General features: G+C 71.1%; 185 protein-coding genes, 3 tRNA genes and 2 pseudogenes. 109 read left to right on the top strand and 81 right to left on the bottom strand.

Features of this window, described 5'->3' with window-relative positions; genetic code table 11:
- Positions 1–97: 97 nt before the first annotated feature.
- Together DWB68_RS00950 and DWB68_RS00945 are read right to left on the bottom strand one after the other, a co-directional pair.
- Positions 98–787 carry a LysE family translocator gene (locus DWB68_RS00950; RefSeq protein WP_119423252.1) on the bottom strand — a complete coding sequence of 230 codons (690 nt, stop codon included), beginning with the start codon at positions 785–787 and terminating at the stop codon, positions 98–100.
- Complete coding sequence (locus tag DWB68_RS00945) at positions 784–1,374, bottom strand: MarR family winged helix-turn-helix transcriptional regulator (RefSeq protein WP_147391540.1); 591 nt, start codon at positions 1,372–1,374, stop codon at positions 784–786. The genes DWB68_RS00950 and DWB68_RS00945 overlap by 4 nt, the downstream gene beginning before the upstream one ends.
- Before the next feature lie 123 nt (positions 1,375–1,497).
- Here DWB68_RS00945 and DWB68_RS00940 point away from each other — a divergent pair, with 123 nt between their 5' ends.
- The 6 genes from DWB68_RS00940 to DWB68_RS00915 all read left to right on the top strand — a co-directional run bounded on the left by DWB68_RS00940 (position 1,498) and on the right by DWB68_RS00915 (position 8,944).
- Positions 1,498–3,657 carry an MMPL family transporter gene (locus DWB68_RS00940; protein ID WP_233548535.1) on the top strand — a complete coding sequence of 720 codons (2,160 nt, stop codon included), beginning with the start codon at positions 1,498–1,500 and terminating at the stop codon, positions 3,655–3,657.
- A gap of 309 nt (positions 3,658–3,966) precedes the next feature.
- Positions 3,967–5,817 carry a molecular chaperone DnaK gene (gene dnaK / locus DWB68_RS00935; RefSeq protein ID WP_119423250.1) on the top strand — a complete coding sequence of 617 codons (1,851 nt, stop codon included), beginning with the start codon at positions 3,967–3,969 and terminating at the stop codon, positions 5,815–5,817.
- 8 nt (positions 5,818–5,825) lie between these two features.
- Positions 5,826–6,434, top strand: a complete 609-nt coding sequence (locus DWB68_RS00930; protein ID WP_119423249.1) for a nucleotide exchange factor GrpE — start codon at positions 5,826–5,828, stop codon at positions 6,432–6,434.
- Positions 6,435–6,616: 182 nt separating this feature from the next.
- Positions 6,617–7,579 carry a DnaJ C-terminal domain-containing protein gene (locus DWB68_RS00925; protein WP_119423248.1) on the top strand — a complete coding sequence of 321 codons (963 nt, stop codon included), beginning with the start codon at positions 6,617–6,619 and terminating at the stop codon, positions 7,577–7,579.
- A gap of 97 nt (positions 7,580–7,676) precedes the next feature.
- Complete coding sequence (locus tag DWB68_RS00920; RefSeq protein ID WP_119423247.1) at positions 7,677–8,120, top strand: heat shock protein transcriptional repressor HspR; 444 nt, start codon at positions 7,677–7,679, stop codon at positions 8,118–8,120.
- Positions 8,121–8,401: 281 nt separating this feature from the next.
- The gene (locus tag DWB68_RS00915; RefSeq protein WP_147391539.1) at positions 8,402–8,944 is read left to right on the top strand and encodes an SRPBCC family protein; all 543 of its coding nucleotides are present in this window, start codon (positions 8,402–8,404) and stop codon (positions 8,942–8,944) included.
- Between the two features lie 90 nt (positions 8,945–9,034).
- Here DWB68_RS00915 and trmB read toward each other — a convergent pair whose 3' ends face one another.
- The 3 genes from trmB to DWB68_RS00900 form a co-directional block, all read right to left on the bottom strand.
- Complete coding sequence (gene trmB, locus DWB68_RS00910; RefSeq protein WP_119423245.1) at positions 9,035–10,003, bottom strand: tRNA (guanosine(46)-N7)-methyltransferase TrmB; 969 nt, start codon at positions 10,001–10,003, stop codon at positions 9,035–9,037.
- Positions 10,004–10,034: 31 nt separating this feature from the next.
- Complete coding sequence (locus tag DWB68_RS00905) at positions 10,035–11,540, bottom strand: MFS transporter (RefSeq protein WP_119423244.1); 1,506 nt, start codon at positions 11,538–11,540, stop codon at positions 10,035–10,037.
- 183 nt (positions 11,541–11,723) lie between these two features.
- Positions 11,724–12,968, bottom strand: coding sequence for an ammonium transporter (locus tag DWB68_RS00900; RefSeq protein ID WP_119423243.1), 1,245 nt, complete (start codon positions 12,966–12,968; stop codon positions 11,724–11,726).
- A 352-nt stretch (positions 12,969–13,320) separates the two neighbouring features.
- Between DWB68_RS00900 and DWB68_RS00895 the strand changes: the two genes are divergently transcribed.
- A complete protein-coding gene (locus DWB68_RS00895; protein ID WP_119423242.1) occupies positions 13,321–14,454 on the top strand; it encodes a tyramine oxidase subunit B in 1,134 nt (377 codons plus the stop codon).
- A gap of 234 nt (positions 14,455–14,688) precedes the next feature.
- On the opposite strand, the gene DWB68_RS00890 is transcribed toward DWB68_RS00895, so the two are convergent.
- Positions 14,689–15,888, bottom strand: coding sequence for an allantoate amidohydrolase (locus DWB68_RS00890; protein WP_199700336.1), 1,200 nt, complete (start codon positions 15,886–15,888; stop codon positions 14,689–14,691).
- A 104-nt stretch (positions 15,889–15,992) separates the two neighbouring features.
- Entirely contained in the window at positions 15,993–17,138 is a 1,146-nt protein-coding gene (locus DWB68_RS00885; protein ID WP_119423241.1) for an FAD-dependent oxidoreductase, read from the bottom strand.
- Between the two features lie 112 nt (positions 17,139–17,250).
- Here DWB68_RS00885 and DWB68_RS00880 point away from each other — a divergent pair, with 112 nt between their 5' ends.
- Positions 17,251–18,117, top strand: coding sequence for a LysR family transcriptional regulator (locus DWB68_RS00880; protein WP_158588162.1), 867 nt, complete (start codon positions 17,251–17,253; stop codon positions 18,115–18,117).
- Here the strand turns inward: DWB68_RS00880 and DWB68_RS00875 are convergent.
- The 4 genes from DWB68_RS00875 to arsB form a co-directional block, all read right to left on the bottom strand.
- Positions 18,114–19,076 (bottom strand): DMT family transporter, encoded by a 963-nt coding sequence (locus tag DWB68_RS00875; RefSeq protein ID WP_119423240.1) that lies wholly within the window; start codon positions 19,074–19,076, stop codon positions 18,114–18,116. The genes DWB68_RS00880 and DWB68_RS00875 overlap by 4 nt on opposite strands.
- 184 nt (positions 19,077–19,260) lie before the next feature.
- A complete protein-coding gene (locus DWB68_RS00870) occupies positions 19,261–20,565 on the bottom strand; it encodes an FAD-dependent oxidoreductase (RefSeq protein ID WP_119423239.1) in 1,305 nt (434 codons plus the stop codon).
- A gap of 68 nt (positions 20,566–20,633) precedes the next feature.
- Positions 20,634–21,041, bottom strand: coding sequence for an arsenate reductase ArsC (locus DWB68_RS00865; protein ID WP_119423238.1), 408 nt, complete (start codon positions 21,039–21,041; stop codon positions 20,634–20,636).
- Positions 21,038–22,111, bottom strand: coding sequence for an ACR3 family arsenite efflux transporter (gene arsB / locus DWB68_RS00860; protein WP_119423237.1), 1,074 nt, complete (start codon positions 22,109–22,111; stop codon positions 21,038–21,040). The genes DWB68_RS00865 and arsB overlap by 4 nt, the downstream gene beginning before the upstream one ends.
- A 145-nt stretch (positions 22,112–22,256) precedes the next feature.
- Between arsB and DWB68_RS00855 the strand changes: the two genes are divergently transcribed.
- Together DWB68_RS00855 and DWB68_RS00850 are read left to right on the top strand one after the other, a co-directional pair.
- Entirely contained in the window at positions 22,257–22,625 is a 369-nt protein-coding gene (locus DWB68_RS00855; protein WP_119423236.1) for an ArsR/SmtB family transcription factor, read from the top strand.
- Entirely contained in the window at positions 22,622–23,032 is a 411-nt protein-coding gene (locus DWB68_RS00850; protein WP_119423235.1) for an arsenate-mycothiol transferase ArsC, read from the top strand. Before DWB68_RS00855 ends, DWB68_RS00850 begins: the two co-directional genes overlap by 4 nt.
- A 9-nt stretch (positions 23,033–23,041) precedes the next feature.
- Here the strand turns inward: DWB68_RS00850 and DWB68_RS00845 are convergent, their stop codons facing one another.
- Positions 23,042–23,431 carry a hypothetical protein gene (locus DWB68_RS00845; RefSeq protein WP_119423234.1) on the bottom strand — a complete coding sequence of 130 codons (390 nt, stop codon included), beginning with the start codon at positions 23,429–23,431 and terminating at the stop codon, positions 23,042–23,044.
- Between the two features lie 194 nt (positions 23,432–23,625).
- Here DWB68_RS00845 and clpB point away from each other — a divergent pair, with 194 nt between their 5' ends.
- The 3 genes from clpB to DWB68_RS00830 all read left to right on the top strand — a co-directional run bounded on the left by clpB (position 23,626) and on the right by DWB68_RS00830 (position 28,001).
- A complete protein-coding gene (clpB, locus tag DWB68_RS00840; RefSeq protein ID WP_119423233.1) occupies positions 23,626–26,289 on the top strand; it encodes an ATP-dependent chaperone ClpB in 2,664 nt (887 codons plus the stop codon).
- A 158-nt stretch (positions 26,290–26,447) separates the two neighbouring features.
- On the top strand, positions 26,448–26,681 hold the full coding sequence (locus DWB68_RS00835; RefSeq protein WP_119423232.1) for a DUF3073 domain-containing protein: 234 nt from the start codon (positions 26,448–26,450) through the stop codon (positions 26,679–26,681).
- 348 nt (positions 26,682–27,029) lie between these two features.
- Positions 27,030–28,001 (top strand): Sir2 family NAD-dependent protein deacetylase, encoded by a 972-nt coding sequence (locus DWB68_RS00830; RefSeq protein WP_119423231.1) that lies wholly within the window; start codon positions 27,030–27,032, stop codon positions 27,999–28,001.
- A 398-nt stretch (positions 28,002–28,399) separates the two neighbouring features.
- On the opposite strand, the gene DWB68_RS00825 is transcribed toward DWB68_RS00830, so the two are convergent.
- The 7 genes and pseudogenes from DWB68_RS00825 to DWB68_RS16365 form a co-directional block, all read right to left on the bottom strand.
- Complete coding sequence (locus tag DWB68_RS00825; protein WP_147391537.1) at positions 28,400–28,597, bottom strand: hypothetical protein; 198 nt, start codon at positions 28,595–28,597, stop codon at positions 28,400–28,402.
- A gap of 245 nt (positions 28,598–28,842) precedes the next feature.
- Complete coding sequence (gene purM, locus DWB68_RS00820) at positions 28,843–29,991, bottom strand: phosphoribosylformylglycinamidine cyclo-ligase (protein ID WP_119423229.1); 1,149 nt, start codon at positions 29,989–29,991, stop codon at positions 28,843–28,845.
- 70 nt (positions 29,992–30,061) lie between these two features.
- Entirely contained in the window at positions 30,062–31,609 is a 1,548-nt protein-coding gene (gene purF / locus DWB68_RS00815) for an amidophosphoribosyltransferase (protein WP_119423228.1), read from the bottom strand.
- A gap of 12 nt (positions 31,610–31,621) precedes the next feature.
- Positions 31,622–31,996, bottom strand: a complete 375-nt coding sequence (locus tag DWB68_RS00810) for a hypothetical protein (RefSeq protein WP_119423227.1) — start codon at positions 31,994–31,996, stop codon at positions 31,622–31,624.
- Positions 31,997–32,060: 64 nt separating this feature from the next.
- The gene (locus DWB68_RS00805; RefSeq protein WP_119423226.1) at positions 32,061–32,426 is read right to left on the bottom strand and encodes a sterol carrier family protein; all 366 of its coding nucleotides are present in this window, start codon (positions 32,424–32,426) and stop codon (positions 32,061–32,063) included.
- Positions 32,426–33,430 (bottom strand): asparaginase, encoded by a 1,005-nt coding sequence (locus DWB68_RS00800; RefSeq protein WP_119423225.1) that lies wholly within the window; start codon positions 33,428–33,430, stop codon positions 32,426–32,428. Before DWB68_RS00800 ends, DWB68_RS00805 begins: the two co-directional genes overlap by 1 nt.
- Positions 33,431–33,451: 21 nt before the next feature.
- Positions 33,452–33,556: pseudogene (locus DWB68_RS16365) on the bottom strand (IS481 family transposase); the annotation flags it as partial.
- 28 nt (positions 33,557–33,584) lie between these two features.
- On the opposite strand from DWB68_RS16365, the gene DWB68_RS00790 reads away from it, so the two are divergent.
- Both DWB68_RS00790 and purD read left to right on the top strand, forming a co-directional pair.
- Complete coding sequence (locus DWB68_RS00790; RefSeq protein WP_158588161.1) at positions 33,585–33,851, top strand: hypothetical protein; 267 nt, start codon at positions 33,585–33,587, stop codon at positions 33,849–33,851.
- 53 nt (positions 33,852–33,904) lie between these two features.
- On the top strand, positions 33,905–36,124 hold the full coding sequence (gene purD / locus DWB68_RS00785; protein WP_119423223.1) for a phosphoribosylamine--glycine ligase: 2,220 nt from the start codon (positions 33,905–33,907) through the stop codon (positions 36,122–36,124).
- 111 nt (positions 36,125–36,235) lie between these two features.
- Here the strand turns inward: purD and DWB68_RS00780 are convergent, their stop codons facing one another.
- From DWB68_RS00780 to DWB68_RS00770, 3 genes are all read right to left on the bottom strand, one after another.
- A complete protein-coding gene (locus tag DWB68_RS00780; protein ID WP_119423222.1) occupies positions 36,236–37,477 on the bottom strand; it encodes a helix-turn-helix domain-containing protein in 1,242 nt (413 codons plus the stop codon).
- Between the two features lie 412 nt (positions 37,478–37,889).
- Complete coding sequence (locus DWB68_RS00775; RefSeq protein WP_119423271.1) at positions 37,890–38,837, bottom strand: metallophosphoesterase; 948 nt, start codon at positions 38,835–38,837, stop codon at positions 37,890–37,892.
- A gap of 3 nt (positions 38,838–38,840) precedes the next feature.
- Positions 38,841–41,294 carry a transglycosylase domain-containing protein gene (locus DWB68_RS00770; protein ID WP_158588160.1) on the bottom strand — a complete coding sequence of 818 codons (2,454 nt, stop codon included), beginning with the start codon at positions 41,292–41,294 and terminating at the stop codon, positions 38,841–38,843.
- Between the two features lie 37 nt (positions 41,295–41,331).
- On the opposite strand from DWB68_RS00770, the gene DWB68_RS15900 reads away from it, so the two are divergent.
- The 3 genes from DWB68_RS15900 to DWB68_RS00760 are packed head-to-tail and all read left to right on the top strand — an operon-like array spanning position 41,332 to position 43,047.
- Complete coding sequence (locus DWB68_RS15900) at positions 41,332–41,541, top strand: hypothetical protein (RefSeq protein ID WP_199700332.1); 210 nt, start codon at positions 41,332–41,334, stop codon at positions 41,539–41,541.
- 20 nt (positions 41,542–41,561) lie between these two features.
- Positions 41,562–42,047 (top strand): RidA family protein, encoded by a 486-nt coding sequence (locus DWB68_RS00765; protein ID WP_233548534.1) that lies wholly within the window; start codon positions 41,562–41,564, stop codon positions 42,045–42,047.
- A gap of 31 nt (positions 42,048–42,078) precedes the next feature.
- Positions 42,079–43,047: an NUDIX hydrolase gene (locus tag DWB68_RS00760; RefSeq protein ID WP_325048530.1), complete on the top strand. Its 969-nt coding sequence runs from the start codon at positions 42,079–42,081 to the stop codon at positions 43,045–43,047.
- 136 nt (positions 43,048–43,183) lie between these two features.
- Here DWB68_RS00760 and DWB68_RS00755 read toward each other — a convergent pair whose 3' ends face one another.
- The gene (locus DWB68_RS00755) at positions 43,184–43,861 is read right to left on the bottom strand and encodes a Crp/Fnr family transcriptional regulator (RefSeq protein WP_119423219.1); all 678 of its coding nucleotides are present in this window, start codon (positions 43,859–43,861) and stop codon (positions 43,184–43,186) included.
- 268 nt (positions 43,862–44,129) lie between these two features.
- Between DWB68_RS00755 and DWB68_RS00750 the strand changes: the two genes are divergently transcribed.
- Entirely contained in the window at positions 44,130–45,317 is a 1,188-nt protein-coding gene (locus tag DWB68_RS00750; protein WP_119423218.1) for a MarP family serine protease, read from the top strand.
- Between the two features lie 122 nt (positions 45,318–45,439).
- Here DWB68_RS00750 and acs read toward each other — a convergent pair whose 3' ends face one another.
- Positions 45,440–47,437: an acetate--CoA ligase gene (acs, locus tag DWB68_RS00745; RefSeq protein ID WP_119423217.1), complete on the bottom strand. Its 1,998-nt coding sequence runs from the start codon at positions 47,435–47,437 to the stop codon at positions 45,440–45,442.
- A gap of 205 nt (positions 47,438–47,642) precedes the next feature.
- Here acs and DWB68_RS00740 point away from each other — a divergent pair, with 205 nt between their 5' ends.
- From DWB68_RS00740 to DWB68_RS00730, 3 genes are all read left to right on the top strand, one after another.
- A complete protein-coding gene (locus tag DWB68_RS00740) occupies positions 47,643–48,572 on the top strand; it encodes a hypothetical protein (RefSeq protein WP_119423216.1) in 930 nt (309 codons plus the stop codon).
- On the top strand, positions 48,572–49,396 hold the full coding sequence (gene nth / locus DWB68_RS00735; RefSeq protein WP_119423215.1) for an endonuclease III: 825 nt from the start codon (positions 48,572–48,574) through the stop codon (positions 49,394–49,396). Before DWB68_RS00740 ends, nth begins: the two co-directional genes overlap by 1 nt.
- A gap of 103 nt (positions 49,397–49,499) precedes the next feature.
- The gene (locus DWB68_RS00730; protein WP_119423214.1) at positions 49,500–50,222 is read left to right on the top strand and encodes an NUDIX hydrolase; all 723 of its coding nucleotides are present in this window, start codon (positions 49,500–49,502) and stop codon (positions 50,220–50,222) included.
- Between the two features lie 4 nt (positions 50,223–50,226).
- Here the strand turns inward: DWB68_RS00730 and DWB68_RS00725 are convergent, their stop codons facing one another.
- On the bottom strand, positions 50,227–52,029 hold the full coding sequence (locus DWB68_RS00725) for a bifunctional 3'-5' exonuclease/DNA polymerase (protein ID WP_119423213.1): 1,803 nt from the start codon (positions 52,027–52,029) through the stop codon (positions 50,227–50,229).
- An 824-nt stretch (positions 52,030–52,853) separates the two neighbouring features.
- On the opposite strand from DWB68_RS00725, the gene DWB68_RS00720 reads away from it, so the two are divergent.
- The 7 genes from DWB68_RS00720 to DWB68_RS16510 all read left to right on the top strand — a co-directional run bounded on the left by DWB68_RS00720 (position 52,854) and on the right by DWB68_RS16510 (position 57,862).
- Positions 52,854–53,858 carry a hypothetical protein gene (locus DWB68_RS00720; RefSeq protein WP_147391535.1) on the top strand — a complete coding sequence of 335 codons (1,005 nt, stop codon included), beginning with the start codon at positions 52,854–52,856 and terminating at the stop codon, positions 53,856–53,858.
- Positions 53,855–55,027, top strand: a complete 1,173-nt coding sequence (locus DWB68_RS00715) for a TadA family conjugal transfer-associated ATPase (RefSeq protein WP_233548533.1) — start codon at positions 53,855–53,857, stop codon at positions 55,025–55,027. The genes DWB68_RS00720 and DWB68_RS00715 overlap by 4 nt, the downstream gene beginning before the upstream one ends.
- 411 nt (positions 55,028–55,438) lie before the next feature.
- Positions 55,439–55,999 carry a hypothetical protein gene (locus DWB68_RS16100; RefSeq protein WP_158588159.1) on the top strand — a complete coding sequence of 187 codons (561 nt, stop codon included), beginning with the start codon at positions 55,439–55,441 and terminating at the stop codon, positions 55,997–55,999.
- 5 nt (positions 56,000–56,004) lie between these two features.
- The gene (locus DWB68_RS16095) at positions 56,005–56,616 is read left to right on the top strand and encodes a type II secretion system F family protein (protein WP_158588158.1); all 612 of its coding nucleotides are present in this window, start codon (positions 56,005–56,007) and stop codon (positions 56,614–56,616) included.
- 154 nt (positions 56,617–56,770) lie between these two features.
- Complete coding sequence (locus tag DWB68_RS00700) at positions 56,771–56,980, top strand: DUF4244 domain-containing protein (RefSeq protein ID WP_119423208.1); 210 nt, start codon at positions 56,771–56,773, stop codon at positions 56,978–56,980.
- Position 56,981: 1 nt separating this feature from the next.
- Entirely contained in the window at positions 56,982–57,353 is a 372-nt protein-coding gene (locus DWB68_RS00695) for a TadE family type IV pilus minor pilin (protein ID WP_119423207.1), read from the top strand.
- A gap of 326 nt (positions 57,354–57,679) precedes the next feature.
- The gene (locus DWB68_RS16510) at positions 57,680–57,862 is read left to right on the top strand and encodes a hypothetical protein (protein WP_233548532.1); all 183 of its coding nucleotides are present in this window, start codon (positions 57,680–57,682) and stop codon (positions 57,860–57,862) included.
- A gap of 101 nt (positions 57,863–57,963) precedes the next feature.
- Here the strand turns inward: DWB68_RS16510 and DWB68_RS00685 are convergent, their stop codons facing one another.
- Together DWB68_RS00685 and DWB68_RS00680 are read right to left on the bottom strand one after the other, a co-directional pair.
- Complete coding sequence (locus tag DWB68_RS00685) at positions 57,964–60,309, bottom strand: DEAD/DEAH box helicase (protein ID WP_119423206.1); 2,346 nt, start codon at positions 60,307–60,309, stop codon at positions 57,964–57,966.
- A gap of 138 nt (positions 60,310–60,447) precedes the next feature.
- Entirely contained in the window at positions 60,448–61,146 is a 699-nt protein-coding gene (locus DWB68_RS00680; RefSeq protein ID WP_119423205.1) for a GNAT family N-acetyltransferase, read from the bottom strand.
- Between the two features lie 96 nt (positions 61,147–61,242).
- On the opposite strand from DWB68_RS00680, the gene DWB68_RS00675 reads away from it, so the two are divergent.
- The 6 genes from DWB68_RS00675 to proC all read left to right on the top strand — a co-directional run bounded on the left by DWB68_RS00675 (position 61,243) and on the right by proC (position 69,526).
- Complete coding sequence (locus DWB68_RS00675; RefSeq protein WP_119423204.1) at positions 61,243–62,925, top strand: DUF7059 domain-containing protein; 1,683 nt, start codon at positions 61,243–61,245, stop codon at positions 62,923–62,925.
- Between the two features lie 11 nt (positions 62,926–62,936).
- The gene (locus DWB68_RS00670) at positions 62,937–63,614 is read left to right on the top strand and encodes a winged helix-turn-helix domain-containing protein (protein WP_119423203.1); all 678 of its coding nucleotides are present in this window, start codon (positions 62,937–62,939) and stop codon (positions 63,612–63,614) included.
- Between the two features lie 154 nt (positions 63,615–63,768).
- Complete coding sequence (topA, locus tag DWB68_RS00665; RefSeq protein WP_119423202.1) at positions 63,769–66,540, top strand: type I DNA topoisomerase; 2,772 nt, start codon at positions 63,769–63,771, stop codon at positions 66,538–66,540.
- Positions 66,541–66,585: 45 nt separating this feature from the next.
- Positions 66,586–67,605 (top strand): Ppx/GppA phosphatase family protein, encoded by a 1,020-nt coding sequence (locus tag DWB68_RS00660; protein WP_119423201.1) that lies wholly within the window; start codon positions 66,586–66,588, stop codon positions 67,603–67,605.
- Positions 67,602–68,435 (top strand): sugar phosphate isomerase/epimerase family protein, encoded by an 834-nt coding sequence (locus DWB68_RS00655; RefSeq protein ID WP_233548531.1) that lies wholly within the window; start codon positions 67,602–67,604, stop codon positions 68,433–68,435. Before DWB68_RS00660 ends, DWB68_RS00655 begins: the two co-directional genes overlap by 4 nt.
- Positions 68,436–68,695: 260 nt before the next feature.
- A complete protein-coding gene (gene proC, locus DWB68_RS00650) occupies positions 68,696–69,526 on the top strand; it encodes a pyrroline-5-carboxylate reductase (RefSeq protein ID WP_119423200.1) in 831 nt (276 codons plus the stop codon).
- A 244-nt stretch (positions 69,527–69,770) separates the two neighbouring features.
- Here proC and DWB68_RS00645 read toward each other — a convergent pair whose 3' ends face one another.
- Together DWB68_RS00645 and DWB68_RS00640 are read right to left on the bottom strand one after the other, a co-directional pair.
- Complete coding sequence (locus DWB68_RS00645) at positions 69,771–70,409, bottom strand: potassium channel family protein (protein ID WP_119423199.1); 639 nt, start codon at positions 70,407–70,409, stop codon at positions 69,771–69,773.
- A 25-nt stretch (positions 70,410–70,434) separates the two neighbouring features.
- Complete coding sequence (locus DWB68_RS00640) at positions 70,435–71,856, bottom strand: TrkH family potassium uptake protein (protein WP_119423198.1); 1,422 nt, start codon at positions 71,854–71,856, stop codon at positions 70,435–70,437.
- Positions 71,857–71,980: 124 nt separating this feature from the next.
- Between DWB68_RS00640 and DWB68_RS00635 the strand changes: the two genes are divergently transcribed.
- The 6 genes from DWB68_RS00635 to DWB68_RS00610 all read left to right on the top strand — a co-directional run bounded on the left by DWB68_RS00635 (position 71,981) and on the right by DWB68_RS00610 (position 75,344).
- Positions 71,981–73,177, top strand: a complete 1,197-nt coding sequence (locus DWB68_RS00635) for an acetoin utilization protein AcuC (protein ID WP_233548530.1) — start codon at positions 71,981–71,983, stop codon at positions 73,175–73,177.
- A 46-nt stretch (positions 73,178–73,223) separates the two neighbouring features.
- The gene (locus tag DWB68_RS00630) at positions 73,224–73,670 is read left to right on the top strand and encodes an ArsR/SmtB family transcription factor (protein WP_119423197.1); all 447 of its coding nucleotides are present in this window, start codon (positions 73,224–73,226) and stop codon (positions 73,668–73,670) included.
- Between the two features lie 170 nt (positions 73,671–73,840).
- Entirely contained in the window at positions 73,841–74,056 is a 216-nt protein-coding gene (locus DWB68_RS00625; RefSeq protein WP_119423196.1) for a helix-turn-helix domain-containing protein, read from the top strand.
- A 135-nt stretch (positions 74,057–74,191) separates the two neighbouring features.
- A complete protein-coding gene (locus DWB68_RS00620) occupies positions 74,192–74,290 on the top strand; it encodes a 30S ribosomal protein bS22 (protein WP_003792170.1) in 99 nt (32 codons plus the stop codon).
- A 140-nt stretch (positions 74,291–74,430) separates the two neighbouring features.
- Positions 74,431–74,706 (top strand): glutaredoxin family protein, encoded by a 276-nt coding sequence (locus DWB68_RS00615; RefSeq protein ID WP_119423195.1) that lies wholly within the window; start codon positions 74,431–74,433, stop codon positions 74,704–74,706.
- Complete coding sequence (locus tag DWB68_RS00610) at positions 74,703–75,344, top strand: redox-sensing transcriptional repressor Rex (RefSeq protein WP_119423194.1); 642 nt, start codon at positions 74,703–74,705, stop codon at positions 75,342–75,344. The genes DWB68_RS00615 and DWB68_RS00610 overlap by 4 nt, the downstream gene beginning before the upstream one ends.
- A 209-nt stretch (positions 75,345–75,553) precedes the next feature.
- Here the strand turns inward: DWB68_RS00610 and DWB68_RS00605 are convergent, their stop codons facing one another.
- The 3 genes from DWB68_RS00605 to DWB68_RS00595 form a co-directional block, all read right to left on the bottom strand.
- A complete protein-coding gene (locus tag DWB68_RS00605) occupies positions 75,554–76,405 on the bottom strand; it encodes a hypothetical protein (protein WP_119423193.1) in 852 nt (283 codons plus the stop codon).
- Positions 76,406–76,440: 35 nt separating this feature from the next.
- Complete coding sequence (locus DWB68_RS00600) at positions 76,441–77,001, bottom strand: hypothetical protein (protein WP_119423192.1); 561 nt, start codon at positions 76,999–77,001, stop codon at positions 76,441–76,443.
- Between the two features lie 174 nt (positions 77,002–77,175).
- Positions 77,176–77,721, bottom strand: a complete 546-nt coding sequence (locus DWB68_RS00595) for a YceI family protein (protein WP_119423191.1) — start codon at positions 77,719–77,721, stop codon at positions 77,176–77,178.
- A gap of 214 nt (positions 77,722–77,935) precedes the next feature.
- On the opposite strand from DWB68_RS00595, the gene DWB68_RS00590 reads away from it, so the two are divergent.
- From DWB68_RS00590 to DWB68_RS00565, 6 genes are read left to right on the top strand one after another with little or no spacing between them, the layout of a single operon-like run.
- On the top strand, positions 77,936–78,598 hold the full coding sequence (locus tag DWB68_RS00590) for a histidine phosphatase family protein (RefSeq protein ID WP_119423190.1): 663 nt from the start codon (positions 77,936–77,938) through the stop codon (positions 78,596–78,598).
- A complete protein-coding gene (locus DWB68_RS00585; RefSeq protein ID WP_119423189.1) occupies positions 78,595–79,221 on the top strand; it encodes a TlpA family protein disulfide reductase in 627 nt (208 codons plus the stop codon). Before DWB68_RS00590 ends, DWB68_RS00585 begins: the two co-directional genes overlap by 4 nt.
- Before the next feature lie 47 nt (positions 79,222–79,268).
- Complete coding sequence (locus tag DWB68_RS00580; protein WP_119423266.1) at positions 79,269–80,030, top strand: cytochrome c biogenesis CcdA family protein; 762 nt, start codon at positions 79,269–79,271, stop codon at positions 80,028–80,030.
- The gene (gene resB, locus DWB68_RS00575; RefSeq protein WP_233548527.1) at positions 80,030–81,826 is read left to right on the top strand and encodes a cytochrome c biogenesis protein ResB; all 1,797 of its coding nucleotides are present in this window, start codon (positions 80,030–80,032) and stop codon (positions 81,824–81,826) included. Before DWB68_RS00580 ends, resB begins: the two co-directional genes overlap by 1 nt.
- 12 nt (positions 81,827–81,838) lie before the next feature.
- Entirely contained in the window at positions 81,839–82,888 is a 1,050-nt protein-coding gene (gene ccsB / locus DWB68_RS00570; RefSeq protein WP_119423188.1) for a c-type cytochrome biogenesis protein CcsB, read from the top strand.
- Positions 82,889–82,938: 50 nt separating this feature from the next.
- Positions 82,939–83,589 (top strand): hypothetical protein, encoded by a 651-nt coding sequence (locus DWB68_RS00565; protein ID WP_147391534.1) that lies wholly within the window; start codon positions 82,939–82,941, stop codon positions 83,587–83,589.
- 84 nt (positions 83,590–83,673) lie between these two features.
- Here DWB68_RS00565 and DWB68_RS00560 read toward each other — a convergent pair whose 3' ends face one another.
- The gene (locus DWB68_RS00560; protein WP_233548526.1) at positions 83,674–84,120 is read right to left on the bottom strand and encodes a PLD nuclease N-terminal domain-containing protein; all 447 of its coding nucleotides are present in this window, start codon (positions 84,118–84,120) and stop codon (positions 83,674–83,676) included.
- An 81-nt stretch (positions 84,121–84,201) separates the two neighbouring features.
- Here DWB68_RS00560 and DWB68_RS00555 point away from each other — a divergent pair, with 81 nt between their 5' ends.
- Positions 84,202–84,555 (top strand): DUF4229 domain-containing protein, encoded by a 354-nt coding sequence (locus DWB68_RS00555; protein WP_119423185.1) that lies wholly within the window; start codon positions 84,202–84,204, stop codon positions 84,553–84,555.
- A gap of 164 nt (positions 84,556–84,719) precedes the next feature.
- On the opposite strand, the gene DWB68_RS00550 is transcribed toward DWB68_RS00555, so the two are convergent.
- From DWB68_RS00550 to DWB68_RS00510, 9 genes are all read right to left on the bottom strand, one after another.
- Complete coding sequence (locus DWB68_RS00550; RefSeq protein ID WP_119423184.1) at positions 84,720–85,604, bottom strand: 1,4-dihydroxy-2-naphthoate polyprenyltransferase; 885 nt, start codon at positions 85,602–85,604, stop codon at positions 84,720–84,722.
- Positions 85,605–85,702: 98 nt separating this feature from the next.
- Positions 85,703–86,923 carry an AMP-binding protein gene (locus tag DWB68_RS00545; RefSeq protein ID WP_119423183.1) on the bottom strand — a complete coding sequence of 407 codons (1,221 nt, stop codon included), beginning with the start codon at positions 86,921–86,923 and terminating at the stop codon, positions 85,703–85,705.
- Between the two features lie 14 nt (positions 86,924–86,937).
- On the bottom strand, positions 86,938–87,888 hold the full coding sequence (locus DWB68_RS00540; protein ID WP_119423182.1) for a 1,4-dihydroxy-2-naphthoyl-CoA synthase: 951 nt from the start codon (positions 87,886–87,888) through the stop codon (positions 86,938–86,940).
- Positions 87,889–87,998: 110 nt separating this feature from the next.
- Entirely contained in the window at positions 87,999–88,313 is a 315-nt protein-coding gene (locus DWB68_RS00535) for a hypothetical protein (RefSeq protein WP_119423181.1), read from the bottom strand.
- Positions 88,314–88,373: 60 nt separating this feature from the next.
- The gene (locus DWB68_RS00530; RefSeq protein ID WP_119423180.1) at positions 88,374–89,075 is read right to left on the bottom strand and encodes a lysoplasmalogenase family protein; all 702 of its coding nucleotides are present in this window, start codon (positions 89,073–89,075) and stop codon (positions 88,374–88,376) included.
- Positions 89,072–89,596: a PaaI family thioesterase gene (locus DWB68_RS00525; protein ID WP_119423179.1), complete on the bottom strand. Its 525-nt coding sequence runs from the start codon at positions 89,594–89,596 to the stop codon at positions 89,072–89,074. The genes DWB68_RS00530 and DWB68_RS00525 overlap by 4 nt, the downstream gene beginning before the upstream one ends.
- Positions 89,597–89,605: 9 nt before the next feature.
- Positions 89,606–91,000, bottom strand: a complete 1,395-nt coding sequence (locus DWB68_RS00520; RefSeq protein WP_119423178.1) for an acyltransferase family protein — start codon at positions 90,998–91,000, stop codon at positions 89,606–89,608.
- 127 nt (positions 91,001–91,127) lie between these two features.
- On the bottom strand, positions 91,128–91,799 hold the full coding sequence (locus tag DWB68_RS00515) for a response regulator (protein ID WP_199700331.1): 672 nt from the start codon (positions 91,797–91,799) through the stop codon (positions 91,128–91,130).
- Positions 91,796–92,866: a sensor histidine kinase gene (locus tag DWB68_RS00510; RefSeq protein WP_147391533.1), complete on the bottom strand. Its 1,071-nt coding sequence runs from the start codon at positions 92,864–92,866 to the stop codon at positions 91,796–91,798. Before DWB68_RS00510 ends, DWB68_RS00515 begins: the two co-directional genes overlap by 4 nt.
- A gap of 181 nt (positions 92,867–93,047) precedes the next feature.
- Between DWB68_RS00510 and DWB68_RS00505 the strand changes: the two genes are divergently transcribed.
- From DWB68_RS00505 to DWB68_RS00485, 5 genes are all read left to right on the top strand, one after another.
- Positions 93,048–94,274: an acetyl-CoA C-acyltransferase gene (locus tag DWB68_RS00505; RefSeq protein ID WP_119423176.1), complete on the top strand. Its 1,227-nt coding sequence runs from the start codon at positions 93,048–93,050 to the stop codon at positions 94,272–94,274.
- Between the two features lie 77 nt (positions 94,275–94,351).
- Positions 94,352–95,101 (top strand): enoyl-CoA hydratase/isomerase family protein, encoded by a 750-nt coding sequence (locus tag DWB68_RS00500; protein ID WP_233548538.1) that lies wholly within the window; start codon positions 94,352–94,354, stop codon positions 95,099–95,101.
- A complete protein-coding gene (locus DWB68_RS00495; protein WP_119423174.1) occupies positions 95,101–95,949 on the top strand; it encodes a 3-hydroxyacyl-CoA dehydrogenase family protein in 849 nt (282 codons plus the stop codon). The genes DWB68_RS00500 and DWB68_RS00495 overlap by 1 nt, the downstream gene beginning before the upstream one ends.
- Positions 95,950–96,018: 69 nt before the next feature.
- The gene (locus DWB68_RS00490; protein ID WP_119423173.1) at positions 96,019–97,266 is read left to right on the top strand and encodes a hypothetical protein; all 1,248 of its coding nucleotides are present in this window, start codon (positions 96,019–96,021) and stop codon (positions 97,264–97,266) included.
- A gap of 121 nt (positions 97,267–97,387) precedes the next feature.
- Positions 97,388–98,641 (top strand): cytochrome P450, encoded by a 1,254-nt coding sequence (locus DWB68_RS00485; protein ID WP_119423172.1) that lies wholly within the window; start codon positions 97,388–97,390, stop codon positions 98,639–98,641.
- Here DWB68_RS00485 and DWB68_RS00480 read toward each other — a convergent pair whose 3' ends face one another.
- From DWB68_RS00480 to DWB68_RS00465, 4 genes are read right to left on the bottom strand one after another with little or no spacing between them, the layout of a single operon-like run.
- A complete protein-coding gene (locus tag DWB68_RS00480) occupies positions 98,642–99,562 on the bottom strand; it encodes an NAD-dependent epimerase/dehydratase family protein (protein WP_158588157.1) in 921 nt (306 codons plus the stop codon).
- Entirely contained in the window at positions 99,559–101,247 is a 1,689-nt protein-coding gene (locus tag DWB68_RS00475) for a class I adenylate-forming enzyme family protein (RefSeq protein WP_119423171.1), read from the bottom strand. Before DWB68_RS00475 ends, DWB68_RS00480 begins: the two co-directional genes overlap by 4 nt.
- Entirely contained in the window at positions 101,240–103,225 is a 1,986-nt protein-coding gene (locus DWB68_RS00470; protein ID WP_119423170.1) for a cytochrome P450, read from the bottom strand. Before DWB68_RS00470 ends, DWB68_RS00475 begins: the two co-directional genes overlap by 8 nt.
- Entirely contained in the window at positions 103,225–104,229 is a 1,005-nt protein-coding gene (locus DWB68_RS00465; RefSeq protein WP_119423169.1) for a 3-oxoacyl-ACP synthase III family protein, read from the bottom strand. The genes DWB68_RS00470 and DWB68_RS00465 overlap by 1 nt, the downstream gene beginning before the upstream one ends.
- A gap of 366 nt (positions 104,230–104,595) precedes the next feature.
- On the opposite strand from DWB68_RS00465, the gene DWB68_RS00460 reads away from it, so the two are divergent.
- Together DWB68_RS00460 and DWB68_RS00455 are read left to right on the top strand one after the other, a co-directional pair.
- Positions 104,596–105,198 (top strand): GNAT family N-acetyltransferase, encoded by a 603-nt coding sequence (locus DWB68_RS00460; protein ID WP_119423168.1) that lies wholly within the window; start codon positions 104,596–104,598, stop codon positions 105,196–105,198.
- A 214-nt stretch (positions 105,199–105,412) separates the two neighbouring features.
- Complete coding sequence (locus DWB68_RS00455; protein ID WP_119423167.1) at positions 105,413–107,113, top strand: ABC-F family ATP-binding cassette domain-containing protein; 1,701 nt, start codon at positions 105,413–105,415, stop codon at positions 107,111–107,113.
- Between the two features lie 15 nt (positions 107,114–107,128).
- Here the strand turns inward: DWB68_RS00455 and DWB68_RS00450 are convergent, their stop codons facing one another.
- Positions 107,129–107,491 carry a hypothetical protein gene (locus tag DWB68_RS00450; RefSeq protein WP_119423166.1) on the bottom strand — a complete coding sequence of 121 codons (363 nt, stop codon included), beginning with the start codon at positions 107,489–107,491 and terminating at the stop codon, positions 107,129–107,131.
- Between the two features lie 30 nt (positions 107,492–107,521).
- Positions 107,522–108,517, bottom strand: coding sequence for an SDR family NAD(P)-dependent oxidoreductase (locus tag DWB68_RS00445; RefSeq protein ID WP_233548525.1), 996 nt, complete (start codon positions 108,515–108,517; stop codon positions 107,522–107,524).
- Positions 108,518–108,637: 120 nt separating this feature from the next.
- Here DWB68_RS00445 and paaZ point away from each other — a divergent pair, with 120 nt between their 5' ends.
- The gene (gene paaZ / locus DWB68_RS00440) at positions 108,638–110,755 is read left to right on the top strand and encodes a phenylacetic acid degradation bifunctional protein PaaZ (protein WP_233548524.1); all 2,118 of its coding nucleotides are present in this window, start codon (positions 108,638–108,640) and stop codon (positions 110,753–110,755) included.
- A 174-nt stretch (positions 110,756–110,929) separates the two neighbouring features.
- Here paaZ and DWB68_RS00435 read toward each other — a convergent pair whose 3' ends face one another.
- The 12 genes from DWB68_RS00435 to DWB68_RS00385 form a co-directional block, all read right to left on the bottom strand.
- Positions 110,930–111,628 carry a GNAT family N-acetyltransferase gene (locus tag DWB68_RS00435; RefSeq protein ID WP_119423164.1) on the bottom strand — a complete coding sequence of 233 codons (699 nt, stop codon included), beginning with the start codon at positions 111,626–111,628 and terminating at the stop codon, positions 110,930–110,932.
- 101 nt (positions 111,629–111,729) lie between these two features.
- Positions 111,730–111,855, bottom strand: coding sequence for a hypothetical protein (locus tag DWB68_RS16920; RefSeq protein ID WP_267896906.1), 126 nt, complete (start codon positions 111,853–111,855; stop codon positions 111,730–111,732).
- A 156-nt stretch (positions 111,856–112,011) separates the two neighbouring features.
- The gene (gene map, locus DWB68_RS00430) at positions 112,012–112,779 is read right to left on the bottom strand and encodes a type I methionyl aminopeptidase (RefSeq protein ID WP_119423163.1); all 768 of its coding nucleotides are present in this window, start codon (positions 112,777–112,779) and stop codon (positions 112,012–112,014) included.
- A gap of 308 nt (positions 112,780–113,087) precedes the next feature.
- Positions 113,088–114,746: a thiamine pyrophosphate-dependent enzyme gene (locus DWB68_RS00425; RefSeq protein WP_119423162.1), complete on the bottom strand. Its 1,659-nt coding sequence runs from the start codon at positions 114,744–114,746 to the stop codon at positions 113,088–113,090.
- Between the two features lie 177 nt (positions 114,747–114,923).
- Positions 114,924–115,820: a nicotinamide mononucleotide transporter gene (locus DWB68_RS00420; protein ID WP_119423161.1), complete on the bottom strand. Its 897-nt coding sequence runs from the start codon at positions 115,818–115,820 to the stop codon at positions 114,924–114,926.
- A gap of 136 nt (positions 115,821–115,956) precedes the next feature.
- Complete coding sequence (locus tag DWB68_RS00415; RefSeq protein WP_119423160.1) at positions 115,957–116,592, bottom strand: TetR/AcrR family transcriptional regulator; 636 nt, start codon at positions 116,590–116,592, stop codon at positions 115,957–115,959.
- Positions 116,593–116,681: 89 nt separating this feature from the next.
- Positions 116,682–117,998 (bottom strand): AMP-binding protein, encoded by a 1,317-nt coding sequence (locus tag DWB68_RS00410; RefSeq protein WP_119423159.1) that lies wholly within the window; start codon positions 117,996–117,998, stop codon positions 116,682–116,684.
- A gap of 108 nt (positions 117,999–118,106) precedes the next feature.
- The gene (locus DWB68_RS00405) at positions 118,107–118,571 is read right to left on the bottom strand and encodes a hotdog fold thioesterase (RefSeq protein ID WP_119423158.1); all 465 of its coding nucleotides are present in this window, start codon (positions 118,569–118,571) and stop codon (positions 118,107–118,109) included.
- A gap of 146 nt (positions 118,572–118,717) precedes the next feature.
- Positions 118,718–119,173, bottom strand: coding sequence for a DUF1275 family protein (locus DWB68_RS16915; protein WP_199700330.1), 456 nt, complete (start codon positions 119,171–119,173; stop codon positions 118,718–118,720).
- The gene (locus tag DWB68_RS16910; RefSeq protein ID WP_267896905.1) at positions 119,092–119,523 is read right to left on the bottom strand and encodes a DUF1275 family protein; all 432 of its coding nucleotides are present in this window, start codon (positions 119,521–119,523) and stop codon (positions 119,092–119,094) included. Before DWB68_RS16910 ends, DWB68_RS16915 begins: the two co-directional genes overlap by 82 nt.
- Positions 119,524–119,594: 71 nt before the next feature.
- A complete protein-coding gene (locus DWB68_RS00390) occupies positions 119,595–121,835 on the bottom strand; it encodes a S9 family peptidase (protein ID WP_119423157.1) in 2,241 nt (746 codons plus the stop codon).
- A 63-nt stretch (positions 121,836–121,898) separates the two neighbouring features.
- Positions 121,899–122,234 (bottom strand): DUF2809 domain-containing protein, encoded by a 336-nt coding sequence (locus DWB68_RS00385; protein WP_119423156.1) that lies wholly within the window; start codon positions 122,232–122,234, stop codon positions 121,899–121,901.
- 217 nt (positions 122,235–122,451) lie between these two features.
- Here DWB68_RS00385 and DWB68_RS00380 point away from each other — a divergent pair, with 217 nt between their 5' ends.
- The 5 genes from DWB68_RS00380 (at position 122,452) to DWB68_RS00360 (ending at position 128,374) form a co-directional block, all read left to right on the top strand.
- Positions 122,452–124,104, top strand: a complete 1,653-nt coding sequence (locus DWB68_RS00380) for a circularly permuted type 2 ATP-grasp protein (protein WP_119423155.1) — start codon at positions 122,452–122,454, stop codon at positions 124,102–124,104.
- A complete protein-coding gene (locus DWB68_RS00375) occupies positions 124,098–125,045 on the top strand; it encodes an alpha-E domain-containing protein (RefSeq protein ID WP_119423154.1) in 948 nt (315 codons plus the stop codon). The genes DWB68_RS00380 and DWB68_RS00375 overlap by 7 nt, the downstream gene beginning before the upstream one ends.
- Positions 125,042–125,884 (top strand): transglutaminase family protein, encoded by an 843-nt coding sequence (locus DWB68_RS00370; RefSeq protein WP_119423153.1) that lies wholly within the window; start codon positions 125,042–125,044, stop codon positions 125,882–125,884. Before DWB68_RS00375 ends, DWB68_RS00370 begins: the two co-directional genes overlap by 4 nt.
- A gap of 226 nt (positions 125,885–126,110) precedes the next feature.
- Entirely contained in the window at positions 126,111–127,622 is a 1,512-nt protein-coding gene (locus DWB68_RS00365; RefSeq protein ID WP_233548523.1) for an amino acid ABC transporter substrate-binding protein/permease, read from the top strand.
- On the top strand, positions 127,619–128,374 hold the full coding sequence (locus DWB68_RS00360) for an amino acid ABC transporter ATP-binding protein (RefSeq protein WP_119423152.1): 756 nt from the start codon (positions 127,619–127,621) through the stop codon (positions 128,372–128,374). The genes DWB68_RS00365 and DWB68_RS00360 overlap by 4 nt, the downstream gene beginning before the upstream one ends.
- Before the next feature lie 132 nt (positions 128,375–128,506).
- On the opposite strand, the gene DWB68_RS00355 is transcribed toward DWB68_RS00360, so the two are convergent.
- A complete protein-coding gene (locus DWB68_RS00355) occupies positions 128,507–129,010 on the bottom strand; it encodes a small multidrug efflux protein (RefSeq protein WP_119423151.1) in 504 nt (167 codons plus the stop codon).
- 152 nt (positions 129,011–129,162) lie between these two features.
- Between DWB68_RS00355 and DWB68_RS00350 the strand changes: the two genes are divergently transcribed.
- Complete coding sequence (locus DWB68_RS00350) at positions 129,163–130,581, top strand: sensor histidine kinase (protein ID WP_119423150.1); 1,419 nt, start codon at positions 129,163–129,165, stop codon at positions 130,579–130,581.
- Positions 130,578–131,180, top strand: coding sequence for a response regulator transcription factor (locus tag DWB68_RS00345; protein ID WP_119423149.1), 603 nt, complete (start codon positions 130,578–130,580; stop codon positions 131,178–131,180). The genes DWB68_RS00350 and DWB68_RS00345 overlap by 4 nt, the downstream gene beginning before the upstream one ends.
- A gap of 82 nt (positions 131,181–131,262) precedes the next feature.
- Here the strand turns inward: DWB68_RS00345 and DWB68_RS00340 are convergent, their stop codons facing one another.
- Entirely contained in the window at positions 131,263–132,243 is a 981-nt protein-coding gene (locus tag DWB68_RS00340; RefSeq protein WP_119423148.1) for a hypothetical protein, read from the bottom strand.
- A 336-nt stretch (positions 132,244–132,579) separates the two neighbouring features.
- Between DWB68_RS00340 and paaA the strand changes: the two genes are divergently transcribed.
- From paaA to DWB68_RS00300, 8 genes are all read left to right on the top strand, one after another.
- On the top strand, positions 132,580–133,566 hold the full coding sequence (gene paaA / locus DWB68_RS00335; protein ID WP_119423147.1) for a 1,2-phenylacetyl-CoA epoxidase subunit PaaA: 987 nt from the start codon (positions 132,580–132,582) through the stop codon (positions 133,564–133,566).
- 1 nt (position 133,567) lies between these two features.
- Positions 133,568–133,906, top strand: coding sequence for a 1,2-phenylacetyl-CoA epoxidase subunit PaaB (gene paaB / locus DWB68_RS00330; RefSeq protein ID WP_119423146.1), 339 nt, complete (start codon positions 133,568–133,570; stop codon positions 133,904–133,906).
- Positions 133,903–134,766: a 1,2-phenylacetyl-CoA epoxidase subunit PaaC gene (gene paaC / locus DWB68_RS00325; protein WP_119423145.1), complete on the top strand. Its 864-nt coding sequence runs from the start codon at positions 133,903–133,905 to the stop codon at positions 134,764–134,766. Before paaB ends, paaC begins: the two co-directional genes overlap by 4 nt.
- A gap of 223 nt (positions 134,767–134,989) precedes the next feature.
- Positions 134,990–135,451: a 1,2-phenylacetyl-CoA epoxidase subunit PaaD gene (gene paaD, locus DWB68_RS16360; RefSeq protein ID WP_233548537.1), complete on the top strand. Its 462-nt coding sequence runs from the start codon at positions 134,990–134,992 to the stop codon at positions 135,449–135,451.
- Between the two features lie 46 nt (positions 135,452–135,497).
- Positions 135,498–136,637, top strand: a complete 1,140-nt coding sequence (gene paaE / locus DWB68_RS00315; protein ID WP_119423143.1) for a 1,2-phenylacetyl-CoA epoxidase subunit PaaE — start codon at positions 135,498–135,500, stop codon at positions 136,635–136,637.
- 28 nt (positions 136,638–136,665) lie between these two features.
- Positions 136,666–137,442, top strand: a complete 777-nt coding sequence (locus tag DWB68_RS00310; RefSeq protein WP_119423258.1) for an enoyl-CoA hydratase/isomerase family protein — start codon at positions 136,666–136,668, stop codon at positions 137,440–137,442.
- A 648-nt stretch (positions 137,443–138,090) separates the two neighbouring features.
- Entirely contained in the window at positions 138,091–138,240 is a 150-nt protein-coding gene (locus tag DWB68_RS16090; protein WP_158588156.1) for a hypothetical protein, read from the top strand.
- A gap of 75 nt (positions 138,241–138,315) precedes the next feature.
- The gene (locus tag DWB68_RS00300) at positions 138,316–139,332 is read left to right on the top strand and encodes an NAD(P)/FAD-dependent oxidoreductase (RefSeq protein ID WP_119423141.1); all 1,017 of its coding nucleotides are present in this window, start codon (positions 138,316–138,318) and stop codon (positions 139,330–139,332) included.
- On the opposite strand, the gene DWB68_RS00295 is transcribed toward DWB68_RS00300, so the two are convergent.
- Positions 139,329–139,796 (bottom strand): MarR family winged helix-turn-helix transcriptional regulator, encoded by a 468-nt coding sequence (locus DWB68_RS00295; RefSeq protein ID WP_119423140.1) that lies wholly within the window; start codon positions 139,794–139,796, stop codon positions 139,329–139,331. The two genes, DWB68_RS00300 and DWB68_RS00295, sit on opposite strands and share 4 nt — an antisense overlap.
- A gap of 105 nt (positions 139,797–139,901) precedes the next feature.
- Positions 139,902–140,345 carry an Lrp/AsnC family transcriptional regulator gene (locus DWB68_RS00290; protein ID WP_119423139.1) on the bottom strand — a complete coding sequence of 148 codons (444 nt, stop codon included), beginning with the start codon at positions 140,343–140,345 and terminating at the stop codon, positions 139,902–139,904.
- Positions 140,346–140,522: 177 nt separating this feature from the next.
- On the opposite strand from DWB68_RS00290, the gene pdhA reads away from it, so the two are divergent.
- The 3 genes from pdhA to DWB68_RS00275 all read left to right on the top strand — a co-directional run bounded on the left by pdhA (position 140,523) and on the right by DWB68_RS00275 (position 144,376).
- Entirely contained in the window at positions 140,523–141,737 is a 1,215-nt protein-coding gene (gene pdhA / locus DWB68_RS00285) for a pyruvate dehydrogenase (acetyl-transferring) E1 component subunit alpha (protein WP_119423138.1), read from the top strand.
- A 185-nt stretch (positions 141,738–141,922) separates the two neighbouring features.
- Complete coding sequence (locus DWB68_RS00280) at positions 141,923–142,876, top strand: alpha-ketoacid dehydrogenase subunit beta (RefSeq protein WP_119423257.1); 954 nt, start codon at positions 141,923–141,925, stop codon at positions 142,874–142,876.
- 3 nt (positions 142,877–142,879) lie between these two features.
- The gene (locus DWB68_RS00275) at positions 142,880–144,376 is read left to right on the top strand and encodes a dihydrolipoamide acetyltransferase family protein (protein WP_119423137.1); all 1,497 of its coding nucleotides are present in this window, start codon (positions 142,880–142,882) and stop codon (positions 144,374–144,376) included.
- A gap of 82 nt (positions 144,377–144,458) precedes the next feature.
- Here the strand turns inward: DWB68_RS00275 and DWB68_RS00270 are convergent, their stop codons facing one another.
- Positions 144,459–145,379: a phosphatase PAP2 family protein gene (locus DWB68_RS00270; RefSeq protein ID WP_119423136.1), complete on the bottom strand. Its 921-nt coding sequence runs from the start codon at positions 145,377–145,379 to the stop codon at positions 144,459–144,461.
- A gap of 63 nt (positions 145,380–145,442) precedes the next feature.
- Between DWB68_RS00270 and DWB68_RS00265 the strand changes: the two genes are divergently transcribed.
- A complete protein-coding gene (locus DWB68_RS00265) occupies positions 145,443–146,444 on the top strand; it encodes an o-succinylbenzoate synthase (protein WP_119423135.1) in 1,002 nt (333 codons plus the stop codon).
- A gap of 61 nt (positions 146,445–146,505) precedes the next feature.
- Here DWB68_RS00265 and DWB68_RS16085 read toward each other — a convergent pair whose 3' ends face one another.
- Positions 146,506–147,204 carry a hypothetical protein gene (locus DWB68_RS16085; RefSeq protein ID WP_158588155.1) on the bottom strand — a complete coding sequence of 233 codons (699 nt, stop codon included), beginning with the start codon at positions 147,202–147,204 and terminating at the stop codon, positions 146,506–146,508.
- Between the two features lie 166 nt (positions 147,205–147,370).
- Here DWB68_RS16085 and menD point away from each other — a divergent pair, with 166 nt between their 5' ends.
- Positions 147,371–149,173, top strand: a complete 1,803-nt coding sequence (menD, locus tag DWB68_RS00250; protein WP_119423132.1) for a 2-succinyl-5-enolpyruvyl-6-hydroxy-3-cyclohexene-1-carboxylic-acid synthase — start codon at positions 147,371–147,373, stop codon at positions 149,171–149,173.
- Positions 149,174–149,412: 239 nt separating this feature from the next.
- On the opposite strand, the gene DWB68_RS00245 is transcribed toward menD, so the two are convergent.
- The 7 genes from DWB68_RS00245 to DWB68_RS00210 all read right to left on the bottom strand — a co-directional run bounded on the left by DWB68_RS00245 (position 149,413) and on the right by DWB68_RS00210 (position 156,284).
- Positions 149,413–150,195: an amino acid ABC transporter ATP-binding protein gene (locus DWB68_RS00245; RefSeq protein ID WP_119423131.1), complete on the bottom strand. Its 783-nt coding sequence runs from the start codon at positions 150,193–150,195 to the stop codon at positions 149,413–149,415.
- A 2-nt stretch (positions 150,196–150,197) separates the two neighbouring features.
- Positions 150,198–151,043 (bottom strand): amino acid ABC transporter permease, encoded by an 846-nt coding sequence (locus tag DWB68_RS00240; protein WP_119423130.1) that lies wholly within the window; start codon positions 151,041–151,043, stop codon positions 150,198–150,200.
- Between the two features lie 74 nt (positions 151,044–151,117).
- The gene (locus DWB68_RS00235; RefSeq protein ID WP_119423129.1) at positions 151,118–151,927 is read right to left on the bottom strand and encodes an ABC transporter substrate-binding protein; all 810 of its coding nucleotides are present in this window, start codon (positions 151,925–151,927) and stop codon (positions 151,118–151,120) included.
- Positions 151,928–152,129: 202 nt separating this feature from the next.
- The gene (locus tag DWB68_RS00225; RefSeq protein WP_119423127.1) at positions 152,130–152,915 is read right to left on the bottom strand and encodes an amino acid ABC transporter ATP-binding protein; all 786 of its coding nucleotides are present in this window, start codon (positions 152,913–152,915) and stop codon (positions 152,130–152,132) included.
- Positions 152,912–153,757, bottom strand: coding sequence for an amino acid ABC transporter permease (locus tag DWB68_RS00220; RefSeq protein WP_119423126.1), 846 nt, complete (start codon positions 153,755–153,757; stop codon positions 152,912–152,914). The genes DWB68_RS00225 and DWB68_RS00220 overlap by 4 nt, the downstream gene beginning before the upstream one ends.
- Positions 153,758–153,887: 130 nt before the next feature.
- Positions 153,888–154,682, bottom strand: a complete 795-nt coding sequence (locus tag DWB68_RS00215) for an ABC transporter substrate-binding protein (RefSeq protein WP_119423125.1) — start codon at positions 154,680–154,682, stop codon at positions 153,888–153,890.
- A 282-nt stretch (positions 154,683–154,964) separates the two neighbouring features.
- Positions 154,965–156,284 (bottom strand): isochorismate synthase, encoded by a 1,320-nt coding sequence (locus tag DWB68_RS00210; protein ID WP_119423124.1) that lies wholly within the window; start codon positions 156,282–156,284, stop codon positions 154,965–154,967.
- Positions 156,285–156,401: 117 nt separating this feature from the next.
- On the opposite strand from DWB68_RS00210, the gene DWB68_RS00205 reads away from it, so the two are divergent.
- From DWB68_RS00205 to DWB68_RS00190, 4 genes are all read left to right on the top strand, one after another.
- Positions 156,402–157,100: a demethylmenaquinone methyltransferase gene (locus DWB68_RS00205; RefSeq protein ID WP_119423123.1), complete on the top strand. Its 699-nt coding sequence runs from the start codon at positions 156,402–156,404 to the stop codon at positions 157,098–157,100.
- 76 nt (positions 157,101–157,176) lie between these two features.
- The gene (locus tag DWB68_RS00200) at positions 157,177–158,505 is read left to right on the top strand and encodes a geranylgeranyl reductase family protein (RefSeq protein WP_119423122.1); all 1,329 of its coding nucleotides are present in this window, start codon (positions 157,177–157,179) and stop codon (positions 158,503–158,505) included.
- An 11-nt stretch (positions 158,506–158,516) separates the two neighbouring features.
- Entirely contained in the window at positions 158,517–159,614 is a 1,098-nt protein-coding gene (locus DWB68_RS00195) for a polyprenyl synthetase family protein (protein WP_233548522.1), read from the top strand.
- A gap of 71 nt (positions 159,615–159,685) precedes the next feature.
- Entirely contained in the window at positions 159,686–160,348 is a 663-nt protein-coding gene (locus DWB68_RS00190) for a DUF6226 family protein (RefSeq protein ID WP_119423121.1), read from the top strand.
- Between the two features lie 62 nt (positions 160,349–160,410).
- Here the strand turns inward: DWB68_RS00190 and DWB68_RS00185 are convergent, their stop codons facing one another.
- Together DWB68_RS00185 and DWB68_RS00180 are read right to left on the bottom strand one after the other, a co-directional pair.
- A complete protein-coding gene (locus DWB68_RS00185; protein WP_119423120.1) occupies positions 160,411–160,938 on the bottom strand; it encodes an HIT family protein in 528 nt (175 codons plus the stop codon).
- Positions 160,935–161,378, bottom strand: a complete 444-nt coding sequence (locus DWB68_RS00180; RefSeq protein WP_119423119.1) for a hypothetical protein — start codon at positions 161,376–161,378, stop codon at positions 160,935–160,937. Before DWB68_RS00180 ends, DWB68_RS00185 begins: the two co-directional genes overlap by 4 nt.
- Positions 161,379–161,466: 88 nt before the next feature.
- Between DWB68_RS00180 and DWB68_RS00175 the strand changes: the two genes are divergently transcribed.
- Both DWB68_RS00175 and DWB68_RS00170 read left to right on the top strand, forming a co-directional pair.
- Positions 161,467–163,095: a sodium-dependent transporter gene (locus tag DWB68_RS00175; protein ID WP_119423118.1), complete on the top strand. Its 1,629-nt coding sequence runs from the start codon at positions 161,467–161,469 to the stop codon at positions 163,093–163,095.
- The gene (locus tag DWB68_RS00170) at positions 163,092–163,226 is read left to right on the top strand and encodes a methionine/alanine import family NSS transporter small subunit (protein ID WP_119423117.1); all 135 of its coding nucleotides are present in this window, start codon (positions 163,092–163,094) and stop codon (positions 163,224–163,226) included. The genes DWB68_RS00175 and DWB68_RS00170 overlap by 4 nt, the downstream gene beginning before the upstream one ends.
- A 73-nt stretch (positions 163,227–163,299) precedes the next feature.
- On the opposite strand, the gene DWB68_RS00165 is transcribed toward DWB68_RS00170, so the two are convergent.
- Together DWB68_RS00165 and rarD are read right to left on the bottom strand one after the other, a co-directional pair.
- A complete protein-coding gene (locus DWB68_RS00165; RefSeq protein ID WP_119423116.1) occupies positions 163,300–164,046 on the bottom strand; it encodes a Fic family protein in 747 nt (248 codons plus the stop codon).
- 32 nt (positions 164,047–164,078) lie between these two features.
- Positions 164,079–164,999 carry an EamA family transporter RarD gene (gene rarD / locus DWB68_RS00160; RefSeq protein WP_233548521.1) on the bottom strand — a complete coding sequence of 307 codons (921 nt, stop codon included), beginning with the start codon at positions 164,997–164,999 and terminating at the stop codon, positions 164,079–164,081.
- A 226-nt stretch (positions 165,000–165,225) separates the two neighbouring features.
- Between rarD and DWB68_RS00155 the strand changes: the two genes are divergently transcribed.
- The 7 genes from DWB68_RS00155 to DWB68_RS15895 all read left to right on the top strand — a co-directional run bounded on the left by DWB68_RS00155 (position 165,226) and on the right by DWB68_RS15895 (position 173,809).
- Positions 165,226–166,632, top strand: a complete 1,407-nt coding sequence (locus DWB68_RS00155; protein ID WP_199700323.1) for an FAD-dependent oxidoreductase — start codon at positions 165,226–165,228, stop codon at positions 166,630–166,632.
- Positions 166,633–166,712: 80 nt separating this feature from the next.
- Positions 166,713–168,026 carry an MFS transporter gene (locus tag DWB68_RS00150; protein WP_119423114.1) on the top strand — a complete coding sequence of 438 codons (1,314 nt, stop codon included), beginning with the start codon at positions 166,713–166,715 and terminating at the stop codon, positions 168,024–168,026.
- 197 nt (positions 168,027–168,223) lie between these two features.
- Positions 168,224–169,108, top strand: a complete 885-nt coding sequence (gene htpX / locus DWB68_RS00145) for a zinc metalloprotease HtpX (RefSeq protein ID WP_119423113.1) — start codon at positions 168,224–168,226, stop codon at positions 169,106–169,108.
- A gap of 284 nt (positions 169,109–169,392) precedes the next feature.
- Positions 169,393–170,298, top strand: a complete 906-nt coding sequence (efeU, locus tag DWB68_RS00140) for an iron uptake transporter permease EfeU (protein WP_119423112.1) — start codon at positions 169,393–169,395, stop codon at positions 170,296–170,298.
- Between the two features lie 63 nt (positions 170,299–170,361).
- Positions 170,362–171,537 carry an iron uptake system protein EfeO gene (gene efeO, locus DWB68_RS00135; protein WP_119423111.1) on the top strand — a complete coding sequence of 392 codons (1,176 nt, stop codon included), beginning with the start codon at positions 170,362–170,364 and terminating at the stop codon, positions 171,535–171,537.
- Positions 171,538–171,558: 21 nt separating this feature from the next.
- Positions 171,559–172,956: an iron uptake transporter deferrochelatase/peroxidase subunit gene (gene efeB, locus DWB68_RS00130; protein WP_407645624.1), complete on the top strand. Its 1,398-nt coding sequence runs from the start codon at positions 171,559–171,561 to the stop codon at positions 172,954–172,956.
- Between the two features lie 220 nt (positions 172,957–173,176).
- On the top strand, positions 173,177–173,809 hold the full coding sequence (locus DWB68_RS15895; RefSeq protein ID WP_147391532.1) for a hypothetical protein: 633 nt from the start codon (positions 173,177–173,179) through the stop codon (positions 173,807–173,809).
- Positions 173,810–173,900: 91 nt separating this feature from the next.
- Here DWB68_RS15895 and DWB68_RS00115 read toward each other — a convergent pair whose 3' ends face one another.
- Positions 173,901–174,389 (bottom strand): YajQ family cyclic di-GMP-binding protein, encoded by a 489-nt coding sequence (locus DWB68_RS00115; protein WP_119423108.1) that lies wholly within the window; start codon positions 174,387–174,389, stop codon positions 173,901–173,903.
- A 173-nt stretch (positions 174,390–174,562) separates the two neighbouring features.
- Between DWB68_RS00115 and DWB68_RS00110 the strand changes: the two genes are divergently transcribed.
- From DWB68_RS00110 to DWB68_RS00100, 4 genes are all read left to right on the top strand, one after another.
- A tRNA-Tyr gene (locus DWB68_RS00110) sits at positions 174,563–174,644 on the top strand.
- 179 nt (positions 174,645–174,823) lie between these two features.
- The gene (locus DWB68_RS16905) at positions 174,824–174,958 is read left to right on the top strand and encodes a hypothetical protein (protein ID WP_267896903.1); all 135 of its coding nucleotides are present in this window, start codon (positions 174,824–174,826) and stop codon (positions 174,956–174,958) included.
- 194 nt (positions 174,959–175,152) lie between these two features.
- Complete coding sequence (locus DWB68_RS00105) at positions 175,153–176,319, top strand: RtcB family protein (protein ID WP_119423107.1); 1,167 nt, start codon at positions 175,153–175,155, stop codon at positions 176,317–176,319.
- Positions 176,320–176,645: 326 nt separating this feature from the next.
- A complete protein-coding gene (locus DWB68_RS00100; RefSeq protein WP_119423106.1) occupies positions 176,646–178,016 on the top strand; it encodes an NAD(P)/FAD-dependent oxidoreductase in 1,371 nt (456 codons plus the stop codon).
- 85 nt (positions 178,017–178,101) lie between these two features.
- Here the strand turns inward: DWB68_RS00100 and DWB68_RS00095 are convergent, their stop codons facing one another.
- Positions 178,102–179,760 carry a thiamine pyrophosphate-binding protein gene (locus tag DWB68_RS00095; RefSeq protein WP_119423105.1) on the bottom strand — a complete coding sequence of 553 codons (1,659 nt, stop codon included), beginning with the start codon at positions 179,758–179,760 and terminating at the stop codon, positions 178,102–178,104.
- A gap of 245 nt (positions 179,761–180,005) precedes the next feature.
- Between DWB68_RS00095 and DWB68_RS00090 the strand changes: the two genes are divergently transcribed.
- The 3 genes and pseudogenes from DWB68_RS00090 (at position 180,006) to DWB68_RS16500 (ending at position 183,040) form a co-directional block, all read left to right on the top strand.
- Positions 180,006–180,404, top strand: coding sequence for a thioredoxin family protein (locus DWB68_RS00090; protein ID WP_119423104.1), 399 nt, complete (start codon positions 180,006–180,008; stop codon positions 180,402–180,404).
- Positions 180,405–180,441: 37 nt separating this feature from the next.
- Entirely contained in the window at positions 180,442–182,178 is a 1,737-nt protein-coding gene (locus tag DWB68_RS00085; protein WP_119423103.1) for an AMP-binding protein, read from the top strand.
- A gap of 46 nt (positions 182,179–182,224) precedes the next feature.
- A pseudogene (locus tag DWB68_RS16500) lies at positions 182,225–183,040 on the top strand (sulfite exporter TauE/SafE family protein).
- Between the two features lie 15 nt (positions 183,041–183,055).
- Here DWB68_RS16500 and DWB68_RS00070 read toward each other — a convergent pair.
- Positions 183,056–184,144, bottom strand: coding sequence for a DNA-3-methyladenine glycosylase family protein (locus tag DWB68_RS00070; RefSeq protein ID WP_233548520.1), 1,089 nt, complete (start codon positions 184,142–184,144; stop codon positions 183,056–183,058).
- Between the two features lie 125 nt (positions 184,145–184,269).
- Between DWB68_RS00070 and DWB68_RS00065 the strand changes: the two genes are divergently transcribed.
- The 3 genes from DWB68_RS00065 to DWB68_RS00055 all read left to right on the top strand — a co-directional run bounded on the left by DWB68_RS00065 (position 184,270) and on the right by DWB68_RS00055 (position 188,349).
- Positions 184,270–185,673: a pyridoxal-phosphate dependent enzyme gene (locus DWB68_RS00065; RefSeq protein WP_119423253.1), complete on the top strand. Its 1,404-nt coding sequence runs from the start codon at positions 184,270–184,272 to the stop codon at positions 185,671–185,673.
- 64 nt (positions 185,674–185,737) lie between these two features.
- Positions 185,738–186,898, top strand: coding sequence for a cystathionine gamma-synthase (locus tag DWB68_RS00060; RefSeq protein ID WP_119423099.1), 1,161 nt, complete (start codon positions 185,738–185,740; stop codon positions 186,896–186,898).
- Positions 186,899–186,963: 65 nt separating this feature from the next.
- Positions 186,964–188,349 (top strand): hypothetical protein, encoded by a 1,386-nt coding sequence (locus DWB68_RS00055; RefSeq protein WP_119423098.1) that lies wholly within the window; start codon positions 186,964–186,966, stop codon positions 188,347–188,349.
- A gap of 28 nt (positions 188,350–188,377) precedes the next feature.
- On the opposite strand, the gene DWB68_RS00050 is transcribed toward DWB68_RS00055, so the two are convergent.
- Complete coding sequence (locus DWB68_RS00050) at positions 188,378–188,803, bottom strand: hypothetical protein (RefSeq protein ID WP_119423097.1); 426 nt, start codon at positions 188,801–188,803, stop codon at positions 188,378–188,380.
- A 148-nt stretch (positions 188,804–188,951) separates the two neighbouring features.
- Here DWB68_RS00050 and DWB68_RS00045 point away from each other — a divergent pair, with 148 nt between their 5' ends.
- From DWB68_RS00045 to DWB68_RS17215, 10 genes are all read left to right on the top strand, one after another.
- A complete protein-coding gene (locus DWB68_RS00045; protein ID WP_119423096.1) occupies positions 188,952–189,782 on the top strand; it encodes a hypothetical protein in 831 nt (276 codons plus the stop codon).
- Positions 189,783–190,102: 320 nt separating this feature from the next.
- Positions 190,103–192,247 (top strand): DEAD/DEAH box helicase, encoded by a 2,145-nt coding sequence (locus tag DWB68_RS00040; RefSeq protein WP_456152209.1) that lies wholly within the window; start codon positions 190,103–190,105, stop codon positions 192,245–192,247.
- A 63-nt stretch (positions 192,248–192,310) separates the two neighbouring features.
- A tRNA-Thr gene (locus DWB68_RS00035) sits at positions 192,311–192,382 on the top strand.
- Positions 192,383–192,441: 59 nt separating this feature from the next.
- A tRNA-Met gene (locus tag DWB68_RS00030) sits at positions 192,442–192,515 on the top strand.
- 149 nt (positions 192,516–192,664) lie between these two features.
- Positions 192,665–193,933 carry a tyrosine-type recombinase/integrase gene (locus DWB68_RS00025; RefSeq protein ID WP_158588152.1) on the top strand — a complete coding sequence of 423 codons (1,269 nt, stop codon included), beginning with the start codon at positions 192,665–192,667 and terminating at the stop codon, positions 193,931–193,933.
- 50 nt (positions 193,934–193,983) lie between these two features.
- A complete protein-coding gene (locus tag DWB68_RS00020) occupies positions 193,984–194,319 on the top strand; it encodes a hypothetical protein (protein WP_119423093.1) in 336 nt (111 codons plus the stop codon).
- A 132-nt stretch (positions 194,320–194,451) separates the two neighbouring features.
- Complete coding sequence (locus DWB68_RS15890) at positions 194,452–195,099, top strand: hypothetical protein (protein ID WP_147391531.1); 648 nt, start codon at positions 194,452–194,454, stop codon at positions 195,097–195,099.
- Between the two features lie 35 nt (positions 195,100–195,134).
- Positions 195,135–195,458 carry a hypothetical protein gene (locus DWB68_RS00010; RefSeq protein WP_147391530.1) on the top strand — a complete coding sequence of 108 codons (324 nt, stop codon included), beginning with the start codon at positions 195,135–195,137 and terminating at the stop codon, positions 195,456–195,458.
- 330 nt (positions 195,459–195,788) lie between these two features.
- The gene (locus tag DWB68_RS17220; protein ID WP_407645621.1) at positions 195,789–195,992 is read left to right on the top strand and encodes a hypothetical protein; all 204 of its coding nucleotides are present in this window, start codon (positions 195,789–195,791) and stop codon (positions 195,990–195,992) included.
- Positions 195,964–196,527 (top strand): GNAT family N-acetyltransferase, encoded by a 564-nt coding sequence (locus DWB68_RS17215; RefSeq protein ID WP_407645620.1) that lies wholly within the window; start codon positions 195,964–195,966, stop codon positions 196,525–196,527. The genes DWB68_RS17220 and DWB68_RS17215 overlap by 29 nt, the downstream gene beginning before the upstream one ends.
- Positions 196,528–196,889 lie beyond the last annotated feature (362 nt).

Raw genomic sequence — 196,889 nt, 5'->3', positions numbered from 1 at the left:
CAATCACCACCGCGGCCACACATCACTCAAGGGCTCCACCCCCGCCAGCCGCGTACCCAACCTGGCGGGGCAATACACCTAGCCCGGTGGCGGGGCGTCAGTGGATCAGCAGCAACAGCGCGGCCACGAGCAGGAAGCAGCAGCCGAAGATCGTGTTGAGGATGCGCTGGCCGCGCGTGGTGTGCATGAGCCGGCCGAGCGGGCGGGCCAGCGCCGCGAAGCCGAACCACATGACGATGACGTCCACGACCACGCAGGTCACGGCGATGATCAGGTACTGCGGGAACTGCGGCAGGTCCGCGCGGATGAACGGCGGGATGAAGGCCAGGAAGAACACGATGGCCTTGGGGTTGAGCAGGTTCACGAGCGTGCCGCGGCGGATCATGGACCACGCGCTTTCGCGGGTGCCCGCGCCGGCGCGCCCGCCCGGCACGTGACCCTTGGCGCCGGAGGTCGGGGCGGCGGCGTCGAACTCCTCATGCGCCGGGGCGTCCGGGACGGTCGGCTTGGCCAGCAGCATGCGCACGCCGAGGTAGACGAGGTACGCGGCGCCGAGCCAGCGGATCACGGTGAGGACCGCCGGGGAGGCGGCCACGAGGGCGCCCACGCCGATGGCCACGATGACGACCTGGATGATGAGGGCGATCTGTTGGCCGAGGATGCCCCAGAAGGAACGCCGCCAGCCCTGGGAGATCGAGTTGGTCATGGTGTTGACCGCGCCCGCGCCGGGCGTCAGCGAGATGACGATCGTGGCGGTCAGCAGGGCGAGGAAGGTGCTCAGGCTCATGCGCTGGGAGGCTCCGGGAGGTGTCCGACGGCGGGTGGTGCGGTGGGGTGCGTGGCGCCGGCTGGTGCCGGCCGGCCCGGGGCGGCGTCCGCCGGGGGAGCGGGGGAGACGGCGCGCGGATCGCGGTGGATGGGCCCGGCCTCCGTGATGGCCTCGGCTGCTTCGTCCAGGAAGCGGGCCACGAGGGCCAGCTCCTCGTCGCTGTAGCGGGAGGTGACCGAGTCGATGGCGCGGCCGAGCGGCATGAAGAGACGGGCGCCCGTGCTGCGGGCCGAGTCGGTGGAGGCGAGGGTGACGCGGCGGCGGTCGCGCTCCGAGCGCTCACGTTCGACGTGACCGTTGCGCTCCATGCGATCCACGAGCGCCGTGGTGGCCGGGGCGGAGAGGTCGAGGCGCTGCGCGAGGGCCGAGATGGTCAGCGGCTCGTTGGCGTCTTGGTGGCGGACCACGGCGGAGAGCGCGTGCAGATCGGTGCGGTGCAGGCCCTCGGCGCGGGCGGCGGCGTCGACGTAGCGATCGGAGGCAACGGTGACGTCTTGGAGGAGGCGCACCACCTCCCACCGCACCGGGTTCATCCCGCCACTCACGCTGCTTCCCTCTCCCGCGCGGCCCGCCGGATGCGGGCACCTGTCGATTCTACCGTTCGACGCCGAAGACTTCGATGATCTATTCTTTCCATCATCGAAGCAATTCGCGGAGGAAGGGTTGACGTGAAGACCGAGGCAACGGGGCGCGCCCCCGAGCAGGGCAAGCAGACCAAGAAGGCGGTGTGGCGAGCGCTCGCCGCGGTGTTCATCGCGCTCGTGTGGCTCGGGGTGATGGGGGTCGGCGGGCCGACCTTCGGCAAGATCGGCGACGTCCAGACTACCGACCAGACGACCTTCCTTCCCTCCTCGGCCGAGGCCACCAAGGCGGTCGAGTGGCAGAGCAAGTTCAACTCCTCCGAGTCGATCCCCGCCGTGGTGATCGTCGAATCCGACGCGGAGCTCAGCCCGGCCTCCGGAGCCACCTTCGCCACGGCACTCAAGGACACCGGTGTGGTGGAGGGCGACGTCGTGGGCCCCATCCCGTCCGAGGACAAGAAGGCCTTCGAGTTCATCGTGCCGATCTCCGCCAACACCGACTCGGATGTGGCGGTGGAGGCCCTGCGCTCGGCCGGTGCCGCGGCCGCCGGCGACGGGACGTTTGCCGGGAACTCCGCCGTCCACGTGACGGGCGCGGCCGGCTTCACCGCCGACCTCAAGGAGGCCTTCGGCGGCATCGACGGCATCCTCCTGCTCGTCGCGGTCATCGCCGTCTTGGTCATCCTGCTCATCGTCTACCGCTCGCTGCTGCTGCCCTTCGCCGTGCTGCTCACGGCCATGGCGGCGCTCTGCGCCGCGATCGTCACCGTCTACTTCATGGCCAAGGCCGAGTTCATCCGCATCGACGGGCAGAGCCAGGGCATCCTCTCCATCCTCGTCATCGGCGCAGCGACCGATTACTGCCTGCTCTTCGTGGCCCGCTACCGCGAGGCGATCGCGGCCGGCGAACCCAAGGCAGCGGCCATCAAGCACGCCTGGAAGCGCTCGGTGGAGCCCATTCTGGCCTCGGCCGGCACCGTGGTGGTGGGCCTGCTCTGCCTCATGTTCTCCGACCTCAACTCCAACAAGGCCCTGGGCCCCATCACCGCGAGCGGCATCGTTTTCTCCGTGCTCGCGGCGCTCACGCTCCTGCCCGCGCTCCTCGCGCTCCTGGGCAAGGCCGCCTTCTGGCCCTTCCAGCCCAAGCCGGCCGCCGCGTCGTCGGGCACTGAGGGCCAGGACATCGGTGCGTGGGCGCGCCAGCACGGCGTGTGGGGCCGGCTGGCCCTGTGGGTGCGCAAGCACCATCGCCCCGTGTGGATCCTGACCGCGCTGGTGCTGGCGGCCGGCTGCCTCGGCGTCACCCAGCTCAAGGCCTCCGGCGTTCCGGACTCCGAGCTCGTGCTCGGCCAGACCGACTCCAAGCTCGGCAACGCGGCCATCGCCCGCCACTTCGACGCGGGCGCCGGCTCGCCGGCCCAGATCTACGCCACCGAGGCGCAGGGGACGCCGGTGCTCGACGCCGCCACGAAGGTTCCGGGGGTCGCCTCGGCTTACGTGGTGGGCGAGGACGGCGGGCCCGTGCGGCCCGGCGTGGAGCCCAAGGTGGTCGAGGGCCGCGTGCAGATCCAGGCAACCTTCTCCGACGCCGCGGACTCCGAGGAGGCGCTCTCCACCGTGGCGTCGCTGCGCGAGGCGGTGCACGCCGTGGACGGCGAGGCATTGGTCGGCGGCGCGTCCGCGACGAGCCTGGACAAGCAGGTCACGGCGCAGGAGGACGTCAAGAAGATCATCCCGATCGTGCTCGGCGCGATCCTGCTGATCCTCATGCTGCTGCTGCGCTCCGTGGTGGCACCCGTGATCCTCATGGTCACCACGGTGCTCTCCTACGGCACGGCGATGGGCGTCTCGGCGCTCGTGTTCAACGGGCTGTTCAACTTCCCGGGCGCCGATCCGGCCGTGCCGCTCTTCGGCTTCACGTTCCTCGTGGCGCTGGGCGTTGACTACAACATCTTCCTCATGACGCGCGTGCGCGAGGAGGTCAAGGCGCACGGTGCGCAGGACGGCATCACGCGCGGCCTGACCGTGACGGGCGGCGTCATCACGTCCGCCGGCGTGGTGCTCGCGGCGACGTTTGCCGCCCTCTCGGTGGTGCCGATCATGTTCATGGTGCAGTTGGGCTTCATCGTGGCCTTCGGCGTGCTGCTGGACACCCTCGTGGTGCGCTCGCTCCTGGTCCCGGCGCTGGGGCACACGCTCGGCCGGTCGATGTGGTGGCCGTCCAAGCTGGCCCGCGGCAAGGCCTGAGGCCCCGCCTGACAAGCTGGTCCGATTTTCTGTTGATCCGGGGCGAATCCGGGCGAAATCAACAGAAAATCGGACCAGTTTGCATTGAGGGGCAGAGCGTGACGAGGCTCACGTGCTTCGAGGAACCCTTCGGGAATGAAACCCCCAGGTGTCTGGTTGATGAAGGCAAGACCAAAGTTGAGTCAAGCCGACTCAGGTTTAGTTGACACGAGGAAGCGGGTCACTAAACTTGAGTGCAGCAGGCTCAAGGCCCCCGCCGGGGGCTCAAAGGTCAGATCTAGACATCGAGCAGGAAAGAAGGAACAGCACATGTCCCGTGCCGTGGGTATTGACCTCGGAACCACCAACTCCGTCGTGTCCGTCCTTGAGGGCGGCGAGCCGACGGTCATCGCGAATGCCGAGGGTTCGCGCACCACGCCGTCCGTCGTGGCCTTCGCCAAGAACGGCGAGGTCCTGGTCGGCGACATCGCCAAGCGCCAGGCCGTCAACAACGTTGACCGCACCATCTTCTCCGTGAAGCGCCACATGGGCACCGACTGGACCGTCGACATCGACGGCAAGAAGTACACCGCGCAGGAGATCTCCGCGCGCACGCTCATGAAGCTCAAGCACGACGCCGAGGACTACCTGGGCGAGAAGGTCACCGACGCGGTCATCACCGTGCCGGCCTACTTCAACGACGCCGAGCGCCAGGCCACCAAGGAGGCCGGCGAGATCGCGGGCCTGAACGTCCTGCGCATCGTCAACGAGCCCACCGCCGCGGCCCTGGCCTACGGCCTGGACAAGGGCAACGAGGACGAGCTCATCCTCGTTTACGACCTGGGTGGCGGCACGTTCGACGTCTCCCTCCTCGAGGTGGGCAAGGACGACGACGGCTTCTCCACCATTCAGGTGCGCGCCACCGCCGGTGACAACCGCCTGGGCGGCGACGACTGGGACCAGCGCATCGTCGATTGGCTGCTGAGCCAGGCCAAGGCCAAGGGAGCCGACCTGTCCAAGGACAAGATCGCCCTGCAGCGCCTGAAGGAAGCCGCCGAGCAGGCCAAGAAGGAGCTCTCCTCCGCGACGAGCACCAACATCTCGCTCCAGTACCTCTCCGTGACCCCCGAGGGCCCGGTGCACCTGGACGAGCACCTGTCCCGCGCCAAGTTCCAGGAGCTCACCTCCGATCTGCTGGAGCGCACGCGTAAGCCGTTCAACGACGTCATCGCCGAGGCCGGCGTGAAGATCTCCGAGATCGCCCACGTGGTGCTCGTCGGTGGCTCCACCCGAATGCCCGCCGTGGCCGAGCTCGTCAAGGAGCTCGCCGGCAAGGAGGCCAACAAGGGCGTCAACCCGGACGAGGTCGTCGCCGTCGGCGCCGCCCTGCAGGCCGGCGTGCTGAAGGGCGAGCGCAAGGACGTTCTGCTCATCGACGTGACCCCCCTGAGCCTCGGCATCGAGACCAAGGGCGGCGTGATGACTAAGCTCATCGAGCGCAACACGGCCATCCCGACCAAGCGTTCCGAGACCTTCACGACCGCCGAGGACAACCAGCCCTCCGTGTCGATCCAGGTCTTCCAGGGCGAGCGCGAGTTCACCCGCGACAACAAGCCGCTTGGCACCTTCGAGCTCACGGGCATCGCCCCGGCCCCCCGTGGCGTGCCGCAGGTCGAGGTCACCTTCGACATCGACGCCAACGGCATCGTGCACGTGTCCGCCAAGGACAAGGGCACCGGTGTGGAGCAGTCCATGACCATCACGGGTGGTTCGTCCCTCTCCAAGGACGACATCGACCGCATGGTCAAGGAGGCCGAGGAGCACGCTGCTGACGACAAGAAGCGTCGCGAGGCCGCCGAGACCCGCAACGCCGCCGAGTCCGCCGCGTACTCCGTGGAGAAGCTCATCAAGGACAACGAGGACAAGCTGCCCGAGGAGGTCAAGACCGAGGTGCAGGCCGACGTCGACGCTCTGAAGGCCGCCCTGGAGCAGCAGGACAACGACGCCGAGGTTAAGGCCGCGTTCGAGAAGCTGCAGGCCTCCCAGTCCAAGCTGGGCGAGGCGCTCTACTCGCAGGCCGCCCCCGCCGACGCCGCCGGTGCCGACACCTCCTCCGCCAACGCGGACGAGGACGTCGTCGACGCCGAGGTGGTCGACGAGGACGACGAGAAGAAGAACTGAGGTTAGTCATGGCGAACGAGGAGTTCACCCCCGAGGAGGAGCCCGTCAGCTTCACCGACAAGCGCAAGATCGATCCCGAGTCGGGTGAGGTGCGCGGTGAGGCCGGCGCGTCCGAGGAGGCCGCGCAGGGGAGCGAGGGCGATGCCCTGTCCCAGGCCGAGGAGATCCTCGACGCCGCCGGCGCGGCCCAGGACGCCGACACCGCGGCAGCGGACGAGTTCAAGGCCGACCTGCTTCGACTGCAGGCCGAGTTCACGAACTACCGCCGGCGCGTGGAGCGGGACAAGGAGGCGGCCCGCGAGACGGGCGTCAACGCCACCGTCGCCTCGCTGATCCCGGTGCTCGACGACGTCGACGCGGCCCGCGCGGCCGGCGACCTCGTCGACGGGCCCTTCGCCTCGATCGCGACCAAGCTGGACGCCGCGCTCGCGGCGCTCGGCGTGGAGCGCATCGATGAGGCGGGCGTCGAGTTCGACCCCACGGTGCACGAGGCGCTGCTGCGTCAGCCGTGGCCGGGCGTCGAGGCCGAGCACGTGGGCCAGGTCCTGCGCACCGGCTTCAAGCGCGGCGACCGAGTGCTGCGCGCCGCGCAGGTGCTCGTCTCCACCGGAGAGTGAGGCACGACGCCGCCCGGGAGCCTTCCCGGGCGGCGTCGCCTCCCTTTCGCCTCGCCTGAGGCGAGCGGCCCGCGGGGCCGCAACGCCCCGCCGTCGGGCATCAACGACGGCCCCTCCGCCCCTTCCGGGGGCGGGGCACACGACTTTTGACAACGACGCACCAGCGAGAAGGGGGTGCTTGGATGGCCAGCCAGGACTGGGTGGACAAAGACTTTTACGCCGTACTCGGCGTGTCCAAGGACGCGAGCGAGGCGGACATCAAGAAGGCGTACCGCAAGCTTGCGCGCCAGAATCACCCGGACACCAACGCTGGTGATGCCGACGCCGAGCGCCGTTTCAAGGACATCACCGAGGCCAACTCGGTGCTCTCCGATCCGGAGGAACGCCAGCAGTACGACGCGATCCGCGCCATGGGCTCGGGGGCCCGCTTCCAGGCCGGCGGCGCCGGCGGTGGCTACGACGACATGTTCGGCGGGATGTTCGGCGGCGGCGGGCAGCGCGTTCGCTACCAGAACGGCGACGGCCCTGACCTGAGCGATCTCTTCGGGGGCATGTTCGGCGGCGGTGGCGGCGGCTTCGGCGGCTTCCAGCAGCAGCCCCAGCGCGGCGCGGACCGCCAGGCGGAGACGACCATCTCCTTCAAGGGCTCCATCGAGGGGACCACCATTGGGCTGCGCGAGCCGAACGGCGAGACGATCGACGTGCGCATCCCGGCCGGCGTCAAGGACGGTCAGACCGTCCGTGCCCGCGGCAAGGGACGTCCCGGCGCCGCCGGGCCCGGCGACCTCTTGGTGAAGGTGCACGTCAAGGACCACCCGTTCTTCGCCCGCGAGGGCGACGACGTCCGCGTGCACATCCCGGTGAGCTTCGCCGAGGCGGCGCTGGGCGGACAGGTGTCCGTACCGACGCTCACGGGCGACGCCGTGAAGGTCAAGGTGCCGGCGGGCAGCCCGTCCGGCAAGGTGCTGCGGCTCAAGGGCCGCGGCATCAAGACCGCGAAGCGGCAGGGCGACCTGTACGTGGTGCTGGACGTGGTGGTCCCGAACCGCCTGTCCAAGGAGGCCAAGGCCGCCGTCGAGGCGTTCGCCGAGGCCACCGCCGGCGAGGATCCGCGCGCGGATCTGGCCGAGCGCGCCAAGCTGTAAACCGTTCGCCGCGGCGCCGCCCCTGCCTGGGGTGGGCGCCGCGGCGGTGCACTGATCCGAGGGGCCCGGCCCCTCAACAACGAAGGAGGCGAAGGGCATGGTGGACAAGGACACCCCGGTGTTCGTCATCTCCGTGGCTGCACAGCTGGCGCACATGCACCCGCAGACGCTGCGCCAGTACGACCGCTTGGGCCTCGTGGTGCCCCAGCGGCAGGGCGGCGAGCACCGCCGCTACAGCTCCCGCGATGTGGAACGCCTGCGCCGCGTGGCGCAGCTGTCCTCCGAGGGCCTCTCGCTCGAGGGCGTCCGCCGCATGATCGACCTTGAGCGCCAGGCCCAGCAGCTGCAGCAGCGCGTGGCCGAGCTCGAGGGGCAGCTTGACCACTGGCGGATCCGCTTCGAGTCCGTCACGGCCCCCCGCGTTTTTGCTGCAGGCTCCAGCGGTGAGGTGTCCATCAAGGCCAGCGGACGCGAGGCCCGCGCGCGGCAGGCGGTGCAGTTCGCACCGCTCTCGCTGACCACGCTGCGCCGCCCGTCCTGACTGTTCGCCTTTTGTTCATCAGGGGGACTTATGCTCAGCATTCGACCCAGTGGCGAACCTTACAAAAATACGCCTCGCAGAACTTGAATGACGTCGGCCCCATGTGGTTGACTCATCACGTGGTCGCAAGCCCCCCTCGCGGCCACCGCAGCGCCTATCGGAGCGACGTTCCCCCAAGTTGCCGCTCCGGCCCCCCCTTGGCGCACAAGGGCGGACATGTTGAGTCTTTTGATTCCGTGTCCGCCCTTGTTTTTGCCCTCAGACGTGCTGACATGGGTTCCATGAGCACGCTGATCCCCGCCTTCCTCACCCCGCTGGGCCGCGCCTGGTTGCTCGGCTTCGAGCTGCGATCCACGCTCGCGCCGGAGGCGGTCTTCGCCGCGGCTGCCACCCCGGAGGCGCTCAGCACCTGGTTTCCTTGCCACGTCTCCGGCTCCTTCACCGCGGGTGGGGAGCTGAGCTTCCGCTTCGAGGGGGCCAGCCGCGAGGAGGACCTCGTGCTCCCGGGCACGCTCGTGTCGCTCGACGCCATTGACGGCGGGGCGGTGCCGGATCGATGGGCCATTGACTGGGCCGGAGACCTTCTGACCCTGGCCGTCAGCGACGCACCCGGCGGCGGGAGCCTCGCCCGCGTCAGCGCGCGGATCGACCAGCTGGGACGCGCGGCACGCGACGCCGCGGGCTGGCACGTGTGTGTGGCCGCTCTGGCGCGGGAGCTCGGGGACCCCGCCGCGCCGGGTGACGCCGAGTGGGAGCCGCTCTTTGCCTCCTATGCGCAGGCCTTCGGGCCGGACGCGGCGACCGAGTTGCCGCCGGGTCGCTGAGCGGCCCGTCAGCCGGGCGCACCCCGAACGCGGGAAGGCCCCGCCCCGGAACGATCCAGGGCGGGGCCTTCCCGCGTTGGCGGCTGCGCGTCAGACCCGGCGCGCGGTCAGGTCGAAGATGTTGCGCCCGGCCTTGAGGGCCTTGGCCTCGAAGCTCGTCAGCGTGCGACCCGCGAAGCGCGGCGCCCAGCCGCCCTCCTCGTCCACGAAGTCCGGCTCGGCCTCGCGGTTCTCGATCTCCTGGCGGCGGATGTCGGTGAGCGGGGAATCCAGACCCGAGCGCTCGCCGTCGTGCACGTTCACGAACTCGCCGGAATCGGCGATGATCCGGCGCATCTGCTCCGCGTAGTTCGACCAGTCGGTGGCCAAGCGCCACGTGCCCCCGGGGCGGATGACCGTGGCGGCGCGCTCGGCGAAGGCGTCCGTGATGAGGCGGCGCTTGTGGTGGCGCTTCTTGTGCCACGGGTCGGAGAAGAAGATCCAGAGCTCGTCCACTTGGCCGGGCTTCAGGGCGATGTCCAAGACCTCGGGCGCGTTGGCCTGCATGACGCGGACGTTCTTGAGGCCGCGGTCGCGCACCTCCTCCATGAGCTTGGCGAGCCCGGGGGTGTAGACCTCCACCGCCAGGAAGTTGCGCTCGGGATGCTCGGTGGCGGCGTGGGCCGTGGCCTCGCCGAGGCCGGACCCGATCTCCACGGTGAGCGGGCGCTCCGGGTGCTCAAACGCGCCCGGGATGTCGATCACGGCGTCGGGCAGGATCGACGTGGAGGCATGATGACGCGGCACGTCGATGAGGAGCTCGTCCTTCATTTCCTCCCACGCACGCTCCTGGCCGGCGGTCATGCGCTCGCCGCGGCGCACAAAGCTCACCGGCTCGGCGCGGTAGAAGCTCGGGTCCTCGGCGGCCTTGCCCGGGGTGGGCTGGCGACGGGGCGTGCGGGAGGAGGGCTCGACGGCGGTCGGCTGGGCCGCGGCGTCGGCGGCACCCTGGGTGCCGGAGGCGTCCGCGACGGCGGGCGCGCCGGCCTCGGCCGAGGGATCGGCGGGGGAGGAGGTCATAACCCCCAAGGATAGTCAGCCGCGGACCCGTTCACCGGCCCGGGGTGGCGCCGGTCTCTCCCGAGGGATTCGACGAGGTCTCGGCCGAGGTGCCGCCGAGCGCGCCTGTTGCGCCTGCTACAGCGGCCGCGCCCTCCGGCGCCGCCTCGGGCTCGGCCTCGGCGTAGGCGGCGCTGAGCTGGCGGTAGGAGCGGCTCGCGAAGGCCAGGAGCACTACCACGAGCAGCACGAGCGAGGCCGCGAGGAACACGAGCGCGATGCCGCGCGCCTCCCCGCGCCCCAGGAGCCAGGCGTAGGACTCGGCGGTCCCCGGTTCACGCAGGGCGGGCAGGACCACGAACTCGGCGATGGGCCCGATGATGAACGCGGACACGGGAGCGGCGGCGGATTCGATGCTCGCGGCGAGGCCGAAGACGCGGCCCTGGGTGGACAGCGGCACGACGCGCTGGATGATGGTCTGCTCCGCCGCCTCCGCGGCCGGGATGAGCGCCATGTAGACGAAGATGCCGGCGGCGTAGAGCCACCAGAACTCGCGCAGGGTGAAGGTGGCGCCGAGCAGGGCCAGGGCGATGTTGACGAGCAGGAGCGTGCGCAGGGGTTTGGGGCCGAGGCCGAGCTTGGCCACGAGCCCGCCGCCCACGATGAAACCGATGCTCGTGACGCCGAGCACGATGCCCCACGTCTTCACGTCGAAGAGCGTGAGCCCGTAGGGGTCCATGAGGGCCATGAAGACGCCGCCCACGAGGTTGTTGAACGTCGCAAAGAGGAGCAGGGCGAGCAGCCCGGGCACGGAGCGCACGGCCGCCCACGCACCGCGGAAGTCGACACCGCGCGGAACGTCTGGCTGCGCGCCCTCGGCGTGCTGCGGCTCGGGGATGCGGACTGCCAGCAGGAGGTGGTCCGTGGCCACTGCGGTCATGATGAGCGCCACGAGCAGCGTGCCGGACATCCCGATGAAGCCGATGGAGAGGCCCGAGAGGACGCTCGTGACCATGAAGGAGATGCCCTGCACCGTGCCGACGAGGCCGTTGGCCTTATCGCGGCGCTCCACGGGGACGAGGATGGTCACGGTCGTGGAGAGCGCGATGTTGCGCAGGTTCTCCACGACACCACCCAGCAGGATGATCCCGGCGAACAGCCAGAACCACGGGCCGCGCCAGTTCAGGAGCGCGGCGGTGGGCAGGAGCAGGAACAGCACGCCGGCCACCGCGTAGGTGGCCAGGGTGATGAGCGAGGACGCGATCATCACGGGCCGCTTGCGGTAGCGGTCAACGAGGGTGCCGAACCAGGTGCCGAGCAGCGCCACGAGCAGCATGTACGCGCCGCCGATGATGGCCGTGGCCATGACGGACTTCGTCTCCAGGTACACCCAGAACGTCAGCGCAAACCACAGGTACGAGGTGGTCACGTTGGCGATGAGCGTGTTGACGAGCACGCGCAGGAAGAGGCGATCCCCGTTGGCCGGCGCGGGCGGGGCGGGCGGCGCGGCGGGCGCACCCGCGTTGGCGGGGTCGGTCGGCGGCACTGCGGCGGTCATGGCACTCCCCAGGGCATGGACCGTGCCCCTCGCGCGGCCAGGGTTCCATGATGCGCGCCGGGGCCGACACATGAAAGCACGACGGCGGGTGCCAGCCTCCCAGCCCGCGCCCTGCAGGGCGCGGGGTGGCTGGGAGGCGAGCACCCGCCGTCGGGCAGGTGGTGAGCCGTGCGGCCCGGGGACTCAGCGGTCGTAGGCGGACTCGGCGTGGAGGGACTGATCCAGCCCGCGCTCCTCCACCTGCTCCTCGACGCGCAGGCCCATGGTGCGCTTCATGAACCAGGCCAGCGCGGCGGTCACGAGGAAGGAATAGCCGCACGTCGCGACGATGGCCACGAGCTCGCGCCAGATGATGGACGGATCGCCGCCGAAGAAGATGCCGGTGACGCCGGCCGGGGCGCTCGCCGCGCCAACAAAGATGACGCAGATCGTGCCGGCGATGCCGCCCACGCCGTGCACCGCGAAGGCGTCCAGCGACTCGTCGATGCCCCACTTGCTCTTCCACGTGACGGCCCAGGAGACCAGGGCGCCGGCTACGAGGCCCACGAGCAGCGCGCCGAGCGGCGAGACGGCGTCGGCGCAGGGCGTGATGCCGACCAAGCCGCCGATGAGGCCCGTGATGAGGCCGAAGGTCGTCATGCGGCCGGTGCGCTTCTTCTCCACCAGGAGGTAGCCGAGCGTGCCCGTGCACGCGGCCAGGATGGTCGTGAGGATCGCGTACTGCGACGTGAAGGTCGCGCCGCCGCCGGAGCCGCCGTTGAAGCCGAACCAGCCGAGGAAGAGCATGGAACCGCCCAGCACCACGAGGGGGAGGTTGTGCGGGCGCTCGCTCGTGTCCTTGCGCTTGCCGAGGACCAGGGCGAGGGCCAGGGCCGCCATGCCGGCGTTCATGTGCACGGCGGTGCCGCCGGCGAAGTCGTGCAGGCCCACCACATTGCGCAACCAGCCGCCCACGGTGCCGGTCTCCTCGTCGTCGAAGGCGAAGACCCAGTGCGCCACGGGCGCGTAGACGAGCACGAGCCACAGCCCGGAGAAGACGAGCCACGCGCCGAACTTCATGCGGCCCAGGGCGCCCGAGCTCACGATCGCCACGGTGATCGCGGCGAACATGAGGTAGAAGGCGAAGGTCCAGGCGTCCTCGGGGCCGCCGGACTCCGTGTTGGTCATGGCCGATTCCATGCCGAGGAACTGCAGCGGATTGCCGATGAGCCCGAGGCCCAGGACGGAATCGCCGAGGACCAGGCCGTGGACAAAGGCCACGTAGAGGACGGCCGTCACGGCGAGCGAGCCGATGACCATCATGATCATGTTCAGGGGGTTCTTCCGGCCCGCGATGCCCGCGTAGTACAGGGCGATGCCGCAGAGCATGAAGGTGACAAAGGCGAGGGCGGTGAGCCCCCACGCAAGGTCGGCGGATGGGGTGGTCATGCTGGCCTCCTCAGGGGGGTGGGGCGCCGGGCGGTGCGGTGCCCGGCACGTTCAATGGTGCTGAGGCGGTGTTTCGTTTGCGTGTTGCCCCGGTGACAAGTGCATTCCGTTGGCGAATGGATGCGGGGGCGTGGGTGGGTGTTCACACGAGTCTGAACCCCGTGATGCGGCGGATTCCTAGCACCCGATGAGGCGATCGTTAGTCCAGGGCTATCAATCGGCGTCATACATTTCGGCGGTGTGAAACGTCGGTTACGGTCCCTTGCCCGCGGGCACTCCGGCCCGCGGCGCCGTGGAGAGTGGGGTGAACAACGGATCCGCGAGCCGGCGGGTCCGAGGCGAAAGGAACCCCATGGACACCGATCTTGACTTCCTCTTCCTCTCCGAGCCGGAGATGATCGAGGCCGGCGTGACCGACATCGTGCGGTGCATCGACGTCATGGAGGAGACGCTCGTGCTCCTGAGCCAGGGCGACTACATGATGGCCGGTGAGAACCACGACTCGCACGGCGCCATGGTCACCTTCCCGGAGATCCCCGTGCACGCCGGGATGCCCGCCGACGGCCCGGACCGCCGCTTCATGGCGATGCCCGCCTACCTCGGCGGCCGCTTCGGCACCACGGGCGTGAAGTGGTACGGCTCCAACGCCGAGAACAAGAAGAAGGGGCTGCCGCGCTCCATCCACCTCTTCACCCTCAACGACACCGACACGGGCGCCCCGCTCGCCGTCATGAGCGGCAACCTGCTCTCCGCGTACCGCACCGGCGCCGTCCCCAACGTGGGCGTCAAGCACCTGGCCCGCGAGGACGTCACGACCTTGGCGATCATCGGCCCCGGCGTCATGGCCCGCACCACGGCCGAGGGCGTGCTGGCCCTGCGTCCCGGCATCACCACGGTCAAGGTCAAGGGCCGCGGCGCCGCCTCCGCCCAGCGCTTCGCCGAGGAGCTCGCCGCCAAGCACCCGCAGCTGAGCTCCGTGGTGGTCGTGGACACCGTCGAGGACGCCGTGCGCGACGCCGGCGTGGTCATCTCCGCGCCCACCACGGCCGCCGAGGGCTCCTCCGGCTTCCCGCTCATCAAGGAGGAGTGGATCGCCCCCGGCGCGTTGCTGCTCCTGCCGGCCGCCGCCGCCTTCGAGGACGACTTCCTGGTGGGCCGGGCGCGCAAGGTCGTCGACTACCTGGGCCTCTACGACACCTGGGCCGAGGAGTACGGCACCGAGGCCTACGAGCAGATCGGCATCGTTGGCTCGCACTTCATCGACCTCGTCAACGAGGGCCGCATGGAGCGCTCGTCCATCCACCAGATCGGCGACATCGTCTCCGGCAAGGCCCCCGGCCGCACTTCCGACGACGAGATCATCCTCTACTCCGTGGGCGGCATGCCGGTCGAGGACGTCGCGTGGGGCACGGAGCTCTACGCCGCCGCCAAGGAGAAGGGCATCGGCACGAGCCTGAACATCTGGGCCGCCCCCGCCCTCGCCTGAGTTACCTCACCCCAGAGCAGGGGGTCGGAGCCGCGAGTCTCCGGCCCCCTTTGGCGTGCCCGGCGGCGCGGGGCCGGGGAGCGCCCGACGGCGGGTGGCTGGGGGAGCGCCCGGCGGCGCGGGGCGGGTGGGTGGTCAGCTCCCGCCCCGGGGTGGCCCGGCTGGGCCGGAACGCACAAGGGTGTGCCCGCAGACCAGCTCGGCGGGCACACCCGGTTCGTGGGGGAGCGGCGGTTAGGGGACCAGCAGCAGCTCCTGCAGGGCGTCGGCCAGTGCCACGGCGCCGGCCTCGGCGTCCTCGTCCGCCGCGTACTCCTCGGGGGAGTGGCTGATCCCCGTGGGGTTGCGGACGAACAGCATGGCCGTGGGGATCTCCGCGGCGAGCACGCCGGCGTCGTGCCCGGCGCCCGTCGCGAGCACCGGCACCCCGCCGAGGGCCCCGACCAGGCGCGAGGTGAGCGCGTGGCCGAAGTGCACGGTGGGGCTCACGGACTCGGTACTGAGCTCAGCCTCGCAGCTCTCGGCCTCGGCCGCCGCGCGGGCCGCGGCGTGAATCGAACCGAGCAGCTCGGCCGTGACCTCGTCGTCGGGGTGGCGCGCGTCGATCCACAGGTCCACGGCGGAGGCGATGACGTTGGTGCCGCCCGGCAGGGGCTGCAGGCGCCCCACCGTCGCGCGGGCCTCAGGGACCGCGAGCGCCGCATCGCGCACGGCAAGCACGGCGCCGGCGGCCGCGACGAGCGGATCGCGGCGGTCGGCCATGAGCGTGGTGCCCGCGTGGTTGCCCTGGCCCGTGAAGCGCAGCTTCCAGCGCCCGTGGCCCAGGATCGAGCTGCCCAGGCCCACGGCCGCGTCGCGGTCGATGAGCCCGCGCCCCTGTTCCACGTGCAGCTCCACGAAGCAGGCCACGCGATCGAGCGCGGCCTGGTCGCGGCCCAGGTGGCGCGCGTCCAGCCCGGACTCGGCCAGCGCCTCGGCCAGCGTCAAACCGGACGCATCGCGCAGCCCGGCCGCCTCGGCGGGGTCCAGCCGGCCCGTCAGGAGTCGCGAGCCCAGGCAGGCCACGCCGAAGCGCGAGCCCTCCTCCTCGGGGAACACCACGAGCGCCAAGGGCCGCGAGGGCGAGAGGCCCCGCAGCCGCAGGTGGTCCACGGCGGCCAGGGCCGAGGCCACGCCTAGCGGTCCGTCGTACTGCCCGCCGCCCGGTACGGAGTCCAGGTGCGAGCCCGTGGCTACGGCGTTCGAGCGCGAGCCGCCGGGCACGTCCCACCAGGCCCACAGCACGCCGTTGCGGTCTCGTTCAATGTCCAGCCCGCGGGCCCGCGCCTCCTGGGCGAACCACTCGTGCAGGGTGGCCTCCTCGCGGCCGAAGCCCGGGCGCGTGTAGCCCCCGCGGCGCGGATCCGCCCCGACGCCTTCGAGTGCCGCGAGCAGGCCCACGACCGACGCGGGAGCGCCAGCGCCGAACCCGGCCCCGCGGCCCGGCCCGGCCGGCCCGCCCGCTGGGCCGGCCGCCGTCGTGCCCTGGAAACCCACGCTCACTTGGCGCTCGCAGAGCCGGCGGAAACCACGCGGAAGGGTGCCGGTGCCTCGGCGGCGCCCGTCGCGACGTCCGCTCCGAACGTGCCCAGGAGCGGCGCGAACTTGGCGCCGTGCCCGGAGCAGGCGGAGAAGAGCGTGATGCGACCCTCGCGCTCCAGGAGGAAGTCCTCGGTGGGGGTCATGGTGAACAGGCACGTGGTCTCGGCGTAGGGCTCGGGGACGAGGCCCGGGTAGAGCGCGGCGACCTGCGCGACGACGCGCTCGCGCACCTCGGCGGGGATGACCCCGTCCTGGTCCTGGGCCGAGGGGAGCGCGCGGCCCGCGTGATACTCGGCGAGCTTGAGGCCGCGGAAGCCGGCGTCGCGGCCGCCGGGGAGGGCGTAGGAGTTCCAGCCCTCGATCTTGTGGATGACGGTGGGCCAGCTCCCGGCCGGGAAGTCCTCGCCGAAGGGGAAGTGGAAGGCGTTCTCCTGCGTCACCTCGAACTCCGGCAGCGCGGAGCGGAAGGCCTCGGAGAGCGGCAGGCGCGGCAGGAGCCACGGGAGGAAGCCGCCGGCGGCGACGGTCGCGTGCCCGGCCAGGAGCTCGCGGCCGTCGGTGGCGGTGATGAGCAGTCCGTCCTCCTGCTCGACGACGGAGCTCACCTCCCAGCCCGTGTAGACCCGGGCGCCGGCGGCCTGGGCGGCCGCCACCATGGTTTCGACGGTGGTCTGGGCGTCGAGGACGCCGGCCGTGGGCTGCCAGAGCACCTCGGTCTCGAAGGCGAACTGCGGGAAGCGGGCGGCGGCCTCCTCGGCGGACAGCAGCTCGTGTTCAACGCCCACCTGCGTCAGGACGTCGGCGAGCAGGGCGGGGTTGCGGTCCTCACCGTGGTCCAGGGCGCCGCAGCGCGTGATGAGCTCCACGCCGCCGAGCTGGGAGAGACGGGCCCAGTGCGGCTCGGAGTCCACCACGAGCTGCGCGTAGAGGGGGTCCGGGTAGGCGTAACGGAAGATGCGGGCCGAGCCGTGCGAGCTGCCGAACTCGGAGGCGGGGACGTCTCGTTCGAGGAGGACGACGTCGTGGCCGCGCTCGGCGAGGTGCCAGGCGGTCGAGGCGCCGATGAGGCCCGCTCCGATGACGACGTGCGAGACGGTTTCCATTGAATGCTCCTTGGGGGCTAAGCGGTGCCGATGCTTCGAGTCTGCTTTCCTCATCCATTGGTGTCCACTATCATTTTTCTTAACATTATTAATGTGTGACGAAAGGATGGCCGTGGAGCTGCGCCAGCTGAAGTACTTCCTCGCCGTGGCCGAGGAGCTGAACTTTGCCCGCGCGGCGGAGCGCCTGCACATGACGCAGCCCCCGCTCACGGTGGCTATCCGCAAACTCGAGGAGGAGTTGGGGGTCCGGCTCTTCGAACGCACCACGCGCCGCGTGCAGCTCACCGATGCGGGGGAGCGCTTCCGCGAGCGTTCGGAGGGGATCATGGCGGACGTGCAGGCGGCCAAGCAGGACGCGGCGGACGCCTCCGACGGCCGGGTGGGGCGCCTGCGCGTGGGCTTCGTGTCCTCCGCGAGCTACGCCCTGCTGCCCCACGGCATGCGCCAGTTCCGCGCTGACAACCCGCGCGTGGAGCTGGAGCTGGTCCCCGCGGCGAGCGGCGAGCAGGTCGAGGCGCTCCTCGAGGGACGGATCGACGTGGGCATCCTGCGCGATCCCGAGCGGGTCCCGGGACTGGAGCTCACGCCGCTCGTTCAGGAACGCATGGTGGCCGTGCTGCCGGCAGATCACCCCCTGGCCGGGGCCGCCGAGGTCCGCGCCGCCGAACTCGCCCTGCACCCGCTGATCCTCTTCTCTTACCCGCTCATGCCAGGCTACGTGGCGCGCGTGCTCGAGGCCTTCGAGGGTGGGCCCCGGCTCAACGTGGTGCAGCAGGCGGTGCATCAGGAGACGGTGCTGGGCCTCGTCGCCGCGGGCGTGGGGGCGTCGGTGCTGCCCGCTTCCGTCGCGGACGCGCTGCTGCCCGGCGTGGTGGCGCGCCCATTGGCGGGCTCGCCGCTCACGCGGCTCGTCGCGGCGCGGGGGAGCAAGTCCTCGGCGCTCGCCGCGCGCTTTGTCGAGGCGCTCGCGGGTTCCTAGTGCTGACGACCTCGTGCCCAACGGCGCGTGGCCGGGGGTGGGCGCGGGGCGTTGCCTGGGTGGCCGGGGCTTGCCCCGGTCCGCCGGGGGTGGGGCGTCCGCCCTTGGCTCACGAGGATGCCGGCGATGACCACGAGCGCGCCGAGCGGCTGGTGCCATCCGAGGGGCTCGCGCAGGACGAGCACCCCCAGGGCGACGCCCACCAGCGGGGCCGCATAGGTCACGGTGGACGCCGCCGTGGCGCCCCAGGAGGCCACGATGGCGGCGTTCCATGCGTACGCGAGCCCCGTGCCCAGGACGCCTAGCGCCAGGGCCGAGAGGATGACGTTCGCCGTGAGGCTCACGGGGCCCCGCGCCAGCACGGGGCTCAAGACCAGGACCAGCGTGGCAGCGAGGCTCACCTGCACGGCGGCGGTGGGCAGGGGGCGCAGGCCGAGCGGGCTCACGAAGCGCCGCAGGTACACCATCCCGATCCAGTAGCTGGCGGTCCCTGCCAGCCACGCGAGCGCGGCGCCGGGGTGCGTGCCGCCGCCGCCCTGCCACGGGGCCAGGACCAGCGCCACGCCGGCGAAGCCGATGCGCAGCCCGCCCAGCATCGCGGCGTTCGGGCGCTCGGCGCGCAGCGCCACGAGCGTGACCAGGGTGGTCATGAGCGGGGTGGTCGCGTTGAGGATGCTCGCCACGCTCGAGGGGAGCCACTGCTGGGCCCACGCGAAGAGCAGGAAGGGGAGCACGCAGAGGAAGAGGCCCACGACCAGCAGGTGGTCCCACGCCAGGAGCTGCCGCAGGAGTCGCTGCCGCGTGAGCGCGCACAGGAGCAGCAGGGCAAGGGCCCCGAGGACCAAGCGGGCCAGCACCACCTGCGCCGGGCTCAGCCCACCGAGGGAGAGGTACACCAAGAAGAAGCTCGAGCCCCACGCGAGGGCAAGCAGCAGGTACTGGGGAAGGATGCGGCGCATGCCTGAACGCTCCCTGGGAGGGCGGCCGCGCGGGCCGCGGCCGGTTCACCCTCCAGCCTGACCCCGGTAGTCGCCGGGCGCTGGCGGGAATCGGCCACAGGCTTTGCGCTCAGTCGCCCCGGTGCCCCGGTGTCCCGGTGCCCCGGAGCCGTGGCCCCGGGGCACCGCGACCGGCCGTGCCGGGTCAGGAGCAGCACCCGCCGTCGGCGTCCGTGGAGCACACGCCCGTCTCCGGCAGCACGAGCTGCACCAGGCGCGCGGCTTCGTGGTTGCCGGCCAGGTCGGCCGCGATCGAGCGGACCTGCTCGTAGCCCGTCAGGAGCAGGAACGTCGGCGCGCGTCCGTAGGACTTCATGCCGGCGATGTAGAGGTTGGCGTCGGGGTGCGCCAGCTCGGCGACGCCGTGCGGCTCCACCGAGCCGCACGAATGCAGGTTGGGGTCGATCAGCCCGGCCAGCGCGCGGGGCGCCTCCACGACGTCGTCCATCGCGAGGCGCGTCTCGCGCAGGAAACCCAGCTCGGGGCGGAAGCCCGTGGCCGCGACCGCCTGGTCAGCGGCCAGCGTGAACCCGGCCCCGCGGCGTCGTCCGGCGAGGTGAAGCTGGTCCCCGGCCACGCGCGCGTGGTCGATCTCGAAGGAATCCACGAGCTCGATCACGCCGTCGCGGACGAGCGCCTGCAGGTCGGTGCCGAGCTTGCCGCGGGCCTCGAGCTCGTCCGCGGCCGAGCCATAGACGCGCGTGGGGCGCGCCGAGCGCACCACCCACGTGACGCGCGTGCCGTCGTTCGCGCGGACCAGGTTGGCGAGTTTGAGCAGGGTGTTGGCGGCCGAGTGGCCCGCGCCGACGACCACCGTGTGGCGGCCGGCGAAGCGCTCGCGGTCCGCGCCGAGCACGTCGGGCAGCGCGCCGAGGATGCGGGCCTCGGCCGCCGCGTCGGTGATGGACAGGCCGGAGGACAGGATTGAGTTGGGCTGCTCGAAGGTGCCCGAGGCGTCGATGACGGCCCGCGCATTGAGCGTGCGCTGCCCGCAGCACTCGGAGAGCTGCAGCTGGAACGGGGCGCGCGAGCGGCCGGCGCTGCGCGTGCGGTCCATGCCTTCCTTGGACACGCCGGTGACCCTGGTGCCGTAGCGGATGACCGCCTCGAGCTCGGGGGTCTGCGCGAGCGGCAGGAGGTAGTCGCGCAGGAATTCGGCGCCGCTGGGGTTCTTGGCCGCCTCCGGCGCCTCCCAGCCGTGCTGCTCCAGGAGCCGCGTCGCGGCGTCGTTCACCACGTACTCCCACGGGGAGAAGAAGTGCGTGTGGCCCCAGCGCTCGATCGAGGCCCCGGCCCGCTGGCCGGCCTCCAGCACGACGACGCTCTGGCCGCGTTCCAGCAGCTCGGCCGCCGCGGCGAGGCCCACGGGGCCCGCCCCGATGATCGCGACGGGCAGGCCCGTGAGGCGGGGGTTGGTGGCGGCGGGCGGGACGTTGATCTGGAGGGTCATGAGCTTTCCTGTGCTGTGTTCGGGGTGGTGCGGCTGGGCGGCGCTTGAGTGGTGCCCGGCGGTGAGGCTCAGGCGGGGAGGATCTCGGCGACGAGCGCCTCGACCCGGGCCTTGATGTCGTCGCGCACGGCGCGGACGGTGTCGATGCCCTGGCCAGCCGGGTCGGTCAGCTCCCAATCCTCGTAGCGCTTGCCCGGGAAGATGGGGCACGCGTCGCCGCAGCCCATGGTGATGACCACATCGGAGGCCCGGACGTCGTCCGTGGCCAGCGCCCGCGGGGTGTTGGCGGCGATGTCGATGCCGACCTCGTGCATGGCCTCGACGGCCACGGGGTTGATGCCCTCGCCGGGGGCGGAACCGCCGGAGAGGACCTCCACGCGATCGCCGGCGAGGTGGCGCAGCCAGCCGGCGGCCATCTGCGAGCGGCCGGCGTTGTGGACGCAGACGAACAGGACGGTGGACTTGGGCGCGTTCATGCGTTCTCCTTGATGAGCGGGGCCGGGGCCGGGGCGGGTGAAGCGAAGAGCTTGGGGCGCAGCCAGAGGGCCGCGTAGACGAGGGCCACGAGGACGGGGACCTCGATGAGCGGGCCGACGACGCCGGCGAGGGCCTGGCCGCTCGTCACGCCGAAGGTGGCGATCGAGACGGCGATGGCCAGTTCGAAGTTGTTGCCTGCACCGGTGAAGGCGAGGGTCGTGGAGCGGGCGTAGCCCAGGCCAAGCGCGCGGCCGAGCAGGAGTCCGGCGAAGAACACCACGGCGAAGTACACGAGGAGCGGCAGGACGATGCGGGCCACGTCCCACGGCTTGGATAGGACCGCGTCGCCCTGGAGCGCGAACAGGATCACGATCGTGAAGAGCAACCCATAGAGCGCCCAGGGTCCGAGCTTGGGCAGGAACTTCTCTTCGTACCAGGCGCGACCCTTGGCCTTCTCGCCCAGGGTGCGGGTGAGGTAGCCGGCCAGCAAGGGGATGCCCAGGAAGACGAGCACGGAGAGCATGATCGCCCAAACCGAGAACTCGGCCGAGGTGGTCGGCAGACCCAGCCAGGCGGGGAGAATCTGCAGGTAGAACCAGCCAAGCGCGCCGAAGGCGACGACCTGGAAGACGGAGTTCACGGCGACGAGCACGGCGGCCGCCTCGCGGTCGCCGCAGGCGAGGTCGTTCCAGATCAGCACCATCGCGATACAGCGGGCCAGGCCAACGATGATCAGTCCGGTGCGGTACTCGGGCAGGTCCGGGAGGAAGGCCCAGGCGAGCGCGAACATGAACGCGGGTGCCGCGACCCAGTTGATGAGCAGAGAGGCGATCATGAGGCGCCTGTCGCCGAGGACCCCGCCGGTTTCGTTGTAGCGGACCTTCGCCAGGACCGGGTACATCATCACGAGCAGGCCGATGGCGATGGGCAGCGAGACATCGGCGACCTTGATGGAGTCCAATGCCGAGCCGATGCCGGGGACCAGCTTGCCCAGGGCGAGGCCCGCAGCCATGGCGAGCAAAATCCAGACGGGCAGGAGCCGGTCGAGGCTCGACAACCTGCCGTTCATAGCCCCGGCGGCGGGGGGAGTGGGTTGGGCGCGCTGCTGCGCCAAGCGGATCACCTCAAGGATAAATCGACGAACATCGATGTCTTGAGTATGATCCTAGATATCGACGTTCGTCAATCTCTCATCGGTGGGGTGAACTGAAGTCATGACGGCAACACTGAACGGTGCGAGCTCCGCGGTCGCGGAGGCGGCCTGCTGTGCTCCGGCTCCGGGTGCGGGTGCGCTCACACAGGACGAAGCCGTGACGCTAGCGGCCAAGTTCAAGGCCCTGGCCGACCCGAACCGGCTGAAGATTCTGTCCATCGTCTCTTCGTCCGCCGGCGACGAGGCGTGCGTGTGCGACATCCAGGAACCGCTGAATCTCGGCCAGCCTACTGTGTCCCACCACCTGAAGATCCTCGTGGACGCCGGCTTACTCTCCCGCGAGAAACGCGGGGTCTGGGCCTACTACTCCGTGGTGCCCGGCGCGCTCGAGTTCCTGTCCGCCGCCCTCATTCCGCAGGAGTCCAAGTGAGCACCGACCGCCCCTCCCTCGTGTTCGTCTGCGTCAAGAACGGCGGCCAGTCCCAGATGGCCGCGGCTCTCGCGCGGCAACTGGCCGGCGATCGCGTGCGGGTGACCTCGGCGGGAACGAAGCCCGGCGATAAGCTCAACGGCCTCTCCGTGCAGGTGCTGGAGGAATCGGGAGCATCGGTGGCCGGTGAGCACCCCAAGCAACTCACGGAAGCCATGATGCTCGGCGCTGATCGCGTCGTCGTGCTTGGCGAGGAGGCGCTGCTTCCCGAGGTGCCTGGCGTGGCGGTGGAGCGGTGGATCACCGACGAGCCGTCGCTGCGCGGGATCGAGGGGCGCGAGCGGATGGACCTGGTCTTGGCCGACATCCGCCGCCACGTCGAGGCGCTGCTCGCCGAGCTTGACTGAATGGCGTCGCTACGGCCGCTCTGGTGCCATGAACGCCAGCAGCGTGTCTGCATCGGCCTGTCCCATGAGCGCAAGCCGTAGAACTGGTGCTGCGGCGAGGGGAACCAGGTCCAGCCCCAGTCGCTGGCCGGCGGCCAGCAGCTGCGCCCACGTTCCCCCGTTCCGTGCGCCGAGCTGAGCGGCGGTGAAGAGTCGCACGCGCATTCGCCGGGTTTCGGTGGTGGTGACCTGGGAGCGCGTGAGGAGATCTCGCGCGTACCGGTTCAGGCCGACGCCTCTGGCCTCCAGTTCGCCGATAACGTCAGCGCCGCGCAAGGCGTCAAGGTCGATGTCCACCCCGCATTGCACGGGGATTGAGTCGCCCGGGTCCAGCCTGCCCGCCTCACTCTGGCCTTCCATGGCCCCAGCGTACGGTCCCTCAACGCACCGCTCAGGCGTCCCCAGAAATTCACCTCCCCGCCCGGAATATCTCCTGTCACTCCATAGTTGAGTGAAGTAGACTCAAGTTTGAATCCGGGCTCCGCAAGGGACCCGGCTGGACACGCTCCCGCGGCCACCCGCCGCCGGGCCCCAGACGAGGAGAAAGGACAAGCGTGGACGCCAAATTCACCACCAAGAGCCAGGAGGCCCTCTCGGCCGCCGGCACCAATGCCTCCACCGCGGGCAACCCGCAGGTGGAACCCGTTCACCTGCTCAAGGCGCTCATGGACCAGCGCCAGTCGGTGGCCGTTGCGCTCCTCAAGGGCGCCGGCGCCGATCCGGACGACGTCTCAGTCAAGGCCTCCGCGGCCATCAAGGCCCTGCCCTCGTCCTCTGGCTCGTCCGTGGCTCAGGCCCAGTTCTCGCGCGGCGTGCTGCAGGTCGTCACGGCTGCCCAGCAGGCCGCCGAGCGCAACGGTGACTCTTACGTCTCCACCGAGCACCTGCTCATCGGCCTCGCGTCCGATGCCGGCAAGGCCGGCGAGATCCTGCGTGGAGCCGGTGCCACCGTGGAGGCGCTCAACGCCGCCATGGCCACCGTCCGCGGCGACCGCAAGGTGGACACCGCCGACCCGGAGAGCACCTTCGAGGCGCTCGAGAAGTTCGGCACCGACCTGACCGCCGTGGCCGCCTCGGGCGACCTTGACCCGGTCATCGGCCGCGACCAGGAGATCCGCCGCGTGGTGCAGGTGCTCTCGCGCCGCACCAAGAACAACCCGGTGCTCATCGGCGAGCCCGGCGTCGGCAAGACCGCCGTCGTGGAGGGCCTGGCCCAGCGCATGGTGGCCGGGGACGTCCCCGAGTCGCTACGCGGCAAGCGCCTCATCTCGCTGGATCTCGGGGCCATGATCGCCGGCGCCAAGTACCGCGGCGAGTTCGAGGAGCGCCTGAAGGCCGTCCTCCAGGAGATCAAGGACTCCGACGGACAGGTTGTCACGTTCATCGACGAGATCCACACCGTGGTCGGTGCGGGTGCGTCCGAGGGCGCCATGGACGCCGGCAACATGCTCAAGCCCATGCTGGCCCGCGGCGAGCTGCGCCTCATCGGCGCCACCACGCTTGACGAGTACCGCGAGAACATCGAGAAGGACCCCGCCCTGGAGCGCCGCTTCCAGCAGGTCTACGTGGGCGAGCCGTCGGTCGACGACTCGATCGCGATCCTGCGCGGCCTGAAGGAGCGCTACGAGGCGCACCACAAGGTGGGCATCGCCGACTCGGCGCTCGTGGCCGCCGCCGCGCTCTCGGACCGCTACATCACGGGCCGTCAGCTCCCCGACAAGGCCATCGACCTCGTGGACGAGGCCGCCTCCCGCCTGCGCATGGAGATCGACTCCGCGCCGGAGGAGATCGACGTCCTGCGCCGCAGCGTTGACCGCCTCACCATGGAGGAGCTCGCTCTCGAGGGTGAGACCGATCCCGCCTCGGTGGAGCGCCTCGCCGCGCTGCGCGAGGAGATGGCGAACCAGAAGGAGGAGCTCGCCGGGCTCACCGCCCGCTGGGAGGCCGAGAAGGCCTCGCTCAACAGCGCCGGCGACCTGCGCGCCAAGCTCGACGAGCTGCGCAGCCAGGCCGAGGTGGCCCAGCGCTCCGGCGACCTGGGCGAGGCCAGCCGCATCCTGTACGGGGAGATCCCGCAGGTGGAGGCGCAGATCGCCGCCGCCGACCAGAACGCCGACGCCGACAAGGTGGACCGCATGGTCTCCGACGAGGTCACGGCGGACGACATCGCCGAGGTGATCTCCTCGTGGACCGGCATCCCCGCCGGCCGCATGATGGAGGGCGAGTCGCAGAAGCTGCTGCGCATGGAGGACCACCTCGGTGAGCACCTCATTGGGCAGCACGCCGCGGTCGAGGCCGTCTCCGACGCCGTCCGTCGCAGCCGCGCTGGGCTCTCGGATCCGGACCGCCCCACGGGTTCCTTCCTGTTCCTCGGCCCCACGGGCGTAGGCAAGACGGAGCTGGCGAAGTCCCTGGCCGACTTCCTCTTCGACGACCCGCGCGCCATGGTCCGCATCGACATGAGCGAGTACTCGGAGAAGCACGCCGTGTCCCGCCTGGTCGGTGCCCCTCCGGGCTACGTGGGCTACGACGAGGGCGGCCAGCTGACGGAGGCCGTGCGTCGTCGCCCGTACTCCGTGGTGCTCCTGGACGAGGTGGAGAAGGCCCATCCGGAGGTCTTCGACATCCTCCTGCAGGTGCTGGACGACGGTCGCCTGACCGACGGCCAGGGCCGCACCGTGGACTTCCGCAACGTCATCCTGGTGCTGACCTCCAACCTGGGCTCGCAGTTCCTCGTGGACCAGACCCTGGACGGGCAGGCCAAGAAGGACGCCGTCATGAACGTGGTCAACTCCGCGTTCAAGCCGGAGTTCCTGAACCGCCTGGACGACGTCATCATGTTCGACCCGCTCTCCCTCGAGGATCTGGGCCGCATCGTGGAGATCCAGGTCGCCTCGCTGGCCGACCGCCTCAAGCAGCGTCGCCTGCGCCTGACGGTCACCGACGCCGCCCGCGAGTGGCTTGCCCTGACCGGGTACGACCCGGCCTACGGCGCCCGACCGCTGCGCCGCCTAGTCCAGCGCGAGATCGGCGATCGTCTCGCCAAGGAGCTGCTGGCCGGTCACATCGTGGACGGCGACGAGGTCGTCGTCGACGTGGCCGGGGAGGACGCTCACGGCCTCAGCGTGAGCCGCGGCGCGGCCGGAGAGGCCTCCGCGCAGGCTTCCGGCGCGGCTGTTGGCGGCTCGGAGCCGGTCGACGCCGAGATCGTCGACTGAGTCCGCTTTGAGCGAAGGGCCGTCGGGGTGTGCCACACCCCGACGGCCCTTCCTCACCGTGTACGCTTAGGAGCACGGAACATTTACACATCCATTGGGGCCTCTTCCGCTAACACGGGGGACCTGCCCCGATGTCGAGCGAAAAAGGGGGTCACGCCATGGGGCGCGGCCGTCAGAAGGCAAAAGCGACGCGGCAGGCCCGGGAGATGAAGTACTACTCCCCGGGCACAGACCTGCATGCACTCGAGCGAGAGCTGGGGAGCCGCGGGGGTTATCCGCAGCCGACCGAGTGGGTGGAACCCGCCGACGAGGTCGACGAGGATGACGAGTACGCGGAGTACACGTCGAAGTACGATGTCGAGGATGACGAGGACGAACCGCGCCGCGGTTGACGCTCCTTGCTCCTAGGCAAGCGAAAGAGGGCCGCCCGATCTCGGGCGGCCCTTTCGCGTCCCCGGTCAGGCGCTGATGCACGACGGCGGGTGGCCGGGGTGGGCGCCCGGCTGACCGCCGGGCGCGGGGCCGGGGAGGCGCGGGGCCGAGGCCCGGGGGTGTAGCCGGGGCCCGGGCGCGTAGCCGAGGCCCGAGGGCGCGCCGTTCCCCGCCACGCGGCGCGCCGGGGGCAGGCCGGCCGGCTGGGGTGTGAGACTGCTCCCGACAGCGCGATCCGCGGGAATCTGGACCCCGCCGCCGGCGTTGAGATGGTCGCCCGCGTCCGAGCGGTGCAGAAGGAGCCTTTGATGCCAAGCCGTCACGATCCGCAGCCCCAGTTCGAGGACGAGCGCCTCAGCGCCGCTCACCGGGCGGCGCTGCGCAGCCTGGACCGCGTCGTGGAGCACACCGCCGAGCCCACGGAGCCGGCGGTGGCCCGAGAGGCCGTGCTTGAACAGCTCCTGGCGGGGAACGTGCTGCTGCTGACAGGTGCCGGCATTTCAACGGACTCCGGCATTCCCGACTACCGCGGCCCGCAGGGCTCCCTGCGGCGCTCGCGGCCCATGACGTTCCAGGAGTTCCAGGCGGACCCCGAGGCGCGCCAGCGCTACTGGGCCCGCGGATTCGTGGGCACCCGGCTCATGGGCCAAGCCAGGCCCAACATCTCCCACCACATCGTGGCCGATTGGCAGCGGCGCGGGCTCCTCAGCGGGATCGTGACGCAGAACGTCGACGGGCTGCACGCCGCCGCCGGCGCCACCGATGTGGTGGCGCTGCACGGCGACATGCGCTCCGTGATGTGCCTGGACTGCGGCAACGCGGAGCCGCGCGCGTCCTTCGAGCGCCGGCTCGAGGAGGTCAACCCCGGGTACCGGGAATCCGTGACGGCGAGGGTTGGAGAGCTGGACGTCAACGCCGACGGCGACGTCTCCCTCGACGCCGACACCGTGGCCCGCTTCCACACCGTCAGGTGCCTGGTCTGCGGCTCCGACCGGCTCAAGCCCTCCGTGGTCTATTTCGGGGAGAACGTCCCAGCCCCCACGCGCGAGCGTGCCGAGGAGCTCAAGGCCGCCTCGACCTCGCTCCTGGTGGTCGGTTCCTCGCTCGCCGTGATGTCCGGCTACCGTTTTGTCCTGGACGCCCAGAAGCGCGGCCAGCACGTCTCCGTGATCAACGGCGGCCCCGGGCGGGCCGATGCCCGCGTGGAGACCCTGTGGCGGACGCAGGCCGCCCCTGCGCTCGAGGAGCTGGACGCGGCGCTGCGCCGCGCGGGGCGCTGACCCGCGCTGGGAAGGCGACCCCGCGCCGTCGGGCATGGGGGGTGTTCCGGCCCGGCGAGGCCCCGGCCTCAGCCCCGACTTGGAGTGCGAAATGCGCTTAAGGGACGCCGTTTGCGCGCATTTCGCACTCCAAGTTGGCAGGTCGCCGCATTGGCGAGTGTCCTGAGTCGATTCTCAGCGCTCGCGAGTGCGGTGGGTCGCCGAAAACGCCCAGGAGAAGGCACGCGGCGCTCGCGAATCGGTTCTGCTGGCACAAGGCACTCGCTAAAGCTCGAGCTCCCCGAAGAATGCGTGCCGTGTGTCGCTAGGCCGACCGCTTCGCTGCGCATGGCGCGCTACGTCGACGAGGGACGCCACCGACGGCGGGCACTCGCGAGGGGCTCGGAGCGTGGAGCAGGCTAGGAGCGCGCTTCGGCCTGCGGCATCGCGCGGCCCCTGCGCCGCAGGGCCACGGCGGCGAGGAAGCCCGCGTACGCGAGGGCCAGCGCGGGGACGAGGAGCAGGAAGCCGTTGTCGAGCACCTGGTTGAAGGTCAGCGCGAACGCCACGACGAAGCCGATCAGCAGGGCCTTGAGCAATGTCCGGGGATTCTTCACGACTCTCCTTGGTACGGGGGTCCTCACGTTAGCGCACGGCGTGCGCCAGATCTCACGTTCCGGGCAACCGCACCGCGACCGCAGCGACTTTTGCGTGCCTTGCGTCGTGAAAGCGCGGCGCTTGACGACGCAAGTCACGCAAAGTCGCGGGGCAGGCACGGCCGCGCCCACCGCATCGTCCCCGGAAACAGCAAACGGCCCGGCCCCTTCGCGATGAAGGAACCGGGCCGCAGAGCCGAAGCGGATCAGGCCGCGTAGGAGCCCGTCAGGCGCACCGCGCCGCCGTCGACGCCCTTGGCGCCCTGGACGGTCTCGGGATCGGCCAGGATCTCGTCGGAGAGCTCGGTGACCTCACCGGCCACCCAGGCCTTGGAGCCGCGGGTCGCCAGGCGCTCGATCGCGGCGTCGGCCTTGTCGGCCTCCACGATCGCGACCATGCCCACGCCCACGTTGAGCGTGCGCTCGAGGTCGGCCTGCGGCACGTTGCCCAGCTGGGAGACGAGCGAGAAGATCGGGGGCAGTGTCCAGGTGCCGCGGTCCACCGTGGCGGCCAGGCCCGTGGGGAGCACGCGCGCCAGGTTGGCGGCGAAGCCACCGCCCGTGATGTGCGAGAAGCCGTGCAGCGGAGCGATGCCCGCGGCCGGATCCGTGTTCAGGAAGCGCATGAGGTCCAGGCAGTCGCCCGCGTAGACCTTGGTGGGCTCCAGGAGCTCCTCGCCGAGCGTGCGGCCCAGCTCGGAGACCTCGCGGTCCAGGGCCCAGCCGGCGTGGTTGATGACGCGGCGGACCAGGGAGTAGCCGTTGGAGTGAAGGCCGGAGGAGGCCATGGCGATGACGACGTCGCCGGCCTTGACGCGATCGGGGCCCAGCAGGGCGTCGGCCTCGACCACGCCGGTCGCGGCGCCCGCGACGTCGTACTCGTCGGGGCCAAGCAGGCCCGGGTGCTCGGCGGTCTCGCCGCCGACCAGCGCCGTGCCGGCCACCTGGCAGGCGGCGGCGATGCCGGAGACGATCGCGGCGACGCGCTCGGGGATGACCTTGCCCGTGGCGATGTAGTCGGTCATGACGAGCGGCTCGGCGCCGACCACCACGATGTCGTCCACGACCATGCCGACGAGGTCGAAGCCGATGGTGTCGTGCTTGTCCATAGCCTGCGCGATGGCGACCTTGGTGCCGACGCCGTCGGTGGAGGTGGCCAGCAGCGGACGCTTGTACTGCAGGAGCGCCGAGGCGTCATACAGGCCGGCAAAGCCGCCCACGCCGCCGAGCACGGCGGGGGAGTGGGTGGCCTTGATGGAGGCCTTCATGAGCTCGACGGCGCGGTCTCCCGCCTCGACGTCGACGCCGGCCTCGGCGTAGGTGATGCCCTGGGGCTGCGTGGGCTGCTGGCTCATGGGGTGTCGATCCTTTGTGTGGGCCGCGTGTGGGGCCGGTATCGGGGGTCGTGAAAAGGGGTGGGGAAGATCAGGCCGAGGCCGGACGGACGTCCGCTTCGGTCAGGTGCGCGGCGAGCTCCGCATCGGGGCCCGGCTCGCAGCCCGGGGCGGCGGGGCCGCGCTCCAGCAGGTCCTTGCCCAGGTTCTCCGAATCGGGCAGCGGGATCGGGTACACGCCCGTGAAGCAGGCGGTGCAGAGCTTCTCGCGCGGCTGCTGCGTGGCGGCGATCATGCCGTCCTCGCTGATGTAGGCCAGCGAATCGGCGCCGATGGACGTGGCGATCTCGTCCACGGCCGCGCCGTTGGCGATGAGCTCGGCGCGCGTGGCGAAGTCGATGCCGTAGAAGCAAGGCCATTTGACTGGCGGTGAGGAGATCTTGACGTGCACCTCGGCGGCGCCCGCCTCGCGCAGCATGCGCACCACGGCGCGCTGCGTGTTGCCGCGGACGATCGAGTCGTCAACGACCACCACGCGCTTGCCGCGGATGATGGGCTCCAGGGCGTTGAGCTTGAGCTTGATGCCCAGGTTGCGCAGGGTCTGCGAAGGCTGGATGAACGTGCGGCCCACGTAGGCGTTCTTGACGAAGCCGTGCGCGAACGGGATGCCGGATTCCTCGGCGTAGCCGATGGCGGCCGGGGTGCCGGACTCGGGCACCGGGATGACGATGTCGGCGTCCGCCTCGTTCTCGCGGGCCAGCTGGCGGCCCATCTCCACGCGGGACTCGTAGACCGAGCGGCCGTTGATGGAGGCGTCCGGGCGGGCCAGGTAGACGTACTCGAAGACGCAGCCGGCGGGCTTGGCCTCGGCGAAGCGCGTGGAGCGGATGCCGTTCTCGTCGATGGCGATGAACTCGCCGGGCTCGATCTCGCGGATGAAGCTCGCGCCCACGGTGGCGAGGGCGGGCTGCTCGGAGGCGACCACCCAGCCGCGCTCCAGGCGGCCGAGGACCAGCGGGCGCACGCCCTGCGGATCGCGCGCCGCGTACAGCGTGGACTCGTTCATGAAGACGAAGCAGAAGGCGCCGGAGATCTGCGGGAGCAGCTTGAGCGCGGTGTCCTCGAGGGACTCGTTCTCGGGATCGAAGAGCAAGGAGGTGACCAGGGCGGTGTCAGTGGTGTTGCCCTGAGCGATCTCGCCGGCGGGGTTCTCGCCGTGGCGGGCCGTGACCATCGCGGCGAGAGCCGCGGAGTTCGTCAGGTTGCCGTTGTGGGCCAGGGCCACGGTGCCGGAGGCGGTGGGGCCCAGGGTGGGCTGGGCGTTGGCCCACTTGTTCACGCCGGTGGTGGAGTAGCGGCAGTGGCCAACGGCCAGGTGCCCGCTCATGGCGTTGAGGGTGTTCTCGTCGAAGACCTGGGAGACGAGGCCCATGTCCTTGTAGACGTTGATGCGTTCGCCATCACTCGTGGCGATGCCGGCGGACTCCTGTCCGCGGTGCTGCAGGGCGTACAGACCGTAGTAGGTCAGCTTCGCGACGTCTTCGCCGGGTGCCCAAACTCCAAACACCCCGCATTCGTCCTGGGGACCCTTTTCATAGGGTGAGAGATCGTGGTTCAGCAATCCGTCGCCGCGCGCCATGGTTCTAGTCTCTCACGCTTCCTGAGGATCTTCGGTGTCAGTGACGGGCTCCGCCATCACCGTCACCGTGCGGGCCTGCTTGCGGCCGAGGCGATCCATCAGGAGGAAGGCCAGGGCTCCCACAGCGGCCCCCACGATCGCGAAGATCACGAAGAAGAAGCCGAGCAGTGTGCCGAAAGTGAACTCGACGGCCTCGCCGTGAGCCGCGGCGGCCGCGACATTCGATTCGTGGCTGAACCACGCGACGACGAGCGCCACGAGGGCGGCGGCCACCACGCCGGCCCCCAGGAAGGGCCACAGCTTCGGGGCGGTGCGCAGCTCGAACTGCACCTCTCGCGGTCCGGGCGCGGGCACGCCGGTGTCGGTGGGCTCTACGGGGGTGTCCATGACCCCCATCCTACCGGCGGGCACGCGCCCGAGCCGCCCCGCGCCGTCGGGCAGTGGGACAGCCTCAGCGGGTGAGGGGAAGGACCTCCGAGAGGTCTGCCCGGGTGCCGGAGGCACCCACGCGGTGATGCCCGACGGCGTCCGCCCAGCTGAGCTGGCCCGTTGCCAGTTCCAGCCAGGTCGCCGCGTCCATCTCCACCACATTGGGCGGGGTGCCTCGCGTGTGGCGGGGACCCTCGATGCACTGGGTGACGTCGAAGGGCGGGACGCGGACCTCCACCGAGTTGCCCTCGGCCACCTCGGAGAGCTCCTCGAGGAGGTAGCGGACGGCGGTCGCGAGGACGGGGCGCGGCGCAGCGGCGGGATCGGCCCGCCAGGCGCGCACGGCCTCGGCCCCGGTCGCTGCGTCGATGCGGCGGCGGACCGCCATCAGGCGCGGGCCAGGGAGGAGACGGCCTCGGTGGGGACGATGGCGCCCACGGGGTTGCCGCCGCCCAGGACCGGCTTGAGGACCTCGGCGAGGACGGCGTCGACCGCCACGGCCTCGAGCACGCCGAGCGCCTGCAGTGCGCGCAGTCCCACCACGGTGTTGGCGCGCGAGCTGCCGTCCAGCATCTTCAGGGCCAGCGAGGTGCCGTCGGGGGCGCCCAGGATGAGCACGCCCTCCGCGCCGAGCTTGGCCACCACGCCGAGGCGCTCCATGACCACGGTGTTCTCGGCGCCCTCGCCGTGCACGGCCCACGGGTGGGCCAGCATCGCCGGGGCCACGCGCGCGGCCGGATCGTCCGAGCCGTCGGCGGCCAGACGCAACATCTTGGCCGTCGCGCGGGCCAGGCCCACGAGCGGCATCTGCGGTACCGGGGCGCCGCAGCCGTCGATCGCGATGCTTCCGACGGGGGCGCCGGAGAACTCCTCCACGACGTCCATGACGGAGCGCTGCAGCGGGTGGTTCGGGTCCAGGTAGCCCTCGGTGGGCCAGCCGCTGGCCACGCAGGCGGTGAGGAAGCCGGCGTGCTTGCCGGAGCAATTGAAGGCCAGTCGGTTCTTGCCGTTGCCGTCAAGGATGGTCTGGCGGTAGGTCTCGGAGTCCTGCGGGTAGTCCGGCGGGCACCGCAGATCGGCCTCGGAGAGGCCCGTGGCCTCGAGGACCGTGGCCGCGAGCTCCTGGTGGCGGAAGGTGCCGCGGTGCGAGGCGCAGGCCAGGGCCAGGCGCTCGTCGTTGAGCTGCGCGCCGACGCGCAGCGAGGCGATCGCCTGGAAAGGCTTGAGCGAGGAGCGCGCGTAGATCTCGGCGTCGGGGTTGCCGAGGGAGGCGATGAGGGCGCCGTCGCGGTCCACCACGGCCAGCGAGCCGAGGTGGCGGGACTCGATGACGCCGTTGCGGGAGACGGTGGCCAGCTCGACGACGTCGTTCAGGGAGATGGGGTGGCTCATGGTCACCGAGTCTAGGCCGGGCTAGCTGTACTGTCCCGCCAGGTTGGGTACGCGATGGGCGGGTGTGGAGCCCTTGAGTGAGGTGTGGCCGCGGTGGTGATTGTAGTGGTGGAGAAATCCGGGGAACGGAAGCGGCGAGGCGCTGGCCTGGGTCGTGGAACCTCGGGCCCGGCACCGTTGGCCGGCCCTGCTTGGCCTCGTGATCCTGGGCGCCATCGGGGTGCTGACCCTGGCCCTCGCGGCGCTGATCGGCGTCTTCCTCCTCCATGGCGGGGACACCCACGGAAACAACGGCGCGGTGGACCCGTGGACCACGGGCAACAACCCGTACTGGCTGGTCCTCGGCGTGAACCTGCCCGGCGTCCTGGGCGGCCTGTGCGTGTGGGGCGTCGTCGCGCTGGCCCGCTCCCTCCGCCGCTGAGGCGGCTTCACACGCTCCCGTCCGGCGCGGCCGCCCCGGTAGGCTGGGGGATCGTGAAGGTCCTCGTCATCGGCCCCGGCGGCCGCGAACACGCCATCGTCCGTTCCCTCCTTGCCGATCCCTCGGTGACCGAGGTCCACGCAGCCCCCGGCAACGCCGGCATCGCCCGCGATGTCACGTGCCACGCGCTCAACACCACCGATCCCGTCGCTGCCACCGCGCTCGCCACCGAGCTTGGCGTCGACCTCGTGGTCGTGGGCCCCGAGGCCCCGCTCGCCGCTGGCGTCGCCGACGCCCTCCGCGAGGCCGGCTTCGACGTCTTCGGCCCCTCCCAGGAGGCCGCGAAGCTCGAGGCCTCCAAGGCCTTCGCCAAGGAGGTCATGGCCGAGGCCGGCGTGCCCACCGCCATGGCCCGCGTGGCCGCCACCTCCGAGGAGGCCGCCGACGCGCTTGACGCCTTCGGCGCCCCGTACGTGGTCAAGGACGACGGCCTGGCCGCCGGCAAGGGCGTCGTCGTGACGTCCGACCGCGCCGAGGCCCTCGCCCACGCCGAGGCCTGCTTTGCGGCGGGCGGCACCGTGGTCATCGAGGAGTTCCTGGACGGCCCCGAGGTCTCCGTCTTCGTGATCGCCGACGGCACCAACGCCGTGGCGCTCTCCCCGGCGCAGGACTTCAAGCGCATCTTCAACGACGACGAGGGCCCCAACACGGGCGGCATGGGCGCCTACACGCCGCTTCCGTGGCTGCCCGCCGGCTTCACCGAGGAGGTCATGGAGCGCGTGGCCCTGCCCACGCTGCGCACCATGGCCCGCCGCGGCACCCCGTTCGTGGGTGTCCTCTACTGCGGCCTGGCCGTGACGAGCCGCGGCCTGCGTGTCATCGAGTTCAACGCCCGCTTCGGCGACCCCGAGACGCAGCCCGTCCTCGCCCGCCTCAAGACCCCGCTCGGCCGCGTCCTGAAGGCCGCCGCCCGCGGCGAGCTGGACACGATCGAGGCCCTCTCCTGGGACCCGCGCACCGCCGTCGGCGTGGTCGTTGCCTCCCACGGCTACCCGGGCACCGTCCGCACGGGCGACGTCATTACGGGCGTCGAGGCCGCCGAGGCCCTCGACGCCGTGAGCGTCTTCCACGCCGGCACGGCCTCCAACGAGGCTGGCGAGCTCGTCTCCGCCGGCGGCCGCGTTTTGGCCGTCGTGGCCCTGGGCGAGGATCTCGCCGCGGCCCGCGCCGCCGCCTACGAGGGCGTGGCCGCGATCGATCTGCCCGGCTCGCAGCACCGCACCGACATCGCCCTCAAGGCCGCCAACGGCGAGATCGTGCTGGGAGGCGCCCAGGGCGCCGTCGAGCAGGAGGCCCAGGGGGCCCAGGAAGCCCAGCGCGGCTTCCAGACCGAGGTCCTTGAGCTGCCGGGCTGGCGGCACATCTACTCCGGCAAGGTCCGCGACCTCTACGAGCCCGAGGACGCGAGCATCACCGACCGCGTGCTCGTGGTCGCCTCCGATCGCATCAGCGCCTACGACTTCGTGCTCTCCACCGAGATCCCGGACAAGGGCGCCATCCTCACGCAGCTCTCGCTGTGGTGGTTCGAGCAGCTCGCGGACGTCCCCAACCACGTCATCTCCACCGACGTGCCTGAGGCCGTCAAGGGCCGCGCCATGGTCTGCAAGCGCCTGGACATGTACCCCATCGAGTGCATCGCGCGCGGCTACCTGACCGGCTCCGGCCTGGCCGAGTACAACGCCGACGGCACCGTCTCCGGCCAGGAGCTGCCCGCGGGCCTCGTTGACGGTTCGCGCCTTGACCCGGCGATCTTCACGCCGAGCGCCAAGGCCGAGGTGGGCGAGCACGACGAGAACATCACCTACGCCCAGATGGTCGAGCGCGTCGGCGAGTCCGTCTCCGCCGATCTGCGCGAGCTGACCCTCAAGGTCTACTCCGAGGCCGAGCGCATCGCCCGCGAGCGCGGGGTCATCCTCGCCGACACCAAGGTCGAGTTTGGCGCGGCCCCGGCCACGGGCACCATCACGCTGGGCGACGAGGTCCTCACGCCGGATTCCTCGCGCTTCTGGGACGCCGCCGAGTACGAGCCAGGCCACGCCCAGCCGTCCTTCGACAAGCAGTTCGTGCGCGATTGGCTCACCTCGGCCGAGTCCGGCTGGGACAAGGCCTCGGGCGAGGAACCGCCGGCGCTGCCGGCCGACGTCGTCGAGCGCACGCGCGCCCGTTACGTCGAGGCTTACGAGCGCCTGACGGGTCGCACCTTCCAGGCCTGATTCTTCGGCTCACGCGAGAGGCTCCCACCCCGGACGGGGTGGGAGCCTTCCGTGCTTTTCGGTGCCCGACGGCGTGTGGGCGGCAGGGTGCCCGACGGCGCGTGGGTGCGCCTAGCGGCGCGTGGCGCGCAGCTGCGTGGCGAGCTCCACGGCGAGCACGGCGCGCTCCGGGGCCCCGGCGCCCACGAAGTCCTCGCGGGCGGCGTTGAGGTGCTTGAGCGCGTCGTCGAGCTCGCCGAGGGCCAGCTGGCAGCGGCCCGTGAGCAGCTCGACCTCGCCCTTGACCTGTTGGGGGAGTTCTCCCAGGCGGTCTTGGACCGGCTCGAGCGCGAGCAGTGCGCCGGCCGCGTCGCCGTTGACGTGCTGCCAGCGGGCGCGGATGACCTGGAGCTCGAGGCCCTCGGTGCCGAGGTCGCCGATGACGGACAGGGCCTGCTCGGCGCGCTCGATGCACGCGAGCGTGGCGGGCTCCACGGCACCGGCGCTGATGCGCGCGCTCGCTGAGGCCTTGTTGAAGCGGGTCCACAGCTCGATGTCGGAACGGGGGTGCAGGCGCTCGGCGGCCAGGTTGTGGTGGCGCAGGCCCTCGTCGATGTCCTGCCGCAGGAAGGCCACGTTGCCGATGGCCCAGTGCGCGGCACCAGCGCTCTGGGCCGGGACGTCGCCGCTGACGACCTCGTCGAGGCGCTGGCACGCGCGCCAGGCCTCGTCCAGCTGGCCGGACTCGGCGAGGCACGCGATGAGCGCAAAGCGGGCCTCGATGGCGAAGAGGGAGGCGGCGGGCAGGGAGTCCTCGGCGAGGGCCGTGGCCTTGAGGGCGTGCTCGACGCCCAGGTAGAGCCGGCCGGCGCCCTGGTTCGCGGAGGCCACGAGGGTCTCGGCACGCACCTTGAGCGCCTCGGACTCGTCGGTGAGAGGGTGCGCGAGGACCTCGTCGGCGGCGCGGAGAAAGTCCTCCATACGGCCGAGCTCGCGCAGGCCCTCGGCCCGCAGGAAGCTCATGTTCCACCACGCCGAGGAGTTCTTCATGGACTGCGCCAGCTCGGCGGCCTCGGCCGCGGTGTCGCACGCGTCGGAGTAGTCGTGGGCCGTCATCGAGGCGCGGGCGCGGTGCTCGAGGAGGACGAACTGGGCCTCGTCGGGGGAGACGGGCGTGTTCCAGGCCTCCATGACGTCGCGCTCGATCCCGAGGCGCTTGGAGAGCTCGGTGATGATCTCCGGGGTCGGTTCGCGGCTACCGGTCTCGAGCAGAGAAATATAGCTAGTGGAGTATTTCTGCGCCCCGAGCTGCGACTGGGTCAACCCCAGATCCATCCGTGCGCGGCGCAACTTGTCGCCAAACTTCAAGCCCATGTGCTCCCCCTGAGTGTTCGTGTCAAGTCTGTGGCGATCCTGTCATACCTTTGACCCCTTGACGAACTTCGTGGATCACTGTTGACTAACACTGTCATTCGTCACAGTGTCACCTAGGAGGATCCCCCATGTTCTCAACCCCTGAGCACCACCTTGGGGCACACGCCGCGGCGTCTGCCCGTCGCCTCGGCTTTGGCGGCATCGGCGATTGGCCGCACGCCGCCTGACGCGACACACCGCGGGGGAGCAACGATCCCGATCGTTGCTCCCCCGCGGCGTGTCCGGACCCCTTCGCGCCGGGTGCCGGGCGTGCAGCTGACCGAGGCCGACCGTCGCGCGCGACCGGACCGGGACCCAGCCCCCGCCGTCGGGCGGGAACCCGACCACCCGCCGTCGGGCGAGGGAGTGGGGCTCAGGCCGCGGCGCGCGGGCGCAGCGTCAGCAGGATCGCCTCGGGGCGGCACGCCACGCGGAACGGGACCAAGCGCGAGGCGCCCAGCCCTGCAGAGACGTTGACGGGCACACGGTGACCCTTGGCGCTCCAGAACCCGAGGCCCGCCGCGAGGCCAGTGGGCAGATCGCAATTGGAGACGAGCGCGCCGTAGCGCGGCACACGCAGCTGCCCGCCGTGGGTGTGGCCGGCCAGGACCAGCTCGGCGCCCGAGGCCGTGAAGACGTCCAGGACGTCGCGGTAGGGGGCGTGCGTAAGGGCCAGTCGCAGATGCGGGGCCTCGGCCGCCGTGGCGGAGCCGACGGGCCAGGAGGCGAAGCGGTCGCGGTGCAGGTGCGGATCGTCCACGCCGCTCACGTCGAGGCGCAGCCCGCCGAGGGGCAGGGAGAAGGCGCGGTTGCTCGCGTCCTGCCAGCCGGCCAGCGCGAACTCGCGGTGCATGCGGCGCCAGTCGAGCTCGTCCTGCGCGCGGTGCCGCAGCGTGGCCGAGGTGTCCTTGTTGCGCCCGAGGTACGCCCAGGGCTTGCGCGGGCGCGGCGCGAAGTAGCAATTGGACCCGGGCACAAACACACCGGGGAAGGCCATGAGCGGCTCGAGCGCGTGCAGGAGCGGGTCGATGCCGTTCTGGTGGCTGAGGTTGTCGCCAGTGTTCACCACGAGGTCGGGGCGCAGCTGCGCGAGCTCACGGACAAAGACCGTCTTGGCCGATTGGCCGGGCACGAAGTGCAGATCCGAGAGGTGCAGAACCCGCAGCTCCGGCTGGCCGGGCGGCAGGATGTCCAGCGTCTCCTCGCGCACCGTGAAGTCGCGCGTGCCCACGTTGGCCGCGGCCGCGGCCCCGACGGCGACGGCCGCGCCGGCGCCCGCGAGAGCACCGACGCGGCCGAGGCCACGACGAACGACGTTCACCAATCAGTCCTTGGTCTTCTCGGGGGTCTTCGTCTTCTCCGGCTGCTTCGTCTTCACCGGTTCCTTGGTCTTCTCCGGTGTCTTCGTCTTCTCCGGTTCCTTGGTCTTTTCAGGAGACTTGGTGGAGTCGGTCGACTTGGTGCCGTCGGTGGACTTCGCGGAGCTCGAAGGATCGGCGGACTTGGTGCTGCCCGAACCCGAGCCGGTGCCCTTGCCGGTGCCCGTGCCGGTCGAGGCGGCCTTGCCGCCCGTGGCGGAAGGGCTGGCCAGGTCGGTGCGCTCGATCGTCTCGTGCGGGTACAGGTCGTAGACCTTGGCCATGTACTGCGTCCACAGCGGGCCGGCGAAGGTCATGGAGTCCTTGCCGTACATCTTGGCCCCGCGCAGCTCGGCGCCGTTGTTCAGGCCCTTCTTGACCGTGCCGTCCTTGTTGCCGAACCAGGACACCGTGGTCAGGCCGGAGGTGTAGCCGGCGAACCAGGTCGAGGAGGCGTTGTTGTTGGTACCGGTCTTGCCACCCACGGAGGCGCCGAAGGAGCCCTTGACGATGCGCAGCTTGGCGATCTGGGTCAGGGTGCCGTTGAGCTCGTCGATGACTTCCTTGTCGTACAGGCGCTTGCACTCGGTCTCGGGCAGGTTGATGAGCTTGCCGTTGCGCTGCTTGACCTCCAGCAGCACCGTGTTCTCGCACTGCACGCCCTCCTGGGCGAAGGTGGAGAAGGCGCGGGCCTGGGCCAGCGGCGTGACGTTCTGCGAGCCGAGCACGAAGGAGGGGCCGGGGGAGGCCAGGACCTTGGGGGTCACGGCGACCGTCTCGGTGGCGACGACCTTCTTGCCGGCCTTGTTCGTCTCGTAGACGACCTGGTTCTGCTCATCGCGCTTGGCGACCGTGACGCGCTGGCCCTCGAGGAGGCCCAGGCGCTCGGCCTGCGCGGCGATCTTGCAGGTGTCGAGCTTGTAGGCCTCGGCGACCGTGGCCGTGTTGACGGACCAGTAGAGGCCGTACTTCGCGGACATGGACTTCTTCATGCCGTTGATGGAGTTGCCGAGGTTGGCCCACTGGGCCTGCACCGTGCCGCCGTAGACGCAGGAGGCCTTCCACTGCGTGGTGGGCCCGTAGTCGTCTCGCTTGGCGTCCACGGCGTCGTTCATGGAGTGGCCGGCCTCAATCCAGGCCAGCGCCGTCCACGGCTTGGCCGTCGAGCCGCCCTGGAAGCCGCCGGAGCCGCCGTGGGCGGAGTCAGCGGTGAAGTTGTACTGCGTGTACTGGTTCTTGGTCTTGCCCTTGCCGGTGCCGAACTTGGTGTTCTGCGCCATGGCGAGGACCTCGCCCGTGGAGTTTTCGCGGGTCACGAGCGCGGCGCCCAGGCCGCCCGGATCGCCGATCGGCACCGTCTTGACGACCTGGGTCTCGGCGGCCTTCTGCAGGCGCGGATCCAGGGTGGTCTTGATGGTCAGGCCGCCGCGGAAGAGCAGCGACTGGCGCTCCTGCACGGTCTTGCCGAAGATCGGGTTGAGCTTGACCTCGTTGAAGACGTACTGGCAGAAGTACGCGGCGCCCTCGGCCGTGGCGCAGCCCGAGGTGTCCTCGGAAGGGTCGATGGCGATCTTGGACTTGACCGCCTTGTTGTACTCGTCGCGCGTGATGGCGCCCGTCTTCAGCATGGCGCCGAGCACCACGTTGCGGCGCTGGGTAGCGGCCTTGGGGTTCACCTCGGGGTTGTACAGCGTGGGGCGCTGGACCATGCCGGCCAGCAGGGCTGCCTCGGCGATGTTCAGGTCCTTGGCGGACTTGGAGAACCAGCGCTCAGAGGCGGCCTCAACGCCGTAGGTGGCGCCGGCGAACGGGACGAGGTTCAGATAGCCCTGCAGGATCTGGTCCTTGGACATCTTGGTCTCGATCTCGTTGGCCCACTTGATCTCCTTGACCTTGTCGGAGATGTCCTTGTTGCCGTTACGAGCGATCTCGTCCTCGGACCGGCCCTCGGCCTGCTGGTTGTTCACGTTGAGGTTGGCGACGTACTGCTGGGTGATGGTCGAGGCACCCTGCTTGCCAGCGCCGGAGAGATTGGAGACGAGCGCGCGGGCGATGCCGCGGGCGTCCACGCCGCCGTGCTCGTAGAAGCGTTCGTCTTCGATGGAGATGATGGCCTTCTGCATCCACGGGGAGATGTTCTTCAGCGAGACGCTCTTGCGGTTCTGCACAAAGAACTTGGCGAGGACGTTGCCTTCGCGATCCAGCAGCGTGGAGGGCTGCGCGATCGCGGCGTTCTCCGTGGGGATCTCGATGGAGTCGTACGCGCCGGCCGCCACCTCGGTGGCCTTGCTGGCTCCCACCGCCAGGGGGACCATGGTTCCCGCCACGAGGGCGCCAGCCACCGCACTACCCAGGAAGAAGGCGACGACCTTCCCGAGGGTGGTGGCGGTGTTGATGAGGGGCGATGTTCGCTCGGCCATGCCTTCCAGGATACAAGCAGGCGATACGCTGAACCTCATGACCACGTGGGAATACGCAACCGTGCCGCTCATGGTGCACGCGACCAAGCAGATCCTGGACAACTGGGGCCGCGACGGCTGGGAGCTCGTCAACGTCCTGGCCATGCCGGCCGCCGGCCCCGCCGCCACGGTCGGGAACGAGATGATCCAGGCACCGTCCGTCAACCTGGTGGCGTACTTCAAGCGCCCCCTGGGCGACTCACTCTGAGAGGTTTCTACTAGATGTCTGTGAACGCGACTTCCGACGCCGTGAACGGCCGTATCGACGCCCGTCTCGCGGAGCTGGGCATCGAGCTTCCCGCCGTGGCGGCCCCGCTGGCCGCCTACGTTCCCGCGCTGGCCCATGAGGGCCTCGTCTACACCTCGGGCCAGCTACCCACGGTGGGCGGCGAGCTCCAGGGTGTTGGCAAGGTCGGCGCCGAGGTGAGCGCCGAGGCGGCCAAGGCCCTCGCCCGCATCAGCGCCATCAACGCCCTCGCCGCCGTCAAGGCCCAGATCGGCTCCCTCGACCGCGTCACGCGCGTCGTCAAGGTCGTTGGCTTCGTGGCCTCCGATCCCTCCTTCACCGGCCAGCCCGGCGTCATCAACGGCGCCTCCGAGCTGCTCGCCGAGGTCTTCGGCGAGGCCGGCGCCCACGCCCGCTCCGCCGTGGGCGTGGCCGTGCTGCCGATCGATGCCCCCGTGGAAGTGGAAATTGTCGTCGCCTACGCCTGAGCATCACCCGCTGACGGGGACGTTCCGGGCCGTGCCCGGGGCGTCCCCGACAGCACCCGTCTGCGCCATCTCCACCGAGCCCCCGGCCACGGGCGTGCTGCGCAGGCTCTTCCCTGTGCCGGCCTCCCGCCTGGACGCCGCGCGCACGTGGCTGCAGCTGGGCGCCCGCACGCCGCGCCGTGCCCGCGAGGCGAGCTCCGTGCTCCTCGTGCGCGACGCCCCCGACGGCGTCCGCGCCTGGCTCGGCCTGCGCGGCCCTGAATCGCCGCTCGGCATGATCTCCTTCGCCGGCGGCTCCTGCTCCGTTGACGACGACGCGCAGCTTCCCTGGTTCGGCCCCACGCCGGCCAAGTGGGCCGCCGTGCTCGGCATGAACGACCACATGCTCGCCCGCCGCCACGTCCTGGCCGCGATCCGCGAGCTCTTCGAGGAGACCGGCGTGCTGCTGGCCGGCCCCGATCCGCTCTCGCTCATCGAGGACAACCAGGGCGAGGACTGGATGCGCGCCCGCCAGGCGCTGGCCTCGGCCGAGTTCACCTTCGCCGAGTTCCTGCAGCGCCGCGGCTGGGGCGTGCGGACCGATCTGCTGCGCCCCGTGGGCCACTGGATTTCGCCCGACTACGAGCTGCGCCGCTTCGACACGTACTACTTCGCCGCGGCTGCCCCGGCCGGCCAGGAGGTCTCGCCCCTGAAGGGCAAGGATCGCTGGGGCCGCTGGGTCTCCGCCAAGGAGGACGGCGCGCGCCCGGAGTCCGAGGCGCTCGGCGACGAGATCGGCCTGCCGGACACCGTGGGGCAGCCGCTCGCGGAGCTGGCGACGCCGGCCACGCAGGTCATGCTCGAGAAGCTGCGCCGCACGCGCGGCTGCGTCGCCTACCTTTCGTCCAAGCGCCACATCCAGGCCTTCCAGCCCGAGCTGGTCGAGGTCGAGGATAACCTGCTCCTGGACGTCACCACCGTGGACGCCGCCGAGGGCAGCGCCGTGGCGCGCGGCCGCTAGGCGGCCCGCCCGCGGGCCGGCCGCGAGGCACCCACGCCACCACCCGCCGTCGGGCACTGGAAACGGCACGACGGCGCACGCGAAGGAGGGCGGCACCCGGAACCCGGGTGCCGCCCTCCTTCGCGTGTGGCTGGGGTCAGCGCGAGCGCTGGCGCAGGCGCTGCAGGTCCAGAATGACCACGGCGCGGGCCTCGAGGCGCAGCCAACCGCGCTGCACGAACTCGGCCAGGGCCTTGTTCACGGTCTCGCGGGAGGCGCCAACGAGCTGGGCCAGCTCCTCCTGGGTGAGCTCGTGAGCCACCAGGATGCCGTCGGTGGTGGGGCGACCGAAGCGGTCGGCCAGGTCCAGCAAGGCCTTGGCGACGCGGCCGGGGACGTCGGAGAAGACGAGGTCCGCGAGCGAGTCGTTGGTGCGGCGCAGTCGACGGGCCAGGGCCTGCAGCAGCTGCAGGGACACGTCCGGGCTGGCCTGGATGGCCTTGCGCAGGTTCTCGTGGCGCAGTCCGGCCAGGCGCGTCTCGGAGACGGCGGTGGCGGTGGCGTTGCGCGGCGAGGGGTCGAAGAGGGCCATCTCGCCGAAGAGTTCGCCGGGGCCGAGGACGGCGAGAAGGTTCTCGCGGCCGTCGGGGGAGGTGCGGCCGAGCTTGATCTTGCCCGAGACGATCACGTAGAGCTGGTCGCCCTGATCACCCTCGTGGAAGACGGACGCACCGCGGGAGAGGTCCACCTCCGTCAGCTCATCGGTCAGCACGGCGAAGGCCTCGTCGCTCAGGTGTGCGAAGAGCGGCGCACGCCGCAGGACCTCAATATCCATGATGCTCCTGTTCGGAAAAAGTCGGTGGTTCTACCCCCATTGTGCCGCATGCTCCAACCCTGTGACGCGTCCCACACGATTTGATGCTCGTTCGGGCATGTCGCGGGGTGAACGAACTTGCCCCGCGGGTAGGACACAAGGTGATCTCTTTTGACGTGTTCGTCCCGTTGGCGTTGGCCGATTCGTTACGATGTGTGGGAGGGTGCCGCTGGCGCCCAACCCCGCCGCACACGCGGCGGTGCGGCGGGATGAGGGGTCGGAATCTCCGGTGTTTTTGGGCCTGGACGTCTTGGACTGGGTGCTGATCGTGGCGCTGTTCCTCTTCGCCGCGGCCGGATGGCGTAAGTCCTTCCTCGTGGCCCTCGGCGGCATCCTCGGCTTCCTCGCCGGTGCGGCCGCCTCCTTCTTTGCGATTCCCCTCGTCTCCGCCTGGATTCCCGATCCCACCTGGCGTGTCATTGGTCTCATCGTGGCCTTTGTGCTGTTCCTCGCGATTGGGCACGGGCTCGGCGAGGCGGCCGCCGCCAAGGTGCGCGGCTGGATGGACATGCCCCGCCCGCGCTGGTGGGGCCGCGTCGGCGGCGCCGGCGTCAACCTCATCGCTGCAGGCTTTGCGATCTCCGCCCTCGCTTTCACGTTCTCCACCCTCGGCCTGCCGCTGCTCTCCACGCAGATCGCGCAGTCAAAGGTCATCCAGGCCTCCCGCGCCCTGACGCCCGAGGCCGTGGAACGTGGGCTCGGCGAGGCCCGCACCCTCGTGGCCGGCATGCCGCTGCCCGAGATCCTGGTGCCGCTGGCCCCCAAGCACGACGTCGAGGTCCCCAGCGCCGAGCTGGACACCGACGCGCTGAAGAGCGCGCGCGCCTCCGTGGCCCGCATCACCGGCACGGCAGCGGCCTGCGGCGTCAACCAGACGGGCACGGCGTTTGTTGTCGCCAAGGACCGCGTCATGACCAACGCTCACGTCGTCGAGGGCGTGGAGCAGCCCGTCATCGAGACGGCCGATGGCCGCGCGCTGACCGGCCGCGTGGTCTCCTTCGATCCGGTGCGCGACGTCGCGATCGTGGCGGTGGACGGGCTGGAGCTCGGCCCGCTGTCGCTCGGCCGTGACCTCGAGACAGGGGCCGAGGCCGTGTTCATGGGCTTCCCGGCCGGCGGCCCGTTCTCCGCCGCCCCCGCGGCCGTGCAGTCGCTGCACACCCTGCGCGTTCCCAACATCTACGGCGCGGACGCGACCCCGCTGAGCGTCTACCAGCTCGCCGCCGACGTGCAGCAGGGCAACTCCGGCGGGCCGCTACTCACCGCCGACGGCCGCGTCTCCGGCATGGTCTTCGCCAAGGCCAAGAGCGAGGACAACGTCGGCTACGCCCTGAGCCTCGAGGAGATCGCCCCCGCCGTGGCGCAGGCGTCCTCCCTCTTCGACTCCGTCTCCACGGGGTCCTGCACCAACCGCTGAGCCGCCGGGCGCGCCCCCGCGACCGCGCGGTGTCCAGGCCGCCCCACCCGACCCCACGCAAACGGCGCCGGCCCCCGCAAGGGGACCGGCGCCGTCGTCGTGCGTTGTGCGCTTGAGGCGGATCAGCCGCGCATCGTGGCGGCGATCTGATCCATCACCGTGGTGTCGGCCAGCGTCGAGGCGTCGCCCGCAGGGCGACCCTCGGCGACGTCCTTGAGCAGGCGGCGCATGATCTTGCCCGAGCGGGTCTTGGGCAGCTCCGGCACCACAAAAACGGCCTTGGGCTTGGCGATCGGGCCGATCTCCTTGCCCACGTGCAGGCGCAGCTGCTCCGAGATGTCCTCGGGCCACTCGGCGTCCGCGCCGCGCAGGATGACGAACGCGACCACGGCCTCGCCCGTCGTCTCGTCCTTGGCACCCACCACCGCGGCCTCGGCCACGGCGTCGTGGGAGACCAGCGCGGACTCGATCTCCGTGGTGGAGAGGCGGTGTCCGGAGACGTTCATGACGTCATCGACGCGGCCCAAGAGCCAGATGTCGCCGTCCTCGTCCTTCTTGGCGCCGTCGCCGGCAAAGTACATGGTCTCGAAACGGGACCAGTACGTCTCCTTGAAGCGCTCCGGATCGCCCCAGATGCCGCGCAGCATGGACGGCCACGGGTCGCGGATGACGAGGTAGCCGCCCTCGCCGTTGCCGACCGAGACGCCGGCCTCGTCCACGACGTCCACCGTGATGCCGGGGACGGCCACCTGGGCCGAGCCGGGCTTCGTGGCGGTGACGCCCGGGAGCGGCGCGATCATGTGCGCGCCGGTCTCCGTCTGCCACCAGGTGTCGACGATGGGGGCCGGGTTCTCCTTGCGGGGGCCGGGCTGCCCGTCCGTGCCGGCGCCGGCGTTGGCGCCGATGACGTCGCGGTACCACATCCACGCCTCGGGGTTGATGGGCTCACCCACCGAACCCAGTACGCGCAGGGTCGAGAGATCGTAGGAATCCGGGACCTCGCGGCCCCACTTCATGGCCGTGCGGATGGCCGTGGGCGCCGTGTACATGATGGTGACCTTGTGCCTCTGCACGAGGTCCCACCAGCGGCCGCGATCCGGGGTGTCCATGGTGCCCTCGTAGAGCAGCACGGTGGAGCCGTTCACGAGCGGCGCGTAGGTGATGTAGGAGTGGCCGGTGATCCACCCGACGTCGGCCGTGCACCAGTAGACGTCCGTCTCCGGCTTGAGGTCGAAGGTGTCGTGGTGGGTCACGGCGGTCTGTGTGAGGTAGCCGCCGGTGGTGTGCAGGATGCCCTTGGGCTTTCCCGTGGTGCCGGAGGTGTAGAGGATGAAGAGCGGGTGCTCCGACTCGAAGGCCTCGGCCTCGTGCTCGGGGGAGGCGTTCGGGACGACCTCGTGCCACCACTGATCGCGCCCCTCGACCCAGTTGGTCGGCTCGGCGTTGCGCTTGACCACCAGGACGGTGGACACGGTGTGGCCCGGGGCCTCGAGCGCGGCGTCGACGGCCGGCTTGAGCGGGCTCGGCTTGGCCCGGCGCCACGTGCCATCGGCCGTGACGACGAGCTTGGCCTCGGCGTCGTCGATGCGGCTGCGCAGCGCGTCGGCGGAGAAGCCGCCGAAGACCACGGAGTGCACGGCGCCCAGGCGGGCGCAGGCCAGCATGGTGATGACGGCCTCGGGGACCATCGGCAGGTAGACGGCCACACGGTCGCCCGCGCCCACGCCCAGTCCGGCGAAGGCGTTGGCTGCCTGCTTCACGGCGGTGGTGAGCTCGGCGTAGGTGTACGTGGCGGTGTCGCCCGGCTCGCCCTCGAAGATGAGCGCGACGCGGTCGCCGTTCCCGGCCTCCACGTGGCGATCGAGCGCGTTGTAGGCGGCGTTGAGCTTGCCGTCGGCGAACCAGCGGTAGAACGGCGCGTTGGAGTCGTCGAGCACCTGCGTGAAATCGGTGGCCCAGGTCAGGGCGCCGCGGGAGCGCTCGGCCCAGTAGGCGAGCCGATCCTCGCTCGCCCGCTCGTAGAGCGAGGCGTCAGCCACGGCGTGGGCGGCAAACTCGGCCGAGGGCGCGAAGGTGCGGTGCTCGGTGAGCAGGTTGTCCAGGGTGGAGTTCTCTCCCATGGGGTCCTTCCTCAAACTTTCACAAAGGGGGCCGTTGTGATTCACGTTACAACGCTTTGTGGTGTGATCATCACCAGGCGTCCGCACTGTGACCATCAGGGCCTCCTAGACCCGTCATAGTCGTTAGGCTTAGGCCTTACGGTGCTACGCGCTGATCCACTGCGCGGGCCGCCGGGAGGCGGCCAGGTCTACCCCAAGGAGCGGCATGAGTGAGCAAGCGAACGCGCGGGCGGTGCTCGGACCTTTCACGGCGCGCGAGACCACCTATCTGGCCGGCGCCGTGGTGCTGGCCCTCGCCTCCCTGTTTTCCTTCGGCCGCACGCGCGGCGACTTCGCCGTGATCGTGCTCGGCTTGCTGGCGCCGCTGGCCGCCGCCGGCGGCGTGGCCTGGCGCCGGCTGCGCGGGCGCGCCCGCCTCGACCTCGGCTCCTTCTCCCTTGACCAGCTCTGCGCCGTCGTGGCGGCCGCCGCCCTGGTCGTGGCGCTCGGCGGCCTCGGCGGGGCCGGCGCCTTCGCGCAGCTCTTTGCCGTCCTCGGCGCCGCCGCGCTGTTTGTCGCCAGCTGGGGTGCCTCGTGGATCTCGGTTTTCGGCGCCGACTACGTGCCGCAGGCCGGTGTGCCGCTGCTGCGCCGCGACATCGCCCCGTCCGAGCCGGCTGGCTGGTCCACGCCTGGCGCCCGGCGCGGTGCCGCCGGTCGCGAGTCTGGGGCCCGGGGCACGACGTCGGGTGGTGGAGTGGGCGGGCCGGCGGACGCTGGCGCGTCCTCCTTTGGCGCCACGTCCGGCGCCACGTCCGGCGCGGCGTCCGGCGCTGCGTCCGACGGCGCGTTCGCCGAGGGGGAGGCACCGGCCCCGGCGCGCAGCGCCGTGCCGCGGGTGCCCCACTCCGCCGCCCCGCACACCCGCGTGATCGGTTCCTCGGCCGCCCCGGACGAGCCCGAGCCGGCCGCGTTCTGGTTCGCCGTCCCCGACGCACGACCCGCCGAGAACCGCGGCACGGGCGCCGTGGAGTTCACGGTGGAACCGGGGGAGTGGTTCCTCGCCGTGCGCACGCTGCCCGAGGGCCTCGTGGTGCGCCACGACGACGGGCGTGAGGGCCTGCTGCGCGACACGAGCGACCTGGAACTTGGCTGATGCCCCCTCGCCTCACCCCAGCGCAGCGCCGCGCCCGCGTCCTCGACAACGAGACGCACCTGGCCAAGAAGCGCCGCGCCCGCAAGATCGACAAGGTGCTCGGCGAGACGTACCCGTACGTCGTGGCCGAGCTGGACTTCGAGAACCCCTTCGAGTTGCTCGTCGCCACAGTGCTCTCCGCTCAGACCACGGATGTGAAGGTCAACGAGGTCACGCCCGTGCTGTTCGGGGCGTACCCCGACGCGTTCTCCCTGGCCGGGGCACCCGCCGCGGCGGTGCAGGAGATCGTGCGACCCACTGGCTTCTACAAGACCAAGGCCGCCAACATCCAGGAGCTCTCGCGCCGGCTCGTCACCGAGCAGGACGGCGAGGTGCCGGAGGACCTGGACTACCTCGTGACGCTGCCGGGCGTGGGGCGCAAGACCGCGTTTGTGGTGCTCGGCAACGCCTTCGACCGTCCAGGGCTCACCGTCGACACGCACTTCGGGCGGCTCGCCCGGCGCTTCGCCTGGACCGACCAGGAGGACCCGGTCAAGGTCGAGGCCGAGGTGGGGGAGCTCTTCGAGAAGCGCGACTACACGATGCTCTCGCACCACCTGATCTTCCACGGCCGGCGCATCTGCCACGCCAAGAAGCCGGCCTGCGGGGCGTGCCCCGTGGCGCAGTGGTGCCCCTCCTTCGGCGAGGGCGAGACCGACCCCGAGGCCGCCGAGGCGCTGCTCAAGTACGAGCTGGCCCCGGGCCGCGAGGACCTGCACCGGCTCATGGTCCAGGGCTACACGCGCCGCCAGCTACGGGCCATGGGCTACCCACTCGGCCCGTAGGCGTGACGATTCGCCTGGCCGCTCCCCGGCGGGCGGCCGCGCACCCGCGCCGATGCGCGGACCGGCCGTCTTCCTGCGGCCGCCTCCCATCGAAAGGTTCACCATGAGCACCCAGGCCGAGCCCGCGCCGTCGTGCAACACGGCGCGCGAGCAGCTCGCCGCGCTGGCGAGCGCCTACGAGCGCGATCCGGCGCGCGAGGCCGGCTACGCCCGCTTGCGCCGCGTGCGCCCGCCCGCGGGGGACCGGCCGGCGCGCAGCGCCTCGGTGCTGGTGCTCTTCGGTGCCCTGGACGGGCACCCGGCGGAGCACCCCTCGGCCGCCGTGCCGGCGGACCTGGACGTGTTGCTCGTGGTCCGCGCGTCCACCCTGCGCGACCACGCGGGCGAGATCGCCTTCCCGGGCGGAGGAGCCGACCCCGAGGACGCCGACGCCGTGGCCACCGCGTTGCGCGAGGCCGTCGAGGAGACGGGGCTGGACCCCGCCGGGGTGCAGGTGCTGGGGGCGCTGCCGCTCGCGCCCACGGTCTCGAACTTCACCGTGACGCCAGTGCTTGGCTGGTGGAGCGAACCCAGCGAGGTGGGCGTGGTGGACGCCGGGGAATCCGCCGCCGTCTTCCGCATGCCCGTGGCCGATCTGCTGGACCCGGCGAACCGCTGCATGACCGTGCTCGAGCGCGCGGGGCGCGAGTGGACCATGCCGGCGTTCCGGACCCAGCACGGGCTGCTGTGGGGCTTCACCGCCGCGATCCTGGACGGGCTCTTCGAGGAGCTCGGCTGGGGCGAGCCGTGGGACGAGCACGACCGCGTGCGCCCGCGCGGCTACTGAGCCGCTACTTGGCCGTGGCGTAGTCCCTGGCGATCCCCACGGAGATGGGGAAGTCCACGGGGATGTCTCCGAAGATCAGGCGCGCTGCGCCGTCCGCCGCGGCGCGCAGCGCGATCTCCACGTCCACGGCCTCGGACTCGGGGGCGTGGACCATGATCTCGTCGTGGAGGAAGAACACTTGCCGCGAGCCAGGCGCCGTGGCGCGCAACCGCGAGCGAAGGTCCGCCATCCAGCACTCGGCCCACTCGGCGGCCGTCCCCTGCACCACAAAGTTGCGGGTGAAGCGACCCCACGCCCGGGCCGCCGCTGCCGGGTCGCCTGCCGCGCGCGGGGCGCCATCCTGGCTGGGGGACAGGGAGTTGCCCTGCCCGCCGAGCGCGCCGCTTCCCCCTGCGTTCGCCTGCATGCCGGTGTCGCGCGAACCCGGCCCCACGGCGTCGGGCGCCTCGTCCCCCGGACCGGGGCCGTCCGGCCCGAAGCCTGAGCCCGTTCCCCCACCGAACGGCGCCGGACGCGGCGAGGTGCGCCCGAGCCACGTGTGGACCGTGCCGCCGCGCTCGCCCGTGCGCGCCGCCTCCTCCAGGAGGGCGGTGGCGCGCGGGTAGGCGGCGGCGAGCCGCGGGGCCATGGCTGCGGAGGGGCCCGTGGTGCCGCCGTACATGGCGCCGAGCATGGCGACTTTGGCCATCTCGCGGTCGCCCCCGAAGACCTTGTCGGCGATGGATTGGTAGAGGTCGCGCCCGCGGGCGGCCTCGGCGAGGGCGTGGTCGGCGCTCATGGCGGCGAGCACGCGGGGCTCGAGCTGGCTCGCGTCGGCGACGACCAGGACGTGGCCGGGGTCCGCGCGCACGGCGGAGCGGACATCGTGGGGGATCTGCATGGCGCCGCCGCCCTGGCTGGCCCACCGCCCCGTAACCACGCCGGCCACGACGTACTCGGGGTGGAAGCGCGTGCCGCGGACCCAGGCGTCGAGCCACGCCCAACCGTTGGCCGTCAGGAGCCGTTGGAGCTTCTTGTAGCGCAGGAGCGGCTCGATGGCCGGGTGGTGGAGTTCCTCGAGGTCCCAGCGCCGGGTGCTGCGCGCGTCGAGCCCGGCGCCGCGCAGCGCGCGCAGGAGCTCGGGCTGGGAATCGGGGTTGAGCCGGGGCGCGTCCAGGAGGTCCTGGAGCACCTCGGTGAGGTCGGCGAGCTTGGCCGGGCGCGCGCCGTGAGGAACGCGGGGGCCCAGGCGTTCGGCGAGCAGGCGCTCGTGTTCGGCGCGGTCCCACGGGACGCCGTCGCGGCGCATCTCCTCTGCGATGAGCGAACCGGCCGAGTCCAGGGAAGCCAAGAGGTGCAGCGTGCGGCCCCGGGCCCCGGCGCTTGCGAGGGCCTCGAGCTGGGCCGCGTACTCCTCGGCCAAGGCCTGCGGGGTGGGCGGGTCCGGGGTCAGCGCGGAGAAGAGCGCGTCCTGTTCCGTGGCCAAGGCCTCGGCGGGGAGCTCGGGGAGCTTGCGGGGCGGAAGCCCGGGCGTGGGGACGTAGTCGACCGCGCCGTGCAGGAGCAGAGCGGTCAGGCCGAGGTCGTGGCAGCGGCGCACCTCCACACCGGCCTCCAGGAGCTCCGGGTAGGCGAAACGCGAGTCCTCCCAGACCCACCGGGCGGCCGGGTCCGCCGCCTCGATGCCGGCCACGACGGAGGCGAGCTCGGCGCGCGGAGCCTGTGTGCCGGGGCCGGTCGGGCGCCCGGTGGCATCCAAGGGCACGACGACGCCGCGGGGCTGGGCGAGCGCCTCGCCTGCCAGCGGGGCCAAGAGATAGGCCGTCATGGGCCCATTCTTGCCGACGGGGGCGACGGGTGCTGGCGCGGGCCGCGTGCTGTGGACACAGGATGGCCACCGGAGGGCCTGTGAGGGGGCGGGACCGGGCGCCGGGGCGGGACCGGGAGCCGGGGCCGGGCCGGACGGGCGCAGCCGCCGTTGCCGCGGTGCGGCCGAGGCCGGCCCCGGTGAGGGTGGCTTCCCCTCACATCCCGAGCCCGTCCACGGACCCCGTCCCGCGGCCAGCGCGCAGCGCGGAACGCGCGCACGCTGGAGCGATGTGGACCTTGGATCAGGAAGCGCCGGCCGGGCGGAAACGCGGCGAGCGGGTACGGGGAACGCCCCGGCGGCGGTCGGAGAGCGCCGCCGAGCTCGATCGCGAGCTCGAGCGGGAGCGAGAACGCGAACGCGACTGGGTGCGTCGGCGCGCCAGGCCCCGAGGGCACCGCCCTCCCGAGCCGGACGACTGGAGCGAGGTCGAGGCGGTGATCTTCGGCCCGCCCGGCGGCGGTCGCGCGGTCGGGCTGCTCGCCCACGAGGCGTCCTCGCCTCGTGCGCACGCACGGGACACGGCGGGCGCCGCCCCGAGGCCGGGTCGGAGCGGATGGCTCGTCGCCGGGCCGGGGCGCGGCGTTGGCCGCAAGGGCAACGGTGGGGGAGATCATGCCGCGGCCCCGGCGGCCCCGGCGGTGCCTCCGGCCCCGGTGCCGTTGCGGGCCCCGGGTGCCCCGGACCTCCCCTCCCGTGTGCCCGCGGCCGGCGCGAGCGACGCGCGGGAGTCGGGGCCAAGCACCGCGCCGTGCGTCGACGTCGTGGGTGTGCGGGAACCACTCTTGGGGCACGTGCTCGCGGCGCTGCTCGCTGCTGGCCTGCGGGCGCGTTGCTTCCCCGACGGCGGCACCTTTGCGGCTCGTCCCGGCCACCCCGCCGAGCGCCCAAACGAGCGCTCCGGCCGATCTCCGGCAGACCGCCCGTCCGGGTATCTGCAGCGGCGCGAAGCGGCGTCGCCCGTGGGAGGGCTGGTGTGGGCCGCCGAGGAACCCGATCCGCCGGCGGGCGCCGTCCTCTTGGGCGCCGACGGCCCCGCCGCGTGGGCCGTGGCGGCGCGGCACCCGGATCACCCCCACGTGACCCTGCCCTCCGGCGCGGCCTGGCTGGGAGCCAGGCTGAGCGCCCGGACTCGCCGCGGCGTCGTGGTGGCGGTGGGCGGGCTCGGCGGTGCCGGAGGGAGCCAACGCGCCGCGCTTGCGCTCGCCTACGCCGCCGAGGCGGAGGGGCTCCCCGTGGTGCTCGTGGACGCGGACCCGGGGTCCGTTCAACGCTGGGAGGCGGAGCCGGGGGTGCCCGGCTGGGAGAGCGCCCGCCGGTGGGCGGCGGACGGGTCGGTGGCCGGCCTGCCGGAGCTGCTGGCGTCCGACGGAGCCATCGCGAGGCTCGGTTGGGCCCCGGGGGAGGATCCTGACCGCATGCCCCCTGCGGAGGTGGCTGCTGTCTGCGGGGCCCTGGCCTCGACCTTCGAGCTCGTGATCGTCGCCGTGGGAGCGCTCGAATGGCCCCTAGCCGCCGTCCCTGCGGGCGCGGCCCACGTGCTCGCGTGCGCGGGCGAGGACGGGGCCTGGCCGCCGCACCGCTGCACCGGCGCCACCGTCAGCCTGAGCGTCTTGCGCGGCCGGGGACGCAGCCCGGACGGGCCGGCGCTCGCGGGGTGGCTCGGCGCCGCGTGGGCCGGCAGCGCCGCCGACCCGTCGGGCCCGGAACCGGGGCGGGCGTTGCGGCGCCTCGCCCGGCGGCTATGGCTGCCTCGCCTCCTGGCCGGGGCCGGGCCGGGCGCCCCGTGAACGCCTACCTGGACGGGCGGGGCGAGCCCACGCCGCTCTTGCTGGAGGCGGTGCGCGAGCGGCTGGGCCTCGGTGGCGGCGGGGCGGATCCGGGCCGCGTTCTCGAAGCCGTCGCCGAGCTCGCGCCGATCCGCGGCACCGATCAGCTCTCCTCCGTGTCCGCGTGGGTCGGCGACCGACTCACGGGGCTGGGGCCGCTGCAGGGCCTGGCGGAGGGACCGGGCGTGACCGACGTGCTGGTCCTGGCCAGCGGCGAGGTGTGGGTCGAAGACCACGACGGCCTGCACCGCTCCGCGCTGCGCCTGGAGGACGAGGAGGAACGCCGCCGCCTGGCCACGCGGCTCCTGGCGCTGGGTGGCCGGAGGATCGACGACGCGCGGCCGTACGGCGACGTGGTGGTGGGCGGCTTTCGCGTCCATGCTGTCCTCCCCCCGGTCTCGGCCGCGGGCACGGTCCTTTCGGTGCGCGTGCTGGGGCGGAGCACCGCCAGCCTCGACGGGTTGTTCCCCGAACCGGGCGACCCCTGGCCCGGTTGGTTGGCCCACGCCGTGCGCTCCAGGCTCAATCTGCTCATCTCCGGCGGCACCGGGGCGGGCAAGACCACCCTGCTCTCGGCACTGCTCGCGGCCTGTTCTGCGGAGGATCGCATCGTGATCGCGGAGGACGCCGGCGAGCTGGCACCGGCACACCCGCACGTCGTGGCGTTGCAGAGCCGCGCGAGCAACGCGGAAGGCCGCGGCGAGGTGAGCTTGGCCGAGCTCATCCGGCAGGCCCTGCGCATGCGGCCGGATCGCCTGGTCGTGGGCGAGTGCCGCGGCGAGGAGGTGCGCGAACTGCTCATGGCGCTCAACACCGGCCACCACGGGGCGGCCGGGACGGTGCACGCGAACTCCGCCGCCGATGTGCCGGCGCGGTTGCTCGCCCTCGGCGCGCTCGCCGGGTGGAACGAGCGGGCCACGGCCCTGCAGGCCGCCGCCGCGCTGGACGCGGTGGTCCACCTCGCGCGGGATGAGAGCGGACGACGGCGCCCGGTCGCCATGGTCCGGCTGCTCGCCGTGGACGGGCGGCTGCTCAGCGAGCCGATCGTCGAACCCGACGCCCGTGGCAGGCCCGTCCCGGGGCCAGCCTTCGCTTGGTTCGCCGGCCACCACCGCGGCGGCGGGACATGAGCGCGGTCCTGGCCGCGCTGGCCGTGGGACTCCTGGTGGCGTGTCTGTTGCCGGCGCCGGGTGGGGGAGGGGCGCCGAGCCGGAGGCTCCGGGAGTGCGCCGAGCGCCGGCAGAACCGGGAGCGCCGGGAGCGCGCGCGCGGCCCCGCGGGGCCGGAGCCAGTGCGGCTGCGCATCGCCCAAGCGGACGCGGCCCGGGAGCACCTGACGCGGGTGGCGGCCCTGCTGCGCTCGGGGGCCACGCCAACACAGGCGTTCGCCGCGCTCGCGGCGGACGCTCGGGCGGACGATGCGAAGCCGGACCGCGGAGGCCGACCGGAAGCCTCGCGGCATCGGGGCGCCGGGGACGTCGGGGGGCGGCGCGGAGGGGGCTGAACGGGCGGAGCCGCTGCGGCGCGACCCCCTCACCCGCGTGCGCGGCCGTCGCGACGCGGCGAAGCGAGAGCTGGCCACGCAGCTCGAGGCTGCGTGGGGCGACGCGGCGACCTCCGTTGCGCTGGCCTTGGGGGCCGGGGTCGAGATCCGGCGTCGTGAGCCCGCGGCCCACGGCCCCGGGGCGCCGGGCCTCGGTGCGAGCTGGAGCCGCCTGCGATGGGTGTGCGGCATGGCGGCTCGCACGGGCGCGCCGCTGGCACCGCTGCTCGAGCGCCTCGCAGAGGACGCCGCCGCGACGGCGGATGCCCTGCGGGCCCGCCAGGCCGGCGCCGCGGCGGCCGGGACCACCCGCAAGATCCTCGCGTGGTTGCCGGTCGGTGGACTCTTGCTGGCGCAGGCGCTGGGAGCGCGGCCCGTGGAGGTGCTCGTCGGGAGCGTGCCCGGCCGCATCACGGCCGGGCTGGGCTGCGCCTTCTGGCTCGCGGCGTTCCTGTGGTCCCGGCGGGTGATCGCGCTGCCGGAGGAGGAACGGAGCACGCCGCCCGAGCCGGGCGAACGGGCTTCGCGTGCCGCCGCGCCAGCGGTCCCGAGGAGCTGATCCGCGTGTTCATCTTCCAGGCACTCTGCGCCGTCGCGCTGTCCGCCCTGTGGTGGCTCGTCGCCGGGGCACCACCGTGCGGCCCGCAACGCGGCCCACGCGCGGCCCGGCATGCACCCGGGCTGAGTCCGGGCCGCGACTCGCACCACGCTCCCCACCATCGAGCTCTGCGCGGCACGGAGCCGGATCGTCCGGCCGGCGCCCCGCTGGCGGAGGTGCCCCTGCTCTGCGACGCGGTGGCGGCGCTCGTCGACAGCGGGATGAGCGTGGAGGAGACCCTCGAGGCGGCCGGGGACCGGGAGGGCCCGGTGCCGGCCCTCGGGGCGGTTGCTGCGCGCCTGCGCTGGGGTTCCGGGTGGGCGCAGGCCTGGGCCTCTGCCCCGGGATGCGCCGCGCTCGAGGCACCGCTGCGCCTCTCCTCGCGTACCGGGGCGCCGGCGGCCGCCTTACTGCGTGACGCGGCCGCCGAGGCCAGGAGGCGGGCCGCGCGCGAGCAGGAGGCGCAGGCCGCGGCCATGACGGTGCGGCTCGTGCTGCCCCTGGGGTTGTGCGCACTCCCGGCCTTCGTGTGCCTCGGCATCGTGCCGGTAGCGCTGGCCTTACTGCCCTGGTTTTGAACGTGCTTCCCTCACATCGGCTCGGGTCGGCGCGGCGATCCACAATCGGCGCTCCTCCCCCGCCGCTGGGCGCCGTGGCGGGCCAGGCTGGGTGGACGGGCCGGTTGCGGTCCGGGGGACCCGGCCCCGCCGGGACACAAGGAGAAGGAGCGGCATGAACAAGGAGAACGCAACGGGGTGCGAGGCACCCGTGGTGCCGGAACCGGCGCGGCGGTTGCGGGGCGAGGCGGGCATCGCCACGGCCGAGTTTTCGATTGTCACGCTCGCGGCCGTCGGCTTTGCCGGGCTGCTCGTGACGATCTTGGGCAGCGGCGAGGTGCGCGGCATGCTCATGAACCTCATCCGCCAGGCGATCGGCGGCTGAGATGCCTGCGGATCACCGGGAGCCCGCGGCAGGCACCTCGGCGCGGGAGCGCGGCAGCGTCACGGCCGAATTTGCCGTGGTGCTTCCGGTGGTCCTGCTGGCCCTGCTGAGCATCGTTGCCGTCGGCGTGCTCGGTGCGGCCACCGTGCGCGTGCAGCAAGCGGCCGGGGCCGTGGCGCGGGAGGCTGCGCGCGGAGGACCCACGGAGCGGGCGGCCAGCTTCGCCGGAGACGGAGTCGCCGTGAGCGTGCAGCGCAGCGGCGAGTGGGCGCAGGTCACGGTGACGAGCGAGGTGCCGCTGTGGGGCCTGCTGGGCCCCTCCATCACGGTCTCGGGTGAGGCGGCAGCCCTCGTGGAAGCGGGGCTCGAGTGATGAGGGCGCCGGGGACGCCCGAGACACCGGATTCGGGCCGCCCAGGCCGAGCGGATCGTCAGGGTGGGCCGCCGCGTCGGGCAGGCGCGAGCGGTCCGGCCGGTCAGGGCAGTGCAAGCGGTCCGGGCCGCGGAAGCGGCGAGTCCGGAGCCGCCACGGCCCTGGGCCTCGCGCTGTTGGCGGCGGCCGCGGCCTGCATCGTGGCGGCCCTGCTTTTCGCGTCGGCGGGTCTCGAACAGAGCAGGGCGTCCGCCGCGGCCGAGCTGGCGGCGCTTGCCGCCTCGGATGCCGCCCGGGGACTGGGCGGCCACGGGGATCCCTGTGCGGTGGCCGCACAGGTCGCGGCGCGCAATGGAGCGCGCGTGCTGGCCTGCCGCTTTACCTCGGCGCTCAGCGCCGCCGAAGGCGCCGCGGCCGTGGTGAGCGTGGCCTCGGATCGGGCACCGGGCTGGGGGGTCTTCCCGCTCCCGCAGGCCAGCGCCGAGGCCGCGGCGGGAGCCCCGCCGTGAGCGCATCGGCACCACGCGCCTGCCACCCGACGGTCGACGTCATCGGCCTCCACCCGTCGATCTCCACCGGGCGCTCCACTCGCAGCTGCCGGAGCAGTCTCCTAACGCCGTCCGCGCTCGGCGGGAACGAGGTGCAGGATCTCCCCGAGCAGCTTCACGGCGCCGGCCTTGTCCAGGGGATTGTTGCGGTTGCCGCACTTGGGGGACTGCACGCAGGACGGGCAGCCGGCGGAGCACTCGCACGCCTGGATGGCTTCGCGGGTGGCGCGCAGCCAGTGCGGGGCCATGGCGTGGGCGCGCTCGGCGAAGCCGGCCCCGCCCGGGTGGCCGTCGTACACAAAGATCGTGGGGGTCCCCGTATCGGCGTGCAGGGCCGTGGAGACGCCGCCGATGTCCCAGCGGTCGCTCGAGGCCACGAGCGGCAGCATGCCGATCGCGGCGTGCTCGGCCGCGTGCAGCGCGCCTGGCGCGGTCTCCGCGTCGATGCCCGCCGCGTGCAGGCGCGGCTCGGGGATGGTGAACCAGACGGCCTTCGTGAAGAGGACGCGCGGCTCCAGCTCCAGCGGTTCCTCGCCGAGCAGCTCGTTGCTGACGATCGCCTTGCGCTGGAAGGAGACCACCTGTGTCGTGACCTGGACATCGCCGAAGTGGACGCCGATCTCGCCCCACGTCTCGCTGTGCTCGGTCTCGATCACCTCCACCGTGGTGATGTCGCGGGCCTGGGTGTAGTACTCGGGCTGGGCGCGCGAGACCACCACAACGTGGTTGGCCTCGTCCAGTTCCTCGACGAGGTAGCTGCGGCCCTGGTGGATGTAGATGGCCCCCGTGTGCGCCTGATAGTGCGTCTGCGGAGAGTCCATGGTGCCGAGGACCGTTCCGTCCTCGGCGTTGACGATCGTCACGGGCCCGCCGCCGGCCGAGCGCAGCTCGACCATCTCGTGCGCGCTCTGGGGGTGCGTCCAGAACCAGCCGGCCGGGCGGCGGCGCAGATAGCCGCGTTCCACGAGGTCGGCCACGATCCCCGGAGCCCGGGGTCCGAAGACCTCCTCGACCTCGTCCGGCCGCAGCGGCAGCTCCGACGCCGCGGCACACAGGTGCGGGCCCAGGACGTAGGGGTTGTCCGGGTCGAAGACGGTGGCCTCGACCCCTGCGCCGAACACGGCCTCCGGGTGGTGCACCAGATAGGTGTCGAGCGGATCGTCGGCGGCGATGAAGGCGGCGAGGGCGTCCTGCCCACCGCGGCCGGCGCGGCCGATCTGTTGGTAGAAGGAGGCCCGGGTGCCGGGCCAGCCGGCCACGAGCACCGCGTCGAGCCCGGCCACGTCGATGCCCAGCTCGAGCGCCGAGGTCGAGGCGACGCCGAGCAGCTCGCCGCTGCGCAGGCCGGCCTCGAGCTCGCGGCGCTCCTCGGGCAGGTAACCCGAGCGGTACGCCGCGATTCGGTGAGGCAGGCCGGCATCGATCTCGCCGACCAGGCGGGCGGCCGTCGTGGAGATCGCCTCGGCACCCCTGCGCGAGCGGATGAACGCGAGCGTGCGCACATGGGCGCACACCAGGTTGGCAAGCATGTCGGAGGTCTCGGCGATGGCCGTGCGGCGCAGGAAGGCGCCGTTCTCGCCGCGCTGGTCCGTCAGCGGCGGTTCCCACAGCGCCACGGTGCGCTCGCCCCGCGCCGAGGCGTCGTCGTCGAAGGCCGCCGCGGGAGCCCCGATGAGCCGGGAGAAGCTCGCCGCCGGATCCGCGCTCGTCGCGGAGGCGCCCACCATGATCGGCTCGGCGCCGTAGGAACGGGCCACGCGGCGCAGGCGGCGCAGCAGCACGGCCACATGCGAACCGAACACGCCGCGGTAGCCGTGGGCCTCGTCCACCACCACATGGCTCAGGCGGCGCAGGAAGCCGGCCCACTGCACGTGGTTCGGCAGGATCCCGAAGTGCAGCATGTCAGGGTTCGTGAACACCACGTTGGCGTGCTCGCGCACCCAGCGGCGCTCCTCGCGCGGCGTATCTCCGTCGTAGGAGGCGGCGCGCGCGCCCTCGATCTTGAGGTTGTGCACGGAGGTGAGCTGATCGGCCGCGAGGGCCTTGGTGGGGGAGAGGTACAGGACCGTTGCCTCGCCGCGGCCGGCGGTCCGCGTGCCGTCCGGCGTCAGCCCGCCGCGCACCACGGCGTCCAGCGAGGGCATCCAGTAGGCCATCGACTTACCGGACGCCGTGCCCGTCGCGACGATCGTGTGGGCGCCGGCGTGGATGGACTCGGCGGCCTGCACCTGATGCACGAAGGGCTGGCCGATGCCGCGCCCCGCGAAGGCCGATCGCACCGCCGGATCGAGCCAGGCGGGCCAGCCGGCGTAACGCGCCTCGGCCGCGGGCAGGGTGTGCACGTGCTGCAGCTGCTCCGGGTCCTCGCCGCGGCCCAGGAGCGGGATCAGGGTCCGGAAGTCCTTCATGGGGCCTCATCCTTCCACGCGACGCGCAGCAGCCGCGCCCCGCGTCGCCCGCGCACTCCGGGGACAAGAAAGGGGCGCCGGGGAATCCCGGCGTCCCTTGCGCACGAGGCGACAACGCGCCGTCGTGCGGGAAGAATCTCAGGCCGTGTGGCCCACGCGCTCGTGGCCGTCCTGGGTGTTGGGGGCCTCGAGCACGGCCATGGTGCCCAGCAGCGTCCAGCCGAGGTACTTGTACAGCTCGTAGCCGTCGGTGCTAGCCACGAGGAGGCCCTCGTCGGCGTCGGACTCGGTCGCGATGGACGCCAGGTAGCGCGTCACGAGCGAGCCGTAGCCGCGGCGGCGGAACTCGGGCGCCGTGACGATGCGGTCAAACACGGCGTAGTCGTCGATCGCCGCAACGTGGCCGGAGGCCATCACGGCGCCGTCCGAGCTGCGGTGCAGGGAAACCCACGCGTGGCTGCCGTCGCGCTTCTCTTCCCAGTGCAGGCCCTCTTCGAGGCGCGGCGGTTCCACGTCTTGCACCGTCATGTCGGTGACCATGAGCGCCTCGCGTTGCGAGACCAGCTCCAGGCCGGCGGCCGAGGCCTGCGACACCAGGGCGTCGATGTCCTTGGTGAAGGCGGTCACGCGGCGGCCCGGATGTTCTTTCAGGGCGGTCGCGAGGGCGGCGAGTTGCTCGGCGTTGGGGTTGTGGATCACATACTCCCAGTGCTCCGCGTCCTGGCCCGTCCGGCGGTAGGCGTGGATGGGCCCCTCGTGGCGGGTCTCGTAGCCGCGCGCCTCGGCCCAGCCGCGGACCCAGGTGCCGATCAGTTCATCACTCGCATTAGCAACCATGGATCGAGCGTACCGATGTTTGCTTTGAACGTCGCACTCGTGAAGGCACGGTTCTGCATCGATCCACGCACCGGCCGGCTTTTCTAGACTGGAGGGGTGAGTCACGAAAACGCCAGCCAAACGCCAGCTTTCTCGCGCGTGCAGGGCGCCCCGCGCAGCGACGATCTCGCCGCGCTGGAGGCCCTCGCCACCGATCTGACGGCCGCCGGGTTCAGCCACGCGCGGATCGAGGAGGCCCTGGGTGAGCGGGCCATGGCGGCCCTCGGGCGCGAGTACCCGGTGGCGGCTCGCCGGGCCGTGGCCGCGCTCGAAGAGGACCCGGCGGCCGCCCCGCTGGCGGCGCTCGTGCGGCTCTTCCTGCTCGCGGAGGAGCTGCCCTCGGCACGCGTGGCCCAGGCCTTCCCGCGCCTAGGCGGGCAGGGTGCCCTGGACCTGGGGCTCCTGGAGGCCGCACCCTCGGGACCTGGCGCGCTCCGCTCCGCCGTGGACCTGCGCCCGCACGCCTCGGACGCTGACGCGGAGCTGTGGGTCGCCTCCGATCTCGGGGCCCTGCAGCGCCCGGGCGTGCTGCGCCACGACCACGTGCTGGGGATCGGCCAGGCCTCCCTGACGCTCGCCGCCGCGACGATCCGCCGCCCCGCCGCCCGCGCCCTCGACGTCGGCGTGGGCTGCGGCATCCAGACCTTCCACCTCCTCGCCCACTGCGATCACGTCACGGCGACGGACCTCTCCGAGCGCGCGCTCGCCTTCACCCGCTTCAACCTCGTCCTCAACGCCGCGGCGCTCGGCCTGAACCCGGCCTCGCTGGGCGAGCGCGTGCGCCTCCTGCAGGGCTCGCTGCTCGAGCCGGTGGCCGGCGAGGAGTTCGACCTCGTGGTCTCCAACCCGCCCTTCGTCATCACCCCGCGGCGGGCTGGCGAGGACGAGAGTGAGCGCTTCACGTACCGGGACGGCGGGATGCCGGGCGACACGCTCGTCGCCTCGCTCTGGCACGACTTCGCCTCCGTGCTCGCGCCCGGCGGCACGGTGCAGATGCTCGCGAACTGGGAAATCCCGGAGTCTCTCCTGCCCGACGACGCGACGGCCACCGACCCCGTCACCGGCACCGAGGTGCCTGGTTGGGCCGGGCGCCCCGCGGCCTGGACGCCCGAGGGGGTCGAGGCCTGGGTCATCCAGCGCGACGTCGAGAGCCCGGAGGGCTACGCCGAGACGTGGCTGCGTGATGCGTCGGAGATGCGCGACCGCGCCGCCGGCGAGGAGCGCTACGCCCAGTACCTCGACGACTTCGCCTCGCGCGAGGTCGGGGGCGTGGGCCTGGGTCTGGTGTGGCTGCGCCGCACGGCGCCGGGTGCCCCTGCTGGTGTGGGGCGCCGCTTCGAGTCGATCGAGCACCCCATCGCCCAGCCCGTGGGCCCCACGCTCGGCGAGGCCGTGTGGCGCCTCGACGCGGTGGCGAGCGCTCAGATCGAGCTGGTGCACGCCGTCGTGCCAGACGACGTCACGGTGGAGACGCACGCGCGTCCCGGAGACGAGCATCCGCAGGCCATCATGCTGCGCCAGGGCGCCGGGCTGCGCCGCGTGCGCCTGCTCTCCACGGCCGAGGCCGGGCTGGTCTCCGCGTGCGACGGCGAGCTGCCGCTCGGCTCCCTCGCCCGCGCCGTGTGTGCGCTCCTGGACGCCAGCGCCCCGGGCAGCGGTCCCAGCGCCGAGGAGTTGCTCGCCGCGGCGCGCGACTTACTTGCGCAAGGATTCCTGCGCTTCCTGGCCCCCGGCGAGTAAAGTGCCGGGGCATGACCACCCTGGATCCTGACGTGCGAGCGGCCAAGCACCGCGTCCGACCGGAGCGACCCTCCGAGCCGCGTCGCGTGGTGATTTCCGATCCGCAGGCCGTGCGCGCCCTCGCGCACCAGGCCCGGATGGAGGCCCTGGACGAGCTCTTCTCCTCCGGACGCTCCCGCACCGCCACCGAACTGGCCTCCCGCTCCAATCTGACGCCGAGCGCCATGAGTTATCACCTGCGCGCCCTCGAGCGCTTCGGGCTCGTGGAGCGCGCGGCATCCGCCGGGGACGCTCGCGAGCGGCGGTGGAAGGCCACCGGTGAGCAGCTCGTGATCCAGCCGCTCGGCGGCTCGCAAGCGGGCATCATGGCCTACACGGACATGCAGCTGAGCCAGTACCGCGAGCTGCTGGCGTCGGAAATCGACTTCCGCAGCCAGGTGCGCGCCACCGGCGAGCCGGGCCCGGAACATCCGTACAAGGCCCAGGGTTCCATGGTGCTCGACAGCGAGGCGGAGGAGGAGTTCATGGAGCGGATCTTCGACCTAGTGCGTGAGTTCGAGCTGCGCTCGGCCGAGGTCGAGGACGGGCAGGCCGACGCACGTCGCGTTCACTACCTGCTCTCCGCCTTCCCGGACCGCGGTCACCAGGCGGGGAGCTCCGCCGTGACCGAGGACCCGCCGGAGGTCTGAACGGGCTCGCCGGGTTCCCCTCACAGTGTCGAGCCGCCCGTCCGGGGCACGTTAGCTCGCCCGGAAGGGCAACCCTGGTCCTCGGCGGGCGTTAGGGTTAGCTCTGTCTGCGGCGCCTCATCCGGTCGCCGCGCGCCAGACATGAAGGAGTGCTGTGCCCGCCAAGGCCAAGGAACCCACCGGTAAGAAGCTCGTGATCGTGGAGTCTCCTGCCAAGAGCAAGTCCATCGCCAAGTACCTCGGCGAGGGCTTTGTGGTGGACGCTTCCGTGGGTCACATTCGTGATCTTCCGCAGCCCTCCGAGCTTCCCGCCGAGCTGAAGAAGTCGCCCGTCGGCAAGTTCGCGGTGGACGTTGACCACGGCTTCGAGCCGTATTACGTCGTCTACCCGGACAAGAAGAAGCGCGTGGCGGATCTGAAGCGCGAGCTGAAAGACGCCGACGAGCTCTACCTCGCAACCGATGCGGACCGCGAGGGCGAAGCCATCTCGTGGCACCTGCTGGAGGTCCTGAAGCCCAAGGTGCCGGTGCACCGCATGACCTTCACGGAGATCACCAAGGAGGGCGTGCAACGCGGCCTCAACAATCTCCGCGAACTGGACATGGATCTCGTGGATGCGCAGGAAACCCGCCGCATCCTTGACCGCCTCTACGGCTACGAGATCTCCCCCGTGCTGTGGCGCAAGGTGGGCCGCGGCCTGTCCGCTGGCCGCGTGCAGTCCGTCGCGACCCGCCTGGTGGTGGAGCGCGAACGCGAGCGCATGGCGTTCCGCTCGGCCTCGTACTGGGATCTGTCCGGCGAGTTCGTGGCCGGCTCCGGCGAGTCCTTCCGCGCCCGCCTGAACACCCTCAACGGCTCGCGCGTGGCCAGCGGCCGCGACTTCGACGACCGCGGCGCCCTGCGCCCGGCCGCCGCCAAGGCTGGCGCCGTTCACCTGGACGAGGCCGCCGCCACCTCTCTCGTGGCCTCCCTCGAGGGCGCCGCCTTCAACGTGACCTCGGTCGAGTCCAAGCCGTACACGCGCCGCCCTGCCGCGCCGTTCACGACCTCCACGCTGCAGCAGGAGGCCAGCCGCAAGCTGCGCTGGAGCGCGCGCGTCGCCATGCAGGTGGCCCAGCGCCTCTACGAAAACGGCTACATCACCTACATGCGTACCGACTCGGTGCACCTCTCGGACGAGGCGGTCACCGCGGCGCGCAAGCAGATCACCGAGCTCTACGGCGCGGAGTACGTGCCGGGCAGCCCGCGCGTCTACAAGGGCCGCAACGATTCGGCGCAGGAGGCCCACGAGGCCATCCGCCCGGCCGGCGACGCCTTCCGCACGCCCGCCCAGGTGCGCTCGCAGCTCGGCGCCGATGAGTACCGCCTCTACGAGCTGATCTGGAAGCGCACCGTCGCCTCCCAGATGGCCGATGCCAAGGGCTCCACCGCCACGGTGCGCCTGGCCGGCACGGCCGGGGACGGCCGCGTGGCCGAGTTCGTCGCCTCCGGCACCGTCATCACCTTCCGCGGCTTCCTCGCCGCGTACGAGGAGAGCACCGACTCCGCCGAGACGGAGACGGGCAAGGGGGACGACGAAGAGCGTCGCCTGCCGCAGCTCGTCGAGGGTGCGCCCCTCACGGGCCGTGACATCGAGGCCGCCGGCCACGAGACCACGCCGCCCCCGCGCTACACCGAGGCCTCCATCGTGGCCGAGCTGGAGAAGCGCGAGATCGGCCGCCCGTCGACGTACGCGCCCACGATCTCCACGATCATGGACCGCGGCTACGTCACCAAGCGCGGCGGGGCCCTCGTGCCCTCGTGGATCGCCTTCTCCGTGATTCGCCTGCTCGAGGAGCACTTCGGCCAGTACGTGGACTACGACTTCACGGCCCGCCTCGAGGACGACCTGGACGAGATCGCGGCCGGCCGCCGCTCCCGCCAGGCGTGGCTGCAGAACTTCTACTTCGGCGAGGGGGACGCGGAGGGCCTCAAGGCCACCGTCGAGGACCTCGGCGAGATCGACGCCCGCGCCATCAACTCGATCCCCGTGGCCGATGACATCACCCTGCGCGTCGGCAAGTTTGGCCCGTACCTGGAGGAGGCGCTGCCCAGCGACGCCCCGGAGGGCACCGAGCCCAAGCGCGCCAACGTCCCGGAGGACCTGGCCCCGGACGAACTCACGGCCGCCAAGGCCCGCGAGCTCATGGACGCCGCCGTCCCGGGCGACCGTGAACTGGGCAAGGACCCCGTCAACGGGCGCACGATCGTGGCGAAGGACGGCCGCTTCGGCCCGTACGTCACCGAGGTCATCCCCGAGATGACCGAGGAGCAGCTCCAGGCCTACCTGGACTCGCTGCCCACGGAGTACTACAAGAACGGCAACCCGAAGCCCAAGAAGAAGCCGGCCAAGGAGAAGCCCCGCACGGCCAGCCTGTTCAAGGGCATGGACCCGAACACGGTGACGTTCGAGGAGGCCCTGCGTCTGCTCTCGCTGCCGCGTGTGGTGGGCACGGACGCCGACGGAACCGAGATCACGGCCGCCAACGGCCGCTTCGGCCCGTACCTGAAGAAGGGCGGCGACTACCGCTCCCTGACCTCCGAGGACGAGCTGTTCACGGTCACCGAGGAGCAGGCGCGCGCCATCTACGCCCAGCCCAAACAGCGCGGCCGCGGCAACGCCAAGCCGCCGCTGGCCGAGTTCGGTGAGGACCCGACCACGGGCAAGCCGATCGTGGCCAAGGAGGGCCGCTTCGGCGAGTACATCACCGACGGCACCACCAATGTGACCATTCCCCGTGGCACCTCGCTCGAGGAGCTGACCACGGAGAAGGCCATCGAGCTGCTGGCGGAGAAGCGCGCCAAGGCCCCGGCGAAGAAGCCGGCGGCCCGCGCCACCACGGCCAAGAAGGCGCCGGCGAAGAAGCCGGCCGCCAAGAAGAAGTAGGTCCGCGCGCGTGCGTCCGGATACGACCGCCCAGGGGGATGCGGCATGAGGCTTGGGGTCCTCGACATCGGCTCGAACACGGTGCATCTCTTGCTCGTGGAGGCCTATCCGGGCGCGCGCCCCGTGGCGTTCGCCTCGCACAAGCGACCGCTCTCGCTCGTGCGCTTCCTCGACGAGTCGGGGGCGGTGAACGCGCGCGGGCGCCGCGAGCTGCTCTCCTTCGTCACGGAGGCCGTGGCGTTTGCCGGGCGGCACAAGGTCCAGGACCTCCTGGCCTTCTGCACCTCGGCCCTGCGCGGCGCCACGAACGGCCCGGCCGTCATCAACGAGGTCGAGGCGACCACTGGCGTCACGCTCGAGGAGCTCACGGGCGAGCAGGAGGCGGCGATGACGTACTTCGCCGCGCGCCGCTGGTTCGGCTGGGACACCCGCGACCTCACCGTGCTGGACATCGGCGGCGGCTCCTTCGAGATGGCCACGGGCCGCGACGAGTTCCCCGCCGCGGCGGTCTCGGTGCCGCTCGGTGCCGCCCGCCTGACGAAGGACCGGTTGCCGGGCGACCCGCCGCGCCCCAGCTCCGTGGCGGCGCTGCGCGAGTACGTGAGCGAGACGCTCGCGGCCCCCGTGCGCGCCCTCAAGGCCCAGCCCAAGCCGGACCTCGTGGCGGCGACGTCCAAGACCTTCCGCTCGCTCGCGCGTGTGGCCGGCGCCGCGCCGAGCGGCCAGGGTCCCTACGTGGAGCGCCTGCTGCGCCGGGGTGACCTGCAGCTGTGGTCCCGTCGGCTCGAGGTCCTGAGTTTCGACGAACGCGCCTCCCTGCCCGGCGTCTCGCCCATCCGCGCGCCGCAGCTCCTGGCCGGCGCCATCGTCGCCGAGACGGCCATGGAGGCCCTCGACGTGGACGAGCTGCGCATCTGCCCCTGGGCCGTGCGTGAGGGTCTCATCCTGCATCGCTTCGACCGGCTCATGCGCGATCACGACGTGGTCGGCGACGCCTACGTGGGCGTCGGCTCCGTTGAGCTGCTCTCGCGCGAGGTCAACCGCGTGCCGGGCGCCGCGCTGTGAACGCCCGCCTGGACCCGCCGCAGGAGCCGCTCGGCCCCATCCCGGTCGCCCTGTCCACCTCCTCCGTGTACCCGCTGGGCCCCGATCACGCCTTCGCCGTGGCCAAGGATCTGGGCTACGACGGCGTGGAGGTCATGGTCACCGGCAACTCGCTCTCCCGCGACGGCGACCAGCTCCACGCCCTCGTGCAGCGCTTCGGCATCCCGGTCACGGCCATCCACGCGCCCACGCTGCTGCTGACCCAACAGGTGTGGGGCGGCGCGTGGACCAAGATCCAGCGCTCGGCGCTGCTGGCCCACGAGCTGGGCTGCGACGTCGTGGTGGTGCACCCGCCCTTCCGCTGGCAGGGCAAGTACGCCTCCGGCTTCGAGGAGGGCGTGCGTCGCGCCAATGAGACGTACGGCGTGAAGATCGCGGTGGAGAACATGTACCGCTGGCGCACCTCCGGCAACGGCCGCGAGATGTACCTGCCGCACTGGGACCCGGTGCCCATGGACTACGAGTACGTCACGTGGGACTTCTCCCACGCGGCGATCGGGCGGGTGAACTCGCTCGAGGCCGTCCAGGCCCTGGGGGAGCGGCTCACGCACGTGCACCTCACGGACGGCAACGATTCCGGCACGGACGAGCACCTGCCGCCCGGCCGCGGCACGCAGCCCGTCGCCGAGACGCTGCAGTTCCTCGCCGCTTCCGGCTTCACGGGCGGCGTGGCCGCCGAGGTCTCCACGCGCCGCTACCGCAAGGTGCCGGGCGAGCTCGAGCGCGTGCTCGGCGAGACCCTCGAGTTCGCGCGCACGCACCTGCAGCGCCCCGCCGCCGATCAGGATTGAGGCGCGTTTGGCGCTTTGAAGCGTGAGATTCGCGCCTCAAAGCGCCAAACCGGCCTCAAAGCCCGCGGCCGCCCGCGGCGCGGTGTGCCCGGGACCCAGCGCCCGACGTCGGGCCGTTACTTCCCGGCGCTCGTCCCGTGCCGCGGGGGTCAGCTGCCCGACGCCGCCCCGTCGCCCCCCGGGGCGCGTCCCGTGCCGCCGAGCGTCACCTGCCCCACACCGCGTGGCGGCCCGGGTGCCACCGGTGGAAGACTGGCGGCATGACTGACACGATCGCCTTCCTCGGCACCGGCAACATGAACGGCGCCATCCTGCGCGGCCTCCTGGCCGCCGGCCACCCGGCCTCGTCGCTGCGCGCCACGACCCGCTCCGGGGCCTCCGCCACCGCCCTGAGCACCGAGACGGGCGTCGAGGCGAAGGCCGCGGGGGAGGACGCCTCCGCAAACGCCTGGGCCGTCGAGGGCGCCGACGTCGTGGTGCTGGGCGTGAAGCCCGTGGGCATCGCCGAGCTGGCCCGCCAGATCGCCCCGCAGCTGCGCCCGGACACCGTGGTGCTCTCCGTGGCCGCCGCGATCACGCTGGCGACGCTCGAGGCTGCCCTCCCCGCCGGGCAGCCGGTGGTGCGCACCATGCCGAACACGCCGCTGCAGGTCGGCGCGGGCGCCGTGGGCCTGTCCCGCGGCTCGTCGGCCGATGACGCCGCCGTGGCCAGCGCCACCGCCGTGTTCGGGGCCTCCGGGCAGGTCTTCGAGGTCCCGGAGGCGCAGATCGACGCTGTCTCGGCCGTCTCCGGATCGGGCCCGGCCTACGCGTTCTACCTCGCCGAGGCCATGGCCGACGGCGGCGTGGCCCTCGGCCTGGACCGCGAGCTGGCCGTGAAGCTGGCCGCCGCGACCGTCGCCGGTGCCGGCCGCATGCTGGAGCAGGAGGGCGTGGATCCCGCGGCCCTGCGCCGAGCCGTCACGAGCCCCAACGGCACCACGGAACGCGCCATCGCCGTGTTCGACGCCCGCGGCGTCCGCGAGGCCATCGCCGAGGGCGAGAAGGCAGCCACCGATCGTGCGACCCAGCTGAGCATCGAGCTCGCCTGAGCCAAACCACCGCAGCGGTGGGCGCCCGGCACCCACGCCGGTCGCCCGCCGTCGTGCATTGGGACCGCGCCTTTTGAGGCGCGAAAGCCGCTTTGAGGCGGGAAAACCCCGCCTCACAGCGCGGAACGCGCCTCAAAGCAAGCTTCAGGGGTGGCCGACGGCGCGGGGCCGGCCCGGGTGCCGAAAGCGCGGCCCCGGCCCCGGCCCTCCCAGGCACCGGGCCGGCGCAGTGACTACGTGTGGACTACGGACGCGCGGCGAAGCGCTCGAGCAGCTCGGTGTGCCCGGCCACGATGAGCACATCGCGGTGCGTGACCATGGTGCTCGGCTGGGCGTACGTGAAGTCCTCGCCAGGCGACTTCACGCCAACCACCGTGACGCCGTACTTCTCGCGGATGTGCGCCTCGGCGAGGGTGAAGCCCTGCGTCTCCTTGGGCGGGTACATCTTGACGATCGCGAAGCCGTCGTCGAACTCGATGAAGTCGAGCATGCGCCCGCCCACGAGGTGGGCAGTGCGGACGCCGGCGTCGGCCTCGGGGTAGATCACGTGGTTCGCGCCGATGCGCGAGAGGATCTTGCCGTGCGCCGGGGTGATGGCCTTGGCCCAGATGTGCTCGATCCCCAGGTCAACGAGGTTCACCGTGATGAGCACGCTCGACTCGATGGACGTGCCGACGCCCACCACCGCGGCGGAGAAGTCCTGCGCGCCGAGCTGGCGCAACGCGTCGAGGTTCGTGGCATCCGACTCGACGACGTGCGTGAGCGTGTCGCCCCACTTCTGCACGAGCTCGGGGCTGCGCTCGATCGCGAGCACCTCGCGGCCCTGCTTGACGAGCTGCTCGGCCACGGCGGAGCCGAAGCGGCCCAGCCCGATCACGAGCACTGGAGCATTGTGGTCCTGACGTGGCTCAGCCAATGATGGGCCTCTCTTCCGGGAATTGGTACAGCTGGCGGCGGTGGCGCATGGCCAGGGCCGTGGCAAAGGTGATGGTGCCGACGCGGCCCATGAACATGAGTCCGATGAGCACGTACTTGCCGGCGGGCGGCAGTTCGCCGGAGAGGCCGGTGGAGAGGCCAACCGTGGCGAAGGCGGAGATGGACTCGAAGACGGCGTGATCCAGGGTGGCGCTCGGGTAGCTGGCCAGCAGGGCGATGGTGCCGACCATGACGAGGCTCGCGCCCATGGCCAGGACGGAGATGGCCACGCGCATCGTGGACTCGGGGATGCGGCGCCCGAAGGCCTGCACCTGCGGCGTGCCGCGGGCCTCGGCCAGGATGGCCAGGAACATCACGGCGATCGTGGTGACCTTGATGCCGCCGGCCGTGGAAGCCGAGCCGCCGCCGGCAAACATGAGCGCGTCGGTGAAGACCATGGTGGCCGGGTGGAGGTCGTCCATCTCCACGAGGTTGAAGCCGCCGGAGCGGGTCATGACCGAAGCAAAGAGCGAGTGCAGGAGCTTGTCACCCACGCTCATCTGCCCGATCGTCGCGTTGTTGTTCCACTCCGACAGGCCCCACGCGAGCGTGCCGCCGACCACCAGGAGCCCGGAGGTGACGAGCGTGAGCTTGGTGTGCAGGTTCCACTTGCGCGTGTGGAAGCGGTACTTGAGCAGCACCATGATGACGGGGAAGCCGAGCGAGCCGATGAACATCCCGATCATGAGCGGGAAGAGCAGCAGGGCGTCGGTCTCGTAGGGGACCAGGCCGTCAGAGTGCGGCGTGAAGCCGGCGTTGTTGTACGCGGAGATGGAGTAGAAGATGCCGTGCCAGAGCCCCAGCCAGAGGCCCTCGCCGTAGGTCCAGAAGCGGATCGTGAGCCAGAGGGCGAGGATGCCCTGGATGATCACGGAGGTCGTGATGACGATGCGCAGGAGCGAGCCGACCTCGCCGAGCTTGCCGGACGCCGCCGTGTTCATCGACTGCTGGGCCAGCAGCTTGCCGCGCACGCCGAGGCGTTTGGTGACGGCGAGGGAGAGCACCGAGGCGAGCGTGAGGATGCCCAAGCCGCCCACGAACACGGCGATGATCATGACGAGCTGCCCGAAGAAGGACCAGTGCGTGGCCGTGGAGACCACCGTCAGGCCCGTCACGCAGACCGCCGAGACGGCGGTGAACATGGCGTCGTGGAGCGAGGTCCACTCGCCCGTGGCGGAGGAGATGGGGGTCGCGAGCAGGAGCGTGAAGAACGCGATGCCGACCACGAACACGCCGAGGGCCAGGCGGGAGGGGGAGCTGGCGGCGAGCCGGTCCACGTACTCGCGCACCCGCGCGCCGGCCCGCGTGAGGGCGTTGCCCTCCTCCGGGTCCCCCGCAGGCGCGATGGAAGTCATGCGTGGTGCTCCTGAAGACTGACCGTGCGCCGGGCCGCGTCCCGGGCGGCGACGGCGCTGGCCGCACCGTGCGGCCAGCGCCCATTCAACCACCCCCCGCGCCCTGCGCTAGCCTGGCCACGTGATGAGCAGCACACCGCCGGCTGGGGTGACCTTGGTGTACGACGACGCGATGGCGTCGTATCGCTTCAGCGACCGGCATCCTATGAACCCTGAGCGCCTGGGCCTGACGGCCAGGCTGATCCGCGACCTCGACGTGCTGGGGCGCACGCCGAGCCGCGTCCTGGCCCCGTATGTCGCCGAGGACGATCAGCTGCGGACCGTGCACTCGGCGGGCTACGTCGAGGCTGTCAAGCGCGCCTCCGGACCCGACGGCGAGTCGAGCCCGGATCTGGGCCTCGGCACGGAGGACGACCCGATCTTCCCCGAGCTGCACGAGGCCAGCGCGCGCCTCTTCGGCGGCTCGATCGTGGCGGCGGAGGCGATCCTGGAGGACCAGGGCGTGCCGGCCGTGAACTTCGGCGGCGGCATGCATCACGCGGCCAGGGCCAAGGCCGGCGGCTTCTGCATCTACAACGACGCGGCGGGCGCCATCGCGCGGCTCCTGGACCAGGGCGCGCAGCGCGTCCTGTACCTGGACCTCGACGCGCACCACGGCGACGGGACGCAGGCGATCTTCTGGGACGAGCCGCGCGTCATGACGATCTCCCTGCACGAGTCGGGCCGCTCGCTCTTCCCCGGAACGGGCTTCCCCAACGAGACCGGCGGTGCGGTCGCCCCCAACTCGGCGGTCAACGTGGCGCTGCCGGCCGGCACTCGTGACAACGGCTGGCTACGGGCCTTCCATTCAGTCGTGGTGCCCGTGGCTCGCGCCTTCGAACCGGACATCATCGTGTCCCAGCACGGCTGCGACGGCCACGAGCGCGACGAGCTCACGAACCTGCGCCTGACGGTGGACGGGCAGCGCCAGAACGCCCTCGATGTGGCCGAGCTGGCGCGCGAGCTGTGTGAGGGCCGGTGGATCGCCACGGGCGGCGGTGGCTATGACATCGTTCACACGGTGCCGCGCGTCTGGACACACTTGGTGGCCGCCGCGGCGGGCCGTCCGCTGGCCCTGCGCACCCCGGTGCCGGCGCCCTTCCGCGAGTACGTCAAGGAGCGCTACGGCTTCGACGCACCGCCCACGATGGGCGACGACACGGAGCTGTGGTGGCGTTCGTGGGAGGTCGGCTACGACCCGGGGGATCCGGTGGACCGGGCCATCATGGCCACCCGCAAGGAGGTCTTTCCCGCGCTGGGGCTCGACCCCTGGTTCGACTGAAGCCGGAAGAGCCGCACACAGCCTTCCCCCCGCTGCGCCGGATACCATGCCGTCCGTGCCCTCCGATCTGTATCACGTCATCGCCGACCCCACCCGACGCCAGCTGCTGACGCATCTGGCCGAGGGCGAGTACGCCGTCGGCGACCTCGTCGACGCTCTCGACGTCTCCCAGCCCACCGTCTCCAAGCACCTGCGCGTGCTGCGCGAGGCGTCCCTCGTGAGCATCCGCGCCCAAGGGCAGCGACGCTTCTACTCGCTCGAGCCCGAGGGGCTGCGCGAGGTGCTCGACTGGCTCGGCACCTTTGTTCCGGCCCCCGCCGAGCCCTCCGCCGCCGTCGGGCAGGTGGGAGAAGAGCACGACGACGCGGCGCAGCGCGGGGCGCTGGCGGCCCGCCGCCAGCACGGCGTGGGCAGGAGCCTGGAGCAGGTCACCGAGCGCGCCCAGGAGATCATCGATCGCTTCGCGAAGCAGCGCTTCGGGCGCCGCCGCTGAACGTCCCCTGAGACACACCGAACACCATTGTTCACGCGAGTCACATCTGACCCGTAGACTGCCAGGCGTCACAGGTGTGCCCAGGCGCACCCGTGTCGGGGTCGTCCACGAGCGGCAACCCCGAGATCACCCGTGTTTCGTTCCTTCATCAGGAAGTAGAGGTTCGCACCATGCCGGAACCCCGCCACTTCGCCGACGCCCGGTTCATGACCGTGGCCGAGGTCGCCGAGGTCATGCGCGTGTCCAAGATGACCGTGTACCGCCTGGTGCATTCCGGTGAGCTGCCCGCCGTGCAGTTCGGCCGCTCCTACCGCGTGCCCGAGACCGCCGTTGAGGCCTTCCTCGGTTCGGCCCGCCTGGAGATGCGGGGCACCGGCACCGTCTGAGGTGCCTACCACCCGATGCACGTCCCGCCAGTCGGGGCAGGTACGATGGTGGATGAACGTGGCCGAAATGCGCGCTTTGCGATGGGCAGCGCTCGGTACGAATTAGCAAGTTGAACGTCTACACAAGGAGAACCCATGGGTTCCGTCATCAAGAAGCGCCGCAAGCGTATGGCCAAGAAGAAGCACCGCAAGCTGCTTCGTAAGACGCGCCACCAGCGCCGCAACAAGAAGTGAGCGCTCGCGAGGGCCGGGATCCACACGGATCCCGGCCCTCGCTGTTTTTCGGCGCGGCGCCGCGGGGTGCGCGAGGAGCGCCAGCGATCCTCCGCGAGTGTGTCGGGCGCAACGGGGCCCGGCCAGCGCGGCGAACTAGAATGAACGGCGTGAGTCTTCCCCCGTCTTCCTCGACCGAGCGCCCCGTGGTGCAGCTGCTGACCAAGCCGGGATGCCACCTGTGCGCCGACGCCCGCGCCGTGCTGAGCGAGGTCACGGGCCGCCTGGGGCACAGCTGGGAGGACGTGGACGTGAGCGAGCACCCCGAGCTGGCCGCGCGCTACGCCGAGGAGATCCCGGTCCTCATGATCGACGGCGTGCAGCGGGACTTCTGGCGCATCGACGCCGCCCGCCTCGAGCGCCTGCTCACCGCATGAGCAAGCACCTTCCCGAGGCCACGCTGCGCCGCATCTCCCTGTACCTACGCAGCCTCAGCGAGTGGGAGCAGGAGGGCGTGCAGACCGTCTCCTCCACGCGCCTCGCCGAGGCCGCCGGCACCACGCCGGCCACGCTGCGCAAGGACCTGAACCTGCTCGGCTCCCACGGCCGCCGCGGCGTGGGCTACAAGATCGAGACCCTGCGCCCCGTTCTGGAGACGGCGCTCGGGCTGACCCAGCCCTGGCGCGTCGCGATCGTGGGCGCCGGCCACCTGGGCCGCGCGCTCTCCGGCTACGCGGGCTTCACGACCCGCGGCTTCGAGGTCGTCGCCGTGCTCGACGCCTCGCCCGAGGTGGTCGGCACACAGACCGGTGAGCGCCTCGTCGAGGACGCCGCCGCGCTCGAGGACATCGTCAAGGAGCGCGGCGTGACGCTCGCCGTGCTCACGGTGCCCGGCCCGGCCGCGCAGGCCCTCGTGGACCGCGTGGCGGCCGCCGGCGTGGCCTCCATCCTCAGCTTCGCGCCCGTGGCCGTTTCCGCGCCGCCGGGCGTGCACGTGAACCGCGTCGACCTCTCCACGGAGCTGCAGCTCTTGGCGCACCAGGCCGGGCCGGGGCTGGGGGAGCGACGCGCCTGAGGCGCGTGCCGCGCCGTCGGGCGCTGGGTGGTGAAGCTCTCCCGGGCGGGTTTGGCGGCCCCGGGCGGGCGGCCCCGGGCGGGCGGCCCCGGGCGGGCGGCCCGGGGCGCCGGGTCGGCACGGCCCCACGCATGAACGACGGCGGCGGGCCGGGGATCTCTCCCCGGCCCGCCGCCGTTGCTGACGTCAGGCGCGCTCGGCGCTCGAGCTCAGAAGCGCTGCCCCTGGCGCTTGGCCTGAGAGATCGCGCCGAACCACTGGCTCGAGGGACGCATCCACCACAGCACGATGATCGCCACGGCGAGGGCCGCGAAGAGCAGGCCGATGGGGCCGCCGGTGATATTGCCGAGCACGGCGACGGCGCCGCAGACGGTGCCCACGATGCGCCAGGCGTTCTGGCCGCGGTACGTGAGCCAGGCGACGAGCCCGGCCAGCGCGGAGATGATCGCGATGAGAACCACGGCCGTGACCTTCGTGGAGTTGATCATCTCCTCGGTGAAGATGCTCTCGTACTGGCTCTGCATCTCCGCCGGGACGGCGGCAAGCGCCGCCTCGCGCAGCGTCGCGGCGTCGATGGTCATCATCTGGATGGCGGCCGTGATCAGGTACGCCACGGCGCCGATCGCCAGGAGCAGGCTCGCCCAGCGCGCCGTGGAGGGGCGCGGGGGCATCTGGCCGGCGGGGGCGCCGAAGCCGGGCTGCTGGTAGTTGCCGTAGACGCCGGAGGGCTGCACCGGGATGCCCTGCGCGTAGGGATCAGCGGGGGCCGGGGGCAGCGTGAAGCCGCCCTGCGCGGGCTGGCCATACTGCGGGGCCGGCGGGACCTGGCCGTAGCCGCCCGGCTGCGCGCCGGGGGTGCCGGGGGTGCCGGCGGCACCGGGCGCTGCGTGCGGCGAGGCGTCCCACCCGGGGCGTTCGTTGTTCTCGGGGACCGGAGCGGAGCCCTGCGGGGCGGCGTTCTGGCCGTAGCCGGGCAGGCGGACACCGTAGCGCGGCGGCTCCTCGCCGGAGGGCTGTTGCGGATCCTGGCCGGGCGTGGGGTCGGTGGGGGGTGTGCTCATGGCGGGTCTCCTGGGACTTCTTGGCGGCGGTGGCGTCAGCGAACGGGAGGAACGGGGATGCCGGTGGCGGCGGCGTAGCGGCGCACGCGGGTCCAGCCGTCGAACCAGCGGTTCACGTCGCGCGTCCACCACATGACGATGGCGGTGATGGCGGCGGCGGCAAGGAGGCCGGAGAGCAGCATTTGGACCACGGCGTAGCTGTCGGCGCCGCGGTAGAGGCGCACGCCGAAGAACATGGACGAGCCGGTCAGGGAGAAGAGCGCGGTGATGACGGTGATGCCGGCGCAGATGGTGCCGACGATCCGCCACGCGTTGATGCCCTGGTGGCTCTGGATGGCCACGGTGATGATGAGGCCCACCTGGATCACCGTGCCGATGAGCTGACCCGTGGCGGCGGTGGAGAGGTACGGGCCGTTGCGGCCGGCATCGGCGGAGAAGACGAGGCCCAGGATGCCCTGGATCGCCACGATCGCCGCGGCGGCAAACTGCACCCACCGCACGTGCTGCATGGCCGGCGGGCGTTCGCCGGGCAGGGGAGGGACAGGTCCGAACGGCGAACCGGAGGGGGAGCCATAGGGTCCGGGCTGGGGATACATGCTGCCTCCTAGAAGGTGTTGCCGGGAGACGACGCTCCCCACGCGTGCCTCCATCGTAGGGCCACGGCCCGGCAATGCGCTGGCCAAACGCCGTCCGGAATGCGCGAGGGGCGCCCACCGCGCACTAGCGGTGGGCGCCCCTCGACACTGGTGCGCACGGTTTGCGCTGCGGGATCAGCCGCGGACGAACTCGGCCTCGAGCTCGAGCTTGATCTTGTCGGCCACGAGGACGCCGCCGGTCTCCAGCGCGGCGTTCCAGGTCAGGCCCCACTCCTTGCGGGAGATGGTGGTCTCGGCGGAGAAGCCGGCGCGGTGGGCGCCGAAGGGATCGGTGGCGACGCCGTTGTACTCGACCTCAAGCTCCACCTCGCGGGTGACGTCCTTGATGGTCAGCTCGCCCTTCATGACCCAGTCCTCGCCGGAACCGGTGGCGGTCAGGGAGACGAACTTCATGGTGGGGAACTCGTCCGCCTGGAAGAAGTCGCCCGAGCGCAGGTGGTCGTCGCGGCCCTGGTTGCGGGTGTCGATGGAGGCGGTCTTGATCTCGACGGTCAGCGAGGAGTCCTCGACGGTCTCGCCCACGTTGAGCACGCCCTCGACCTCGCCGAAGCGGCCGCGGACCTTGGAGATGCCGGCGTGACGCACGGAGAAACCAACGAGGGTGTGGGCCGGGTCAATGGTCCAGGTGCCGGGGGTGAGGTTCGTGGGGAGGGCGGTCATGAGGGTTCCTCTCGGAGAAGTCAATCGGCCTGAGCCGCTGGTTGATGCGTCAACTATAAACATGAAGATTCAAGCTTGTCCAGTGTGTCGACGCAAAAAGCCTGCCGAATCTTTTCCACGAGCCGGTGACCTCCACGTGAATTAGTCGCAAGCTCACAGCTAGCACCCGGGGTCCCGGTTCGGTCGTGGCCCCGCTCTTTGAGAGAATGTCGACATGTCTGTCGCGACCGTCCACCTTGTCCGCCATGGCGAGGTCTTCAATCCCGGGGGCGTGCTGTACGGCCGGCTCCCGCACTTTGGCCTCTCCGAGAAGGGCCACGCGATGGCCACCATGGTCGCGGAGCACTTTGCGCAGCGCGCGCAGGAGGGTCACCGCGTGGTCCGCCTGGCCGCCTCCCCGCTGCAGCGGGCCCAGGAAACCGCCGCCCCCATCGCCGAGGCCCTCGGCCTCGAGGTGATCGAGGAGCCGCGCGTCATCGAGGCCTTCTCGCGCCTCGAGGGCTTGGACAAGATCGCCGTGCGCCTGCGCAACCCCAAGCGCTGGCCGCTGCTGCGCAATCCGCTGCGCCCCAGCTGGGGCGAGCCCTACGCCGATCAGGTCACCCGTGTGGCCGGCGCGGTGAAGGATCACCGCGAGACGGCGCTCGCTGAGGCGGGTGACGGCGCCGAGGTCGTCATCGTGAGCCACCAGCTGCCCATCTGGGTCACCCGCGTGGCCTCCGAGGGTCGCTCGCTCGGCCTGAACGCGTTCCGCCGCGAGTGCACGCTCGCCTCGGTCACGTCCTTCACCTTCACCGACGGCCGCCTCAGCGAGCTGAACTACACCGAACCGGCGGCCAGCCTGCTGCCGGGCACCGTCAACATCCCCGGAGCATGAGCGTGAACCCCGCATCCAACCGCACCACGAGCCGCCGCGCCCTCCTGGGCCTCGCGGCCGCAGGACTCGGCACGCTGGGCCTTGCCTCCTGCTCCACGGAGAGCACGGACCTCGGCAAGCAGGCCAAGGACGGCTCGGGCAAGGGCTACATCGCCGGCGACGGCACCGTGGCCGAGTACGCGGGCGACGACCGCTCGGCCCCCGTCGAGTTCTCCGCCAAGACCTTCGACGGCGAGACCATCGACGCCTCGAAGCTCACGAACAAGGTCACCGTCCTGAACTTCTGGTACGCCGCGTGCGCGCCGTGCCGCACCGAGGCCCCCACGCTCAAGAAGCTCTCCGAGGAGTTCAAGAGCCAGGGCGTCGAGTTCATCGGCGTCAACATCCGCGACGAGAAGGCCGCGGCGGAGGCGTTCGACACCACCTTCGGCCTGACCTACCCCTCCATCCGCGACCTGGACGGCGGCGTCCTGCTCTCCCTGACGCAGTACGTGCCGCCGCAGGCCGTGCCCACCACCCTGGTGCTTGACTCCGAGCGCCGCATCACGGCGCGCGTGCTCGGCGTCGCGGAGGAGGGCACCCTGCGCGCCCTCATCAAGACCGCGCTCACCGGCACCAAGTGAGCCCCACCGTGCTGGCCGCCGGGCTGGGAGCCGCCCTCCCCGCCGTCGTGCCCTCCGCCAACGACGCCGCCGAGGCGGTGCTGAGCGGCCCCCTGCTCCTGGCGATCCCGATCGCCGCGCTGGCCGGCCTGATCTCCTTCCTCTCCCCGTGCGTGCTTCCGCTCGTGCCCGGCTACCTCGGCTACGTCTCGGGCCTGGCCGGCGCGGACCTGGCCGAGCGCCGCCGCGGCCGCATGGTCGCCGGCATCGGGCTGTTCGTGCTGGGCTTCTCTGCCGTGTTCGTGCTCTTCGGCTTCGTGTTACAGAGCCTCGGCGCGCACATCTCGCGCAACAACTACCCGTGGGTGCAGCAGTTGCTCGGCGTGGTCATCATCGTGATGGGCATCGTCTTCATGGGCGGCTTCTCCTTCTTCCAGCGCGAGCGCAAGATCCACAAGCGCCCGCCCGCCGGTCTCTGGGGTGCGCCGGTCCTCGGCATCACCTTCGGCCTGGGCTGGGCCCCGTGCATGGGCCCCACGCTCGCCGCCGTGCTCTCGCTCGGCTACAGCGCCGGCGCGGACGGCGCGCGCGGCGCGCTGCTCGCGCTCGTGTACTGCCTGGGCCTCGGCGTCCCGTTTGTCCTCGTGGCCCTCGCCTTCGGCAAGGCCAGCAAGGCGCTGGGCTTCCTGCGCCGCCACCAGCTCGCGATCATGCGCACGGGTGGCATCATTCTCATCGTCCTCGGCCTGCTCATGGCCACGGGCCTGTGGGGGACCTGGATGTCTTCCCTGCAGAACTGGTTCCAGAATTCGGTGGTGTTCCCGCTCTGATGTCTGATTCGTTGAAGGATCCCGAGCTCCCCGGCGCCGGGGACGGCACCGAGGCCGGCGCGCCCGGCGAAGGTTCCGCCGCGCCGTCGGGCACGGAAGGCAAGGCGGCCAAGGCCGCCAAGGCGAGCAAGAAGGCGGCAAAGAACGACGTCGCCGTGCCCGCCTTGGGCTTCTGGGGCATGGTGCGCTGGGCGTGGACCCAGCTGACCACCATGAAGACCGCGCTCTTCCTGCTGCTCTTGCTTGCCGTGGCCGCCGTGCCAGGCTCGCTGTTTCCGCAGCGCTCGCAGAGCCCTGAGAAGGTGGTCCAGTACCTGAAGGACAACCCGTTCTGGGGCAACGTCCTGGACAAGATGCAGTTCTTCGACGTGTTCACGTCGGCCTGGTTCTCCGCGATCTACCTGCTGCTCTTCATCTCGCTCGTCGGTTGTGTCATGCCGCGCACCAAGCAGCACTGGCAGGCCAGCAAGCGCCCGCCGGCGCGCACGCCGGCGCGGTTCAACCGCCTGCCCGAGTCCGGTGCGCTGGCGCTGCCGGCGGATGCCCCCTCGGACGAGGAGGTCATCAAGCGACTTAACAAGATCCTGAAGACCCGCCGCTACCGCGTGCAGTCGCGCGCGGCGCAGGGCAAGGTGGGCGCCTCCGTGGGTGCCGAGCGCGGCTACAGCCGCGAGTGGGGCAATCTGCTCTTCCACTACTCGCTCGTGGGCGTCCTGATCTCCGTGGCCGTGGGCGGCATGTTCGGCTACTCCGGGCAGCGCATCCTCGTGGAGGGCGAGGGCTTCACCAACACCCTCGTCTCCTACGACCAGTTCAGCCCCGGCAACCGTTTCAACGCGGAGACGCTGGCCCCGTTCTCGGTGCAGCTGAACAAGTTCAGCATCGAGTTCAACCGCCAGGAGCGCACCGACGGCAAGTACGGTACGCCCGTTGACTACACCGCCGAGGTCACGGTCAAGGACGGCCCGGGCTCCGAGGTGCGCGAGGACACCATCAAGGTGAACCACCCGCTGCGCGTGGCGGGTGCCGATGTGTACCTCGTCGGCAACGGCTACGCGCCGGTCGTCACGGTGAAGGACTCGAAGGGCAAGGTCGCCTACCAGGGGCCCGTCGTGGCCGTCCCGCAGGACGGTACCTACATGTCGCTCATGGTGCTCAAGGTGCCGGACACCTCCGACGGCGAGCAGCTCGCCTTCCAGGGCTTCCTGCTGCCGACCACCATGTACAACGCGCAGGGAGTGGCCTACTCGGCCGACCCGGACGCGAACGAGCCCACGCTGCAGCTGAACTCCTACTACGGCGATCTGGGCCTGGACGATGGCACGCCGCAGAACGTGTACGTGCTGGACACCAAGAAGCTCAAGGAGCTCAACAACCGCAAGCTGGACGTGGGTGGCATCGTGCTCGGCAACTCCGAGAAGACGCACACCTACGAGCTGCCGGACGGCAAGGGCACCATCTCCTTCGATGGCCTGAAGCGCTACATCGGCATCGAGATCCACCGCGATCCGGGCAAGGCCTGGGTCGGCACCTTCGCGGTGCTTGCCGTGCTTGGCCTCGCGATCTCCCTCTTCGTTCCGCGCCGCCGCGTGTGGTTCAAGCTTGCCGACAACACGTCGGGAACCGAGGGTGGCGGGCGTATGATTGAGTACGGCCTGCTCGCGCGCGGCGAAGACCCGCGGCTTGCCGCGGAGGCCAAGGCCCTGCGGGACATCCTGAAGAAGGAATTCCCGGGGCTCACCCAGGTCGAGGTCACCTCGACCATCACCACCACGCAGCGCACGCTGCGCGATTGAAGCTGAGGAAACATGGGAATTCTCCCCGCGATCGGCGCCAAAGAGGTCAACCTCGAGCTGGGCTCCCTGTCTGAGCTGCTCATGCTCCTGGCGGCCATGGTGTACGCCGTTGCCCTGATTCTGTGGGCGCTGGACCTCGTGCGCTCGTCGAACACCGTGCGTGAGCTCGAGGCCTCCCTGAAGGCCGAGGAGTCCAAGCAGCTCATCGGCGTCGGCGCGGGTGCCGTGCGCACGCGCCACGAAAACGCCGAGGTGGACGGCCAGCTGGTGGACGACACCATGGCCTACGACCGCAGCGCCCCGCGCCGCGGCGGCGCCCGCGTGGCGATCGCCATCATGATCCTGGCCGCGGCCGTTCACCTGGCCGCCGTGGTCACCCGCTCCATCGCCGCCGGTCGCGTGCCGTGGGGCAATATGTACGAGTTCATGACCACTGGCGCGTTCATCGTCGCCGCCGTCTTCCTCGTGGCGCTGATCTTCAGGGACATCCGCTTCATGGGCGTTTTCGTGGCCGGCCTCGTGGTGATCATGATGTGCGCAGCGACCATGGGCTTCCCCACGCCGGTGCAGCCGCTGCAGCCCGCGCTGCAGTCGCCGTGGCTCATCATCCACGTCTCCCTCGCCGTCATCGCCTCGGCGCTCTTCACCCTGACGTTTGCCATGGCCGTGCTGCAGCTCATCCAGAGCCGCCGCCAGAAGGTCCTGGCCGCCGGCGGCGAGGACAAGCTGCCGTGGATGCGCCTGGTCCCCTCCGCGACCTCGCTCGAGAACGCCGCCTACCGCATTAACGCCCTCGCGTTCGTGCTGTGGACCATCACCGTGATCCTCGGCGCCGTCTGGGCCGAGGCAGCGTGGGGCCGCTACTGGGGCTGGGACGTGAAGGAAGTCTGGTCCTTCATCATCTGGGTCCTCTACGCCGGCTACCTGCACGCCCGCGCCACGCGCGGCTGGACGGGCAACCGCTCGGCCTGGCTGAGCATCGTTGGCTACGCCTGCGTGGTCTTCAACTTCACCGCCGTGAACATCATCTTCCCCGGCTACCACTCCTACGCCGGCGTCTGATCGATCGCAGCGCCACGCGGCCCCGCCCCTCGTTGAGGGGCGGGGCCGCTGTGTTGGTTCAGGCCGGCAAGGCCCGACGGCGGGTGGGGCGGCATGATGAAGGCATGACGTCCTCCGTGAACAGGATTGCCGCCGTGTGGAGCGAGCCGGACCGTGTCGTGCACCTGCTGGTGGATGGCGTGGCCCTGGTCGACACCATCGCCCCGGGACGGGAGCCGTGGTCGAACTCCGCACCCAAGGCGGCGGAAAGCCCCTTCAGCCACAAACACGTGGAAACGTTCGCGAGACAGTGGCTGGCCGGGTACAGGGATGCCTCGGTGCGGGCCAACGACGAGCTGGAGCCGGGCGAGCTGGAGCTGTCCGTGTGTAGCTTCTGTGCCGATCTGCAGTGCGGCTCGTTTGCGGTGTGGATGCGGCGTGAAGGATCCGTGGTGCTTTGGGAACGGCCGCATTGGGCCATCAACATGACGCGCTGGAGGGACGAGCTCGAGCCCGGGGATGACCCGGAGGAGTGCAAAGAGGCCCACTCACCGGCTGACGACCTTGATCCAGTGGGCTGGTTCCCGGCGACGCTGACCTTCGACGCCGCCGAATATGACGCGGCCATGGAGGAGGTCGAGGGATTGATGCTGGCGCACCCGTGGCCGGAGCACCCCATCGAGCCCCCGAGCGTCTGGAAGCGGTGGTTCAAACGTCGCTGACCGCGCGCTAGCAGTGAAAGGGCCCGGTGGCCTCCCTCAAAGGGGAGGCCACCGGGCCCTCGGTGCGTCGTGCGGGCGGAAAGGCTACTGCTGGGGCGCCCCACCCGGGGTCGTGTCGGTTTCGGTGGAATCGCTTGGCTTCGGGTCTTCGCCTTCGCCCTCCTGCTCGGGCTTGGACTCCGCCTCCTTCTTGAGGCGCTCCTCGCGGGCCTTGAGCTCGGACTCCTTGGCGTTGAGCTTCTCCTCGCGCGCCTTCTGGCGGCGCTGGGTCTCGATGCGGCGCAGGAACTCGGGATCGTCGTCTGGCCCCAGGCCTCGCTGCACGGGGCGCGTGGGGCCGCCGGGCGCGCGGCGGGGTGCGCCGAGCCAGAACCACAGGCCGGCACCGACCACCGGCAGGAGCAGGATCGCGAGGATCCACACACCCTTGGGCAGGGCACGCACGGAGCGTGCGGGGGTCATGATCGCGTGAAACAGGGCGTAGAGGATGATCGCCGCGGCGACGACCACACCCGTCAGGAGCCATCTCATGCCCACCAGTCTAGGGACTGTGGCTGTGTGCCAGCCCACCGGCAGTCCGCTGGCGCGTCCGGTCCCGCCTAGACTGGATGGGTGAAGGTCTTCCTCTACTTCGTTCTGCGCACCGTGGTCTTCGTGGCCGCCGCCTGCCTGGTCTACTTCCTCTTCGGCTGGAGCCGTTGGGGCATGATCGGCGCAATCCTCTCCGCCGTGGTCGGCGCCGTCGTCGCGTTCGCCGTGGGCTACCTGCTGCTGGACCGCCAGCGCCGCGCCGCCGCGACCGAGTTCGGCAACGCCGTCGAGGCCCGCAAGGCGGCCAAGGAGCACAAGGCAACGCAGGCCGAGCTGGACGCCGACGTCGAGGACAACTTCCAGGACACGCTCCGCGCACAGGCCGGCCTGGGGGCCGACGCCCGCACGCGCAACGTCGCCGACGACGAGGCCTGATCCTCCCCAACGGTTTGCTGGACCGAGAACGGTCAGCAAACCGTTCCCGGTCCAGCACCCCGCTTGAGGCGGCGGCTGGGGACGGGGCGGAGCCCCGAGCGACAACAGCAAAGCGCCCGACGCCGTGTGGTGGCGTCGGGCGCTTTTGCTTGCGCTGGGAGGGATTAGGCCAGGCGGCCGAGCACCTCCGCCGCGGCGAAGAGCACCGCGAAAACGATGGCCAGGATGCCCGTGGTCTTCAGGACCGGGATGAGCTCCTGGGGGGACTGCGCGCGCAGCACCGTGCGGGCGGGCGCGAGGCCGGCCACGGAGACGAGCACCGGCAGCAGCATCCAGACGTTGCTCACCGCGAGCACGGCCGGGAGAAGCCCGGCCACGACCACCATGACGCCGTAGGACAGGCGAGCGGGGCGATCGCCCAGGCGCACGGCCAGCGTATTCTTGCCGACCTCGCGGTCCGTGGGGATGTCGCGGATGTTGTTGGCCATGAGCAGGGCCATGGCGAGCAGGCCCACGGAGACGGCGCCGAGCCAGGCCGAGGCGGTGAAGGTGTTGATCTGCGTGACCGTGGTGCCGAGCGTGGCGACCAGCCCGAAGAACAGGAAGACGAAGACCTCGCCGAGGCCCAGGTAGCCGTAGGGGTGCTTGCCTCCCGTGTAGCCCCACGCAGCGAACACGGCGCAGACGCCCACGATGAGCAGCGGCCAGGAGCCCGAGAGCAGCACGAGGCCGAGGCCGGCCAGCGCGGCGACGCCGAAGCACAGGAAGGACGCGGCCTTCACGTGGCTGGGCTTGGCCAGGCGCGAGCCGGTCAGGCGCAGCGGGCCCACGCGCTCGTCGTCGGTGCCGCGGATGCCGTCCGAGTAGTCGTTGGCGTAGTTCACGCCGATCTGCAGCAGCAGCGAGACGAGCAGCGCCAGGATCGCGCGGACCCAGTGCAGCTGGCCGGAGGCGCCGAACGCGGCGGCCGCGCCGACGGCAACGGGCGCGACGGCCATGGGGAGGGTGCGCAGGCGCGCACCGGCGATCCACTGGGCTGGGGTGGCCACGGGTGCGGATCCTTCCTAGACAGGGAAAGCTGACCCTTCATTCTCGCGCCGAAGCAGGCGCGAGTGAAATCGCGTGGGCCGCGTCTCAGGGGTGGGTGTCAGGCCTCGCGGCCCAGGGCCTCCAGCGCGCTGATGCTCGCGCGGCGATCCGGCTTGCCGTTGCCGAGCCGCGGCAGGGCGGCCGGGCGCCATACGAGGCGCGGCACGGCCGGGGCACCCAGGGCGGCGCGGACCGCGGAGGCGACCGTCGCGTCGTCGGGCACTGCGATGCCGGTGCCGGGCGCCTCCTCCAGCACGAGGCCGACGCGCTGACCCCATTCGGGGTCGGAGACGCCGATGACGAGCACGCCGCGCACGCCGGGCAGGGCCTCGATGACGCGCTGCACGGCCTGCGCCGAGACCTTCACGCCGCCCGTGTTGATGACGTCGTCCACGCGGCCGCTCACGGAGAGCACGCCGTCCGTGACCTCGCCGAGGTCGTCCGTGAGGTAGAAGCGCGTGCCGTGCTCCTCGGAGAAGTGCTCCGCGGAGCGCTCGGGGTCGCCGAGGTACGGGCCGGCGACCATGGCGCCGCCGAGGCGCAGGCGTCCGTTCAGGGACTCGGCCGTGACGCCGGGCAGCGGGACGCCGTCGTAGACGCAGCCGCCGCAGGTCTCGGCGGAACCATAGGTGAGCACGACGGCGATCCCCGCCTCCCGCGCGCGGGCGCGGGTCGCGTCGGGGGTGCGGCCGCCGCCCACGAGCACGGCGGCGTAGGAGCGCAAGGCCTCTGTGGCGGCGTCGTCCTCGAGGAGGCGCGTGAGCTGCGTCGGAACCAGGGAGGTGTAGAGCGGGCGGGGAGCCTCCTCGAGGAGGTCGGCGTCCAGCGCCGACTGGTCTGCCAGCACGCGCGTGGCGGCCGTGAAGGCCTCCGGGGTGAAGCGCTCGCGGAGGTCCAACGCGGCGACCCGGGTGTCTCCGAGCAGGGCCCGGGAGAGCACCGCGAGACCGGCGACGTAGTGCAGCGGCAGGGCGAGGAGCCAGTGGCCGTCGCCGCCGAGGCGCTCGCGGGTCGCGGCGGCTGAGGCGGCGAGCGAGGCGGCGGGGAGGGCCGTCCGTTTGGGCATGCCCGTGGAGCCCGAGGTGCGGATGACCGCCGCAGTGCCCGCCGGGGCGTCCTGCGGGAAGGTCTGCACGAACTCCCCGGCCGCGGGGCCCTCGAGGACCTCCACGGCCGGTCCCGTGCCGCGCTGCGCCGCGCCCAGGGCGCCGAGCAGGCCAGCGACGTGCGCACCAAAGGTGCGCGCGCCGTCGTCGGGCAGGGTCAACACGCTCCGCATGCCCGCGCCGTCCCTTAGAAGTAATGCGGGAAGGAGGACCAGTCGGCGTCGCGCTTCTGGAGGAAGGCGTCGCGGCCCTCCACGGCCTCGTCCGTCATGTAGGCCAGGCGCGTGGCCTCGCCGGCGAAGACCTGCTGGCCGGCCAGCCCGTCGTCGGCCAGGTTGAAGGCGAATTTGAGCATGCGCATGGCCTGCGGGGACTGCTTGGCGATGTCGGCGGCGTACTCGAGGGCCACCTCCTCGAGGCGCTCGTGGTCCACGGCCTCGTTGACGGCGCCCATGCGGACCATGTCCTCGGCGGAGTACTCGCGGGCGAGGAAGAAGATCTCGCGGGCGAACTTCTGACCCACCTGGCGGGCCAGGAGGGCGGAGCCGTAGCCGGCGTCGAAGGAGCCCACCGTGGCGTCGGTCTGCTTGAACTTGCCGTGCTGCTTGGAGGCGATCGTGAGGTCGGAGACGACGTGCAGGGAGTGTCCGCCGCCCGCGGCCCAGCCGTTCACCACCGCGATGACGACCTTGGGCATGGTGCGCATGAGGCGCTGCACCTCGAGGATGTGCAGGCGGCCGGCGCGGGCCGGGTCGATGGTCTCGGAGGTCTCGCCCTCGGCGTAGCGGTAGCCGTCGCGGCCGCGGATGCGCTGGTCGCCGCCGGAGCAGAAGGCGTAGCCGCCGTCCTTGGGGGAGGGGCCGTTGCCGGTCAGGAGCACGCAGCCCACGTCCGGGGTCATGCGCGCGTGATCGAGCGCGCGGTAGAGCTCGTCCACCGTGCCGGGGCGGAAGGCGTTGCGCACCTCGGGGCGGTCGAAGGCGATGCGGACCGTGGGCAGGTCGCGGACGATCTCGCCCGCCTCGTTGCGCTCCACCTGCCGGTGGTAGGTGATGTCCTCGAAGTCGAAGCCCTGCACCACGCGCCAGCGGGTGGGGTCGAAGGTGTCCGAGACGCGGGGAGGAAGGGAGGTGCTCACGGGGATGAGTCTAGTGCTGATGCGCAGAGCGCTACTCAGGCCACCAACGCCCACCCGGCGCGGTAGAAGACGTGGCGCAGTGCGTGTCTGGAAGGCGCCGCACCGTGGAACTACTGGATCCGCTCGCCTCTACCTAGCTCGCCTTCCTCGTCATTGACGCTCAGGTGGCCCCCGGCCGGCACACCTTCGAGGGTGAGCAACGTGCGTCCGTAGGCGATCAGCTCGGCGAGCGGATTGTTGGAGATGAAGAAGACGTATTCGGGCTCGCCATCGGCGCCCCGCAGCTCTTCTCCGTCGTCGTACATCAGCGGCGCGACGGTGCCTTCGGCCTCAAAGAGCAGCTCCTCGACATCCTCGATCCAGTCCGTGTCCTCGTCGAGGCGAAGCGGAAAGTGAATTTCAACGATCTGGTCCAGGGCTTCCACGGGGGCTCCTTCGTTGTGTGATCCGGTGTGCTGCATGGTGCCTTGCCGCCGTGCCAGCGGCTAGGCCATCAACGCCCACCCGGCGAGGCAGAACAGCGCCAGGTGGTAGGTGACCATGACCCACGGGCCGTCGCCGGCCACAACGGGATCCAGCGCGCGGGCGCGGCGCGAGGTCAGCAGCAGGTCGGAGACGTAGAAGCTCACGGCACCCGCCAACGCCAGCCACCCGCCCGGCGCCGCGGAGTCGATGCCGGCGGCGATGATGACGAGGCTCAGGAGCGCCAGGTAGGCGCCGGTCATGACCTTCATGCCCGGTTCGGACGTCGCAGTGATGACCCGGCGGGCCCACGTCACGGAGCCAAGCGCAACGATTGCCAACGCCACGAACACGCCCACCCCGGCGGGCCAGCCCTCGCCGTAGGCATCGAGCAGCAGGGCCCCGATGAAGAGCACGTGCGCGGCGGCGAAGGCCACGCCGCCGGACACAAAACGCTTGTCGTCGAGCAACAAGAGATCGCCCAGCAGGCACAAGGCCAGCGCGCCGGTCGCCGCGACGGCGGCCCAGGACGGCTTGTTGCCGGACACGGAATACAGGGACACGGCCACGACCAACAGGGCCGGCACGGTGCCCTTGCTCATCCAGCGCAGCCACGTGGTGGGCTTGGTGCTCAGGTCCCAATCGGCCACGGCCACGACGGCGGCCAGAGCCAAGAGCGTCCACACGCCCCACGCGGGGGCGGCATCGACGACCACGCCGGTCACGCGGCGTCGCCCGCCTCGGCCACGCTGGGAGCCGCCGCGGAAGCGGCGGCCAGCCGCGCGACGTCGAGCGCATAGAGGCTCGACGTCGCCGAGGCCAGGACCGCTCCATCGGCGCGGATCACCTCGGCGTGGGACACGGAGGTGTGCCCGCCCACGTGGTCGGCGTGGCCCACGATGCGCAGCGTGCCGGCCTCGAGCGTCACGGCCTTCAGGAAGCGCACGTGCAGATCCATGGTGGTCCAGACCTTGCCGGCGTCCGTGAGCGTGTCCACGGCGAGGCCGCAGGCGTTGTCCAGGAGCGAGGAGACGAAGCCGCCGTGGCCCGAACCGATCTTGTTCAGGTGCTCGGGACGGACGGTGCACTCGAGCATGACGGTGCCGGGCTCGGCGTGCGTCACCCGGATCCCGAGGTGCTCGTTGAAGGGGGATTCGCTGATCTCGCCGTCGATCATGCGCTGCAGGTACTCCATGCCGGAGAGGGTGCCGCGCAGATCGCGCTGCGGTGAGGGGTCCAGGGCCATGCCCCCATCCTAGGAGGCGCGGGCCTGTTCGGCCGGGCGGGCGGCGCGCCTCGCCGCCGCCACGGAGGCACAGAGCAGGGCGGAGCCGAGCACCCACGCAGGTCCCGTGCCGCCGAGCACGAGGATGAGGAGGGGACCCGCCACGGCACTGGCCGTGCCGGCCACGGCAAGGATCCAGCGCACGACGGCGGTCGGCCGGCTCGGGCGCCCCGCGTTGCCTGCCAGGGTGGCTGGCAGGCCGGGCGCGGTGGCGAGGTGGGCCGCCGGGGCGGCTCCGGGGACCCGGGCGCCGAGGCGCTGGGTGCGCCCGCCGCGGCTGGCCAGCCACCACAGGGTCAGGCCCACGGCAGCGAACCAGAGCGGACGCGTGGCCCACCAGGCCGCACTGGTGGGGGCGGGCAGGAGCGGGCCGGCCCAGGCCAACGAGAGTCCGGCCAGTGCGACTGCGAGGGGCAGGTGCCAGGAGTAGATCGTCATGGCGTGGGCGTTGATCGCGGCGACGGCGCGGGACAGCCCGCCCGGCCAGACGGCGGCGTTGAGCACCGGGCGCACGGCCTGGAAGAGGAAGAGCTGCGCCGCGCCCAGGAGCAGTAGCGCCGTGGTGGGCGGGGTCATGGCCTCGATGAAGTTGCTCGGGTACACCCCGGCCCAGACCAGGAGGGCGAGCATCGAGGCGCAGGCGGCGGCCAGCGTGAGCAGGCGGGCGGGGCGCAGACCCGTGAGCACGGGGGAGTGGAGCAAGAAACCGGCCTGCTGAAGGGCCAGCCACACGAAGACCATGTTGGCCAGGCCCACGGCGTCGTTGCCGGTGAGGGCGCGCACCACATCCACGGCCAGCGCCGCGGCGGCGAGGGCCGCGAGGGTGGCGCGCGGGGCGGCACGGTGCAGGCGCAGCGCGGTCGGGGCCAGCGCGGTGCAGAGGGCAAAGACGGGCAGGAACCAGAGCGGCTGGGCGCTGCGGAAGCCGGCCTCGGCGAGCAGTGCCGGGTCGAGGCCAGCGGAGGCGAGGAGAGCGAGGCCCAGCGTCACCGAGAGCGCACCGGCGGCCACGGCGGGCACAAGCCGCAGCAATCGCGCGCCCAGGCGGCCCGCGCCGTCGTGCTTGGAACCGGCCTTCCCGCGGCCGGAGGCGGCGGCGGAGAAGCCGGCCAAGAGGAAGAACAGCGGCATGATCTGCCCGGCCCAGGTGAGGGCGTCGAAGCCGGACCAGCCTTCGAGCGCGTTGCCCACCGAGGGTGCGCCGCCCGGGGCCCACGCGCCGACCATGAGCGCGTGGAACGTCACGACCCACAGCATGAGCCCGGCGCGGACGAGGTCGACGGCGCGGTCGCGCCCCGGGGGCTGGCTGCCGGACGTGGACGGAGTCCCTGCCTGGGGTGCTGGGCGGGGCGCGAGGGTGGTCACGGTGTCCTTCCTGCTGGCCACCGCTCTGGCGGCCGCGGAATGAACACTCCGTTGAGGGTTGTGTCCGGGGCATCACCCGGGGGAGCGCTTCCTGGCCCCTACCGGAGTAGGGGCCGCGGTGCCCGGCTCAGCCCGCGGGGGAGACGAGCCCGGCGTCGTAGGCCAGGATCACGGCGTGGACGCGATCACGCAGCTGCAGCTTGGACAGGATGCGGCTCACGTGGGACTTGACCGTCTGCTCCGCGATGAAGAGCTCCTCGGCGATCTGCTGATTCGAGAGTCCTCTGCCGATCGCCACGAGCACCTCGCGCTCGCGCTCCGTGAGCCCGTTGAGCCGCAACGCCGCGGCGTTGGGCGTGGCGGGGCGCAGCGCAGCGAAGCGATCGAGGAGCCGGCGCGTGACCTCGGGGGCCAGGAGCGCGCCGCCGTCCGCCACGACGCGCACGGCCTCCACGAGCCGCTCGGGCGGCGCGTCCTTGAGCAGGAAGCCGCTGGCCCCGACCTGGAGGGCCGCGTGGACGTATTCGTCTGCATCGAAGGTCGTGAGGATGATGACGAGCGGCACGTGGGCACCGGGGGCCGGGTCGGAGAGGAGCTCGCGCGTGGCCTCGAGACCGTTCATGCCGGGCATGCGCACGTCCATGAGCACCACATCCGGGTGCAGGCTCCGGGACAGAGCCACGGCCTCGGCGCCGTCGGCCGCCTGGCCCACCACCCGCAGGTCCGGCTGGGCGGCGAGGATCGCTGAGAAGCCGGCGCGGACCATGCCCTGGTCGTCGGCGATGAGCACCGTGGTCACGGGGCGTCCTTTCGGGGGAGGGGAAGGGGGAGATAGGGGAGGCGGGCCGCCACGAGGAAGCCGCCGGCAGGGAGCGAACCCGCGTCGAGCTCGCCGCCGTGCAACGCGGCGCGCTCGCGCATGCCCACGATCCCGTGGCCGCCGCCGGCGGGCCCGGCCGGTCCGGCGCCCCTGGAGGGTGCGCCGTTGGCGACGCTCACGCGCAAAGCCGGGCCGGCGTCGTCGTGCGCCACCTTCACGGTGACTCGGGCGCCCGGGGCGTGACGGACCGTGTTGCTGAGGGCCTCTTGGATGATCCGATAGGCGCTGAGGGCCACGGCCTCCGGCACGCGCCCGGGTGCCGGAACGGAGACATCGAGCGTCACGCGCTCGGCGTGCGGAAGGCCGGCCACGAGGGCCGGGAGCTCGCCCAAGCCCGGCTGGGGCGCGGCCTCGGCATCCTCGCCGCCGCGCAGCACCGCGAGTAGCCCGCGCATCTCGCCCATAGCGCGGCGGGCCGTGGCGGCGATGTCGTCGAACTCCCCCGAGGCCTCCTCGGCGCTCAGCGAGCGCTCGCGGGCGAGCGCCGAGCGCACATCGGCCCAGTTCCGCACGAGCGCGGCGGTCAGCAGGGTGAGGGCCACGAGCCCCGAAAAGGTCACGAGGTCCGCGATGAGCGGGCCGGGGCTGGGGCGGGTGGGGCCGTTGTCGTAGATGCGCACCGTGGCGATGAGCAGCGCCGCGAGGGACGGGGCGAGCAGCGCGGTCCAGCGCACGCGCAGGCTCGCGAGGATCAGCGTGAGCAGGAAGGCAACCATGCTCGTCGCCGAGACGGGCCACGGCCCGCCGGAGGTGGGCAGGGCCGCCCACGACAGCGGACCGAGGACGAGCGCCCCGGCCCAGGCGGCGCCGCGGGGGAGCAGCGGGGCGAGGGCCACGGCCGCCGATTGAATCAGGCAGAGCAGGAGCGCCAGCCAGACATCGAGCCGGTCGACCGTGACGGCGAGCGGGGCTCCCACGGAGAGCACCACCACGCCCAACGCGAGCGCGAGGTACTGCAGCACAAGTGGGGGTCCGGGACGTGGCACGTTTCGGAAGGTATCAGGGGCACGGCGGGGGGCATCCCGCCGGAGGGGTGGCTTCATGAGGCCGCCCCCTACCGGGGTACGGGGCGCGCATTGACGCAGATCACATTCGGCCGGTAACTTCTTACCTGACCGATCGGTCGGAAAATACGCGGCGCCGCGGCGCCCATGCTCGAGGAGTGACATGAGCGAGGCTTTCCTCATCGGTGGTGCGCGCACGCCCGTGGGCCGCTACGGCGGATCCCTGAGTTCGGTGCGCCCGGACGACCTGGCCGCCCTGACCATCAAGGCCGCCGTGGAGCGCGCCGGCGTCCCGGCCGAGGCCGTGGACGAGGTCATCTTCGGCAACGCCAACGGTGCCGGCGAGGAGAACCGCAACGTGGCCCGCATGGGCTGGCTCCTGGCCGGCTTCCCCGACACGGTCCCCGGCATCACCGTGAACCGCCTCTGCGCCTCCGGCATGTCCGCCATCACCATGGCCGCCAACATGATCAAGGCAGGCGAGGCCGACATCGTCGTGGCCGGCGGCGTGGAGTCCATGTCCCGCGCCCCCTGGGTCATGGAGAAGCCCGCCACGGCCTTCGCCAAGCCCGGCGCCGTCTACGACACCTCCATCGGCTGGCGCTTCCCCAACCCGAACTTCCTCAGCGGTGAGCTCTCCCGCGACGGCAAGGCCACCTTCTCCATGCCGGAGACGGCCGAGGAGGTCGCCCGCCAGTTCAACGTGAGCCGCGAGGACGCCGACGCCTTCGCCGTGCTCTCCCACGAGCGCGCCATCGCCGCGATCGAGGCCGGCCGATTCGCCGACGAGATCGTCCCCGTGACGGTCAAGGGCCGCAAGGGCGCCGAGACCATCGTCGACACCGACGAGGGCCCGCGCCCCGGCACCACGGCCGAGGTGCTCGCCAAGCTGCGCCCGGTGGTGGCCGGCGGTTCCGTGGTGACCGCGGGCAACTCCTCCACCCTGAACGACGGAGCCTCCGCCATTATCGTCGCCTCCCCCGAGGCCGTGAAGCGCTACGGGCTGACGCCGCGCGCCCGCGTGATCGGCGGCGCCTCCGCCGGCCTGGCCCAGGAGATCATGGGCATGGGCCCGGTTCCCGCCACCCGCAAGGTCCTCGAGCGCAACGGCGTTGACGTCTCCGAGCTCGGCGCCGTGGAGCTCAACGAGGCCTTCGCCTCGCAGTCCCTCGCCTCGATGCGCGAGCTCGGGATCGACCCCGAGATCGTCAACCGCGACGGCGGCGCCATCTCCCTTGGCCACCCGCTGGGATCCTCCGGCTCCCGCATCGTCATCACGCTGCTGGGTCGCATGGAGCGCGAGCTCAGCGGCGAGGGCCGCAAGCTCGGCCTCGCCACCATGTGCGTCGGCGTGGGCCAGGGCACCGCGATCCTGATTGAGGGGGTCTGAGCGTGGCTGAAACGCACGACGGCGCCGGCTCGGCTTCCAGCCTCGCCCCGGCTCCCTGGGCCGAGCACTTTGTTGCCCTGCGCGTCACCGAGGGCGAGGACCGCGTGGTCGCGGCCCTGCACCGCCCCGAGGTGCGCAATGCGATCGACCAGACCATGGTGGACGAGCTGCACGCGCTCGCCGACCACCTGGAGCGCGAGCCCAAGATCCTCATCCTGACGGGCACGCCGTCGGACCCCGAGGCCGGCACCAAGGGGCTCTTCGCCTCCGGCGCCGACATCGCCCAGCTCAAGGAGCGCCGCCGGGCCGAGGCCCTGGCCGGCATCAACTCCACGATCTTCGACCGCCTGGCGCGCCTGCCCATGCCGATGATCGCGGCGCTCGACGGCTTTGCCCTCGGCGGCGGCGCGGAGCTCTCCTACGCCGCGGACTTCCGCCTCGGCACTCCGCAGCTGCGCATGGGTCAGCCGGAGACCAACCTCGGCATCACCGCCGGGGCCGGCGCCACGTGGCGCCTGCGTGAGCTGGTCGGTGAGCCGCTGGCCAAGGAGATCCTCTTTGCCGGGAAGATCCTGACGGGCGAGCAGTGCCTCGCGGCCGGGCTCATCACCGAGCTCGTGGAGCCGAGCGAGCTGCTCGCGGCGGCCCACGCCCTGGCCGACCGCATCGGCGCGCAGGACGCGCTGGCCGTGCGCCTGACCAAGGCCGTGTTCCACTCGCCCCGCGAGGCGCACCCCGTCATCGACACGCTGGCCCAGGCCGTGCTGTTCGAGTCAGAAGCCAAGTTCGAGCGCATGCAGGCGTTCCTCGACCGAAAGAAGAAGTGATGAGCCAGCTTCCAGCCCGCGTGGGCGTCATCGGCGGCGGACGCATGGGAGCGGGCATCGCGCACGCGTTCCTGGTCTCCGGGGCCGAGGTGGTGGTGATCGAGGCGAACATCGACGCCGCGGCAGCCGCCGCCGAGCGCATCGGCGTTTCCGTGGACAAGTCCTTGGCCCGCGGCCTGGGCGGCACGCGCGAGGAGATCCTCGAACGCCTGACCGTCTCCACGGGCAAGGACGCGCTCTCCACGGTGGAGCTCGCCGTCGAGGCCGTGCCGGAGCTGTGGGACCTCAAGGTCTCCACGCTGCGCGAGGCCGAGTCGCACCTCGCCGAGGGCGCCGTGCTGGCCTCCAACACCTCCTCGCTCTCCATCGACGGCCTCGCCGCCGAGCTCGAGCGCCCCGCCTCCTTCCTTGGGCTGCACTTCTTCAACCCGGTCCCGGCCTCCAAGCTGATCGAGGTCGTGGCGGGCCAGGCCACGCGCCCCGAGCTGGTGGACGCCGCCCGCGGCTGGGTGGCCGGCCTCGGCAAGACCGCCGTGGTCGTCAACGACGCCCCGGGCTTCGCCTCCTCCCGCCTGGGCGTGGCCCTGGCGCTCGAGGCGATCCGCATGGTCGAGTCGGGCGTGGCGAGCGCCGAGGACATCGACAACGCCATGGTGCTCGGCTACGGCCACGCCTCGGGCCCGCTCAAGACCACCGACATCGTGGGCCTGGACGTGCGCCTGGACATCGCCGAGTACCTCGCCTCCGAGCTCGGCGAGCGTTTTGCGCCGCCGCAGCTCATGCGCGACATGGTGGCCCGCGGCGAGCTGGGACAGAAGAGCGGCAAGGGCTTCTACGACTGGAGCTGAGGCCCTAGCGTGGGTGGCGGATCGAGGAACCGGTCCGCCACTTGTCGTTTCTGCCCCAGGAGTCGCTCGATGCGCGCATTCCGCCCGCGGCTGGCCCTGTCCCTTCCCCTGGCGTTCGCACTGAGCGCCTGCACGGACGCCACGGCTCCCGCCCCGAGCACGGGGATCGACGTGGGCACGGCGGCCTCGAGCCACTCGACGAGCCCCTCCGGGGCCTCCACTGCCGCCTCCAGCCCGGCCCCCAGCACGACGGCGAGCGGGACGTCCCAGCCCCGGCTCGCCTGGGGCGACGGCACCGCCGTGGCGTGGGGCAAGGCGGCGAAGCCCGTCCAGTCCACGCCGGCCGATCAGGGCAGCGTGGACCCGGTGGTGAAGGGAGGCACCCCGATTCCGTGGGCCTTCGTGGGCGAAGAGGTCCTCAGCTCCCAGGAGCCCGACGGTTCCTTCGACGGCGGTACGGGCACCTTCAAGGAGTTCCCCTCGCTGGTGCTCGGTGAGCGGGCGCTCGCGACGTCGAAGGGGGTGGACGGCGCAGAACCGGGGCAGGTCCTCGACGCCGTCGAGAACGAGGACTGGGTGGTCTGGGCGGAATCTCCCTCGGCCGAGGCCGGGCCCTCGCCCTGGACCCTCTACAAGGCCAAGCGTGATGGCTCGGCGGTGACCAAGGTCTTTGGCTCGGACGATGTGGGCGAGGAACCCTTCTCCAGCACGCGGCTCGTGCTGGCCCGGGACCACGTGGCCTTCACGATCGGGTCGGTCGAGGGCCGGCACGTCGTGACGAGCGCGCTCGACGGCACCCAGCAGAGCCTCATCCCGGCGCCCGGGGCCTCGGAGGTGTGGGCGGGCACCGACGACACAATCCTGTGGGAGACCAGGGAAGACGGACAGATCAAGCTGATGCGCGCCGTCGTCGACGACGCCATGCCGGCGACGCAGGAGGCGGTGTTGACCGTGTCCGCGCGGGGCTCGGGCGAGGAACTTGCGCCCCTGCGGCTCCTGGCCGCCTCCGACCAGCAGGCGCTCATCGCCACCGGGGACAAGGTCGCGGCGGTGGACCTCCACGCCAAGACGGTGCGGGAGGTCGCGTCCATCGACCCGAGCTCGATGGACGCCTCGGGCGCCGGGGCCGGTGACGGCCGTGTGACCGTTCACGTGGACGGGAGCAGCAGGCCGGGCACGCACGTCCTGAGCATCGCCCCCAACGGCACCGTGCAGCTCCTGACGCTCCCCGCGACCGAGGGAGTGCCCGCGGTGGGCGCCGACCTCATCGCCGTGACCACCCTGGACGGAGACCTCACGGTCCTGGCCGTCGACTGAGGGGCACGAGACCCTGCCCGAGCGGCGCTGTGGCCGCACCGCTCGCTCCGTGCGCCGGACCCGCCGGTATCTGCTGCATCCCGTCCTCCACGTTCTCGCGAAGACCCCCTAAGCTGACGCCATGCCAGTGCGCGAAGAGCTGTCTGCCGCCCCTGTCGAGCGCCGCTTGCGGCTCTTCGCCGATGGGCGAGGCCAGGGTGCGGCCGCGCACGAACACCGCCTGATGCGGGCGGCTCGCCCGGCCCTGCCCGTGCTGAACTGGCTTGGCCAGTACGCCCGCCCGCTCATGAAGCTGCCCCGGCTGGGGTGGATCACCTCGGATCCGCTCGTGGCCCGCGCGCTGCTTAACGATCCCACCCATCTCAGCCTGCTCAGCGAGGGCGGGGTGGGACACCTGTGGGCACAGGTCCTGGGCGACTGGGTCAACGAGCTGTTCGACGGTCCCGGGCATCACGACCTGCGCACCCGCAGCAAGGACCTCTTCACCGCACGCACCAGCGACGCGTTTGTCGAGTCCGCCTGGGGCTCGCGCCTGAGCGAGGCGCGGGCCCACCTCGAGGCGGGCGGCGAGCTCGACCTCGCCGATCTGAGCCGCATCCTCGTGGGGCGCATGGTCGTGACCCTGCTCGGAACACCGGTGGACGCATCGCGGGGCGACGACGCCTATCGCGAGATCTTCGCGACGGGCGAGGAACTGGCCTCGATCGCCCTCGGGACCACGTCCGACACCGTGCTCCCGCCGGACAAGATCGCCGCGGCCCGCGGGATCGTGGAGCGGCTCACCGGGCACATCGACGGCGCGTTTGACACGGCGGGTGGGGACACGGTCGTCGGCAGGTGCCGCGGGCTCGGCCTGTCCCCGCTGGAAACGAAGGGCCTGTGCACCCTGCTCATGGTCGCCGGTACCGAGACGGCCGCCTCGGCGATGGCTCGCATGATGGCGCTCCTCATCGACTCCGGCGAGCAAGTGCGGCTGCTGGAGCGGCCCGAGCGCCGCGAGGACACCGTGCGCGAGGCCCTCCGTGTCACCTCTCCGGCACCGCTCATCGGGCGCTCGGTGGTCAAGGACCTGGAGATCGCCGGCCGCACGCTCAGGGCGGGTGAACGCGTTATGGTGCTGACGTGGACCGCCAACAATGTGGCCGGGGCGTTCGCGATCGATCGGGCCTACCAGCCCCACAACCGACAGCTCTGGTTCGGGGCGGGGCGGCACCTTTGCCTCGGCGGCCCGCTGGCCCGCGCGGAGCTCGACCACTTCCTGACGCTGCTCACGGGCGACGGACGGCCGCTGAGCATTGTGCGCAGGCGCTACGGCCGCAAGGTGCTCATCCCCGCCTACGAAAGCCTCGTGGTGCGCAAACATCCGGCGCGCTGACTACCAGCCCTCGGCCCCCTCGAGGCTCGTGGGCGCCGGCCGGTAGCCGAGCCCCTCGCGGGCGGCGTCCAGGTTGTACGTGTGCTGCCGCCCGATCTGCGCCGCGGCGTACCGCGTGAGCCGCGGCGTGCGCCGCGTGAAGAAGGAGAGAACCTCCGCGGCACCGCCCGCGCCGAGCGCCAGGCCCAGCGGCACCGGCACGATCCGGTGCTCCACGCCCCGCCGCGTCAGGAACTCGCCGATCGCCTCGCCCACCGGGACGGGCGCGGCGTCCGTGACGTTGTACGTGCCCGCCGGCGCGCCGGGCACCAAAGCCAACCCCACGGCGTCGAGCAGGTTGCTGATGTGCGTGAGCGCGTGGAGGGCGGCCCCGCCGCCCGGCAGGAGCAGGCGCCCGCCGCGCACCGCCACCTGGACGCGGGGGAGCAGGGTGCGATCGCCCGGGCCGTAGACGGCGTGCGGGCGCAGGATGATCGCGTCGGTGCCGCTCAGCTCGACCTCGGCGAGGAACTTGGTGCGCGCGTAGCTGCCGCGCTGGCCGCCGGGCTGCGCGTCCTCCTCGCTGGCGTCGATCACGCCGCGCGCGCCGTCGTACACGCTCGAGGTGGAGATCAGCACGAGCCGCGCGCCGGGGAACGCCGAGCGCACCGCGCGCGTGCCGAGCACATTGGCGCGGAAGGCCGGTGCCCACGGGGCGGTGTCGTCGACGCGGGCGGCGGCGTGCACGACGGCGTCCGGCCGGGTTTCGCGCAGGGCCTCGGGTGGGGGAGCGGGCAGCTCCCACGTCACGGTCCGCACGCCCGGGTGGTCGAAGGAACCTGGGCGGCGCACGGCGGCGATGACCTCGTGGCCCGACTCGGCGAGGCGCCGGGCCACCGCGCCGCCCACGAAGCCGCCGGCCCCCGTGACGAGGACCGTCACGGCGCGCCTTCGGAGGCGGGGTCCCCGGGGAGGGCGCCCGGGTGCTGCGCCGCCCAGCCACCCACCTGGGCGGCCAACGCCCGGCGGTCGAGCTTCTGATGCCGCCCGGCGCGCGGCCAGGCGTCCGTGGCGAGGACCAGATCGGGAAGCGCGCCGGCGTCCATGAGCCCCGGCAGGGCGGCGGCCACGGTGGCCGTGAGCGGGTGGCCCGCGTCGAAGCCGACCGGCGGGGCGTCCTCGGGGATGACCACGAGGACCAGCCGGTCGTCGCCGATCCCGTCCGGCACGCCCGTCAGCACGGCGTCGGAGACCCCGGGCAGCCCGGCGACGAGCGGCTCGTAGAGCCCCGGGTACACGTTCTGCGTGCCGCGGATGAACATGTCCTTCTTGCGGCCGAGCAGCGTGAGGCGGTTGCCGTCCAGCCTCACGAGGTCGCCGGTGCGGTGCTCGGTGAGCGGGTTCCCTGGCAGATCCGCGAGGTAGCCACGGGCCAGCCCGGGGCCGGAGAGGATCAACTCGCCGTCCTCGACCCGGGCCCTGACGCTCGGGACCACGGTGCCGGCCTCGTCGCCGCCGTCGGAAGCCGGGGCGGTGGCGAGCTTGGCCAGGCCGTCGCCGATCGCCACGGGGAGCACCTCGGTCATGCCGTAGATGGTGCGGATCGCGGCGTTCGGGAAGCGCTCGTGGATGCGCTCCACGAGCGGGCGCAGCACCGGCGCGCCGCCGAGGGCGATGGTCCGGACTCGGGCGGTCCCCGGCCGGGGGCTGAGCGCGAGGAGCTTCAGGAGCGCGTCCATCGTGGCGGGCGGAGTGAAGAGGACGTCGGCGCCGTCGAGGAGGTCGAGGTAGGCCTCGCTGGGCGCGCCGGGCTGGGTTCCGTGCGGCGGGAAGGTCCACGTGGCGCCGGCGATGAGCGCCGGCACGCCGACCATGAGCTGGTCGGTGAGCACGTTCTGCCCGGCCGCGAGGCCGATGCCCGCCGCGAAATCGCCCAGGCCATTGCCGAGCGAGCCGCGCGTGTGCACCACGGCCTTGGGGGTTCCCGTGGTTCCGGACGTGAAGACGACGAGCGCCTCGTCGCTCTCCCGGCCTCCGGCCGTCCAGGCGCCCGCGCCGGAAGCCGGCCGGGCGTCGTCGTGCTGTGAAGAACGGCCCGACGCCGCGTGGCCGGGCCGGGTGCCCCGGCCCGCCTTCCCGGCGAAGAGGGCCCGGAGCCCGACGGCGCCCCGGGGCGTCCCTGGCAGCCACGGGCCGGCGCGCAGGTGCCTGGCCTCGGGGACGATGCTCGCGTAGGGCGGCAGGTCGAGGCCGCGGGAGCGGGCCAGGCGGCGCAGCGGCCGCGTCGAGGCAAGGTGCAGGAGCGACTCGGCGGCGACCCAGCGCGGGGCGGCAAGCGAGGCGCGGGCGGCAAAGAGGGCGGCGCCGGCACCGGGATCCGCGAAGACCACGGTTCCGCCCGCGTGCACGATGGACAGGGCGAGGACCACGGCGTCGGGGCCGGGGCGCACCGTGAAGAGCACGCGGTCGCCCGGCGCGAGCCCGAGGCGCCTGAGGCTCTCAGCCCCCGCACGCACCCGCCCGGCGAGCTCGCGATAGCCCAGGGAGCGGCGGCCGTAGCGGATGGCGACCGTTCCCGCGGCCGCCGCGTCTGCAGCAGCGAGGACGGACGCGACGAGGTCAGCCACGGTCCTCACCGCCCCGGCGCTGCACGATCAGGCGGGCGTAGGCGGGGATGAGCACGCCGCGGGCCGCCTCGCGTTCGACGATCCGCAGCTCGGGGACGGCGGCCAAGGCACCCAAGAGCAGGTGCGCCTGGGCCATGGCCAGCGGCGCCCCGAGGCAGAAGTGGGCGCCGGCTCCGAACCAGAGGCGCTTGAGGTCCCCCGCCGCCGCGGAGGGGTTGAACGGCGCGAAGGGCGAGGTGGCCCAGTACGTTCCGAGGACGACCCTCTCGCCCGCGCGCAACCGCTTGCCGCCGAGGGACGTGTCGGCGGCGACGCGGCGCAGGGTGACGGGCGTGGGCGCGGTGACCCGCAGCGTCTCGTTGATGGCGGCGTCGGCCGAGGCCTGGTCGTCGGCGAGCCGCGGCAGCCACCCGGAGTCGATGAGCAGGGCGGACATGCGGGGCAGGAACGAGACGAGCGTTTCGGTGCCCGTCACGATGAGCACGGCCACGACCCCCGTGGCGTCCTCCTCGCTCAGACCGAGGCGGCGCAGCCTGGCGGGGACGGTGTCTCCGTCCGCGCGATACGCATCGGCGGCGGTGGCCCGCAGCGAGTCCATGACCGCGCGGGCGTCCGCCTGCTGGCGCTCGGTGAGGCCGCGGCGCGTGAGGGACACGTATCCCGTGACGCGGGCGGCCTGCCGGAAGAAGTCATCCCCCACGACGTCGGTGCTCACGCCGACGAGCCGGGCGATGACGACGCTGGCCGCGTGCTTGGCGTGCTGCACGAGGTCGACGCGCTCGCCGGAGGCGAGGCGTTCGCGCAGCACGGCCGTCGTCGCGGTGAGTGAGTCCTCGACGATGGCGGAGACCGAAGCGGGGGTGAAGAGCGGGCCGATCTTGCGGCGGAGCGCGGCGTGCTCAGGGCCGTCCATGTTGATGAGGACATCGGGGCCGAGGATGGGGGTCCACAGATCGGAGGGCGAGCCGGGGCCGGTCTTGGCAAAGCGTGTCTGGTCGAGGAAGACCTCACGCAGCAGCGCGGGGTCCTTCACAAACGTGCCGACCTTGGGCAGGCGCGTGAACCTGCCGGGGAGGGCGTCCAGGAGCGGGAAGGCGACGGGGTGGGCGGCCTTCATGACGGCGCGGTCGCGGCGCTGGGCCAGCTCTAGGCCGCCCTGGTCCTCGCGGCGCTCGGCCAAGTTGATGGCGCGGTCGGATTCGGGGTCGCGGATGTCCACGTGGTTGGGTCGGTAAGAGTGGTCCTTGTACCAGCGCAGGGTCTTAGCCAGCCCCCAGGCCTTGACGCGGCGGCTGGAGCCGAAGACCACCACGTCGCGCCGCCGCGCGTAGTTCGGCGTGAGGCGGCGGACCGCGTTGACGAGGGCGCGGTCCTCGTGGAGGTCCTCGATGCGCGTGCGGGCGAAGCCACCGGCGGCGAGGTAGAGCTCGGAGGTGATGCCCACGTTGCAGCCGGCGGCCATCATGTACGGACCTTGATACTGGGTGCTGCGGTTGCCGGGCCGGACCTGTCCGAAGGCCTCGGCGACGGCCACGGCGCCCATGAGCGCGCCGATGGTTGCCTTGCTGAGCCCCTCGTCGCGGCGCGGGAGCAGGCTGCCGCCCACGAGTCCCAGGCCCAGTCCGCCCTCCTCGACGGGCGCGAGGCAGCGCCGCAGTGCTGCGGTCCAGTCCTGGCGCGGCAGGCAGTCGGCGTCGGTGCGGCCGAGGATCGTGGCGCCGCCTTCGATGCAGGCGCGCAGGCCCGTGTCCGCCGCGGCGCCGGTGCCCTTCTGGGCCTCGTGGATGACGCGCCAGCGGGTCATGCCCCAGGCCGCGGCCGTCTCCTCGATGAACGCGGCCGAGCCGTCGGTGGAGTTGTTGTCCACGAAGACGACGTCGAAGTCCGGGTCCTCCTGGTCCCGCAGGGCCTCGAGCGTGGGGAGGATCCAGGCGCGCTCGTTGAGGACGGGGACGGCGATGCCGAGCCGCGCGCTCATCAGAGCCTCACCACCATGAGACCGAGGCTGATGCCGCCGGCCAGACCGATGAGCAGGACCAGTGAGCCGGGGCCGATCATGCCGCGTTCCTTGGCCAGCTGCAGCTGCAGGGGCAGCGTGACGGAGGCGAGGTTGCCGTGGTCGACGACCGTCACGACGACCTTCTCGCTTGCCACGCCGAGGCGGGCCAGGACGGGCGCTACGTGGGGGAGGGCCACCTGGTGGATGGCCGCGAGGTCGAAGTCCTCGGTGGTCAGGCCCTCGCGCTTCAGGAGCTCCTCGACCGGAGCGGGGCCGAGCTCGAGGAAGGCCCGCTGCAGGCCAGCGCCGTCCATGTCGAAGTAGAGGCTCTCGGGGTCCTGCTTGCCCATGGTCCCGCCGCCGGGGAGCGTGCCAACGGTCCAATGCCGGGAGACGGAGACGAAGGAGGAAGCGAGGATGCCCGCGTCGCTTCCAGGCTCGGCGGCCTCGAGGATGACGGCGGCCCCGCCGTCGCCCATGACGTAGCCGGGGAAGGAGCGCAGGAACTGTTCCTTGTCCTTGACCTTCCAGCGCACGGCCGAGGTGGGTCCCTCGCCGCTGGCGATGAGGATGCGGCGGTGCACGCCGGCCTCGATCAGCGCCGAGCCGACCTGCATGGCGTTGATGACCGAGTTGCAGGCGTTCTTGACGTCGAACACGGGGGCCTCGAGGCCGAGCTTGTGATTCACGATGTGGCTCGTGGCCGGCTCGATGAGGTCCTGGCTCGCGCTCGCGAAGATCAGGAGATCCACGCCGCCGGGGGAGGCCTCGAGCGCCTGGCGCGCCGCGGCGACCGCGAGATCCGAGGCCTGCCAGTCCGCCGGGCGGACGTAGACGGACTCGACGCCGGTCATGCGCGTGATGAGTCCCGTGGGCAGGTGAAGGCCCGGATTGCTCTCGAGGATCCGGGCCTCCGTCTGCGCTGCGGTGCGGCGTTCCTCGGGAAGGAAGGCCGTGACGGCGGCGATGCGGGATTTATTCATGCAATTAGACTAACTCCTGGCGCGGGTGTTGACCGCACGTTAGCCAAGGATCTTTGCACGGCCGTCGCGCCACGCTGGAAGGTGTCTCGCGGGCCCACGGCGCGTGGCCCTCGCGCTCAGGTCGGCCACCCGCCGTCGGGCATCCTGGGCGCGGTTCGCGAGTGCTTTGTGCCGTCCGCCCTCGTTCGCGAGTGCCGCGCGCCGCCGGCTCCCGAGCGGCACAGGGCACTCGCGGGCACGGGGACACGGCACGCGGCACTCACGAATGCTCGCTGGCTGGGCCCGCCCGAGGCGGGCCGCGACGCGGACCCGGTGCACGACGTCGTGCTCTTTCCTCCCGGCCTCGCCCCGCCGTAGCGTGGGGTTATGAGCGCGCTGAAGCCCCTGACCCTGACTGGCGACCTGGTTCGCCTCGAGCCCCTGAGCCTTGAACACGAGGAGGGGCTGATTGAGGCCGTCAAGGACGGCGAGCTGTGGCGGCTCTGGTACACCAACATCCCCACGCCGGAGGGCATGCGGGCCGAGATCGAGCGGCGGCTGGCGCTGCAGGAGGCCGGCAGCATGCTGGCCTTCACGACCGTCTCGCAGCGCGATCAGCGCATCATCGGCATGACGACGTACATGAACATCGACGCCTCGATCCCGCGTGTGGAGATCGGCTCCACCTGGAATGCCGCGTCCGCGCACGGCTCCGGGACCAACGCCGAGTCCAAGCTGCTTCTGCTCGGCCACGCCTTCGAGGAGCTCGGCTGCCCGGCGGTGGAGTTCAGGACGTCGTGGCACAACAAGCAATCGCGCGCGGCGATCGAGGGGCTCGGCGCCAAGCTCGACGGCGTGCTGCGCCAGCACGTGCGGACCCGCGACGGTTCCCTACGCGACACGTGCGTCTACTCGATCACGGCCGCCGAGTGGCCGCAGACGCGCTCGACGCTGCGCTTCCGGCTCGGGCAAGACGTGGTGGCGAACTAGCCGCAACGGCAGGTCCGGTTGACTTCTCCCAACCGGGCCTGCCACCCTGGAGACGTCCTGTTGTCTGCGAAAGGCTGGACGTTGGATTCCTTCCTCGCGTGAATCGCGCCGAGGCGAGGCCGTAGCGGCCCGCTCGGTGCACCACCGCCGCCTGTTTGAGCACGCTCCCGTCTGAGGTCGAGCGCGCCGCGGCACACCACCGAGGAACTCCATCATGTTGACCCCCAGCGTTGTCCTGGACTCCGTCTCCTTCGCCTTCGACGACGGCCGCCAGGTCTTCGACCAGCTGAGCGCCACGTTCGGCGCCGGCACCACCGGCGTCATCGGGCCCAACGGGCTCGGCAAATCCGTGCTCATGCGCCTCATCTCCGGCGAGCTGACCGCCGCCTCCGGCACCATCTCCCGCCCCGAGCCGGTGGCCGTACTGCCGCAGAAGCTCACGCTCGCGGCCGAGGTCACGGTGGCGCGGCTCCTCGGTGTGGACGCCGTGCTTGTTGCCCTCGCGGAGCTCACGACGGGCGAACCGAGCGCCGAGCGCGCCGCCGAGCTCATGGAGATCATCGGCGACAACTGGGACGCCGAGGACCAGGCGCTCGCCGCGCTCGCCGCGGCCGGGCTCCAACGCCTCGCCCTCGAGCCGGGCATCCTCGACCGCCCCGTCTCCACGCTGTCCGGCGGCGAGGCCATGGCCGTGGCGCTCGCAGGGCTGCGACTCGCGGAGCCGGCCTTCACGATCCTGGACGAGCCGACCAACAACCTCGACGCCGCGGCGCGGGACGCGCTCATCGCCTCCCTCGGCTCGTGGCCGGGCACGGTGCTGGTGGTCTCCCACGACCGGGCGCTGCTGCGGGCTGTCGACGCGATCGCCGAGCTGCGCCCGCGCCGCGTCCGCGCCGGGCGGGCCGACGGCGTGGTGCTCGAGCTCTTCGGCGGGGGCTGGGACGACTACGAGGAGCGCAAGGCGCTGGCTAAGGCAGCGGCCGAGCGCACCCTACGCGGCGCCGAGGCGGTCGCCGGGCGGGAGCAGCGGGCGAGGCAGGCGGCGCTGACTGCCTCCGCCCGCACCGCGGCCCAGGGCAAGAAGGCCGCCGAGTCGATGCCCAAGATCCTCGCCAACACCCGCAAGAACGCGGCCGAGGCCACGGCGGGCAAGAGCTCGGCGCTGCACGAGGCCAGGCTCGGTGCCGCCCGCGAGGCCCTCGACGAGGCCCGCGAGGCCGTCCGCGAGGTGGCCGGCATCGACATCCGTCTCCCCGGTGCGGGCCTGGGGGCCGGAAGCATGGCCCTCGACGCCGAGGTGCCGGAGCTGCCCGGCCGGGTCCTGATGGACGACGGCGTGGAGTTGGCTCTCGGGGCACGCCTCCAGATCCGCGGCCCCGAGCGGGTGGCCCTGCTCGGGCCGAACGGCTCGGGGAAGTCAACGCTGCTCGAGGCGATCGCGCCGGGTGCCCTCGTCCCGGCGGGCGTGATGACGCAGCGCCGCGGCGCCGGCTTCGACGAAGCGCAGAGCGTGTTGGCGAACCTCGTGGCGGCCGTCCCCGGCCTCACCGAGGCCCGCGCCCGCGAGCTGGCCGGGCGCCTGCGCCTGACGGGGGACCGGGTCAAGGAGCCGCTGGGCCGGCTCTCGGGAGGCGAGCGCTTCCGCGTGGACCTGGCCCGCGTGCTCGCCGCCGACCCGCCGCCGCGCCTGCTCATCCTGGACGAGCCGACCAACGACCTGGACCTCGACTCCATCACGGAGCTCGGCGCCGCGCTGGGCTCCTACCAAGGCGCCGTCGTGGTGGTCAGTCACGACGAGGACTTCCTGTCCGAGCTCGGGGTGACGCGGCGCTGGGAGCTCGCGGAACCCGTCCCCGAACCCGTCGCGGAACCCGCCGCCGAGCCCGCCGGAGAGTCGGCACCAGGCGAGGGCTGAGGGGAGCGGAGGGCGTCAGCGGGGCAGGGGCCTGGCCGGGCAGTCGATGTCGACGTCGTCCTTGACGCAGTCGGAGCAGGTGGTGGGGCCCTCGACGTCGTCACCCACGTAGTGATCGACCCACAGGTGGCCGCAACGCGGGCAGGGCTCCCAAGCCACGGGGTACTCGGCAAACGGCCTCTTGCCCGCCTCTCGCTCGGCCTTCTTCGCGAATTCCCTGCGGGCATGGCGCATGGCCCGCTTGCTCGGCGGGGTGCCGTCGGGTGCGGGCCGCTTGTCGCGCCCCGTGAAGAAGTCCGGGATCACCCAGTCCGAGAGGGCCAGCAGCCCGCGTCCGATCCACCGGAAGAGCTGTCCCACGACGTCAAGAAAGTCCACGGCTACATCGTCCCGGATGCCGCGCGAAATCTACTTCCCGGCGCGCCCCGTGAACTTGTCCATCGAGGAATACACGTGGAACACCTTGCCGCCCACCACGTCCCAGGCCCGGGTCGGCAAGGCGGCGCGTAGGGCGGCGCCCAACTTCACGGTCCACGGACGCATGACCACGGGCGTGCGGCGCAGCATCCCGTCCCAGGCGGCCGACGCCGCGGTCTCCGGCGTGAGGATCGGCGTCAGAAACGGCCCGCGCGCGCCCTCGAACATGCCGGTGGAGACGTAGCTCGGGCAGAAGGTGGTGACGGCGACGTGGCGGTGGCCGTCCTTCTCCAGCTCGAGCCGCAGGGACTCGCTCCAGCCGAGCATGGCCCACTTGGAGGATGCGTACACGCTCATGTTCGGGTTCGCGAGTGTGCCGGCCGCCGAGGCGATGTTGAGGATCCGCGCCTCGCGGGAGCGGTCCGCGAGCATGGCCGGCAGGAGGGCCCGCGTGAGCCACATGGGCGCGAGCGTGTTGACGCGCAGCGTGGCCTCGATGTCGGCGGCCGGGTCGTGCTCCCAGAAGCGCTTGCCGCGCACGATGCCCGCGTTGTTGATGAGCACGTTGACCGTGCCGAAGGTCGCGAGCGCGTCGGCGGCCGCCGCGAGCAGCGCCTCGCGGTCGGCGAGGTCCAGGGCGAGCGGGTGCAGCTCGGCCGAGCCCCGCGGCTCCAGCTCGCGCGCGGCCTCCTCGAGCGCAGCGGCGTCCACGTCCCACAGCAGGACGTGGGCGGCGCCGGCCGCCACAGCCTTGCGCGCGTACAGCAGGCCCATGCCGCGGGCGGCCCCGGTGATGAGTACGACGGCGTCGCGCACGGCCTCGGCGCTCGCCTCGCCCTGGGTGCCGCCCTGGGTACCGCCCTGGCTGTCGCCCCGCTGAGCGGCCGTTTCACCGGCCAGCGACCCCGCGCCCGAGGCGCCGGGTCCCGCGGTAGCTGCCCCGCGCCGTCGGGCAGGGAAGGAAAGAAAACACGGAAGCGAGGGCACTGAAACCTCCAAAAGTTACCGGGTGGTATCAGCCTAGGGGAGTCCGGGTGTGGCCCGCATCACCCGGCGCTGATACCGTAGGCCTTGGAAAACTGACCGATCGTTCGGGAAAGGCGCGTCGTGACCCTCACCGCCCACACCAGCTATGTGCCCAGCTACGCCCTCGACGCCTGGTGGACGCCCGCCGACGGCACCGCCGGCACCGAGGTCCGCGACGCCTCCACGGGTGAGCTGATCGCCCAGGCCTCCACCTCCGGCCTCGACATCGCGGCCATGATCAACCACGCCCGCACCGTGGGCCAGGCGGGCCTGAAGGCCCTGAGCCTGCACGAGCGCGCCCTCATCCTGAAGCAGCTCGCGCTGTATCTGCAGGAGCACCGCGAGGAGCTGGATCGCCTCAACCTCGCCACGGGCGCCACGAAGCGCGACGGCTTCGTTGACATCGACGGCGGCATCGGCGTGCTCTTCACCTTCTCCTCGAAGGGTCGCCGCGAGCTCCCGAACGCCAATGTCATCGAGGAGGGCCCGGTCGAGGTCCTCTCCAAGGACGGCTCCTTCCAGGGCACGCACGTCTTCACCGCGCTCCCGGGCGTGGCGGTGCAGATCAACGCCTTCAACTTCCCCGTCTGGGGCATGCTCGAGAAATTCGCCCCGGCCTTCATCGCCGGCGTGCCGACCATCGTCAAGCCGGCCACCCCCACGGGTTACCTGACCGAGGCCTGCGTGCGCCTCATGGTCGAGTCCGGCCTCCTGCCCGCCGGCTCCATCCAGCTCGTCTCCGGCTCCGCCCGCGACATCCTGGACCACCTCGACTACCGCGACATGGTGGCCTTCACCGGCTCCGCCGCCACGGCCCACGGGCTCGGCAAGCACGTCAACGTGACCGAGGGCGGCGTGCGCTTCACGGCCGAGACCGACTCGCTCAACGCCGCGATCCTCGGCCCGGACGCCACCGAGGACACCCCGGAGTTCACGGCCTTCATCCGCTCCGTTTCCAACGAGGTCACCGCCAAGGCTGGTCAGAAGTGCACCGCCGTGCGCCGCGTCCTCGTCCCCGCCGGGCGCCGCGACGCCGTCGTGGCTGCACTGGCCGCGACTTTCGACTCCCGCACCAAGACGGGCGATCCGCGCGCCGAGGGCGCCACGATGGGCCCGCTCGCCTCCATGGATCAGCTGCGCGACGTCCGCGACGCCGTGGGCCGCCTCGTGGCCGGAGGAGGCGCCCTGGCCTACGGCGACCCGTCCGCGCAGGACGCCGTCACCCAGGAGGGGAAGGCCGCCGAGGCCGGCGCCTACATGTCGCCCGTGGTGCTCACGTGGGAGAACCCCAACGCCCCGGCCGTCCACGAGATCGAGGCCTTCGGCCCGGTGACCTCCGTCATCGAGTACGCCGATGTGGACGACGCCGTGCGCCTTGCCGCGATGGGTGGCGGCTCGCTCGTGGCCACCATTTGCTCGCACGACCCGGCCGTGGTCGTGGCGCTGACCCAGGGCATCGCGGCCCACCACGGCCGCGTCCACGTCCTGGACCGCGACGACGCCAAGACCTCCACGGGCCACGGCTCGCCCATGCCGCACCTGATCCACGGCGGCCCCGGCCGCGCCGGCGGCGGCGAGGAGCTCGGCGGCATCCGCGCCGTCAAGCACCACATGGCCCGCACCGCCCTGCAGGGTAGCCCCGACATGCTCACCGCCGTGACGCAGGTCTGGCACACGGGCGCCAAGCAGTCCCTCGCCGGCGACCCCGAGTTCGGCGGCAGCCCCGAGAATGTGCACCCGTTTCGCAAGTCCCTCGCCGAGCTGCGCATCGGCGACGGCTTCGCCTCCGGCCTGCGCCAGGTCTCCCGCGAGGAGATCCAGGCCTTCGCCGACACCACGGGCGACACCTTCTACGCCCACACGCAGCCCGACGCCGCTGAGGCCAACCCCTTCTTCCCCGGCATCGTGGCCCACGGCTACCTGCTGGTCTCCTGGGCCGCCGGCCTCTTCGTGGAGCCTGCGCCGGGGCCGGTGCTGGCCAACTACGGCCTGGAGAACCTGCGCTTCATCACGCCCGTCGCCGCCGGTGATTCCATCCGCGTGACGCTCACGGCCAAGAAGATCACCCCGCGCGTCACCGACGAGTACGGGGAGGTCGCCTGGGACGCCGTTCTGAACAACCAGAACGGCGAGCTCGTCGCCACGTACGACGTCCTCACGCTCGTGGAGAAGGAGGACATCACCTACAAGAACTGGTGATGCCGACCCTTTGACGCACGGCGACGCCGCGGTGACCTTCCCATGACAAGGTCACCGCGGCGTCGTCGTGCGGTGGGGGGGCGGGCCGCGCGCGGCCCTGCGTCGCGTTTCCCCGGTCGTTGCACTTTTCCCCGCGTATCGACCGGGGAAAGGTGCAAGCACCGGGGAAGGAGATCACTCCTCCGGGATGCCGAGCTCGGCGCGCAGGCCCGGGACGTCGCCCTCCACGCCTAGCGTCCACTCGGGGCGGACGAACTCGTGGGGTTCCATGGTGAACAAGACCGTGCGGACGGGCTGGCCGGCGCTGACCTCACGCGCACGGCCGTTCTCGCGGTAGCCGACCGCCCGGGACACGCCCTGCGAGGGCAGGTTCCAGTCGTACGCACCGGAGGTGGCTTCCGTGGCACCGAGGTGGTCGAAGGCGAAGACAAGGATCGCCTGGCGCATCTCCTTGCCCAAGCCCTTGCCCTGCTCGGAGGCGGTGAGCCAGGAGCCCGTGCCGACGGAGCGATTGAGGGGGAAGTTCTTCACGAAGTAGTCCTGGCGCCCGATGATCGGGGCCCGCCACCAGGCGTCCACGTCCGCGTCCACGCGCCGCACGGCAAAGCTGAGGTTCCAGTTCTCGGGCGTGCGTTCTGCCCGTTCGCCCCAGATGTTCTGGGCCGTGCTCGGCAACATTTCCTCGCGCGGGGCCAGCGACCACGGCACCACAAACGGCATCTGGTCCTTGGGGTGGATGCCGGCGACGGCGGCGTCCACGAGGCCCACGATGTCCTCGTCCCACACTGGGCGCAGGGCCAGGCGCGGGGTGCGCAGCACGAGCCCGAAGCTGGGCAGGGCGGAGGCGAGCGGGTGGACGGGGGCGGTGCTCATGGCGGCCTTTCGGGGGAGGGTGAGTGGTTCGAGGGTACGGGAAAGGCCCGCCCCTCCACGCTCGTCAGCGTGGGGGACGGGCCCACCGAAACCCGTGTGGGTTAGGCGCCGCGCCTGGCGGCGTGGGAACGAGGCGGGACAGTTCGGGAGGGGCGCAGGCCCTTGCCGTTGATGTCCTGACGCTTCCCGTGCGCCTGGCGCGGCACACCCTGGAAGGGTTCCTTCATCGTCGGCCTCCTTTCGTCGATACCGCCGGTGTGGACCCCGTACGTTCCGGGGCCTGCGGCGGGGGCGCCGCGGCGGTGCGACCAGTCTGCCCCCAGCGATAGAGACTTGTCAATCACTGTTGGACTGGTCCGCTCTGCGGGCAGTGGCGGCCCGGCCTACGGCGCCGTCAGGACGATGTTTCCCGTCTCCGTGATGGCCACGGTGTGTTCGGAGTGGGCGGTCAGCGAGCCGTCGGCGCTGCGCAGGGTCCAGCCGTCGCGGTCGGTGCGCAGGCGGTTGGTGGTGGACATGAACCACGGCTCGATCGCCACGACCATGCCGGGCAGCAGCTTGAGGCCCCGGCCCGGGCGGCCATCGTTGGAGATGTGTGGGTCCTCGTGCATGGTGTGGCCCACGCCGTGGCCGCCGAACTCGAGGTTGACCGTGAGGCCGTAGGAGCGCGCGACCTCGCCGATGGCGTGCGAGATGTCGCCCGTCTTGGCGCCCGGCTGGGCGGCGGCGATGCCCGCGGCGAGGGCCTCCTCGGTGGCGCGTATCAGCCGCTCGCCCTCGGCGTTCTCGCGGCCGACCACCACGGTCACGGCGGCGTCGGCGACCCAGCCGTTGAGGCTCGCGGCGAAGTCCACGCTGAGCACGTCGCCGTCGCGCAGGACGTAGTCGAAGGGCTTGCCGTGCAACACGGCGTCGTTCACGGAGGTGCACAGCGAGTAGCCGAAGGGCCCCTTGCCGAAGCCGGCGGGCTCGTAGTCGACGTAGCAGGAGACCGCGCCGGCCTCCTTGATCATGCGGGCGGCCAGGGCGTCCAGCTCCAGGAGGTTCACGCCGACCTTGGCGCTGGCCTTGAGCGCCGCGAGCACGTCGGCGACGAAGCGGCCGGCGGGGCGCATCGCCTCGATCTCCGCGGGGGTTTTCAATTCGATCACTGCACATCCTCCAAGAGCGGCCGCGTCGCAGGCGGACGCGAGGCCATTGCCATTCAATCACTCGCGCTCGCCGGGCGTCACGAGGCCCGGGCGGGTGCCGCGCTGGCGGCCGCGGCCGGGGCAACCCAAGGCACGACGGCGACCGGGCGCCGTCGTGCCCGAAGCCACCACACGCCGTCGGGCACCTCACGCGGCCCCTGCCACCCGCCCCCGCGGGGACGCCCTCAGGATGCCCGACACAAGACGAGCGGGGCACTGCGGGGCGTGACGTAACGCCCCGCGGCACCCCGCTCGGGGAGCCGGCCGGCTCAGTAGGCCTTGGAGCGCTGCGGCACCAGGACGTGGACCAGCGCGAACTGCCCGTTGCGCGTGGCCTCGATCGCGGCGGCCAGGGCGTCGGCGATCTGCTCGTTGCGCTCCACGCGCGCGCCGAAGCCGCCGAACGCCTGCGCCATGAGCGCGAAGTCGGGGTTCTTCAGCTGCGTGCCCGAGATGCGCTGCGGGTACATGCGCTCCTGGTGCGTGCGGATGGTGCCGTACTCCTCGTTGTCCATGACGATCACGAGCGGCGTGGCACCGTACTGCGCGGCCGTGGCCAGCTCCTGGCCGTTCATGAGGAACTCGCCGTCGCCGGCGATGGTCACGACGAGGCGCTCGGGGTAGTTGAGCGAGGCCGCCACGGCGGAGGGCACGGAGTAGCCCATGGAGCCGTTACGGGCCGAGATCATCGACGCGTAGAACTCGGTGGGGAAGTAGCGGTGCGCCCAGTTGGTGTGCTCGCCGGCGCCGAAGGTCACCATGGTGTCGGCCGGGAGGGCCGGGACCAGGTGGGCCATGACGGAGTCCATGGTGGACTGCTCAGCATCGGTGCGGGCCTCCGGCAGGGCCGCGAACTTCTCCTGCTCGGCGCGCATGCGGGTGGTGAATTCCTCCCACTCCGGCTTGACCTCGAGGTCCATGCGGACGAGGTCGCGCACGAAGGTGTCCGGCTTGGAGACGATCTGGTGGGTCACGGGGCCGGAGCGGCCGCGCAGCGAGGGATCCATCGTGACGATGAAGTTCTTCTGGTCCCAGTTCTGGCGGATGTTGAAGCCGTTGGTGATGACGTCGCCGGGGACGGTGCCGATGAACACGAGGAGGTCGGTCTCCTCGAGCAGGTCGTAGGTCGGCTTGGGGCGGCCGTAGCCGATGGGGCCCACGTAGGACGGGGAGGAGAAGGGCACGGTGCCCTCGCAGCGCCACTCGGCGGCGGCGGCGAGCTTGTGCTCCTCGAGCCACTGCGTGAAGGCCGTGGCGCCCTCCTGCGTCCAGTCGTTGCCGCCGAAGATGAAGAGCGGCTTCTTGGACTCCAGGAGCGCCGCCTTGAGGGACTTCCAGTCCTCCACGGTCATGCCGCCCGTGGCCACGGGGATCTGCGGATGCACCTCGGCGTGGACCTGCTCGCGGATGATGTCCTCGGGCAGGCCGACCACCACGGGGCCGGGGCGGCCGGAGACGGCGGCGAACATGGCCTCGGCGACGATCTCGGAGGCGCGCTCGGCGTGGTCGAGGACCATGACGCGCTTGGCACCGGACTCGAACCAGGCCTTGGGATCGAACTCCTGGAAGGCCTCGCGGTCGCGGTGCTCGAAGGGGATGAGGCCAACAAAGAGGACCATGGGCGTGGAGTCCTGCCACGCGGTGTGCAGGCCCACGTGGGCGTTGGCGGCGCCGGGGCCGCGGGTGACCATCGCGACGCCGGGCACCTGGTGCAACTTGCCGTCGGCCTCGGCCATGTAGGCGGCGCCGCCCTCGTGGCGGCAGACCACGGTCTCGATCTCCGAGTGGTGCAGGCCGTCGAGCACATCCAGGTAGCTCTCGCCCGGCACCACGTAGGTGCGCTTCACGCCGTGAGCCACGAGGCTGTCGACGATGAGGTGGCCGGCCGAGCGGGATGCGGGCGCGTTGGTATCAGGTCGGGACGTCATTGTTCCTCCGGGTACTGCGGTGTCATGGATGCCCCTCCCCGCAGAGAAGAGGCTGACCTCAACGTACCGGCAGGGGACGGTGCGAGGTCGCCCGGGGACGCTCCTGTGCCCTTGTATGACGCGAAAAGGGCGATGCATTCCCTGGCGGGAATGCATCCCCCTTGCCGGCGGTGAGGCTCAGTCGCGCTTGGCCTCGGCGGGGGTCTCGGTGCCCGACGTCGCGGCGTCGGCTTCCGCGGCCTCGTCTCCGGAGGGGGCCTCGGCCTGGGCGGCCGCGGAGTCCTCGGCGTCCTCGGCATCCTGTGCAGCGACGGCGCGCTCGGCCGCGGCGCGGTCCAGCACGTCGGCGCTGGCCTCGACCTCGGCCTCCTCGGCGGCGTCCTCCTCGGCGGCGGGCACCGGGGTGCCCCACGCGATGAGGCCGTAGATCGCCGTGATGAAGATCAGCACGTAGCCGAAGAGGAGGGCGAAGAGCGGCTCGCCCGAGCCGGAGATGATGGGCTGCAGGGTGGTCAGGGCGGCCAGGCCAGCGCCGGCGAGGGCGAGGGTGCCCCAGGCCCAGCGGGCGCCGAAGCCGAGGTAGGCCACGGAGACCGTCAGGAGGGCCGTGCAGAGAGCGTTGATCCAGGGGGTGATCATGCCGGGGTTGCTCAGCGTCGCGAACAGCACGCGCGGGGCCGTGATGGCCTCGCCGAACTGCAGCAGGGTGACCACGAGGACCAGCACCACAAAGAGGATGAGCGCCGCCACGGAGCACTCGGCGTTCTTCACGCGGCGCGTGTAGCGCCCGCGCAGGCTGGAGCGGGAGAAGGCCCACAGGCCCACGGCGCCCGCAATGAGCTGCGGCACGGCGCCGAGCAGCAGCCAGTAGTCGTTCTGGCCCGGGTAGAGGGCAACGAAGAGCGGACCGGCAAAGACACCGAGCAGGTAGAACCACCAGCCGAGGTCGTTGCGGCGGGCCAGGAACACATTGCCCACCGCAAGGAACAGGCTCGAGAGCATCGTCAGCAGGAACACCGTGGCGGTGGTCGTGCCGGCTTCCGCTCCCGTGAGGGTCATGATCAGGTCGTTCACGTGCTGCCTAGCTCTTCTCGAGAATCGTCTTGAGTGGCCCGCGCACAGCACAGGCCACCGGCCATTCTACGGGGCATAGAACTCCGGCCCCGACCCACGTGGGGTCGGGGCCGAGCTGCAAAGCGTTCTCTCAGCGTCAGGCGCGCGGGACGAGGCCGTCGAAGAGGATGGCGAGGATGGTGCGCTCCGCCTCCGCCTCGGAGACGTTGCCGCCCGGGCGGTACCACTCGGTGAGGGAGTTGACCGTGCCGAAGAGGAAGCGGGCCACGGTGGTGGCCGCAAGATCTGAGCGCACGGAGCCCTCCTCCTGCGCGGCGCTGACCAAGGCTGCCGCGTGGCGGTCGAGCGCGCGGCGGCGCTCCATCGCTGCGAGCTCCACCTCGGAGTTGCCCCGCAGACGCAGCAGGAGCGTGACGGAGGTCTGCTGCTCGAAGAGCACCTTGAGCGTGCCGCTCACGGCGCCACGCAGGCGCTCGAGCGCCGTGCCGGAGCCCTGCGAGGCGTCGTCGAACACCGCCTCGAGCGGGGTGAGGGCCGAATCCAGCGCCAGGCGCAGGATCTCCACCTTGGACGGCACGTGGTGATAGATGGCCGACTTCGAGATGCCGAGCCGCTCGGCCAGCATCCCCATGCTCGTGGCGTCGTAGCCAAACTCGGTGAACGCCTGGACCGCGATCTTCAGGACCGTGGCCTGGTCGTAGCCCGGGCGGCCGCGCTTGGCCCCGTGCTGGGCGGCGGCTGGCGTGCTTCCGGGGGTGGAGATGGTGGGCATAGGGGTGATCCTCCCACGGCGCGTGGCCGGGTGTCGTGTGAAACGCAACGTGGGGTGGGCGTGCGCCCACCCCACGTTGCGTCGAGGAATTACTGGTTGCGCAGGTCGTAGACGCGGCGCAGCTTGCCCACGGAGCGGACCAGGGCGCCCGGGTCCACCACGTCGATGGCGCAACTGGAGCCGATGTGGATCTTGATGAGCTTCTGCAGCTCGCCGGCCGCTGCGCGGGCGCGGTCGGTGGAGCAGTCCTCGCGGCGCTCCACCTTCACGGCCAGCTGGTCCATGCGGCCCGGGCGGGTGATCTCGAGCTGGAAGTGCGGCGAGAGGCCGTCCACCTTGAGCACGAGCTCCTCGATCTGCGTGGGGAAGAGGTTCACGCCGCGCAGGATGATCATGTCGTCGCTGCGGCCCGTGATGCGGCCCATGCGGCGGTGGCCGGGGCGGGCCGTGCCGGGGAGCAGCGTGGTGAGGTCGTGCGTGCGGTAGCGGATGATCGGCAGCGCCTGCTTGGTCAGGGTGGTAAAGACCAGCTCGCCGGACTCGCCGTCGGCCATGACGCGGCGCTCATCGAAGGGGTCGATGATCTCGGGGCGGAAGTGGTCCTCCCAGATGTGGGAGCCGTCCTTGGTCAGGTTCGACTCGCCGGCCACGCCGGGGCCCATGACCTCGGAGAGGCCGTAAATGTCGCACGCGTCGATGTCCCACATCTCCTCGAGCTCCTCGCGCATCTCCTGCGTCCAGGGCTCGGCGCCGAGCACGGCGACCTTGACGGAGGTCTTGCGGGGGTCGAGGCCCTGGCGCTGCATGGCGTCGCCGATGGTCAGCAGGTAGGTGGGCGTGCAGGCGATGGCCTCGGGCTCGAAGTCCTGGATCAGCGTGATCTGCTTCTCGGTCTGGCCGCCGGACATGGGGATGACCGTGGCACCGGCGCGCTCGATCGCGGCGTGCGCGCCGAGGCCGCCAGTGAAGAGGCCGTAGCCGTAGGCGTTGTGCACGCGCCAGCCGCGCTGCACGCCGGAGAGGCGGAAGCAGCGGGCGCCGAGCTTGGCCCAGTCGTCGAGATCCTGCTGGGTGTAGCCCACCACGGTGGCGCGGCCCGTGGTGCCGGAGGAGGCGTGGATGCGCACGACCTCCTCGCGCGGCACGGCAAACATGCCGAAGGGGTAGGTCTCGCGCAGGTCCTCCTTGGACGTGAACGGGAACTTGGCCAGGTCGGCGAGCTCCACGAAGTCGGAGGGGTGCACGCCGTGATCGTCGAACTTCTTCTTGTACAGCGGCACGCGGTTGTACGCGTAGTCCAGGATGGCCGCGGTGCGCTCGGTCTGGATGGCCTCGATCTGGTCGCGGCTCATCGTCTCTTCGGGATCGAGGCCATTCTCGGTCGAGGTGGTGTTCGTGGAGGTCATCGTTGAGCCTTCCTGGATTCTGCGTGGGTGCTGCGTGCGGGTGGGCGCCGGTGGAACGAACCGCCGGCCGGTGTGCGGCGAGGGGACCGCGGGTGAGTCGTTGCGGGGCTAACGAACGATGGGCGGGGCGCCCATGACGGTGCGGGAGCGACCGCGGAACTCCAGGAGGGTGGAGACCGAGCCGTCGGCGTTTTCTTGCGTGACGGTGATGTCGTACAGGCCGCTGCGTCCCTGCTGGACGCGGCGGACGGCGGTGGCGCGGATGGGGCGCCCCGGCTGGCCGGGGCGCAGGAAGTTGACGTCGGCACCCTGGGCCACGGTGTAGTGGTCCTCGGCACCCTCGGCCTCGTTGCAGGCCATGGCAAACGCGACGTCGGCGAAGGTAAAGAGCATGCCGCCCTGGGCGATGCCGAAGCCGTTGAGCATCTCCTTGCGCAGGGTCATCTCGATGACCACGCGGCCGTCCTCGACCTCGACGGGTTCCACGCCGAGCCAGTGCGAGCAGTGATCGAACTCGAGGATCTTGTGCTGCGCGCCCAGGCGGGCCCCCAGTTCCGTGGCTTCTGCGCTCATGCGCTTCCTTCCCTGCGGCGGTGCGAGGACGCGGGCGCCCTTTAGTGACCGAACGGTCTGTCAGTAACTGGAAGCTATGCCCCGAGTGACGCTTGTGTCAAGCGTCACAGGATCGGGTGACGGCCGCAACGCCCGACGGCGGGTGCTCACGTCTCGCTCCAGGCGGGCGCCGAGCGCCCGGCCCGCCAGGCGGCCACGGCGACGGCCGCCGGGAGCAGAACGCAGCCGAGAAAGACGAGCCACGTGAGCCCGCCCAGCACGGCCCAGGCGCCGAGCGCCGCGCCGATGCCCATGGCCAGGATGGAGAGCAGCCGGCGGCCCTGGTGCGGGGCGCCGCCCGGGCCGGAGGAATCGGCGAAGAGCCCGGTGATGGTCAGGGTGAGCACCGTGGTGGTCAGATCCGCGACCTTGAGGGACCTCGCCGTGTGGTTCTGCAGGCCCATGGCCACGGCGAGCGGCACGATGACGAGCAGCGAGGCGAACGTGCCGGCGACCGCCCCGCCGGGAGCGTCGCCCGAACTTACGGCCCACGCGGCCCAGGCGAGGAGCCCCAGGAGGGCCTGGCACGCCGTCGTGCGCCAGAGGGCCGCGGCCCGCGGCACGCTGGCCGGCGCGATCCAGCGCCCGCCCGCCAGCGTGCCGCGGCCCGCAACACGCTGGCCGGCGCGATCCAGTGCCCGCCCGCCAGCGCCCCGACGCCGAAGGCGGCGATCGCCGCGATCGAGGCCGGCGCCCAGAAACAGCCCACGCCCGGGAGGGCAAAGCCGAGGAAGACCACGTTGCCGGTCATGTTGGCGACAAAGACGTGGCCGAGCACGAGGTAGGAGAGGGCGTCGACGAGCCCCGTCAGGAGCGTCAGGGCGAGCAAGAGCGGCGGCAGCGGGCCGTCCTTCGCGCTCGCGCCCGGGCGGAAGGTCGCCAGCAGGTCCCTGAACCACATGGCGCCCATCATGCCGCCGCGGGCCCCTCCAGAAGAAGGGGCCCGCGGCAGGGACGTGAGGGGATCGCTGCCCCCGGGACGGCTCAGGCGAGCGGCGCGATGCGCGCCGTGGCGCCCAGGTGCGTCAGGACGAAGGCGTTGTCCCAGGCGCGGTCCTTCCAGCCCTCGTAGCGCCCGGACGCGCCGCCGTGGCCGCCGTCCATCTCGATCGTCATGACGATGGGCTCGGTTCCCGTGCCGCGCTCGCGCAGGACCTGCACCCACTTGGCAGGCTCCACGTAGAGCACGCGGGTGTCGTTGAGCGAGGTGCGCGCCGCGATGGCCGGGTAGGGCAGGGAACCCACGTTCTCGTAGGGGGAGTAGGACTTCATGTAGGCGTAGACCTCGGCGTCCTCGATGGGGTTGCCCCACTCCTCCCACTCGAGGGCGGAGAGGGGCAGCTCGGGATCCAGGATGGAGGTCAGCGGGTCGACGAAGGGCACCTGCGCCACGATCGCCGCGTAGCGCTCCGGGGCCAGGTTGGCCACGGCGCCCATGAGCAGGCCGCCGGCGCTGCCGCCCACGGCGGCGACGCGCGCCGGGTCGCCCCAGCCGTTCTCGGTCAGCCAGGCGGTGGCGTCGACGAAGTCGGTGAAGGTGTTCTGCTTTGCAAGCTTCTTGCCCTGCAGGTACCACTCGCGGCCGCGCTCGCCGCCGCCGCGGATGTGGGCCACGGCGTAGACCACGCCGCGGTCCAGGAGCGAGAGGCGCGGGATGCCGAAGACCGGGTCCATGCTCGCCTCGTAGGAGCCGTAGCCGTAGACCTGCAGCGGGGCCGTGCCGTCGTTCGTGACGCTCTTGTGGTGCATGACGGTCAGCGGGATGCGGGCGCCGTCGCGGGCCGTGGCCCACTCGCGGTGCACGCGATAGTCGTCCAGGTTCACGTGCCGCACGGGAGTGGTCTTGAGCAGGCGCGAGGCGCCGTCGGCGGCGCGGACATCGTGCACCTCGGCGGGCAACAGGTCGCCCACGCGCACGAGCCGCAGGTAGGGGGACTCGAAGGCGGCGGAGCGGAAGGCCACCGAGAGCGGCACCTCGCCCGCGGTTCCTTCCGTGTCGGTGCCCGACGGCGCGTGGCCGGGCACGGCGCCGCTAGGCACCTGGGTGCCTTCCGCCGCGGCGAGCGGCGCCGAGGGCGCCGCTTGCTCCGGCGTGCCCAGACCCGCCAGGGGCAGGGTCCAGACGCGGGGGACGGTGTCCTCGCGGACGGAGACGATGAGGTGCGTGGCGGTGGCCTCGATGCCGCCGAACTTCACCTCGTCCTGGGCCGGGAGGACCGGCGTCCAGGCGGCGGGGTCGCCGCCCTCGGCCGGGGCGAGGTCCACGCGGCCGTTGAGGGCGTCGAGGTCGGAGAGCACGATGAGGCGGCGCTCGCCCTCCAGCGTGACGGGGAGGACCTGGTGCAGCGTGCGGGTCTCGCGCGGCACCACCTTGACGGGCTGGGAGGCGGCGTCCATGCCGGCCCAGACCCAGCTCTCGCCGTACTCGGCGTTGCCGATGTTGATGACGAGGTCCTCGCCGTCCGGGGAGGTGGAGGCCCCGAGCCACATGCCAGGGTCGGTCTCCGTGAAGAGGACGGTGTCCTCGGCCGGGTCCGTGCCGATGACGTGGACCATGAGCTTTTCGGGGCGCCAGGAGGCGTCCACCACGGTGTAGATGACCCGCGTGCCGTCCGGCGTGAGCTGCGGGTCGTAGAAGGTGCCCTCGATCGTGTCCGCCAGGTCTTCGCCCGTGGTGAGGTCCTTGAGGCGCAGCGTGAAGCGCTCGTCGCCGGCGTTATCCACGGCGTAGGCCAGGAGCGTGCCGTCGCGGCTCACGTCGAGGCCGCCCAGGGAGAAGAACGGCTGGCCCTCGGCGAGCGCGTTGCCGTCAAGGAGGATCTGCTCGCCCGGGACCGGCTGGCCCGGGGTCAGGGTGGGCGGGGTCCAATCGGCCTCCGTGTCGCCCGTGTCCTGCGCGGGGATGCGCGCGTGGAGGGCGTACTGGCTGCCCTCCTCGGTGCGGGAGTAGTACCACCAGCCGCGCTCGCGGGCGGGGACGGAGAGATCCGTCTCCACGGTGCGGGCCTTGATCTCGTCGAAGAGCTCCTGGCGCAGGGCCTCTTGATCGGCCGTGACGGCCTTCGCATAGGCGTCCTCGGCGTGAAGGTGGGCCAGGACCTCCGCAGACTCCTTGTCCCGCAGCCACTCCCACGGATCCGTGCGGGTGTCGCCGTGGTGGGTGGAGCTGACGGGGCGCTTCGGCGCGATCGGCGGCGTGGGCAGGCTCTGCTCGGGGGTGGTCATGCACCCATCTTGGCGCATGGCGGGGCGGGGCGGTGGGGCTCTCGCTCAGGGCGAAGGCGCGCGTCAGGCTGGGTGGTCCGACGCGGCTTCCCCGCGTCGGCGTGCTGTCGCTCGCAGCGCTGGCACGGCCCATAGGGCCAGCGCGGCGAGCGCGACGCCCACGGGGTACAGGGCAACGTCGCGCCAATCAAAGGTGGTGCCCAGGGTGAGCCGCCAGCCGATCCCCTGCGAGGACAGCCGCGCTGGAACCCCGGTGAGCTGCCAGAGCTCCACGCCCCAGCAGAAAGCCAGGCCGAGCGGCCAGGCGAGCCAGGCGCTCACGCGGCGCCTCGTCGCCGCGAACAGCAACAGGCCGAGGACCACCGTGACGAGCGCCGCGTAGGCGATGGTGCCGATCATGCGTCTCCTGCAACAACGTGCCGCGCGCCGCCGGGGTGGCCCGGCCGCGTGGCGCCCGGCCGCCCACCGGACGCCGAAAGCGCGACGTTACCGGGCGACGTCGGGCATGAAGGCTCCAAGCGGGCCAAGGTCACCGAAAGGTGACCAACCGCCCACGTTGCGCGCAGTCTTCATTCAGGTCTTACGCAGGAAACATTCCTATGGATGAATGTCCCCCATGATGGATCTCTTCGCTGGCTATACGGATGGGGCGCCGCCGCGCCGCTCGGCCGCCGGGGTGGCCGGCTGGGACGAGATGTTTCCAAGTACGAGCTTTGGCCCCTCCGCCCCGCGCGAGGCGTACCTGGAGCTGCACCGGGTCCTGAAGACCATCGACCAGGAGGAGCTGCGCAGCCGTACCGACGCGCTGGCAGGCAACTACCTCTCGCGCGGCGTGACCTTCGACTTCGCCGGTGAGGAGGCGCCCTTCCCGCTGGACCCGCTGCCGCGCATCATCGAGGCGCGCGAGTGGGAGCACATCGAGGCGGGCGTCTCCCAGCGCGTGCTGGCGTTGGAGGCGTTCCTCGCGGACGTCTACGGCCCGGCCGCCGTGGTCCGCGACGGCATCGTCCCCGCCGCCGTGATCGCCTCCTCCTCGCAGTACTACCGCTCGGCCCGCGGCGTGGAGCCGTCCAACGGCGTGCGCATCCACGTGGCCGGCGTGGACCTGATCCGCGACGAGACGGGCACGGTGCGCGTCCTCGAGGACAACGTGCGCATCCCCTCGGGCGTCTCCTACGTGATCTCCAACCGCGACGCCATCTCGCAGACGCTCCCGGAGCTCATCCGCACCATGCGCGTGCGGCCCGTGGACGGCTACCCGGCCATGCTGCTGAAGGCGCTGCGGGCCTCGGCACCCGTGGGCGTCGACGACCCCACCGTGGTGGTCCTGACCCCCGGCGTCTACAACTCCGCCTACTTTGAGCACACCCTGCTCGCCCGGCTCATGGGCGTGGAGCTCGTGGAGGGCCGCGACCTGTACTGCCAGGGCGGGCGCGTGTTCATGCGCACCACCGAGGGAGCGCGGCCCGTTGACGTCATCTATCGCCGCGTGGACGACGACTACCTCGACCCGCTCCAGTTCCGCCCCGATTCGGTGCTTGGCACGCCCGGCCTCATGGCGGCTGCCCGCGAGGGCAAGGTCTCGCTCGCCAATGCCGTGGGCAACGGCCTGGCCGACGACAAGCTCATGTACACCTACGTCCCCGACCTGATCCGCTATTACCTGGGCCAGGAACCCATCATCGACAACGTGCCGACGTGGCGGCTCGAGGAGCCGGAGGCGCTCGCTGAGGTGCTCGATCGCCTCGACGAGCTCGTGGTCAAGCCGGTCGGTGGCGCGGGCGGCAAGGGCATCATGATCGGTCCCGACGCCTCGGCCGAGGAACGCAACGCCATGGCGTCCAGGCTCCGGGCGGACCCGCGCGGCTGGATCGCCCAGCCGCTCGTGGTGCTCTCCACGCTCCCCACGCTGGTGGGCGACGGCGTGCGGCCCCGCCACGCCGACCTGCGTCCCTTCGCCGTGAACCACTCGGGCACGGTCAACGTGCTGCCCGGCGGGCTCACGCGCGTGGCGCTGCCCGAGGGCGAGCTGGTCGTGAACTCCAGCCAGGGCGGCGGTTCCAAGGACACCTGGGTGGTGGACGGCGTGCGCGGGGCCTCGCATCCATGGCGCGGGCGCCGGCCGGCGCCGGTGCAGGCCGTGGCGGCCTCCGCCGCCTTCCCCGCTCCTTCGGTCTCCGGCTTCGATACGCCGGAGGACGGGGAGGCGCACCACCAGCAGCAACAACAACAGCAACAGCAGGGCCGAGCCGAGGGGGAGTCATGCTGAGCCGCATCGCCGAGAGCCTGTTCTGGATCGGGCGCTACATCGAGCGCAGCGAGGGCACGGCCCGCATGGTCGACGTCCACATGCAGACGCTGTTGCAGGACCCGTGGGCCGACGAGGAGCAGGCCTGCCGCCTGCTGCTCGGCGTGCTGGGGGCGCAGGCGCCGGCGTCCGATCGCCCCCTGAGCCGCGAGGACCTCATCTCCACCCTCGTGGCGTCGCGGACCGAGCCCTCTTCGATCGCCTTCTCCCTCGCCGCGGCTCGCGAGAATGCCCGACGCGCCCGCGAGATCATCTCGGCCGAGTTCTGGGAGGTCCTCAACACCACCAACGCGCGCATGCCCGAGGTCATTACGCAGGACAAGGTGCATTCCTTCTTCGAATGGGTGCGCCAGCGTTCGATCCTCGCGGTGGGCATCGCCGACGTCTCGATGCGCCACGACCTGGGCTGGCACTTCCTGGCCCTGGGGCGGGACATCGAGCAGGCGGACATGACCGCCCGGCTCCTGGCCTCCCGCCGCTGGGGCGCCCCCGAGGGGGACCCAGGGGAGGGCCCCAGCTGGGTCAACCTGCTGCGCGCGTGCGGCGGCTACGAGGCCTTCCTGCGCTCCTGCCGCGGCGTGATCTCCGAGCAGGCGGCGGCCAACTTCCTGGTGAGGGACAAGCATTTCTCCCGCTCCATCCTGCACAGCCTCGACGGCGCCCTCGGGTGCCTCGCTGCGCTCGATCCGGACCGCGGCGACGCCGTCATCCCGGGCGGCGCCACGGCCGGCCTCGGGCGGATCCGCAGCGAGCTGCTCTACGTTGACCCCGCCGAGCTGCGCACCGAGATGCCGGCGTGGATGCGCAAGGTCCAGGCGAGCCTCGTGGCCGCCGGGGACGCCATGCGCGATCGCCACTTCGCCTCCTACGCCCAGCCCTCCTGGATCGGAAGCACCTCATGAGCCGCCTCAAGGTCGTCCACACGCTCGAGTTCCTCTACGAGAACCCGGCGCACGCCTCCTACAACGAGGTCCGCATCTCCCCGCTGCAGGAGATGGACCAGACGGTGCTCTCCAGCTCCATCACGCTGGACCCGCCGGTACCGCTGCGCCACAGCGTGGACGGCTTCGGCACCACGGTGGGGGAGTTCGAGCTGCTGCAGGCGCACACCAAGCTGCACCTGCGCGCCGAGACGGTGGTGGCGGTCCAACGCTCCGCCGTCTTTGTTCCCACCATGAGCGTGGAGGAGGTGTGCTCGCGCACGCTGAGCTCGCTCGAGCTCGCCGAGATGATGGTGCAGACCCCGCTCACGGCCCCGCCCTCCGGGGTGCGCCAGCTGGCGCAGGACGCTCTGGAGCCCGAGGACGTGGGCGCCAGCGCCCTGGCCCTGTGCCAGCGCGTGGGCGAGGCCATCAAGTACGTTTCCGGCGTCACCACCGTGCATTCCACGGCCGCCGACGCCTGGGCGCTCGGCAGCGGCGTCTGCCAGGACATCGCGCACGTGGCCCTCGGCGCGCTGCGCTCCGTGGGCATCCCGGCCCGCTACGTTTCGGGCTACCTCCACCCCTCGCGCGAGCCCGAGAAGGGCAAGGCCGTGGCCGGCGAGGCCCACGCGTGGGTCGAGTACTTCGCCGGGCGCTGGGTGGGCTACGACCCCACCAATCTCATCCCCATCGGCGAGCGCCACGTGGTGGTGGGCCGTGGGCGCGACTACCGCGACGTGCCGCCGCTGCGCGGCGTCTTCGACGGCGAGGGCTCCTCCCGGATGGAGGCCTCGGTGGAGGTGACGCTGCTCGCCTGAGGCGGGCGCCCGACGTCGTGCGCTCGCCGAAGCTTTGAGGCGCAGCTTGCGCTTTGAGGCGCGTTTCTCGCGCCTCAAAGCGCAGAACACGCCTCAAAGCGGTACTAACAGGCCCAATGTGGTGTGACTCACACCGACCGAAGTGGTCGATCCCGCCGGGGGTCTACCCTGGGTCCAGGCGCGCTCGAGGACCGGCGCGCCCACTCGCACACTAAAGGAGTCCTTCGTGCACTCGACACCATCAAGATTCGGCCTGCGGGCCATCGCCGGGGTGGCCGCCGCCGCCCTCGCGATGCTGCTGGGCGGCACCGCCGCCCACGCCGCGCCCGCCCCGACAAGCCAACCGGCCGCCGTCGTGCAGGCTCAGCAGCCGGCCGTGCTACCCGCCGACCTCGGCGGCAAGAAGTTCACCATCGCGACCGACACGACCTTCGCGCCGTTCGAGTTCCGCGATACGTCCAGCGGCGAGCTGGTCGGCATCGACATGGACATCCTGCGCGCCATCGCGAAGGACCAGAACTTCCAGGTCGACATCCAGTCCCTCGGCTTCCAGGCCGCGCTCTCAGCCGTCACCTCGGGGCAGGCCGACGGCGTCATCGCCGGCATGTCCATCACCGACGAGCGCAAGAAGATCTTCGACTTCTCCGAGCCGTACTTCGAGTCCGGCGTGCAGATGGCGATCTCCGCCAAGGACGACACCATCAAGGGCTACGAGGACCTGAAGGGCAAGACCGTCGTGGCCAAGTCCGGCTCCGAGGGCCTGGCCGAGGCGCAGAAGCTTTCCTCGCAGTACGGCTTCACCGTCAAGGCGCTGGACCAGTCGGCGACCATGTACGAGTCGGTCAAGAACCAGTCGGCCGTGGCCGTGTTCGACGACTACCCGGTGCTGGCCTACGGCATCGCTCAGGGCAACGGCCTCAAGGTCGTCACCGAGAAGATCCCCGGTGGCCAGTACGGCTTTGCCGTGCAGAAGGGCAAGAACGGCGAGCTGCTCGCCGCGTTCAACGATGGCCTCGCCAAGCTGAAGTCCTCCGGTGAGTACCAGAAGATCCTGGATCAGTACCTGAACCCCAAGGCCGCCAGCAGCGGCAACATCTTCCAGCTCGCCGCCGACTCCTGGCCGGCCCTCTCCAAGGGCCTCTGGAACACGGTGGTCATCACGATCGTGGCGTTCGTGATTGCGCTGGCGCTCGGCCTGGTCTTCGGCTTCATGAAGGTCTCCACCTCGCGCGTGCTGCGCGGCGTCGCCACCGTGTACGTGGCGATCTTCCGCGGCACCCCGATCCTGGTGTGGGCGTTCCTGTTCTACTTCGGCCTCCCGCAACTCACGGGCGTCAAGGGAGACATCTTCTGGGCGGGCGTCGCGACGCTCGCGCTGAACTCCGGCGCGTACCTGACGGAGATTGTCCGCGGCGGCCTGCAGTCGGTTGACCCCGGCCAGATGGAGGCCTCGCGCTCGCTCGGCCTCGGCTGGGGCAAGTCGATGCAGCGCGTTGTGGTGCCGCAGGCGGTCAAGATCTCGACGCCGTCCATCATCAACCAGCTGGTCATCACGCTGAAGGATTCTTCGTTGCTGCTGACCATCGGCTTCGCCGAACTGCTCTACCAGGCCCAGCAGATCTACGCGGCGAACTTCCGCACCACGGAGATGCTGATCATCGTCGGCGTCATCTACTTCATTGTGATCACGCTGCTGACCTGGCTGGCGAACTACGTGGATAAGAAGGTGAACAAGTGAGCGCGCAGACCGTGACTGAGACGGCACCCGTGATCGACGTTGTGGGGCTGCGCAAGTCCTTCGGCTCCAACGAGGTGCTCAAGGGCATCGACCTGTCGGTGAACGCCGGCGAGGTGATCTCGCTGATCGGGCCCTCGGGCTCCGGCAAGTCGACCATCCTCCGCTGCCTGAACCGGCTCGAGGATCCGACCTCCGGCACCGTGCGCGTGGCCGGCTTCGACCTCACCGACCCCAAGGTGGACATCAACGAGGTCCGCCGCCACGTGGGCATGGTTTTCCAGCACTTCAACCTCTTCCCGAACATGTCGGTCATCGAGAACGTGATGCTGGCGCCCGTGGAGACGAAGAAGCGCAGCAAGGACGAGGCGCGCAAGCAGGCGCTGGCGCTCCTGGAGCGCGTGGGGCTGAAGGAGAAGGCGGACGCGCGCCCGTCGCAGCTCTCCGGCGGCCAGAAGCAGCGCGTGGCGATCGCCCGCGCCCTGGCCATGGAGCCCGGGATCATGCTCTTCGACGAGGCCACTTCCGCGCTGGACCCGGAGATGGTGGGCGAGGTGCTCGAGGTGATCCGCGAGCTCGCGCAGACCGGCATCACCATGGTGCTCGTGACGCACGAGATGGGCTTCGCTCGCGAGGTCTGCGACCGCGTGGTCTTCATGGCCGACGGCGTGGTGTGCGAGGAGGGTGCCCCGGAGCAGGTCTTCGGCAACCCCCAGACCCCGCGCCTGCAGGAGTTCCTCTCCAAGGTGCTCTGAGCGACCGGCTCGCTTGAGCTCGGCGAAACGGCCCGAACGCTTCGGGACGGCTGCTTTCTTGCGGCAGTCTTGAAGCGATCGGGCCGTTTCAGTGCCCGACGGCGCCCGGCCGGGTGAGTGGGTGGGTCCGCCTCAGCGGGCGAGCGCCGAGAGGCCCAAGCTGACGAGCACGCCGATCGCGGTGGTCCACAGCACGATCGCCAGGCCCTGCCAGAACAGCACGCGGCCGGGGCGGACGCCGGCGGCGACGAGCGCCGTGGCAGTGAACATCGTGGGAACCAGCAGCGGTCCGAGCAGGCTCACGCCCGGGACGCCGTACTTGTCCATGGCGGCGAGCACCTTGCGGTTGCGGGGTGACGGGGCCTCAGTGACCATGGTCTGCCCGGCGGCGCGTCGAGTCACGACAGCCTCGCGCGTCTTGGCTGCAACCATCGCGAGGACAAAGACGCAGGCGAAGTTGCCGACGATGCCGGCGATGATCGCCACCACCGGCGGGATGCCCACGAGGATGCCGAGGGCCGCGCCGCCCTCGCCCTCCACGAAGGGGATGGCGCCGGCGAGGGCCGAGACGAGCGGCTGAAACAGCGGGGGAAGGCTTCCGGCGAGCTGCTGGAGGGACTCGATGATGCCGTTCATGGCTGGCTCCTGAGTTGCTGAGGGAATCGGTGATGCGAACTGCTCCAAGTCCACCCGCCCGCGCCGCCGGCGGGCAGTGTCGCGGCGTCACCCCTGCCCGGGAACAAACGCACGACGGCGCATGACAAAAGTCATGCACGTAGGCTCGGCCCGTGACCGTCCCTCCTTTCGACGCGCAAGGCGCGCCCGCCGCCGGCCCGGGCGCTCACCGGGGTGCCACCGGCGCCTCGCCCGCCGCCCGGCCCCACCCGGCCCCGGAGGCGGGGCTCAGCGACGAGCCGACGCTCGATGCCCCAGCCGGCCCCGCGCCGTCGCGCACCCCGGCCGCTGGCGCGCGGATGTTGAGGGCCGAACGCGGCCCCGCGCCGTCGGGCACCCCGGCCGACCCCGCGCCGTCGGGCAGTGCGCCCGCCATGCCTGCGTCCGGCGTGGGCAGCGGCCGGGGCGTGCGCGCCACGTGGTGGTACACCCTGGGCGGCGTGGTGTTCTTCAACGCGGTGATCGCGCTCATGTGGGTGGGCCTCGGGGCCGCTCGGCACACCGAGGTGCCGGGCCTGGGGCTTGCCGTCGCTGGCCTCGGGGTCCCCTGGTTCGCCGCGCTCACGTGGCTGGTCGCCGCGTATCCGGGCGGCTGGCCAGCGCCGCGCGGCCGGGTCGTGTCGGCCCTGACGACCGGGGTGCTTTTCGGCGGCGTGTTGGGTGTCGCTGCTGGTTCCGCGCTGCTGGCGGTGGGCCCGCTCGCGGCGACGCTGGCAGTGCTGCCTTGGGCCGTGGGGATCCGGCACCGGATCACCCTGCTCTCCACTGCGGTGATGGTGGTGCTGACGCTCGTGGACGTGCGGTGGACGCAACCGTTGTTCATGCAGGGTGCTGGCCAGTGGATGATGCCGCTCTACACCATTCTTTTGCCGCTCATGAGCGTGAGCGCGCTGTGGTGGTGGGACGTGGTGGCGCGCCTTGACGCCGCTCGGCTCGCCGAGTCTGAGCTCGCGGCCACGCGGGAGCGGCTGCGGCTCGCCAACGATGTGCATGATCTGCAGGGGCATCACTTGCAGGTGATCGCGCTACAGCTCGAGCTCGCGGAGCGGCTCCTGGCCAAGGGCAAGCCGGCCGAGGCTGAGGCGCAGGTGAGCGCAGCCCGGGCCAGCGTCGACGAGGCGCGGCAGGGGACGCGGGACCTCGCGGCGCGATTCAGGGGGGTGCCGCTCGCCGACGAGCTCGGCAACGCGGCCGATCTGCTGCGGGCCGCCGACCTGTCCGTGGAGCTGGAGGCGACGGGGCCGTTCGGGGGCGCGCCGCGCGAGGTGCTGGGGCCGATCATCCGCGAGAGCACCACGAACATCCTGAAGCATCGGTCCGGGCCGTCCGCCAGCTTGGGGCTGCGCCGGGAGGGTGCGGCGTGGGTGTTCGAGGCGCGCAACGCCTCGGACGGCGGGGCGGATGGCTCCCGCGGGGCGGGACTGCGGAGCATCGGGGAGCGGGCCAGCGCGGCCGGAGGGGCCGCGCGGTGGAGCGACGAGGCGGGGGAGTTTGTGTTGACGGTGCGTCTTCCGGGAGGTGACGAGGCGTGATTCGGGTGTTGATTGCCGATGACGAGGACATGATCCGCACTGCAATGGCCGCGCTCCTTGACCTCGAGGACGACATCGAGGTGGTGGCGCAGTGCCCCGACGGGCCGAGCGCGCTGGAGGCCGCCGCGCGGCTGGTGCCGGACGTGTGCCTGCTGGACGTCGAAATGCCGGGGCTCGACGGCGTGGAGGTTGCGGCCCAGCTGCGGCGCACCGTGAGCACGCGCTGCGTGGTGGTGACCAGGCATGCGCGCCCGGGTGTGCTGCGGAGGGCGCTGCAGGCCGGGGTGGAGGGGTTCATGCCCAAGTCCCGGCCGGCGCAGGAGGTGGCGTCCGTGCTGAGGGATGTCGCTGCCGGGCGGCGCTACGTGGATCCGGAGGTGGCGGCGGACGCCCTCGCGGACGAGCGCAGCCCGCTGACGGACCGCGAGCTGGATGTGTTGCGGGCCGGACGCGGCGGCGAGCCCGTGGCGCAGGTGGCGCGGGCGCTGCATCTGGCCCCGGGGACGGTGCGCAACCACGTCTCCAGCATCCTGGGCAAGCTCCACGTGGACACACGCGCGCAGGCCGTGAAGCTGGCGCTGGACCGGGGCTGGATCTAGCCGTCCGTCGCCGAGAAACTGCCGGATTGCTTCACAACTGCCGGAAGGTTCGCGCAGTTGTGAAGCGATCCGGCAGTTCGGCTTACGGCCAGGGTCGGCGCGAGCGGTCCGGGACCAGCCCGGCGCCGATCAGTCGCGACACGAGGCGCCCCGGAACCTCCAAGTCGGCCCAGCCCCAGTGCAAGACACGGTAGCCCTGGGCGAACAGGCGGTTGTCGCGGGCTTTTTCCCGTGCGATGCGCTGGGCGGGCGTACTCCCGGATCCCATCGCGGCGTCTAAGTACTTCTGGATCCCGTCCACCTCTCCCACGAGCCGCAGCCAGGCCCACCAGAAATCGGTCAACGCGATGAGACCCTGGGCGTCCCGGTGGGCTTGCTGCAGGACGGGTCCAGGCAACCCGGCATCAAGCATCAGGAACCGGCTCCTCGACTCCGCGACGGAGTCGCTGAGGGGGCTCGCTTGGTTCCAGAGCCCGACGGCGCGGGCGCGGGTTCGCAGAGCGGAGATGGCGTGGAGTCGGGCCTCCAGCTCCGGTTCATCGATCCCGGCGACATTGCGCCGCACGGCGTCGGCCGCCGCGAGCGCCCGCCATCCGCCCGCGGCAAGGACGTGGACCAAGGCCGGCTCGGTCGCCTCGCGCACATAGCCCAGGGCGAACACCGGATCGGTAGTGGCCGCGCCGTGAAGTCGGACAGCCGGGGCCGGGAGGCGCCGGGCCTGCTCAGCAAGGGGGCCGTCGTGGACGGCAAAGCTCGGTGTTGCGCGACCTCGATGGTGGCGGGTGGGCGCGAAAACGTCGATGAATTCGGGCAGGGGCGCCGTGGGGTACACCAGCGCGAGCGAGGTCGCGCCGCAGAAGATGGCCTCTGGCCGCGTGCGCAGCACGCCCGCGGCCGTCATCAGGAAGCGTTCGCGGTGGCTGGCCTGAACCCAGACGTTGGTCTCCACGTAGCTTCGCGGAGCCACGCGCACCAGATCGCCGCGGCAGAAACGACGCGACAGCGCCGCGGAGCTATCGCCGGGAATGACACGGCTTCGCGCCGCGAGCAGTTCGTGGTCCATCCGTCCACGGTGCCCTCGGGACGGCGCTCGCGGCGCACTGGAAGCAGTCGTCGGGGATGTCCGCCGCCTGTGAGGGAAACCTCGCAGCGGTGCCCCCGCCGCGACACCCCCCAAGAAACTGCCGGATCGCTTCAAAACTGCCACAACCTTCGGGCAGTTTTGAAGCGATCGGGCCGTTCGCCAGAAATGTGCCTCAAACACCCCACCACAACCGCCCCCCACCGCTTGACCATGCGACGTCGCTCACATAACCTGAACGAGCGGTCAGTAATTCAGAGCAGGCACGCACGCCCGCGAAACACCCACGGCCCGCATCGACCAGGAGGAGCCAAGCGCATGAGCACCACCGCCGCCACGCCGAGCACCGTCGCCGACGACGAAGGCCGCGCCGCCTTTGACGCCCTCATTGCGGCCGATGGCCGTATCGAGCCCCGCGACTGGATGCCGGAGGATTACCGCAAGACCCTGATCCGCCAGGTCTCCCAGCACGCGCATTCCGAGATCATCGGCATGCAGCCGGAGGCCAACTGGATCACCCGCGCCCCGAGCCTGAAGCGCAAGGCCATCCTCATGGCCAAGGTGCAGGACGAGGCGGGCCACGGTCTCTACCTCTACTCCGCCGCCGAGACCCTCGGCGCCACCCGCGACGAGATGGTCGAGGCCCTCATCGAGGGCAAGGCCAAGTACTCGAGCATCTTCAACTACCCCACGCGCTCCTGGGCCGACGTCGGGGCCATCGGCTGGCTCGTCGACGGCGCCGCGATCGCCAACCAGGTCCCGCTGTGCCGCGCCTCCTACGCGCCGTACGGCCGCGCCATGGTCCGCATCTGCAAGGAGGAGTCGTTCCACCAGCGCCAGGGTTTCGAGATCTTGCTGACGCTCGCGAACGGCACCCCGGAGCAGAAGGCCATGGCCCAGGACGCAGTCAACCGCTTCTACGCGCCGGCCCTCATGATGTTCGGCCCGCCGGATGACGCCTCGCCGAACTCCAAGCAGTCAATGGCCTGGCACATCAAGCGCTTCTCCAACGACGATCTGCGCCAGCGCTTCGTGGGCATGATCGTGGAGCAGGTCAAGGTCCTCGGCCTGACCCTCCCGGATCCGGAGCTTCGCTACGACGAAGAGACCAAGCAGTGGATCCACAAGGAGCTCGACTGGGTCGAGTTCATGGACGTCATCAAGGGCAAGGGCCCCTGCAACGCGCAGCGCCTCGAGCGCCGCCGCGTGGCGCACGAGGACGGCGCCTGGGTCCGCGAGGCCGCCGCCGAGTACGCCCGCAAGCAGCAGCTCAAGCTGGCCGAGGCCAGCGGGAAGGCGGCCTGACATGGGCGCTGAGAACCAGATCAACGACACCAACGCCACGGGCGCCCTCCAGGAGGACAAGCACGCCTGGCCGCTGTGGGAGGTCTTCGTGCGTAGCTCGCGCGGCCTCTCGCACGTGCACGCCGGCTCGTTGCACGCCCCGGACGCCGACATGGCCGTGCGCAACGCCCGCGACCTGTACACGCGCCGCAACGAGGGCGTGTCGCTCTGGGTGGTCCTCTCCGACAACATCATCGCGAGCGACCCGCGCGACAAGGAGTCCTTCTTCGAGTCCCCGAAGGGTAAGGACTACCGTCACGCCACGTACTACACCGCCTCCGAAGGGGTGAAGCACCTGTGAGCCACGACTTCGAGGAGGAGTTCGCGGGCTACGGCGACAACGTCGCCTCGGCCACGCGCGTCACTCCGGGTCACGCGTTGCGCCCCGAGGACATCGCCCTGCAGGACGCCCCGCCGGCCGCGGACAACGGCGAGTACGCCATCTGGCTCGGCGACGATTCGCTCATCCTGGCCCAGCGCCTCGCCTGGTGGATCTCCCGCGCCCCGGAGATGGAGGAGGACATCGCGCTCGGCAACATCGGGCTCGACCTCCTGGGCCACGCCCGCTCCTTCATGACCTACGGAGGCAAGTCCATCGGCAAGACCGAGGACGACCTGGCCTACTGGCGCGAGGAGGACGAGTTCCGCAGCGTGCACCTCGTGGAGGTGCCCGGCCAAGACTTCGGCCTGACGATCGCCCGCCAGCTCTTCTTCAGCGTCTACCTCGAGCTGCTCTACACGCGCCTGCTGAACAGCACCGACGCCACCATCGCAGCCATCAGCGCCAAGGCCCTGAAGGAGGTGGAGTACCACGTGGATCACGCCACGCAGTGGATGCTCCGCCTGGGCGGCGGCACCGAGGAGTCGGTCCGCCGCATCCAGCACTCGCTGGAGGTCATGTGGCCGTACGCCCACGAGCTCTTCGTGGACGAGCCGCTGCACGAGCGCCTCGCCGCCACCGGCGTCGCGGTGCTCCCGTCCTCGCTCAAGGAGGACTGGGACCAGCGCGTCACGGCCGTCATCGAGGAGTCCGGCCTGGGCATGCCCGTCGCGAAGGACGCGCTGTGCCGCGGCCGCGTCGGCGAGCACACCGAGCACCTTGGCTACCTGCTCGCCGAGATGCAGGTCCTGGCCCGCAAGTTCCCCGGCGCGACCTGGTGATCTGATGTCCACTCACCTTCACCACGGTTCGCAGGGTGCGTGCTGCCAGGGGTCGTCCCCGGTGCACGACGCCGCCGGGTCGCCCCAGGCGGGCGCCTCGCCTGAGGCGTGCTGCGGGGGAACGGGGGCTCACGCCCCCGGCCACGTCGCTGAGGCGACGGTCGGGGCCGCGTCCCCGGCCGCCGTCGGGCACCCTCACGGTCAGGCCCATGGCGACGCCGCCCTGGAAGCCATCGCCGCGACGGTGAACGATCCCGAGATCCCGGTGCTGAGCATCAAGGATCTGGGCATCCTGCGCGGCGTGCGGCAGGAGGCGGGTGAGGTGGTCGTGACGATCACCCCCACCTACTCCGGCTGCCCGGCCATGGACACGATCGCCGATGACCTGCGCATCGCTTTCCAGGACGCCGGTTACCCGGGCGCGAGGATCGAGCTCACGCTTAGCCCCGCCTGGACCACCGACTGGATGAGCGAGGAGGGCAAGGCCAAGCTCTCGGAGTACGGCATCGCCCCGCCAAGCCCGCGCCGCGAGGGCGACCGCCTGCGCCTGGCCATGGCGGTCAAGTGCCCGCGCTGCCACTCCCTGGACACCCGCGAGCTCTCCCGCTTCGGCTCCACCTCCTGCAAGGCGCTGTACCAGTGCAACGCCTGCCTGGAACCCTTCGACTTCTTCAAGGCCCTCTGAGCGCGCCCACAGCGCTCACGCCACCCTCACGAGAGGCTTGCTCAGCATGAGTACCGACGCCGCCACCCCGGCCCGCCGCAGGGCCCGCTTCCACACCCTCCCGGTCTCCGAGGTTCGCCGCCTGACCGCCAACGCGGTGGAGGTGACGTTCGCGATCCCCGAGGAGATCGCCGACGAGTTCGACTACGCCGCCGGCCAGTACGTGGCCCTGCGCGCGCAGGTCCCCTCCTACGACGGCACGCCCGTGGAGCTGCGCCGCAGCTACTCGATCTGCGCAGCCCCCGTGCGCGGCGAGATCCGCGTGGGCATCAAGAAGGACTCCGGCGGCCTCTTCTCCACGTGGGCCAACGAGGACCTGAAGGTCGGCGACACGATCGACGTCATGAATCCGCAGGGCACCTTCGTGTCCAAGGCCGAGCTCATGCGCCCGGGCTCGGGCCAGCACCTCGTGGCGATCGCCGCCGGCTCCGGCATCACGCCCGTCATGGCGATCACCCGCCAGGTCCTAGAGAACGACCCGCAGGCCAGCGTTGACCTCGTCTACGCGAACCGATCCAGCTCCGACGTCATGTTCGTCGAGGAGCTCGCGGACCTGAAGGACTCCTACCCCTCGCGCCTGGCCATCCACCACGTGCTCACCCGCGAGCAGCGCATCTCGCCGCTGCTGACGGGCCGCATCGACGAGGAAAAGATGGACGCGCTGCTGGATCACGTGCTGCGCACGGAGGCCACCGACGAGTGGTTCCTCTGCGGCCCCATGGACATGGTCCAGCTGGTCCGCGATCAGCTCGCCGAGAAGGGCGTGGCCGCCGAGCGCGTGCGCTTCGAGCTCTTCACGACGGGCGAGGTCGGCGATCCCACGGGCCAGCACGGCAAGCCGGTGGTCGTCACCGACGATCAGGAGACGGTGGAGATCGAGTTCCAGCTCGACGGCCTGCGCGGCTCCGTGAAGTCCCCGGTCGAGGCCAACGAGACCGTGCTCAACGCGGCCCTGCGCGCCCGCCCGGACGTCCCCTTCGCCTGCGCCGGCGGCGTGTGCGGCACGTGCCGCGCCAAGGTCGTCGAGGGCACCGTGCGCATGGAGGAGAACTACGCGCTGGAGCCGGAGGAGATCGAGCAGGGCTACGTCCTGACCTGCCAGTCCCACCCCACCTCCGAGCGCGTCGTGGTGGACTACGATGCCTGATTCCTCCGGCGCGCCGGCGGCCGCCGGCATGATCCGCACCGAGGTGAGCGGCGCGGTGCTCGAGGTCATCCTCGACGCCCCCGCCAAGCTCAACTCGATCGACGAGCAGGGCCTGAAGGACCTGGCCCAGGCGCTCGCCAACGCCCGCCCCGCGGCGGAACGCGGCGAGATCCGCGCGCTGCTGCTGCGCGGCGAGGGCAAGGCCTTCTGCGCCGGGCGTGATATTGCCGGCGTGGACCCGGCCACGGACGACGTCCCCGGCTACCTCGACGGGCTCACGGCCCCTGCCATGGAGGCGCTGCACTCCTTCCCCGCGCCGAGCTTCGCCGCCGTGCAGGGCGCGTGCCTGGGCGTCGGCTTGGGCCTCGCCCTCGCGTGCGATGTGGTCTATGTGGGGGAGCGCGCCAAGCTCGGCTCGCCCTTCGCCAACCTCGGCGCCGCGCTGGATTCCGGCGGGCATTGGCTGCTCACGCAGCGTCTCGGCACGCACCGCGCGCTCGACCTCATCTACACGGGTGAGCTCATGGGCGGTGCGGAGGCCGTGGCCTCCGGCCTCTTCAGCCGCGTGGTGCCCGACGACGAGCTGCTGGCTTTCGCGCGCGAGCGCGCCGAGCGCGTGGCCGACGGGGCGACGGGCGCGCTGCTCGCGTCCAAGGAGCTGGTCTTCGAGGTGCGCGACGGGCTCGGTTTCGACGCGTCGCTGGCCGCCGAGACGCGCGTGCAGGAGTCCCTGCGCACCACGGAGCACTACGTGGAGGGCTTTGCCGCCTTCCGCGAGAAGCGCCGCCCGGTCTTCAAGCACTGAGCGCCCGCGCCTCGCGTCACATCGCATCGCATCGCATCGCCGACAGCCTGCCCCTTCCCGCCAACCGCGGGAGGGGGCACGCTGTCGCCATGACTGGGGGACACAGACACAGCACGACGGCGCGGGGCCGGGGGTGCGCGCGGCGCCGCGCTCGGAAAGTGGTTGCCCCCGCTGTGGGTTGGCTCGCCGCCGGGGCGATTCTGTGCGGGTGCTCCGGTCAAGCAGGGGCGCTGGCTGAGAGCGCGGCGGGCACCGCCTCTGTGACCGAGGCCGCGTGGCCCACCGCCACGGCGGGGAAGGCCAAGGAGTTCGTCGTGTGAGAGGTGCCCTGGCGCTCCGAAGGCACACGCGAGAAGGCCACGGTGGGCCAGCAGATCACCGTGGGCGACGATGTGAGCGAGACCGCGCTCGAGTTCACGGTGATCGGGATTCGTCCAGACCAGCCGTGCCCGGCGGTGAACTACGCGCCGAAGCCCGGCTATCGCACTGTGGTCCTGGAGCTTCGCTACCTGGCGCGGAGCGGCGCCGACGCTCAGCTGCACCCGGAAGCATCGTGGTTCGCCGACGGGGGAGGGATCGACGTGCCAGAGACGGTGGATGTGCGGCGCGCCGAATCCAACGATTGCCTCGCGGGGTGGGCGGTGCCCTTTGGAGATCCAACGGGGCAAACCCGTCGAGGGAGCCGTCATGCTGCAGGTGCCCGAGGGGGCCGACCGGCTGGTCCTCGTGATGAACGCACTGCAGAACCGGGCGTGGGAGTACGAGCTGCCCGCGCGCTCGGCTCAGCTGGCGAGCTGAGCCGAGCCCCGGGCCCTGCGCCACACGCTGTATCCATCCGTTCACGCGGGCGCCCGCGGGGATAGTCTCGGGAGCATGAGCGAATCCCCCGCCGCGAACCCCAGCACCGCCGTCGTCATCGGGGCAGGGGTGATCGGCCTGAGCTGCGCGCTCGGCCTCGCCCGCGCCGGCTGGACGGTCACGATCGTCGCCGAGCAGCCCGCCACCGAGACCGTCTCCGGCGTGGCCGGCGGCATCTGGTTCCCCTACAAGGCCGAGGCCTCCCCGCGCGCCGAGCGCCTCCTGAAGACCTCCTTCGACCGCTTCGTGGAGCTCGCCGACGATCCAGCGAGCGGCGTGGACCTCGTCGAGGGGCTGTGGGTCGAACGCCTCCCCGGCACCGACCGCTCCTGGACGGCCAGCGCCCGCAACGTCCGCCGCGCGCCCGAGGGCGAGGTCCCGCGCGGCGCCCGCGACGGCATCGTCGCCGAGCTGCCCATCATCGACATGCCCACCTTCCTGCCGTGGCTGGCCGCCCAGGCGGCTGCCGCCGGCGTCACCACGCTGGAAGCCAGCGTGGACAGCGTGGGCCAAGCGCTCGACGTCGTGCTCTCGGCATCCGGGGCGACCCCGGCTCTCGCCGTGGTCGCCGCGGGCGAACACTCAGGCGCCATCCTGGGTGACGACAGCACGGGGTATCCGATTCGCGGGCAGGTCGTGAAGCTGGAGCAGGCCGGGATCACGCATTGGCTCGTGGACGACGATCACGAGGACGGCATGATCTACGTGATCCCGCGCCGCAACGACGTGGTGGTCGGCGGCACGGCCGACGAGGGCGAGACGGACACGACGTACTCGCAGGAGACGGAAGACGCGATCCTGCGCCGCGCCATCGAGGCCTACCCGGCGCTGGCCGGCCTGGCCGTGAAGGAGCGGGCCGTGGGCCTGCGCCCCGCTCGCCCGGCGCTGCGCCTCGAGGAGGCGGAGGGCCCGCCGGTGCGCACGCTCGCGGCGTACGGCCACGGCGGCGCCGGCGTGACCCTGTGCTGGGGCACCGCGGAGGAGATCGTGGAGCTGGCGGGCCCGCCAGCTAACGAGCCGTGCGGGCCTTAGGCCTGCGCCTCGAGCTCGTCCCAGTACTCGCGGGAGACGGCGGTGACGCGGTCCAGGAGGCCGCGCAGGGCGGCGACGTCGTGCGGGTCGAGGCGCGAGCCGACCTCGTCCGCCCAGGCCAGCTGGTCCTCGGTCACGGCGTCGTTGATGGCGTGGCCGGCGTCCGTGGCGACGAGCAGCTTGGCGCGGGCGTGCGCCGGATTCGGCGCCCAGCCGGCGAAGCCGGCCGCCACGACGTCGTCGGCCACGCGCTGCACGCTTTGGCGGGCCAGGCCCAGGCCGCGCGCGATGTCCGCCACCGACTGCGGCTGCGCGATCGCCGCGCCCAGCACCTGCCAGCGCGCAGGCGTGAGCCCGTGCCGCTCGGCCACCGTGTCCGCCGCGTAGAGGAACTCGGCCTGCAGCTCGGAGACGGGAAGCACGAGGGAGCTCAGGGAGCGGGCGGCGGGGGAGGGGGTGGGCACGCAGGGCCTTTCGGGCGGCAGAACGGTCGCGGGGACAGGTAGATGACAGTACCCTGTCTATGCGTTGTCGGGCGAATGGCGGGTGGGCCCGCACGGGGCGCGCGCCTAGCTCGCCCCGTCCTCGAAGATCAGGTGGGTCTGGGTGTCGACGACCTCGGGAAGGGCCTGGAGCACCTCGAACACCACGCGGCGCAGGGCCTCGTTGTTGGCGGCCCGCACGAGCATGATGACGTCGAAGCTTCCGCCCACGAGCGCCACGTGGTGCACCTCGGGGATGGCGCGCAGCTGCCGCTGCAGCTCGCGCCAGGAGTGCTGGCGCAGCTTGAGGGTCACGTAGGCGCTGGAGGCCAGGCCCATCGCCACCGGATTCACCTTGACCGTGAAGCCCGTGATGACCCCGCGCTCGCGCAGCTTGGAAATGCGCTGATAGGCGTGCGCGCGGGACACGTGAACAGCGGTAGCGATCGCCGAGACCGAGGCCCGGCCGTCGCGCTGGAGGGCGGCGATGATGGCGCGGTCGGTGTCGTCGAGGGCATCGGCCGGAGGCATGGGGAGGCTCCTTCGCAGGCGGCGGTTCAACAGGGGCCGCGCGAACCGTCCAGACAGGAGGCAGGGCCGCACGCCCATCATGGACATTCTGACGCCTAGGGCGCCCCAAACGCACGTTTGATCTGCGCTTCTTGTGTGAGCTGGCGACAAAACGGAGCAAAGCGACAGAATTTAGCCATGACTGAGAACGTGAGCCACACCACAGACGGGGGCGCCGAGCGCACCACCCCCGGCGTCTCGGAGGCCTCCCACCGCTTCGGCATCACGCTGGAGGACTACCTCCTCCCGGCGCGCGGCCGCATCTCGATGATGGCGCCGGACGGCAGCCTCATCCCCGCCGGCGAGCACGGCACGGCCCCCGGTCACGAGTACCCCCGCCCCAGCAACGAGCGCCTGCTCGCCGCGTACGAGCAGCTCGTCCTCGGCCGCCGCATCAACGACCAGAACGCCGCCCTGGTGCGGCAGGGCCGCATGGCTGTCTACCCCTCGAGCCACGGCCAGGAGGCCTGCCAGGTCACGGTCGCCATGGCCCTCGAGAAGCGCGACTGGCTCTTCCCGACCTACCGCGACACCGTGGCCGTCATCGCCCGCGGCGTTGACCCCAACGAGGTCATGACCTCCTTCCGCGGCGAGTGGCACCAGGGCTACGACCCGCACGAGCACAACACCTCGGTCGAGGCCACCCCGCTCACCACCCAGCTGCTGCACGCCGTGGGCGTGGCCCACGCCGCCCGCCTGCGCGGCGAGGACACCGTGGTCATCGCCCTGTGCGGCGACGGCGCCACGAGCGAGGGCGACTTCCACGAGGCGCTGAACTTCGCGGCGGTCTTCAACCTCCCGGTCATCTTCTTCGTGCAGAACAACGGCTACGCCATCTCGGTCCCGCTCTCGGCCCAGTCGGTGGCCCCGTCCCTGGCCCACAAGGCCGTGGGCTACGGCATGGCCGGAGAGCGCGTCGACGGCAACGACACCATGGCCCTGCTCTCCGTCCTCGACCGCGCCGTGGCGCTGGCCCGCGGCGGCTCCGGCCCCCTCCTCATCGAGGCGGAGACCTACCGCGTGCAGGCACACACCAACGCCGACGACGACACCCGCTACCGCGAGTCCGAGGAGGTCGCCGCGTGGCGCGCCAAGGACCCACTGCTGCGCCTGCGCGCCTACCTGGTCAACGAGGGCCTGCTCACCGAGGCCGACGAGGAGCGCATGGCCGCCAAGGCCGAGGAGACGGCCGCGGCCCTCCGCGACGCCATGAACGCCGACATCACCCCGGACCCGCTGGAGCTCTTCGACTACGTCTTCACGGAGCCCACCCCCCAGCTGCTGGAGCAGCGCGCGATGCTGGCCGACGAGCTGGCCCGCGACGAGGAAGCGAAGCAGGAGGCCTCCAAGTGAGCACCACCCAGAACGAGCACATTCACGCAGGCACCCCGGAGGCCAAGCAGGCCGACTTCGCCGGCGTGGGCTCCAACGCGCGCGGCGCCTACGTCGACCGCCCGGCCCCGGCGGGCCATACCGAGGCCCCCGCGGCCGGTCCCACGACCTTCGCAGCCGCCCTCAACACGGCCCTCGGCGACGCCATGGCGGAGGACCCCACCGTGGTCGTCTTCGGCGAGGACGTGGGCAAGCTCGGCGGCGTGTTCCGCATCACCGACGGCCTGCAGGACCGCTTCGGCAAGGACCGCTGCTTCGACACCCCGCTCGCCGAGTCCGGCATCGCCGGCATGGCCGTGGGCATGGCCATGAACGGCCTGCGCCCCGTCATCGAGATGCAGTTCGACGCCTTCGCGTACCCGAGCCTCGAGCAGATCTTCAGCCACATCGCCAAGATGCATAACCGCACCAAGGGCAAGGTCAAGCTCCCCATCACCATCCGCATCCCCTACGCCGGCGGCGTGGGTGGCGTGGAGCATCACTGCGATTCCTCCGAGGCCTACTACGCGCATACCCCGGGCCTGAAGGTCTTCACGCCCGCCGGTGTGGAGGACGCGTATCGACTCATGCGCGAGGCAATCGACTCGGACGATCCCGTGGTGATCTTCGAACCCAAGAAGATGTACTGGTCCAAGGAGCAGGCGGACCTGGGCGCCCTGCGGGCGGCCCACGGCACCGCTGCCGCCGAGCGCACCGAGGGCGTGGCCCGCGTGCTGCGCGAGGGCACCGACGCCACCCTCATCACCTACGGCCCGAGCGTCCCCACGGCGCTCAAGGCCGCCGAGGCTGCGGCCGAGGACGGCATGAGCGTGGAGGTCCTCGACCTGCGCAGCATCGTCCCGCTGGACGACGCAGCGATCGCCGCGAGCGTGGCCAAGACGGGCCGCGCGGTCGTGGTGGCCGAGGCCTCCGGCTTCGCCTCCGTGGCGAGCGAGCTCGTGGCCCGCACGCAGGAGCGTTGCTTCCACTCGCTCTCCTCACCGGTGCTGCGCGTGACGGGCTTCGACATCCCGTTCCCGGCGCCCAAGCTCGAGCACCACCAGATCCCCTCCGTGGATCGCATCCTCGACACCCTCGACCGCCTCACCTGGGAGGACTGAGCCATGGCAGCACAGACCTTTGCCCTGCCCGACCTCGGCGAAGGCCTCACCGAGGCCGAGCTCGTGACCTGGAAGGTCGCCGTCGGCGACACCGTGGCGCTGGATCAGGTGATCGCCGAGGTGGAGACCGCCAAGTCCCTCGTGGAGGTCCCCACCCCGTACGCCGGCACCGTCCTGGTGCTGCACGGCGCGGAGGGCGAGACGCTCCCCGTCGGTTCGCCCTTCATCACGGTGGGCGAGCCGGGCGACGCCGCCGAGCCGCCGGCCGAGGGCGCCCAGTCCTACCGCGAGGAGGAGCGTGCCGGCACCGGTTCCGGCAACGTCCTCATCGGCTACGGCACCTCCGAGAGCTCGGGCGGCGGGCGCCGCCGTCGCGGCCGCCGCACCGCGGTTCCCGCGGAGCAGCTTCCAGTGCCCGACGCCGCTCCGGTCGCCTCCGCGCCCGCCTCGCCGTCCGCCGCGGCCGGCTCCGCAGCCGCGGCGGGCCAGGTGAGCGGGCTCGCCCCGCGCGTCATCAACCCGCTCGTGCGCCGCCTGGCCCGCGATCACGGGGTGGACGTCGCGACCGTCAACGGGACGGGCCCCGACGGCCTCGTCATGCGTGCGGACGTCCTCGCCGCCGCGGGCGGCGCCGCGCCGGCCACCGCGGCCGGTGCCGCGGGCACCCAGGCCGCCCCCGGGGCGCAGGGCATCGCCTCCTCCGGCCAGCCGGCCGGCGGCCTGGACGCCCGCAGCGGGCTCGGCATCGCCTCCTCCGGCCAGCCGGCCGGCGGCCTGGACGCCCGCAGCGGGCTCGGCATCGCCGCCCGCACGCCCATCACCGGCGTGCGCAAGGTGATCGCCGAGACCATGTCGCGCTCGCGCCGCGAGATCCCCGAGGCCACCGTGTGGGTGGACGTCGACGCGACCGAGCTGCTCGCGCTGCGCAAGGGCATCCGCCCCGACGCCAACGGTCGCCGCCCCTCGGTGCTGGCCCTCGTCGGACGCTTCGCGGCGGCCGGTCTGCAGCGCGTGCCCGAGCTCAACGCCCGCATCGAGACCACGGCTGACGGCGGGCAGGAGCTCGTCACGTTCGACGGCGTGAACCTGGGCATCGCCGCCCAGACCGACCGCGGGCTCGTGGTCCCGGCCGTGGAGCACGCCGAGCGCCTCAGCGCCCGCGAGCTCGATGCGGCGATCGGCGCTCTCGTGGCGAAGGCCCGCGACGGCAAGGCCACCCCGGCCGAGCTGGGCCGCGGCACGTTCACGCTCAACAACTACGGCGTCTTCGACGTGGACGGCTCGGCCGCGATCATCAATCACCCGCAGGCCGCCATTCTGGGCCTGGGGCGCATCAAGGAGCGCCCGTGGGTCGTGGACGGGCAGCTCTGCGTCCGCCAGATCACCGAGCTCACCCTGAGCTTCGATCATCGCGTGTGCGACGGCGGGGCGGCCAGCGCGTTCCTGCGCTTCGTGGCCGACGCCATCGAGCGCCCGGGGGAGGCCCTGGCCGAGCTCTGAGGCCGGAGGGCGGCTGACCCACACGCGAAGGGGCGGGACCGAGAACCGGTCCCGCCCCTTCGTGCGTGTTGGCGAAGCGAGCTCAGCCGCGCAGCCAGCGCCTGGAGGTCAGCTCCATGAGCGGGAAGACGATGAGAGCGGCACCGGCGATGAAGAGCAGGCCGGCGCCCACGTACAGCCCGGGATCGTCGGTGCCGCCCTGACCGGCGATCGCGACGCCGGGCGCGGAGATCACGGCGGCCGCGACGACGGCCACGGCGCCGAGGACGGGCAGGAGCCACGACACCCAGCCGCCCGCGGGGGGCCGGACGGGACGAGGCGCCGGGGACAGCCGGGCCCGGAACGCCTGCACCCCGCCGATGGCGAGCGCCCCCAGCAGAGAGCAGAAGGCCGCCACGAGGAACGCGCCCACCACGTCGGAGGGGCGGTGCCAGCCCATGATCACGGTGGCGGCACCCGTTGCGGCGCTGGCCACCGCACCCAGGAACGCCAAGACGGCCCGGGCACGGGCGGGCGCGGCGAGGACAAGGGCTACGGTCGCCGCGGCGGCCACGGTGGTGTGTCCGGACGGGAAGGAGTTGCCCCAGGCCTCGGAGACGCCGAGATCGGGGCGGCTGAGCAGGCCGTGTTTGAGCAGCTGGGTGGCGATCATGGCCAGCCCGGCGGCGAGCGCCGCCAGGAGAGGGACGACGACGTCGCGGCGCACCACCGCGCAGATCACCAGGCCCGCGGCGCACGCGAGGCCCACGACCTCGGGGAGTTGGTTGAGCCAGGACAGGCTCGCGGCCTGGGCCGTGTCCGCTGTGAGGAAGCGCTGCGCGTCCACGAGGGCCTGCTCGTCCACCCACTGCCCGCGCACCGTCATGACAAACGCCCAAAAGACGAAGGCGAAGGCGGCAGCCACGGCAAAGAGGCCGAGGATCGGGAGGGCTGGGGTGGCACGCTGAAGGCCACCGCCGCGGGTACCGGCGGGGCCCAACGCCGGCAGGGCGGGGGAAACCATGGCTCTAGCATCCCAGGGCAGGCTGATGCGCCGCTGTGAGCGAGCAGGACTACCGTGGGGAGTATGCAGCTGCCCGATCTGGACGAGATCCTCGAGCGCTCCCATGTGGTGCGCCTGCCCCTCTCCGTGCGTTTCCGCGGGGTCACCGAGCGCGAGGCCCTGCTCATCGACGGGCCCGCGGGTTGGGGAGAGTTCTCGCCGTTCCTCGAGTATGGGGCCGCCGAATCCTCGCGCTGGCTCGCCTGCGCCCTCGAGGCGGCCTGGGAGGGGCTGCCCGCGCCCGTGCGGGACTCCGTGCCCGTGAACGCAACGGTGCCCGCGGTGGCGGCGGCCGACGTCGGGCGGGTGCTGGCGCGCTACGACGGGCCGGGCACCGTCAAGGTCAAGGTGGCCGAGGCCGGCCAGGAACTGGCCGACGACGTGGCGCGCGTGCGCGCCGTGCGGGCGGCGCTGCCGCACGCCAAGCTGCGGGTCGACGCGAACCAGGGGTGGTCGCACTCGGAGGCGGTGGCGGCGCTCGAGGCCCTCGCGCCGTTCGAGCTCGAGTACGCCGAGCAGCCGGTGGCCGGGATCGACGGGCTGGCCCGCCTGCGCGAGGAGGTGGCCAGGCGCGGCCTGGGTGTGGCCCTCGCCGCGGACGAGTCCGTGCGCAAGGCCGAGGACCCGCTCGCCGTGGCGCGCGCCGGGGCCGCCGACCTCATCGTGGTGAAGGCCCAGCCGCTCGGCGGCGTGCGCGCCGCGCTGCGGATCGTGCGGGAGGCGGGGCTGCCCGCCGTCGTCTCCTCGGCGCTCGACACCTCGGTGGGGCTGCGCATCGGCGCGGCGCTCGCCGCGGCCCTGCCGTCGCTGCCGTACGCGTGCGGGCTGGGCACCGGATCGCTCTTCGCGGGGGATGTTGCCGCCCCGGCGTACGTGGCGCGCGGCGGCGAGCTGGACCTGCGGGAGGTGGGCGCCGACCCCGAACTGCTCGCCGCGCACCGCGCCCCGGCCGAGCGCGAGGCGTGGTGGCGCGAGCGCGTGGCGGCCGCCTACTCGGTGCTCGCCGGGGAGCAAACGACGGCCTGAGACGACGGAGGCGCGGCGGTCGCCTGAACGACCACCGCGCCCCGCGCGGATCCTGCCCCGATCAGCCCTTGAGCTTGAACGGGACGGTGAACTCCTTGGCCTCGATGGTGCCGCCGCCGTTAATGGTTGCAGCGAGGCGCTTGTGGTACAGGACCCAGTCGCCGTCGGCGGTGTCCTCGGAGTTCTGCACCACGTAGGCGCACCAGCCCTCGGCGCTCTCACCCTTGCTCACGCGCTCGAGCACCGGGTAGCCGGCCTTGGCCATGGCGGCGTCGTAGACCGTGGTGCCGTTGCTCTCGTACGTCTCCTCGTGGGTCTTGGTCAGCGGCTTGACCGCGCTGCAATCCACGCCGCCGGTGTACTTGTCGCTGGCGGTGACCTTGAGCTTGAGCAGGACGATCTCTCGTCCCTCGTCGCGCCCCTCGAGGCGCGGGAAGTTGCGCAGCAGCTGCGTCGCCGTGAAGGACTCCCGCATCACGTCGTCCTTGATGGTGGGGTCGGCGAGGGCGACGGGCTGGCCCGACGCCGCTCCGGCGGCGGCCGAGGACGAGGCCGGCGCGGATTTCGATGCTGACTCGGCGGCGGCAGGCGACGACGCGGAGGTCGGTGCCGCGGAGGCGGCTTTGGTGCTGCTCGCGGGCGCCGCGGCGCCGGAGGAGGCCGGTGCGGAGGAGGACACGCCAGGCGTCGATCCGCCGGTGCAGGCGCTCAGGGACAGGGCGGCGATGGCCGCGACGGACAGGGTGGCAAGGCGATTCAAGGTGTTCTCCCAAGTCAAATGAAACACTGTGCGCAAATATAAACGCAGCGCTTCGACAAACACCACCTCGTGTCGCGGCGGCGCCCGGCGTTTGGGCATGCTGTCCGGGAGCCGCCGCCCGGCCGCCGCCCGGCCGGCGCCCGGCGCGGCGGACTACGATGGAGGCATGACTCGCCTCGGTGCCGGTTCCCTCGCCCCTGCGGCCTCGCCCGCACCGCTGGAAGCCATGGAGGCCGCCCGCCTCGCCGTGACCGCGCTCGTGGACGGCGGCGTCCCCTACGTGGTCCTCTGCCCCGGCTCCCGCAGCGCCCCGCTGGCCTACGCGCTGGCCGAGGCCGAGCTGCGCGGCGAGCTGGAGGTCATGATCCGCCTCGACGAGCGCGACGCCGGCTTCCTGGCCGTAGGGCTCGCGGCGGCGTGTGGAGCGCCCGTCGCCATCGTCACGACCTCGGGCACCGCCGTGGGTGAGCTGGTTCCCGCCATCATGGAGGCCAACCACGCCGGCCTCCCGCTGCTGGCAGTGACGGCCGATCGCCCGGAGGAACTCCACGGCACGGGCTCCAACCAGACCACCGTCCAGGCCGGTCTCTTCGGCGAACACGTGCGCGCCTCGCTCCTCGTGGAGGCGGGGGAGGATCCCACCGCCGCCGTGCGGGCGGCGCTCCTCGCCGCCGAGGGCCTGGCCCCGGAGGACGCCGTGGGCGTCGTCGACGTCCGCCAGGTGCCGCGCGGCCCGGTCCAGGTGGACCTCGCCTTCCGCGACCCCCTGACTCCGCCCGACGACGCGGCGCTCGCCGGCCTGCCTCCCGTCGCCTCCCGCCCCGATCTGCTGACGGAACTCGAGCTGCTGGAGCGTGACGCCGAGGCGGCCGAGGGACTCGCCGGCTTCGCCGAGTCGATGCGCGCCGCCGCACTCCGCGAGCGCCGCACCGTGGTCGTGGCGGGGCACGGCGCCGGCGCCATGGCCGCCGATTTTGCTGCTGCGCTGGGCCTGCCGCTCCTGGCCGAGCCCAGCTCCGACGCGCGCTTCGGTCCCACCGCCGTGGGGGCCTACCAATTCCTCTTGCCGGCCTTCGCCGGCACGGTCGAGGCCGTCGTGCTCTTCGGCCGACCCACGCTGTCCCGGCCCGTCGCGGCGCTCCTGAACCGCGACGGGGTGGACGCCGCGATGTACCTGACCGAGCCCTCGCCGTGGTTCACGCCCGGGCGCCGGCGGGAGCGGGTGATCTCCGACCTTCACGAGCTGGCGGCGTTTGCCGGGCACGCGCCGGGGGAATGGCTCGCCGGCTGGCTTTCGACCGACGCCGAGGCCCGCGAGGCCATGGAGCTGGTGTTGGCCCAGCGCGAGGGCGAGACCGGCCGGCTCACGGGCCCCGCGCTGGCCGCCACGGTGTGGGAGGCCCTCGACGGTCCGCTCGTGCTCGGTTCCTCGCGCCCCGTTCGCGACATGGACATCATGGCGGCGCCGCGCTCCGGGCGCGGGCCCCGCGTGTTCGCCAATCGCGGCCTGGCCGGGATCGACGGCACGCTCGCCACGGCGGCGGGCGTGGCTCTCGCCGAACGACGCCGAACGGTCGCCCTGATGGGTGACGTCACCTTCCTGCACGACGCAGGAGGCCTCCTGCTGCCCACCTTTGAGCGCGAGCCGCGGCTCGACGTCATCGTGGCGCAGGACGACGGCGGCACCATCTTCTCCACGCTTGAACACGGGGCGGTCGCCGAGCGCGGCGCCTACCGCGGTGCCGTCACGCGCTACTTCCGCACCCCGCACGGGCTGGACCTTGCCCCCATTGCGCAGGCCTACGGCTGGGACGCCACCACCGCCACGACGCACCAAGCGGTGCGTGCCTGGCTTGCCGAGGGCTCGACGGCGGGCGGCCGCCGCCTGCTCGAGGTCCCGGTGGAGCGGCGCGATCCGCGCGGGCTGCACCGCGCCCTCGCCGCGGCGGCCGCCGCGGCCCTGGACTGACACGTCTCCCTGACGCGACGCTGCCCCGGGCCGAAGCCTGGAGCGACGATGCCTCGGGCCGAAGCGCCACCGGACCCGCCCGCTCGATCCCCACGCGCCGTCGTGCCTTGGCCGAGGCACACCCAGCGGACCCGCCGCCCAGCCCCACACCACAACAGCATCGGAGTGGGTTTGGTACAGAAATCGCCAGATTTCCGTACCAAACCCACTCCGATTCTTGGGAAGGAGAGCGCCCCGGGTCAGTCCTCCTCGACCACCACGTGATTGGGGTCGAGGACGCGGCGCAGGAAGTCCTTGGTGCGTGCCTCCTGCGGGTTGCCGATGACGGCGGCCGCGGGTCCCTGCTCCACCACCACGCCTCCGTCCATGAAGACCACCTTGTCGGCGACCTCCTTGGCGAAGCCCATCTCGTGCGTCACGACCACCATGGTCATGCCGGCCTGGGCCAGCTTGCGCATGATGGCGAGGACGTCGCCCACGGTCTCCGGATCCAGCGCGGAGGTGGGCTCGTCGAAGAGCATGAGCGAGGGATTCATCGACAGCGCCCTGGCGATCGCGACGCGCTGCTGCTGGCCGCCGGAGAGCTCCCCGGGGTAGCGGTGCGCCAGGTGTCCAAGGCCCACGGACTCCAGCTCGGCACGGGCGATCGACTCGGCCTCCGCCTTGGGGCGCTTGAGGACCTTCACCTGGCTGACCGTGCAATTGCCGAGCACGGTCAGGTGCGGGAAGAGGTTGAACTGCTGGAAGACCATGCCCACGTGGCGGCGCATCTGGTCGACGTCCACATCGGGGTCGGTCACGGCGTAGCCGCCCACCTCGATGATGCCGTCGTTGGGCTGCTCCAGCAGGTTGATGCAGCGCAGGAGCGTGGACTTGCCGGAACCCGACGGGCCGATGAGGCACACGACCTCGCCCGGAGAGACGTCGAGGCTGATGCCCTTGAGCACCTCGTTGTCCCCGTAGGCCTTGCGCAGGCCCGCGATGTGCACGCCTGCCGCGGCGGTCTGCAATGGCTGGCTCATGCTCAGGCCTCCTGGGTGGTGCCGGCGGACGGGGTGAGGGACTTGGCCGCCTTGCGGGGGCGGGAGACCTGCGAGGAGCGCTTCTCGAACCAGCGGGCCAGGAAGCTCAGCGGGAGCGTGACGACGAGGTAGAGCGCGCCGGCCACGATGAGCGGCGTCATGCCGGCGCCGTACTCGGTGATGCCGTTGCGGCCGAAGGACGTCAGCTCGTACTGCGTGATCATCATGCCGAGGATGTAGGCCAGCGAGGTGTCCTTGGTCAGGAGGATGAACTCGTTCGTCAGCGGCGGCAGGACGATCTTGAAGGCCTGCGGGATGACGATGGTGATCATGGCGCGCCAGTGCGGCATGCCCAGCGAACGGGCGGCCTCCATCTGCCCCTTGGGCACGGCCTGCAGGCCGGCGCGCAGCGTCTCGGCGATGTACGCGGCGGAGGAGAGGCCAAGCGCCACGGTGACATTGACCCACTGCGGCCACTGCGTCCCGAAGGCCAGCGGCATGCCGAGGCCGAAGGCCACGAGCACCAGGATCGCGGGGATGCCGCGGAAGAATTCGATGTACGTGGTGGCGAGCCAGCGGTATGGGGCGAAGCTGGCGGTCTTCATGAGCGCCAGGATCAGGCCGAGGATGAGGCCGAACGCGAAGGACGTCAGCGTGTAGAAGAGGGTGTTCTTCAGGCCGGTGAGGATGACCTCGGGGAACATCCCCCCGATCTTGTCGAAGCGGAAGAACGAGTCGATGATGAGCGGCCAATTGGCCAGGAACACCACGAGCAGGATGACCAGCGCAAAGACGCCGATCTGGATCCCCTGGCTGATGCGGGCCTTCTGGCGAGGGGTCATGGACATGAAAAGTGCCTTTCGGACGTCGAAGCCGGCGCCCTGGGGAGGTCACCCTCCCCAGGGCGCGCGATCGAGTGGTGTTACTTGGCGCCTTCGCCGAACCACTTCGTCTTGATCTCGGTCATCTTGCCGGAGGACTCCAGCTCGGCCAGCGTGCCGTTGACGGCCGCGAGCATGGCGGCGTCACCCTTCTGCACGGCGACACCGAGCTGCTCGCCGGTCTTGATCTCCTGCACCACCTCGAGGTCGGCGTGATCCTTGATGCCGTAGCGCAGGATCGACTGGTTGCCGAGGGAGGCGTCGGTGGTGCCGGCGATGAGGGACTGGACCTGCATCTCGCCCGTGTCGAAGCCCGTGGCGACGATGCCCTGCTCCTTGGCGTAGTCCGAGCCCGTCGTGGAGGACTGCACGCCGACCTTCTTGTCCTTGGCGGAGTTGAGGTCGGTGATGCCGGAGCCCTTCTTGGCCACGAGCACGAGGTCGTCGTCCAGGTACGGCGTGGAGAAGTCCATGTTGCCCTTGCGCTTCTCCGTGATGGAGATGCCCGAGACGGCGATATCGCACTTGGTCTTGAACAGGCCCGACTGGATGGAGTCGAAGGAGTCCTTGATGACGGAGAGCTCGGCGCCGACCTTGGTGGCGACCGCGGCGGCGATGTCCATGTCGAAGCCGACGTACTTGCCGCCCTCTTCGTACTCGAAGGGCTTGTAGGGGATGTCGGAGCAGACCGTGAGCTTGCCAGCGTTCTTCAGCGTGACCGCGGCGGCCCCGCTGCTGGCCCCGGCGGAGCCGCTGGAGGACGCGGCCGGGGTGGAGCCCCCGCCGCACGCGGAGAGGGACAGGGCCGCGACGGCGGCCAGGGCAGAGACAGCAAGGGTGGTGCGACGCATGAGTGATACCTCGTGGTTGGCGATGCAAATGATGCGTCAGTGTATCCATCACTTGTATCGCGCAGATCACATGCGAATGACAAGGGTGTCCGGTGTGTCGGACAGGCGGCCGGAGGCCGCGCCTTTCCCCACGCACGACGACGCCCTGGTGACCTGTGAAATCACGGGTCACCAGGGCGTCGTCGTGCCTTGGCGCTGAAGCTCAGTCGCTCTCGAGGCCCACGTGGGTGGGGTCGAGGACGCGGCGCAGGAAGTCCTGCGTGCGCGGCTGGCTCGGGTTGCCGATCACCTCGGCCGCCGGGCCCTGCTCCACGACCACGCCGCCGTCCATGAAGACCACGCGGTCGGCGACCTCGCGGGCGAAACCCATCTCGTGGGTCACCACGACCATGGTCATGCCGTCCTGCGCGAGCTTGCGCATGATGGCCAGGACGTCGCCCACGGTTTCCGGGTCCAGGGCGGAGGTTGGCTCGTCGAAGAGCATGAGCTCGGGGTCCATGGACAGGGCACGGGCGATGGCCACGCGCTGCTGCTGGCCGCCCGAGAGCTCGGCGGGGAAGCGGTGCGCGAGGTGCCCCAGGCCCACGGCTTCGAGGTGACGCAGCGCGATGGCCTCGGCCTCGGCCTTGGGGCGCTTCAAGACCTTCACCTGGCTCACGGTGCAGTTCTTGAGGACCGTGAGGTGCGGGAAGAGGTTGAACTGCTGGAACACCATGCCCACGCGGCGGCGCAGGGCGTCGATGTTGACGTCGGGATCCGTGGCGGTGAAGCCGCCCACCTCGATGACGCCGTCGTTCGGGGTCTCGAGGAGGTTGATGCAGCGCAGGAGCGTGGACTTGCCGGAGCCCGACGGGCCGATGAGGCACACGACCTCGCCGGGGGCGACCTCGAGGTTGATGCCCTTGAGTACCTCGTTCTCGCCGTAGGCCTTGCGCAGGCCGGCGATGCGCACGCCGGCGGCGGACTGGACGGGGGATGCCACGCTCATGCCGCGACCTCTTCCTGGTTGGCGGACGCGGCCTGGGCGGAGGCCTTGGGGGCGCGGCTCGTGGCCTGCGTGCGGCGCTCGAACCAGCGCGAGAGCGCCGTGAGCGGCAGCGTGAGGACCAGGTAGAGCAGGCCGCCCACGACGAGCGGCGTGATGCCGGCGTTGTACTGGTTGATGCCGTCGTTGGCGAACTTGGTCATCTCGTACTGCGTGGCCATGACGCCCAGGACGTAGACGAGCGAGGAATCCTTGGTCAGCAGGATGATCTCGTTGGTCAGCGGCGGCAGGACGATCTTGAAGGCCTGCGGGATGACGATGGTGATCATGGCGCGCCACTGCGGCATGCCGAGCGAACGGGCGGCCTCGAGCTGACCCTTCAGCACGGCCTGCAGGCCCGCGCGCAGGGTCTCGGCGATGTACGCGGAGGAGACGAGGCCCAGCGCCAGGACGGCGTTGACGCCGAGCGGCCACTTGACGTCGAAGGCCATGGGGACGCCGAAGCCCACCACGAGCAGCACCAGCAGGGCCGGGACGCCGCGGAAGAACTCGGTGAAGGCCGTGGCGATCCAGCGGTACGGGCTAAAGTCGCTGCGGCGCATGAGCGCGAGGACCAGGCCGAGCACCAGGCCGAAGGCGAAGGCCCCCAGGGTGTAGAGCACGGTGTTGCGCATGCCCACGAGGATCACGTCCGGGAACATGGGCGCGACGGCACCGAAGTTGAAGAAGGTCTTGCTGACCTTGCCCCAATTCGTGGCCAGGACCAGCGCGGCGACCGCGACGATCAGGACGATCAGCTGGATCGCCTTGATGGTCATGGACCGCTGACGGGCGGTCATGGACATGCTCTTCACTCCTTGTGGTGGTGGGGTGCGCTGTGCGCTGTGCGCTGCGCGGGCGGCGGCGGTGAGTCCGCGCGCGGCGCGCGGCGGCCGGCGCCCTGAGGTGTGGGGCGCCGGCCGCTCGTGAGGGGGACTACTTGACGTCGGTGCCGAAGTACTTCTGCTTCAGCTTGAGCATCTCGCCGGAGTCCTCGAGGCGCTTGAGGGTCTTGTTGACGGCCTCGAGCATGGGCGCGTTGTCCTTCTTCACCGCGATGCCGAGCTTCTCGCCCGTGGGGATGTCGGCGACCTTCACGAGGTCGGCGTTGTCCTTGGCGGCGAAGAGCAGCACGGACTGATTGCCCAGGGCGGCGTCGTTGGTGCCGGCGGCCACGGCCTGGATCTGCAGGCCCACGTCCTTGAAGGAGACGGGGGTGATGCCGTTCTCCTTGGCCCAGGATTCGCCGGTCGTGGCCTGCTGGACGCCGACCTTCTTGCCGTTCTTGGCGTCGTCGATCGAGGCGATGCCGGAGTTCTTGTTGGCCATCAGCACCAGGTCGTCATCCAGGTACGGCGTGGAGAAGTCCATCTTCGCCTTGCGGGTGTCGTTGATGGTGATGCCGGAGGCGGCGATGTCGCACTGGGTGGCCAGGGCGATGCCGGAGTCCATGGTCTCGAAGCCCACGTTCAGGATGTTCAGCTTGAGGCCGGCGTCGTCCGCCACGGCCTTCGCGAGGTCCATGTCGAAGCCTACGGTGGTGCCGTTCTCCTGGTACTCGAAGGGCTCGTACGGCGGGTTGGTGCAGACCGTGAGGGAGCCGGAGCTGATCGTGGAGAGCGAGGAGCCGCCCGAGGCCGCGGGGGCGGCGTCGGAGCCTGAACCGCAGGCGGTGAGGGACAGGGCGGCAACGGCGGCCAGGGCGAGGGCCGACGCGTGGGACGAGCGCATGAGAATCCTTGAGACGATGCACGCGCACCGGGGTGCGCATAAAAATTAAGTCCCCTGCATACTATCCAGAATCGGGGGGCGAAGCACCTTTGGTGTGATCAAGCACGCAGGGTGGGATGGCGCGCCGCACGTCCTCGGCGAGAGGTGGAGGTGGGCGCCCGCAAACTTGGAGTGCGAAATGCGCTCAAGAGCGCCGGCTTGACGACATTTCGCACTCCAAGTGGACGCGGGGTGCGCTTGCTGTGGGCCACGTGCCCGACGGCGCGGGGCAGGGCTCCGCGCCTAGTGGACCGCGGGGAGCGGGGCGCCGAGCGCCTGGAACATGGGGCGCATCTTGGCAAAGGTCTCCGCCAGCTCGGCCTCGGGCTCGGAGTCGGCAACGATGCCGCAGCCGGCCCATAGCCGCACGGCGGTGCCGGAGGGCTCCACGATGCCGCCGCGCAGGGCGATGCCGAACTCGCCGTTGCCCGCGCCGTCCACCCAGCCCACGGGGCCGGCGTAGAGACCGCGGTCCACGCCCTCGAGCTCGCGGATGATCTCGCCCGCGCGCTCGCGGGGCGTGCCGCACACGGCGGCGGTCGGGTGCACCACGGGCAGCAGCTCGAGGATCCCCGGCGTGGCGCCGTCGGCCGTCGGCGCCAGCTTGGCGCGCACATCGGAGGCCAGGTGCCACACGTTGGGCAGCTGCAACACAAAGGGCTCGCTCGGCGCCTCGAGGCCCGTCACGAGCGGGCCGAGCGCGGCCGTGAGCGAGTCGATCGCGTACTGGTGCTCCTGGCGCTGCTTGGGATCCGCTGCCAGTTCGGCCGTTGCGGCGGCGTCGCCCGCCTCCAGGCCGGCCCGGCGATCCAGCGTTCCGGCCAGGACGCGCGCCCGGGCGGTCCCGTTCATGACCTGGATCAGCATCTCGGGCGTGGCACCGAGCAGGCCGTCCACGCCGTAGGTCCAGCAATCGACATAGCGAACGGAGAGCTCGCGCAGGGTGTCGGCGACGGGAACGGGCGCGTCGAGGCTCAGCACCGCATCGCGGGAGAGCACGATCTTCTCAACCTCGCCGCCCCGGATGCGCTCGACCCCGGCGGCCACGGCGGCGCGGTAGGCCTCGACGCTCACGCCGCCGTCGTCGACCGCTGTGACGCGGGCGCCGTGCGATTCGTGCGCCTCCTCGCGCAGCGCCTCGAGGCGCACCAACGCGCCGTCCAGCGTGAGCTCGGCCTGGGGGTCACGCGTCATCCACGTGATCCAGGCGGTGCCGTCGCGGAAGCCGAGGACGATCTCGGGAACGATCAGTGTGGAGACCTGGCTTGAGGTCTTGGAGAAGGCGAAGGAGCCAAAGGCGACGGGACCGCTGCCCGGCGTGCCCACGCCGTCGTGCAGTTCGGCTCCGGCAAAGAGCTCGGAGCGCCATGCCGAGAGGAGCACGAAGCGCTCCGGGCCGGTGGCGGAGGAACGCGCGATCTCGCCGAAACCGAGCAGGCCATTGCCGTGGCGGGCCCAGGTGAGGGTGGCATCACCGGCGAGGTGCTCGAGGGGATCCTCCGTCGCGGCCAGCGGATGCGGGAGGGAAAGCACGCGCAGGGTGCGGGCGGAAGCATCGATCATGACCGCCCCAGTCTACCTATGCACTTGTGCGCGCGCGGGTGTGAGAGGGACCGCCACCGGGGGTGAGTGGGGCCACCCGGTTTCGCTTCGGGGGCCCAAAGAGTCCAGACTGGTGGGGTGAGTCGCGCAAGCCTGCAGAAGCAGCCAGAAGAGGTCCAGCGGATGTTCGACGGCGTGGCCCGTCGTTACGATCTGACCAACGACGTGCTGGCCCTCGGCCAGACGCGCTACTGGCGACGCGTCGTCGTGGCCGCCGTGGACGCCGTCCCCGGCCAGCGCGTGCTCGATCTCGCCGCCGGCACGGGCACCAGCTCCGAGCCCTACGCCGACGCCGGTGTGGACGTCGTTGCCTGCGACTTCTCCGAGGGCATGCTCGAGGTCGGCCGCCGCCGCCGCCCCGACATCAACTTTGTTCAGGGCGACGCCATGAACCTGCCCTTCGAGGACAACAGCTTCGACGCGGCCACCATCAGCTTTGGCCTGCGCAATGTGCAGGACCCGGACAAGGCGCTGCGCGAGATGTACCGCGTCGTGAAGCCGGGCGGCCGCATCGTGGTCGCCGAGTTCTCCGACCCGACGTTCGCGCCCTTCCGCTACGTCTACAAGGAGTACCTCATGAAGGCGCTCCCGTGGGTTGCCACGAAGGTCTCCTCCAACCCGGACGCCTACGTGTACCTCGCCGAGTCCATCCAGGCCTGGCCCAACCAGGACGCCCTGGCGCACCGCCTCACGGGTGCCGGCTGGCAGAACGTCCAGTACCGCAACCTGAGTGGCGGCATCGTGGCCGTCCACCGCGGCTTCAAGCCCGAGGCCTGATCCCTTTCCTGCCCGCGGCGCAACGAAAGCGGGCGCCAAGGCAAGCACCAGACAACAACGGGGTAGTTCAGCACTCATGCGCATTCTCATCGCCGGCGGCGGCCCCGCCGGATCCACGGCGGCCACCTACCTGGCCCGCGCCGGCCTCGAGGTGACGGTGCTGGAGAAGACTCACTATCCCCGCGAGAAGGTCTGCGGCGACGGACTGACCCCGCGCGCCGTCCACGAGATGCAGCTCGTGGGCCTCGACCACTCCGACGAGTCCATCTGGCGCAAGCAGCAGGGCCTGCGCCTCGTGGCCCGCGGCCGTAGCGTGGACTTCCCCTTCGCCGGGCTCTCCGAGTTCCCCGACTACGGCCTGGTCCGCACGCGGCTGGGCTTCGACGAGGACCTCGCCGCCCTGGCGCGCTCCGAGGGCGCCACGATCCTGGAGGGGCATTCCGTCACGGAGGCCCTGCGGGACGAGACGGGCCGTGTCATCGGCCTGCGGGCCGCCCTCATGGACCCGGCCGGCCGCAAGACCGGTGAGACCGTGGACGTCCACGCCGATCTGGTGCTGGCGTGCGACGGCAACTCGACCCGCACGGCCCTTTCGCTGGGCCTGCCCAAGCGCGACGACCGTCCGCTGGGCGTCGCCTACCGCACCTACTACTCCTCGCCCGCCGAGCATGAGCTCGACTGGATGGAGGGCTGGCTCGAGCTGCCCGACGCCAGCGGCAAGCCGTTGCCCGGCTACGGCTGGGTGTTCGGCGTGGGTGACGGCACGTGCAACGTGGGCCTGGGCATCCTGAACTCCTCCAAGCACTTCGGCAAGCTCGACTACCGCAAGGTGCTCACGGAGTGGACGGCCGGCATGGGTGCCGAGCGCGCCTTCGACGCCGAGCATCAGATCGGCGGGGTCAAGGGCGCCGCGCTGCCCATGGGCTTCAACCGCACGCCGCACTACGTCCCGGGCGCGTTGCTCGTGGGCGACTCGGCCGGCATGGTCTCGCCCTTCAACGGCGAGGGCATCTCCTACGCCATGGAGGCCGCCCGCTACGCCGCCGAGCTGATCATCGTGGCCGCCGGCGGAACCCGCGGCACCACGCAGGCCCAGCGCGACGCCGTCCTGGCGACGTACCCGGATGTGGTGCGCCAGGCGTGGGGCTCGCACTTCACGCTCGGCAAGGTCTTCGCGCGCCTGATCGGCAACCCGAAGATCATGTCCGCCGCCCTCGCCACGGGCATGAGCGTCCCGCCGCTCATGCGCTTCGTGGTCAAGGCCATGGCCAATCTCACGGCCAAGGACGCCCCGAGCTTTGACGATAGAGTGATGCACGTGCTGGAGGGCCTCTTCCCGCCGGCATCAAACACCAAGCCCGCCCCCGCGGCCCCGCGCCGCGGCCGAGCACAGACCACGAAGTAGGCCAGAGCACCGTGAGTGATTCCTCCTGGACGTCCGCCGGACACGGCGTGCCGGACTCGATCGACCTCGATCCGGCCACCCAGGCAATCGTCGCCTCCATTCAGCTGCCCGCGGGCTTCCGCGCGCTGGCCGAGGACCCCGAGTTCGGCCCCGCCGTGCTGGAGGGCATGGCCCGCGTGGAGAAGAAGCTCCTCGACGCGATCGCCAACTCCGACCCGGTGATTGACCGCGCCTCGCGTCACCTCGCCGAGGCCGGCGGCAAGCGCGTGCGCCCGCTGCTGGTGCTCCTCTCCTCGCTCCTGGGCGAGCGGGGCATCAACGACGAGGTCATCAAGTCCGCCACGATCGTGGAGATGACGCACCTCGCCACGCTCTACCACGACGACGTCATGGACGACGCGCCCCTGCGCCGCGGCGCCCCCACGGCCCAGCACGTCTGGGGCAACTCGGTCGCGATCCTCACGGGCGACCTGATCCTGGCCCGCGCCTCGGTGCTCGGCGCCGAGCTGGGCCCGCAGGCCGTGGCCCTGCAGGCGCGCACCTTCGAGCGCCTGTGCCTGGGACAGCTGCACGAGTTCGTGGGCCCCAGCGAGTCCGACGACGCCGTGGAGCACTACCTCCAGGTCATGAGCGATAAGACCGCCTCCCTGCTGGCCGCGGCCGGCGAGTACGGCACGTGGTTCGGCGGCGCAGGCGACGACGCCGTCAAGGTCCTCTCCGAGTACGGCGAGAAGGTCGGCATCGCCTTCCAGCTGGCCGACGACGTCCTTGACGTCACGGGCGCCTCCAAGAAGTCGGGCAAGATCGCCGGCACCGACCTGCGCGAAAAGGTCCCCACGCTTCCCGTGCTCCTGCTGCGCCAGGATGCCGCGGCGGGCGACGCCGAGGCAGCCCGCGTGGTGGAGCTCATCGACGCGGACCTCAGCAGCGACGAGGCCCTCGCCGAAGCCGTGAAGGCCCTGGCGGCCCAGCCCGCCACGCAGCGCGCGTGGGCCGTGGCCAAGGAGTGGTCGGCCGCCGCCGTGGAGTCCCTGGCCCCGCTGCCCGAGGGCACGGTCAAGAGCGCCCTGGCCTCCTTCGCGGACGCCGTCGTCACCCGCGAGGGCTGATTCCACGCCTGAGCTGACACCGTCAGCGAGCGCCTCCCCCGAAGCCGGGGGAGAGCGCCTAGGGTGTGGGCATGGACCTGACAGCCCTCATCGCCGAGGTGGATCGGCGCTTTGTCTCGCGTCCCGACCCGGTTCCGGGCTGGGACGACCCGCACGCGGCCGAGCCGGCGGACGAGGCCGAGTACTCGAGCACCACGGACCCCCAGCGCTACGCCATCGTGGCCCAGCGTGCCCAGGCGTGGGCCGAGGCGCTGCAAGACGCCGGCCTGGCCGAGCTGCGCACCTCGCGCACGCCGGCGTGGACCGCCGACATGTTTGCGGGGGTCGGCCGCGCCGCGATGCTCTCGCCCGCCAAGATCGGTGCCCTGCCGCTCACCGTGGTGCTGCTGGATTGGGACGGCGGCGCCTCCAACGCCGTGGCGCTGGGCGTGGGCGGCGGCGAACCCGCCGAGGCACTGCTCCTGCCCGATTGCGGTTGCGACGGATGCGATCCCGGCTCCAAGGCCTTGCTCGATGAGCTGGACGCCGTGTTCCTCGATGTGGTCGGCGGCAGCTTCGCGCATGCCAACGGCGGGGCGGGGGAGAGCGGCTGGGTGGTCCAGTCAACGCTCGACGGCGCGTGGGCCAGGAACCTCTCCAGCCGCACCGTGGGTGACATGGAGGGGGTGTTGGCGCGCGTGCGCGCCGGGGAGAACGTGGGGGAGCGTTCGCTGCACGGGCCGGCCTGGGGCTGACCCGCTCGGCCCGCTGGGCCCGAGAGGCGCGCCGGGCCAGCCCGGCCCGGGAGGGGCGACGGCTATCCGGCGACGACGCCGGAAGCGTCCCGCCCCTCGGCGAGCAGCACGCCGCGCAGCGCTGCCCCCAGCTCGGCGGCCTTGAGCGCGCGCACGTCCACCGGCACGCGGTGGCGCAGCTGCCGGTACAGGTTGTCGTCCTCCCAGCGCGGGAAGACGTGCAGGTGGTAGTGCCACACGTGTTGGTTCCCGGCCGGCTCGTTGTGCTGGCGCACGCTGGTGCCCTGCGGCCGCCAGGCCGCCTTCATGGCGAGCGCCACCAGACGTGACATGACGGCGATCGCCGCGTTCACGTCGTCGGGCAGGTCGTAGAGGGACTCGAGGTGCGCCGTGGGGATCACCATGGCGTGACCCTCGTGGTCGCCGAAGCCGTCGCAGGCGATGAGCACGCTGACGAGCTCGTCGCGGTAGAGCAGATCGCCCGGGGCGCACAGATTCTCCGCCGAGAACGGGGAGGCCCCGGTCACGAGCTCACAGAAGGGGCAGGCGTAGCCCGCCGGCGCGTGCGAAGCCCAGGCGGGGAGGGTCACTCCTCGTCGTCCTCCACGGCGGGGGCCACGTCCTCGAAGACCCACGCGAAGTAATCGAGGAGGTATTCGGAGAGCGTGCCCTCCATGTCGCTCCAGGTGCCCTTGGCGTTGGTGCGTCGGCAGACCAGCGGGTCGGGGACGTCGAGCGAGCCCACGGGGATGCCCCACGTGAAGCGCTCGTCCTCGTCCTCCATGAAGAGCAGGAAGCCGTCCTCGATCTCGAGCTCGTCGGCGTCCCAGATGAAGTAGTAGGCCTCCATGATGTCCTCGACCGCGCCCACGGCGAGGTACAGGGACTCGAGGGAGGCTGGCAGCTGCACGCAGGACTCGGCGAGATCGGCGTCCAGTTCTTCGCGCGAGAGGCCGTCCTCGGGCTTCCACTCCTCGTCGAAGTACTTGGGAACGAGGGAGGTGAACTGGGAAAAGAACGGCTCGGCCATACCCCCAAGTCTACGGGGGAGCGGGGTGTGAGCGACTCGGCACTGCTCGGTCCTTGCGATGTGATACGGATCACGTAGGGTGGCGGCCATGTCATCACCAACCGGAACCGGAGGGACCGCCCACAAGGTGGTCAAGCGCGAGGCCTTCGGCTCGCGCAACGTGTTCATTCTGTCAGCCATCGGATCTGCCGTGGGCCTCGGCAACATCTGGCGCTTCCCCTACGTGGCCTACGAGGGCGGCGGCGGCGCCTTCCTCGTCCCGTACCTGTGTGCCCTGCTCACGGCGGGCATCCCGCTGCTCTTCCTCGACTACTCGATCGGCCACCGCTTCCGCGGCTCGGCGCCGCTCGCGTTCCGTCGCCTGAACCGCAAGACCGAGGTGCTCGGCTGGTGGCAGGTGCTCATCTGCGTCGTCATCGCCGTGTACTACGCCGCGATCATCGCGTGGTCCACCATGTACACAGCCTTCTCCGCGACGCTCGCGTGGGGCAAGGGCAACGAGGAGACGTTTTTCTTCTCGGAGTTCCTCCAGATGGGCAAGCCCACGGACGGGGTCAGCTTTGACTACGTCCCCGGCGTGCTCTGGCCCATGCTCGGCGTCTGGGCCGTGATCCTCGTGATCATGGTGCTCGGCGTGAAGAAGGGCATCGGCATGGCCAACAACATCTTCATGCCGCTGCTGACCGTCATGTTCCTCATCATGGTCATCCAGGCGGTCCTGCTGCCCGGCGCCATGGATGGCCTCAACGCCTTCTTCACCCCGAACTGGGAGGCCCTGAAGGACCCGGCCGTGTGGGCCAGCGCCTACGGCCACATCTTCTTCTCGCTCTCCGTGGCCTTCGGCATCATGGTCACCTACTCCTCCTACCTCAAGCGCAAGACCGACCTCACGGGCTCCGGCCTCGTGGTGGGCTTCGCCAACTCCTCCTTCGAGATCCTCGCCGGCATCGGCGTCTTCGCGGCGCTCGGCTTCATGGCCCAGGCCTCGGGGCAGGGCGTCAATGACGTCGCCTCCGGCGGCATCGGCCTGGCGTTCGTCGCCTTCCCGACCATCGCGTCCAACGCGGCGGGCGGCTCCATCATCGGCATGCTGTTCTTCGGCTCGCTCGTGTTCGCCGGCGTCACCTCGCTCATCTCGATCCTCGAGGTGATCGTGGCGGCCGTGCAGGACAAGCTCGGCTGGGCCCGCGTGAAGGCCACGCTCGTGGTGACGATCCCCATCGCGATCGTCTCGATCGTGCTGTTCGCCAGCACCTCGGGTCTGTTTGTCCTGGACATCACCGACGCCTTCATCAACCAGTTCGGCATCATGGCCGTGGCCTTCGTGACCGTCCTGGTCGTGGCCTACGGCGTGCGCGCGCTGCCCAAGCTGGCAACGCACCTCAACGGCCGCTCCACCTTCAAGGTGGGCCTGATCTGGCGCCTGCTCGTGGGCATCGTGGGCCCCCTGGCCCTCGGCTACATGCTCGTCAGCGAGATCATCGCCAAGACGTCGAAGCCCTACGAGGGGTACCCGGGCGGCATGCTCGCCGTCTTCGGCTGGGGCATGGTTGCCGCGGTCATCGTGCTCTCGGTGGTCCTGGCCATGATCCCGTGGGGCCCGAATTCCAAGGCCAAGAACGATCCTGAGTACCGCGAGTTCCTCGCGGCCGAGGGTCTTGAGCCCGATCGCGAACAGATCGCCGGCGGCACCGGCGGGGAAGGGGTGCGGTCATGACCGGCACCGCCATCGTCTTCATGGTCATCTCGATGGTCCTCGTGTGGGGCGGCCTCGCCCTCTCCACGTGGAGCCTCTTCCGGCACCCGGAGGACATCGACGACGAGCCCATGCCGCCCGTCGAGCTGTAGCTTCCTTCACTGCACGACGACGCCCGGTGGCCTTTTCGTTGAAAAGGCCACCGGGCGTCGTCGCGCGTTGGGGTCAGGAGCCGGCGGCGCGCCGGGCGACCTCCAGCAAGAAGCGCGCGTAGGGGCCGACGTCGTGGGAACGGAACAGGGCGGCCACGGCATCGTGGTAGTCCTGCTTTCGCTCGGGCGGGACCACGATGGAGTCGAAGCCATGGGCCAGGAGCTCGCCGTCGGCCAGGAAACGGCTCGTGCGCTTGTTCCCGTCCCAGAACATCTGGAGATAGGCCCCGGCGGCCGCCAGGTTCAGCGCCCGCACCACCGGACGCCGCAGCTGCGCGATGCGGGAGAAGAGCAACGGTTCCGAGGCCGCCAGCTCCTGCTTGCTGAGGCCGAGGAACAGGTCGCCTTGAACCGAGACCGTGGCGCCCGCCCCGTCCGTGTTGGCGGCGGAGGCGCTGCGCCGCACGCCCGGGAGCAGCGCCTCGTGCCTGGCCAGGATGCCGTTGAGCTCCTCGGCCTGGGCCACGTCGAGGCCAAAGCCGCCGGTCAGCACGCGTTCCTCGAGGACGGCCGAGGCCTCGGCGAGGTCGAGCGCCTGGGACACATCGTGCGGGTCCGCTGCTGGCGGCTCCTCACGTGCCCCCGCCAGCAGCGCGCCGACCTGCGCGGGCGTGAGCGGATTGCCCTCCAGGTGTGCGTAGGAGTGCACGATGCCGGCCCGGGCGGCGGCGTACAGCGCGCAGGCCAGCTCGGGGGTGCGCCGCGGCAAGGTGGGGCGCAGCTCGTCCTCGCTCGCGAAGACCAGCCGGTCCAGGGGCACGGCGCGAAACGTCCGGGCTGCGCGCACGGTGCTCAGACCGCCGGGTGCGGGGTGCGCTTGGCCTGGCGCAGGGCGTCGATGATGAGCAGCACCACTGCCACCCACACGAGGCAGAAGCCGGCCAGACGCTCGGGCGGCATGGGTTCGTGGAAGACAAACACGGCCATGAAGAAGAGCATGGTCGGGGCGATGTACTGCAGCATCGCGACGGTGGTCAGCGGCAGGCGCGAGGCGGCCGCCGCAAAGGCCAGGAGCGGCACGGCGGTAGCGATGCCGCTCGCCGCGAGCAGCCAGAAGTGGCCGGGACCCTGCGAGAAGATCGTGAGCGTGCCATGGAAGCCCATGACCGCGAGGACCACGAGGGCCACGGGGGTGAGCCACGCCGTCTCGGCCGAGAGGCCCTCGACGGCGCCCACCTCCTTGCCCACGCGGTTCTTGACGAGGCCGTAGAAGCCGAAGGAGAAGGCCAGGAGGAGGCTGATCCACGGGATCTGCCCGTAGCCCACGGCGAGCACCACCACGGCCAGGAGGGCGATGCCCATGGCGGCCCATTGCAGGCGCGAGAGCCGTTCCTTCAGCACCAGGACGCCGAGCGCCGTGGAGACGAGCGGGTTGATGAAGTAGCCGAGGGAGCCCTCGGCGGTGTTCCCGCCGAGCACGGCGAACGTGTAGGTGAGCCAGTTGACGGCGATGAGCGCCGAGGCCAGCCCCAGCGTGAACGTGAGCCGCGGGGTCGTGAAGACCTTGATGAAGCCGGGCCACGTGCGGGTGAGGGTGAGCAGGAGGGCACACAGGACGAGCGAGAAGACGACGCGCGCGGCCACGATCTCCACGGGGGAGGCGGTGGAGATCGTGAGGAAGTACAGGGGCAGGAAGCCCCACATCACGTAGGCGGCGACGCCGTAGAACATCCCGATGCGGCGGGAGGAGGGTGCGGGGAGAACGGGGGTCACCCTGCCAGAACATCACTCGGGCGGCTACTTGTCACGTCAACGTTCCGCGCATCACGCGCGCGGGCCACCCAAGGGAATTTCGATAGCATGGTGTTGTCAAAGAGGTGGCCTGGCTCACCCGCGAAGGGTTTTCCCAGGAGCCGCGCCTAGAATTGACGATGGTCTTCGCGCGTCCGCACGCGGCGCGCCCACCGAGAAGGCCACGAAGAGTCGGAAGGATCCGTCAGTGCCCTCCCCCCTGGAGAATCGTCCCCTGCGCGTCGCCATCATCGGCGCCGGCCCGGCCGGTGTCTATGCAGCAGACATCCTGACCAAGGCCGAGCGGGACTTCGAGGTCAGCATCGACCTGTTCGATCAGCACCCGGCCCCCTACGGCCTCATCCGCTACGGCGTGGCCCCCGACCACCCGCGCATCAAGGGCATAGTCAACGCCCTGCACAAGGTTCTGGATCGCGGCGACATCCGCTTCATCGGCGATGTCACCTACGGCCGAGACCTCCTGCTCTCCGACATCCGCGACCTCTACGACGCCGTGATCTTCGCGACCGGCGCCAACGACGACGCCGCGCTGAACATCCCGGGCGAGGAGCTCGAGGGCTCCTTCGGCGCCTCCCGCGTGGTCTCCTGGTACGACGGCCACCCGGATGTGCCGCGCGAGTGGCCGCTGAACGCCAAGGAGATCGCCGTCATCGGCAACGGCAACGTGGCCCTGGACGTGGCGCGCGTGCTTTCCAAGCACGCCGACGACCTCCTCGTCACCGAGATCCCCGAGAACGTTTACGAGGGTCTCAAGTCCTCCCCGGTCACCGATGTGCACATCTTCGGCCGCCGCGGCCCCGCACAGATCAAGTTCACGCCGCTCGAGCTGCGCGAGCTCTCCCACTCGCGCGACGTCGACATCGTCCTCTACCCCGAGGACTTTGAGTTCGACGAGGCCTCGGATGAGGCCATCAAGAGCAACAACCAGGTCAAGACGATGGTCAACACCCTGACCAACTGGATCGTCGAGGAGCAGGACACGGGCGCCTCGCGCCGCCTGCACCTGCACTTCCTGCAGTCCCCCGTGGAGATCCTCGGCGAGGACGGCAAGGTGGTCGGCCTCAAGATGGAGCGCCAGGAGCTCCAGGGCGACGGCAGCGTCAAGGGCACCGGAGAGTTCACCGACTACCCGGTCCAGGCCGTGTACCGCGCCATCGGCTACTTCGGCACCGAGATCCCCGAGGTGGGCTTCGACGCCAAGCGCGGCGTCATCCCCAACGTCGGCGGCCGTGTGCTGGACGAGTCCGGCGAGGTCATCCCTGGTCTGTACACGACCGGCTGGATCAAGCGTGGCCCCGTGGGCCTCATCGGCCACACCAAGGGCGACGCCCTGGAGACGATCGGGCACCTGCTCGAGGATCACGCCGAGCTCAAGCCCGCCGCGCACCCCAGCGAGGACGCCCTCATCGAGCTGCTCAACGAGCGCGGCATCGAGTTCACCACGTGGGAGGGCTGGCTGGCCCTCGACGAGCACGAGAAGGCCCTCGGCGCCGCCGCCTCGGAGTCCGGCCCCGTGCAACGCGAGCGCGTCAAGGTGGTCCCGCGCGAGGAGATGGTGAAGGTGGCACGCTCGGCCGACGTGCCGGTCGCCTGATTCCTGCGCCCCAACGGGCCCGACGCCGCGTGGTCACCACGCGGCGTCGGGCCCGTTGCGCTTCCCCCTAGACTGGCGGGATGCCTCGCCTGCTCGCCGACATCACCCCGCTGAAGGTCTCGCCGGCGTATCGGCGGCTGTTCATCGGCAACTCGCTCTCCGTGATTGGCACGCAGGTCACGCTCATGGCGGTCTCGCTCGAGGTGTTCGACCTGACGCGTTCCTCGGCCGCCGTGGGGGCGATCGGGCTCGTGGCCCTCGTGCCACTCATCATCACTGGCCTGTACGGCGGTGCCATCGCCGACGCCTTCGACCGGCGCAAGGTGGCGCTGGCCTCGACACTCGTGCTGTGGGCCACGAGCATCCTCATCTGCTTGCATGCCTGGGCGGGCATACACCAGGTGTGGGTGCTGTACGTGCTCACGGCGATCCACTCAGGCGCCTCCGGCATCAACATGCCCACGCGCGGCGCCATCATCCCTGCGCTCGTGGGGGACAAGCTGCTCCCGGCCGCCAACGCGCTGAACATGACCCTCGGTTCCGTGGCCATGATGGTGGCGCCCGTGCTCGGCGGCGCGCTCGTGGCCTCCGTCGGTTACGCCTGGACCTATTCGCTCGACGTCCTGACGTTCGCCGCCTCGGTGTACTCCGTGTGGCGCCTGCCGGCCATGCCCCCGCAGGAGCGCAAGGGCGTGCCCGGGATCAAGGCCGTCATCGACGGCTTCCGCTTCCTGGGTACCCGGCCCAACGTCCGCATGACCTTCCTCATCGACCTGTGCGCCATGATCCTGGCCGCGCCGCGGGCGCTCATGCCGGCCGTGGGCGCCCTGGCGATCGGCGGCGGCACCACCACGGTGGGCATCCTCATGGCGGGCGTGGCGATCGGCTCCTTCCTCGGCGGCTTCTTCTCGGGCCCGCTCGGCTCGGTGGTGCGCCAGGGGCGGGCCGTCTACCTGTCGGTGACGGGCTGGGGTATCAGCATCCTGGCGCTCGGCGCGGTGGTGCTCTTCTCGCGTCCGGGCGCGGACGGCGCGGCCAACGTCCCCTTCCTCGTCCTCGCCGTGGCGTGCATGGCGGCGGCCGGCCTCGTTGACACGATCTCTGCGGTCTTCCGCACCACGATCCTGCAGTCGGCCACCCCCGATCACCTGCGCGGTCGTCTGCAGGGCGTCTTCACCGTGGTCGTGGCCGGCGGGCCGCGCTTCGGCGACGCCCTGGCCGGCGTCGTCGCTGTGGCCTGGGCGGGCGTCTTTGGCGCCGGCTTTGCCGCCCACGCCGGCGGCGAGGGGATGACGCTGCTCGTCGGCGGGGCGCTCTGCGTGATCGGGGCCGCCGCCCTCATGAAGTGGCAGCCCGGGTTCCTGCGCTACGACGCGCGACACCCCGAGCCGTAGCCCCGAGCCGAGGCCTCACTCCCTGCGGCGCCCCGCGTTCCCGGGCCCCGCACGGGCCGGTCGCGCCAGCCAAACGTCACCACGCGCCGTCGTGCCGTCCGCGAAAAGCGGCCCGCTGGAACCCCGGCGCGGCTAGGCTCGTTGGATGAGGTGAGCCCCGAACCCCGGCGGGGCGCCCACAACCCACGGGAAGCGACGTGCACACACACTTCAACGGAGCCAAGACCGCCGCCCTGCTCGGCGGCATGTTTGCCCTGCTGCTGGCGATCGGCGGCCTCATCTCGGCCGGCACCCGCAGCTCGGCCCCGCTCTGGATCTTTGCGCTCATCGGCGTCGGGACCACGGCCTACGGCTACTGGAACTCCGACAAGATCGCGATCCGCTCGATGCAGGCCTACGAGGTCACGCCGGAGCAGCAGCCGGCCATGTATGCGATCGTCAGCGAGCTCTCCCAGCGCGCCGGGCAGCCCATGCCGCGCCTCTATGTGAGCCCCACCTCGAGCCCCAACGCCTTTGCCACGGGGCGCAATCCGCAGAACGCCGCCGTGTGCTGCACCGAGGGCATCCTGCAGCTGCTCAACGAGCGCGAACTGCGCGGCGTGCTCGGCCACGAGCTCATGCACGTCTACAACCGCGACATCCTCACCTCCTCGGTCGCGGCCGCGCTGGCCGGCGTCATCACCTCGATCGCGCAGATGCTCATGTTCTTCGGCGGCGGCACGGATGAGAACGGGCGCCGCAACGTCAACCCGCTCGCCCTGATCGCCATCTCGATCCTCGCGCCGCTGGCAGCCTCGGTGATCCAGATGGCGGTGTCTCGCACACGCGAGTACGACGCCGATCAGGACGGGGCCGCCCTGACGGGCGATCCGGCGGCCCTCGCCTCGGCGCTGAACAAGATCTCCGGCGGCCTCCAGGCGGATCCGCTGCCCAAGGATCAGCGCCTCGAGAACACGGCGCACATGATGATCGAGAACCCGTTCCGCAACATCGGCAAGCTCTTCAGCACGCACCCGCCCATGGAGGAGCGGATCCAGCGCCTGCGCGGGCAGGCGGACAAGATGGGAGCCCCCTGGGGCTGAGCGATGTTGCTCACGCGCCGCCCCCGAAGAATCTGCGGTAAGCGGGCGCTGGGACGCATGAAGCGGCGTCGTCGAACCCTCACAGGGGTACGGCGGCGCCGCTTTCGCGCGCCGGGGGAGCCCCGCCGGTGATGTCTTTGTGCGCGCTGAAGAATTCGATGCGGTGATTCCTTCGCTACGGGCGTACCCTTTACCTTGCGCCAATAGCGCAAGAAACGTATGTCTTAATTGGGAAGGTCTACCTTGGTGGGCCAACCTCGCTGGAACAAAGGTAGGACCGATCCGTGCTGGGGAATTACATCATTGGCCTGCGCGAGGGGCTTGAAGCCGCCCTCGTGGTGGTCGTGCTCATGGCGTACCTCGGCAAGTCCGGCCGCGCCCACCTGAAGCCCCGCGTGTGGGCGGGCATCGCCCTCGCGATCCTCGTCTCCGTCGGCTTCGGCGCCCTGCTCACCTTCGGCCCGCGCGGCCTGACCTTCCAGGCCCAGGAGGCCATCGGCGGCGGGCTCTCACTCATCGCCGTCGGCTTCGTCACCTGGATGATCTTCTGGATGGGCAAGGCCTCCCACAACATCTCCGCCGAGCTCAAGTCCAAGGTGGACTCCGCCGTCGAGCGCCCCTCGGGCACCGGCTGGGCGCTCGTCGTCCTCGGTGCGGTGTCGGTGGGCCGCGAAGGCCTCGAGACGGCGCTCTTCGTATGGGCCAACGCCAACGTGGGCGGCGGCGGCACGGGCGTGGCGACGCTCGGCGCGGTGCTCGGCATCCTGACCGCCGTGGTCCTGGGCGTGCTCCTGAACCGCGGCGCCGTGAAGCTGAACCTCTCCTCGTTCTTCACCTGGACCACGTACTTCCTGGTCTTCGTGGCGGCCGGCGTCTTCGCCTACGCGGTCACCGACCTGCAGGAGGCCGGCTTCCTGCCCGGCATCCACGACTACGCCTTCGACATCTCCGCGTGGGCGCTCACCGTGGACCCCAACGGCATCGGCATCGCGATCGTCAAGGCGATCTTCCAGCTCACGCCCGCCATGTCGAAGCTCGCCTTCGGCGCCTGGCTGCTCTACCTCGCCGTCATGCTCCCGATCTGCATCTGGCGCCACCGCCAGATGATCGCCGGACGCAAGGCGCGCGAGGCCCAGAAGGCGGCGGCCCAGGCCGCCCTGACCACCCCGGCCGCGTCCGTCGCGGCCTGAACCCCCTTCCCATCTCCCGCACCTGCGGGCCGCTGGCCCGTGCCCATTGTTAGGAATTTCAGCGTGAAGAAGCAGCACCTCCTCGCCCCGCTCGGCGTCCTCTCCGTGGCGGCGCTCCTGCTCACCGGTTGCACCGACAACACCAAGACCGCCTCCGCCGACGGCGCCATCACCGTCACCGAGAGCGACACCGAGTGTTCCGTCGCCACGGCCACGGCCCCCGCCGGCCAGCTGACCTTCAAGATCACCAACAACGGCCAGAAGTCGAACGAGTTCGAGGTGCTCGCGGCCGACGGCCTGCGCATCCTGGGCGAGCTGGAGAACATCGGCTCGGGCACCACCCGCGAGCTCACCGTGCGCGTGGACGAGCCCGGCGAGTACCTCGTGGCCTGCGTCCCCGGCCAGGTCGGGGCCGGCATGCGCCAGGCGTTCACCGTCACCGAGGCCACCACCAAGGAGACGGTTGCCGCCGACCGCGCCGCGCTGCAGAAGACCGCCGTGGAGCAGTACACGGCCTACGTCCGCGGCCAGGTGCAGCAGCTGCTGCCTGCCACCGAGGAGTTCGCCAAGGCCTTCGCCGAGGGCGATGTGGAGAAGGCCAAGGCCCTCTACCCGACGGCGCGCGCCTACTACGAGCGCGTTGAGCCCGTTGCGGAGTCCTTCGGCGACCTCGACCCGGAGCTGGACTTCCGCAAGGCCATGCTGGAGGACGGCCAAGAGTTCACCGGCTGGCACCGCGCCGAGGAGGACCTGTGGGGCTCCGAGGGGTACACCAAGCTGGACGCCGCCGGCCGCCAGAAGGTTGCCGACTTCATGGTGAAGAAGACCAAGGAGCTGTACGACTCCGTGCGCTCCGACGACTTCAAGCTCAACATCGAGGCGATCGGCCAGGGCGCCATCGGTCTCATGGACGAGGTGGCCACCGGTAAGATCACGGGCGAAGAGGAGCTGTACTCGCACACGGACCTCTGGGACTTCCAGGCCAACCTGGAGGGTGCCAAGGTGGCCTTCGAGACCCTGCAGCCGTTGCTGAAGGATTCCGGCGACGAGCAGCTCGCCACCACGCTGACGGAGCGCTTTGCTGCGGTCCAGAAGCTGCTGGACGCCCAGAAGTCGGGCGACGGCTTCAAGCTCTACACGGAGCTGAGCAAGGACGAGATCAAGGGCCTCGCCGACTCGGTCAACGCCCTGGCCGAGCCGCTCTCGCAGCTGACCAAGGCCGCGGCCAAGGTCAAGTAGTACCTCAAGCAAGGACACGCAGTGAACGAACGGGTAGGCGGCCAGGACGGCCACGAGCACGACGGCGCACGGCGCCGTCCCGGCGCGGACGACGACGGCGCGGCACCCCTGGAGGGTGCCTCGCCGTCGGCGCGTGCCGGGCGGGTCTCGCGCCGAGGCCTCCTTGGCACCCTGGGTGGCGGCGCCGTGGGCGCCGTCCTGGGCGGCGTGGCCGTGGGCCTGAGCCGCGGTTCCGAGGCGGGGGCGGAGGCGGTGTCCAGCGCGGCGCCGGCGAACGCCGTCGTCGAGTTCATGGGCGAGCACCAGGCGGGCATCGTGACGCCGGCCCAGGACCGCATGCACGTGGCGGCCTTCGACGTCACGACCTCGAGCCTGGATGAGCTGATCGGGCTCATGAAGGACTTCTCGAGCGCCATCGGCTACATGACGCGCGGCCTGCCCATCGGCGGTTCCGCCGGGGCCGGCGGCGACGATCTGCTCGCCCCGCCCGAGGACACGGGCGAGGCCGTGGGGCTCACGGCCGGTCACCTCACCGTCACCGTCGGCTTCGGCCGCAGCCTGTTCGTGGACGCCGACGGCAAGGACCGCTTCGGGCTCAAGGCCAAGCTGCCCGAGGGCCTCATCGAGCTGCCGCACTTCCCGGGGGACCAGCTCGAGGAGGCGCGCTCCGGCGGCGACCTCGTGGTGCAGGCCTGCGCCGACGACCCGCAGGTCGCCGTGCACGCCATCCGCAACCTCTCGCGGATCGCCTTCGGACGCGCGAGCGTGCGTTGGTCGCAGATCGGCTTCGGGCGCACGGCCTCGACGTCGAAGGCACAGGCCACCCCGCGCAATCTCTTCGGCTTCAAGGACGGCACGGCCAACGTGAAGGCCGAGGACACCTCGGTGGTGGACGAGCACGTCTGGATCTCCGGCCTGGAGGGCGAGAGCGCATGGGCCAACGGCGGCAGCTTCATGGTGGCCCGCCGCATCCGCATGACGATCGAGACGTGGGACCGCCAAAACCTGGGTGAGCAGCAGCTCGTCGTGGGGCGCACCAAGGCCTCCGGCGCGCCGCTGTCCGGTGGCGAGGAGTTCACCGAGCCGGACTTCGCGAAGAAGGGCGCAAACGGGCCCCTCATCGACACCAACTCGCATGTGGCGCTCTCGCACCCCACGCGCCACGGTGGCGCGCAGATGCTGCGCCGCGGCTACAACTACACGGACGGCACCGACGGCCTGGGCCGCCTGGATGCCGGGCTGTTCTTCATCGCCTTTGTCGTGGATCCGCGCACGCACTACGTGCCGATCCAGAACCTCATCTCCAAGCAGGACCTCATGCAGGAGTATGTGCGGCACACGGGTTCCGGGCTGTTTGTCATCCCGCCCGGAGTCAACGAGGCCGGGGGATACCTCGGCAAGCGACTGCTGGAAGGCTGAGGCCCTCTCCCTGTCCTCGAGAACCCGTCGAGCCCCCATCGGACGCAGCGCGTTCGATGGGGGCTCGACGGGTTATCACTCGTGCCTTCAGGAGGCGAGCTCAACTCTAGGCCGCCCGGCTGTGCTGGGGCTGTGCGGGAACGCGCAGCTCACGGCCGCAGGAGGCTAGGCTATGGCGCATCGCCCGGAACGTGGGGCGGGATCGACCACAGGGGGAACCATGTCACGCACCGCCATTCGCCGACTCGCGGCGGCCTGCGCGCTGGGGAGCGTCGCCGTCCTCGCGCTCGGTGCCTGCGGCGGCTCGCCGAGCGCGCCGGCGGCAGCCTCCAGCGCTCCGGCGGCCAGCTCGTCCGCCGCCGTCTCGGCGGCCCCCAGCACCGCTGCCACAAGCGCGGCAGCGAGCTCCTCCGACTCCGCCGTCTCCATGGCAACGAGCTCGGTGGAGGCCCCCAGCGTGAAGGCCGAGGGCACCCCCGTGGGGGCCCCGACCACGTGGAAGGAATTCGAGACGGCCATCGGTTCCGCGCTCGGCGTGACCTGCGCGGACGTCCAGGTGGGGGAGGCCGGCACCGAGCTGGACGACACCACCATCTCCAAGGGCAAGGTCTACATGGCGCGCTGCATCGGCAGCGACTACAAGGAGAAGACCATCGGCGCGGTGTTCTTCGAGAACCCCGACGATGTCAAAGACGGCCTCGCGAGCATGGTCCGGGCCAGCGTGGGCAAGACCTCGTGGATCATGGCTGAGGGCCAGTGGGGCGTGCTCGTGAACAAGTCGAAGGACGAGAAGGGCGAGCTGGCCCAGAAGGTGCAGGGCATCGTGGGCGGCACCTTCGTCGTGGCCCCCTGAACCAGCACAGCGCACCGCAGCAGAGCGCAAAGCAAGGGCCCCGCTTTCCTCCGAGGAGGAAAGCGGGGCCCTTGCGGTGTTCGAGCCGGCCTCAGCGCAGGTTCACGAACTGCAGATCGGCGTCCTCGAAGCCGCGCAACAGCTGCATGGTCTCCTGCAGATCGTCGCGGGACTTGGAGGAGACGCGCAGCTCGTCACCCTGGATGACGGCCTTGACCGACTTGGGGCCCTCCTCGCGGATGAGCTTGGTGATCTTCTTCGCCACGTCCTGGGCGATGCCCTCCTTGATGGAGGCCTCGATGCGGTACTCCTTGCCGGAGGCGAAGGGCTCGCCGGCGTCGAGGGACTTCAGCGAGATGCCGCGCTTGACCAGCTTGGACTCGAAGACGTCCAGGACGGCCTTGGCGCGCTCCTCGGCGTTGGCCTTGATCAGGATGTTCTCTCCGGAGAAGTCGATCTCGGCGCCGACACCCTTGAAGTCGTAGCGCTGGGCGATCTCCTTCTGCGCCTGGTTCAGCGCGTTTGAAACCTCCTGCTTGTCGACCTTGCTCACCACGTCGAACGTCGAATCGCTCGCCATGACACACTCCTTCTTGCCTTGGGGGATGACGCCGGAAGCGGTTCCGGCTTGTCTTAACCACCAGGGTATCGGGCCGAGCGCCGGGACGTGGGATCACCCCGATTTCGCACTCACGCGCGAGTGCCTGTATAGTGGTGTGTCGTCGCCGGAACGGGTTTCCGGAGGCCACCTGCGGCAGATTACCCGAGCGGCCAAAGGGGGCTGACTGTAAATCAGCTGGTTCTGCCTACGGGGGTTCGAATCCCTCATCTGCCACGCAGAAAGAACTTCGCCGGAGTCCTGAATCGGACTCCGGCGAAGTCGTTTTTGTCCGGTGTCCTGTTTTCTAGGCGCCGGCGGACGGCCCCTCAACCTTGACAGTTGCCTGTCGAGACGGGCAGGCTGTCCCTCACGCCCCGCAGCGGGGCGACCATCGATTGATCAAGGACATCACCGTGCAGCGCACCAGCTTTGCGAAGAATCCGGGCTTCAAGCCGGCTTCCTTCGGGCTGCCCGCCGCCGTCCGCGAGCTGGCAGAACCCCTGAACTTCCAGGGTTCCCAGCATCGATCGATGGGTCACCAGAGCTGAGTCTTGGCGCCGCATGGCGCCGATCTTCGGCCCCGGAACCCACACGGTCCGGGGCTTCTTCCTTTCCCGCTCACCGCGCATCGCGCGCAGCGGGATGCGCGAGGGAGGACCGTCTCGGATCCCACCTCACCCCAGCAAACAACGCCGTCCGGCCGGCGACGTTGAGCAGCAGGGCGCACACCAAGGAAAGAACAATGGAAAGGATCAACCGCCGGCTCATGAATTGGGCTTCCATCCTGGATGAGAAGACCAAGGAGCAGGCGATAGCGACTTCGTCGCTGCCGTTCATCTACCCGCACCTGGCCCTCATGCCCGACGCCCACCTGGGCAAGGGCGCCACGGTCGGTTCGGTCATTCCCACGCTGGGGACCATCATTCCCGCGGCCGTGGGCGTGGATATCGGCTGCGGCATGATCGCCGTGAAGACACAGTTCAACGCGAGCGAGCTGCCCGAGGATCGGCGCAGCGTGCGCGAGGCCATCGAGCGGGCCATTCCGCTCTCGGCCGGCGCCTACAACAAGAAGATCGTGGCCACCGCGGTTCCCCGCATCGAGGAACTGGCGCAGCGGGCCGAGCGGGCCGGATTCGATCCGGCCTCGTATGCCGGGAACTGGACGCACCAGCTCGGCACGCTCGGCTCCGGCAACCACTTCATCGAGGTCTCCCTCGACGAGGAGGATGCAGTGTGGCTCTTCCTGCACTCGGGTTCGCGCGGTGTGGGCAACAAGATCGCCCAGCACCACATCAAGGTGGCGGCCGCCCTGGCCAAGCGCTGGTGGATCGAGCTGCCCGACCCGGATCTGGCCTACCTCGTCGAGGGAACCGACGAGTTCAACGCCTACATCCGGGAGCTGCGCTGGGCGCAGCACTTCGCGCTGCTGAACCGCGAGGAAATGATGGACCGCGTCATCCGGCAGGTGGGGGAGTGGGTCGGCACGCCCGTGCGTGAGCTCGAGCGAATCAACTGCCACCACAACTTCACCGAGTCGGAGCAGCACTTCGGCAAGCGGGTCTGGGTCTCCAGGAAGGGCGCCATCAAGGCGGCCCCGGGCGACGACGGGCTCATCCCGGGTTCCATGGGCACCGCGTCCTACGTGGTGCGCGGCCTCGGCAACCCGGTGTCGCTGAACTCCTCGCCGCACGGCGCGGGGCGCGAGTACTCGCGCTCGGCGGCGCGGCGGACCTTCAGCCTCGAGCAGCTGCGCGAGGCGATGGTCGGCATCGAGTACCGCGACACCGACGCCTTCATCGACGAGATCCCGGCCGCGTACAAGCCGATCGATCAGGTCATGGAGGACGCCGCCGACCTCGTCGAGATCCGGCACACGCTGCGTCAGATCGTCAACGTGAAGGGCGACTGAGTCGGCGGGAGGGGACGCCCCCGCCCGCCGGCTCGGTCGGCGGGCGCGGGGCGCCTTGGTGCCCACGCGCCCCTCGCTGCCGCCCGCTCGCGCCTTCCCTCTCCCCCAGCCCCTGGATCGGAGTGCGAAATGTCGTGAAATCGGGGAATTTCACGACATTTCGCACTCCGATCGGGGCAGGAGAGGGGGGCGACCGGCGGGGGACGACGGGCGGGGGACGGCGGTGCCGGGGGAGGACGGCCCAAGGGGCGCCGACTTCTTGCGCCGCGCTGTCGACCGACCATACGGTTGGTCGTGACGCAGCTCACCCCCGGAAGGACCCCTCGATGATCAACGGCCACGTCTCCCATTGGTGGGAGCAGATCGGTGCACCCACGCCCCGCGAGCCGTTGCACGGCGATACCCAGGTGGACGTCGCCATCGTCGGAGCCGGCTACACGGGCCTCTGGACTGCCTACTACCTGAAGCGGGAACAGCCGGATCTGCGCATCGCGATCATCGAGCAGCGTCACGCGGGTTACGGGGCCTCGGGCCGCAACGGCGGCTGGCTCACCAACTCCATCACGGGCGGGCGCGAGCAGTATGTGACGACCCACGGCCGGGCCGCCGCCGAGCGCTTCCAGGCCGCCATGAACGCCACGGTGGACGAGGTGATCGCCGTTGCGGCGGCCGAGGGGATCGACGCCGACCTCAAGAAGGGCGGCGAGTTCAACGTCGCCTACACGCCGGCGCAGGCCCAGCGCCTGCGTGCCTTTGTCGAGGCGGAGGCGCAGTGGCGCCACGCCGACGTCGAGCTGCTCGAGGCCGCCGCGGCGACCGAGCAGATCAACGTGGAGGGCACCCTGGCAGCGGCCTGGCACCCGCACGCGGCCCGGATTCAGCCGGCCAAGCTCGTCTCCGGGCTGGCCGCCGCGGTGGAGCGCCGCGGCGTGGAGATCTACGAGGGAACCCGCGCGCTCTCGCTCGAACCGGGGCGCGTCGTCACGGACCGCGCCACCGTGAGCGCCGAGTTTGTCGTCCGCGCCACGGAGGGCTTCACGGAGAATCTGAAGGGCCTGCACCGCGCCTGGCTCCCCATGAATTCCTCGCTCATCGCTACCGAGCCGCTCCCGGTGAGCGTGTGGGAGCAGATCGGCTGGGACCGCGGCCAGGTGCTCGGCGACTTCGCGCACGTGTACATGTACGCGCAGCGCACGGCCGATGATCGCATCGCGATCGGCGGGCGCGGGGTGCCGTACAAGTACGGCTCGCGCACCGATCTGGACGGACAGACCCCCCAGCGCACGGTGGACACGCTCACCGAGATCCTCCACCGCTTCTTCCCGTCCACGCACGGCGCCGCGATCGAGCACGCGTGGTCCGGTGTCCTCGGCGTCCCGCGCGATTGGGCCGCCACGGTGGGCCTGGACCGGGGCACGGGGATGGCCTGGGCCGGCGGTTATGTCGGCACGGGCGTCACGACCACCAACCTGGCCGGGCGCACGCTCACCGACCTCATCCTCGGCCGCGACACCGAGCTGGCCGGCCTGCCGTGGGTCAACCATCGCGTGCGAAAGTGGGAGATCGAGCCGCTGCGCTGGATCGCCACGCACGGCCTCTACGCGGCCTACGGCCACGCGGACCGTGCCGAGGCGGCCGGCGCCACCAAGACCTCGCGCATCGCCGCGCTCGCGAACAAGGTCGCCGGGCGCTCCTGAGCCGGCCCGCGCCCAGCGGACGACGACGCCGCGGTGGCGCCCCAGCGTGGGGCGCCACCGCGGCGTCGTTCTTCGGTCTGCCCGGTCAGCGGTTCTGTTCGATGACCTCGTACTGGTGCGGGGCGATGACGGCCCCGGAGATCCGCAGATCCAGCGTGAGGAACGGGCGCGTGGCCGGGTCCTCCTCGCGCCACGCGGCAAGCGCGGAGAGATCCTCGAGGCGGTTGATCACCACGCCGCGGCCGCCGAAGGACTCGGTGAGGGCGGCGAAGTCCACCTGCTCGATGAGCATGGGGGAGCGCTCGAGTCCCAGCACGCCGTAGAGGTTCACCTCGGCGCCGTAGGCCGCGTCGTTCCAGATCACCGCGAGGCCGCGCCCGCCGCAATGGCGCACCGCGGTCTCGAGGTCGGCGAGGGCCATGAGCCCGCCGCCGTCGCCGGAGGTCAGCACCACGGTCGACTCGGGGCGCGCATCCGCGGCGCCCGGCATGGACGGGAAGCCCGTGCCGATGGTCTGGTAGGCCGTGCCGACCATGAGCATGCGGTCGGGGCGGGCCACGGGCCAGTACATGTTGGCCCAGCCGAGGAAGTGTCCGCCGTCGGAGACCACCACGCGCTCCCGCGGCAACAGCGGCGCCAGCGCCGCGGCCGCGGCGCGCGGGTCCAGCCGGCCGTCCTCCGCGAACTCCGCCGGGACCTCGCGCTCGCGCAGCGCCGCGAAGTCCTGCGCCTCGCGCCACCCCGTGCCCGCGCCGTCGAGCCCCTTGGCCTTGAGCCGCGCCACCAGCTCGGAGGCGACCCACGCTGCGTCGCCGCGCAGATACGTGCCCACGTGGGCGTGCGTGGCGGTGGGCTCGGTGTCCACCTGGATGACGCGGGTGCCGGGAGCGAAGAGGGCGCCGAAGCGCATCGTGAACTGGTTCAGGCCCGCGCCGAAGACCACGGCGACGTCTGCCTCGCGGACCAGATCCATCGCGGCGGGCGCGCCGAAGCCGCCGGCCACGCCCAGGTCAAACTCCCCCTGCGGGAAGAGCCCGCGGCCCAGCGCCGAGGTGGCGGTGACGGCGTGCGTGAGCGCGGCCAGCTCGCCGAGCGCCTCGCCCGCTCCGGAGAGCCAGGCGCCGCGCCCGGCCAGGAGGAAGGGGCGCTCGGCGCCGGCGAGGGCCTCGGCCACGGAGGCCAGGGTCGCCTCGGCGAACTCGCCGGCCGGGACGACGGGCGGTGCCGGGCGCGTGGGCGCCGTGGCGGGGACCGGGCCGGCCTCGAGGCGCGCGACGTCGTAGGGGATGGCCAGGACGGTCGGCACGTTGAAGCGCAGCGCGTGCTCCACGGCGATGGACGTCGTGGCGGCGGCATCGGTCAGGCCCACCGTGTAGGTGCGGGCGCCCACGGCGGAGGCCATGGCGATCTGGTCGACGTCCCACGGGCGCGGGCCGGACGTGGGCTCGTCGCCCACCACGAGCACGAGCGGCACATGCGCCTGCACCGCCTCGGCGAGCGCCGTCATGGTGTTGGTGAAGCCGGCGCCGTAGGTCGTGGTCGCGGCGGCGAGCCCGCCACCGGCGCGGAAGTGGGCGTCGGCCGCGAACACGGCGCCGGCCTCGTGGCGCACCGGCACGTAGCTCGCGTCGGTGCTGCGCACCAGGGCGTCGAGGAAGTAGGCGTTGCCGTTGCCCATGACGCCGTAGACGTGCTTGAGGTGGGAGGCAAGGGTCGCGGCCACGTGGGCGGAAACGGTGGGCATGGGGGTCCAATCGCGAGATCAAGGGAATGAGAAGGATTCCGTATGTGTCTCGCGAGACCGGCCCGGCGCGAACGCTTCCGGACTAGCTGGTGCCCCTTTTTCGGGCCCTGGCGGGCCAGAGGGGCCCGCTTACGACCCCTTGATCCTAGGGGACGACGGCGCGCGGCCGCATCCGGGGCGACCTCACGGGCCGCCGCGCCTCCGGAGGCATCGCCCGCGCGGCCGCGCACGGCTAGGGTGTGCTCATGGCAACCATCGATGTGACCGAGAGCACCTTCGGCGAGGTGATCGAATCCAACCCGATCGTCTTCGTCGACTTCTGGGCGGCATGGTGTGGGCCGTGCCGCGGGTTCGCGCCCGTCTACGAGGCGGTCTCCGCGGACCACCCCGATGCGGTGTTCGCCAAGGTGGACACGGAGGCCGAGCAGGCGCTCGCCGCGGCCGCCAACATCACCTCCATCCCCACGCTCATGGCCTTCCGCGACAAGGTGCTGGTTTACTCCGAGCCGGGCGCCCTCAGTCGCACCGACTTCGCCGATCTCGTGGAGGCCGTCAAGGCCATCGACATGAAGGACGTGCACGCCCGCATCGCCGCGGAGGAACAGGCGCGCAAGGGCGTGCAGCCGCCGGGCGCCGAGGCCTGACGCAAGCGACACGGGGCACCACACACGGGGAGAGCCAATGAGCACTGGCGCGCTGCAGGAGTCGTACACCGCGGGGGTCGAGGAGCTCGAGCTCCCCGCGAGAGGGATCGGCGAGCACTTTGCCGCTGTGGCCGCCGTGCACGGGGACCGGCCGGCCGTGATCGAGGCGTCCACGGGCCGCGCGCTCAGCTACGCGCAGCTCCTGGCGCAGGCCCGCCGGACGGCGAGAGGGCTCCTGGCCGCCGGGCTGCGCCCCGGGGAGCGGGTGGGGATCTACTCGCCCAATTGCGCCGAATGGACCGTGCTCCAGTACGGTGCGGTCCTGGCCGGGCTGGTCCTCGTCAACCTCAACCCGGCGTACCGCGCCCACGAGCTCGCCTACGTGCTCAAGCAATGCTCCATGAGTGCCCTCGTGGTGGCGCCGCCGGACGCGCGGAGCGACGCCCCGGCCCTCGCCAGGCGCGTCGCCGAAGAGACGCCCGCCCTGCGCACCCTCGTGGTTCTGCCCGCTCCTGGCGAGATCGGGGAGGACTCCTACCCGCACGCCGAGTCCGGCACCCATCTGCTCGTGACCCCGGACGGGCGCCGCGCGCTGAGCGAACTGACGTGGACCGAGCTCCTGGGCGGTGCCGACGCCGTGAGCGAGGACGAGCTGGAGGCCAGGGTGGGTCCCGCCGATCCCGACGCGCCCATCAACCTGCAGTACACCTCCGGAACGACCGGCTTCCCCAAGGGCGTGACGCTCACGCACCGCAATCTCCTGGGCAACGGCTTCCACATCGGCGAGCTGTTGCACTACACCCCGCGGGACGCGGTGGTGCTTCCCGTCCCGCTCTTCCACTGTTTTGGCATGGTGATCGGCAACCTCGCGGCGCTCAGCCATGGAGCGGCCACCATCCTTCCCTCGCGCGGCTTTGACCCGCGGGCCACGCTCGAGGCCGTCCAGGCGCACGGCGCCACGAGCCTGTACGGCGTGCCCACGATGTTCATCGTCGAGCTCAACCTTCCAGACGTCGCCGAGTTTGACCTTTCCACCCTGCGCACGGGAGTCATGGCCGGATCGCCGTGCCCCGAGGAGATCATGCGCCGCGTCATCACCCAGATGCACATGTCCGAGGTGGCCATTTGCTACGGCATGACGGAGACGAGCCCCGTCTCCACCATGACTCGCATCGGCGACTCCCTGGAGCAACAGACGCAGACCGTGGGTCGGACCATGCCACTGCTTGAGTCCAAGATCGTGGATCCGGGCACGGGCCGGACGCTGCCCCGCGGTGCCGCGGGGGAGCTGTGCACGCGCGGTTATGCCGTCATGGCGGGGTATTGGGGGCAACCCGAGCAGACGGCCGCCGCGATCGACGCCGAGGGATGGATGCACACGGGCGACCTTGCGAGCATGCGCGAGGACGGCTACGTCTCCATCGAGGGCCGCATCAAGGACCTGATCATCGGCGGCGGCGAGAACATCTCGCCCCGCGAGGTCGAGGAGTTTCTCTACACGCACCCGTTGATCCAGGACGTGCAGGTCATCGGGGTCCCGGATGACCGCCTGGGCGAGGAGGTCATGGCCTGCGTGGTGCTCATGGAGGGTGTCGAGGAGTTGAGCATCGAGGAACTGCGCCAGTTTTCCGCCGGCCGGATCGCCCATTACAAGATTCCTCGGTACCTGCGCGTGCTGCCGGCCTTCCCCATGACGGTTTCAGGCAAGGTGCGCAAGGTGGAATTGCGCGAGGAAGCGGCCGCGGCCTTGGCCGCTGGGCGCGAGCCCTCCTGAACCGCCCGCCGCCGAGAGCCGCGCGCTCCAGGCGAGGCCCGACGTCGTGCCGTCATCTCGCGTGCCGGGCCGCGCCGTGGGCGCGGGGCTGGGGCAGGATGATGGAGTGATCTCGTTCGCCTCCACTGCCTTCCTGACCGTGGCGGGCGTCGTGGCCGGCACCATCGGTGCCGCCGGCGGCATCACCTCCCTCGTGGCGTACCCGGCCCTGCTGGCCGTGGGCCTGCCGCCCGTCGCGGCCAACGTCACCAACTCGGCGGCGTTGCTCGGCTCGGGCTTCGGCTCGAGCCTGCGCGCCGGGCGCGATCTGCGTGGGCACTCCGGCACCCTCAAGAAGTGGCTGCCCATCACGGTGGGCTTCTCGCTCGTGGGCGCGGCCGCCCTGCTCCTCACGCCGGGCGAGGTGTTCGAGAAGATCGTTCCGTGACTCGTGGTGATCGGCTCGCTCGCGCTCCTGCTGCAGCCGCGGCTGCGCGGGGCCATGGAGCGGCGCGGGAAGAGCCTGCCCACGGCGCTCGTGCTGACCATCGGCGCGCTCGTGGCCGTCTACAACGGCTACTTCGGGGCCGGTTCGGGGATCCTCATGATCGCCGTCCTCATGCTCACCTCCGAGCCCTCGCTCGTGCGGGCCAACGCCATCAAAAACGTGGTGCTGGTGACCGCCGACATTCTTCCGGCGATCCTCTTTGCCCTGAGCGCCCATCTGGTGTGGTGGGCCATGTGGCCGCTGCTCGTTGGCTCGTGGATCGGCGGGCTGATCGGCCCGTCCGTGGCCAGGGTGGTGAACCCGAACGTACTGCGCGTGGCGATCGCGGTCTGCGGCTTCGTCCTGGCCGCCGCCCTGCTGCTCGGCTGGATGTAGCCGCGCGGACGGCGCTCAGTGGCCCCGGTGATCCTGCGGGGCCAGGCGCGGCCCAAAGCTGGGGTTCTTGGCCCCGGAGGCCTGCAGCAGGCGCACCACGCGTTGGCGGTGCCCGGCGAAGGGCGCGAGCAGCGCCTCCATGCCTGCGTCGTCGGCGCGGCGTCCCATGAGCGCCTGCCCCACGAAGTGCGCCACATGGAAGTCGCCGAAGGAGACGTGATCGGGGGCCCCGTGCGTGCGCTGCAGCGTCTCGGCCGCGCTCCACACCCCCACCCCGGGCAGGGAACGCAGGGCGATGTCCAGCCGGGCCAGCTCGGCGGCGGCCGCGGCCGCTGGCACCTGGGCCTCGAGCCGGGCCAGGGCGGAGGCGCGCTCGGCCGCCCGGACGATCGTGGTGCGGCGCTGCGCGTCCACCCGCGCCTGGTGCCATTCCCACGAGGGGATGCGACGCCATTGCTCGGGTGTGGGGGGGAGCATGAGCCGGGCCTCGCGCCCGGCCGCCGTGGTGGTGGCCGGGGCCGGGCCGGGCGCGGCCTCTCCGAAGCGCGTGACGAGCCGGGCCCAGGCGTAGTGCGCCTCGATCCCGGTCACGCGCTGCTCCAGGATGATGGCGGTCAGGGTGTCGAAGAGCGAGCCACCGGAGGGCAAGCGCAGCCCCGGGCGCACGCGGCGGGTGGCCGCGACGGTGTCGGGGAGCCGGGCCGCAAAGGCCGGGGCGTCGAAGCCGGACCAATCGTCGAGCGCGCCGAGCCAGGCCGGCACTCCGGCCGCCGCCTCGCGCGCGCCGGGCCCCCAGGCCTCGATGCGGACGCGATCGCCGCGCGCCGGATCCAGGATCGTTCCGCGCGTGGTGCCGCCGGAACGGCGATCGAGCGGCGAGGCCTCCTGGGTTGCGGGGCGGCGCGCGCGGCGCCAGCCCAGCCTGACGAGCGCCGGGCCGGAGGCCAGGCGCACGGCCCGCCACACGCCGTCGGGCACCAACCGCAGCGTGGGATCCCTGGGCCCGTGGCGCAGCGGTGCGAGCGTGGCGGCTGGATCCAGCACGGCGGGCGGGACAAACTCCGCGCTGGCATCGGGCGCCCCGGCCCCCTGAAACTCGCTCACGCCCCCATGCTCCCACCGCGGGCCGACGCCGCGCTCACCCCGGTCGTCGTCGCCGGCGCAAGGCAGGTGAAGTCATGTGTCCGCCGGTAGGGCTTTTGTGACGAAGGATCGGTAGTTTCGTGGACATGCGTTACGCCCGTTCCGTCGTCGAGCTCATCGGCAACACCCCCTTGGTCCGCCTGCACTCCGTCACCGAGGGCATCGGCGCGACCGTGCTCGCCAAGGTCGAGTACCTCAACCCGGGCGGGTCCATCAAGGACCGCATCGCCCTGCGCATGGTGGAGCGCGCGGAGGCCTCGGGCGAGCTGGCCCCGGGCGGCACGATCGTGGAACCCACGAGCGGCAACACGGGCGTGGGCCTCGCCCTGGTCGGGGCGCTCAAGGGCTACCGCACCGTGTTTGTCACGCCGGACAAGGTGGGCGAGGAGAAGCGCGCCGTGCTGCGCGCTTACGGCGCCGAGGTGGTCGTGACGCCCACCGCCGTGGCCCCCGATTCCCCGGAGTCTTACTACGGCGTCTCCGACGCGATCGTGGCCCGCACCCCCGGCGCGCACAAGCCGGACCAGTTCTCCAACCTCGCCGCCCCCGAGTCCCACGAGGCGAGCACGGGCCCGGAGATCTGGGAGGACACCGACGGCCTCGTCACCCACGTGGTGATCGGGGCCGGCACGGGCGGCACCATCACGGGCACGGGCCGCTATCTCAAGGCCGTCTCGGCCGATCGTGCCTCGGGCCCCGTGACGGTGGTCGCCGCCGATCCCGCCGGTTCGGTCTACTCCGGAGGCACTGGCCGCCCCTACTTCACCGAGGGCGTCGGCGAGGACATGTGGCCGGGCAACTACGACCCTTCGGTCCCCGACCTCGTGGAACCCGTCACCGACGCCGAGTCCTTCGAGATGACGCGCCGCCTGGCGCGCGAGGAGGGCTTGCTCGTGGGCGGTTCCTCCGGCATGGCCGTGGTCGCCGCGCTGCGCGTGGCGCGCACGCTGCCCGACGACGCGGTGGTGGTCGTGATCTTGCCCGACTCCGGGCGCGGCTACCTCGGCAAGATCTTCGACGAGTCCTGGATGCGGGAGCACGGCTTCGCGCTCGAGCCCGGCCAGGCGCCCGACGCCGCCGGGACCGTGGGCGGTGCCCTCGCCTCCGCGCACGGGCCGCAGGGGGCGCGGCGCGCCCTGGGCGAGGAGCTCACCGTCTCCGCCGCGCTCGCGGCGCTGCAGGAGTCCGGCGCCCCGGCCCTCCCCGTGCTGGCCGCCGGCGCCCCGTGGCCCGCCCGCGAGGGCGAGGTGCGCGGCTCCGTCTCCGTGGCCGGCCTGGCCCAGGCGCTCGCCGCGGGCCTCGTGACGGGGGAGACCGCCCTCTCCCGCGTCCTCGAGGAGCCGCTGCCCACGCTCGGCGCGCGCCAGGACGCCGCCGCGCTCTTCGCCGCCTGCGCCTCCGCCGCGGCCGTCGCCATCCTGCTGGACGGCGAGCTCGTGGACGTGGCCACGGCCACCGATCTGGCGCGCCGCGGCGCCGTCGTCCGCTGAGCCACGGCCCCCTCCACTCCCGCATCTCCGTCCACCGCACGACCCCGCAAGACAAGGACCTCTCATGACCGCCCAGAACACCCCCGGCTTCTCCACCCGCGCCGTGCACGCCGGCTCGGCGCCGGAGGAGCTCACGGGAGCCGTCATCCCGCCGCTCTACCTCTCCACGACCTACCACCCGCACAAGATCGGCGAGCTGCGCGGCGGCTACGACTACTCGCGCGGCACCAACCCCACGCGCGACGCCCTGCAGGAGCAGCTCGCCGCGCTCGAGGGCGGGCGCTTCGGCATCTCCTACGCCTCGGGCCTGGGCGCCGAGGACGCGATCCTGCGCGGCCTGCTCTCCGCCGGCGACCACGTGGTGATGGGCAACGACGTCTACGGCGGCACCTTCCGCCTGATCTCCCGCATCCACGGCGCGGCCGGAATCGGTCACACGCCCGTGGACCTGACGGACCTCGACGCCGTGCGCGGTGCGCTCTCCGCCACGGGCGCCCGCCTGCTCTGGGTCGAGACGCCGTCCAACCCCATGATGAAGATCGCCGACATCGAGGCCCTCGTGGCGCTGGCGCACGAACACGGCGCCCTCGCGGTGGTGGACAACACCTTCGCCTCGCCGTACCTGCAGCAGCCCCTGGCCCTCGGCGCCGATGTGGTGGTGCACTCCACGACCAAGTACCTGGGCGGGCACTCCGACGTGGTGGGCGGCGCCGTGATCACGAACGATGAGGAGATCGCCGACAAGGTGCGCTTCATCCAGTTCGCGGCCGGCAACCAGTCCTCGCCCTTCGACGCCTACCTGACGATGCGCGGCGCCAAGACCCTCGGCGTGCGCATGGATCGTCACTGCGACAACGCCGAGGCCGTGGCACAGTGGCTGCTCGGCCGCCCGGAGGTCTCCCACGTCCTCTACCCGGGCCTGCCGGATCACCCGGGCCACGAGGTCGCCGCGCGCCAGATGAAGCGCTTCGGCGGCATGGTGTCGGTGCGCCTGAAGGGCGGCGAGGCCGCGGCCCGCACGGTCGCCGAGTCCACGCGCCTCTTCACCCTCGCCGAGTCCCTCGGCGGTATCGAGTCGCTCATGAACTACCCCTCCGAGATGACCCACGCCTCGGTCAAGGGCACCGAGCTGGCCGTCCCCGTCGACCTGCTGCGCCTCTCCGTGGGCATCGAGGACGTCGAGGACCTGCTCGCCGATCTGGAGCAGGCCTTCGCCCAGCTCTGAGATACCTCACGCGAGGGGCGCCCGGGCCTGGCCCAGGCGCCCCTCGCGTTTGTACGCTGTGCCGCGTGAACACACAGCACGACGGCGCGGGGGCGGGTCCGGGGGACGGCGGCGCCGACGCGGACCCGGGTCCGGGGGACGGCTACCTACGGCTCGTGGCGGAGGAGTGGCCGTGGGCGGAGCCCTCGGGGCGCGGCGAGGCCGATGCCCGGGCGGTGCTGGGCGCCAAGACCCTGGCCGAGGCGCTCGCCTGGTCGCTCGAGCTGCGCACGAGCACGGGCCTGCGGGACCGGCAGGCCGGCGCCCGCGTGGCGCAGCGGGCCGCCGACGAATCGGGGCTCACGGTCATGGACGACGCCGGCACCTGGCACTGGCCAGGGGGCGAGGCCGTGCGGGTGAGGCACGACGCCGTGCGTTTCCTCGGCGAGTACGGGGACCAGCTCCCTTGGTGGGGCCTGTACAACTGGCCGGACAACGACGCGGATCCGCTGGAGGCCCACGAACTGCGCACGCTCGGCGCGAGCGAGGAACTCATCGCGGCCGGGCGGGCCTGGACCGCGCGCTGGGACGCCTGGGCCACGTCCGGCTGGGACGAGACCCGGCCCTGGCCGGGCGGGGAGGCCGCGCACGCCGCGGAAGGCGAGGCGCTGGAGGCCGAGGCCGCGGAGCTCGTGGAGCGGACCGTCCGCGAGTGCCCCCGGCTCTGGGTGCTGGATCAGGAGCAGCAGTGGCACGGCGGCGTCCTCGCGCTCGGGGGCGACTGGGAGCCAGGTGGTCCGTACAAACACGACGGCTGGGAGCCAGCTGCCGGCCCCACCTTGGTGCTCTACAGCGTGGGCGGCGGCCCGTGGGGGCTGCGGGGAAGAGGGGCCCGCGTGAACCGGCTGCCGGCCGGGGTGGCCGTTCCGGCCCAGGCAGCCGCGGCGGGGGAGGCGTGGCTCGCGGCGCATGGCGCCTGGGAGGACGAGAGCCTGCGGCTCGATCTCGAAGCGGTGGAGCGCGGGGACGCCGAGGCGCTCGCGGCGGCGGAGCGACTCAAGGCGCTCGCCGAGGCCGCGTGGCGGCTCGCCTGGAAGGCCCTCGGGGCCATGAGCGAGGCCGTCGGTCGGGGCTCGGGGATCACGGTGCAGGACGTGAGCGGCCGCACGGGAGGCCCCGCGACGCCACCCGATCCGGTGCTCGCGGCGCTGCCCGAGTATCTGCGGGAACGCGAGCTGCGGGAGCGCGCGGCCCGCGAGCGCGAGGCGCCGTTCACCGCGGCGATCCTGGCCACCGCCGCCGGGGCTCGGCGCGCCTCGACGGCGGAGGACACGTACTCTTCGGCCTCCTACGAGCGGCTCGCGCCGGGGCAGGAGGTGCCGTGGAGCGCCGTCGCGCCACTGCCCCGGGAGGCCTTCGATCCCCTGGGACGCAGCGAGGGCGAGATCGCCGACGACGAGACGTGGCGCTGAGCCGCGCGATCGGTGGTGTGCCCCGCGGCTACCGGCGGTGCTTCAGCGCCGCGCGTTTGGCCCGCTCGTCGTCCCGGCGGGCCCTGACCTGCTCCTTGAAGAACGCGCGCGTGTCCGGCAGGTAGAGCAGGACCACGCCGATGAGGAGCACTGCACCGACCACGAGGAGGCGGCCGCCCTTGAAGAGGGCGGGGAGGCCGGCGATAAGACCGAGCGTGCTGAGCGTCAGCCGGCCCGCGAGATGACCGAGGCCGAGCCGCAGGGTGCCCCAGCCGAGCACGAGGGCCAGCGCCGTGAGGACGGCCGCGAGGCCCGCGGCGAGCGGTGCGGGCAGGCCTGCGAGTTCCTCGGCCCCGAGCCAGGCGGCGACGGCGGCGACGGCCACGACGGCAGCGGCGGCGCCCCACCACCAGACGGCAAGGGTGAGGCTGCGGGGGCGTGGCGAGGCGGGCATGGATCCAGCGTATCGGCGCGCCCGCGCAACATATATCCGGGGACGTGACAAAAGCCGTGCCCAAGCCCTAGCATCGCTCCATGACGGCGTCAGAACGCCGTCATATCTTTCACTCGCCGGGTTGTTGCCCGGGTTTTTAGGGGGACTCATGCTGAAGAAGATCCTGCGCGGGGCCGGTGCCCTCGCGCTCTCCGGCGGTCTGATCGCCAGTGGTGCCGCGCTCGCCGCGCCGGCCCAGGCCGTCGTGGCCGCGCCCGCCGCGACGCCGGTCTACATCGCCAAGCCGATCACGGTGTCCAAGGTCGAAACCGACGGCAACTTCTACAAGGGCGGCGTGATCCCCGTCAGCTCCAAGGGTTGCAAGACGAACTCCTTCTACCTGAAGACCGTCTACAACAACGCGACGTACGTGCCGAACTTCCGCTACTCGGCGGACATCTACCGCAATGGCAAGAAGGTCAAGACCGTGACCTTCAAGAACAACACCGGCATCCACTACCAGGCGTTCTGCCCCAAGGTGAAGATCGCCCGCTACGGCACCTTCCAGCTCAAGAACATCAAGGTCGCGGGCTCGTACTGGGTGAAGGACTCGGCCGGTAACTGGATGCGCGACAGCAGCGGCCGAATCGTCACCAAGTCGTTCAGCTACGGCATTGGCAAGGACTCCAGCAAGTTCGCCTACAAGGGCGCCGTGGACGGCTCCCTGTACGGCAAGAAGCCCGCGGGCAGCTCCAAGCGCACCTTCACCGCCAAGCTCACGTTCTTCAGCGACAAGTACCAGAAGTGGGTCAAGTACAACCCCTCGGGCGCCAAGCTGCAGGTGAAGTCCGGCGGCAAGTGGAAGAGCATCAAGTCGCTCAAGTTCAAGAAGGGCAAGGCCGTGTACTCGCTGCGCGCCTCCTCCAAGAAGACGTACCGCCTCTACGTGCCGGCCAAGAGTTACGCGCTCGGCGGCGCCACCAGCGGCTTCAAGCTCTGAGCTAGCCGTCGGCGTTGCCCAGGCGATGCCGCTCCCGACGCCCGCCTCACCGCCCTCGGTGAGGCGGGCGTCGTCGTGCGCTGAAGGCAGCGAAGGGAGAGATGCCTCACCTCGTGAGGCACCCGCCCCCGATCACCGCTAGACTGGGGGAGCCGATATCCGGCTTTCCCCTCGTGTCCCACCGTCGGTGGGTGTTTGGTGTGCCGCGCGAGTGATGCGCGATGAGTCGTGGAGGGACAGGGCCGGTCACGAGCCGTCCGTTGCCCGGAGGTCTCCCACGAGGACCGTCCGTGCTCTCCTCACGTCCCCACAGGAGCACCATCGTGTCCAACGAAGACACCACCCCCGAAACCGTGGAAGAGACCACCGTCGAGGTCGACGAGCCCACGGGCCCGACCTTCGCCGACCTGGGCATCGACGCCCGCGTCCTCGCTGCCGTCAACGACCTCGGCTACGAGCGCCCCTCGCCGATCCAGGCCGAGACCATCCCGCTGCTGCTCGACGGCCGCGACGTCGTGGGCCTGGCCCAGACCGGCACCGGCAAGACCGCCGCGTTTGCCGTGCCCGCGCTCTCCAAGATCGCCGAGCTCAACGACGTCAACGGCAAGCCCAAGACCCCGCAGGTCCTGGTCCTCGCCCCGACCCGCGAGCTCGCGCTGCAGGTGGCCGAGGCCTTCGGCTCCTACTCCAAGTACATCGACGACCTGGACATCCTGCCGATCTACGGCGGCTCGCCGTACGGCCCGCAGCTCTCCGCGCTGCGCCGCGGCGTCCAGGTGGTCGTGGGCACCCCCGGCCGCGTCATCGATCACCTCGATCGCGGCGCCCTCGACCTCTCCGGCCTGCAGTACATGGTCCTCGACGAGGCCGACGAGATGCTACGCATGGGCTTCGCCGAGGAGGTGGACCACATCCTCGAGTCCACCCCCGCCGACAAGCAGGTGGCCCTGTTCTCCGCCACCATGCCGCGCCAGATCCGCCGCATCGCCGATCAGTACCTGAACAACCCCGCGCAGGTCACGGTCGACGCCGCCTCCACGCCCGGCCAGAACATCACGCAGCGCTACGTGCAGGTCATGCACTCGCACAAGCTCGACGTCATGGCCCGCATCCTCGAGACCGAGGAGCACGACGGCGTCATCGCGTTCGTTCGCACCAAGATGGCCGCCGAAGAGGTCGCCTCCAAGCTCAAGGCCCGCGGCTTCCGCGCCGTCGCCATCCACGGCGACATCGCCCAGCAGCAGCGCGAGCGCACCGTCGAGTCCCTGCGCTCCGGCCAGATCGACATCCTCGTGGCCACCGACGTTGCGGCCCGCGGCCTCGACGTGGAGCGCATCTCCCACGTCTTCAACTACGACGTGCCGCACGACACCGAGTCCTATGTGCACCGCATCGGCCGCACGGGCCGCGCCGGCCGCAAGGGCGACGCCGTCCTCTTCATCACGCCGCGCGAGCGCTTCCTGCTCAAGCACATCGAGAAGGCCACCGGCGGCGCCGTCGTCGAGGTCCCGATCCCGTCCGTGGACACCGTGAACTCCTCCCGCCTGGGCCGCCTGGCCGCCAAGGTCGGCAAGGTCATGAACACCCAGGACCTCACGCCCTACCGCGAGCTCGTCACCGACCTGCTCTCCGCCGGCGATGTGGATCCCGTCGAGATGGCCGCCGCGTTCGCGCACCTGGCCCAGGGCGGCCGCCCGCTGCTGACCGAGGAGCTCCCGGAGCCGCCGGCCAAGCAGGCCCGCGCCGGCAAGCGCACCCGCGACGCCTTCGGCTCGCGCGGCCCGAGCAAGCCGCTTGCTCCGGGCAACGCCACCTACCGCATCTCCGTCGGCCACCGCCAGCGCGTGCTGCCCGGCTCCATCGTCGGCGCGCTCGCCAACGAGGGTGGCCTGCACTCCGGCGACATCGGCTCGATCGACATCCGCTCGGATCACTCCCTGATCGAGCTGCCGGCGAACCTGCCCGAGGCCACCAAGGCCAAGCTGGCGGAGACCCGCATCGGTGGTCGCCTGATCAACCTGGAGATCGACAACGGCCGCCGCCCCAACTCGGAGCGTGGCGACGACGAGGATCGCGGCGATCGCCGTCCCCCGCGCCGTTCCTTCGACCGCGACGATCGCAAGCGCGATGACCGCCGCGACCGCTTCCAGGAGCGCGGCGACCGCCGCGAGGACCGCAAGGGCGGCTACGAGCGTCGCGATGACCGCGGCGACCGTGGCGGCTACCAGGGCCGCAACGAGCGTTCCGGCGGCGACCGCGGCGGCTACCAGCGCCGTGACGATCGCCGCGATGACCGCAAGAGTGGCTATGGCCGTGACGAGGATCGCAATTCGCGTCGTTCGTTTGACAACGATCGCTCCGGCTTTGGTGGCGGCAGCAAGGGCGGTTTCCGCGGCGGCCGCGATCAGCGCAATGACGGGGATTTCCGCGCCAACCGCGCGGACCGCAAGCCCCGTCATAAGTGATCTGAGGTCGGGGTCACCCCGATTTCACGTTAGCGCCGATGAGCTGGTAAGCTTATCTGCGTTGCCCCCCTAGCTCAGTGGTAGAGCGCAGTCTTGGTAAGACTGAGGTCACGGGATCGATTCCCGTGGGGGGCTCTGAATGGAGAGCCGCTCCGAGCCGCATTATGCGGAGCGGAGCGGCTCACTTCATTCGTGGCGGTGTAGCTCAGCTGGTTAGAGCGCACGACTCATAATCGTGAGGTCCCGGGATCGAGTCCCGGCACCGCTACTAGGATGAGGCCCGAGATCGTTGAGATCTCGGGCCTCTTTCGTTGTCCGGTCGAGGCATGTTGGCGAAGACGGCCATTTTGTTGGCGAAGGAGACACAGGGCGACGATCCGAGAGCGAGCCCTCAGCGGCGGTGGGAAGTCCTACACCGTGCGATGGCGTGAGCCCGGCGGAGAGCAAAAGTCGCGAACCTACCGCAACAAGCCGGACAAGGCCCAGGAGCTCAAGGACTTCCTCGACGCAAACGGCAACACCTTCGCTCTCGCCCACCGCGCCAAGCTCAAAAAGAACTCCACGGCCATGACAGTCTCCGAGTGCGTCAACGCCCACATCGACACGCTTCGCCACCCCAAGGAGACGATCAGCGATTACCGCGGCTTCGTCCGCAACCACATGGACACGCACACCATCGGCGGCATGCCAATCGACATGCTCACCAGGCAGCAGGTCATCGATTGGGTGGATGGGCTGCGTGCCGTCCAGAGGGCCAACAAGGCCACAGGTGCGCCTCTGGCACACAAGTCCAAGAAGAACATCCACGCTCTCCTATCGTCCGCTCTCGCGGGCGCCGTGAGTGCAGGCAAGATCCCGGAGAACGTCGCCTTCAAGGTGCTCGACAAGGAAGACACGGACAAGCGCGAACCCGTCTATCTTTCGCCAGCAGACCTGCAGCTGCTAATCGCCGAGGTCGACTCGCGCTACCGGCTCTTCCTTCAGCTCCTCGCTGACACCGGCCTGCGCTACAACGAAGCCGCGGCTCTGCGCCCACGGGACATGGACGTGCAGAGCCTCATCGTTGATGGTGCTCCCCAGGACCGCGTGGTGATCCATGTGTCCCGGGCGTTCAAGCGAGACGGCCGCGTTGGCGGTCCGAAAACCCAAGAATCCAAGCGCACAGTCGCGTGCGGGGCCTCGTTGACCAAGGAACTGCTCGAGGCGATGGACGGCCTCGAGCCCTGGGACCTCGTGTTCAAACGCCATACGGACGGCGAGGCCCTCGACAATCCGTGGTTCCACAAGAACGCCTGGCAGCCGCTCATGGTTCGGATTGCGGGGCCGGGTAAGCCCCTTCCCAGGGCGCCGTGGATCCACGAGATCCGCCACGCTCATTGCACTCACCTGCTGCAAGCAGGCGTGCCCGTCCATGTCGTGCAGAAGAGGCTGGGGCACGAGGACCCGCAAACCACGCTTCGGGTCTACTCCCGGCTCGCGAAGGGTGACGACGTGGCCGCGGCTGACACCCTCGAGGCGGCGCGCACCGCGCTGGCTGAGACGGGCCCTGAGCAGGCGCAAGCAGACGGGGGAGCGGTGACCGACGCGCTCGCGGCGCTCGAGGGCCTGGCCAAGCTGCACGGCCTCGGCGTACTGACTGACGCAGAGTTCGAAGCCAAGAAGGCCGACCTGCTCGCCAGGATCTGATCGCCACGTGATTGAATCTGACCATCGCTCTGCCACCTTGAAGGAGACCCATGAACCCCCTGCTGCAGTTCACCTCGCACGTCGGCGGCAAGAACGCCGTCGTGTCCGTGTTCCCCGACCGCATCGAGTGGTCCAAGAAGGGCTCCAAGATCGCCCACGCCACGAAGGCCACCGCATCCCTGGGCATCTCTCTCCTTGCCGGCAAGAAGGAGGAGTCGGAGATGGTGCCGATGAAGGCGATCTCCCACGTGGCCACGAAGCGTGACGGGCTGATGAACTCGAAGGTCGTGCTCTCAACGGCCGGCGGCGCCCTAGAGTTCCGTGTGTCCCACGCCGAGGCCAAGCAGGTGCAGCAGGTCGTCCAGCAGGCCATGTTGGCGGTCTGATGCGCTTGCCGATGTAGTCCAATGCCACTGGTTGCAGCGCAACCTGTTGCGGCGAGACGTCGGTCACCTGTAACACGGGGACACCCGTGCTTTGATGGGCGGACTGCACAACTGCGACTTGGAGACCATCAAATGATTAAGAAGATTGCCCCGCTCCTCACCGCCGTTCTACTGCTCGGAGGATTGGCGACGGCGGCACCGGCACAGGCCAGTCAGCCAACGAAGGGGCTGGCCGGGACGACGAGCACAATCGACGCGCAATCAACTTCCTCGGTTGAAGATAGTGCGGACTGGGAAGCGATCTTTCCTGACGGAAGCCGGTACCTCTCCACGACTGGGTACGTGCCCAAGCCAGGGACGATTGAGCCGCGGCTGTTGAACTTCTTTGATTGGGCTTCCTGCAAGAACCCCAATGATCCGAATCACGTAATTACGTCCTGGGGATCCAAGTACCACGGGAACATTGCGCTCGAGTGCGGTAGCGCGACCTCGAGTGGATACAACCACATCAAGTCTCGCCACGAGAAGGAGTGGGCCGATCTCATCAAGCGCTTCGGTGGGGGGTCGTCCTGGGACGACTTCATGGCCTACGTGAGCAAGAGCTCTCTCAGCTCACCTTCCGCCATCTACGGCGCAGGCTTCGGGAAAACGTGCTACACCACCCCGGTCAACATGATCAATCACAAGAATGGCGACAAGGTCACCCTCAAGCCCACCGTCGTGATCTCCACAAACAACAAGCGAGTTATCACGTCGTACCCGGGTGGAGGCTGCCGGTGACGAAGCATGAAATAGCACCGCGGACCCTCAGGCTGATGGCTGAGTACGCAGGAGCAGGCAGCATCCCTCTCTGGTGGGTCGACGACCCTGAGAAGCCATCGATCGACGACTTCGCACTGTCGAATGGACTGATCGATCGCCTCAAAACCTGGCAGGGAATCTTCGACGAGAACTACGACCCCGATCAAGGTTGGAGCGGTGAACAGGTCCTCGCCGCGCATTACCGTGAGGCGCAGGAGCTGCTGGAGCAACTCCGACGCGAGCTTCCGGAGATCCCAGTGCGACTCGACTACTGGCAAGTGTGTGTCAAGGGTGTGGATCGCTCACACGAAAGCACGGAGCCGCCCCAGCCTCGATGAGGTTGGCACGGTTCATCGCGCCTGAGGTTGGTGCGTGACAGGCGCTGGACACTGCTGTCGTTTCGCACGTGTGGGCGTGTGATCGTGTACGCGTTTGCGATCGTGGCGCCGTTTTCCTCTTGAAAATGTGGCGCTGTCCCCAAATTTTTTCCTGTGATCTCGTGTGATCTGTGCGTCCTGGCTTATTGAAAAAAGTGGACACCGTGTAAGTTGGGAGAAGTACACGCAAGTACCAGACGGCACTGGCGGGTATCAGAGAGTACCGCTGAGAGTGGCGGACGAGCGATGGGCCGGCTCAAGGACAGGCCCGATGGAGGAGGAGTCGTAGCGATGTCAGCAGCCACCAAGGCCAAGACCAGCGTTGCAGCCCGTCCTGCCGCATTCACCCGACTGGAAGCAAGCCACGGGTTCACTGCCGCGCAGCACGAGGAAGCTTTGGACACGTTCAAGTCCATTGATGCTCGGATGACTAGCGCTCAGGTGCGTCGCGCCACGGACTACATCCGTGACCTGCGTCGTGCTCGACTGGCATGAGCTGAGCAGGGAGCACATCCAGGATCTGGCTGGCTTTACCTGCGCAGATCCAGAGAAGCCGCCGCGCTACGAACTCGGAGTCGGTAAGCGGCCTCACCCATATCCCCATGAACTTGCGGTGCAGAACTACGTACGCGGCTGCTCCCCTCGGGGAACGGATCTGGAACGGACTGTGCAGCTCGGCTATGACGGCGCTAAGCTCGCTGCCTTTGTCGAGCTTGCCATCCAGCGTGACCTCGACGCCCCCAGGGGGCGCCAGGATGGACAGTTGCTCATCACTTGTCTCGCCGTAGATGTGGAATTTCGCGGAAAGGGCAAGGGAGACGAGGCAGTTCTTTGTGGCGTGATGAAGGCTGTAGAACTCGGCGCCATGCATGAGGCTGTAATGCTTGACGAGGACTTGCCTGTACCGGTGTGGGCTCAGATTAGGAAGCAGAATCTCCCGAGCCAGCGGCTGTTTCGCCGTCACGGGTTCGCCCCTCTCTGGGACCATCCGACTGATCCTGATTGTCAGGAATGGGTTCTTGTGCCCTGAAACGACGAAAGCGCCCCACCCGGTGAAGGGTGGGGCGCTTCTTGTTTTCGCGTCTGGCGGGGTGAACGACCCTGAAGTTAGAAGATGTGCCCCCAAAGATGCAACACATCTTGTACTGGCTCGTCACCGCTCCCGCGTCCTGCCTTGCAGGTAAATACAAGACCGGTGAATCAAGGGGGAGCGCCCTGAACCCCCTAGTCCAGGGCGCTCCACGCAGCCTTGGGGAGGCTGCGCTGTGCGACGCTTCTTGGGGGGGGGGGGGAACCGCCGCGGGACACACGCACGTGACGGCGCTCACTGAAATTCCTCGGTTCTGCTCATCGAAATTCCCCACTCTGGGTCGCTCCGCCGCATGAGGCGGG

The organism is Galactobacter valiniphilus (genome assembly GCF_003575975.1).
In the GTDB taxonomy this organism is placed as follows: domain Bacteria; phylum Actinomycetota; class Actinomycetes; order Actinomycetales; family Micrococcaceae; genus Galactobacter; species Galactobacter valiniphilus.
The sequence above is the reverse complement of the archived record's forward strand: the minus strand, read 5'-3'. Positions and strand labels throughout refer to the sequence as shown.

What these genes read in the sequence shown, in the direction of transcription:
- DWB68_RS00900 (WP_119423243.1), bottom strand. Translation starts at nt 12,968, where the DNA reads ATGACCACCCCATCCGCCGACCTTGCGTGGGGGCTCACCGCCCTCGCC.
- DWB68_RS00465 (WP_119423169.1), bottom strand. Translation starts at nt 104,229, where the DNA reads ATGAATAAATCCCGCATCGCCGCCGTCACGGCCTTCCTTCCCGAGGAA.
- DWB68_RS00355 (WP_119423151.1), bottom strand. Translation starts at nt 129,010, where the DNA reads ATGAACGGCATCATCGAGTCCCTCCAGCAGCTCGCCGGAAGCCTTCCC.
- DWB68_RS00630 (WP_119423197.1), top strand. Translation starts at nt 73,224, where the DNA reads ATGCCGTCCGTGCCCTCCGATCTGTATCACGTCATCGCCGACCCCACC.
- DWB68_RS00610 (WP_119423194.1), top strand. Translation starts at nt 74,703, where the DNA reads ATGAGCAAGCACCTTCCCGAGGCCACGCTGCGCCGCATCTCCCTGTAC.
- arsB (WP_119423237.1), bottom strand. Translation starts at nt 22,111, where the DNA reads ATGAACGGCAGGTTGTCGAGCCTCGACCGGCTCCTGCCCGTCTGGATT.
- DWB68_RS00485 (WP_119423172.1), top strand. Translation starts at nt 97,388, where the DNA reads ATGCCAGTGCGCGAAGAGCTGTCTGCCGCCCCTGTCGAGCGCCGCTTG.
- DWB68_RS00225 (WP_119423127.1), bottom strand. Translation starts at nt 152,915, where the DNA reads ATGAGCGTGGCATCCCCCGTCCAGTCCGCCGCCGGCGTGCGCATCGCC.
- DWB68_RS00505 (WP_119423176.1), top strand. Translation starts at nt 93,048, where the DNA reads ATGAGCGAGGCTTTCCTCATCGGTGGTGCGCGCACGCCCGTGGGCCGC.
- DWB68_RS00340 (WP_119423148.1), bottom strand. Translation starts at nt 132,243, where the DNA reads ATGGACCACGAACTGCTCGCGGCGCGAAGCCGTGTCATTCCCGGCGAT.
- pdhA (WP_119423138.1), top strand. Translation starts at nt 140,523, where the DNA reads ATGACTGAGAACGTGAGCCACACCACAGACGGGGGCGCCGAGCGCACC.
- DWB68_RS00525 (WP_119423179.1), bottom strand. Translation starts at nt 89,596, where the DNA reads ATGGCCCTGGACCCCTCACCGCAGCGCGATCTGCGCGGCACCCTCTCC.
- DWB68_RS15900 (WP_199700332.1), top strand. Translation starts at nt 41,332, where the DNA reads ATGACCACGTGGGAATACGCAACCGTGCCGCTCATGGTGCACGCGACC.
- DWB68_RS00805 (WP_119423226.1), bottom strand. Translation starts at nt 32,426, where the DNA reads ATGGCGGTCCGCCGCCGCATCGACGCAGCGACCGGGGCCGAGGCCGTG.
- DWB68_RS00410 (WP_119423159.1), bottom strand. Translation starts at nt 117,998, where the DNA reads ATGACCTCCACGAACACCACCTCGACCGAGAATGGCCTCGATCCCGAA.
- DWB68_RS00685 (WP_119423206.1), bottom strand. Translation starts at nt 60,309, where the DNA reads ATGAAGGACTTCCGGACCCTGATCCCGCTCCTGGGCCGCGGCGAGGAC.
- DWB68_RS00625 (WP_119423196.1), top strand. Translation starts at nt 73,841, where the DNA reads ATGCCGGAACCCCGCCACTTCGCCGACGCCCGGTTCATGACCGTGGCC.
- DWB68_RS00780 (WP_119423222.1), bottom strand. Translation starts at nt 37,477, where the DNA reads ATGGGCTTGAAGTTTGGCGACAAGTTGCGCCGCGCACGGATGGATCTG.
- DWB68_RS00660 (WP_119423201.1), top strand. Translation starts at nt 66,586, where the DNA reads ATGAGGCTTGGGGTCCTCGACATCGGCTCGAACACGGTGCATCTCTTG.
- DWB68_RS00490 (WP_119423173.1), top strand. Translation starts at nt 96,019, where the DNA reads ATGCGCGCATTCCGCCCGCGGCTGGCCCTGTCCCTTCCCCTGGCGTTC.
- trmB (WP_119423245.1), bottom strand. Translation starts at nt 10,003, where the DNA reads ATGACCTCCTCCCCCGCCGATCCCTCGGCCGAGGCCGGCGCGCCCGCC.
- DWB68_RS00915 (WP_147391539.1), top strand. Translation starts at nt 8,402, where the DNA reads ATGAGCACGCTGATCCCCGCCTTCCTCACCCCGCTGGGCCGCGCCTGG.
- ccsB (WP_119423188.1), top strand. Translation starts at nt 81,839, where the DNA reads ATGGGAATTCTCCCCGCGATCGGCGCCAAAGAGGTCAACCTCGAGCTG.
- DWB68_RS00010 (WP_147391530.1), top strand. Translation starts at nt 195,135, where the DNA reads ATGGCTGAGTACGCAGGAGCAGGCAGCATCCCTCTCTGGTGGGTCGAC.
- DWB68_RS00635 (WP_233548530.1), top strand. Translation starts at nt 71,981, where the DNA reads ATGAGCAGCACACCGCCGGCTGGGGTGACCTTGGTGTACGACGACGCG.
- DWB68_RS00640 (WP_119423198.1), bottom strand. Translation starts at nt 71,856, where the DNA reads ATGACTTCCATCGCGCCTGCGGGGGACCCGGAGGAGGGCAACGCCCTC.
- resB (WP_233548527.1), top strand. Translation starts at nt 80,030, where the DNA reads ATGTCTGATTCGTTGAAGGATCCCGAGCTCCCCGGCGCCGGGGACGGC.
- DWB68_RS00050 (WP_119423097.1), bottom strand. Translation starts at nt 188,803, where the DNA reads ATGCCCGCCTCGCCACGCCCCCGCAGCCTCACCCTTGCCGTCTGGTGG.
- DWB68_RS00370 (WP_119423153.1), top strand. Translation starts at nt 125,042, where the DNA reads ATGAGCCGCCTCAAGGTCGTCCACACGCTCGAGTTCCTCTACGAGAAC.
- DWB68_RS00620 (WP_003792170.1), top strand. Translation starts at nt 74,192, where the DNA reads ATGGGTTCCGTCATCAAGAAGCGCCGCAAGCGTATGGCCAAGAAGAAG.
- DWB68_RS00150 (WP_119423114.1), top strand. Translation starts at nt 166,713, where the DNA reads ATGCCTCGCCTGCTCGCCGACATCACCCCGCTGAAGGTCTCGCCGGCG.
- DWB68_RS00800 (WP_119423225.1), bottom strand. Translation starts at nt 33,430, where the DNA reads ATGAGCCACCCCATCTCCCTGAACGACGTCGTCGAGCTGGCCACCGTC.
- DWB68_RS00730 (WP_119423214.1), top strand. Translation starts at nt 49,500, where the DNA reads ATGAGCACCCAGGCCGAGCCCGCGCCGTCGTGCAACACGGCGCGCGAG.
- DWB68_RS00855 (WP_119423236.1), top strand. Translation starts at nt 22,257, where the DNA reads ATGACGGCAACACTGAACGGTGCGAGCTCCGCGGTCGCGGAGGCGGCC.
- DWB68_RS00885 (WP_119423241.1), bottom strand. Translation starts at nt 17,138, where the DNA reads ATGGAAACCGTCTCGCACGTCGTCATCGGAGCGGGCCTCATCGGCGCC.
- DWB68_RS00175 (WP_119423118.1), top strand. Translation starts at nt 161,467, where the DNA reads ATGTCATCACCAACCGGAACCGGAGGGACCGCCCACAAGGTGGTCAAG.
- DWB68_RS16910 (WP_267896905.1), bottom strand. Translation starts at nt 119,523, where the DNA reads ATGATGGGCGCCATGTGGTTCAGGGACCTGCTGGCGACCTTCCGCCCG.
- DWB68_RS00905 (WP_119423244.1), bottom strand. Translation starts at nt 11,540, where the DNA reads ATGACCGCCGCAGTGCCGCCGACCGACCCCGCCAACGCGGGTGCGCCC.
- DWB68_RS00470 (WP_119423170.1), bottom strand. Translation starts at nt 103,225, where the DNA reads ATGAGCGCGCGGCTCGGCATCGCCGTCCCCGTCCTCAACGAGCGCGCC.
- DWB68_RS16920 (WP_267896906.1), bottom strand. Translation starts at nt 111,855, where the DNA reads ATGAAGGAACCCTTCCAGGGTGTGCCGCGCCAGGCGCACGGGAAGCGT.
- DWB68_RS00085 (WP_119423103.1), top strand. Translation starts at nt 180,442, where the DNA reads ATGAGCACTGGCGCGCTGCAGGAGTCGTACACCGCGGGGGTCGAGGAG.
- DWB68_RS15895 (WP_147391532.1), top strand. Translation starts at nt 173,177, where the DNA reads ATGTCACGCACCGCCATTCGCCGACTCGCGGCGGCCTGCGCGCTGGGG.
- DWB68_RS00950 (WP_119423252.1), bottom strand. Translation starts at nt 787, where the DNA reads ATGAGCCTGAGCACCTTCCTCGCCCTGCTGACCGCCACGATCGTCATC.
- DWB68_RS00600 (WP_119423192.1), bottom strand. Translation starts at nt 77,001, where the DNA reads ATGTATCCCCAGCCCGGACCCTATGGCTCCCCCTCCGGTTCGCCGTTC.
- DWB68_RS15890 (WP_147391531.1), top strand. Translation starts at nt 194,452, where the DNA reads ATGATTAAGAAGATTGCCCCGCTCCTCACCGCCGTTCTACTGCTCGGA.
- DWB68_RS00180 (WP_119423119.1), bottom strand. Translation starts at nt 161,378, where the DNA reads ATGGCCGAGCCGTTCTTTTCCCAGTTCACCTCCCTCGTTCCCAAGTAC.
- DWB68_RS00875 (WP_119423240.1), bottom strand. Translation starts at nt 19,076, where the DNA reads ATGCGCCGCATCCTTCCCCAGTACCTGCTGCTTGCCCTCGCGTGGGGC.
- dnaK (WP_119423250.1), top strand. Translation starts at nt 3,967, where the DNA reads ATGTCCCGTGCCGTGGGTATTGACCTCGGAACCACCAACTCCGTCGTG.
- DWB68_RS00415 (WP_119423160.1), bottom strand. Translation starts at nt 116,592, where the DNA reads ATGCCCACCATCTCCACCCCCGGAAGCACGCCAGCCGCCGCCCAGCAC.
- DWB68_RS00835 (WP_119423232.1), top strand. Translation starts at nt 26,448, where the DNA reads ATGGGGCGCGGCCGTCAGAAGGCAAAAGCGACGCGGCAGGCCCGGGAG.
- DWB68_RS00245 (WP_119423131.1), bottom strand. Translation starts at nt 150,195, where the DNA reads ATGAGCCAGCCATTGCAGACCGCCGCGGCAGGCGTGCACATCGCGGGC.
- DWB68_RS00495 (WP_119423174.1), top strand. Translation starts at nt 95,101, where the DNA reads ATGAGCCAGCTTCCAGCCCGCGTGGGCGTCATCGGCGGCGGACGCATG.
- DWB68_RS00310 (WP_119423258.1), top strand. Translation starts at nt 136,666, where the DNA reads ATGATCCGCACCGAGGTGAGCGGCGCGGTGCTCGAGGTCATCCTCGAC.
- DWB68_RS00595 (WP_119423191.1), bottom strand. Translation starts at nt 77,721, where the DNA reads ATGACCGCCCTCCCCACGAACCTCACCCCCGGCACCTGGACCATTGAC.
- DWB68_RS00605 (WP_119423193.1), bottom strand. Translation starts at nt 76,405, where the DNA reads ATGAGCACACCCCCCACCGACCCCACGCCCGGCCAGGATCCGCAACAG.
- DWB68_RS00725 (WP_119423213.1), bottom strand. Translation starts at nt 52,029, where the DNA reads ATGACGGCCTATCTCTTGGCCCCGCTGGCAGGCGAGGCGCTCGCCCAG.
- DWB68_RS00865 (WP_119423238.1), bottom strand. Translation starts at nt 21,041, where the DNA reads ATGAACGCGCCCAAGTCCACCGTCCTGTTCGTCTGCGTCCACAACGCC.
- DWB68_RS00895 (WP_119423242.1), top strand. Translation starts at nt 13,321, where the DNA reads ATGGACACCGATCTTGACTTCCTCTTCCTCTCCGAGCCGGAGATGATC.
- DWB68_RS00845 (WP_119423234.1), bottom strand. Translation starts at nt 23,431, where the DNA reads ATGGAAGGCCAGAGTGAGGCGGGCAGGCTGGACCCGGGCGACTCAATC.
- DWB68_RS00280 (WP_119423257.1), top strand. Translation starts at nt 141,923, where the DNA reads ATGGCGGAGGACCCCACCGTGGTCGTCTTCGGCGAGGACGTGGGCAAG.
- DWB68_RS00615 (WP_119423195.1), top strand. Translation starts at nt 74,431, where the DNA reads ATGAACGGCGTGAGTCTTCCCCCGTCTTCCTCGACCGAGCGCCCCGTG.
- menD (WP_119423132.1), top strand. Translation starts at nt 147,371, where the DNA reads ATGACTCGCCTCGGTGCCGGTTCCCTCGCCCCTGCGGCCTCGCCCGCA.
- DWB68_RS00265 (WP_119423135.1), top strand. Translation starts at nt 145,443, where the DNA reads ATGCAGCTGCCCGATCTGGACGAGATCCTCGAGCGCTCCCATGTGGTG.
- DWB68_RS00435 (WP_119423164.1), bottom strand. Translation starts at nt 111,628, where the DNA reads ATGAGCACCGCCCCCGTCCACCCGCTCGCCTCCGCCCTGCCCAGCTTC.
- DWB68_RS00045 (WP_119423096.1), top strand. Translation starts at nt 188,952, where the DNA reads ATGCTGAAGAAGATCCTGCGCGGGGCCGGTGCCCTCGCGCTCTCCGGC.
- DWB68_RS00545 (WP_119423183.1), bottom strand. Translation starts at nt 86,923, where the DNA reads ATGCGGAGCGTGTTGACCCTGCCCGACGACGGCGCGCGCACCTTTGGT.
- DWB68_RS00460 (WP_119423168.1), top strand. Translation starts at nt 104,596, where the DNA reads ATGAGCGCGCTGAAGCCCCTGACCCTGACTGGCGACCTGGTTCGCCTC.
- acs (WP_119423217.1), bottom strand. Translation starts at nt 47,437, where the DNA reads ATGGGAGAGAACTCCACCCTGGACAACCTGCTCACCGAGCACCGCACC.
- DWB68_RS00270 (WP_119423136.1), bottom strand. Translation starts at nt 145,379, where the DNA reads ATGGTTTCCCCCGCCCTGCCGGCGTTGGGCCCCGCCGGTACCCGCGGC.
- DWB68_RS17220 (WP_407645621.1), top strand. Translation starts at nt 195,789, where the DNA reads ATGTCAGCAGCCACCAAGGCCAAGACCAGCGTTGCAGCCCGTCCTGCC.
- DWB68_RS00585 (WP_119423189.1), top strand. Translation starts at nt 78,595, where the DNA reads ATGAGCGTGAACCCCGCATCCAACCGCACCACGAGCCGCCGCGCCCTC.
- DWB68_RS00300 (WP_119423141.1), top strand. Translation starts at nt 138,316, where the DNA reads ATGAGCGAATCCCCCGCCGCGAACCCCAGCACCGCCGTCGTCATCGGG.
- DWB68_RS00695 (WP_119423207.1), top strand. Translation starts at nt 56,982, where the DNA reads ATGCCTGCGGATCACCGGGAGCCCGCGGCAGGCACCTCGGCGCGGGAG.
- nth (WP_119423215.1), top strand. Translation starts at nt 48,572, where the DNA reads ATGCCCCCTCGCCTCACCCCAGCGCAGCGCCGCGCCCGCGTCCTCGAC.
- DWB68_RS00065 (WP_119423253.1), top strand. Translation starts at nt 184,270, where the DNA reads ATGCGTTACGCCCGTTCCGTCGTCGAGCTCATCGGCAACACCCCCTTG.
- DWB68_RS00190 (WP_119423121.1), top strand. Translation starts at nt 159,686, where the DNA reads ATGGACCTGACAGCCCTCATCGCCGAGGTGGATCGGCGCTTTGTCTCG.
- DWB68_RS00100 (WP_119423106.1), top strand. Translation starts at nt 176,646, where the DNA reads ATGATCAACGGCCACGTCTCCCATTGGTGGGAGCAGATCGGTGCACCC.
- DWB68_RS00930 (WP_119423249.1), top strand. Translation starts at nt 5,826, where the DNA reads ATGGCGAACGAGGAGTTCACCCCCGAGGAGGAGCCCGTCAGCTTCACC.
- DWB68_RS00210 (WP_119423124.1), bottom strand. Translation starts at nt 156,284, where the DNA reads ATGATCGATGCTTCCGCCCGCACCCTGCGCGTGCTTTCCCTCCCGCAT.
- DWB68_RS00425 (WP_119423162.1), bottom strand. Translation starts at nt 114,746, where the DNA reads ATGACGTCCCGACCTGATACCAACGCGCCCGCATCCCGCTCGGCCGGC.
- DWB68_RS00560 (WP_233548526.1), bottom strand. Translation starts at nt 84,120, where the DNA reads ATGAGATGGCTCCTGACGGGTGTGGTCGTCGCCGCGGCGATCATCCTC.
- DWB68_RS00755 (WP_119423219.1), bottom strand. Translation starts at nt 43,861, where the DNA reads ATGGATATTGAGGTCCTGCGGCGTGCGCCGCTCTTCGCACACCTGAGC.
- DWB68_RS00220 (WP_119423126.1), bottom strand. Translation starts at nt 153,757, where the DNA reads ATGTCCATGACCGCCCGTCAGCGGTCCATGACCATCAAGGCGATCCAG.
- DWB68_RS00290 (WP_119423139.1), bottom strand. Translation starts at nt 140,345, where the DNA reads ATGCCTCCGGCCGATGCCCTCGACGACACCGACCGCGCCATCATCGCC.
- DWB68_RS00390 (WP_119423157.1), bottom strand. Translation starts at nt 121,835, where the DNA reads ATGACCACCCCCGAGCAGAGCCTGCCCACGCCGCCGATCGCGCCGAAG.
- DWB68_RS00830 (WP_119423231.1), top strand. Translation starts at nt 27,030, where the DNA reads ATGCCAAGCCGTCACGATCCGCAGCCCCAGTTCGAGGACGAGCGCCTC.
- DWB68_RS00870 (WP_119423239.1), bottom strand. Translation starts at nt 20,565, where the DNA reads ATGACCCTCCAGATCAACGTCCCGCCCGCCGCCACCAACCCCCGCCTC.
- DWB68_RS00700 (WP_119423208.1), top strand. Translation starts at nt 56,771, where the DNA reads ATGAACAAGGAGAACGCAACGGGGTGCGAGGCACCCGTGGTGCCGGAA.
- DWB68_RS00770 (WP_158588160.1), bottom strand. Translation starts at nt 41,294, where the DNA reads ATGGCCGAGCGAACATCGCCCCTCATCAACACCGCCACCACCCTCGGG.
- paaE (WP_119423143.1), top strand. Translation starts at nt 135,498, where the DNA reads ATGAGTACCGACGCCGCCACCCCGGCCCGCCGCAGGGCCCGCTTCCAC.
- DWB68_RS00275 (WP_119423137.1), top strand. Translation starts at nt 142,880, where the DNA reads ATGGCAGCACAGACCTTTGCCCTGCCCGACCTCGGCGAAGGCCTCACC.
- DWB68_RS00455 (WP_119423167.1), top strand. Translation starts at nt 105,413, where the DNA reads ATGTTGACCCCCAGCGTTGTCCTGGACTCCGTCTCCTTCGCCTTCGAC.
- DWB68_RS00670 (WP_119423203.1), top strand. Translation starts at nt 62,937, where the DNA reads ATGACCACCCTGGATCCTGACGTGCGAGCGGCCAAGCACCGCGTCCGA.
- DWB68_RS00385 (WP_119423156.1), bottom strand. Translation starts at nt 122,234, where the DNA reads ATGATCGGCACCATCGCCTACGCGGCGCTCGTCACGGTGGTCCTCGGC.
- DWB68_RS00740 (WP_119423216.1), top strand. Translation starts at nt 47,643, where the DNA reads ATGAGTGAGCAAGCGAACGCGCGGGCGGTGCTCGGACCTTTCACGGCG.
- DWB68_RS00405 (WP_119423158.1), bottom strand. Translation starts at nt 118,571, where the DNA reads ATGAGCGCAGAAGCCACGGAACTGGGGGCCCGCCTGGGCGCGCAGCAC.
- DWB68_RS00200 (WP_119423122.1), top strand. Translation starts at nt 157,177, where the DNA reads ATGCGCATTCTCATCGCCGGCGGCGGCCCCGCCGGATCCACGGCGGCC.
- DWB68_RS00810 (WP_119423227.1), bottom strand. Translation starts at nt 31,996, where the DNA reads ATGGACACCCCCGTAGAGCCCACCGACACCGGCGTGCCCGCGCCCGGA.
- DWB68_RS00170 (WP_119423117.1), top strand. Translation starts at nt 163,092, where the DNA reads ATGACCGGCACCGCCATCGTCTTCATGGTCATCTCGATGGTCCTCGTG.
- DWB68_RS00090 (WP_119423104.1), top strand. Translation starts at nt 180,006, where the DNA reads ATGGCAACCATCGATGTGACCGAGAGCACCTTCGGCGAGGTGATCGAA.
- DWB68_RS00680 (WP_119423205.1), bottom strand. Translation starts at nt 61,146, where the DNA reads ATGGTTGCTAATGCGAGTGATGAACTGATCGGCACCTGGGTCCGCGGC.
- DWB68_RS00020 (WP_119423093.1), top strand. Translation starts at nt 193,984, where the DNA reads ATGAACCCCCTGCTGCAGTTCACCTCGCACGTCGGCGGCAAGAACGCC.
- DWB68_RS00215 (WP_119423125.1), bottom strand. Translation starts at nt 154,682, where the DNA reads ATGCGCTCGTCCCACGCGTCGGCCCTCGCCCTGGCCGCCGTTGCCGCC.
- DWB68_RS00240 (WP_119423130.1), bottom strand. Translation starts at nt 151,043, where the DNA reads ATGTCCATGACCCCTCGCCAGAAGGCCCGCATCAGCCAGGGGATCCAG.
- paaB (WP_119423146.1), top strand. Translation starts at nt 133,568, where the DNA reads ATGGGCGCTGAGAACCAGATCAACGACACCAACGCCACGGGCGCCCTC.
- DWB68_RS00105 (WP_119423107.1), top strand. Translation starts at nt 175,153, where the DNA reads ATGGAAAGGATCAACCGCCGGCTCATGAATTGGGCTTCCATCCTGGAT.
- DWB68_RS00095 (WP_119423105.1), bottom strand. Translation starts at nt 179,760, where the DNA reads ATGCCCACCGTTTCCGCCCACGTGGCCGCGACCCTTGCCTCCCACCTC.
- DWB68_RS00060 (WP_119423099.1), top strand. Translation starts at nt 185,738, where the DNA reads ATGACCGCCCAGAACACCCCCGGCTTCTCCACCCGCGCCGTGCACGCC.
- DWB68_RS00235 (WP_119423129.1), bottom strand. Translation starts at nt 151,927, where the DNA reads ATGCGTCGCACCACCCTTGCTGTCTCTGCCCTGGCCGCCGTCGCGGCC.
- paaA (WP_119423147.1), top strand. Translation starts at nt 132,580, where the DNA reads ATGAGCACCACCGCCGCCACGCCGAGCACCGTCGCCGACGACGAAGGC.
- DWB68_RS00380 (WP_119423155.1), top strand. Translation starts at nt 122,452, where the DNA reads ATGATGGATCTCTTCGCTGGCTATACGGATGGGGCGCCGCCGCGCCGC.
- DWB68_RS00590 (WP_119423190.1), top strand. Translation starts at nt 77,936, where the DNA reads ATGTCTGTCGCGACCGTCCACCTTGTCCGCCATGGCGAGGTCTTCAAT.
- purM (WP_119423229.1), bottom strand. Translation starts at nt 29,991, where the DNA reads ATGAGCCAGCAGCCCACGCAGCCCCAGGGCATCACCTACGCCGAGGCC.
- purF (WP_119423228.1), bottom strand. Translation starts at nt 31,609, where the DNA reads ATGGCGCGCGGCGACGGATTGCTGAACCACGATCTCTCACCCTATGAA.
- DWB68_RS00920 (WP_119423247.1), top strand. Translation starts at nt 7,677, where the DNA reads ATGGTGGACAAGGACACCCCGGTGTTCGTCATCTCCGTGGCTGCACAG.
- DWB68_RS00375 (WP_119423154.1), top strand. Translation starts at nt 124,098, where the DNA reads ATGCTGAGCCGCATCGCCGAGAGCCTGTTCTGGATCGGGCGCTACATC.
- proC (WP_119423200.1), top strand. Translation starts at nt 68,696, where the DNA reads ATGACTGACACGATCGCCTTCCTCGGCACCGGCAACATGAACGGCGCC.
- DWB68_RS00925 (WP_119423248.1), top strand. Translation starts at nt 6,617, where the DNA reads ATGGCCAGCCAGGACTGGGTGGACAAAGACTTTTACGCCGTACTCGGC.
- DWB68_RS00115 (WP_119423108.1), bottom strand. Translation starts at nt 174,389, where the DNA reads ATGGCGAGCGATTCGACGTTCGACGTGGTGAGCAAGGTCGACAAGCAG.